This is a genomic window from Roseburia sp. OM03-7AC, from assembly GCF_003462625.1.
GTDB lineage: Bacteria > Bacillota > Clostridia > Lachnospirales > Lachnospiraceae > Roseburia_C > Roseburia_C amylophila.
The window spans coordinates 288,357-519,042 of sequence record NZ_QTZJ01000001.1; the positions used below are offsets into that span (position 1 = coordinate 288,357).

General features: G+C 40.2%; 236 protein-coding genes, 2 tRNA genes, 1 other RNA gene, 8 pseudogenes and 1 other annotated feature (2 of these 248 only partly in view). Of the genes and pseudogenes, 204 read left to right on the plus strand and 43 right to left on the minus strand.

Annotation, left to right across the window (positions count from 1 at the left end):
- The 56 genes and pseudogenes from DXB39_RS01380 to trxA all read left to right on the plus strand — a co-directional run.
- On the plus strand, positions 1 to 1,121 hold the 3' portion of the coding sequence (locus DXB39_RS01380) for a flagellar hook protein FlgE (RefSeq protein ID WP_117841169.1). 586 nt of this gene lie to the left of the window's left edge; 1,121 of the gene's 1,707 nt are visible here — the last part of the coding sequence; its start codon lies beyond the left edge, outside the window; it ends in the stop codon at positions 1,119 to 1,121.
- A 254-nt stretch (positions 1,122 to 1,375) separates the two neighbouring features.
- A complete protein-coding gene (locus DXB39_RS01385; RefSeq protein WP_117841168.1) occupies positions 1,376 to 2,176 on the plus strand; it encodes a motility protein A in 801 nt (266 codons plus the stop codon).
- On the plus strand, positions 2,176 to 3,009 hold the full coding sequence (locus DXB39_RS01390) for an OmpA/MotB family protein (protein WP_117841167.1): 834 nt from the start codon (positions 2,176 to 2,178) through the stop codon (positions 3,007 to 3,009). The genes DXB39_RS01385 and DXB39_RS01390 overlap by 1 nt, the downstream gene beginning before the upstream one ends.
- Positions 3,010 to 3,020: 11 nt before the next feature.
- Positions 3,021 to 3,533 (plus strand): flagellar basal body-associated FliL family protein, encoded by a 513-nt coding sequence (locus tag DXB39_RS01395; RefSeq protein WP_117699053.1) that lies wholly within the window; start codon positions 3,021 to 3,023, stop codon positions 3,531 to 3,533.
- A 42-nt stretch (positions 3,534 to 3,575) separates the two neighbouring features.
- Positions 3,576 to 4,556: a flagellar motor switch protein FliM gene (gene fliM, locus DXB39_RS01400; protein ID WP_117699052.1), complete on the plus strand. Its 981-nt coding sequence runs from the start codon at positions 3,576 to 3,578 to the stop codon at positions 4,554 to 4,556.
- Positions 4,557 to 4,559: 3 nt separating this feature from the next.
- Positions 4,560 to 5,699 (plus strand): flagellar motor switch phosphatase FliY, encoded by a 1,140-nt coding sequence (gene fliY, locus DXB39_RS01405; RefSeq protein ID WP_117841166.1) that lies wholly within the window; start codon positions 4,560 to 4,562, stop codon positions 5,697 to 5,699.
- Positions 5,700 to 5,719: 20 nt separating this feature from the next.
- Positions 5,720 to 6,082 (plus strand): response regulator, encoded by a 363-nt coding sequence (locus tag DXB39_RS01410; RefSeq protein ID WP_117699050.1) that lies wholly within the window; start codon positions 5,720 to 5,722, stop codon positions 6,080 to 6,082.
- A gap of 1 nt (position 6,083) precedes the next feature.
- Positions 6,084 to 6,482 carry a flagellar biosynthetic protein FliO gene (locus DXB39_RS01415; protein ID WP_022243299.1) on the plus strand — a complete coding sequence of 133 codons (399 nt, stop codon included), beginning with the start codon at positions 6,084 to 6,086 and terminating at the stop codon, positions 6,480 to 6,482.
- On the plus strand, positions 6,475 to 7,332 hold the full coding sequence (gene fliP, locus DXB39_RS01420; RefSeq protein WP_117841165.1) for a flagellar type III secretion system pore protein FliP: 858 nt from the start codon (positions 6,475 to 6,477) through the stop codon (positions 7,330 to 7,332). Before DXB39_RS01415 ends, fliP begins: the two co-directional genes overlap by 8 nt.
- A gap of 20 nt (positions 7,333 to 7,352) precedes the next feature.
- Positions 7,353 to 7,622: a flagellar biosynthesis protein FliQ gene (gene fliQ, locus DXB39_RS01425; protein WP_197420812.1), complete on the plus strand. Its 270-nt coding sequence runs from the start codon at positions 7,353 to 7,355 to the stop codon at positions 7,620 to 7,622.
- A gap of 20 nt (positions 7,623 to 7,642) precedes the next feature.
- A complete protein-coding gene (gene fliR / locus DXB39_RS01430) occupies positions 7,643 to 8,425 on the plus strand; it encodes a flagellar biosynthetic protein FliR (protein ID WP_117699047.1) in 783 nt (260 codons plus the stop codon).
- Positions 8,426 to 8,450: 25 nt separating this feature from the next.
- Positions 8,451 to 9,578, plus strand: a complete 1,128-nt coding sequence (flhB, locus tag DXB39_RS01435) for a flagellar biosynthesis protein FlhB (RefSeq protein WP_117841164.1) — start codon at positions 8,451 to 8,453, stop codon at positions 9,576 to 9,578.
- A 30-nt stretch (positions 9,579 to 9,608) separates the two neighbouring features.
- Entirely contained in the window at positions 9,609 to 11,642 is a 2,034-nt protein-coding gene (flhA, locus tag DXB39_RS01440; RefSeq protein WP_022243294.1) for a flagellar biosynthesis protein FlhA, read from the plus strand.
- 1 nt (position 11,643) lies between these two features.
- On the plus strand, positions 11,644 to 12,879 hold the full coding sequence (gene flhF / locus DXB39_RS01445; protein ID WP_117841163.1) for a flagellar biosynthesis protein FlhF: 1,236 nt from the start codon (positions 11,644 to 11,646) through the stop codon (positions 12,877 to 12,879).
- Positions 12,880 to 12,883: 4 nt separating this feature from the next.
- Positions 12,884 to 13,759 (plus strand): MinD/ParA family protein, encoded by an 876-nt coding sequence (locus DXB39_RS01450; protein WP_117699044.1) that lies wholly within the window; start codon positions 12,884 to 12,886, stop codon positions 13,757 to 13,759.
- An 8-nt stretch (positions 13,760 to 13,767) separates the two neighbouring features.
- Positions 13,768 to 14,508: a flagellar brake protein gene (locus DXB39_RS01455; protein WP_117841162.1), complete on the plus strand. Its 741-nt coding sequence runs from the start codon at positions 13,768 to 13,770 to the stop codon at positions 14,506 to 14,508.
- Between the two features lie 15 nt (positions 14,509 to 14,523).
- On the plus strand, positions 14,524 to 15,591 hold the full coding sequence (locus DXB39_RS01460) for a protein-glutamate methylesterase/protein-glutamine glutaminase (protein ID WP_117699041.1): 1,068 nt from the start codon (positions 14,524 to 14,526) through the stop codon (positions 15,589 to 15,591).
- Positions 15,592 to 15,593: 2 nt separating this feature from the next.
- Entirely contained in the window at positions 15,594 to 17,681 is a 2,088-nt protein-coding gene (locus DXB39_RS01465; RefSeq protein WP_117841161.1) for a chemotaxis protein CheA, read from the plus strand.
- A 15-nt stretch (positions 17,682 to 17,696) separates the two neighbouring features.
- Positions 17,697 to 18,161: a chemotaxis protein CheW gene (locus DXB39_RS01470; RefSeq protein WP_022243288.1), complete on the plus strand. Its 465-nt coding sequence runs from the start codon at positions 17,697 to 17,699 to the stop codon at positions 18,159 to 18,161.
- Positions 18,162 to 18,231: 70 nt separating this feature from the next.
- Positions 18,232 to 18,852: a chemotaxis protein CheC gene (locus DXB39_RS01475; protein ID WP_022243287.1), complete on the plus strand. Its 621-nt coding sequence runs from the start codon at positions 18,232 to 18,234 to the stop codon at positions 18,850 to 18,852.
- A 14-nt stretch (positions 18,853 to 18,866) separates the two neighbouring features.
- Positions 18,867 to 19,352, plus strand: coding sequence for a chemotaxis protein CheD (locus DXB39_RS01480; RefSeq protein ID WP_022243286.1), 486 nt, complete (start codon positions 18,867 to 18,869; stop codon positions 19,350 to 19,352).
- Positions 19,353 to 19,367: 15 nt separating this feature from the next.
- On the plus strand, positions 19,368 to 19,667 hold the full coding sequence (locus DXB39_RS01485) for a hypothetical protein (RefSeq protein ID WP_117841160.1): 300 nt from the start codon (positions 19,368 to 19,370) through the stop codon (positions 19,665 to 19,667).
- A 24-nt stretch (positions 19,668 to 19,691) separates the two neighbouring features.
- Positions 19,692 to 20,462, plus strand: coding sequence for a sigma-70 family RNA polymerase sigma factor (locus tag DXB39_RS01490; protein ID WP_117841159.1), 771 nt, complete (start codon positions 19,692 to 19,694; stop codon positions 20,460 to 20,462).
- Positions 20,463 to 20,475: 13 nt separating this feature from the next.
- Positions 20,476 to 22,071, plus strand: coding sequence for a FapA family protein (locus tag DXB39_RS01495; RefSeq protein WP_158565930.1), 1,596 nt, complete (start codon positions 20,476 to 20,478; stop codon positions 22,069 to 22,071).
- Positions 22,072 to 22,107: 36 nt separating this feature from the next.
- A complete protein-coding gene (locus tag DXB39_RS01500) occupies positions 22,108 to 22,416 on the plus strand; it encodes a hypothetical protein (protein WP_117698701.1) in 309 nt (102 codons plus the stop codon).
- A 19-nt stretch (positions 22,417 to 22,435) separates the two neighbouring features.
- Entirely contained in the window at positions 22,436 to 23,101 is a 666-nt protein-coding gene (locus DXB39_RS01505) for a DUF6115 domain-containing protein (protein WP_117841157.1), read from the plus strand.
- A complete protein-coding gene (locus tag DXB39_RS01510; protein ID WP_022243280.1) occupies positions 23,091 to 23,645 on the plus strand; it encodes a hypothetical protein in 555 nt (184 codons plus the stop codon). Before DXB39_RS01505 ends, DXB39_RS01510 begins: the two co-directional genes overlap by 11 nt.
- 142 nt (positions 23,646 to 23,787) lie before the next feature.
- Positions 23,788 to 24,525 (plus strand): 30S ribosomal protein S2, encoded by a 738-nt coding sequence (rpsB, locus tag DXB39_RS01515; RefSeq protein WP_022243279.1) that lies wholly within the window; start codon positions 23,788 to 23,790, stop codon positions 24,523 to 24,525.
- 105 nt (positions 24,526 to 24,630) lie between these two features.
- On the plus strand, positions 24,631 to 25,569 hold the full coding sequence (tsf, locus tag DXB39_RS01520; protein ID WP_022243278.1) for a translation elongation factor Ts: 939 nt from the start codon (positions 24,631 to 24,633) through the stop codon (positions 25,567 to 25,569).
- A 186-nt stretch (positions 25,570 to 25,755) separates the two neighbouring features.
- Positions 25,756 to 26,739 carry a polysaccharide deacetylase family protein gene (locus tag DXB39_RS01525; RefSeq protein WP_117841156.1) on the plus strand — a complete coding sequence of 328 codons (984 nt, stop codon included), beginning with the start codon at positions 25,756 to 25,758 and terminating at the stop codon, positions 26,737 to 26,739.
- Positions 26,740 to 26,760: 21 nt separating this feature from the next.
- Positions 26,761 to 27,618, plus strand: coding sequence for a polymer-forming cytoskeletal protein (locus DXB39_RS01530; protein WP_022243276.1), 858 nt, complete (start codon positions 26,761 to 26,763; stop codon positions 27,616 to 27,618).
- Entirely contained in the window at positions 27,618 to 28,313 is a 696-nt protein-coding gene (gene pyrH / locus DXB39_RS01535; protein ID WP_022243275.1) for a UMP kinase, read from the plus strand. Before DXB39_RS01530 ends, pyrH begins: the two co-directional genes overlap by 1 nt.
- 15 nt (positions 28,314 to 28,328) lie before the next feature.
- Positions 28,329 to 28,883 (plus strand): ribosome recycling factor, encoded by a 555-nt coding sequence (frr, locus tag DXB39_RS01540; protein WP_022243274.1) that lies wholly within the window; start codon positions 28,329 to 28,331, stop codon positions 28,881 to 28,883.
- An 82-nt stretch (positions 28,884 to 28,965) separates the two neighbouring features.
- A pseudogene (locus DXB39_RS01545) lies at positions 28,966 to 29,667 on the plus strand (isoprenyl transferase); the annotation flags it as partial.
- Between the two features lies 1 nt (position 29,668).
- The gene (locus tag DXB39_RS01550; RefSeq protein ID WP_117841155.1) at positions 29,669 to 30,475 is read left to right on the plus strand and encodes a phosphatidate cytidylyltransferase; all 807 of its coding nucleotides are present in this window, start codon (positions 29,669 to 29,671) and stop codon (positions 30,473 to 30,475) included.
- An 8-nt stretch (positions 30,476 to 30,483) separates the two neighbouring features.
- A complete protein-coding gene (dxr, locus tag DXB39_RS01555; RefSeq protein ID WP_117698708.1) occupies positions 30,484 to 31,626 on the plus strand; it encodes a 1-deoxy-D-xylulose-5-phosphate reductoisomerase in 1,143 nt (380 codons plus the stop codon).
- A gap of 1 nt (position 31,627) precedes the next feature.
- Positions 31,628 to 32,659, plus strand: coding sequence for an RIP metalloprotease RseP (rseP, locus tag DXB39_RS01560; RefSeq protein ID WP_022243270.1), 1,032 nt, complete (start codon positions 31,628 to 31,630; stop codon positions 32,657 to 32,659).
- A 28-nt stretch (positions 32,660 to 32,687) separates the two neighbouring features.
- The gene (ispG, locus tag DXB39_RS01565; protein WP_117841154.1) at positions 32,688 to 33,746 is read left to right on the plus strand and encodes a flavodoxin-dependent (E)-4-hydroxy-3-methylbut-2-enyl-diphosphate synthase; all 1,059 of its coding nucleotides are present in this window, start codon (positions 32,688 to 32,690) and stop codon (positions 33,744 to 33,746) included.
- A gap of 8 nt (positions 33,747 to 33,754) precedes the next feature.
- Entirely contained in the window at positions 33,755 to 38,275 is a 4,521-nt protein-coding gene (locus DXB39_RS01570) for a PolC-type DNA polymerase III (protein ID WP_117841153.1), read from the plus strand.
- 38 nt (positions 38,276 to 38,313) lie between these two features.
- Positions 38,314 to 39,150, plus strand: coding sequence for a purine-nucleoside phosphorylase (locus tag DXB39_RS01575; protein WP_022243267.1), 837 nt, complete (start codon positions 38,314 to 38,316; stop codon positions 39,148 to 39,150).
- Between the two features lie 91 nt (positions 39,151 to 39,241).
- Positions 39,242 to 40,546: an amidohydrolase gene (locus DXB39_RS01580; RefSeq protein ID WP_117841152.1), complete on the plus strand. Its 1,305-nt coding sequence runs from the start codon at positions 39,242 to 39,244 to the stop codon at positions 40,544 to 40,546.
- 10 nt (positions 40,547 to 40,556) lie between these two features.
- Positions 40,557 to 41,315 (plus strand): MBL fold metallo-hydrolase, encoded by a 759-nt coding sequence (locus tag DXB39_RS01585; protein WP_117841151.1) that lies wholly within the window; start codon positions 40,557 to 40,559, stop codon positions 41,313 to 41,315.
- 128 nt (positions 41,316 to 41,443) lie between these two features.
- Positions 41,444 to 41,608 (plus strand): vanadium nitrogenase, encoded by a 165-nt coding sequence (locus DXB39_RS01590; RefSeq protein ID WP_117698712.1) that lies wholly within the window; start codon positions 41,444 to 41,446, stop codon positions 41,606 to 41,608.
- Between the two features lie 18 nt (positions 41,609 to 41,626).
- A complete protein-coding gene (alaS, locus tag DXB39_RS01595; RefSeq protein WP_330414776.1) occupies positions 41,627 to 44,290 on the plus strand; it encodes an alanine--tRNA ligase in 2,664 nt (887 codons plus the stop codon).
- A 160-nt stretch (positions 44,291 to 44,450) separates the two neighbouring features.
- Positions 44,451 to 44,627 (plus strand): 30S ribosomal protein S21, encoded by a 177-nt coding sequence (rpsU, locus tag DXB39_RS01600; protein WP_021737899.1) that lies wholly within the window; start codon positions 44,451 to 44,453, stop codon positions 44,625 to 44,627.
- 517 nt (positions 44,628 to 45,144) lie between these two features.
- The gene (gene spoIIIAA, locus DXB39_RS01605) at positions 45,145 to 46,092 is read left to right on the plus strand and encodes a stage III sporulation protein AA (RefSeq protein ID WP_117841149.1); all 948 of its coding nucleotides are present in this window, start codon (positions 45,145 to 45,147) and stop codon (positions 46,090 to 46,092) included.
- Positions 46,080 to 46,598 (plus strand): stage III sporulation protein AB, encoded by a 519-nt coding sequence (locus DXB39_RS01610; protein ID WP_158561511.1) that lies wholly within the window; start codon positions 46,080 to 46,082, stop codon positions 46,596 to 46,598. Before spoIIIAA ends, DXB39_RS01610 begins: the two co-directional genes overlap by 13 nt.
- Before the next feature lie 11 nt (positions 46,599 to 46,609).
- Positions 46,610 to 46,804, plus strand: coding sequence for a stage III sporulation protein AC (gene spoIIIAC, locus DXB39_RS01615; protein WP_022243260.1), 195 nt, complete (start codon positions 46,610 to 46,612; stop codon positions 46,802 to 46,804).
- Between the two features lie 9 nt (positions 46,805 to 46,813).
- A complete protein-coding gene (locus tag DXB39_RS01620; protein WP_117841147.1) occupies positions 46,814 to 47,197 on the plus strand; it encodes a SpoIIIAC/SpoIIIAD family protein in 384 nt (127 codons plus the stop codon).
- Complete coding sequence (locus DXB39_RS01625) at positions 47,194 to 48,411, plus strand: stage III sporulation protein AE (RefSeq protein WP_117841146.1); 1,218 nt, start codon at positions 47,194 to 47,196, stop codon at positions 48,409 to 48,411. The genes DXB39_RS01620 and DXB39_RS01625 overlap by 4 nt, the downstream gene beginning before the upstream one ends.
- 43 nt (positions 48,412 to 48,454) lie before the next feature.
- Positions 48,455 to 49,045, plus strand: coding sequence for a stage III sporulation protein AF (locus DXB39_RS01630; RefSeq protein WP_117841145.1), 591 nt, complete (start codon positions 48,455 to 48,457; stop codon positions 49,043 to 49,045).
- Positions 49,042 to 49,635, plus strand: coding sequence for a stage III sporulation protein AG (locus tag DXB39_RS01635; protein WP_147326041.1), 594 nt, complete (start codon positions 49,042 to 49,044; stop codon positions 49,633 to 49,635). Before DXB39_RS01630 ends, DXB39_RS01635 begins: the two co-directional genes overlap by 4 nt.
- The gene (locus DXB39_RS01640; protein ID WP_117841144.1) at positions 49,632 to 50,342 is read left to right on the plus strand and encodes a SpoIIIAH-like family protein; all 711 of its coding nucleotides are present in this window, start codon (positions 49,632 to 49,634) and stop codon (positions 50,340 to 50,342) included. Before DXB39_RS01635 ends, DXB39_RS01640 begins: the two co-directional genes overlap by 4 nt.
- A gap of 104 nt (positions 50,343 to 50,446) precedes the next feature.
- A complete protein-coding gene (locus tag DXB39_RS01645; protein ID WP_022243254.1) occupies positions 50,447 to 51,601 on the plus strand; it encodes a phosphopentomutase in 1,155 nt (384 codons plus the stop codon).
- 11 nt (positions 51,602 to 51,612) lie between these two features.
- On the plus strand, positions 51,613 to 53,202 hold the full coding sequence (locus DXB39_RS01650) for a peptide chain release factor 3 (RefSeq protein WP_117841143.1): 1,590 nt from the start codon (positions 51,613 to 51,615) through the stop codon (positions 53,200 to 53,202).
- Positions 53,203 to 53,286: 84 nt separating this feature from the next.
- Complete coding sequence (gene trxA / locus DXB39_RS01655) at positions 53,287 to 53,598, plus strand: thioredoxin (protein WP_022243252.1); 312 nt, start codon at positions 53,287 to 53,289, stop codon at positions 53,596 to 53,598.
- A 139-nt stretch (positions 53,599 to 53,737) separates the two neighbouring features.
- Here the strand turns inward: trxA and DXB39_RS01660 are convergent, their stop codons facing one another.
- Entirely contained in the window at positions 53,738 to 54,094 is a 357-nt protein-coding gene (locus DXB39_RS01660; RefSeq protein ID WP_022243251.1) for a helix-turn-helix domain-containing protein, read from the minus strand.
- A 184-nt stretch (positions 54,095 to 54,278) separates the two neighbouring features.
- Between DXB39_RS01660 and DXB39_RS01665 the strand changes: the two genes are divergently transcribed.
- The 7 genes from DXB39_RS01665 to xerD all read left to right on the plus strand — a co-directional run bounded on the left by DXB39_RS01665 (position 54,279) and on the right by xerD (position 60,535).
- Positions 54,279 to 54,485, plus strand: a complete 207-nt coding sequence (locus DXB39_RS01665) for a helix-turn-helix transcriptional regulator (protein ID WP_022243250.1) — start codon at positions 54,279 to 54,281, stop codon at positions 54,483 to 54,485.
- 299 nt (positions 54,486 to 54,784) lie between these two features.
- A complete protein-coding gene (gene recA, locus DXB39_RS01670; RefSeq protein ID WP_022243249.1) occupies positions 54,785 to 55,873 on the plus strand; it encodes a recombinase RecA in 1,089 nt (362 codons plus the stop codon).
- Positions 55,873 to 56,490, plus strand: coding sequence for a regulatory protein RecX (locus tag DXB39_RS01675; RefSeq protein WP_117841142.1), 618 nt, complete (start codon positions 55,873 to 55,875; stop codon positions 56,488 to 56,490). Before recA ends, DXB39_RS01675 begins: the two co-directional genes overlap by 1 nt.
- A 126-nt stretch (positions 56,491 to 56,616) precedes the next feature.
- Complete coding sequence (gene rny / locus DXB39_RS01680) at positions 56,617 to 58,137, plus strand: ribonuclease Y (protein ID WP_416390266.1); 1,521 nt, start codon at positions 56,617 to 56,619, stop codon at positions 58,135 to 58,137.
- Positions 58,138 to 58,281: 144 nt separating this feature from the next.
- The gene (locus tag DXB39_RS01685) at positions 58,282 to 58,851 is read left to right on the plus strand and encodes an NUDIX hydrolase (protein ID WP_117841141.1); all 570 of its coding nucleotides are present in this window, start codon (positions 58,282 to 58,284) and stop codon (positions 58,849 to 58,851) included.
- A gap of 22 nt (positions 58,852 to 58,873) precedes the next feature.
- Entirely contained in the window at positions 58,874 to 59,449 is a 576-nt protein-coding gene (locus DXB39_RS01690; protein WP_117698727.1) for a stage II sporulation protein M, read from the plus strand.
- A 201-nt stretch (positions 59,450 to 59,650) separates the two neighbouring features.
- A complete protein-coding gene (gene xerD / locus DXB39_RS01695) occupies positions 59,651 to 60,535 on the plus strand; it encodes a site-specific tyrosine recombinase XerD (RefSeq protein ID WP_117841140.1) in 885 nt (294 codons plus the stop codon).
- A gap of 155 nt (positions 60,536 to 60,690) precedes the next feature.
- Here xerD and DXB39_RS01700 read toward each other — a convergent pair whose 3' ends face one another.
- Positions 60,691 to 61,722 carry a 3-deoxy-7-phosphoheptulonate synthase gene (locus DXB39_RS01700; protein ID WP_117698729.1) on the minus strand — a complete coding sequence of 344 codons (1,032 nt, stop codon included), beginning with the start codon at positions 61,720 to 61,722 and terminating at the stop codon, positions 60,691 to 60,693.
- Positions 61,723 to 61,926: 204 nt separating this feature from the next.
- Between DXB39_RS01700 and DXB39_RS01705 the strand changes: the two genes are divergently transcribed.
- The 23 genes from DXB39_RS01705 to glgA all read left to right on the plus strand — a co-directional run bounded on the left by DXB39_RS01705 (position 61,927) and on the right by glgA (position 87,802).
- Positions 61,927 to 62,445 carry a MarR family winged helix-turn-helix transcriptional regulator gene (locus DXB39_RS01705; RefSeq protein WP_117698590.1) on the plus strand — a complete coding sequence of 173 codons (519 nt, stop codon included), beginning with the start codon at positions 61,927 to 61,929 and terminating at the stop codon, positions 62,443 to 62,445.
- 42 nt (positions 62,446 to 62,487) lie between these two features.
- Complete coding sequence (locus DXB39_RS01710; protein ID WP_117841139.1) at positions 62,488 to 64,806, plus strand: ABC transporter ATP-binding protein; 2,319 nt, start codon at positions 62,488 to 62,490, stop codon at positions 64,804 to 64,806.
- Between the two features lies 1 nt (position 64,807).
- Positions 64,808 to 66,661: an ABC transporter ATP-binding protein gene (locus tag DXB39_RS01715; protein ID WP_117841138.1), complete on the plus strand. Its 1,854-nt coding sequence runs from the start codon at positions 64,808 to 64,810 to the stop codon at positions 66,659 to 66,661.
- A gap of 47 nt (positions 66,662 to 66,708) precedes the next feature.
- A tRNA-Arg gene (locus DXB39_RS01720) sits at positions 66,709 to 66,780 on the plus strand.
- Positions 66,781 to 66,918: 138 nt separating this feature from the next.
- Positions 66,919 to 68,196, plus strand: coding sequence for an SH3 domain-containing protein (locus DXB39_RS01725; RefSeq protein ID WP_117841137.1), 1,278 nt, complete (start codon positions 66,919 to 66,921; stop codon positions 68,194 to 68,196).
- Between the two features lie 148 nt (positions 68,197 to 68,344).
- Entirely contained in the window at positions 68,345 to 69,085 is a 741-nt protein-coding gene (locus DXB39_RS01730) for a pseudouridine synthase (RefSeq protein WP_117841136.1), read from the plus strand.
- A 22-nt stretch (positions 69,086 to 69,107) separates the two neighbouring features.
- Positions 69,108 to 71,081, plus strand: a complete 1,974-nt coding sequence (ligA, locus tag DXB39_RS01735) for an NAD-dependent DNA ligase LigA (protein WP_117841135.1) — start codon at positions 69,108 to 69,110, stop codon at positions 71,079 to 71,081.
- Between the two features lie 78 nt (positions 71,082 to 71,159).
- Entirely contained in the window at positions 71,160 to 72,092 is a 933-nt protein-coding gene (metA, locus tag DXB39_RS01740; protein WP_022243236.1) for a homoserine O-acetyltransferase MetA, read from the plus strand.
- A gap of 46 nt (positions 72,093 to 72,138) precedes the next feature.
- Positions 72,139 to 72,618: a hypothetical protein gene (locus DXB39_RS01745; RefSeq protein WP_117698585.1), complete on the plus strand. Its 480-nt coding sequence runs from the start codon at positions 72,139 to 72,141 to the stop codon at positions 72,616 to 72,618.
- A gap of 2 nt (positions 72,619 to 72,620) precedes the next feature.
- Positions 72,621 to 74,585: an EAL domain-containing protein gene (locus DXB39_RS01750; protein ID WP_117841134.1), complete on the plus strand. Its 1,965-nt coding sequence runs from the start codon at positions 72,621 to 72,623 to the stop codon at positions 74,583 to 74,585.
- Between the two features lie 22 nt (positions 74,586 to 74,607).
- Positions 74,608 to 74,985: an Asp23/Gls24 family envelope stress response protein gene (locus DXB39_RS01755; protein WP_022243233.1), complete on the plus strand. Its 378-nt coding sequence runs from the start codon at positions 74,608 to 74,610 to the stop codon at positions 74,983 to 74,985.
- 97 nt (positions 74,986 to 75,082) lie between these two features.
- A complete protein-coding gene (gene nusB, locus DXB39_RS01760) occupies positions 75,083 to 75,478 on the plus strand; it encodes a transcription antitermination factor NusB (RefSeq protein ID WP_197420811.1) in 396 nt (131 codons plus the stop codon).
- Complete coding sequence (gene xseA, locus DXB39_RS01765) at positions 75,475 to 76,692, plus strand: exodeoxyribonuclease VII large subunit (protein ID WP_117841132.1); 1,218 nt, start codon at positions 75,475 to 75,477, stop codon at positions 76,690 to 76,692. The genes nusB and xseA overlap by 4 nt, the downstream gene beginning before the upstream one ends.
- On the plus strand, positions 76,689 to 76,940 hold the full coding sequence (gene xseB / locus DXB39_RS01770; RefSeq protein ID WP_117841131.1) for an exodeoxyribonuclease VII small subunit: 252 nt from the start codon (positions 76,689 to 76,691) through the stop codon (positions 76,938 to 76,940). Before xseA ends, xseB begins: the two co-directional genes overlap by 4 nt.
- Positions 76,940 to 77,827, plus strand: coding sequence for a polyprenyl synthetase family protein (locus DXB39_RS01775; protein ID WP_022243229.1), 888 nt, complete (start codon positions 76,940 to 76,942; stop codon positions 77,825 to 77,827). The genes xseB and DXB39_RS01775 overlap by 1 nt, the downstream gene beginning before the upstream one ends.
- A 30-nt stretch (positions 77,828 to 77,857) precedes the next feature.
- Positions 77,858 to 79,723, plus strand: a complete 1,866-nt coding sequence (gene dxs / locus DXB39_RS01780) for a 1-deoxy-D-xylulose-5-phosphate synthase (protein WP_117841130.1) — start codon at positions 77,858 to 77,860, stop codon at positions 79,721 to 79,723.
- Between the two features lie 5 nt (positions 79,724 to 79,728).
- Positions 79,729 to 80,529 (plus strand): TlyA family RNA methyltransferase, encoded by an 801-nt coding sequence (locus DXB39_RS01785; RefSeq protein WP_117841129.1) that lies wholly within the window; start codon positions 79,729 to 79,731, stop codon positions 80,527 to 80,529.
- 4 nt (positions 80,530 to 80,533) lie between these two features.
- Entirely contained in the window at positions 80,534 to 81,388 is an 855-nt protein-coding gene (locus DXB39_RS01790) for an NAD(+)/NADH kinase (protein ID WP_117841128.1), read from the plus strand.
- A gap of 14 nt (positions 81,389 to 81,402) precedes the next feature.
- Positions 81,403 to 81,855, plus strand: coding sequence for an arginine repressor (argR, locus tag DXB39_RS01795; RefSeq protein ID WP_117841127.1), 453 nt, complete (start codon positions 81,403 to 81,405; stop codon positions 81,853 to 81,855).
- Between the two features lie 33 nt (positions 81,856 to 81,888).
- Positions 81,889 to 83,565, plus strand: coding sequence for a DNA repair protein RecN (gene recN / locus DXB39_RS01800; protein WP_117841126.1), 1,677 nt, complete (start codon positions 81,889 to 81,891; stop codon positions 83,563 to 83,565).
- A 135-nt stretch (positions 83,566 to 83,700) separates the two neighbouring features.
- Positions 83,701 to 84,990, plus strand: a complete 1,290-nt coding sequence (gene spoIVB / locus DXB39_RS01805) for a SpoIVB peptidase (RefSeq protein WP_158565932.1) — start codon at positions 83,701 to 83,703, stop codon at positions 84,988 to 84,990.
- 221 nt (positions 84,991 to 85,211) lie between these two features.
- Complete coding sequence (gene spo0A / locus DXB39_RS01810; protein WP_117841124.1) at positions 85,212 to 86,009, plus strand: sporulation transcription factor Spo0A; 798 nt, start codon at positions 85,212 to 85,214, stop codon at positions 86,007 to 86,009.
- Positions 86,010 to 86,362: 353 nt separating this feature from the next.
- Positions 86,363 to 87,802, plus strand: coding sequence for a glycogen synthase GlgA (glgA, locus tag DXB39_RS01815; RefSeq protein ID WP_117841123.1), 1,440 nt, complete (start codon positions 86,363 to 86,365; stop codon positions 87,800 to 87,802).
- Here glgA and DXB39_RS01820 read toward each other — a convergent pair.
- The 7 genes from DXB39_RS01820 to DXB39_RS01850 form a co-directional block, all read right to left on the minus strand.
- Entirely contained in the window at positions 87,792 to 88,709 is a 918-nt protein-coding gene (locus DXB39_RS01820; RefSeq protein WP_117841122.1) for a DUF5688 family protein, read from the minus strand. The genes glgA and DXB39_RS01820 overlap by 11 nt on opposite strands.
- A gap of 161 nt (positions 88,710 to 88,870) precedes the next feature.
- On the minus strand, positions 88,871 to 89,920 hold the full coding sequence (locus tag DXB39_RS01825) for an ABC transporter substrate-binding protein (protein WP_022243219.1): 1,050 nt from the start codon (positions 89,918 to 89,920) through the stop codon (positions 88,871 to 88,873).
- Positions 89,921 to 89,923: 3 nt separating this feature from the next.
- Positions 89,924 to 90,703: an ABC transporter permease gene (locus DXB39_RS01830; RefSeq protein WP_117698573.1), complete on the minus strand. Its 780-nt coding sequence runs from the start codon at positions 90,701 to 90,703 to the stop codon at positions 89,924 to 89,926.
- Positions 90,697 to 91,518, minus strand: a complete 822-nt coding sequence (locus DXB39_RS01835) for an ABC transporter permease (RefSeq protein WP_117841121.1) — start codon at positions 91,516 to 91,518, stop codon at positions 90,697 to 90,699. Before DXB39_RS01835 ends, DXB39_RS01830 begins: the two co-directional genes overlap by 7 nt.
- Positions 91,511 to 92,584, minus strand: a complete 1,074-nt coding sequence (gene potA / locus DXB39_RS01840; RefSeq protein ID WP_117698571.1) for a spermidine/putrescine ABC transporter ATP-binding protein — start codon at positions 92,582 to 92,584, stop codon at positions 91,511 to 91,513. Before potA ends, DXB39_RS01835 begins: the two co-directional genes overlap by 8 nt.
- A 9-nt stretch (positions 92,585 to 92,593) precedes the next feature.
- Positions 92,594 to 93,133, minus strand: a complete 540-nt coding sequence (locus DXB39_RS01845) for a helix-turn-helix domain-containing protein (protein WP_022243215.1) — start codon at positions 93,131 to 93,133, stop codon at positions 92,594 to 92,596.
- Positions 93,134 to 93,295: 162 nt separating this feature from the next.
- Positions 93,296 to 93,368, minus strand: a tRNA-Thr gene (locus DXB39_RS01850).
- Positions 93,369 to 93,596: 228 nt separating this feature from the next.
- Between DXB39_RS01850 and DXB39_RS01855 the strand changes: the two genes are divergently transcribed.
- From DXB39_RS01855 to DXB39_RS01865, 3 genes are read left to right on the plus strand one after another with little or no spacing between them, the layout of a single operon-like run.
- A complete protein-coding gene (locus DXB39_RS01855) occupies positions 93,597 to 94,037 on the plus strand; it encodes a hypothetical protein (protein ID WP_022243214.1) in 441 nt (146 codons plus the stop codon).
- A gap of 26 nt (positions 94,038 to 94,063) precedes the next feature.
- Positions 94,064 to 95,038 carry a DHH family phosphoesterase gene (locus tag DXB39_RS01860; RefSeq protein WP_117841120.1) on the plus strand — a complete coding sequence of 325 codons (975 nt, stop codon included), beginning with the start codon at positions 94,064 to 94,066 and terminating at the stop codon, positions 95,036 to 95,038.
- Positions 95,039 to 95,044: 6 nt separating this feature from the next.
- Entirely contained in the window at positions 95,045 to 95,452 is a 408-nt protein-coding gene (locus tag DXB39_RS01865; protein ID WP_022243212.1) for a hypothetical protein, read from the plus strand.
- Between the two features lie 78 nt (positions 95,453 to 95,530).
- Here DXB39_RS01865 and DXB39_RS01870 read toward each other — a convergent pair whose 3' ends face one another.
- Both DXB39_RS01870 and DXB39_RS01875 read right to left on the minus strand, forming a co-directional pair.
- Positions 95,531 to 96,328 (minus strand): ABC transporter permease, encoded by a 798-nt coding sequence (locus tag DXB39_RS01870; RefSeq protein ID WP_117841119.1) that lies wholly within the window; start codon positions 96,326 to 96,328, stop codon positions 95,531 to 95,533.
- Positions 96,321 to 97,088: an ABC transporter ATP-binding protein gene (locus DXB39_RS01875; protein ID WP_117841118.1), complete on the minus strand. Its 768-nt coding sequence runs from the start codon at positions 97,086 to 97,088 to the stop codon at positions 96,321 to 96,323. Before DXB39_RS01875 ends, DXB39_RS01870 begins: the two co-directional genes overlap by 8 nt.
- 117 nt (positions 97,089 to 97,205) lie before the next feature.
- On the opposite strand from DXB39_RS01875, the gene DXB39_RS01880 reads away from it, so the two are divergent.
- The 14 genes from DXB39_RS01880 to DXB39_RS01945 all read left to right on the plus strand — a co-directional run bounded on the left by DXB39_RS01880 (position 97,206) and on the right by DXB39_RS01945 (position 112,442).
- Positions 97,206 to 97,889, plus strand: coding sequence for an epoxyqueuosine reductase QueH (locus DXB39_RS01880; protein WP_117841117.1), 684 nt, complete (start codon positions 97,206 to 97,208; stop codon positions 97,887 to 97,889).
- Positions 97,890 to 97,998: 109 nt separating this feature from the next.
- A complete protein-coding gene (gene argH / locus DXB39_RS01885) occupies positions 97,999 to 99,411 on the plus strand; it encodes an argininosuccinate lyase (protein ID WP_117698565.1) in 1,413 nt (470 codons plus the stop codon).
- 172 nt (positions 99,412 to 99,583) lie between these two features.
- Positions 99,584 to 100,669, plus strand: a complete 1,086-nt coding sequence (gene asd / locus DXB39_RS01890; protein WP_117698564.1) for an aspartate-semialdehyde dehydrogenase — start codon at positions 99,584 to 99,586, stop codon at positions 100,667 to 100,669.
- A 150-nt stretch (positions 100,670 to 100,819) separates the two neighbouring features.
- Positions 100,820 to 102,181 carry an ATP-binding protein gene (locus tag DXB39_RS01895; RefSeq protein ID WP_117841116.1) on the plus strand — a complete coding sequence of 454 codons (1,362 nt, stop codon included), beginning with the start codon at positions 100,820 to 100,822 and terminating at the stop codon, positions 102,179 to 102,181.
- Between the two features lie 106 nt (positions 102,182 to 102,287).
- Positions 102,288 to 105,482 (plus strand): type IA DNA topoisomerase, encoded by a 3,195-nt coding sequence (locus tag DXB39_RS01900; protein WP_117841115.1) that lies wholly within the window; start codon positions 102,288 to 102,290, stop codon positions 105,480 to 105,482.
- Positions 105,460 to 106,131, plus strand: coding sequence for a UDP-N-acetylglucosamine pyrophosphorylase (locus tag DXB39_RS01905; RefSeq protein ID WP_117841114.1), 672 nt, complete (start codon positions 105,460 to 105,462; stop codon positions 106,129 to 106,131). Before DXB39_RS01900 ends, DXB39_RS01905 begins: the two co-directional genes overlap by 23 nt.
- Before the next feature lie 230 nt (positions 106,132 to 106,361).
- Positions 106,362 to 107,075 (plus strand): ABC transporter ATP-binding protein, encoded by a 714-nt coding sequence (locus DXB39_RS01910; RefSeq protein ID WP_117698561.1) that lies wholly within the window; start codon positions 106,362 to 106,364, stop codon positions 107,073 to 107,075.
- Positions 107,068 to 108,645 carry a putative ABC exporter domain-containing protein gene (locus DXB39_RS01915; RefSeq protein ID WP_117841113.1) on the plus strand — a complete coding sequence of 526 codons (1,578 nt, stop codon included), beginning with the start codon at positions 107,068 to 107,070 and terminating at the stop codon, positions 108,643 to 108,645. Before DXB39_RS01910 ends, DXB39_RS01915 begins: the two co-directional genes overlap by 8 nt.
- 138 nt (positions 108,646 to 108,783) lie before the next feature.
- The gene (locus DXB39_RS01920) at positions 108,784 to 109,476 is read left to right on the plus strand and encodes an iron-sulfur cluster assembly scaffold protein (protein ID WP_022243201.1); all 693 of its coding nucleotides are present in this window, start codon (positions 108,784 to 108,786) and stop codon (positions 109,474 to 109,476) included.
- A gap of 19 nt (positions 109,477 to 109,495) precedes the next feature.
- Positions 109,496 to 110,506, plus strand: a complete 1,011-nt coding sequence (locus tag DXB39_RS01925) for a GGGtGRT protein (protein ID WP_117841112.1) — start codon at positions 109,496 to 109,498, stop codon at positions 110,504 to 110,506.
- Positions 110,507 to 110,696: 190 nt separating this feature from the next.
- Positions 110,697 to 110,996, plus strand: coding sequence for an Arm DNA-binding domain-containing protein (locus DXB39_RS01930; RefSeq protein WP_158565934.1), 300 nt, complete (start codon positions 110,697 to 110,699; stop codon positions 110,994 to 110,996).
- Complete coding sequence (locus tag DXB39_RS01935) at positions 110,971 to 111,423, plus strand: hypothetical protein (RefSeq protein ID WP_117841110.1); 453 nt, start codon at positions 110,971 to 110,973, stop codon at positions 111,421 to 111,423. The genes DXB39_RS01930 and DXB39_RS01935 overlap by 26 nt, the downstream gene beginning before the upstream one ends.
- A gap of 149 nt (positions 111,424 to 111,572) precedes the next feature.
- Positions 111,573 to 111,791, plus strand: a complete 219-nt coding sequence (locus DXB39_RS01940; RefSeq protein WP_117841109.1) for a hypothetical protein — start codon at positions 111,573 to 111,575, stop codon at positions 111,789 to 111,791.
- Positions 111,792 to 111,809: 18 nt separating this feature from the next.
- Positions 111,810 to 112,442 carry a hypothetical protein gene (locus DXB39_RS01945; protein WP_117841108.1) on the plus strand — a complete coding sequence of 211 codons (633 nt, stop codon included), beginning with the start codon at positions 111,810 to 111,812 and terminating at the stop codon, positions 112,440 to 112,442.
- A gap of 109 nt (positions 112,443 to 112,551) precedes the next feature.
- Here DXB39_RS01945 and DXB39_RS01950 read toward each other — a convergent pair whose 3' ends face one another.
- On the minus strand, positions 112,552 to 113,310 hold the full coding sequence (locus tag DXB39_RS01950) for a helix-turn-helix domain-containing protein (protein ID WP_117841107.1): 759 nt from the start codon (positions 113,308 to 113,310) through the stop codon (positions 112,552 to 112,554).
- Positions 113,311 to 113,425: 115 nt separating this feature from the next.
- Between DXB39_RS01950 and DXB39_RS01955 the strand changes: the two genes are divergently transcribed.
- The 19 genes and pseudogenes from DXB39_RS01955 to DXB39_RS02050 all read left to right on the plus strand — a co-directional run bounded on the left by DXB39_RS01955 (position 113,426) and on the right by DXB39_RS02050 (position 131,278).
- Entirely contained in the window at positions 113,426 to 115,843 is a 2,418-nt protein-coding gene (locus DXB39_RS01955) for a glycoside hydrolase family 3 C-terminal domain-containing protein (RefSeq protein ID WP_117841106.1), read from the plus strand.
- Between the two features lie 19 nt (positions 115,844 to 115,862).
- On the plus strand, positions 115,863 to 117,308 hold the full coding sequence (locus tag DXB39_RS01960; RefSeq protein ID WP_117841105.1) for an MFS transporter: 1,446 nt from the start codon (positions 115,863 to 115,865) through the stop codon (positions 117,306 to 117,308).
- A 54-nt stretch (positions 117,309 to 117,362) separates the two neighbouring features.
- Positions 117,363 to 117,746 (plus strand): hypothetical protein, encoded by a 384-nt coding sequence (locus DXB39_RS01965; RefSeq protein WP_117841104.1) that lies wholly within the window; start codon positions 117,363 to 117,365, stop codon positions 117,744 to 117,746.
- A pseudogene (locus DXB39_RS01970) lies at positions 117,718 to 117,960 on the plus strand (macro domain-containing protein); the annotation flags it as partial. The gene DXB39_RS01965 and the pseudogene DXB39_RS01970, both read left to right, overlap by 29 nt.
- A 54-nt stretch (positions 117,961 to 118,014) precedes the next feature.
- A complete protein-coding gene (locus DXB39_RS01975) occupies positions 118,015 to 118,389 on the plus strand; it encodes a TnpV protein (RefSeq protein WP_001129922.1) in 375 nt (124 codons plus the stop codon).
- Between the two features lie 366 nt (positions 118,390 to 118,755).
- On the plus strand, positions 118,756 to 120,675 hold the full coding sequence (gene tet(O) / locus DXB39_RS01980) for a tetracycline resistance ribosomal protection protein Tet(O) (RefSeq protein WP_109215033.1): 1,920 nt from the start codon (positions 118,756 to 118,758) through the stop codon (positions 120,673 to 120,675).
- A 50-nt stretch (positions 120,676 to 120,725) separates the two neighbouring features.
- The gene (tet(40), locus tag DXB39_RS01985; protein ID WP_109215034.1) at positions 120,726 to 121,946 is read left to right on the plus strand and encodes a tetracycline efflux MFS transporter Tet(40); all 1,221 of its coding nucleotides are present in this window, start codon (positions 120,726 to 120,728) and stop codon (positions 121,944 to 121,946) included.
- 599 nt (positions 121,947 to 122,545) lie between these two features.
- Positions 122,546 to 123,055, plus strand: coding sequence for a sigma-70 family RNA polymerase sigma factor (locus DXB39_RS01995; RefSeq protein WP_105116765.1), 510 nt, complete (start codon positions 122,546 to 122,548; stop codon positions 123,053 to 123,055).
- A 94-nt stretch (positions 123,056 to 123,149) separates the two neighbouring features.
- A complete protein-coding gene (locus DXB39_RS02000; protein ID WP_000323895.1) occupies positions 123,150 to 123,575 on the plus strand; it encodes a sigma-70 family RNA polymerase sigma factor in 426 nt (141 codons plus the stop codon).
- A gap of 83 nt (positions 123,576 to 123,658) precedes the next feature.
- Positions 123,659 to 124,133: pseudogene (locus DXB39_RS02005) on the plus strand (RNA polymerase sigma factor).
- 154 nt (positions 124,134 to 124,287) lie between these two features.
- Positions 124,288 to 125,320 (plus strand): annotated as a pseudogene (locus tag DXB39_RS02010) (AAA family ATPase).
- Between the two features lie 517 nt (positions 125,321 to 125,837).
- The gene (mobV, locus tag DXB39_RS02015; protein ID WP_001820668.1) at positions 125,838 to 126,803 is read left to right on the plus strand and encodes a MobV family relaxase; all 966 of its coding nucleotides are present in this window, start codon (positions 125,838 to 125,840) and stop codon (positions 126,801 to 126,803) included.
- An 8-nt stretch (positions 126,804 to 126,811) separates the two neighbouring features.
- On the plus strand, positions 126,812 to 127,666 hold the full coding sequence (locus DXB39_RS02020) for a ParB/RepB/Spo0J family partition protein (RefSeq protein ID WP_000743700.1): 855 nt from the start codon (positions 126,812 to 126,814) through the stop codon (positions 127,664 to 127,666).
- A gap of 45 nt (positions 127,667 to 127,711) precedes the next feature.
- Complete coding sequence (locus DXB39_RS02025) at positions 127,712 to 127,942, plus strand: YdbC family protein (RefSeq protein WP_001206986.1); 231 nt, start codon at positions 127,712 to 127,714, stop codon at positions 127,940 to 127,942.
- A 71-nt stretch (positions 127,943 to 128,013) separates the two neighbouring features.
- Entirely contained in the window at positions 128,014 to 128,205 is a 192-nt protein-coding gene (locus DXB39_RS02030; RefSeq protein WP_001820669.1) for a hypothetical protein, read from the plus strand.
- 54 nt (positions 128,206 to 128,259) lie between these two features.
- Complete coding sequence (locus DXB39_RS02035) at positions 128,260 to 130,116, plus strand: recombinase family protein (protein WP_001820670.1); 1,857 nt, start codon at positions 128,260 to 128,262, stop codon at positions 130,114 to 130,116.
- Positions 130,116 to 130,400: pseudogene (locus tag DXB39_RS02040) on the plus strand (macro domain-containing protein); the annotation flags it as partial. The gene DXB39_RS02035 and the pseudogene DXB39_RS02040, both read left to right, overlap by 1 nt.
- A 385-nt stretch (positions 130,401 to 130,785) precedes the next feature.
- A complete protein-coding gene (locus DXB39_RS02045) occupies positions 130,786 to 131,037 on the plus strand; it encodes a helix-turn-helix domain-containing protein (RefSeq protein WP_117841103.1) in 252 nt (83 codons plus the stop codon).
- Between the two features lies 1 nt (position 131,038).
- Positions 131,039 to 131,278, plus strand: coding sequence for a helix-turn-helix domain-containing protein (locus DXB39_RS02050; RefSeq protein WP_117841102.1), 240 nt, complete (start codon positions 131,039 to 131,041; stop codon positions 131,276 to 131,278).
- Positions 131,279 to 131,563: 285 nt separating this feature from the next.
- Here DXB39_RS02050 and DXB39_RS02055 read toward each other — a convergent pair whose 3' ends face one another.
- Positions 131,564 to 131,803: a helix-turn-helix domain-containing protein gene (locus DXB39_RS02055; RefSeq protein WP_022242261.1), complete on the minus strand. Its 240-nt coding sequence runs from the start codon at positions 131,801 to 131,803 to the stop codon at positions 131,564 to 131,566.
- A gap of 118 nt (positions 131,804 to 131,921) precedes the next feature.
- On the opposite strand from DXB39_RS02055, the gene DXB39_RS02060 reads away from it, so the two are divergent.
- The 9 genes from DXB39_RS02060 to ilvC all read left to right on the plus strand — a co-directional run bounded on the left by DXB39_RS02060 (position 131,922) and on the right by ilvC (position 140,007).
- Positions 131,922 to 133,115 (plus strand): SPFH domain-containing protein, encoded by a 1,194-nt coding sequence (locus tag DXB39_RS02060; RefSeq protein WP_117841101.1) that lies wholly within the window; start codon positions 131,922 to 131,924, stop codon positions 133,113 to 133,115.
- On the plus strand, positions 133,115 to 133,693 hold the full coding sequence (locus DXB39_RS02065) for a hypothetical protein (protein ID WP_117841100.1): 579 nt from the start codon (positions 133,115 to 133,117) through the stop codon (positions 133,691 to 133,693). Before DXB39_RS02060 ends, DXB39_RS02065 begins: the two co-directional genes overlap by 1 nt.
- Positions 133,694 to 133,696: 3 nt before the next feature.
- Positions 133,697 to 134,809 carry a hypothetical protein gene (locus tag DXB39_RS02070; RefSeq protein WP_117841099.1) on the plus strand — a complete coding sequence of 371 codons (1,113 nt, stop codon included), beginning with the start codon at positions 133,697 to 133,699 and terminating at the stop codon, positions 134,807 to 134,809.
- A 16-nt stretch (positions 134,810 to 134,825) separates the two neighbouring features.
- Positions 134,826 to 136,025: a zinc ribbon domain-containing protein gene (locus DXB39_RS02075; RefSeq protein WP_199535110.1), complete on the plus strand. Its 1,200-nt coding sequence runs from the start codon at positions 134,826 to 134,828 to the stop codon at positions 136,023 to 136,025.
- 347 nt (positions 136,026 to 136,372) lie between these two features.
- Positions 136,373 to 137,284: a hypothetical protein gene (locus DXB39_RS02080; protein ID WP_117841098.1), complete on the plus strand. Its 912-nt coding sequence runs from the start codon at positions 136,373 to 136,375 to the stop codon at positions 137,282 to 137,284.
- 323 nt (positions 137,285 to 137,607) lie between these two features.
- Positions 137,608 to 137,832, plus strand: coding sequence for a hypothetical protein (locus tag DXB39_RS14995; RefSeq protein ID WP_242988778.1), 225 nt, complete (start codon positions 137,608 to 137,610; stop codon positions 137,830 to 137,832).
- Positions 137,833 to 137,903: 71 nt separating this feature from the next.
- Positions 137,904 to 138,272: an Hpt domain-containing protein gene (locus DXB39_RS02090; protein ID WP_117698981.1), complete on the plus strand. Its 369-nt coding sequence runs from the start codon at positions 137,904 to 137,906 to the stop codon at positions 138,270 to 138,272.
- Between the two features lie 187 nt (positions 138,273 to 138,459).
- The gene (ilvN, locus tag DXB39_RS02095) at positions 138,460 to 138,960 is read left to right on the plus strand and encodes an acetolactate synthase small subunit (RefSeq protein ID WP_022242269.1); all 501 of its coding nucleotides are present in this window, start codon (positions 138,460 to 138,462) and stop codon (positions 138,958 to 138,960) included.
- Between the two features lie 24 nt (positions 138,961 to 138,984).
- Positions 138,985 to 140,007 (plus strand): ketol-acid reductoisomerase, encoded by a 1,023-nt coding sequence (gene ilvC / locus DXB39_RS02100; RefSeq protein ID WP_117698982.1) that lies wholly within the window; start codon positions 138,985 to 138,987, stop codon positions 140,005 to 140,007.
- 126 nt (positions 140,008 to 140,133) lie between these two features.
- On the opposite strand, the gene DXB39_RS02105 is transcribed toward ilvC, so the two are convergent.
- On the minus strand, positions 140,134 to 141,036 hold the full coding sequence (locus DXB39_RS02105) for a LysR family transcriptional regulator (protein WP_117841097.1): 903 nt from the start codon (positions 141,034 to 141,036) through the stop codon (positions 140,134 to 140,136).
- A 131-nt stretch (positions 141,037 to 141,167) separates the two neighbouring features.
- Here DXB39_RS02105 and leuC point away from each other — a divergent pair, with 131 nt between their 5' ends.
- Together leuC and leuD are read left to right on the plus strand one after the other, a co-directional pair.
- The gene (gene leuC, locus DXB39_RS02110) at positions 141,168 to 142,427 is read left to right on the plus strand and encodes a 3-isopropylmalate dehydratase large subunit (RefSeq protein ID WP_022243892.1); all 1,260 of its coding nucleotides are present in this window, start codon (positions 141,168 to 141,170) and stop codon (positions 142,425 to 142,427) included.
- Positions 142,428 to 142,439: 12 nt separating this feature from the next.
- Positions 142,440 to 142,928: a 3-isopropylmalate dehydratase small subunit gene (leuD, locus tag DXB39_RS02115; RefSeq protein WP_022243891.1), complete on the plus strand. Its 489-nt coding sequence runs from the start codon at positions 142,440 to 142,442 to the stop codon at positions 142,926 to 142,928.
- Here the strand turns inward: leuD and DXB39_RS02120 are convergent.
- Complete coding sequence (locus DXB39_RS02120) at positions 142,915 to 143,724, minus strand: hypothetical protein (protein WP_117841096.1); 810 nt, start codon at positions 143,722 to 143,724, stop codon at positions 142,915 to 142,917. The genes leuD and DXB39_RS02120 overlap by 14 nt on opposite strands.
- Positions 143,725 to 144,005: 281 nt before the next feature.
- On the opposite strand from DXB39_RS02120, the gene DXB39_RS02125 reads away from it, so the two are divergent.
- Together DXB39_RS02125 and thrC are read left to right on the plus strand one after the other, a co-directional pair.
- Positions 144,006 to 145,439 carry a WD40/YVTN/BNR-like repeat-containing protein gene (locus DXB39_RS02125; RefSeq protein WP_117841095.1) on the plus strand — a complete coding sequence of 478 codons (1,434 nt, stop codon included), beginning with the start codon at positions 144,006 to 144,008 and terminating at the stop codon, positions 145,437 to 145,439.
- Positions 145,440 to 145,511: 72 nt separating this feature from the next.
- Positions 145,512 to 147,002, plus strand: coding sequence for a threonine synthase (gene thrC / locus DXB39_RS02130; protein ID WP_117698989.1), 1,491 nt, complete (start codon positions 145,512 to 145,514; stop codon positions 147,000 to 147,002).
- Between the two features lie 122 nt (positions 147,003 to 147,124).
- Here thrC and DXB39_RS02135 read toward each other — a convergent pair whose 3' ends face one another.
- Together DXB39_RS02135 and DXB39_RS02140 are read right to left on the minus strand one after the other, a co-directional pair.
- Entirely contained in the window at positions 147,125 to 148,006 is an 882-nt protein-coding gene (locus DXB39_RS02135) for a chemotaxis protein CheX (protein ID WP_117698986.1), read from the minus strand.
- A 2-nt stretch (positions 148,007 to 148,008) separates the two neighbouring features.
- Positions 148,009 to 148,386 (minus strand): response regulator, encoded by a 378-nt coding sequence (locus DXB39_RS02140; protein WP_117841094.1) that lies wholly within the window; start codon positions 148,384 to 148,386, stop codon positions 148,009 to 148,011.
- Between the two features lie 216 nt (positions 148,387 to 148,602).
- Between DXB39_RS02140 and DXB39_RS02145 the strand changes: the two genes are divergently transcribed.
- On the plus strand, positions 148,603 to 148,947 hold the full coding sequence (locus DXB39_RS02145) for a hypothetical protein (protein WP_022243885.1): 345 nt from the start codon (positions 148,603 to 148,605) through the stop codon (positions 148,945 to 148,947).
- Positions 148,948 to 149,073: 126 nt separating this feature from the next.
- On the opposite strand, the gene DXB39_RS02150 is transcribed toward DXB39_RS02145, so the two are convergent.
- A complete protein-coding gene (locus tag DXB39_RS02150; protein WP_117698988.1) occupies positions 149,074 to 150,435 on the minus strand; it encodes a citrate/2-methylcitrate synthase in 1,362 nt (453 codons plus the stop codon).
- Between the two features lie 220 nt (positions 150,436 to 150,655).
- Here DXB39_RS02150 and deoC point away from each other — a divergent pair, with 220 nt between their 5' ends.
- The 9 genes from deoC (at position 150,656) to DXB39_RS02195 (ending at position 160,668) form a co-directional block, all read left to right on the plus strand.
- On the plus strand, positions 150,656 to 151,300 hold the full coding sequence (gene deoC, locus DXB39_RS02155; RefSeq protein ID WP_117699001.1) for a deoxyribose-phosphate aldolase: 645 nt from the start codon (positions 150,656 to 150,658) through the stop codon (positions 151,298 to 151,300).
- A gap of 80 nt (positions 151,301 to 151,380) precedes the next feature.
- On the plus strand, positions 151,381 to 151,788 hold the full coding sequence (locus tag DXB39_RS02160) for a cytidine deaminase (RefSeq protein ID WP_022243882.1): 408 nt from the start codon (positions 151,381 to 151,383) through the stop codon (positions 151,786 to 151,788).
- 83 nt (positions 151,789 to 151,871) lie between these two features.
- Positions 151,872 to 152,051: non-coding RNA, 6S RNA (gene ssrS / locus DXB39_RS02165), on the plus strand.
- A 182-nt stretch (positions 152,052 to 152,233) separates the two neighbouring features.
- Positions 152,234 to 154,462, plus strand: a complete 2,229-nt coding sequence (locus DXB39_RS02170; protein WP_158561502.1) for a SpoIID/LytB domain-containing protein — start codon at positions 152,234 to 152,236, stop codon at positions 154,460 to 154,462.
- Between the two features lie 2 nt (positions 154,463 to 154,464).
- Positions 154,465 to 155,319, plus strand: coding sequence for a YihY/virulence factor BrkB family protein (locus DXB39_RS02175; protein ID WP_022243880.1), 855 nt, complete (start codon positions 154,465 to 154,467; stop codon positions 155,317 to 155,319).
- A gap of 47 nt (positions 155,320 to 155,366) precedes the next feature.
- Positions 155,367 to 155,583, plus strand: a binding site (T-box leader).
- A 99-nt stretch (positions 155,584 to 155,682) separates the two neighbouring features.
- Positions 155,683 to 156,702, plus strand: coding sequence for a phenylalanine--tRNA ligase subunit alpha (gene pheS / locus DXB39_RS02180; RefSeq protein ID WP_117698997.1), 1,020 nt, complete (start codon positions 155,683 to 155,685; stop codon positions 156,700 to 156,702).
- A gap of 83 nt (positions 156,703 to 156,785) precedes the next feature.
- The gene (gene pheT / locus DXB39_RS02185; protein WP_117841092.1) at positions 156,786 to 159,209 is read left to right on the plus strand and encodes a phenylalanine--tRNA ligase subunit beta; all 2,424 of its coding nucleotides are present in this window, start codon (positions 156,786 to 156,788) and stop codon (positions 159,207 to 159,209) included.
- A 17-nt stretch (positions 159,210 to 159,226) separates the two neighbouring features.
- Positions 159,227 to 160,252 (plus strand): tRNA preQ1(34) S-adenosylmethionine ribosyltransferase-isomerase QueA, encoded by a 1,026-nt coding sequence (queA, locus tag DXB39_RS02190; protein ID WP_117841091.1) that lies wholly within the window; start codon positions 159,227 to 159,229, stop codon positions 160,250 to 160,252.
- A 74-nt stretch (positions 160,253 to 160,326) separates the two neighbouring features.
- A complete protein-coding gene (locus tag DXB39_RS02195; protein WP_022243876.1) occupies positions 160,327 to 160,668 on the plus strand; it encodes a PilZ domain-containing protein in 342 nt (113 codons plus the stop codon).
- A 147-nt stretch (positions 160,669 to 160,815) separates the two neighbouring features.
- Here DXB39_RS02195 and aroA read toward each other — a convergent pair whose 3' ends face one another.
- Genes aroA through aroF form a run of 3 tightly spaced genes read right to left on the minus strand, consistent with a single transcriptional unit; the run spans position 160,816 to position 164,262 of the window.
- Positions 160,816 to 162,093, minus strand: a complete 1,278-nt coding sequence (gene aroA, locus DXB39_RS02200) for a 3-phosphoshikimate 1-carboxyvinyltransferase (RefSeq protein WP_117841090.1) — start codon at positions 162,091 to 162,093, stop codon at positions 160,816 to 160,818.
- A gap of 53 nt (positions 162,094 to 162,146) precedes the next feature.
- Positions 162,147 to 163,244 carry a prephenate dehydrogenase gene (locus DXB39_RS02205; protein WP_117841089.1) on the minus strand — a complete coding sequence of 366 codons (1,098 nt, stop codon included), beginning with the start codon at positions 163,242 to 163,244 and terminating at the stop codon, positions 162,147 to 162,149.
- A gap of 1 nt (position 163,245) precedes the next feature.
- Complete coding sequence (aroF, locus tag DXB39_RS02210) at positions 163,246 to 164,262, minus strand: 3-deoxy-7-phosphoheptulonate synthase (RefSeq protein ID WP_022243873.1); 1,017 nt, start codon at positions 164,260 to 164,262, stop codon at positions 163,246 to 163,248.
- A gap of 318 nt (positions 164,263 to 164,580) precedes the next feature.
- On the opposite strand from aroF, the gene DXB39_RS02215 reads away from it, so the two are divergent.
- From DXB39_RS02215 to DXB39_RS02230, 4 genes are all read left to right on the plus strand, one after another.
- The gene (locus DXB39_RS02215) at positions 164,581 to 166,674 is read left to right on the plus strand and encodes an elongation factor G (RefSeq protein ID WP_117841088.1); all 2,094 of its coding nucleotides are present in this window, start codon (positions 164,581 to 164,583) and stop codon (positions 166,672 to 166,674) included.
- A 73-nt stretch (positions 166,675 to 166,747) separates the two neighbouring features.
- Positions 166,748 to 168,049, plus strand: a complete 1,302-nt coding sequence (locus tag DXB39_RS02220; protein ID WP_117698991.1) for an InlB B-repeat-containing protein — start codon at positions 166,748 to 166,750, stop codon at positions 168,047 to 168,049.
- A gap of 111 nt (positions 168,050 to 168,160) precedes the next feature.
- On the plus strand, positions 168,161 to 170,581 hold the full coding sequence (gene leuS, locus DXB39_RS02225) for a leucine--tRNA ligase (RefSeq protein WP_117698990.1): 2,421 nt from the start codon (positions 168,161 to 168,163) through the stop codon (positions 170,579 to 170,581).
- Between the two features lie 316 nt (positions 170,582 to 170,897).
- A complete protein-coding gene (locus DXB39_RS02230; RefSeq protein WP_117841087.1) occupies positions 170,898 to 172,280 on the plus strand; it encodes an HNH endonuclease in 1,383 nt (460 codons plus the stop codon).
- A 163-nt stretch (positions 172,281 to 172,443) separates the two neighbouring features.
- Here the strand turns inward: DXB39_RS02230 and DXB39_RS02235 are convergent, their stop codons facing one another.
- Positions 172,444 to 172,638: a hypothetical protein gene (locus DXB39_RS02235; RefSeq protein WP_242986196.1), complete on the minus strand. Its 195-nt coding sequence runs from the start codon at positions 172,636 to 172,638 to the stop codon at positions 172,444 to 172,446.
- Positions 172,639 to 172,705: 67 nt separating this feature from the next.
- On the opposite strand from DXB39_RS02235, the pseudogene DXB39_RS02240 reads away from it, so the two are divergent.
- From DXB39_RS02240 to DXB39_RS15240, 16 genes and pseudogenes are all read left to right on the plus strand, one after another.
- Positions 172,706 to 173,098: pseudogene (locus DXB39_RS02240) on the plus strand (YodL domain-containing protein); the annotation flags it as partial.
- Between the two features lie 299 nt (positions 173,099 to 173,397).
- Positions 173,398 to 173,604 (plus strand): hypothetical protein, encoded by a 207-nt coding sequence (locus DXB39_RS02245; protein ID WP_012744284.1) that lies wholly within the window; start codon positions 173,398 to 173,400, stop codon positions 173,602 to 173,604.
- A complete protein-coding gene (locus DXB39_RS02250) occupies positions 173,582 to 174,772 on the plus strand; it encodes a CHAP domain-containing protein (RefSeq protein WP_008703824.1) in 1,191 nt (396 codons plus the stop codon). The genes DXB39_RS02245 and DXB39_RS02250 overlap by 23 nt, the downstream gene beginning before the upstream one ends.
- Before the next feature lie 158 nt (positions 174,773 to 174,930).
- A complete protein-coding gene (locus tag DXB39_RS02255; RefSeq protein WP_008703822.1) occupies positions 174,931 to 175,143 on the plus strand; it encodes a helix-turn-helix domain-containing protein in 213 nt (70 codons plus the stop codon).
- 5 nt (positions 175,144 to 175,148) lie between these two features.
- The gene (gene vanR, locus DXB39_RS02260; protein WP_004853366.1) at positions 175,149 to 175,850 is read left to right on the plus strand and encodes a VanR-ABDEGLN family response regulator transcription factor; all 702 of its coding nucleotides are present in this window, start codon (positions 175,149 to 175,151) and stop codon (positions 175,848 to 175,850) included.
- Complete coding sequence (locus DXB39_RS02265) at positions 175,837 to 176,922, plus strand: sensor histidine kinase (protein WP_008703821.1); 1,086 nt, start codon at positions 175,837 to 175,839, stop codon at positions 176,920 to 176,922. Before vanR ends, DXB39_RS02265 begins: the two co-directional genes overlap by 14 nt.
- A gap of 137 nt (positions 176,923 to 177,059) precedes the next feature.
- On the plus strand, positions 177,060 to 177,914 hold the full coding sequence (locus tag DXB39_RS02270; protein WP_226841040.1) for a hypothetical protein: 855 nt from the start codon (positions 177,060 to 177,062) through the stop codon (positions 177,912 to 177,914).
- A gap of 4 nt (positions 177,915 to 177,918) precedes the next feature.
- Positions 177,919 to 178,632, plus strand: a complete 714-nt coding sequence (locus DXB39_RS02275; protein WP_004853372.1) for an ABC transporter ATP-binding protein — start codon at positions 177,919 to 177,921, stop codon at positions 178,630 to 178,632.
- Positions 178,622 to 179,806 (plus strand): ABC transporter permease, encoded by a 1,185-nt coding sequence (locus DXB39_RS02280; RefSeq protein ID WP_117456454.1) that lies wholly within the window; start codon positions 178,622 to 178,624, stop codon positions 179,804 to 179,806. Before DXB39_RS02275 ends, DXB39_RS02280 begins: the two co-directional genes overlap by 11 nt.
- Before the next feature lie 27 nt (positions 179,807 to 179,833).
- A complete protein-coding gene (locus DXB39_RS02285; protein WP_015514509.1) occupies positions 179,834 to 180,337 on the plus strand; it encodes a hypothetical protein in 504 nt (167 codons plus the stop codon).
- A gap of 43 nt (positions 180,338 to 180,380) precedes the next feature.
- Positions 180,381 to 181,337 carry a D-alanyl-D-alanine carboxypeptidase family protein gene (locus DXB39_RS02290; protein ID WP_012744280.1) on the plus strand — a complete coding sequence of 319 codons (957 nt, stop codon included), beginning with the start codon at positions 180,381 to 180,383 and terminating at the stop codon, positions 181,335 to 181,337.
- Positions 181,338 to 181,342: 5 nt separating this feature from the next.
- A complete protein-coding gene (locus DXB39_RS02295; RefSeq protein WP_117841086.1) occupies positions 181,343 to 181,801 on the plus strand; it encodes a winged helix-turn-helix domain-containing protein in 459 nt (152 codons plus the stop codon).
- A gap of 441 nt (positions 181,802 to 182,242) precedes the next feature.
- Positions 182,243 to 182,845 carry a hypothetical protein gene (locus DXB39_RS02300; RefSeq protein WP_015514507.1) on the plus strand — a complete coding sequence of 201 codons (603 nt, stop codon included), beginning with the start codon at positions 182,243 to 182,245 and terminating at the stop codon, positions 182,843 to 182,845.
- A 42-nt stretch (positions 182,846 to 182,887) separates the two neighbouring features.
- Complete coding sequence (locus tag DXB39_RS02305; protein ID WP_012744277.1) at positions 182,888 to 183,472, plus strand: SOS response-associated peptidase; 585 nt, start codon at positions 182,888 to 182,890, stop codon at positions 183,470 to 183,472.
- A gap of 23 nt (positions 183,473 to 183,495) precedes the next feature.
- Positions 183,496 to 183,954, plus strand: a complete 459-nt coding sequence (locus tag DXB39_RS02310; protein WP_117841085.1) for a YaiI/YqxD family protein — start codon at positions 183,496 to 183,498, stop codon at positions 183,952 to 183,954.
- Positions 183,955 to 184,086: 132 nt separating this feature from the next.
- Positions 184,087 to 184,230: pseudogene (locus DXB39_RS15240) on the plus strand (tyrosine-type recombinase/integrase); the annotation flags it as partial.
- 151 nt (positions 184,231 to 184,381) lie between these two features.
- On the opposite strand, the gene DXB39_RS02320 reads toward DXB39_RS15240, so the two are convergent.
- Both DXB39_RS02320 and DXB39_RS02325 read right to left on the minus strand, forming a co-directional pair.
- Complete coding sequence (locus tag DXB39_RS02320) at positions 184,382 to 184,672, minus strand: hypothetical protein (RefSeq protein ID WP_117698642.1); 291 nt, start codon at positions 184,670 to 184,672, stop codon at positions 184,382 to 184,384.
- 64 nt (positions 184,673 to 184,736) lie between these two features.
- Positions 184,737 to 185,066 (minus strand): hypothetical protein, encoded by a 330-nt coding sequence (locus tag DXB39_RS02325; RefSeq protein WP_117841084.1) that lies wholly within the window; start codon positions 185,064 to 185,066, stop codon positions 184,737 to 184,739.
- A 112-nt stretch (positions 185,067 to 185,178) separates the two neighbouring features.
- On the opposite strand from DXB39_RS02325, the gene DXB39_RS14875 reads away from it, so the two are divergent.
- Positions 185,179 to 185,319, plus strand: coding sequence for a hypothetical protein (locus DXB39_RS14875; protein WP_197420807.1), 141 nt, complete (start codon positions 185,179 to 185,181; stop codon positions 185,317 to 185,319).
- 151 nt (positions 185,320 to 185,470) lie between these two features.
- Here the strand turns inward: DXB39_RS14875 and DXB39_RS02330 are convergent, their stop codons facing one another.
- Entirely contained in the window at positions 185,471 to 185,698 is a 228-nt protein-coding gene (locus DXB39_RS02330; protein WP_022243866.1) for a hypothetical protein, read from the minus strand.
- A gap of 65 nt (positions 185,699 to 185,763) precedes the next feature.
- Positions 185,764 to 187,515 (minus strand): Rqc2 family fibronectin-binding protein, encoded by a 1,752-nt coding sequence (locus DXB39_RS02335; protein ID WP_117841083.1) that lies wholly within the window; start codon positions 187,513 to 187,515, stop codon positions 185,764 to 185,766.
- A 151-nt stretch (positions 187,516 to 187,666) separates the two neighbouring features.
- Here DXB39_RS02335 and DXB39_RS02340 point away from each other — a divergent pair, with 151 nt between their 5' ends.
- The 10 genes from DXB39_RS02340 to DXB39_RS02385 all read left to right on the plus strand — a co-directional run bounded on the left by DXB39_RS02340 (position 187,667) and on the right by DXB39_RS02385 (position 193,893).
- A complete protein-coding gene (locus DXB39_RS02340; protein ID WP_117698640.1) occupies positions 187,667 to 188,545 on the plus strand; it encodes a YicC/YloC family endoribonuclease in 879 nt (292 codons plus the stop codon).
- A gap of 42 nt (positions 188,546 to 188,587) precedes the next feature.
- Positions 188,588 to 188,851, plus strand: a complete 264-nt coding sequence (locus DXB39_RS02345; RefSeq protein WP_117698639.1) for a DUF370 domain-containing protein — start codon at positions 188,588 to 188,590, stop codon at positions 188,849 to 188,851.
- Between the two features lie 3 nt (positions 188,852 to 188,854).
- Positions 188,855 to 189,490: a guanylate kinase gene (gene gmk, locus DXB39_RS02350; protein ID WP_117841082.1), complete on the plus strand. Its 636-nt coding sequence runs from the start codon at positions 188,855 to 188,857 to the stop codon at positions 189,488 to 189,490.
- Positions 189,491 to 189,493: 3 nt separating this feature from the next.
- Positions 189,494 to 189,748, plus strand: a complete 255-nt coding sequence (rpoZ, locus tag DXB39_RS02355; RefSeq protein WP_022243861.1) for a DNA-directed RNA polymerase subunit omega — start codon at positions 189,494 to 189,496, stop codon at positions 189,746 to 189,748.
- Positions 189,749 to 189,837: 89 nt separating this feature from the next.
- Entirely contained in the window at positions 189,838 to 191,160 is a 1,323-nt protein-coding gene (gene rimO, locus DXB39_RS02360) for a 30S ribosomal protein S12 methylthiotransferase RimO (RefSeq protein ID WP_117841081.1), read from the plus strand.
- Positions 191,157 to 191,699: a CDP-diacylglycerol--glycerol-3-phosphate 3-phosphatidyltransferase gene (pgsA, locus tag DXB39_RS02365; protein WP_022243859.1), complete on the plus strand. Its 543-nt coding sequence runs from the start codon at positions 191,157 to 191,159 to the stop codon at positions 191,697 to 191,699. The genes rimO and pgsA overlap by 4 nt, the downstream gene beginning before the upstream one ends.
- Before the next feature lie 11 nt (positions 191,700 to 191,710).
- On the plus strand, positions 191,711 to 192,205 hold the full coding sequence (locus tag DXB39_RS02370; protein WP_117698637.1) for a CinA family protein: 495 nt from the start codon (positions 191,711 to 191,713) through the stop codon (positions 192,203 to 192,205).
- Positions 192,205 to 192,759: a 16S rRNA (guanine(966)-N(2))-methyltransferase RsmD gene (gene rsmD / locus DXB39_RS02375; protein WP_117841080.1), complete on the plus strand. Its 555-nt coding sequence runs from the start codon at positions 192,205 to 192,207 to the stop codon at positions 192,757 to 192,759. The genes DXB39_RS02370 and rsmD overlap by 1 nt, the downstream gene beginning before the upstream one ends.
- 6 nt (positions 192,760 to 192,765) lie before the next feature.
- Positions 192,766 to 193,251, plus strand: a complete 486-nt coding sequence (gene coaD / locus DXB39_RS02380; protein ID WP_022243856.1) for a pantetheine-phosphate adenylyltransferase — start codon at positions 192,766 to 192,768, stop codon at positions 193,249 to 193,251.
- Between the two features lie 12 nt (positions 193,252 to 193,263).
- The gene (locus DXB39_RS02385; protein WP_117698635.1) at positions 193,264 to 193,893 is read left to right on the plus strand and encodes an ATPase; all 630 of its coding nucleotides are present in this window, start codon (positions 193,264 to 193,266) and stop codon (positions 193,891 to 193,893) included.
- A 7-nt stretch (positions 193,894 to 193,900) separates the two neighbouring features.
- On the opposite strand, the gene DXB39_RS02390 is transcribed toward DXB39_RS02385, so the two are convergent.
- Positions 193,901 to 194,662, minus strand: a complete 762-nt coding sequence (locus DXB39_RS02390; RefSeq protein ID WP_330418310.1) for a hypothetical protein — start codon at positions 194,660 to 194,662, stop codon at positions 193,901 to 193,903.
- Between the two features lie 194 nt (positions 194,663 to 194,856).
- Between DXB39_RS02390 and DXB39_RS02395 the strand changes: the two genes are divergently transcribed.
- The 23 genes and pseudogenes from DXB39_RS02395 (at position 194,857) to rsfS (ending at position 214,639) form a co-directional block, all read left to right on the plus strand.
- On the plus strand, positions 194,857 to 195,711 hold the full coding sequence (locus tag DXB39_RS02395) for a M23 family metallopeptidase (protein WP_242988780.1): 855 nt from the start codon (positions 194,857 to 194,859) through the stop codon (positions 195,709 to 195,711).
- Between the two features lie 98 nt (positions 195,712 to 195,809).
- Positions 195,810 to 196,526, plus strand: coding sequence for a pseudouridine synthase (locus tag DXB39_RS02400; protein ID WP_117841078.1), 717 nt, complete (start codon positions 195,810 to 195,812; stop codon positions 196,524 to 196,526).
- A 4-nt stretch (positions 196,527 to 196,530) separates the two neighbouring features.
- Positions 196,531 to 198,501, plus strand: a complete 1,971-nt coding sequence (locus tag DXB39_RS02405) for a YgiQ family radical SAM protein (RefSeq protein WP_117841077.1) — start codon at positions 196,531 to 196,533, stop codon at positions 198,499 to 198,501.
- 12 nt (positions 198,502 to 198,513) lie between these two features.
- Positions 198,514 to 199,470: an RluA family pseudouridine synthase gene (locus tag DXB39_RS02410; protein ID WP_117841076.1), complete on the plus strand. Its 957-nt coding sequence runs from the start codon at positions 198,514 to 198,516 to the stop codon at positions 199,468 to 199,470.
- Positions 199,471 to 199,520: 50 nt separating this feature from the next.
- Entirely contained in the window at positions 199,521 to 200,168 is a 648-nt protein-coding gene (locus DXB39_RS02415; protein ID WP_117841075.1) for a histidine phosphatase family protein, read from the plus strand.
- Entirely contained in the window at positions 200,168 to 200,701 is a 534-nt protein-coding gene (locus tag DXB39_RS02420; RefSeq protein ID WP_117841074.1) for a Holliday junction resolvase RecU, read from the plus strand. Before DXB39_RS02415 ends, DXB39_RS02420 begins: the two co-directional genes overlap by 1 nt.
- Positions 200,702 to 200,794: 93 nt before the next feature.
- Positions 200,795 to 201,988: an ATP phosphoribosyltransferase regulatory subunit gene (hisZ, locus tag DXB39_RS02425; protein WP_117841073.1), complete on the plus strand. Its 1,194-nt coding sequence runs from the start codon at positions 200,795 to 200,797 to the stop codon at positions 201,986 to 201,988.
- 2 nt (positions 201,989 to 201,990) lie between these two features.
- On the plus strand, positions 201,991 to 202,644 hold the full coding sequence (hisG, locus tag DXB39_RS02430; protein ID WP_117841072.1) for an ATP phosphoribosyltransferase: 654 nt from the start codon (positions 201,991 to 201,993) through the stop codon (positions 202,642 to 202,644).
- A 2-nt stretch (positions 202,645 to 202,646) separates the two neighbouring features.
- Entirely contained in the window at positions 202,647 to 203,945 is a 1,299-nt protein-coding gene (gene hisD, locus DXB39_RS02435; RefSeq protein WP_117841071.1) for a histidinol dehydrogenase, read from the plus strand.
- 15 nt (positions 203,946 to 203,960) lie between these two features.
- Positions 203,961 to 204,554, plus strand: coding sequence for an imidazoleglycerol-phosphate dehydratase HisB (gene hisB / locus DXB39_RS02440; protein WP_117841070.1), 594 nt, complete (start codon positions 203,961 to 203,963; stop codon positions 204,552 to 204,554).
- Between the two features lie 8 nt (positions 204,555 to 204,562).
- On the plus strand, positions 204,563 to 205,843 hold the full coding sequence (gene hisIE, locus DXB39_RS02445; RefSeq protein ID WP_117841069.1) for a bifunctional phosphoribosyl-AMP cyclohydrolase/phosphoribosyl-ATP diphosphatase HisIE: 1,281 nt from the start codon (positions 204,563 to 204,565) through the stop codon (positions 205,841 to 205,843).
- 59 nt (positions 205,844 to 205,902) lie between these two features.
- On the plus strand, positions 205,903 to 206,235 hold the full coding sequence (locus DXB39_RS02450; protein WP_117841068.1) for a hypothetical protein: 333 nt from the start codon (positions 205,903 to 205,905) through the stop codon (positions 206,233 to 206,235).
- 55 nt (positions 206,236 to 206,290) lie between these two features.
- Positions 206,291 to 208,156 (plus strand): TIGR03960 family B12-binding radical SAM protein, encoded by a 1,866-nt coding sequence (locus DXB39_RS02455; protein ID WP_117841067.1) that lies wholly within the window; start codon positions 206,291 to 206,293, stop codon positions 208,154 to 208,156.
- On the plus strand, positions 208,140 to 208,862 hold the full coding sequence (locus DXB39_RS02460) for a TIGR03936 family radical SAM-associated protein (protein WP_117698623.1): 723 nt from the start codon (positions 208,140 to 208,142) through the stop codon (positions 208,860 to 208,862). The genes DXB39_RS02455 and DXB39_RS02460 overlap by 17 nt, the downstream gene beginning before the upstream one ends.
- Positions 208,855 to 210,120, plus strand: a complete 1,266-nt coding sequence (locus DXB39_RS02465) for a ribonuclease E/G (RefSeq protein WP_158565936.1) — start codon at positions 208,855 to 208,857, stop codon at positions 210,118 to 210,120. Before DXB39_RS02460 ends, DXB39_RS02465 begins: the two co-directional genes overlap by 8 nt.
- Positions 210,121 to 210,360: 240 nt before the next feature.
- Positions 210,361 to 210,666, plus strand: coding sequence for a 50S ribosomal protein L21 (gene rplU / locus DXB39_RS02470; RefSeq protein ID WP_022243838.1), 306 nt, complete (start codon positions 210,361 to 210,363; stop codon positions 210,664 to 210,666).
- A gap of 16 nt (positions 210,667 to 210,682) precedes the next feature.
- Positions 210,683 to 211,012, plus strand: coding sequence for a ribosomal-processing cysteine protease Prp (locus DXB39_RS02475; protein ID WP_022243837.1), 330 nt, complete (start codon positions 210,683 to 210,685; stop codon positions 211,010 to 211,012).
- Positions 211,013 to 211,015: 3 nt separating this feature from the next.
- Entirely contained in the window at positions 211,016 to 211,306 is a 291-nt protein-coding gene (rpmA, locus tag DXB39_RS02480) for a 50S ribosomal protein L27 (RefSeq protein ID WP_022243836.1), read from the plus strand.
- A 149-nt stretch (positions 211,307 to 211,455) separates the two neighbouring features.
- The gene (gene obgE, locus DXB39_RS02485) at positions 211,456 to 212,745 is read left to right on the plus strand and encodes a GTPase ObgE (protein WP_117841065.1); all 1,290 of its coding nucleotides are present in this window, start codon (positions 211,456 to 211,458) and stop codon (positions 212,743 to 212,745) included.
- Between the two features lie 6 nt (positions 212,746 to 212,751).
- Positions 212,752 to 213,045 (plus strand): ribosome assembly RNA-binding protein YhbY, encoded by a 294-nt coding sequence (gene yhbY, locus DXB39_RS02490; RefSeq protein ID WP_117841064.1) that lies wholly within the window; start codon positions 212,752 to 212,754, stop codon positions 213,043 to 213,045.
- A 45-nt stretch (positions 213,046 to 213,090) separates the two neighbouring features.
- Positions 213,091 to 213,678: pseudogene (gene nadD, locus DXB39_RS15245) on the plus strand (nicotinate-nucleotide adenylyltransferase); the annotation flags it as partial.
- A 30-nt stretch (positions 213,679 to 213,708) separates the two neighbouring features.
- On the plus strand, positions 213,709 to 214,293 hold the full coding sequence (gene yqeK / locus DXB39_RS15250) for a bis(5'-nucleosyl)-tetraphosphatase (symmetrical) YqeK (RefSeq protein ID WP_242997800.1): 585 nt from the start codon (positions 213,709 to 213,711) through the stop codon (positions 214,291 to 214,293).
- Positions 214,286 to 214,639 (plus strand): ribosome silencing factor, encoded by a 354-nt coding sequence (gene rsfS, locus DXB39_RS02500; RefSeq protein WP_022243832.1) that lies wholly within the window; start codon positions 214,286 to 214,288, stop codon positions 214,637 to 214,639. Before yqeK ends, rsfS begins: the two co-directional genes overlap by 8 nt.
- A 154-nt stretch (positions 214,640 to 214,793) precedes the next feature.
- Here the strand turns inward: rsfS and lexA are convergent, their stop codons facing one another.
- Complete coding sequence (gene lexA / locus DXB39_RS02505) at positions 214,794 to 215,411, minus strand: transcriptional repressor LexA (protein WP_022243831.1); 618 nt, start codon at positions 215,409 to 215,411, stop codon at positions 214,794 to 214,796.
- Between the two features lie 165 nt (positions 215,412 to 215,576).
- Between lexA and DXB39_RS02510 the strand changes: the two genes are divergently transcribed.
- From DXB39_RS02510 to DXB39_RS02520, 3 genes are all read left to right on the plus strand, one after another.
- Positions 215,577 to 216,053: a LysM peptidoglycan-binding domain-containing protein gene (locus DXB39_RS02510; protein WP_117841062.1), complete on the plus strand. Its 477-nt coding sequence runs from the start codon at positions 215,577 to 215,579 to the stop codon at positions 216,051 to 216,053.
- 227 nt (positions 216,054 to 216,280) lie between these two features.
- Positions 216,281 to 216,898, plus strand: coding sequence for an SGNH/GDSL hydrolase family protein (locus DXB39_RS02515; RefSeq protein WP_117841061.1), 618 nt, complete (start codon positions 216,281 to 216,283; stop codon positions 216,896 to 216,898).
- 129 nt (positions 216,899 to 217,027) lie between these two features.
- Entirely contained in the window at positions 217,028 to 217,741 is a 714-nt protein-coding gene (locus DXB39_RS02520) for a lysophospholipid acyltransferase family protein (RefSeq protein WP_022243828.1), read from the plus strand.
- 115 nt (positions 217,742 to 217,856) lie between these two features.
- On the opposite strand, the gene DXB39_RS02525 is transcribed toward DXB39_RS02520, so the two are convergent.
- Entirely contained in the window at positions 217,857 to 218,906 is a 1,050-nt protein-coding gene (locus tag DXB39_RS02525; protein WP_117841060.1) for a tyrosine-type recombinase/integrase, read from the minus strand.
- Positions 218,899 to 219,627 (minus strand): tRNA lysidine(34) synthetase, encoded by a 729-nt coding sequence (locus DXB39_RS02530; RefSeq protein ID WP_117841059.1) that lies wholly within the window; start codon positions 219,625 to 219,627, stop codon positions 218,899 to 218,901. The genes DXB39_RS02525 and DXB39_RS02530 overlap by 8 nt, the downstream gene beginning before the upstream one ends.
- Before the next feature lie 116 nt (positions 219,628 to 219,743).
- Between DXB39_RS02530 and dtd the strand changes: the two genes are divergently transcribed.
- Entirely contained in the window at positions 219,744 to 220,193 is a 450-nt protein-coding gene (dtd, locus tag DXB39_RS02535) for a D-aminoacyl-tRNA deacylase (protein WP_117841058.1), read from the plus strand.
- 288 nt (positions 220,194 to 220,481) lie between these two features.
- On the opposite strand, the gene DXB39_RS02540 is transcribed toward dtd, so the two are convergent.
- The 7 genes from DXB39_RS02540 to DXB39_RS02570 form a co-directional block, all read right to left on the minus strand.
- Positions 220,482 to 221,111: a cytidylate kinase-like family protein gene (locus tag DXB39_RS02540; RefSeq protein WP_022243824.1), complete on the minus strand. Its 630-nt coding sequence runs from the start codon at positions 221,109 to 221,111 to the stop codon at positions 220,482 to 220,484.
- Positions 221,112 to 221,292: 181 nt separating this feature from the next.
- The gene (locus DXB39_RS02545) at positions 221,293 to 222,213 is read right to left on the minus strand and encodes an RluA family pseudouridine synthase (protein WP_117841057.1); all 921 of its coding nucleotides are present in this window, start codon (positions 222,211 to 222,213) and stop codon (positions 221,293 to 221,295) included.
- A 16-nt stretch (positions 222,214 to 222,229) separates the two neighbouring features.
- Complete coding sequence (gene lspA / locus DXB39_RS02550) at positions 222,230 to 222,751, minus strand: signal peptidase II (protein ID WP_117841249.1); 522 nt, start codon at positions 222,749 to 222,751, stop codon at positions 222,230 to 222,232.
- A gap of 62 nt (positions 222,752 to 222,813) precedes the next feature.
- Positions 222,814 to 223,566 carry a YlmH family RNA-binding protein gene (locus DXB39_RS02555; RefSeq protein ID WP_117841056.1) on the minus strand — a complete coding sequence of 251 codons (753 nt, stop codon included), beginning with the start codon at positions 223,564 to 223,566 and terminating at the stop codon, positions 222,814 to 222,816.
- Between the two features lie 36 nt (positions 223,567 to 223,602).
- The gene (locus DXB39_RS02560; RefSeq protein WP_117699220.1) at positions 223,603 to 224,124 is read right to left on the minus strand and encodes a cell division protein SepF; all 522 of its coding nucleotides are present in this window, start codon (positions 224,122 to 224,124) and stop codon (positions 223,603 to 223,605) included.
- A 19-nt stretch (positions 224,125 to 224,143) separates the two neighbouring features.
- Positions 224,144 to 224,836 (minus strand): YggS family pyridoxal phosphate-dependent enzyme, encoded by a 693-nt coding sequence (locus DXB39_RS02565; protein WP_117841055.1) that lies wholly within the window; start codon positions 224,834 to 224,836, stop codon positions 224,144 to 224,146.
- 59 nt (positions 224,837 to 224,895) lie between these two features.
- Entirely contained in the window at positions 224,896 to 226,272 is a 1,377-nt protein-coding gene (locus DXB39_RS02570; RefSeq protein WP_117841054.1) for an HlyD family efflux transporter periplasmic adaptor subunit, read from the minus strand.
- 91 nt (positions 226,273 to 226,363) lie between these two features.
- Between DXB39_RS02570 and DXB39_RS02575 the strand changes: the two genes are divergently transcribed.
- Positions 226,364 to 226,576, plus strand: a complete 213-nt coding sequence (locus tag DXB39_RS02575; RefSeq protein WP_022243817.1) for a DUF378 domain-containing protein — start codon at positions 226,364 to 226,366, stop codon at positions 226,574 to 226,576.
- A 65-nt stretch (positions 226,577 to 226,641) separates the two neighbouring features.
- Here DXB39_RS02575 and DXB39_RS02580 read toward each other — a convergent pair whose 3' ends face one another.
- The 6 genes from DXB39_RS02580 to minD form a co-directional block, all read right to left on the minus strand.
- On the minus strand, positions 226,642 to 227,061 hold the full coding sequence (locus DXB39_RS02580) for a twitching motility protein PilT (protein WP_117698372.1): 420 nt from the start codon (positions 227,059 to 227,061) through the stop codon (positions 226,642 to 226,644).
- Between the two features lie 82 nt (positions 227,062 to 227,143).
- A complete protein-coding gene (locus tag DXB39_RS02585) occupies positions 227,144 to 228,136 on the minus strand; it encodes a D-alanyl-D-alanine carboxypeptidase family protein (protein WP_117841053.1) in 993 nt (330 codons plus the stop codon).
- On the minus strand, positions 228,120 to 228,515 hold the full coding sequence (locus DXB39_RS02590) for a methylglyoxal synthase (protein ID WP_022243814.1): 396 nt from the start codon (positions 228,513 to 228,515) through the stop codon (positions 228,120 to 228,122). The genes DXB39_RS02585 and DXB39_RS02590 overlap by 17 nt, the downstream gene beginning before the upstream one ends.
- Positions 228,516 to 228,519: 4 nt before the next feature.
- The gene (locus DXB39_RS02595; protein WP_117698373.1) at positions 228,520 to 229,632 is read right to left on the minus strand and encodes an FtsW/RodA/SpoVE family cell cycle protein; all 1,113 of its coding nucleotides are present in this window, start codon (positions 229,630 to 229,632) and stop codon (positions 228,520 to 228,522) included.
- A gap of 27 nt (positions 229,633 to 229,659) precedes the next feature.
- Positions 229,660 to 229,935 carry a cell division topological specificity factor MinE gene (gene minE / locus DXB39_RS02600; RefSeq protein ID WP_117698374.1) on the minus strand — a complete coding sequence of 92 codons (276 nt, stop codon included), beginning with the start codon at positions 229,933 to 229,935 and terminating at the stop codon, positions 229,660 to 229,662.
- A 13-nt stretch (positions 229,936 to 229,948) separates the two neighbouring features.
- Positions 229,949 to 230,686, minus strand: the 3' portion of a protein-coding gene (minD, locus tag DXB39_RS02605; RefSeq protein ID WP_022243811.1) for a septum site-determining protein MinD. 54 nt of this gene lie beyond the right edge of the window; the window shows 738 of its 792 coding nt (coding positions 55-792); the start codon falls outside the window, past its right edge; its stop codon occupies positions 229,949 to 229,951.

Genomic DNA, 230,686 nt, shown 5'->3' on the forward strand with positions numbered 1-230,686 from the left:
AAAGTGGATATGCCATGAATTTGAATTTCTTCGATGCATTGGGATATTCCTATACCGCAAAATTTGCAGTCAAAGGTGTAGATACCGATGCCGGAACTTATACCGTTGAGTTGAGTGCTATTTATGATTCTTCCAATAAGAATATCTTAGAGGAGTTTTTGGCAAATGGTGGAAATCTTTCTGATGTATTCGGAGCAAATGCCAGCGGTGGAATTACTAATGCACAGACTGCTTACAATGCAATCAGTACAGAGTGGACAGATACCGGAGCATCTAATTCCTTTGGCGGAAATACATATCATCAGTTCCGTAACAGCAGTGGTGAAATGTACTATATCAATACAACACAGAATGCCGCTACCGGACAGTATGACAGCAAAGTATATCGTGCAATTACTTCAGCCGGTGGTGTAGTAAAAGGATACGAAGCAGTAACGGACGTATCACTTTCTGATATTTATACCGGGTTACAGCCTGGTGCAACCATCAACAGCATTACTGATGGTAATCCACCTACTATTGAAGCAACAGCAGTAAATTACGAACTGAAGTTTGATACTGGTACTGGAAAAGGTAAATTTGTTTCCGTGGGTGACAGCACTAACGGCTCAGTCACATTGAACATGAAACAGTTAGGCGACCAGTTTGAAAATATTTCCATTGATTTTACACAGTGTAAGAATTCTAATAATGGTGGAACATCTACTGTTGGAATGGATGCGGGAGCAATTGATGGAACAACCGGAACAGGTAAGAAGCTTGGAGCATTAACCGGTGTATTTGTAGATACCAATGGTAAAATTTACGGTTCTTACGATAATGGTAATACTGTTCTTTTGGGCCAGATTGCATCTGCCCGCTTTGCAAATGCAGCCGGACTTGAAAAAGTAGGAGATAACTGCTACCGTACTACTTTAAACTCCGGTGAATTTGATGGAATTGGTGTCGAAATTACTTCAAACGGAAGTACCATGAATCCCGGAGAACTGGAAATGTCCAACGTAGACCTGGCTTCTGAATTTACCGAGATGATTACCACGCAGAGAGGTTTCCAGGCAAACTCAAGAGTAATTACTACATCCGATACGCTTCTTGAGGAGTTGATTAATCTGAAACGATAATAAAAATAGTCAGATATAGCGAAAAATAATATAAAAACAGTACATATAGGGGAACTATATTTGATAGTTCCCCTATATATGGTATAATAGAAAATGGAATTGTTTCTAAAATAATTGTAAAAAAAGTAGACATTTTGATGAAAGTTTAGTAAGATGATATAGAAATGAAAATGAAAATACAAAAAGGTGGGTAACAAGGACCATTTTCAAAAGAATGGTGTTCCCATAATTTTATAGAAATGTAGGTGGATAAATTGGATATAGCATCACTTATTGGTACCTTGATGGGACTTGCAATGGTTTTATTTGGAATTATTCAAAGTGCAGGTGTATCGGCAATATGGAATACATATATGGACTTCCCATCCGCTGTTATTACGATTGGAGGATCTATTGCTGGTGTTCTGGCATGTAACAGTATGGCAGATTTCATTAATGGCTTTAAGTCAGCGGGAAATGCTTTTAAGTTACATAAGAATGACCCGAGTGAGATTATTGGAAATATCATTAATCTTTCAAATATTGCCAGAAAAGAGGGGCTTCTTGCATTGGAAGAAGCAGCGAATGATATTGATGATGACTTTCTGAAAAAAGGAGTTATGCTGGTAGTAGATGGAACTGACCCGGAACTGGTGCGTGGAATTCTGGAAACAGATTTGGGCTGCATTGAGGACCGGCATAAGAAAGTAATCGGCTTCTGGGAAAAGTGGGGAGAATTAGCTCCGGCTTGGGGTATGATTGGTACCCTGATTGGTCTGATTAATATGTTGAAGGATTTACAGGATGCATCTTCCATCGGACCTAATATGGCAGTTGCCCTGATTACAACATTGTATGGTTCGCTGATATCTAACTGGATCTGTAATCCGATTGCATCAAAGATGTCAGATAATAATGCCAGAGAAATTATAATGAAAGAGGTTACCGTTGAGGGACTTTTGTCTATTCAGGCAGGAGAAAACCCTCGTGTAATAGAAGAAAAACTGAAATCATTCCTGTCACCACAGGCAAGAGAGGCTTATAATGCACAAGATGAAGCCGGAGGTGAAGAATAATGGCGAGAAAGAAGCGGGAACCGGAAGCAAAGCCGGCGGCTGGCTGGATAACCACCTTTAGTGATTTGATGAATCTGTTGCTGTGCTTTTTCGTGTTGCTTTTTTCCATGTCTACCGTTGATGCAGAGAAGTTTCAGATGGTGATAGCCTCGCTGCAGAGCAGCTTAAGTATTATGCCGGCAGGCAGTATGAGTATTGGCGAGGGAGAAATGGTGGGCAACGGAATCAGCCAGTTGCCGAATATTGATGTTTTTTTTGAAACGTCCTCAGGAGAGGATGGGGATTCCCAGGGTGGCAAAACAGAAGAGACTGAGACTGAGACAGATGTAGCAGAGCAGTATAAAGAACAGGCATTGGCGGAATCAGAACAAATGGCAGAACAAATCGAGCAGCAGATAGAGGCGGGTGGATTACAGAATCAGGTGGAAGTAGATTTTAATGCCGAGTATGTAAAACTTACATTAAATGGAGCAATATTATTTGATTCGGCAAAGGCAAATATCCGGGAAGATGCCCAGCCGCTGATTGCTAAAATAGGAACTATCCTGGAAAACTATGACAGCAATGTGATTGAAATTGAAGGACATACCGACAATGTGCCAATCCATTCGTCAAAATATGAAAACAATAATGTACTGTCCATGTACCGGGCACTTTCTGTGGCGGATTTTATCCGGGATAATACCACATTGGATCCGGCACTGATTAAATCCTCAGGAAGAGGGGAATATGTTCCTGTAGCAGATAATACTACAGAGGAAGGCAGAGCAAGAAACCGTCGTGTTGAAATTAAGGTATATAATTCATATAATTCCGGCGGCACTACAGAATAGGAGGAAATGAGATGAAGAAGAACCTTATGTCAGTGCTTATTTTGGCACTGGTTCTGGTGAACCTGATTTTGACAGGAATACTTACAATAACAATCCTGCCGCAAACAAAGAAATCCAATGAGCTGGTAAACAAGGTATGCAGTGCAATTGATCTGGAGCTGGAGAGTGGGGATGGAACTGAGTCTGCCAGCATTCCAATGGACCAGATTGTGACCTATAAAATTGAAGATGCCATGACAATCAATTTAAAAACAGGTGCAGATGGCGAAACTCATTATGTAAAGCTTACAGCATCCATTTCCATGGACAGCAAGAACGATGGATATAAAACCTATGGCGAAGATATGGCTGATCGTGAAACAATTTTAAAAGATACCATTAATAGCGTAATTAATACCTATACAATGGATGAATTTAATGCGGATCGGCAGGCGGTTAAAGACGCTATACTGGCAGAACTACAGAAGCAGTTTGGTTCAGATTTTATCATTGCAGTCAACTTCTCGGAAGTAACTGTAGTATAGGATTAAAAATAGTAAGCATGAAATATAAGGTGGTGAGAGTCCGTGAGCGAAGTTTTATCTCAGAATGAGATAGATAACCTGCTTCAGGCATTGAGCAGCGGCGAGCTGGATGTAGAAGAAATGAAGGACAATGGCGAGAAGCAGATTAAGAATTATGATTTCGCCAGACCTTCCAAGTTTTCAAAAGAACACTTAAGAACACTGGAGATTGTGTTTGAACATTATGGCAGACTGATATCCACAAATCTTCCGGTTTATCTAAGAAAAAATATTCAGGTTGAGGTGATGAACTCTGAAGCAGTTACCTATTCTGAGTTTTCAAATGCACTTTCTAATCCGGTGGTTCTTGGTATTGTTAATTTTTCTCCATTGAAAGGTTCGGTTATTCTGGAGATTGCTTCAAATCTTGCATATGCCATGGTGGATCGTATGCTTGGTGGAAGCGGAGAACCATTAGCGAAAGTCCGTGACTTTTCAGAAATAGAGTTGCTGATTATAGAAAGAATTATGGGAGTCTGCGTCGACCTGCTCCGGGAACCGTGGGAAAATGTTGTGGATTTACATCCAAGACTGGAACGTATTGAAACAAATTCGCAGTTTGCCCAGATTATTTCTCCGAGTGAAATGATTGCAATTGTTACAATTAATGTAAAAATAGGAGATGTTGAAGGTCTGATGAATATCTGCCTTCCGTATCTTACTTTGGAACCTGTTATGGACAAGTTGAATACAAAATACTGGTATTCTACCATGCAGGAAAAAGATGAACAGCGTTATACGGAAGCAATTGAAACTTTGATTTCAAAAGCACCGATACCTGTAAAAGCAATTTTAGGTAACAGCACCATATCGGTAAACGACTTCATGAATTTACAGGTGGGTGATATAGTTAGATTGGACACGAAAGTGGACCAGGAGCTGGATGTTTACGTTGGAAACATTCGTAAGTTTACTGCATTGCCGGGAGCTTCGGGTGATGACTATGCAGTAAGAGTAATGTCAGTAATTAGAGAGGAGCAGTAAGTGATGGATGGAGTACTATCGCAAGAAGAAATCAATGCCCTGCTAAATAATCCGGGTGCATCATCAGATACGGCAGATGGACAGCTGAGTGATTCAGAAAAAGACACAATCGGTGAAATTGCTAATATCAGTATGGGTACCGCAGCAACGACATTGTTTTCGCTGGTGAACCGTAAAGTGGAAATATCCACACCGGTTGTTACCATGGCAAACTGGGACGACGTGGTAAAGGCGTATGAGCGTCCGTGTGTATTTATACGAATCGGATTCACTGTTGGATTGGATGGAAGCAATATCCTGATATTAAAGGAGCATGATGTTAAGGTCATTACAGATCTTATGATGGGAGGAGACGGAACCAATACAGACGTGGAACTGGGAGAGCTTCATTTAAGCGCAATCAGTGAAGCAATGAATCAGATGATGGGTTCTGCAGCTACATCATTATCATCCATGCTGAATAAAAAGATTGATATCAGCCCGCCTGTTGCAGATCTGATTGATCTGACAGGAAATATTGATGAGGGAGCAATTGATGATTTCCTGACACAGCCATTTGTGAAAATCTCTTTTAAAATGGAAATTGGTGATCTTGTGGACAGTGAAATCATGCAGCTGTATCCGGTATCTTTTGCGAGAGAGATGTGTAAAAGTATTACGGAGACCATGACAGGTGGAAATGAACCAATACAGGAAGCAACACCACAGCCGGCACCGGCTCCTGCATCACAACCACAGGCAAGCCAGCCAGCACCACAGCCTCAGCCAATGATAAATCAGCAGCCAATGATGGGACAGCCAATGATGGGACAACCTGTAGATATGTCGGCAATGTATGCAAACCAGCAGGTAAATGTACAGCCGGCTCAGTTCCAAAATTTTACTGGAGATATGAATGGGGTATTTCCAAAGGAAAATATTGATCTTATTATGGATGTACCATTGGAAGTAACCGTGGAACTGGGAAGAACCAGTAAATCCATTCATGATATATTGGATTTTGCTCCGGGAACAATCATTGAATTGAATAAGATTGCTGGAGAACCAATTGATGTACTGGTAAATGGAAAGTACGTTGCAAAAGGTGAAGTAGTTGTAATTGAAGAAAGCTTTGGTGTAAGAATTACAGAGATTATTAAATAATTAGCAAGGAGATAACTAATATGGCAAAGAGTATTTTAATTTGTGATGATGCAGCTTTTATGAGAATGATGATTAAGGATATCCTTACCAAAAATGGATATACAGTTGCCGGAGAAGCAGAAAATGGAGTAAAGGCAATCGAAAAATATAATGAAGTACATCCAGACCTGGTACTGATGGATATTACCATGCCGGAGATGGACGGAATTCAGGCATTAAAAAAGATTAAAGAAGCAGATGCAAGTGCATGTGTAATTATGTGTTCTGCAATGGGCCAGCAGGCAATGGTTATTGAAGCAATCCAGTCTGGTGCAAAGGATTTTATTGTAAAACCATTTCAGGCAGAACGTGTTCTTGAAGCAGTAAAAAAAGTAGTGGGTTAATATGATATTACTGAGTAGCAGAACATCGGGTGTACAAAGCTTTTTCCAATTGATAGGTGTATTGCTGATATTTGTTTTTGTGCTTGCAATTACATATTATGTAACAAAATGGATTGCCGGATATCAGAAGCAACATAATTTTCAGAAGAATATGCGGGTAGTGGAGACTATGAAACTCACTACAAATAAGTATATTCAGATTATAGAGGTGGGAGAGACCTATCTCGTAATCGGAATCGGAAAAGATGAAGTGACGATGTTAGCACAGCTTACAAGGGAACAGTTAAATGATGTTTCGCTGGAAGATACGGTGAAATATCAGAATACAGGAGAAAGTTTCTCTAACATTATGAAACAGTTCAAAGAACATTTACCGAAGAGCAGGCATAAGGATGAGTAATTTTAAGAAGAAATACTGTCTGGTATCTTTTATATTTGCGGTTATTGCAGTTGTTGTTACACTGGTGGCATTTGTACCACAGAAAGCGTATGCGGCATCTGTAAATATACCTGGGGTAACTGACAGCAGTAATAGTAATCAGTCAACTGAAAATGGCAATGGTCCAGATGGAACAGCATCCTCTGGTAATAATGGACTTTCTGTTAATATTAATAATGGAGAGGGAAATTTATCCGGGACAGTTCGGATTTTTCTGGTACTGACTGTAATTGCGTTAGCACCATCTATTCTTATTATGCTGACTTCCTTTACCAGAATTATTATTGTGCTTCATTTTGTAAGAGCAGCAATTGGAACGCAGACTGTTCCGCCAAATCAGGTGTTGATTGGACTGGCGTTGTTCCTTACCCTGTTTATTATGAACCCGGTTTTCTCACAGATTAATGAAAATGCATTGAAACCGCTGGATGCCGGTGAAATCACGCAGGAACAGGCCTTTGAGGCAGGAATGGAGCCAATCCGTGAATTTATGTTTAAACAGACACAGGCAAAGGATATCAATACATTTTGTGACATTGCCGGCGTGACTTATGAGACACAGGATGATATATCCAATACTGTGCTGATTCCGAGCTTTATTTTAAGTGAGCTGAGACAGGCATTTATTATTGGATTTGTTATATATATTCCGTTTATTGTAATTGACATGGTAGTAGCATCTGTCCTTATGTCGATGGGTATGATGATGCTTCCGCCAACTACGATTTCTCTTCCGTTTAAGATTCTGCTGTTTGTGCTTGCTGATGGATGGAATCTTGTTATCAGGGAACTGGTAGAGACATTTTACTGATGAAAGAGGTGTAGAAATTGATCACACAGGGAGAAGTTTTAGATATTGCAAGGGACGCTATTTATAATATTATTTTAACTTCGGCTCCATTGCTTTTAATATCACTTATCGTAGGCTTGATTATTAGTATTTTTCAGACGGTTACATCTATTCAGGAACAGACGCTTACCTTTGTACCGAAGATTCTGGCTGTATTTGCAGGAATGCTTCTCTTTGGAGCGTGGATGCTGAATAATATGACTGATTTTATGACGAGATTGTGGTCTGATTTTAGTTTATATATCAGTTGATATACAGGTAGAGATAAAACATGGTTAATTATAGTTTCTCACTGCTTACATTTGAATATTTTTTGCTGGTTCTGGTGAGGATTACTTCTTTTGTTTTTTCGGCTCCATTTTTTAGCATGTCGAATACTCCGGGAAGAGTCAAAATTGGTTTCTCAGTATTTGTATCCATCCTGTTGATTGGAGTATTACCTGAAAGCACGATAGAATATGGAGGAGTAATTGAATATGCCACAATTGTCGTGAAAGAGGGAATTACAGGATTGCTGATTGGTTTTGGAGCAAATATTTGTAATTCCATTGTTTTATTTGCGGGTAATATTATGGATTTAAATATGGGCTTGTCCATGGCGACCGAGTATGATCCGGTAAGTAAAACAAATTCTCCGATAACAGGTAATTTTTATAATTATCTGGTCATGTTATTGCTCATGTCCAGTGGAATGTATCAGTATATCTTACAGGCAATTGTTGATTCTTTCACTCTGATTCCGGTAAATGGTCAGAATTTTATGTGGGATTCCCTGCTTCAGACCATGGTTTCTTATATGACGGATTCCATGGTGCTTGGTTTCCGGGTGGCACTTCCTGTTTTTGCAGTGTTAATGATATTGAACTGTATTCTTGGAATCATGGCAAAGATTGCACCACAGATGAATATGTTTTCTGTTGGTATCCAGCTTAAGATATTGCTTGGATTTCTGGTTTTGTTTTTGACGATACAGCTGCTTCCGTATGTATCCGATTTTGTGTTTACTGAGATGAAACGGATGGTTACCGGAATTGCATCAGGAATGCATGGATAAGCTGGTACATGAATAGGAGATTTATATGGAGGAAAGAGATTTACTTCTGAAATATAATCTGCAGTGGTTCGCAAAAGAGGGACCTGGCGGCGAAAAGACAGAGCCGGCAACTGCAAAAAAATTAAAAGATGCAAGAGAAGAAGGAAAAGTTGCAAAAAGCAAGGAATTTTCCGGAGCAGTAGATTTAATTGTTTTATTCCTGGGATTGAAGATTTTTGGAAGCTATGTTTCAGAAAACTTAATGAATGAGTTTTCAGGTTTCTATCGGAAAATCCCGGATATTTTATTAGAAAATAAGACGGGCATGACAGTAAAATCCAGCCATATGCTAATGTCGCAGGCTGTGATTGAAATGATAAAGGCCATGATACCGTTTCTTTTAATCGGAATGGTGGTAACGTTTTTAGTCAGCGTGCTTCAGGTGGGCTGGAAAATAAGCGGGAAGCCATTAAAACCGGAATTATCAAAGTTTAATCCTATCAATGGTTTTAAACGGATGTTTTCCAAAGATTCTCTGTTTGAACTTGTAAAGTCTATTGTCAAAGTGGCGCTGGTCATGTATGTGGCGTATTCCGAGATTAAGGACAGGCAGGGAGAATTATTTGTTATCTATGATATGGAACTGTTGCAGGCAGTTGCATTGATTGCCGGACTTATTGTGGATGTGGGTTTAAAAATAAGTCTGGTTTACCTGATTGTCGGAATCGCTGATTTGATTTATCAGAAACATAAATTCAAAGAAGAAATGAAGATGACCAAACAGGAAGTAAAGGACGAGTATAAGAATACTGAGGGAGACCCACAGATTAAGGGAAGACAGCGTCAGAGAATGCGTGAGGCATCGCAGCGCCGAATGATGCAGGATGTGCCGAAGGCAGACGTAGTCATTACGAACCCAACCCATTATGCAGTTGCGATAAGGTATGATGCGGAAGTATCCAAAGCACCGGTTGTGGTTGCAAAGGGTGAAGATTTTCTGGCTGCAAAGATTAAGGAAGTGGCAAGAGAAAATCAGGTGGAAATTGTAGAGAATAAACCGTTGGCGCGTATGCTTTATGCAAATGTAAATGTCGGAGCAGAAATTCCACCAGAATTGTATCAGGCAGTTGCAGAAGTGCTTGCGATGGTTTACAATCTAAAAGGCAGAAATTAATACGAATTTAAATGAAAGGAGGAAACCGGAATGAAAAAAGCGGATTTTGGTGTAGCAATCTATCTTCTTGCTGCAGTCATATTCTTTATTATTCCGATTCCTTCTATTTTATTGGATGTCATGCTGGCGATTAATATTTCACTGGCAATGATTATTCTTTTTAATGCATTATTTGCAAAAGAAGTGCTGGATATGTCATTTTTCCCGACACTGTTATTGTTTACCACCATATTCCGAATCTCATTAAATGTTTCTTCCACCCGATTGATTTTATCTACCGGTGAACCAGGAAATGTAGTAGAGACCTTTGGAGGCTTTGTAGGTGGTGGTAATCTTGTAATCGGAGCAATTGTATTTATTGTCCTGATTCTGATACAGTTTATCGTTATCAATAAAGGTTCTGAGCGTGTATCTGAGGTAACTGCACGTTTTACATTGGATGCAATGCCTGGAAAACAGATGGCAATTGACGCAGATTTAAATACTGGTGCCATCACAGAGAAGGAAGCAAGAGAACGGAGAACTAAGATTCAGCAGGAATCTAACTTCTTTGGTTCTATGGATGGTGCAACCAAGTATGTAAAAGGAGATGCAACGGCCGGCCTTATTATTACATTCATCAACCTGATTGGTGGAACAATTATGGGGGTCATGAATGGCGGGCTGTCTGCCATGGAGGCACTTCAGAAATATGGTATATTAACTATTGGTGATGGACTGGTCAGCCAGGTTCCGTCTCTTTTGATTTCGCTGGCAACAGGTATTCTGGTAACAAAAGCATCCAGTGAAGCGGATTTTGGATCCATGCTGGTAAAACAGCTTTTTGGAATTCCCAAGGTATTGTATATTGTAGGTGCAACGATAACCTTTCTTGGAATTGCAACTCCGCTGAATCCGGTACTTTTCTGTGCGCTTGGCATTGCATTTTTAGCTGCCGGACGGAAGATACAAAAGGATGTAAAGGTGGAAGAAATCGAAGAGGAAACCAATGCAGATGAAACGGCGGCAGAAGAAATCCGGCGGCCGGAGAATGTGGTTTCACTGCTTCAGGTTGATCCTATTGAACTGGAGTTTGGTTATGGTATTATTCCACTGGCAGATGTAAATCAGGGTGGAGACCTTTTGGACCGTGTAGTAATGATTCGTAGACAGATTGCACTGGAACTTGGAACAGTGGTTCCGATTATTCGTCTGCGTGATAATATTCAGTTAAATCCTAACCAGTATATTATTAAGATAAAGGGAATTCAGGTAACAGAAGGAGAAATCCTTTTTGACCACTATATGGCAATGAATCCGGGATATGTGGAAGAGGAAATCACCGGTATTCCGACCTTTGAGCCATCCTTCCATCTGCCGGCAATCTGGATTACAGAGGGACAGAGAGAGCGTGCGGAGAGTCTTGGCTATACCGTAGTAGATCCGCCATCTATTATTGCCACCCATCTGACAGAGGTAATCCGTTCCCATATTGCAGAACTTCTTACCAGACAGGATGTATCTAATCTTATTAGTAATATCAAGGAAAACAATCCTGCACTTGTGGATGAACTTACACCGAAGCTTCTTAGTATTGGTGAAATTCAGAAAGTTTTACAGAATCTTTTACAGGAGGGCATCTCTATCCGTGACCTGCTTACGATTTTTGAAAATTTAGCAGACCATGCGGTAACAACCAGGGATACCGATGTATTGACAGAATATGTGCGTCAGGGATTAAAACGTGCAATTTCAAGTAAATACTTTCCGGCAAATGAGACAACCAGCGTGGTAACATTAGATCCGAAGGTGGAACAGGAAATCATGGGTTCTGTAAAACAGACTGAGCAGGGAGCTTATCTGACTTTAGACCCGGAGAAGACCAAGAATATTATGGAATCCTTGAAGCAGGAAGTGGCGAAGTTAGAGAATATTGGAAAGAATCCGATTGTCATTACTTCGCCAATTGTGCGGATGTATTTTAAGAAACTCACTGAGGACTATTTCAAAGACCTCATTGTGGTGTCTTATAATGAAGTGGAATCAAATGTGGAATTACAATCAGTAGGGATGGTGACAGCATAAAATGACGATTAATAAATTTCAGGGCAGAACAAGAGAAGAGGCAGTTGATAAGGCGAAAAAGGAAATGGGAGAAGCAGTTGTGATTATGAATGTAAAGGAAATCAAACCGAAGGGTTTATTCCGGGCATTAAAGAGCACAACTTATGAAGTGACGGCAGCATTAGAGGAAAAGGAACAGACAGTTAATCCTCTTCCTGCGTTACATGCTCCATTAAAGATGCATGACAGCATAAATTTTGCAGCAAATGAAAAAATTGAAATTCCGGCACCGGAACCAGCAGCCATTCATCCGGAAAGCAGTCATGATTTGGAAGAAAAGATAGAAAGTCTTTCTAATTTATTAGAAAAGAAGTTAAAACCGGAAAAAGAGGAAGAACCAAAAGAAGAGGAAAAGCCGGAAAAGGAAACTGATGCTCCAAAGGATATGAAGCATCAGCAGTCTGAGACTTTCCGTTGTATCCGCATGATTTATGAAACATTACTGGATAATGAAGTGAATGAAAGATATGTCAACCAGATATTAGATGATGTGGAGAAGAATTTAAGAGGCAGTGCAAGCATGGATATTATCTTATCCAATGTTTACCAGAAAATGGTATTAAAATTCGGGCAGCCTCAAAAGATTGAACTGGTACCGGGACAGCCTAAAATCGTATTTTTTATTGGACCAACCGGTGTTGGCAAGACAACAACCATTGCAAAAGTGGCTTCCAGATTTAAAGTGGATTATGGCAAAAAAGTAGCACTTTTAACAGCAGATACTTATCGGATTGCTGCGGCAGAACAGTTACGTACTTATGCGAATATCTTAGATACACCGCTGACAGTTATTTATTCATCGGAAGAAATGAATGCAGCCATAGAGCGTGTAAAGGATTATGATCTCGTTCTGGTAGATACCGCAGGATTCTCTTATAAGAATGAAGATCAGAGAAAAGATATGAGAAACCTCATAGAAAGTCTGGATGACAAATATGAGAAGGATGTTTATCTGGTATTAAGCGCAACTACAAAATACCGCGATTTGATGGAAATTGTAGATAAATACCATGAGATATCGGATTATAAGATTATTTTTACTAAATTAGATGAAACCAGTAGTTATGGTAGTCTGTTAAATATTCGCATGTATTCTGGTGCGGATGTTTCCTATGTGACAACAGGGCAGAATGTGCCAGATGATATTGAAATTTTCCAGTCACAGAAAATTGTAAAACAGTTATTGGGAGGCAGATAATAATATGGATCAGGCAGAAAAGCTGCGCAATGTAATTAAATTAAAGAACCAGAAGCTTCCCCAGAAAGCAAGAGTAATTACGGTTACCAGTGGAAAAGGTGGCGTGGGAAAATCCAGCGTTACAGTTAATCTGGCAATCCAGCTTCAGAAAATGAATAAGAAAGTTATTATTTTTGATGCTGATTTGGGACTGGCAAATGTAGAAGTTATGCTTGGAGCAATACCAAAACATAATTTGAGTGATGTTATATACCGGGGAATGGATATGCGGCAGATTATAACAGAGGGACCGGCAGGAGTAAGCTTTATCTCAGGCGGCTCCGGCATTGTGGGAATGAATAATCTGTCCAAGGATCAGATTACTTTTTTAGTACGTAATCTGGCACAGTTAGATGAAATGGCTGATATTGTACTGGTGGATACCGGAGCAGGAATTGCAGACAGCGTATTGGAATTTGTTATGGCTTGTCCGGAGGTCCTTCTGGTATCAACACCGGAACCAAGCTCACTGACCGATTCCTATTCTCTGTTAAAGGCACTGCACCGGAATCCGAATTTTGCCAAAAGCGGAACGCAGATTCATGTGGTTGCCAACCGTGTAAATTCTGTGGAAGATGGACAGGCAGTATATGATAAATTAAATACCGTTGTGTCACAGTTTTTAAATGGTAATCTTGAATATCTCGGCATGATACCGCAGGATTCCATGTTTGAAAAAGCAATACGCCAGCAGCAGACAGTATCTTTATATGCACCGGAGACCAAGTCGGCAAAAGCATTTGAGATACTTGCAAATAATCTTATAGAAGGTGCGCATGATATTCCGTTGATGAAGCGGGGCTTTGCCCAGTTGTTTGCTGAATTTTTTAATAACAGATAGGTGATAGAATGATTTCAAATGTTTTACGGGAAGGAATGAAAATTGATATTCATATAGTGAACCAGACGGAAAGGCCAGAATCTGCAGAAAAGGCTGCACCAGTTTACAAGAGTCAGATTTTTGAACTGTTTGAAAATGGTGAAATGGAGATAATGATGCCGATTCAGAGTGGAAAACTGATATTACTTCCACTGGGACTTCGCTATGAATTTGTATTCTATACACCGAATGGATTGTATAAAAGCATTGGTCAGATCTGGGAACGTTATAAGACGGAGAACCGCTACCTGCTCCGGATTGTATTAAATACACCACTGAGCAAATATCAGAGACGGGAATATTACCGTATGGAATGTGTCCTTGATATGGGGTATTTCCATCTGACAGACGAAGAAGCGGAAATGGAACAGACGGAAGACATCATCGCAAGTCTCAGGGATGATGATTTTTATAAAAAGCAGAAAAAGGGCACTATTGTTGATATCAGTGGAGGTGGTGTACGCTTTGTAACGAATGAGCAGTTAGAAGAGGGAAAAGCTGTTCTGATTATTGTGATGCTACAGACGCAGACCGGTGAAAAACAATATTATCTTCCAGGATATATCCTGCGAAGTACGAAGCTGTTAAATCGTGATAATATGTATGAAAACCGACTGAAATTTATTATTCGTGATGATAAAATAAGGGAAGAAATTATCAGGTATATTTTTGCAGAAGAAAGAAAAGCAAGACAGAGAGGAAAAGGATAGGGTTAAATTAATAGAATGAAAAAGAATATTCTGGTTGTTGATGACTCAGCACTCATGAGAAGAGTTATCTGTGATATAATTAATTCAGATAGTGGTTTTCAGGCAACGGATACATGCAGAGATGGCTTGGAAGCATATGAAAAATTGTGTCAGAAAGCATATGACGCAGTTGTTTTAGATGTAAATATGCCAAGAATGAACGGACTGGAACTACTTGAAAGATTACAAAAAGAAAATATAAAAGCAACAGTAGTAATGGTCAGTACATTAACGACAGATGGAGCTGAAGTTACACTCAAGGCAATGGAACGTGGTGCAATTGACTTTATCGAGAAACCAAATAATCTAATAGAGACAAAGGGACAGCGTTTCCGGGAAAAACTGATAAAAGTTCTTGCAACAATAACTGCAGCAGGAAGCACACAGACGTATCAGAAAAAAGTAATTACGAATGTGGTAAAACCGGCAGCTGTCCGGAAGATTAGAACGAAGGATGCAGCCCGGAGCAAGATTGTTGCAATTGCATGTTCCACAGGCGGTCCAAAATCCTTACAGAGTGTGATTCCATTGCTGAAATCCAATATGGATGCACCGGTTCTTGTGGTTCAGCATATGCCGGCTGGTTTTACAAAATCCATGGCAGCCCGGCTGAATGAACTCAGCCCGCTGGATGTGAAAGAGGCAAACGAAGGTGATGTCTTGGAAAAAGGACATGTTTATGTGGCACCGGGAGGAAAACATTTACTGGTACAGCGGTTAGCAGATGGAACGCACTGTATTGTTTTAAGTGATGCACCGGCAATTGGTGGATTAAGACCATGTGCCAATCTGATGTATGAGTCTTTGATGGACAGCGGCTATGATGAAATTACCTGTGTAGTTCTTACCGGAATGGGTGCTGATGGAACAAAGGGAATTTCAGAACTCCAGAAAGAAAAAAATGTATACGTAATTGCTCAGGATGAAGAAACATCTGTGGTATATGGAATGCCAAAGGCAATTGCAGAGACAGGACTTGTTGATGAAATAGTACCATTAGAAAGTGTTGCGGACACAATTCTAAAGAATGTGGGGGTAAATTAAAGATGGATGTAAGCCAGTATCTAGAAATTTTTATTGATGAGACAAGTGAGCATATCCAGAGCCTGAATGATTGCATTATGACTTTGGAAAAGGAGCCGGAAAACAAAGATACCATTAATGAAATTTTCCGTGCAGCACACTCTTTAAAGGGAATGGCAGGAACCATGGGCTTTAAGAGAATGCAGCATCTGACTCATGATATGGAAAATGTATTCCAGGAAGTTCGTAGTGACAAAGTAAAAGTCACCAGTGAAATGATTGATATTCTTTTCCAGTGTCTGGATGCAATTGAAAGTTACCTCGATACGATCAAGAGTACATCAGATGAAGGTACAGAAGACAACGAAGCACTGATTACAGCTTTGAACAAATTCTTAGAGAATGCAGAGAACGGCGGAGCAGCCGCACCTGCAAAGGAAGAGAAAAAAGAAGAAAAGAAAGCAGAAGAACCGGCAAACGGTGATGGTAAAAAGAAATACTTAGGCGTAGAATTTTCTTCCAAAGATAAAGATGCGTTAAAAGCAGCTGAAGAAAGTGGAAACAAAATTTACGGAATTACAGTAGAAGTACAGAAAGACTGCCTTTTGAAAGCGGCAAGAGCATTCCTTGTATTTAAAGCAGTAGAAGAGTTTGGACAGATTGTTGTTTACAGTCCAAGCTCCCAGGATATTGAGGATGAACGTTTTGAACTGGACTTCAGTTTGTTCTTATCATCCAATGCTGCATTAGATGATATTTTAAAAGCAGTTAAAAATGTATCTGAAATTGCGGATGCTGTTGGTGAAGAAGTGAAGACGGCAACTCTATTCCATGAGGAAAATATACAGGAAAATCTTCCGGCAAATACATCAGCAGCAAAGCCGGCAGAGCAGGCAGTACATAAAGAGAATAAACCGGCACAGACTAAGTCAAAACCGGCAGGCAAACCGGTTACAAACCGTACCGTGCGTGTGGATATCGAAAAACTGGATGCACTGATGAACCAGGTGAGTGAGCTGATTATTGCAAAAAACAGTCTGGTATCCATTGGCTCCCAGGAAGGAGGCAATTTCCAGAATCAGTCATTCCATGAGCAGATTGAGTATCTGGAAAGAATTACAACCAGTCTTCATGAATCGGTTATGAAAGTGCGGATGGTTCCAATTGAGAGCGTTGTAAACAAATTCCCACGTATGATTCGTGACCTTTCCAGAAGATTGAATAAGAAGATGGAATTGTGCATGACCGGTGAAGATACAGAGCTTGATCGTACTGTAGTTGACCAGATTGGCGACCCGTTGCAGCATCTGCTTCGTAACTCTGCTGACCATGGCCTTGAGAGTGCAGAAGTTCGTAAGGAACGCGGTAAGCCAGAAACAGGAACCATTAATCTGAATGCATTCCAGGAAGGAAATAATGTAATCATTGAAGTAAGTGATGATGGTAACGGAATTGATACAGAGAAGGTTAAAGCAAAAGCAGTAGAGCGTGGTCTGGTAACACCGGAACAGGCAGAAAAGCTGAGCCAGAAAGAAATTATCGATTTCTTATTTATGCCGAGTTTCTCTATGGCAAAACAGATTACCGATATTTCCGGACGTGGTGTAGGTCTTGACGTTGTTAAATCCAATATTGAAGCATTAGGCGGAGATGTTGAGGTAAAGAGCAAACTTGGCGTTGGAACCAAATTCGTAGTAAGACTGCCACTTACACTGGCAATCATTCAGGCGTTGATGGTAGAAATCCGCGATGAAAAATATGCAATTGCGTTAGGCGCAATTCAGACTATCGAGGATATTCCGGTTGAAGATATTAAATATGTAGAATCCAAGGAAGTAATTAATTTACGTGGTTCTGTTATTCCAATCATCCGGCTGGATCAGATACTTGATATTCCACCGAAGGATGAAGAAGTAGAAAGCCTTACTGTTGTTATCGTAAGAAAAGGCGACCGTTATGCAGGACTTGTTGTAGACAATCTTCTTGGACAGCAGGAAATCGTAATTAAATCACTTGGTAAGTATATTAATAATAATAAGACAATCAGCGGTGCAACAATTCTGGGTGATGGCGAAGTCGCATTAATCCTGGATGCAAATACATTGATTTAACAGGGGGTGTGCAGAGTGGCAGAGCAACTTGAAACAGTAGAAAATATCAGAAAACAGTATATTGTTGTAAAAATCGGAAATGAGCAGTACGGAATCGATATCAGTTATGTAGACAATATTGTCCGTATGCAGAAGATTACAAGAGTACCTAGAGTACAGAATTTCTTTAAAGGAATTATCAATCTTCGTGGAGAAATCGTACCGGTTATGAGTCTCAGAATACGTATGGAACTGGAAGAAGATGTATTTACCAATGCCAGCCGTATTATAATTTTAAAAATTGAACAGCAGAGTGCACTGGGAATAATCGTGGATGAAGTAAAAGAAGTTGTTACATTAGGAACCAATGAAATTGATAAAGTGAGTGGCGATATGAAGAATGCCAAGGTATCCTTTATCGATGGAATCGGTAAAAACGGAGATGAATTAATTTCCCTTCTGGATATTCATTCTATTATAGAAGAAAAAGAAAATGCGTAATTGTTATAGATATAGTGAGGCAAATGCCTCACTATATTCTATATCTTGAAATGACAGCAGGAGGATAAAATTGGCGGATTATACTTTGAACCAGGTAAATGACATGTATGTGGATGTCTTAAAAGAAATTGGAAATATTGGTGCCGGAAATGCAACAACTGCAATGGCAAATATGTTGAATATCCGGATTAATATGGATGTACCAAGAGTTGAATTACTGACCTTTCAGGAACTGGGTTCTGCAATTTGCCCGGAAGATGAGTCAATCGTAGGAATCTATCTGGAAGTGACAGATGATATTACCGGCAGCATGATGTTTCTTATGAAACTTGATTCTGCACATTATCTGGTAAATAAACTAATGGGACGTCCGGCAGATTATGCGGAAGATTTTGATGAGATGGATATGTCTGCATTAAAAGAAATAGGAAATATCATTGCCGGTTCTTATCTGAACGCGCTTTCTGCCATGACGCAGCTTACTATTGCACCATCGGTTCCTTATATTGCAATTGATATGGCGGGAGCTATTTTAAGTGTTCCGGCAATACAGTTTGGTAAAATTGGAGACAATGCACTTATGATTACGACAGAATTCGGAGATGAAGTGATGATAGAAGGATATTTTATTCTGTTACCTGACCTTGAGTCTTATGAGAAGATTCTGAAATCTCTGGGAATTACCTTATAAGGAGAAGGGTATCAATGGGTGAAGTAATAAAAGTTGGTATGGCAGACTTAAATATTTGCAAGGCTCCGGATACAATTACCACATTAGGACTGGGTTCCTGTATAGGAATAGCATTGCTAGACCCGGTTACAAAGATTGGCGGACTTGCACATATTATGCTGCCAGACAGTACAAAGATGAAAAATAATTCGAATATAGCAAAATTCGCAGATACAGGAATTGTAGAGCTGGTTCGCCGGATGACAGAAGCAGGGGCGGCAAAGAGCAGGCTTGTAGCAAAGATTGCAGGCGGAGCCAGAATGTTCGAGGTAAGTGGTAACTCTGAAGTGGGAAATATTGGAGCAAGAAATGCAGAAGCTTCCAGACAGAAACTGAAGGAGCTTGGTATTCCGCTTCTGGCAGAGGATACCGGGCTGAATTATGGACGTACCGTAGAATTACATTGCGATACCGGAGAATTCTATATTAAATCTGTTGGAAAAGAATTGAAAATTATTTAGATTGAGGATGTAAAGATGAAGACAAAACCGATTCCTGCAATTGTAATGTTGACCGCAGGATTTATTACCTGTATTGTGGCAATTTTTCAGAAAATGGAATTGCTTGCCTTTACAAAGACATTATTGCTGGTACTGATTATATTCTATCTGCTTGGGGGCATTGCAGCGTATATTTTGGAAAAGAATTTTAAAGCTGCAAAGGATGAAGAAAGCAGTACAGAAGAAAAAGCAGATGGTGATGCAGAAGAGTCTGCTGATGAGAAAAAAGAAGATACATTAGAAAAAGAGGAAGAGAAAAGAGCGAAAGAAGAGTAATTATAAGAAACCGGAGGCTATGGCATGAAAACAGTCGACAGGGAAAAACTGTGGGAAAGCTATCAGAAAAATCCAGTATCTGAAATACGGGAACAGATTATCATAGAATATGCTCCGTTAGTTAAATTAGTAGCGGGCAGATTGAGTATGTATCTTGGATATAATGTAGAATATGAAGATTTGGTCAGCTATGGAATCTTTGGACTGATTGATGCAATTGATAAATTTGACCGAAGCAAGGATGTTAAATTTGAGACATATGCAAGCCTTCGAATCCGTGGGGCAATATTAGACCAGATTCGTAAAATGGACTGGATACCGAGGGCTGTTCGCCAAAAACAGAAAAAGATTGACGAAGCAATAAAAAATATAGAAATGAAGACAGGAAAGACGGCATTGGATGAAGAGATTGCAAGCGAACTCGGGGTATCAGAGGATGAATACCTGAACTGGCAGTCCCAGTTAAAAGTTACCAATGTTGTTTCTTTAAATGAGTTTGTGGAGCAGGGAACAGAGCCTGCGATGGATGCGACAAAAAATTCCCATTTTGCACAACCGGAAGATGTGGTGGCAGAAAGCGAACTGAAAGAAGTTTTGGCACAAAGCCTTGAGACCTTGACGGAAAAGGAACGCAGGGTAATTGAACTTTATTATTATGAAGAACTTACCTTGAAGGAAATCAGCAGTATTCTTGAAGTATCTGAATCAAGAATATCCCAGCTTCATACCAGGGCTCTGGCAAAGATGAAAAAGAAAATGGGAAGTTATATGGATATATTGGTTGATGAAAGTTAAAAGGAGGGAAGCTATGGGACAGGCAAATGCTTATTTTCAATTTGTGATAAAGGAACATGCGACTTATATTAAGCTTTTCCCGGCAGCTCTGGAAGGAAATGTTATTGAAATTGGTGAACTGACAGAGTATCTGGAAAGGCATGGCTGCCCGGATTATAATTTAAAGGAACTGGTTGCAGCAATTAACAGCAATGAGATGACAGAGATTATGGTCGGAGATATTTATCCGATTCAGATAAATGAAGAGATGTCCGTAACAGTATCAGCAGATGCCATGGAGGCGGTGTGCAGATTTTATCCGGCTGCAGGCGGCACGAATATGAATGCACAGGAAATCTTAAGGGATTTAACTGCAAAAGGTGTCAAAGCAGGGGTTGATCAGGATGAAATTTTGAAATTTTTCCAGGATAGGGCATACTGTACCGATTTTGTGCTGGCAAAAGGAAAGAAACCGGTAGATGGTCAGGATGCCAGAATTGAATATTATTTTAATACAGATGTTAATTTAAAGCCGAAGAAAAATGAAGATGGTTCGGTAGATTACCGTGAACTGAATGTAATCAGCCATATCAAAGAAGGAGACCTTCTGGCAAAATTATTTCCGGAAGATCATGGAATCAAAGGATATGATGTACAGGGAAAAGAAATTAAACCAAAACAGGTACGCTCCCTTCAGTTAGAATATGGAAATAATATCCGGGTATCGGAAGACAAAACAGAACTGTACTCTGAAGTAACCGGACATGCAAGTCTGGTAAATGGTAAAGTATTTGTATCAGATGTCTATGAAGTGCCGGCTGATGTGGATAATTCCACCGGTAATATTGATTATCCGGGAAACGTTACCGTAAGAGGTAATGTAAAAGGTGGTTTTTCAATTATTGCAAAAGGTGATGTAGTAGTAGAAGGCGTGGTAGAAGATGCGCTGATACAGGCGGGTGGTCAGATCATTGTAAAACGCGGAATTCATGGAATGACCAAAGGAATACTTCAGGCACAGGGAAATGTTATCTGCAAGTTTATTGAAAATGCAACCATCATTTCCGGAGGTTATGTTGAAACAGATTCTATTTTACATAGTAAGGTATCTGCAGCAACGGAGGTTCGCGTAAGTGGTAAGAACGGATTCATAACAGGTGGTGTTATCCGGGCAGGCAGTCTGGTAGAAGCCCAGACCATTGGTTCCAGCCTTGGAGCAGGAACACGTATTGAAGTTGGTGTGGATCCGGAAAAGAAAGAACGTTATGTGAAAGTGCAGGAAGAACTGCTTCAGCTGAATAAGACCATTGAGCAGATTCGGACGATTCTTACTACCTATGGAGAGAAGCTTAAGAATAAAGAAAAACTGGATCAGGGAAAAATCCAGTATATTGAACAGCTTATGCGTGCTTTTAAGGAGAAGGAAGCTCAGCGTACACCATTAGAGCATGAATACGAAAGGCTGCAGAGTATATTAAATGGCAGTAGCAATGCAAGGGTGAAAGTATCAAAGATACTGTATGCGGGAGTAATTGTAAATATTACCGATGTAAGCCTTGTTGTAAAGGATGACAGAAGCTTCTGTCAGCTTTATAAGGATGAGGGTGAAGTAAAAATCTCAAATATGTAATGACATATGGTTGAGACAGGCTGGAGGTGTGTGGATATGTCAATTCGTCCGGTAGATATGAATGGAGTTATTCAGAGAACACAGGATGTTGGAACACTGAAACAACAGCAGGATATGAAACCTATGGTGGATCAGCAAAATATACAGATGGAAGTGCAAAGAGAAGAATACCGCCAATCAGAGCAGGTGACCAGGAAAGATGATTCCCAGATGGAAGAACATCGTTTTGATGCAAAGGAAGAGGGAAAGGGTCAGTACCAGCGGCAGGAACAACGGAAAAAGAAACAGAAAGAAGACCGTGTGGTTATCAAAGGTGCAATTGGCGGCTTTGATGTTAAAATATAAAAAGGAGTGTATCTGACAGATGACAGGCGTGGAAATCATCCTGATTCTGGCTGGTCTGGTTATGATGATAGGAAGCTTTATGGTAACAGAAAAGCTATCCGGTGCAGAATTAGACCGTATTGCGGAACTGAGTCAGAATGAGATAAAAAAAATACTGGAAAACAAGTTGAAAGATGCAGAAGCTGCGATAGAAGACCAGATTGACCATGCAATTGAAGATTCCACAGATAAGGTGGAGCGGGCACTGGATAAAGAGACCAATGAAAAAATGCTGGCAATCGGTGAATATTCGGATACCGTTATGGAGAAGATGAATCAGACCCATAATGAGATTATGTTTTTATACAGCATGCTAAATGACAAGCACACAGAACTGACAAAGCTTGCAGGACAAATTGGCGAGATGTCAGCCGAAATCGGTGAGAGCTTAGAAGAGGCGAAAGAGTCTGTAGTTAAAGAAACAGAAGAAGTAAAAGCCACAGAGGAACCGGTGGAGACAGAAGCAGAAGCGGCAACCGGAGAGATGGAAGAACAGCCGGAGCAGACGAATCATAACGAAAAAATCCTTGCCCTATACAGTCAGGGAAAATCGTATGTAGAGATAGCAAAGGAACTGGGTCTTGGACAGGGTGAAGTGAGATTGGTTGTAGGATTGTATAAAGGAGTAGATACAAGTGAAGTTTAAGTATTATCTGAGAGGCTTGGGAATTGGTATTCTGATAAGCACGATTATCTTATCCATATCATTTGCAATGAAGAAAAATGACCTTTCAGATGATGAAATCATTGCAAGGGCAAAAGAACTTGGAATGGTAATGGAAGATACCGGAAAGGACACCATACCAAAAGCTACAGAAACAGAAGATGAGATTCCAAAGAGCACGGAAGACGGTTTTAATACAGAACAGACAGATATGCAGCCGGGAACAACTGATTCAGGGGAGATATCGCAGGATGTGGGAACAGATGGAGCGGATGCCGTACCACCGTCACAGGATGGAACCAATATGGTACAGAAGGAATTTACCGTAGAAGTAGGAGATTCTTCTAATGCGGTTTCGCAGCGTCTGCAGGAAGAAGGTCTTGTGGACAATGCAGAAGCATTTAATAAATATATGGTAGATAATAATTATGCCAATTTTGTCCTGCCCGGAACCGTAACGATTCCGGAAGGGGCTGGCTATGAAGAAATTGCCGGAATACTTACGGATAAAACGATTCATCATTAAAAAAAGGTTGCATAGCATGGCTGAGTATGATATAATCCATGCGTTGCGATAAATTTACACATATACCGATTGTCAGATTGGTGCCGCAAGGTTGTCTGATAATAAGAAGTATATGGAAGAATAACCAAATGGAGGAAAAACAATGAGCGTTATTTCAATGAAACAGTTATTAGAAGCAGGTGTTCATTTTGGACATCAGACCAGAAGATGGAATCCTAAAATGGCTCCATACATCTACACAGAGAGAAATGGTATCTACATCATCGACCTGCAGAAATCTGTAGGCAAAGTTGATGAGGCTTACAAAGCTATGGCAGATATCGCTGCTGATGGTGGTACTATTCTTTTCGTAGGAACAAAGAAACAGGCTCAGGATGCTATCAAAACAGAAGCAGAGCGTTGTAACATGTTCTATGTAAACGAGAGATGGTTAGGTGGTATGCTTACTAACTTCAAGACAATCCAGAGCCGTATTGCAAGATTAAAAGCAATCGAAACTATGGAAGAGGATGGAACATTTGATGTTCTTCCTAAGAAAGAAGTTATCAAATTAAAGAAAGAATTAGATAAATTACAGAAGAACTTAGGCGGAATTAAAGAAATGAAGAAGATTCCAGATGCTATCTTTATCGTAGATCCTAAGAAAGAAAGAATCTGCGTTCAGGAAGCTCATTCCTTAGGAATTCCACTTATTGGTATTGCAGATACAAACTGTGATCCGGAAGAGTTAGATTATGTAATTCCTGGTAACGATGATGCAATCAGAGCCGTTAAATTAATCGTTTCTAAAATGGCAGATGCTGTTATCGAAGCAAATCAGGGAACTGTTGATGTTGACACTGAAGCTGCAGAGGATGCAGAAGAAGCTGTAGAGGCATAAGAACAGTATTTTAAACGATAAGAAACACACAACGTGTGTATAAAACAGGACAGACAGTAATTGCCTGTCCTTACCTTTAGAAAAAATAAATGGAGGAAAATGAAGATGGCTATTACAGCAGCAATGGTAAAAGAACTGCGTGAATTAACCGGCGCAGGAATGATGGATTGTAAAAAAGCATTAGGTGAAACAGACGGCAACATGGATGAGGCTGTTGAATATTTAAGAAAAAACGGACAGGCAAAAGCTGAGAAGAAAGCTGGAAGAATTGCAGCAGAAGGTCTTTGTACTGTTGTAGTAAAAGATGATAAGACAGCAGCAGTTGTTGAAGTTAACTCTGAAACAGACTTCGTTGCTAAAAATGATACATTCCGTGAGTTTGTAGAGGCTGTTGCAACACAGGCAGTAAACTCTGACGCAGCAGACATGGATGCATTCATGGAAGAAAAATGGAATGCAGATGAAAGCAAGACAGTAAAAGATGCATTAGTAGAGAAAGTTGCAGTTATCGGAGAGAACTTAAAGATTCGTAGATTCGAAAAGGTTGTAGCTGAGAATGGTTGTGTAGTATCTTATATCCATGGCGGCGGAAGAATCGGTGTTATCGTTGATGCTGACACAACTGTTGTAAATGATGCAGTAAAAGAAGCATTAACCAACATTGCAATGCAGATAGCAGCTTTAAATCCAAAATATGTTTCCAGAGATGAAGTAAGTGCAGATTACATCGCACATGAGAAAGAAATTCTCTTAGCTCAGATTATGAATGATCCGAAAGAGTCCCAGAAACCGGAAAAGGTTATCCATGGAATGATCGAAGGACGTATCAGCAAAGAGTTAAAAGAAATCTGCTTAGTAGATCAGGTATATGTAAAAGCAGAAGATGGAAAACAGACAGTTGGAAAATACTTAGAGCAGGTTTCCAAAGAAGTTGGTGCTCCTGTATCTGTTAAGAAGTTTGTACGTTTCGAAACAGGTGAAGGTTTGGAGAAGAAAAATGAAGACTTTGCTGCAGAAGTTGCTGCTCAGATAGCAGGAAACTAAGCAAAAGCTTAGCACAAATTGTAAAAGTATATAAAATTCCCCTGTAGAGTGATTTCTGCAGGGGAATTTTCTGACAAAAGAAAGAAAAATCTCAAGAAGTAATTCAATTAAAATTATTTTTTATAGTGATATTTTGTTAAAGTGTGTTACAATAGAAAAGAGATTTTATGACCGGGAGGTCACTACATGGAAGAGAAGACCACGAAGGGGTTAAAGGAACAGCGGGAAAGGCGAAAACGCATTAATCGCATGAAGACGGGGATTATAACATCTATCTTCGCCTGGATGCTGATATCGATTATTTTGTGCGTGGTATTGTTGTGCCGGGTAATTTCTTTACAGAACCAGATAGACAGGCTGGTATCAAGCGGTATTGTTTCCGGAAAGGTACAGCAGGACGAGAACCAGTCGAAAGGAGAAATGTCTACTGGAACGGAATTACAGACAGACACAGAATATCAGGATCAGAATGCAGACAGTTCGATTGTCCAGCCATTGGTGGCAGAGGATGAAAGCAACAAGGCACAGCCGGGAGATCAGCTTAAAGTATATCTTACCTTTGATGATGGACCAAGTTCCAATACGGCAGCTATTCTTGATACATTGGCGCAGTATAATGTGAAAGCAACATTTTTTGTTGTAGGAAAAGAAGATGAAGAGTCTCAGGAGATGTATAAAAGAATTGTAAATGAGGGGCACACACTGGGAATGCATTCTTATTCCCATAAATACAGTGTGATTTACGATTCGCTTGAAAATTTTGAGGATGATTTTACCAAAATACAAAATTATCTTTATGATATAACGGGAGAGGATTGCCATTATTATCGTTTCCCGGGTGGAAGCAGCAATCAGGTCAGTAATACAGATATGAAAGAGTTTATAAAATATCTGAATGATCAGGATGTTACTTATTTTGACTGGAATGTAACCAGTGGTGATGCTACATCACAGGCATATACAGCGGACGAGCTGGTAGATAATGTGTTAGAGGATGTGGTAAAATATAAAACATCGGTTGTGTTACTTCATGATGCAAATACGAAGGAGACAACGGTGGAAGCCTTAGGTCCGATGATTGAGGCACTACAGGCACAGGGAGTAGAGTTACTTCCGATTACTGAGGATACAACTGTAATACAGCATATTAGTGCAGACAGTGTTCAATAGAAAAAATGGAGGTTTTTAAGAATGAGCTTTTTTAAAGATTTTAAAGAGGATTTATCACAGGCAGTGAACGAACTGGTACCGGGTGAAGACACAACAGAGGCAGCAGAGCAGGATAACGATGTAGTAGTCAATACATTGGAAGATGAACTGGATGTGGAGTCTGAATTATCCAAATTGGACGGACTTTTAGAAAAGGTTACCAAGGATGCCAATGCTCCGGTAGAGAAGGAAGCACCGGCACAGGAAACAGAAACAAAAGTAGAGACACCAGCTGCAGAAGAAAAAGAAGATTTACATATTCAGGAGGAAAGTAAAATGAGTGAGACAACAGCAAATGAAACCATGACAATGCCAGAAGAGACAGTAACACCGGTACAGCCGGCAACTCCGGCACATTTTGCTCCGGTTCAGACATCAGATGAAGTTTCAGATGAAGTATCTGTAATCACAGAAGGAACATCCATTACAGGTAATATGGCATCTACTGGTTCTTTAGATATCCGTGGAAATATTAATGGTGATGTTCAGTGTAATGGCAAGCTGGTTGTTACCGGAACTATCAATGGAAACAGCAATTCTGCTGAATTCTTCGCTGATGCTGCAAAAGTAGAAGGTGAAGTAGTAAGCACCGGAACTGTTAAAATCGGACTTGGTTCTGTCATTATTGGAAATATTACCGCAAGCTCTGCAGTTATCGCAGGAGCAATCAAGGGCGATATCGATGTTCAGGGACCTGTAGTTGTAGATACTTCTGCAGTTGTTATGGGTAACATCAAATCCCGTTCTGTTCAGATTAACAATGGTGCAGTTATCGAAGGTTTCTGTTCCCAGTGCTATGCTGATATTGATGTGGAAAGTCTTTTTGGAGAGAATAAATAATGAAGAGAGTATTTTTAAAATTAAGTGGAGAAGCACTTGCGGGAGAAAAGAAAACAGGTTTTGATGAGCCGACCGTAACAGAAGTTGCCCGCCAGGTAAAACAGATTGTAGATGGCGGATGCCAGGTTGGAATCGTAATTGGTGGCGGTAATTTCTGGAGAGGACGTTCCAGCGAGACTATCGACCGTACCAAAGCAGACCAGATTGGTATGCTTGCAACGATTATGAACTGTATTTATGTATCTGAAATCTTCCGTTCTGTTGGAATGATGACACAGATTCTGACTCCGTTTGAGTGTGGAAGCATGACCAAACTTTTCTCAAAAGACCGTGCCAATAAATATTTTGAAAAAGGAATGGTAGTATTTTTTGCAGGTGGAACAGGACATCCTTATTTTTCAACAGATACCGGAATTGTACTCCGTGCCATTGAAATGGATGCAGAGGGCATTTTTCTGGCAAAAGCCATTGACGGTGTCTATGACAGTGACCCGAAGGTAAATCCGGCAGCAAAGAAATATGATGAGGTATCCATTCAGGAAGTGATTGATAAGAAGCTTGCAGTAGTAGATTTAACCGCATCTATTATGTGTATGGAAAATAAAATGCCAATGTATGTATTCGGATTAAATGAGCCGGACAGCATTGTAAATGCAATGAGCGGAAAATTTAACGGCACGAAAGTGACTGTATAATAAAGGAGATTATTTATGGATAGCAGATTAAACCCATATGAAGAGAAAATGCAGAAATCATACGAGAATCTTGTGGAAGAATATGCAACTATCCGGGCAGGAAGAGCGAATCCGCATATCTTAGACAGAATTACTGTAGATTATTATGGAACACCGACCCCGTTACAGCAGGTTGCAAATATCAATGTTCCGGAGCCAAGAATGATTCAGATCCAACCTTGGGAAGCATCCCTTGTAAAAGAGATTGAAAAAGCAATTTTAACATCTGATTTAGGCTTAAATCCAACCAACGATGGTAAAGTAATCCGTCTTGTATTCCCGGAGCTTACCGAGGAAAGACGTAAAGAACTGGCAAAGGATATTAAGAAAAAAGGTGAGAATGCCAAGGTGGCAATCCGTAATATCAGAAGGGATGCCAATGATGCATTCAAGAAACAGAACAAAGCAAATGAAGTATCTGAGGATGAATTAAAGGAATTAGAAAACGATACTCAGAAAATTACGGATAAATATATTGCAAAAATTGATGGTGCAGTAGAGGAAAAGACAAAGGAAATCCTTACGGTATAATCTTATCCATGTACGACACATATGGGGACATAGCGCGATTGCCGTGTCCCCTTTTATGTTGTAAACATCTGTAAAAAGGAGAACAAAGATGAAGATTCCAAAACATGTTGCAATTATTCTGGATGGAAACGGACGCTGGGCAAAGAAAAGAGGAATGCCAAGAAACTATGGACATACTATGGGGGCAAAGAATGTTGAAGTTATCTGTAAAGCAGCGCATGATCTGGGCATAGAATACGTAACCATGTATGCATTTTCCACAGAGAACTGGAACCGTCCACAGAATGAAGTAGATGCTTTGATGAAGCTTTTGAGCAGTTATCTTAAGAACTGTATAAAGACAGCGGACAAGAATAATATGAGAGTCCGTGTAATCGGGGATACCAGCCGGCTGGATGATAAATTCCAGCAGCAGATTGCTGTATTGGAAAGAGAATCTGCCCATAATACGGGACTGAATTTACAGATTGCCATTAATTATGGAGCAAGAGATGAAATGATCCGTGGAATGAAGAAAATGTGGCAGGATGGTATTTCGGCAGAGGAGATTACCGAAGAGAAATATGAATCCTATCTTGATACGAAAGATATCCCGGATCCTGATCTTATGATCCGCACCAGTGGAGAACAGCGGCTTTCCAACTTCTTGCTGTGGCAGTTTGCTTATAGTGAGTTATATTTTACAGAGGTTCCATGGCCGGACTTTACACCGGAAGAACTGCGTAAAGCAGTAGAGGATTACAGCGGAAGAGACCGGAGATATGGAAAGATAGAGGAGGAGTAATATGTTTAAGACAAGATTATTAAGTGGAATCGTGCTGGTAATTCTGGCGCTGGTATTCATTATTACCGGAAATGATTTGCTGCTGGCAGTAACCGGAATTATTTCTTTGATTGGATTGTATGAACTGTATCGTGTGTTTAAAATTGAAAAAAGCTGTGCCGGTGTCGTCGGCGGACTGGCAACGATTGTATATTATTGCAATCTGAAATTTCAGTTTATTCCGGATATGATGTTATTTGTCATCGCACTTTTGGTAGTGCTGATGTTTGTATATGTATTTTCTTATCCGAAATATCATACCGAGCAGATGTTAGCAGCATTTTTTGGTGTATTTTATGTATCGGTGATGCTTTCTTATGTATATCAGACCAGAATGCTACCGGGTGGAGCTTATATTGTATGGTTAATTTTCTTATGCTCCTGGGGCTGCGATACCTGTGCATACTGCGTGGGTGTGCTGATTGGAAAACACAAGATGGCACCGGTGCTTTCTCCGAAGAAATCCTGGGAAGGAGCTGTTGGCGGAGTAGTGGGAGCAGCATTATTAACCCTGATTTATTGCTTTGTTTTCCAGGGCTCTATGGGAAGCACCAACCGTGATATCATTATGCTTTGCATGATTTGTGCGATTGGGGCAATCATATCTATGATTGGAGACCTGACTGCATCTGCAATCAAACGTAATTATGACATTAAGGATTATGGCAAACTGATTCCTGGCCATGGTGGAATCTTAGATCGTTTTGACAGTGTAATATTTACAGCGCCAATTATTTATTATCTTGCATTATATCTGATTGGCAAGTAGGAGGAAACATGAAGAAGATTGCAATTTTAGGTTCCACTGGTTCCATTGGAACCCAGACACTTTCTGTTGTAAGAGAACATGGAGATATTGAAGTAACTGCACTTGCGGCAGGACATAATATTGCAAAATTAGAAGAACAGATCCGGGAGTTCCATCCGGCCTTGGTTGCTGTATGGGCAGAAGAGGACGCGATTGAGCTTCGGACAAGGGTTGCAGATTTGAAGGTAAAGGTGGCTTCCGGGATGGAAGGGCTTTTAGAAGTAGCAACGGAAGAGAAAGCAGAGATTCTTGTAACTGCCATTGTGGGTATGCTTGGTATCCGTCCGACCATAGCCGCTATGAAAGCAGGAAAGGACATTGCACTAGCTAATAAGGAGACTTTAGTTACCGCAGGACATATTATTATGCCGCTGGCAAAGGAATGTAATGTGAAAATCCTTCCGGTGGACAGTGAACACAGTGCAATCTTTCAGTCTCTGCAGGGAGCCGGAGACAATAAAATTGCAAAAATACTTTTGACAGCTTCCGGCGGACCATTCCGTGGAAAGAAGCGGGCGGAATTAGAACAGGTAAAAGTGGAAGATGCATTGAAGCATCCGAACTGGAGCATGGGACGTAAAATCACCATTGATTCCGCCACCATGATAAATAAGGGACTTGAAGTCATTGAAGCAAAATGGCTGTTTGATGTAAATGCAGACCAGATTCAGGTTGTAGTACAACCACAGAGTATCATACATTCTATGGTAGAGTATGAAGACGGTGCAGTCATTGCACAGCTTGGAACGGCAGATATGCGGCTTCCAATCCAGTATGCCCTGTATTATCCGAAACGGTTACACTTAAGTGGAGACCGGCTTGATTTCTGGAAAATGAAGGCAATTACATTGGAAGAGCCGGATATGGAGACTTTTTACGGATTGAAGCTGGCTTATGAAGCCTGTAGAAAGGGCGGTAACATTCCGACTGCTTTTAATGCAGCAAATGAGAGAGCGGTAGCAATGTTCTTAGACGGAAAGATCCGTTTCTTGGAGATTCCGGAAATTGCACAGGCGTGTATGGAGCAGTGTACCTATATTGCCAGTCCGTCCGTAGAAGAAATCCTTGCAACAGAGCAGGCTGCGTATGAGTATATAGAGAGCAGGTGGTAGATTGAAAATAATCATTGCAATCTTAATGTTCAGTTTTATTATTATTTTTCATGAACTGGGACATTTTTTGCTGGCAAAGAAAAATAAAATCAAAGTAAATGAATTTTGTCTGGGACTTGGACCAACGCTATTTGGAATTACAAAGGGAGAGACAAAATATTCCATAAAACTGCTGCCTTTTGGTGGAGCATGTATGATGGAAGGCGAAGACGGAGAGTCGGAAAGTGAAGGCTCCTTTAACAGCAAGTCCGTATGGGCGAGAATAGCAGTTGTAGCGGCAGGACCGGTTTTTAACTTTATTCTGGCATTCCTTCTGGCACTGATTGTTATCGGGACAGCCGGATTTGACCGGCCGGAGGTAAAAGGTGTTATGGAAGGATATCCGGCAGAGGAAGCAGGACTTCAGGCTGGAGATATCATTAAAGAAATCAATGGAAAGAACATTCATATTTATCGTGAAGTAAGTGTTTACACGCTGTTTCATTCCAATGAGAATCTGGAAGTGACCTATGAAAGAGATGGAGAGGAATATACCTGTACCATCAGCCCAAAATATAATGAAGAAGCAGGAAGAAATCTCTTTGGAATCTATGGAAATACCATGCGTGAGCGGGGTAATATTTTTGAGACTATAAAATATAGCGTATATGAAGTGAAATACTGGATAGAAGTTACCATGGACAGCTTGAAGATGTTAGTGACCGGAAGAGTCAGTGTCAATGAACTTTCGGGACCGGTAGGTATTGTAAAGAATATTGGTGATACTTATGACGAGAGCAAGTCAGCTGGAACGCTATCGGTGGTATTGACATTAATTAATTATTCCATAATGCTGACTGCCAATCTTGGAATTATGAACCTGCTTCCATTACCGGCATTAGACGGAGGAAGACTGGTATTTCTGATTATAGAAGCCGTCAGAAAGAAACGGGTGGATCCGGACAAAGAGGGCATGGTTCATTTTGTCGGACTGATGCTGCTTCTGGCATTGATGGTGCTTGTCATGTTTAATGATATTCGAAAATTATTTTAAATAATCCTGCACAGGAGGAAAAGCAATCATGGAACGAAAAGATACGAAAGTGGTAAAAATAGGAGACCGTATCATCGGTGGAAAAAATCCAATCCTGATACAGTCAATGACCAATACAAAGACAGAGGATGTAAAAGCAACCGTAGAGCAGATTAACCGTCTGGCAGCGGCAGGCTGTGATATCATCCGCTGTGCGGTGCCGACAATGGAAGCCGCAGAAGCATTGACTGAGATTAAGAAGCAGATAGCAATACCACTGGTTGCAGATATTCATTTTGATTACCGGCTGGCTATTGCTGCCATGGAGCATGGTGCAGATAAAATCAGAATCAATCCAGGCAACATCGGAAGCAAAGAGCGTGTACAGGCTGTGGTAGACGTAGCAAAGGAAAGAAATATTCCAATCCGTGTGGGAGTCAACAGCGGTTCACTGGAAAAGGATTTAGTAGAAAAATATCATGGTGTTACTGCAGAAGGCATTGTAGAAAGTGCTTTGGATAAAGTGCATCTTATTGAAGATATGGGATATGACAATCTCGTTATCAGTATCAAATCTTCAGATGTTATGATGTGTGTAAAAGCCCATGAACTGATTGCTGAGCAAACCGATCATCCACTGCATGTGGGAATTACAGAGGCAGGAACGATTATCAGCGGAAATATTAAATCCTCCATTGGACTGGGACTGATTTTAAATCAGGGGATTGGAGATACCATTCGTGTTTCATTAACCGGAGATCCGTTAGAAGAAATCAAATCAGCAAAACTGATTTTAAGAACTTTAGGGCTTCGTAAAGGTGGTATAGAAGTCGTATCCTGTCCGACCTGTGGAAGAACAAGAATCAACTTAATCGAACTGGCAAATCAGGTAGAGAATATGGTAGCGGACATTCCTTTAGACATCAAGGTTGCTGTTATGGGCTGTGTAGTCAACGGACCGGGAGAAGCAAAGGAAGCCGATATCGGAATTGCCGGCGGTGTGGGAGAAGGACTAATTATAAAGCATGGTCAGATAGACCGTAAAGTACCGGAGAATCAGCTCTTAAGTGAATTAAGAAAGGAACTTTTGAACTGGAATAAGGAGTAGGAAAAATTATGGCAAAACTGTTTTTTGAAGTTTTTCCGACATTAAAGATTACCGGAGAGATGAGTGCACTTTTGAAAGAAACAGAGATTACAAAAGTGGCATCGAATTCCGCACAGAATGCACTGCGGATTTATTTAGAGAGTACAAGGCTAATTCCCAAACCGGAAATCTATCATATTGAACAAGAAATCAGACAACAGCTATTTCCGCACAAGGAGATAGCTGTTAAAATCATAGAAAAATTTAATTTATCCAGCCAGTATACACCGGAAAAACTGATGGCGGTATACCGGGAGAGTATTTTAGAAGAGATTCGCAATTACAGCGTACTGCTCTATAATCTGATGCGCTGCAGCAAAATGGAATTTGACCGGGAAGACCATATGATTCTTACCTTAGAGGATACCATTGTTGCCACAGAGCGGAGCAATGAACTGATTGATATCTTAGAAAAAATCATCTGCGAACGTTGTGGATTAAAATTAATGATTGAGCCACAGTATGAGAAGCCGGCAGAAAATGATTATTTAAAGAGCGCAGACAGCCAGATTGAAACAGAGGTTGCCCATATCGTGGCACGAACCGCTGCTGCAAGAACGCAGAATGCGGATGGCATGGAACAGCCTGCTGCCAATGAAGCAAACGCACAGCCGGATGCTAGAGCGTCAGAAAAGGAAAAAACACCTGCTGCCCCGGAGAAAAAACAGACTACCGGCACAGAAGGTGCAGGAGCAGCACCTGCTGCTGGAAAGAATAACTTTTCCGGCGGAAAGGATTTCAAGGGAAAATCTTCCTTCCAGAGAAGAGATTTTGTTAAAAAATCAGACAATCCGGATGTTATTTATGGCCGTGATTTTGAAGAAGATGCAATTCCGATTGAGACCATCGTAGGTGAAATGGGAGAAGTTGTCATCCGTGGACAGATAATGACATTAGATACAAGAGAAATCCGTGGTGAAAAGACAATTATCATTATGTCAGTAACGGATTTTACGGATTCCATTGTGCTTAAAATCTTTACAAAAAATGAGAATCTACCGGAACTGATGGGAGATTTGAAAAAGGGAGCATTTCTTAAAATTAAGGGTGTAACGACCATTGATAAATTTGACAGTGAGCTGACCATCGGCTCCATTGTCGGAATTAAGAAAATCCCTGATTTTACTACAATAAGAATGGACAACAGCCCGTTAAAGAGAGTAGAGCTTCATTGCCATACCAAGATGAGTGACATGGATGGTGTTACTGATGTAGGAGATCTGGTAAAAAGGGCATATAAGTGGGGACATAAGGCACTGGCGATTACCGATCATGGAAATGTCCAGGCATTCCCGATTGCAAACCATGCACTGCCGGATGACCCGGACTTTAAGATTATCTATGGTGTGGAAGCTTATCTTGTGGATGACTTAAAGGACATTGTAGAAAATTCAAAGAATCAGTCCCTGCAGGATACCTATGTGGTATTCGATATAGAGACCACCGGATTTTCACCGCTGGTAAATAAAATTATTGAAATTGGTGCGGTAAAAGTAGAAAAGGGGAATATAACCGAGCGTTTTTCCACTTTTGTTAATCCGGAAGTGCCGATTCCGTTCCACATTGAAAATCTGACCGGAATCAAAGATGATATGGTAATTACGGCACCGGTGATTGCAGAAGTTATGCCGGAGTTCTTAGCCTTTTGTGATGGTGCTGTTATGGTAGCACACAATGCTGATTTTGATATGAGTTTTATCAAATATAACTGTGACCGTTTAAGCATTCCTTATGATTTTACCATTGCAGATACCGTTGCCATGGCACGAATGCTGCTGCCGAATCTGAACCGTTTTAAGCTGGATACCGTAGCAAGGGCATTAAATATTTCGCTGGAGAATCATCACCGTGCGGTAGACGATGCAGCATGTACCGCTGAAATATTCGAAAAGTTTGTAAAAATGCTTGCTGACCGTGGCATCAATACACTGGATGAATTAAATGCCGAGGGACATGTCAGCAAAGAGACCGTTATGAAGATGCCGACCCATCATGCTATTATTCTTGCAACGAATGATCTGGGTCGTGTGAATCTCTATAAGCTGATATCCTTATCCCACCTTGATTATTTCCATCAGAGGGCGAGAATTCCAAAGAGCGAATACTTAAAACACAAGGAAGGCTTACTGATTGGTTCTGCCTGTGAGGCGGGAGAACTTTATCAGGCAATTTTACAGGGACGGCCGCAGGAAGAGATTATCCGTCTGGTGAAGTTTTATGATTACCTTGAAATCCAGCCTCTTGGAAATAATGCATTTATGATAAAAGATGAAAAAGCACCGATTTCCACCATGGATGAATTAAAGGACATTAACCGCCGGATTGTAAAATTAGGAGAAGAATTCCATAAGCCGGTTGTGGCAACCTGTGATGTGCATTTTATGGACCCGGAGGATGAAGTATACCGTCGTATTATTCTGGCGGGTAAAGGCTTTAAGGATGCCGATGAGCAGGCTCCGCTATATCTTCGTACCACAGAAGAAATGTTGGAGGAATTCAGCTATTTAGGCAGTGAGAAAGCGAAAGAAGTCGTTATCGATAATACCAATATGATTGCAGATATGTGCGAGCGCATTTCTCCGGTTCGTCCGGATAAATGTCCGCCGGTGATTGAAAATTCCGACCAGATGCTGCGTGATATCTGCTATAACAAGGCACATGAGATGTATGGAGAGGATTTGCCGGAAATCGTATCGGAGCGGTTGGAGCGGGAGTTAAAATCCATCATCGGAAACGGTTATGCGGTAATGTATATCATTGCCCAGAAGCTGGTTTGGAAATCAAATGAGGATGGTTATCTGGTAGGTTCCCGTGGATCCGTAGGTTCTTCTTTTGCGGCAACCATGTCCGGAATCACGGAGGTAAATCCGCTGGCACCGCATTATTACTGTGCCCACTGTCATTACAGTGATTTTGATTCGCCGGAAGTAAAGAAATATGGTGGACAGTCCGGTTGTGACATGCCGGATAAGCGGTGTCCGAACTGTGGCAAGCCGTTAGTGAAAGCCGGTTTTGATATTCCGTTTGAAACATTCCTTGGATTTAAGGGAAATAAAGAGCCGGATATTGATCTTAACTTCTCCGGTGATTACCAGAGTAAATCCCATAAATATACAGAAGTAATTTTCGGTGCGGGACAGACCTTCCGTGCCGGAACCATTGGTACGCTGGCAGATAAAACCGCATTCGGTTATGTAAAGAATTATTATGAAGAGCATGGTGTGCATAAGAGAAATTGTGAGATAGACCGGATTGTGCAGGGCTGCGTGGGAATCCACCGGACCACCGGACAGCATCCGGGAGGTATCGTAGTATTGCCGGTGGGGGAAGAGATTTATTCCTTTACACCGATTCAGCATCCTGCTAACGATATGACAACCGATATTATTACGACTCATTTTGAGTACCATTCCATTGATCACAACTTATTAAAGCTTGATATTCTCGGACACGACGATCCGACCATGATCCGTATGCTTGAGGACTTAACCGGAATTGATGCACAGAAGATTCCGCTGGATGATAAGTCCGTCATGTCCTTATTTAAGAATACCAGTGCACTGAGTATTACACCGGATATGTTGACAAACTGTACACTTGGAGCACTTGGAATTCCAGAGTTTGGAACAGACTTTGCGATGCAGATGTTAATTGACGCAGACCCGCAGTCCTTTTCCCATCTGATTCGAATTGCAGGTCTGTCACACGGTACGGATGTATGGTTAGGAAATGCCCAGACATTGATTGAAGAGGGAAAAGCAACCATTTCTACGGCAATCTGTACCCGTGATGATATCATGATTTATCTTATCAGTATGGGACTTGACAGTGAGGAATCCTTTACCATTATGGAGTCTGTCCGTAAGGGAAAGGGCTTAAAACCAGAGTGGGAGGAAGAAATGACTGCCCACGGCGTACCGGACTGGTATATCTGGTCCTGTAAGAAGATTAAGTATATGTTCCCGAAAGCCCATGCGGCGGCATACGTTATGATGGCATGGCGTATTGCTTACTGTAAGGTATTTTATCCGCTGGCATATTATGCAGCATACTTTTCCATCCGTGCAACCGGATTCAGTTATGAGCTTATGTGTCAGGGAAAGGATAAGCTGAATTACTTCATGCGTGATTATGAGAAACGAAAGGATTCACTATCGAAGAAGGAGCAGGATACCTATAAGGATATGCGTATTGTGCAGGAAATGTATGCAAGAGGCTATGAGTTCTGGACCATTGATTTATATAAAGCCCAGGCATCCCGTTTCCAGATTATTGATGGCAAACTGATGCCTGCCTTAAGTACGATAGATGGTCTTGGCGAGAAGGCGGCAGAGGCAGTGGTAGAGGCTGCAAAGGATGGTCCGTTCCTTTCCAAGGATGATTTCAGGCAACGGACCAAAGTTAGTAAGACCGTAATTGATCTGATGGGAGACCTTGGATTATTTGGGGACTTGCCGGAATCGAACCAGCTTTCTTTATTTGATTTTTAATACATAGGAAGGTATAATTGTTAAAAGGAGTGAGGAGCATGAACGAAGTATATGAAAAGCTTTTAAAATGTTATGCATGTTTTGAAGATAAGATTGATTTTAAACCACAGGCAGCATTGATTTTAGGCTCCGGATTAGGAGATTATGCTGACACGAATATGAAGGTGGAAGCAGTGCTTGATTATCACGATATCGAAGGTTTTCCGGTATCAACGGTACCGGGGCATAAGGGGCGCTTCGTATTCGGTTATGTAGGGGATGTGCCGGTAGTATGTATGCAGGGACGTGTGCATTATTACGAAGGTTATTCCATGCAGGATGTTGTGCTGCCAACAAGATTAATGAAAATGATGGGCGCAAAGGTACTCTTTCTTACCAATGCTGCAGGGGGAATACAGCAGGGAATGAAAGCCGGAGATCTGATGATGATTACCGGGCAGATTGGCTGCTTTGTACCATCTCCTTTAATCGGGGCAAATATCGATGAACTGGGGGAAAGGTTCCCGGATATGAGCCATATCTATGATGAGGATTTACAGAAAATAATCCGAAAAGCTGCCATTGAAGCAGATATTCCGCTTCGGGAAGGCACTTACCTGCAGTTATCAGGACCGAATTTTGAGACACCACAGGAGATTTCCATGTGCCGTGTACTGGGGGCAGATGCGGTAGGCATGAGTACAGCCTGTGAAGCCATTGCAGCAAATCATATGGGGATGAAAATCTGCGGTATTTCCTGTATTTCAAATCTTGCGGCAGGAATTTCACCATTTTCCCTGACACACCGTGAAGTTCAGGAGACAGCAGATCGTGTTGCACCATTGTTTAAAAAGCTGGTGACTGATTCTATTACCGGTATGAAAACATTTCTGTAAGAAAATGGTATAGTGGGAAGCAGCTATAGAAATTAAATATAAGAGGCAGATATCTATCAGGAGAAGGTAGAAGATAAGGAGGGGATTGCGTATGAATATACGTTTTTACAATGCCAGAATCTTAGCGCCGTCAGAGGGACATTCTTTTCAGGTGATAACCGGGGAATTGTGGGTAAAGAAGAATGAGATTATCTATATCGGGGATGGCCTTGATACGGAACGTGTTTTTGAAAAAGAGCCGGCAGGAATGATTCTTTGGGACAGGGAAATTGACGCAGAGAAAAACCTGCTGCTGCCGGGATTTAAAAATGCCCATACCCATACGGCTATGACATTTTTACGTTCCTATGCGGATGACCTGCCATTACAGGACTGGCTGACAAAGCAGGTATTTCCGAAAGAGGCACTGCTTACGGCAGATGATATATACTGGCTCAGCATACTAGGCATCATGGAATATCTGACCAGTGGCATCACTTCAAATTTTGATATGTATTTCTTTCCGGAGACAATTGCAAAGGCTTCCATAGACTGTGGATTCCGGACCATGCAGGTCAGCAGCTTCAATGATTTTACAAGCTCCATTGAAGAGATGGAAGAAATTTATCATAAAGTCAATGAAATGAGTGACTTAACCGGTTATGTGCCGGGATTTCATGCGGAATATACCACCTCAAAAGAGCACTTAAAACAGGTGGCAGCATTATCCGAAAAGCTGCATGCACCGGTATATTTCCATAATTCCGAGACTGCACTTGAAGTAGAACAGTGTAAGGAGCGTTATGGAATGACACCGACCCGGCTGATGGAAGAGCTTGGAATGTTTCAATATGGCGGCGGTGGTTATCACTGTGTATATTTTGAAGATGAGGATTTTGAAATTTTTCGAAAGAGAAATCTTACGGCAGTAACGAATCCTGCATCGAATCTGAAGCTGGCAAGCGGAATCGCACCGATTGACCGCTTTATAAAAGAGGAAATTAATCTTGCTATCGGAACAGATGGCCCGGCAAGTAACAACTGCCTTGATATGTTCCGGGAAATGTTTTTAACTACCGGTCTGGCAAAGGTCAGAGAAAAGGATGCAGCCTGTGTTGGTGCGGAAGAAGTACTTTATATGGCAACGACAGGAGGAGCTGCTGCCATGGGATTAAATGAATGCGATAGTCTGGCAGAGGGAAAGAAAGCAGATTTAATCATGCTTGATTTAAAACAGCCGAATATGCAGCCGGAAAATAATCTCGTCAGGAATATTGTATACAGCGGAAGCAAACAGAATGTAAAGCTTACTATGGTAAATGGACAAATTCTTTATGAAGATAACACATTTCAGATTGGATTTGAACCGGAAGAAATATACCGGAAAGCAAATGAAATTATTGGCAGAATGAAATGAGAGGAACGATATGAAAGTAATATTTGTACATCATAGCTGTTTTGTGGTGGAAATGGAAGATGTGGTTTTGATATTTGATTATTTTGAAGGAAACCGTGTAACCGGTTATACTTTTACCGGAGTGCTTCCGGTATTTGACAAAGACAAATCCATTTATTTCTTTGCAAGCCATAAGCATCAGGACCACTTTGATATGAATATTTTAAAACTGGCAGAGGATTATGAAGACATTCATTTTATTTTGTCAAAAGATACAAAAATGAGTCCGAATTTTATGAAAAAACACGGTATTCCGGAGCGGGCAAAGAAATGTATCGAATATGTCATTCCGGATAAGAAATATGAAATCGGAAAAGTGAAGGTAAAAACCCTTCGTTCCACGGATGCCGGTGTGGCGTTTCTGGTAAAGACCTGTGGCAAGACCATTTATCATGCAGGAGACCTTCATAACTGGAAGATGGAGCATGTGGGAGAGCTGATTAATGGCAAGATGGAGCGGGACTACAGACACCAGATACGCAAGTTAGAAGGTGAGCATATCAATGTGGCATTTGTGGTTTTAGACCCGAGACTTGGTGAGTATACTGACCTTGGTTTGGCTTATTTCATGAAAAATGTGGAAGCTGATTATGTATTCCCGATGCATATGTGGCAGGATTATTCTGCCATTGAAAAATACAAGCAAAAATGTGATAATCATTTGTATACGGACCGAATCATGGATATCGAAAAAGAAAATCAGGTATTTGATATGGACAATCTCAAATGAAATTCTTGAATTATGCCATTAATTGGTCTATACTTAATACGTTTCCTGCTTAGGGGAAGGAAACTATTTCGTTACACGGGAAATCGGTAAAAAGTGGTTCCCGTAGTTAAAAACAGGAGGAAGAATGTATGGATAATTTTCTCGCATTTGGAGGCAGTTTTTTACAGTATGTAGTTATTTTTGTGATTCTGGTTGCAATTGCAGTTCTCGGTGTATTCACAGGTATTGCACTGCGGAAACGGAAAGATGCAAAGGAACTGGCATTACATGAAGATAAAAAGGAAGAAAAATAGTTTTTTGGAGGAATTATTGTGAAGAAATACGGAGTAAATGACTTAAGAAGAATGTATCTTGAATTCTTTGAGAGCAAAGGACATCTGGCAATGAAGAGCTTTTCTTTAGTACCACATAATGATAACAGTCTTCTGCTTATCAATGCTGGTATGGCTCCATTAAAGCCATATTTTACAGGACAGGAGATTCCGCCGAGAAGAAGAGTGACAACCTGTCAGAAATGTATTCGTACCGGAGATATTGAAAATGTAGGTAAGACAGCAAGACATCTTACTTTCTTTGAGATGCTTGGAAACTTCTCTTTTGGTGATTATTTCAAACATGAAGCAATTGCATGGTCATGGGAATTCTTAACAAAAGTGTTAGAGCTTGACCCGGAGCGTCTGTATCCATCTATTTATGGAGAAGACGAAGAAGCATTTGAAATCTGGACTAAAGAAGTCGGTGTTCCGGCAGAGAAAATTACCAGATTCTATCGTGACCCGGAAACCGGAGAATGTGATAACTTCTGGGAGCATGGTGCAGGACCTTGCGGACCATGTTCTGAAATCTATTATGACCGTGGAGAAAAATATGGCTGTGGAAGTCCTGACTGTAAAGTAGGATGTGAGTGTGACCGTTTCATGGAAGTATGGAACAACGTATTTACACAGTTTGAAGGAGATGGCAAAGGTGGTTATACCGAGCTTTCCCAGAAAAATATTGATACCGGAATGGGATTAGAGCGTCTGGCAGTTGTTATGCAGGATGTAGACTCCGTATTTGATATTGATACTATGAAAGCAATCCGTGATAAGATTTGTGAATTATCAGGAAAGACTTATCAGCAGGATGCATTAGATGACGTTTCTATCCGTCTGATTACAGACCATATCCGCTCTGTAACCTTTATGGTATCCGACGGAATTATGCCAAGTAACGAAGGAAGAGGTTATGTTTTAAGAAGACTGATTCGTCGTGCTGCAAGACATGGCAGATTACTTGGAATTGATGGACTGTTTCTGGCAAAACTCAGTGATACTGTTATTCGTGAGAGCAAGGATGGTTATCCGGAATTAGAGGAGAAGAAAGATTTCATCTTCAAGGTATTATCCCAGGAAGAAGAAAAATTCAATAAAACAATTGATCAGGGACTTGCTATCTTAGCAGAGATGCAGGACAAGCTGGAAAAAGAAGGAAAGAAAGAATTATCCGGAGCGGATGCTTTCAAGCTTTATGATACTTACGGATTCCCTCTTGACCTGACCCAGGAAATCTTAGAAGAAAAAGGATTTACCATTGATGAAGCCGGATTTAAGGCTGCAATGGAAGAGCAGAGAGAGAAAGCAAGAAAAGCAAGAAAAGTAACCAACTACATGGGTGCAGATGTTACCGTATATGAATCCATCGACCCAAGTATTACAACTGAATTTGTCGGATATGAGAACAATACTTATACTTCCAAGATTACAGTAATGACTACCGAGACTGAAATCACAGAAGCTTTATCCGATGGTGAGATTGGAACTATTTTCGTAGAGAAGACTCCATTCTATGCAACCATGGGTGGACAGGTAGCAGATACCGGTGTTATCAGCAGCAAGGACGGAAGCTTTGTCTTTGAAGTAGAAGATACCGTAAAGATGCTTGGCGGCAAAGTCGGACATATTGGTAAAGTTACCAAGGGAATGATTAAGACCGGTGATGAAGTAGAACTTTCCATTGATGCAGACAGAAGACTTGCCATCGGAAAGAACCACAGTGCAACACATCTTCTTCAGGAAGCCTTAAGAGAAGTACTTGGTACCCATGTACAGCAGTCCGGTTCTTATGTAGACGAGCACAGATTAAGATTTGACTTTACACATTTCTCAGCAATGACAGCAGATGAGATTACCGAAGTGGAAGACATTGTAAACCAGAAAATTGCAGAAGCACTTCCTGTTATAACAGAAGTAATGTCTTTAGAGGATGCAAAGAAGACCGGTGCAATGGCATTATTTGGTGAGAAATACGGTGATAACGTCCGTGTTGTAAAAATGGGAGATTTTTCTACCGAGCTTTGCGGTGGTACCCATGTAAGCAATACAAGTGCAGTCCAGGCATTTAAGATTATTTCCGAGGCTGGAATCCAGGCTGGAGTCAGAAGAATTGAAGCCCTGACATCCAAAGGTGTATTTGAATATTATGACCAGTTAGAAGAAACCTTAAAAGAGGCTGCAAAATTATTAAAAGCGACACCTGCAAATCTTGTTGAGCGTGTAAATCATGTATTAGGCGAAGTAAAAGCATTACAGTCTGAAAATGAATCCTTAAAGAGCAAAGCGGCAAAGGATGCATTAGGTGATGTTATGAATCAGGTGGAGGAAGTAGCTGGTGTGAAACTTTTAGCAACCAGCGTTTCCGGTGTAGATATGAATGGTTTAAGAGACTTAGGAGACCAGCTCAAAGAGAAGCTTGGCGAAGGCGTTATCGTATTAGCTTCTGATTGTGATGGCAAAGTAAATCTTGTTGCAATGGCAACTGAGGAAGCAATGGGCAAGGGTGCACATGCCGGTAACCTCATCAAGGGAATTGCTGCGAAGGTTGGCGGAGGCGGCGGTGGCCGTCCAAATATGGCTCAGGCCGGTGGTAAGAATCCGGCTGGCATCAAAGATGCTTTGACAGAAGCAAAGACTGTTCTTGCACAGCAGTTAGCATAAAATATACTGAATTAAAAATATTTTCCGGAAAATTGGAAAAACAGCAAAAAAACGGTTGACGTACGGGAAAATTATGCTATAATCTTTGGTAGTGCAATAAAATTACCCAAACAGTTGAATATGCACAATACGCAACTGGAGGGAGGTTAGGTGTGAGACAATGTCAAATGTAATCGTAAAAGAAAACGAGACGTTAGATAGCGCTTTACGCAGATTCAAAAGAAACTGTGCGAAAGCTGGTATCCAGCAGGAAATCCGTAAAAGAGAGCATTACGAGAAACCAAGTGTTAAACGTAAGAAAAAATCGGAAGCTGCAAGAAAACGTAAGTACAACTAATAAGATAGAAAGCTGTCACATTTGTGGCAGCTTTCACTTTTTTACTTTACAGGAAATTGCTTTCCTGTAAAGTAAAAAACGCTCCGCGAGGATGCACACTGCGGCGTATAAGGTAGATGTCGCAAGCGACCGCCGCAGGCGCGAGAATGTGCCAAGGCACATTCTCTGTTCTATTGCCAAGCTTATGGGTTGCCAAGCATTCGTAAGAAACTGCCGGTGGCAGGTTTTGTAGGAGGGAAACAAATTTTAGAGCATATTTTATAAGACAAGTCATATATTAGTCGTGAGGAGAAATCCTTGCGACTTTTTTACTTTACAGGAAATTGCTTTCCTGTAAAGTAAAAAATGCTCCACGAGGATGCGCACTGCGGCGTATAAGGTAGATGTCGCAAGCGACCGCTGCAGGTGCGAGAATGTGCCAAGGCACATTCTTTTTTACGCATGTTTCTCGTAGTTACGCAAGTAGACTAGAAAGAATATATTGATAGACCGAAAGAAAGGAGTGACCCCGGAAACAATGTTAGAACAGGTACTTCAGATTTTCCCGGCAGAGCTTCGGAAAATGCTGCTTGCAAATAAAGATAAATTAAAGGAGACAGAAGAAATACGCATCCGTATAAACCAGCCGATGATTCTCTGGGATGGGAGAAAGGAATATTTTTTAGATAAGCTAAGTGGCAGATTAAGTGTGGAGGCGGAAGGAAGTTATTACATAAAGGAAAGTGATATTTCTGCGATGCTGACTTTTTTAAGCAGGTATTCCATTTATGCCTATGAAGAAGAGTTAAAGAGTGGATTCCTGACCTTAGAAGGTGGACACCGGGTAGGAGTAACCGGACAGATCCGGATGGAGGGAGAAAAGGTGGAACAGCTTGCTTATGTCGGATCATTGAACATAAGAATTGCACATCAGAAGATTGGATGTGCAAAGGAAATTCTGCCCTTTATCAGAACAGAACAGAGTGTGAGAAATACGCTTTTCGTATCTTCCGTTGGGATTGGAAAGACAACCCTGCTCCGGGACAGTATTCGTCTGATTTCCGGAGATGAGACAAGCAGAATACACTTTAAAGTAGGGGTGGTAGATGAACGTTCTGAGATAGCAGCCTGCTGCCATGGAATACCGCAGAATAATCTTGGCATACGTACAGATGTGATAGACCGGTGTAAAAAGGCTGTGGGAATGCGGATGCTTCTTCGTTCCATGTCGCCGGATGTAATCGCAGTGGATGAACTTGGCTCTATGGAAGATTTTCAGGCAGTGGATGAAGTATTGCATTGTGGATGTAGTATTCTTGGGACAATTCATGCGGCAGATATGTTGGAATTACAACAAAAGGAACAGCTTAGAAAATGGGTGGAACAGCAGATTTTTGAGCGGTATGTCATCTTAAAAAAGGATGATGGTGGAAGAAGACATTTTATGATTTATGATGGGGCATGGGAAAAAATATGGTCCGATTGATAGGAGTTGTGCTGATACTTTTGGGGACAGTTGGGATTGGTTATGACAGGATGCAGCAGATAAAGCGGCATTATAAAGGGCTTTTAGACTGGCGGGAATGTATGCTGAAAATACAGGGAGATATGCAGAGCTTAAAGAAGCCGCTGCCGGATATTATTGCAGAATTGGGGCATCATGCACCGGAAGGCTTTCAGTCCTTTTTTATGCAGGTTCATAAGGAACTGATGCAGTATGAGAACAGCAGTCCGAAAAGCTGTTGGAAGGAGGCATGGAAGTCATGGGAGAACCGGGAAATCTTTACGAAAGAGGAAGGACAACTGTTTTTGGAGTGCGGAAGACTTTTGGAACAGGGAAGCGGAGGGCTGTTTGAAAAAGAAGCAGAGATACTGATAGAAAGAATCAATATTTTGATTCAAAGAGAACAGACAGAGATGAGAGAGAGGATAAAAGTCAGCATGTACCTGTGTGCTACCGCAGGAATATTTCTGGTGCTGATACTGGTTTAATGGAGGAGAAGATGAGCGTAAACCTGATATTTAAAATTGCGGCAGTCGGTATTTTGGTGACGGTAATCAGCCAGGTGCTAAAGCACAGTGGGCGGGAAGAACATGCATTTTTAACCAGTCTGGCAGGACTTTTGATTGTGCTGTTCTGGATTGTTCCATACATATATGATTTGTTTGAAACGATGAAGTCACTATTTTCGTTGTAGAGGAGAAATATGGATATTATTCAGGTTGGATTACTGGGGATCACTGCGGTTTTCCTTGCTCTTTTTATCAAAAATTACAAAAGCGAATACAGCATTTTAATCAGCATTGTGGCATGTATTTGCATCTTTATCTTTCTGATAGGAAAATTGGAGCTTGTATTGACTTACATCAATAGTGTGGTGGAGCTGATTCCTGTAGATGGAAGGTATCTTGCCATGATTTTAAAAATGATTGGAATTACTTATGTAGCAGAATTTGCAACAGATATCTGCAGAGAATCCGGGTATCAGGCAATTGCCGGACAAATTGAAATCTTTGCCAAGCTGTCGATTCTTTTAATCAGTATGCCGGTGCTGATGGGATTTATTGAAACGTTAGGGGCTTTTTTATGAAGAAACAACCATTAAAAAATGCGTTTAAGATGCCTGTAAGAACAGCAGGATGTTTCATTATATTTTTCATGTTCTGGCTCATGCCAGGAGGACTTGTACAGGCATCCTCCGTATCGGCAGCATCAGATAACAGCGGGACAGGGACGGATAAGGATTACACCGATAATTTTATGGAACAGCTGGATTTATCAGAGATTGAGCAGTATTTAAAGGAACAGGATGCTACAGAAGAGATTAGTTTCTATGAACTGATTAAAGAGCTGGCAACCGGAAACTTTTCCTGTGACGGACAAAAGCTGACGCAGGCAGTGGGAAGGATTCTGTGGGGAGAATTGCAGGATAATAAGGCAATACTGGTAACCGTTCTTTTACTGGCAATCAGCTGTGCATTTCTTAAAAATTTCTCTGATATTTTTCATAATACTTATATATCGGAGGTCTGCTTTTTCCTGATTTATATGGAGATGACAGTCCTGCTGCTGCAGTCCTATCAGATGATGAGTGATATTGTGGTAACGGCAATGAATCAGATTGTAGATTTTATGAATATGCTGATTCCAGTATTTGGCATGTCTCTGGCATTTTCCATGGCAAATTTTACAGCGGCAGGATTTTACCAGATTGCTTTTATCGTGGTTTATATTGTTCAGTGGGGAATGCTTGCCTGTCTGGTGCCAATGACGAAACTCTTTATTATGATGGAATTTATGAATTATATGATAGAAGGGGAACGTTTTAGCAGAATGTGTGAACTGATGGAAGAAATAATCCGCTGGTGCTTAAAATGTGCGATTGCAGCAACCATTGGTCTGAATGTGGTACAGACCATGGTGGTTCCGGCCATTGACCGATTGAAAATGAGTACCGTTACAAAGACACTTGGAATGATACCGGGAATGGGAAACATTACAGGAGCAGTCAGTGAACTGATGCTTGGAGCAGGTATGGTCATTAAGAACAGTGTCGGAACAGCCGGGGTATTGATTTTACTTTTGCTGGTGATGTTTCCACTATGCAAAATGTTTTTGCTGAGTCTTATGTATAAAGTGACAGCGGCAGTAACCGAACCGGTATCGGATAAGAGGATCGCAGGAAGCATGAACGGCATTTGTCTGGGCTGCCAGCTGCTTACAAGGATTTTACTTACTTCGCTGGTTCTTTTTCTTGTGACGATTGCCATGATTACTGCGGTATCCGGATTCCTTATGGGATGAAGGAAAGAAGAGAAATAAGAAGGGGAAGAGGGAGCAATATAAAATGGATGCAATTTTAAACTGGATGAAGGGAATTCTGATCCTTTTTCTGATTGGACATGTGCTGTTGTATCTGGTACAGAATAAAACTTATGAAAAATATGTGCATTTCTTTCTTAGGATTCTGATTCTGCTGGCGGTAATGGCGCCCATTGCTTCTAAGGTAATTGATGAGGATACGCTGATACAGAATATGGAACAGGCACAGTTCTTTCAGGAACTTGAGAATGTACAAAATATAAATGCCATAAGCAGTGCAGAGACTGCAGATTATCGTTTGCAATATGAAGAAGCCTGTGGCAGACAGGTAGAGGATACCCTAAGGCAGAAAGGCTATGCGGTGGCATACAGCAGGGTAACATTAACTGAGGCTTATGAAATAGAACGTATTACAATCGGGATTGAAAAGTCTGGGGATAACATTGAAAAAAATAGTTCCGTCCATGTTTCGGATATTGAGATACCGGCAATTGAGATAAAAGAAACAGAAGAGAAAAAGGAGCATACAAGTCAGGAGTATGCAGAATTAGAAAAATTTGTATGTGAAAATTATCTGGTTGATAAGACGCAGATTCAGATAGAAGAGGTGAGATGATGAAAATGCAGGATTTTATGCAAAAGATAAAAGAAAAGAAACTAAAACGGTCAGATTGGCTGATTTTAGTCCTGGCAGGCATATTGATTCTGATTATCGCATTGCCTACAGATACAAAAGAAAAAAAACAGGCAGAGGAAGCAAAAGAAAATATATCAAAGGAAAATAATACCATGGAGGCATCTAAGGATGAAATAGAGCGGAAATTAGAAGATATTTTAGAAAAAATCGACGGAGCCGGAGATGTAAAGGTGATGATTACTTATCAGGACAGTGGGACACAGGTGGTGGAAAAGGATAAAAATACTTCTGAAAATTCTTTAGAGGAAAGCGACAGCACTGGTGGAGTAAGAAGCACAAAGGAACAGCAGCTACAGGAAAGTACGGTATATGAGGAAGCAGATGCCGGAAATACCCCCTTTGTTTCTAAGGAACTTCTTCCCAAAGTGGAGGGAATTTTAATTGTGGCATCCGGTGGTGATAACCAGAAGGTGAAACAGAATATTTCCGAGGCGGTTTTGGCATTATTTCAGGTAGAAGCACATAGAATAAAAATAGTAAAAATGAGCGGACTGGAGGACAGTAAATGAAGAAAGTATTTAAGAAAAATCAACTCATTATAACCGCATTGGCATTGATGATAGCAGTGGCTGGTTACTTAAGTTTTACCGACAAGAATGGCAAAGATGAAAAGGTGGCAATGGAGGCTTCTGCGGATACGGCAGATTTATCTTATGAGATATCGGCAGAGGATGACTTAGCGGAAGCAGATATTTTTACCGATACGGAAGATAACAGTAGTGAAGCTGTATCAGCGGCAGACAGTGTGGTTGAAGAGAGCCTAGAGAACCCGGGCGAAGCCGTCATGGCAAGCAGCAGCATGGATTATGCGTCAGAAATGAAACTGGGCCGGGAACAGGTACGTTCTAAAAACAAAGAGACTTTGCTGGAAATTATCAATAATACAAATATAGATGAAGCTGCAAAGCAGGATGCCTTAAATCAGATGGTGGCAATGACGGATATTGCAGAACGGGAAAATGCAGCTGAGATGTTGTTAGAGGCAAAAGGATTTACGGATGTAGTTGTCAGCATTACTGATAATACAGCGGATGTGGTACTTGATATGGGAGAAGTAACAGATGCCAAACGTGCCCAAATAGAGGATATTGTAAAGAGAAAAGCCGGCATTGAGGCAGAAAATATCATTATCACACCAATTCAGAAAAATACTGCACAGGAGAATCCGGTAACAGAAACCACCGAAAATTCAGACACAACAGAACAGACAAATTAAGGGAAGCAGCCCCGCCCTTAGATACTTGAAAACGGGGCTGAAATTAGTATAATAATAGCATAAGAAAAAGAAACGACAGAACCATGAGAAGAGAGGGAATACCTATGAAGAGAGTATTTTTAATTGTATTAGACAGCGTTGGAATCGGAGAAATGCCGGATGCGGCAGAGTATCATGATGAAGGAAGCAATACCTTACTTGCAGCTTCACGAAGTCCATATTTTTCCATGCCAAATATGCGCTCACTGGGCTATTTTAATATTGACGGAGTCCACATTGGAGGAAAAGAAGCAAATCCGAAAGGTGCATTTGCCAGACTGACAGAGGTGTCCAAAGGAAAAGATACCACCATCGGACACTGGGAGATTGCAGGCGTGATATCCAGTCATCCACTGCCAACATTTCCAAATGGATTTCCACAGGAAATCATAGAAGAATTTGAGCAGAAAACCGGACGCGGGGTACTTTGCAACCGTCCATATTCCGGCACGGATGTTATCCGGGATTATGGAAAAGAGCATATGGAAACTGGAAAACTGATTGTATACACATCAGCAGATTCTGTTTTTCAGGTGGCAGCCCATGAAGAGGTAGTGCCGATTGAAGAACTGTACCGGGATTGCCAGATTGCAAGAAATATGCTGACTGGGAAAAACGGAGTGGGAAGAGTCATCGCAAGACCGTTTATCGGAGAACCGGGGAATTTTACCCGTACTGCAGGAAGACATGACTTTTCCTTAGAACCGCCGGCAGTTACCATGTTAGATCAGCTGACGGAAAGTGGGAAAACAGTGCTGTCTGTTGGAAAAATCATAGATATTTTTGCAGAACGCGGAATTACAGATTTTGTACGAACAAACGGAAATGATGATGGAATTGACAAAACATCAGCCTATATGGACAAAGATTTTACTGGATTATGTTTTACAAATTTGGTAGACTATGATATGTTGTATGGACATAGGAATGATGTAGATGGTTATGCAAAAGCACTGACACACTTTGATGAGCGGCTGCCGGAGCTTTTGGCAAAGTTACGGGAGGATGATATTTTAATGATTACAGCCGACCACGGATGTGATCCGAGTACACCTTCTACTGACCATTCCAGAGAGTATACACCACTTCTTATGTATGGAGCGCATATTACTCCGGGTAAGAACTATGGCACAAGAGGCAGCTTTGCAGACATTGCCGCAACCATATTATCTTACTTCGACATAAAGCAAAAATGTGCGGGTGAGCCGCTGGAATTATAGGAGGTCCCATTTTGGCTGATTTTAGAAAAGAGATAGAGAAACGAAGAACATTTGCGATTATTTCCCATCCGGATGCCGGTAAGACAACCCTGACAGAGAAATTTCTTCTGTATGGAGGAGCTATTAACCTGGCAGGTTCTGTAAAAGGAAAAGCAACTGCAAGACATGCAGTTTCCGACTGGATGGAAATAGAGAAGGAGAGAGGTATTTCCGTTACTTCTTCTGTATTGCAGTTTAATTATGGTGGATATTGCATCAATATTCTGGATACACCGGGACATCAGGACTTCTCGGAAGATACCTATCGTACCCTGATGGCTGCTGATTCTGCAGTTATGGTAATCGATGGTTCAAAAGGTGTAGAGGCACAGACCAGAAAACTGTTTAAAGTCTGTGTAATGCGTCACATTCCGATTTTTACATTTATCAATAAAATGGATCGTGATGCTAATGATACCTTTGATTTATTAGATGAAATCGAAAAAGAACTTGGCATTGCTACCTGTCCGGTTAACTGGCCGATTGGCTCCGGAAAGAATTTTAAGGGAGTTTATGACCGGAATACGAAAAAAGTCATGCTGTTCTCTGATACCTTGAAGGGAACCAAGGAAGGTGAAGAAAAAGATTTTGATATTAATGATCCGGCATTGACAACAGAAATCGGGCAGGAATACCGGGATAAATTGGATGAAGAAATTGAATTGTTAGATGGTGCAAGTGCAGAATTCGATATGGAACTTGTGTCCAGGGGAGAACTGTCACCGGTATTCTTTGGTTCTGCTTTAACGAACTTTGGTGTAGAAACTTTCTTAAAGCATTTCCTTTCCATGACTACATCACCGCTTCCGAGAAATTCGGACAAGGGGCTGATTGATCCGTTTGGTTCCGATTTCTCTGCTTTTGTCTTTAAAATCCAGGCAAATATGAATAAGAATCATCGTGACCGTATTGCATTTATGCGAATCTGTTCCGGAAAGTTTGAAGCCGGCATGGAAGTAAAACATATCCAGGGTGGAAAAACAATCCGTCTTTCCCAGCCGCAGCAGTTGATGGCACAGGAGAGAAAGATTATAGATGAAGCATATGCCGGAGATATTATCGGAGTCTTTGACCCGGGTATCTTTTCAATCGGTGATACTTTAACCACTGCGAAAGACAACTTCGAATTCGAAGGAATACCGACTTTTGCACCGGAGCATTTTGCAAGGGTACGTCAGGTAGATACCATGAAGAGAAAACAGTTCGTCAAAGGTGTCATGCAGATCGCACAGGAGGGCGCAATCCAGATTTTCCAGGAATATCAGGGTGGTATGGAAGAGATTATCGTAGGCGTAGTAGGTGTACTGCAGTTTGATGTATTAAAATACCGTCTGGAAAATGAATACAATGTGGAAATCCGCTTGGAGAAGCTTCCATATGAGCATATCCGCTGGATTGAAAATAAAGATATTGATATGGACAAGCTTACCGGAACTTCCGATATGAAGAAAATCCGTGACCTTAAGGGCAATCCATTGCTGTTATTTGTCAATGCATGGAGTGTCGGCATGACTCTTGACCGGAATGATGGTCTGGTATTATCGGAATTCGGTAAAAATTAAGCGGGTATAAACAAAATTAAGAAGAGACATACTTAAAAAAGAAAAAATAGAAGCTTTTCTATAAAAGTAAAGGAGGATAACGAAATGGTAGTAAAGATTACAAATGACAATTTTGAAGAAGAAGTATTAAAGTCAGATAAACCGGTACTTTTGGATTTCTGGGCAGACTGGTGCGGTCCGTGTAAAATGATGTCTCCGGTTGTAGAAGAACTGGCGGATGAATTAGAGGGACAGGTAAAGGTTGGAAAAGTGAATGTGGATGAAGAAGCAGCACTGGCTTTAAAATATCAGATTATGAGCATTCCGACCCTGGTTGTAATGAAAAAAGGTGTTTTTGAGGGAAAGAGCATCGGTGTGCAGGATAAAGACGAAGTATTAAGGCTTTTAGCTTTATGATTGTAGCTGATAAGAAAATCCGGATGGTATATCTTAATATACTGTCCGGATTTTATCATACAATTTTTATAGATGCGTAATAAATGCCTGATTCATATTGCTATAAAAATATATCATTGCATATAAAAAAATATAGAAGTTATTTTTCAGCAAGTTTCTGTTCTAACTGACCGATGATGCGTCCTTTGTCCATCGGGGAAAGTTTATGGAAAAGCTGGAGCAGTAAATGTTCATCCGGGTCGGATGGGAAAGCATGATATTCTGATTCTTCTGCAATCTGAAGGTTGGAAGCCGGCTGGTATTCACCGGTCAGAAGATAGTATACATCAACATCTAAAAATTCACTTATTTTTACAATTTTATCAGAAGAAGGATTTGTACCCTTGGATTTCCAGCTGCTGATAGCAGCGGGAGAGATTCCGGTGTATTCCGATAATTCTTTTTGTGAAAGCTTCTTTTCCCGTAATAATGCAAAGATACGTTGGCTGATTGTCATAGTGTACTCCTTTATCAGGTATTAAATAATATTATATAGAAAATAAAAAATAAGAATAAAATACGCAAATATGAATTGACAAATTCATATTTATGAATTATAATGTAATTTGTGAAATTATTTTCATATTATACATCATTTTTTAAATAAACACAAATGATAAAGCAGAAAAGGGGAGACTTTTATGGCAAAGACAAAACGGCAGATTACTCCAATGGGGAAAGAAATAAAGCGCAGGCTGGTAGAACTTGAGATGAGTCAGGAAGAACTTGCAACATCGGTTGGGTGCAGTCCGCAGTATATCAATCATATCATTTATGGAGAACGGTCTGGTGAGAAGTACTTAGAACAGATTTTCCTGATTCTTGGTATGGATGAATATCATGATTAAAAAGATGGAACGATTGCCAGAGGTTTCCATTGTTTATAGAAAATTAATTTGTAATCGGAATCTTATTATGTTAAGATAAGGATACCTTTCCATGAGAGACTTCAGAAAGAAGTCTTTTTTCTTTACATGAGAATATTTACAGTCTATAAAATATTTGGCTATTCTGCCGGGTATACCCACTTTACAGAATGTATAGGGACAGAAAAAAATATTTTCTAAAAATGCAGTTGACATTTGGAAGAAAGTATACTACTATAATATTAGAAAACGAACATAAGTTCGCATGAAGGAGAATTGACATGGCGAGAGATGTAAAAGATACGAGAAGAGACAGCAGTAAAGAAGATAAATTAAAGGCACTGGATGCTGCTATATCCCAGATTGAGAAGCAGTACGGAAAAGGTTCTGTTATGAAACTGGGGGATGAGAGCAACCGGATGAATGTGGAGACTGTTCCGACAGGAGCATTAAGTCTTGATATTGCTTTGGGATTAGGCGGACTTCCTAAGGGAAGAATTATTGAGATATATGGACCGGAGTCCAGTGGTAAGACGACCGTTGCCCTGCATGCAGTCGCTGAGGTACAGAAGCGTGGAGGAATTGCCGGATTTATTGATGCTGAGCATGCATTAGACCCGGCATATGCGAAGAATATCGGAGTAGATATTGATAATCTTTATATTTCACAGCCGGATAACGGAGAACAGGCACTTGAGATTACAGAGACTATGGTCAGATCCGGTGCAGTAGATATTGTAATCGTAGACTCTGTTGCAGCACTGGTGCCAAAGGCAGAGATTGATGGTGATATGGGAGATTCCCATGTGGGCTTACAGGCAAGATTGATGTCACAGGCACTTCGTAAGCTGACTGCAGCAATCAACCGTTCCAACTGTATTGTAATCTTTATTAACCAGTTGCGTGAAAAGGTTGGAGTTATGTTTGGTAATCCGGAGACAACAACCGGTGGCCGTGCATTGAAATTCTATTCTTCCGTACGTCTTGATGTACGTCGAATTGAATCCTTAAAACAGGGTGGAGAAATTGTCGGTAACCGTACTCGTATTAAAGTAGTGAAGAATAAAGTGGCACCGCCATTTAAGGAGGCTGAATTTGATATTATGTTCGGAGAAGGAATTTCAAAAGAAGGAGATATCCTTGATCTGGCTTCTGAACTTGGTATTGTAAATAAGTCCGGTGCATGGTATGCATATAATGGAGATAAGATTGGCCAGGGTCGTGAAAATGCCAAGACTTATCTGAAAGAGAATCCACAGGTCTGCCAGGAAATCGAAGAAAAAGTAAGAGCTCATTATGCAGTGGATAAGAGTGAAGAAGAAACAGAGACTCCAGCTGCAAACGGACCGGAAGTTCTTGATGCAGAGTAATGGACAGAATTGTTTCGGGGATAACAGTATATAAGAAAAACAAATATAAGGTGTGTATGGATGATGGTACACACCTTGTATTATATAAAGGTGAGGTGCGCCGCTACAGATTACAGGAAGGGCAGACCGTAGACGAGGCACTGTATCAGGAACTCTTTTATGAAGTAGTAGGTAAGCGGGTGAAAAAACGGGCACTTGCACTTTTAGAGAAGATGGACCGGACAGAACAGGGGCTTTACCGGAAACTGGCTGAGAGTGAATATCCGGAAGAACTGATTCTTGATGCCATAGAGTATGTGAAGAAATATCATTATATTGATGACATGCGCTATGCAAGAAATTATATCAGTTACCGACAGGGCAGTAAGAGCCGCCGCCGGCTACAGCAGGAACTGATGCAGAAGGGAGTTCCCAAAGAAATTACAGAGCAGGCCTTAGAAGAAATCTATGAAAATAATGATACAGAAAAAATTGCTGAAATATTAAAAAAGAGACATTATAATCCGGAGCAGCCGGATGCAAAGGAAATGCAGAAACAGTATGGATATCTGATGCGGAGAGGATATAAAAGTGAAGACATTTTACGTGTAATGAAATGTCCGGACTACTTGACATAATATTAGAAAAAGTATAAAATTTATTTATTGTTATTTATGACAGATGAATGAATATTTATGTTATATGAACAATGAAAATTGAATAAAGGAGGTGCTCCTGTGCAGGCAGTAATTATAGCTGTTGTAATTACATTTATTGTCACATGTGCTATCACCTGGTTTGTTGCAAATGCATACCAGAAAAAGCAGACTGCTTCAAAGATTGGCAGTGCAGAAGATAAAGCCCGTGAGATAATAGATGAAGCTGTGAAGACCGCTGAGACGAAGAAGAGAGAATCTTTGCTTGAGATTAAAGAAGAGTCGATTCGTACGAAGAACGAATTGGACAAGGAAATCAAGGAAAGAAGAAACGAAATTCAGAGAAACGAGCGCAGAGTGGAACAGAAGGAATCCAATCTGGATAAGAAACTGGAAGCCATTGAGAAGCGCGAAGCAGGTTTTGCAGCAAAAGAAGAAGAGCTGAACAAACAGAAAGCTGAAATTACAAAGCTTCATGAAGAGCGTGTACGGGAACTAGAAAGAATCTCAGGACTTACCTCCGACCAGGCAAAAGAATATCTATTAAAAACTGTTGAAGAAGATGTAAAGCTTGATACTGCAAAATTAATCAAAGAGATGGAGCATCAGGCAAAAGAAGAAGCTGGAAAGAAGGCAAAAGAATATGTGGTTACTGCAATTCAGAAATGTGCTGCAGACCATGTGTCAGAGACAACCATCTCTGTAGTACAGCTTCCGAATGATGAGATGAAGGGAAGAATTATCGGACGTGAAGGAAGAAATATCCGTACGTTAGAGACGCTGACTGGTGTAGATTTAATTATCGATGATACACCGGAAGCAGTTATCCTTTCCGGATTTGATCCAATACGAAGGGAAGTTGCTCGTATTGCATTAGAGAAATTGATTGTAGACGGACGAATTCATCCGGCTAGAATTGAAGAAATGGTAGAGAAAGCGCAAAAAGAAGTTGAGACCATGATTCGTGAAGAGGGTGAAGCTGCTACTTTAGAAGTAGGTGTACATGGCATTCATCCGGAACTTGTGAAATTATTAGGCCGAATGAAATTCAGAACCAGTTATGGTCAGAATGCATTAAAGCATTCTATAGAAGTAGCACAGCTTTGTGGCTTACTTGCGGCTGAAGTTGGTGTAGACGTAAGATTGGCAAAACGTGCAGGACTCCTGCATGATATTGGTAAATCAGTAGACCACGAAGTAGAAGGTTCACATATTCAGATTGGTGTGGATTTATGTAGAAAATATAAAGAATCTCCGCTTATTATCAATGCGGTAGAGGCACACCATGGCGACGTAGAGCCAGAGTCATTGATTGCTTGTCTGGTACAGGCAGCCGATACAATTAGCGCAGCAAGACCAGGTGCAAGACGCGAGACAATGGAAACATATTCCAACAGATTAAAGCAGTTAGAAGATATTACAAATGAATTTAAAGGTGTAGATAAATCTTTTGCAATTCAGGCGGGTAGAGAGATTCGTGTAATGGTAGTTCCTGAACAGATAAGTGATGCTGAAATGGTATTACTTGCCCGTGATATTTCAAAGCAGATTGAATCTGAATTAGAATATCCAGGTCAGATTAAGGTAAACGTAATTCGTGAATCACGTGTAGTTGATTACGCAAAATAAGCAGGAAATAAGTGTCCGAAGAGTGAAAGCTTTTTGGACACTTATTTTTTTACTTTACAGGAAATTGCATTCCTGCAAAGTAAAAAAGCTCTACGAGAAAAAACAAGTAATGAGGAATAATCTGTAAGAAAAAAGGAGAATACAATGGAACAGGATCATCAGGAAGAAAAAAGAATCAGAAGAGTTAACAGGGAGTTAAAATATCAGGGCGCAATCGTGGATGTTTATTCAGACACCATCGAGACACCGGATGGAAATATTGCATACTGGGATTATGTGGAACACAGAAAAGGAGCTGCGGCAGTTGTGCCGGTTACACCGGAGGGCAAAATCTTAATGGTACGCCAGTATCGGAATGCATTAGACCGTTATACTATTGAATTGCCGGCAGGATGCAGAGATTCCCTGACAGAGGATACGAAAATAAGTGCCATGCGGGAATTAGAGGAAGAGACAGGCTTTCAGTGCGGTCATATCGAAAAGATGCTTTCTTTAAAGACGACCGTAGCTTTCTGTAATGAGTTTATTGATGTATATCTGGCAACGGATTTAAAACCGGGAAAACAGCATCTTGATCCAGAAGAATTTATTGAAGTAAGGGCATATGACCCGGAAGAATTATTGGAAAAAATTTATGCCGGAATAATCCAGGACAGTAAAACCGTAGCTGGTATCTTGGCATATTGTTACCGTTACCGGAATAATATGAAATAAGAAAATTAAGACAAGTGAATACATGGAAAGAGTATCGGGGATAAGAAGAGAAAAGCATCTTCATCTGTTAGAGGTGTTATTTTTAGGCTGTTTTGTGATTGGCATTATAGCTGCTAATTTGTATGGAAGAAGCCGTCTGCAGCAATATGGCATATTAAATGATTATTTCATACAGCAGTTAAAATATATTACGATAGAAAAACATGATTATTTTATTTATGTACTATCAGCAAGAGTGCCGGTTGTCCTTACATTAATCTTCTTTGGAATGACACCGTGGTACCGGGTTGTGAATAGTATATTTCTGATATGGAGCGGCTTTTCTTTTGGTTTCCTGTGCGTGATGGCAATCAGCAATATTGGCGCAGGTGCCATCTGGCTTATGATGATTGCGTTATGCCCACAATTTATTTTCTATGTGTCCGGATACCTGCTGTTATTAAAGTTAGAAGAAAAGTACCAGTGCGGAAAGGAACATGGAAAGCTTGGGGAATGGATCCTTTTGTGGGGGATTATATTATTATTGTTCTTTATCGGATTCTTAACAGAGGCATATCTGAATCCAGGTATGGTGCACTTCGTGTTGAAAAAAATATAAAAAATTTTACAAAATTTTTACAACATATTGTGGGTAGAAAAATAGAAATAAGATACATGTGGTAGATTTATGTAAATCAGCAAAAAACAGACGAAAATATGAATTGCTTTTCCAAATTAGAATCATTATAATAGGGACTGTACTTGCCTTTTGGAAAAGAATAGAAGGGCATGAGAGAAAAAGAGTTAGGTGGTTACAGTTATGACACAGGAAATAGATGCTTTTATGAAGTATCTTCAGGAAGTAAAGAAAATATCGAAAAATACAGCGGTTTCTTATGAGACGGATTTGCGCAAAATGAAGGAATTTCTGTATTCTGAAGGTGTGCTTTCTGTGGAGGATGTCAGACAGGAACACTTAAAAATATATATGGAAAAGCAGGAGCAGGAAGGAAAGAAACCGGCAACGATTTCCAGAGGACTTGCATCCATGAAAGCCTTTTTTCAGTATCTTATGGTACAGAATTATGTAAACCAAAATGTGACGGATGGATTAAAGGCACCCAAGATAGAGAAGAAAGCTCCGGTTATTCTTTCTATGGAAGAAACCAGCCGGCTTTTAGACCAGCCAAACGGAAATACACCGAAGGAATTAAGGGACCATGCGATGTTAGAATTGCTTTATGCGACGGGAATCCGTGTCTCTGAATTGATTTCTTTGAAGTTAAGCGATATGAATTTGAAACTGGAATATATTACCTGCAAAGATGCTCATAAAGAAAGAATTATTCCTTTTGGAGAAGTAGCAAAAGAGGCTCTGCAGCATTATCTGGAAGAGGGAAGATCATATTTTGTCAGTGAAGAGGGCAGTGAATATCTTTTCACCAACTGTTCCGGCAAAGAAATGAGCCGTCAGGGTTTCTGGAAATTAATCAAAGCCTATGGAAAGAAAGCCGGAATTGAGACAGAAATAACACCGCATATGCTGCGTCATTCTTTTGCAGCTCATTTGGTAAGCAATGGGGCAGATTTGAAAGCGGTTCAGGAAATGTTAGGACATGCAGATATTTCTACCACGCAAATCTATGCACAGATGAAACAGAGCAGAATCCGTGAAGTATATGCCAAGGCACATCCGAGAGGATAAAGAAGAAACTACGGGAAACACGCTTTGCGAGTTTCTTACTACTTGCATAAATAGAAAAAGGGGGCAGTCATTTCTTAAAAAATGGCTGCCCCTTTTTTTACTTTACAGGAAATTGCTTTCCTGTAAAGTAAAAAACGCTCCTGTAGATGAAATTATTATTTATTCATTTCTGCAATGTCATAGATAAGACGAGCGGAATCTTCCCAGCCTAAGCATGGGTCAGTAATGGATTTACCATAGATGTGTTCGCCGATTTTCTGATTGCCCGGTTCAATGTAGCTTTCAATCATAACACCCTTAATCATCTTGTGAATTTCAGGGGAGAGCTGGCGGTTATGCATCACTTCTTTGACGATACGAATCTGCTCGAAGTATTTTTTATTGGAGTTAGAGTGGTTTGCATCTACGATAGCAGCTGGATTCTTAAGGTCACGTTCATTATACATTTCAATCAGACGCATAATATCTTCGTAGTGGTAGTTCTGTGTGCTGTTACCATGTTTGCTTACAGCACCACGGAGAACAACGTGAGTTAAGTCGTTACCAGGAGTCTCTACTTCATATCCGCGATATACGAAATGATGTGGATGCTGGGCAGCATATACGGAATTGAGCATAACGGAGAAGTCACCACTGGTCGGGTTCTTCATTCCGGATGCAACATCAAACCCACTGACTACAAGACGATGCTGCTGGTCTTCTACAGAACGTGCACCGATAGCAACGTAGGAGAGCAGGTCGTCAATGTAACTCCAGTTTTCCGGATAAAGCATTTCGTCGGCAGGGGTCAGACCACTTTCTTCAATGGTACGGATGTGCAGCTTACGCATTGCAATCAGTCCGGCAACCATATCAGGAGCTTTCTCAGGGTCAGGCTGGGTAGCAATACCTTTATAGCCTTCGCCGGTTGTTCTTGGTTTGTTTGTGTAGACACGAGGGATAATAATCAGACGGTCTTTGACATCTTCTGCAATTTTGGTCAGGCGGCTGACGTAGTCGCAGACAGGTTCTTCGCTGTCAGCGGAACAAGGTCCGATGATAACTAAGAAACGGTCATCTTCGCCGGTTAAGACTTTGCGAATTGCAGCATCCCGTTCTTTTTTTATCTGTGCCAGTTTCTCCGGAAGAGGATACTCTTTTTTGATTTCTTCCGGACTTGGTAATTGGTTTAAAAAATTAAAACTCATATTTTTAGTCTCCTTTAGTAAAAAAAACTTGCTTTTTTTATATTATAAGATTCGTTTTTAACTGTCAATGATATGATTTAATAATAATTTTATACTTTTTTAATTGACCTATTTTAATCATGGTGCTATTATTGTTTTCACATGTTAATAGTTAACAATGTTAAATAAATAGAAAATATAAAATGTAAAGAAAGGGAGGTGAAAATGATGCAGGGTTGTGGAAATGAAATATTTTCCATATTTAATCGTTTTCATCGTTTGAAAATCTCATCCATTCTGCCGGGGGTCTCATCCGTGGAAATGGGAACCTTAAAGACCATCGAGCATTGCCGCAAAGAAAAAGAGATGGCTACCAAAGAGACAGATGCCAAAGAGCCGGATAGCAAATCGATAGATGCAAAGGTTACGGTATCGGAAGTGGTACGTTATATGCGTGTGGCAGCACCGGCGGTGTCCCGGACACTTCGTTCCCTGGAAGAGAAAAATTATGTCGAACGTATGGTGTGTGAGGGTGACCGGCGGAATGTTTATGTGAGAGTAACTGAGGAAGGAAAAGAGGTTTTAAATGAATGCAACCGGATTTTGAGTGAATTATTAAAGTCGGTTACGGAGAAAATGGGAGAAGAAGATATGAACCGGCTGATTGGCTATCTGAATAAATTAGAGCAGACAGCAGAGCTTGAGATTGAAAAGAGAAGACAGTTGAAACAGCAATTAAAATAGAAATATTTTATAAATAATATAGAAAAGGAAGGAACAGGAAAGATGCGGAAACTATTTAAAAATATGCTCCCGTACTGGCATATCATCGTGGTAATATTTCTCCTCCTTGGAGTGCAGGCTTATTGCGATTTGTCGTTGCCACAATATACATCCGATATCATCGATGTAGGAATCCAGAATAAGGGAATCAAACATATTTTGCCGGAAAAGATGCCGGAGGAAGAATATCAGCTGGCAGAACTTTTTATGACAGATGGTGAAAAGGATACTTTTGAAGCGGTCTATGAAAAAAAGGATGATACTTATGTATGTACTGCGGATAAAGAGACATTAGAAACATTGGATGATGAACTACTGACACCAATCGTACTGACTTACCGTATGGCAAATATGAGTGAAACGGATTTTAAGAATACGATTGCGGAAGCATTGGAACAGAATCCGCAGAACCAGATTACCAAAGAAAGCTTAGATGAGATGTCCATTGAAGAAATCGGACAGATGATGCAGATGGAACTGACCACATATGAAGCGGAAAATGATGATGGTGAAATGGTAACTTATGTGGATATGCGTCCGATGATGCAGCAGCTGATTGCAAGCGGTGCAATGACGCAGGATGGTATAGCACAGTCCAGAGAATATATGGAAAATATGATAGATTCTGTGGGAAGCAGTACCTTACATGCCATGGGAACAGCATATGCAGCATCCTGTGACGAAAAGGCAGGACTTGATGTGGAGCATATCCAGAAGAATTATCTCTGGTCAGAGGGTGGAAAGATGGCAGCTATGTCATTACTCATGCTGGCAGTTGCAGTGGTAGTCGGATATCTTGCATCCAGAGTCGGCGCAGGAGTCGGAAGAGACTTAAGAGAGAAAATCTTTGGTAAGGTAGTAGGCTTTTCCAATACTGAGATGGATAAATTCTCTACCGCTTCCTTAATTACAAGAAGCACCAATGATATTCAGCAGATTCAGTTTGTAACAGCAATTATGCTTCGAATGCTTTTATATGCACCAATCATCGGAATTGGTGGAATTTATAAAGTATTAAAGACCGGAGCACATATGGAATGGATTATCGTAATGGCAGTACTGGTAATTTCTGGACTGGTTATGGTGTTGATGTCCATTACACTTCCGAAGTTCAAAATAATGCAGAAGTTAGTGGATGCCCTGAACTTAGTATCCAGAGAGATTCTTACGGGACTTTCCGTAATCCGCGCTTTTGGAAGAGAAAAAAAGGAAGAAGAGCGGTTTGATGAAGCAAACCGGAATCTTACCAGAACACAGTTATTTACCAACCGTGTCATGACTTTTATGATGCCGGGCATGATGTTTATTATGTATGGAGTAACCATACTGATTGTCTGGGTATCGGCACATCGTATTGATGCCGGACAGCTTCAGGTAGGAGCAATGACCGCATTTATTACTTATACCATGCAGATTGTTATGGCATTCCTGATGCTTACCATGATGTCTATTATGCTGCCGCGTGCCGGTGTTGCAGCAGACCGGATTGATGAAGTTATTACTACAAATTCTTCTATTATAGAAAAGGCAGAAAAAGAAACAATTGAAAAACATACCGGAAAAGTGGAATTCCATCATGTAAACTTCCGTTATCCGGGTGCGGATGAAGATGTATTGGAAGATATTGATTTTACAGCAGAACCGGGAAAGACAACAGCGATTATCGGAAGTACCGGCTGTGGAAAGTCAACGCTGGTTAATCTGATTCCGAGATTCTATGATGTAACAGCCGGTAAGATTACCTTAGATGGTGTGGATATCCGGAATTTAAGCTTAGCTGAATTAAGAGATGAAATCGGATTTGTACCACAGAAGGGAATTCTGTTTTCAGGAACCATTGCATCCAATCTGAAATTCGGCAGACCGGAAGCTACGGAAGCAGAAATGAAAGAGGCTGCAGAGATTGCACAGGCAACAGAATTTATTAATGAAAAGCCGGAAAAATATGACAGCGGGATTGCACAGGGTGGAACGAATGTTTCCGGTGGACAGAAACAGAGATTATCCATCGCCAGAGCAATCGCAAAGAATCCGAATGTTTATATCTTTGATGACAGTTTCTCTGCACTTGATATGAAGACCGATGCGGCACTGCGTAAAGCATTGGAGTCAAAAACAAAAGAAAGCAGTGTAATTATCGTGGCACAGCGAATCAGTACCATTTTACATGCCGACCAGATTCTTGTATTGGATGAAGGTAAGATTGTCGGAAAAGGTACTCATGAAGAATTATTACGGGATTGTGAAGTATATCAGCAGATTGCACAGTCACAGTTATCCGCAAAGGAATTGGGATTAGAAGAGGGAAAGGAGGAAAAATAACATGAGTAATGAGCAAAGTTATCGTGCACCACGTCGTAGAGGTCCGAGAGGACCAATGGGCGGTGGAATGATGCCGGGTGAAAAAGCAAAAGATTTTAAGGGCTCTTTCCGGAAACTTCTTTCTTATATTGGAAAATATAAAATTGGAATTGTTGCAGTTATGATACTTGCAATCTGTTCTACCGTATTTTCTGTATTAGGACCAAAGGTAATGGGTAAAGCTACTACGGCATTGGCAGACGGTCTGATGAATAAAGTAGCAGGAACCGGCGGAATTGATTTTACACTGATTGGAAAGATATTATTATTTACTCTTGGCTTATATATTATCAGTGCGGTATTCAGCTTTTTTCAGGGGTTTATTATGACTGGAATCACACAGAAAATCTGCTATCGTATGCGTAAAGAGATTTCTGAAAAAATCAACCGTATGCCGATGAAATATTTTGAAAGCAGAACTTATGGGGAAGTTCTTTCCCGTATTACCAATGATGTGGATACTTTGGGACAGAGCTTAAATCAGAGTGTGACACAGATTATTACCAGCGTGGCAACCATTATCGGAGTGCTTGTGATGATGATTTCTATTTCACCACTGATGACACTGATTGCATTAGTAATTCTTCCGATTTCAGCGTTGATGGTTTCAGCAATTGCAAAATTTTCACAGAAATATTTCCGTACCCAGCAGGAGTACTTGGGACATATTAATGGACAGGTGGAAGAGACTTATTCCGGACATTTAGTTATCCAGGCATTTAATAAAGAAAAGGAAACCATAAAACGGTTTAATAATACAAACCATGTATTATATGAGTCTGCCTGGAAATCCCAGTTTTTATCCGGAATGATGCAGCCGGTTATGGTATTTGTCGGTAACCTTGGCTATGCAGGCGTGGCAATTTCCGGTGGAATGCTTGCAATTAACGGGACAATCGGAATTGGTGATATTCAGGCATTTATCCAGTATGTAAAGAGCTTCACTCAGCCAATCCAGCAGATTGCACAGGTCATTAACCAGGTACAGTCCATGACCGCAGCTTCGGAACGTGTTTTTGAATTCTTAGGTGAAGAGGAAGAAGACCAGACCACAGAAAATGCAGTGGAATTAAAGGATGTTCGTGGAGAAGTAGAATTCTCCCATGTGCATTTCGGATACAATCCGGATCAGATTATCATTAATGATTTTTCCGCAAAGGTAGAACCGGGACAGAAGATTGCCATTGTAGGACCAACCGGAGCAGGTAAGACTACCATGGTGAAGCTGCTGATGCGTTTTTATGATGTCAACAGTGGAAGCATCAGATTAGATGGTAACGATATCAGAAACTATAACCGCCGGGAGCTAAGAGATGCCTTCGGCATGGTACTTCAGGATACCTGGTTATTTAAAGGTACTATTATGGAAAATATCCGTTACGGAAGACTGGATGCCACGGACGAAGAAGTTATTGCAGCAGCAAAAGCAGCCCATGCCCATCATTTCATCCAGACATTGCCGGGGGGTTATAATATGGAATTAAATGAGGACGCCAGCAATGTATCCCAGGGACAAAAACAGTTGCTTACCATAGCCCGTGCCATTTTAGCAGACAACCGGGTATTGATTTTAGATGAAGCAACTTCTTCTGTTGATACCAGAACAGAGCACAGAATCCAGAAGGCTATGGATAACCTGATGAAAGGAAGAACAAGTTTTATTATTGCCCATCGTCTGTCTACCATTCGTGATGCTGATCTGATTCTTGTTATGAAAGATGGTGATATTATTGAACAGGGAAATCATGAAGAACTGTTACAGAAGAATGGTTTCTATGCACAGCTTTATAATTCCCAGTTTGAAGAAGCTTCTTAAATAAAACCTTTGATTTTTTTATATAGATGTGTTAGTATAAATAAGCTGCAACCGTAGTCTAATGGATAGAACGTCAGACTCCGACTCTGATAATGCGGGTTCGATTCCCGCCGGGTGCATTTTATAATTTATATTAACACATTTTTTTGCGGGATTTATGTCCCGCAAAACTTATAAGAAACGTTTTTCATTATTTACACGGGCAGCTCACAAAGCATACTTTTTTGGGGGTTATGGGTAAGGTTAGGAGGACAGATATGAAAGCGTCAGAAATCAAAGAAAAAATGAGTAAGATATCAAAGAATGATATAAGTAGTTTCTTTCAGAAGAACTGGAAATATTTTACTGCAGTAATATTATTTGTTGTATTGGCAGTAGTAATGATAAAATTCAGCAGTGGAAATAAAGATAAAGATAATGGACTTTCTACGGAACAGGGTACCGAATCAGAGAGCTTTCAGGTAGATGCCGTTCCGGAAATCAATACCCTGATGCAGAATTATTACAATGCATATGCGGCAGGTGATCTGGCAACATTACAGACCTATGCAACACCTGTTTCCGAGAATGAACAGAGCCTGATTACCATGATGTCACAGTATGCAGAGAGTTATCAGAATATCAAATGTTATACTAAGTCAGGATTAGAAGCAGATTCTTATCTTGTCTGTGTAACGCTGGATTTGAAATTCGCAGGAGTAGATACTACAGCACCTGGTATGGAGTTCTTCTATGTAAAGAAGAATGAGCAGGGAGCACTTTATATTGATAACTTATACAGCAGCTTTAACCGTCATTATAAAGAACAGCCGACCGATAATAATGTGGAAAACTTAATCAGTAGTTTTGAAACACAGGAAGATGTCATTGCATTACAGGCAGAAGTACAGGCAAATTATGAAAAAGCAATTGCTTCAGATGAAAATCTTTCTAATATGGTAACGGTTACAATTGCTGATGCATATAATGCATGGGCAACAGCAATCGCACAGGCACAGGCACAGCAGCAGCCGGCAACAGAGGAGACACCGGCGGAACCAGAGACACCGGCGGAACCAGAGACACCGGCGGAACCAGAGGCACCGGTGGAACCAGAGACACCAGCTGAGCCGGAAGTGACAACGGAGACGGTATATACACTGGATAAAGTAAATGTCAGACAGGAACCGAATGAGTCCGGAGCATTGCTTGGAACAGTTGAAAAGGGAACTGCACTGACAAGAACCGGTACGACAGAAGATGGATGGAGCAGCATTGATTACAATGGCACACCGGCATATGTAAAGAGTGACTATGTTTCAACAGAAGCACCGGCACAGGAGCCGGCGGCAGACACCAGCGGAATCGCAGCTGGCACTAAGATTACATTAACCAATACGGTTAATATCCGTTCCTCTATGAGTGAGACCGCATCCAAGGTTGGAGTTGCTTATGCAGGAGATTCTGTTACTGTTCAGATGAGCTATGCAGAAGGGTGGACAAAAGTTACCTGGAAAGATAAAGAAGGATATGTTAAGACAGAGTTCTTAAAATAATAAATAGATGGAGGTCTTAGGACCTCCGTTATTTTTACTTTACAGGAAATTGCTTTCCTGTAAAGTAAAAAACGCTCCGCGAGGATGTACCAAGACACATTCTTTGTTCCGCGGGCAGCGAGAAAATTTACACAGGGTGAAAATATTGATGGAAGAAAACGGAATCAGAATCAATAAATTTTTAAGTGAAGCAGGATATTGTTCCAGGAGAGAAGCGGACCGTCTGATTGAGCAGGGACGTATTACGGTAGATGGAAAAGTTCTTTCTGTCGGCTGTAAGGTGATGCCGGGACAGCGGGTGTGTGTAGATGGAAAAACAATAAAAAAAGAAGAGGAAATGATTCTTCTTGCATTTAATAAGCCGGTGGGCATTGTCTGCACTGCTGCAAAAGACGAAAAAGACAATATTGTTGATTATATTCATTATCCGAAACGTATTTATCCGGTAGGAAGACTGGATAAAGATTCCCAGGGACTTATATTATTGACAAATAATGGGGATATTGTAAATAAGATGATGCGTGCCGGGAATATGCATGAAAAGGAATATGAAGTTACCGTAAATCATGACATAACGGAGACATTTTTAAAGAAAATGTCCGGGGGAGTTCCACTGGAAGAACTTGGTGTGGTTACAAGACCATGTGCAGTAGAAAAACTGGATGTGCGTAAATTCCGAATCATATTAACCCAGGGGTATAACCGGCAGATCCGCCGGATGTGTGAGTATTGCGGATATAAAGTAGTAAAATTAAAGAGAGTTCGCATTATGAATATAGAACTGGGCAGTCTCAAAAAAGGAAAGTACCGCAGAGTAACGGCGGAAGAGTGGACTGAGCTGAACCGGCGCATTTTAAATTCCAGCAATACAACAGTAATGCCAAAATAGATTGAGGGTAAGGAGCATATCCATGGATGAGAAGAAGAGAATCGAGGAACTGGTAAAAACGTTAAATGAGGCGTCCGAAGCATATTACAATGGACAGGATGAAATTATGTCAAACTATGAATGGGATGGCATGTTTGACGAACTGACCCGGTTAGAAGAAAAAACAGGATATATTCTGCCGGAAAGTCCGACACAGAATGCCGGATTTGAGGAAAGCAATGGTGAACGGGAAGCGCATGAATATCCGGCACTTTCCCTTGCCAAGACGAAACGGATTTCTGATTTACAGGTGTGGGCGGGAGAAAGACCGGTCTGGTTATCCTGGAAACTGGATGGATTAACATTGGTAGTAACTTATGATAACGGAAAACTTGTTAAGATTTTAACAAGAGGAAATGGAACCGTCGGCAGCAATATCACATTTATGAAGGATGCCATTGAAGGGATTCCAAAGACTGTAAAATATAAGGGACATCTGGTAGTCCGTGGCGAAGCGGCTATTACCTATACAGATTTTGAATTAATCAATGATACCATTGAAGATGATGATGAAAAATATGCCAACCCGAGAAATCTTGCATCCGGCACTTTAGGTCTGGATAAGAGCAATCTTGATAAAGTAAAGGAACGCCATATTCATTTTTATGCATTTACACTGGTGCATCTGGATGAAACAATGTCATCCTGGGGAGAACGGATGGATTATCTTGAGAAGCTTGGATTTACGACAGTAGCACATGAATTGACCGATGCGAAAGGGTTGGAGGAAGTTGTAGAACGCTGGACAAAGAAGGTAGAAGATGGTGAAATGGATATTCCGGTAGATGGACTGGTTATCTGTTATGAAGATAATGATTATGCCCAGACCGGTAATGTTACCGGACATCATGCGTCTAGAGCCGGTTATGCGTTTAAATGGCAGGATGTCTCTGCGGAGACCACATTAAAATATGTAGAGTGGTCCTGTGCGGCATCTACCATTTCTCCGGTAGCAGTATTTGAGCCGGTTGCACTGGAGGGAACCACCGTAAGCCGCGCCTCCCTTTGTAATATCAGTGAAATGGAACGTCTTGGAATCGGAGAAGATGGGAAGACAACACTTGATATTATTAAAGCAAATAAGATTATTCCAAAATGTATCGGCGTAAAGAAAAAGGAAGGAACTTTTACGATTCCGGAATTCTGTCCGGTATGCCATGCCAGAACGGAAATCAGAATCAGTGAACACAGCGGAACAAAGACTTTACATTGTACGAATCCGGACTGTACCGCAAAGCATGTAAAAAAATTCAGCCGCTTTGTCAGCAAGCCTGGCATGGACATTGACGGATTGTCCATACAGACCATGCTAAAGTTTATGAACTTAGGATATATCCATTATTTTGAAGATATTTATACTCTTAAAAATCATGCGGATGAAATCCGCTCTTTAGACGGATTTGGCGAGAAATCCTGTAACAATATGCTGCAGGCAATTGAAAAGAGCAAAAACGTTGATCCGGTACATTTTATTTATGCACTGTGCATTCCGCAGATTGGCACCGATGCAGGAAAGAAAATGATTGCTGCCCTTGGCACAGGAGGTTTCTTTCAGAAACTGCATGCAGGTGAAGGATTTGAGGATATTGACGGAATCGGACCGGAGCGTTCGACTTCCATGCTGGACTGGTACAGACAGAATCAAAACCGTCATACGGTAGCTGCATTAGAAGAAATATTAAACATTGCGGAAGTAGAGCCGAAGGTGACAGAGGGAGGAACCTGTGAAGGACTTACCTTTGTTATTACCGGTGATGTCCATCAGTTTAAAAACCGTACCGAATTTAAAGAGTATGTGGAGAGCCAGAACGGCTCTGTTACCGGCAGTGTTTCTAAGAAGACAGATTATCTTGTGAATAATGATATTGAATCCACATCATCAAAGAATCAGAAAGCAAAGAGTCTTGGCATTCCGATTATTTCTGAAGATATGTTTGTGGAACGTTTCGGAAAGTGAATTGCATATTGAAGTATTCGTAAAATTAAGGTATTATGAAATGAGATATGTGTATATGATGAAAAGAGGTTAGATAATATGCCGATTAAGATAATGAGCGATTTACCGTCCAGAGAGATTCTGGAAAGGGAAAATGTGTTTGTTATGGATGAGGGAAGAGCAGAACATCAGGATATCCGCCCAATCCGGATTGGAATACTGAATCTGATGCCATTAAAAGAAGAAACGGAACTGCAGTTGTTGCGTTCACTTGCAAATACACCATTACAGGTTGATGTTACCTTTTTAACGGTATCATCCCATGAATCAAAGAATACATCCATGAGTCATCTGAATCATTTTTATCAGACAATGGATGAAATCTGGGATGAGAATCTGGACGGACTGATTATAACCGGAGCACCGGTAGAAACCATGGAATACGAAGAGGTGGATTACTGGAAGGAAGTCTGTGATATTATGGAGTGGTCTAAGACCCATGTAACATCAACCCTGCATTTATGCTGGGGCGCACAGGCTGCTCTCTATTATCACTATGGTATCCCAAAATATATGCTGGATGAGAAAATGTTTGGAATTTTCGAACATCAGGTAAAGAACCGCAAAGTACCACTGGTAAGGGGATTTGATGACCGCTTTATGGCACCGCATTCGAGACATTCCGGAATCCGTAAAGAGGATATTGAGAAGGTAAAGGATATTACCATTCTTGCAGAATCAGAAAAAGCAGGTGTATTTCTGGCAATTGCCAATGAGGGACGCAAAATTTTTGTGATGGGACATCCGGAATATGACCGTTATACATTGGATGAGGAATATAAGCGTGATCTGCAGAAAGGGATGGATATTGCCATGCCGGAGAATTATTATCCGGACAATGATATCAATGCAAAACCATTACTGCAGTGGCGTTCACACGGTAATATGTTATATGCAAACTGGCTGAATTATTATGTGTATCAGCAGACACCATATGATTATATCAATACCAGAAAAATTGTGGGAAAATAAGCAGATTTCTTTTTGGAAAAAGGCTTAAGAAAATACAGGGGGCACAATGAAAACGGAGAAAAAAGGTGTAGAGGGACAACTTGATATTTTCGAAGCAATGAATCGTGCAGCAGATGCCATAGACCGGATGGTGGAAGAAGACCAGAAGAAAAAGAAGGCATCCGGAAATAAAACGGAATCCGGAGAGAAGTCTGCAAAAGCTGTAACCGGGCAGAAGAAAAACAAAGAGGATAAAATCATCCGTGGCTGTGATATGCATGCATCCATGCAGAAGACATTTCTAAACCCGGAAGACGGCGATTTTGCCATGATTGCTTATATTGACTACAACAAGGTTTATATCAGGGAATGGAATTCCCCGGCAGCGTTATATACTTTCGAAGAGTCAAAGAAGGCTGTGGATTTTTATATTGACAAACTGACGAAGATAAAGGCGGCAGGGATGGCAGAAGAAACAACAGAGCAGGAACCGTTCAGTGATGTAAAATATCTTTCAGATAATATTTATGCAGAGTGTGAGGGATAAGAATGGAGCATTTAGTATATTACGATATTGCGGCTGCATTTGTTCTTCTGACTGCATTAGTTGCGTATCATTTAAGAAAATACAGTGACAATTTTCAAAGCAGGGTATACCGCGTAATGTTGTATGCTCTGCTTGTCGTGTCTACCAGCGACTTTTTACTGTTCTGGAAGGAAATCACTTTCGGAAAAACAGGAACTACAGTCCTGCTCTATATCTGTATTTTAGGGCAGGTTGTGGCAGCGGCAGCTTATCTTTTGTATATTCTGTGCCTGACAGGAAGAGTGGAACGCTTTATCCGGAAGGAAAAGGGATGGTTGTTTGTACCGGCCTGGATTGTAATCGCATTGCTGGTAGTACAGTTATTTATACCATATCTTTTTAAAGTGGGAACGGATGGCAGCTATCAGAGACAGAATGGAATTATGTTATTCTACCTATGTATGATTTATTTTTATCTGATGGGGGAAGTGTTTCTGGTTCGTTTCCGAAAACGGCTCAGCTTTGAATTATTATTCTCTACGACTGTATTTGCAGTTGTAAGTGTGTTTACACTGGTGCTTCATATTGCATTTCCGGGTTTCCGGTTTCAGTTTTTTGGAATGGCAATGTGCGTACTTTTATATCTGATTTCTTCGGAAAGACCACAGGAATATACGGTGCCGGAGCTTGAAATTATGAACCGGAGGGCATTTTTAAAAGAGTCAGAGGAACGCCTGTTAGGAAGTGAGCGTTTTCCGATGCTTGTCATTAAAGTGCATAATTTAAAGGTGATGCGGCAGACATTGGGAAATGATTCTGTCAATGAATTCCTGAAGGAAATGGCGGCATTTTTTCGTAAGCTTATCGACAATTCCCGTATTTACCAGTTTTCACAGAGCGTATATGTGCTGGCGTTAGACCGGAAGAAGAAGGATATTGATTCTTCCTTACTGATCCGGCAGATTCTGAACCGGTTTGAACAGCCATGGCATTCCGGCAGTGTAGAGACAAAATTCCGGATTCATATCAGCAGTATTGTGTGTCCGCGTGATACGAATAATCTGAATGGATTAATTGACTATATCCAGTATATGCGTTCAATATCATCTGAAAATGGAAATGTAGTATTAAAGACTGCTGAGATGGATATTGACCGGCCAAAGAGGGAACTTCGTATCCGGAAACTTTTGAATGATGCAGTAGACCATAAAGGTTTCGAAGTCTTTTACCAGCCGATTTATTCGGTGACAGAAAACAGAATCGTATCTGCGGAAGCACTGGTCCGGCTGAAAGATCAGAGTATGGGCTACATTTCTCCGGAAGAATTTATTCCAATTGCAGAAAAGAGCGGAATGATTATGCAGATTGGAGAATTTGTATTTGAGACAGTCTGTCGTTTTATCCGGGAAAAGCAGCTTACAGACTATGGCTTACAGTATATAGAAATAAATCTGTCTGTGGTGCAGTGTATGCAGGAAAATCTTGCCGAGAGGTTGACGGAAATAATGAAGAAGTATTATGTAGCACCAGCCCAGATCAATCTTGAGATTACTGAGACAGCGGCAGCCCATAGTGATATGTTGGAAAACAATATCAAGATACTGCATAAGCAGGGCATTGAGTTTTCTTTGGATGATTATGGCTCAGGATATTCCAATACGGATTATCTGTTCCGGTTCCCGTTCCGTATCGTAAAAATTGATAAAACCATTCTGTGGGAAGCGTTTAAAAATGAAAAGGCAATGATTGCATTGCGTAATACTATCCGCATGATTAAAGAACTTGGGCTTGAGATTGTGGTAGAAGGAGTAGAAAATCAGGAATATGTAGATTATCTGACAGAACAGCACTGTGATTATCTACAGGGATATTTTTATTCCAAGCCGATTCCGGACAGAGATTTCTTAGAACTTTTACGCAGGGAAAATGTACAATATTATGCGGAAAGGTTTTCAAAAAATGAATTATCTGATATAATAACCACATAATATTTTTGTAGGAGGCAAAACGATGGCAGATAATAGAAAAGTTGTTAAAATAAAAGAAGATAACCTTGGGGAAGTACATGTGGCAGATGAGGTCGTTGCTATTATTGCAGGACTTGCAGCAACAGAAGTAGAAGGAGTTGCATCCATGGCTGGCAATATTACCAATGAACTGGTGAGCAAACTTGGAATGAAGAATTTATCTAAGGGTGTTAAGGTAGAAGTGGCAGAGAAAACGGTCAGCGTAGAAGTAGCTTTAAATATTTCTTATGGTTATTCTATTCCGGAAGTATCTGAGAAGGTACAGGAGAAAGTAAAATCTGCAATTGAGACTATGACAGGATTATCCGTAGCAATTGTTAACGTCAGAATTGCAACGGTTGACATGAAAAATACGAAATAAAACTTTTGTGATAACCGCAGATGTAGTATAATAAAGAATGCTGTTAAAGCATTCTTTTTTATAGTTACATGGAAGACCAATAATGAAAGGATACAGCATGAGCAGGAGAGAAATCAGAGAACAGATATTTAAAATGTTATTCCGTGTGGAATTTCATAGTGAGAAGGAATACGAAGAGCAGATGAATCTGTTTATCGAAGAGAATGAACCGATTGAGAAGCCGGATGAGAGTTATATTGAAGACAAATTTAATAAGATTATTGCTGTTTTAGAGGAAATCGATAAGATTATCAATGAATCATCCAAAGGCTGGAAAACAACCCGTATGGGCAAAGTTGATCTGACCCTGATTCGTCTTGCTGTATATGAGATGAAATATGAAGAGGATATTCCAACCGGAGTAGCCATCAATGAAGCAGTAGAACTGGCAAAAAAATATGGAACAGATGATTCACCGGCATTTATCAACGGAGTATTGGCAAAAATCGCATGATAAAGAAAGTATATGGGGTAACCCAGATTAACCGATACATCAGAAATATGTTTGCCCAGGATTTTGTCCTGCATCAGGTATGTGTGAAGGGTGAGGTATCGAATTGTAAATATCATTCCTCCGGTCATATTTATTTTACTTTAAAGGAAAATAACAGTGCCATCAGTGCAATTATGTTTGCCGGTAACCGGGGTGGTTTATCCTTTCGTATGAAGGATGGCGACAAAGTCGAGGTAACAGGTTCTATTGAAGTATTTGAACGTGATGGCAGATATCAGATATATGCAAAAGAAATTACACTTGCCGGTGCAGGGGATTTATATTCCAGATTTCTTCAATTGAAACAGGAACTTGAGGAAATGGGCATGTTTGCGGAAGAGTATAAAAAACCGATTCCGCAGTATGCCGGACGTATTGGAATTGTTACAGCACCTACCGGGGCTGCAATACAGGATATCCGTAATATTGCTGCACGAAGAAATCCTTATGTGCAGCTTATTCTATATCCGGCACTGGTACAGGGTGAGGGTGCCAAAGAAAGCATTGTAAATGGGATTCATGCATTGGATGCCATGCATTTGGACATTATCATTGTGGGGCGTGGTGGTGGCTCCATAGAGGATTTATGGGCATTCAACGAAGAAATTGTTGCAAGGGCAATTTTTGAATGTGAAACACCGGTTATTTCTGCAGTGGGACATGAAGTGGATTACACCATTGCGGATTATGTGGCAGACTTGCGGGCACCGACTCCGTCTGCAGCGGCAGAACTTGCGGTATATGACAGGAATCAGATGTTACAGCGGATACAGACTGACCGGGTACATCTGATGCGCAGCATGAAGAGTAAAATTGCTGTGATACAGGGACGCATGGAGACACTGAAGGCAAGATTAATGCAACAGAGTCCTGTATATCGTCTGAACAGTCAGAAACAGTATCTGGGGGAATTACAGCTTCGCTTAGAGCATGGCATGACACAGCAGTTAGATAAGAATAAGGCAAGACTTCGGATGTTAGCCCAGCATTTCGATGATATTTCGCCATTGAAACGATTGGGACAGGGATATGCATATGTTTCTGACAGCCGGCAGAATGGTTTAAAAAGTGTTTCACAGGTTTCAAAAGGAGAACAATTGCAGATCAGTGTAAAAGACGGAACCGTTAAGGCAAGAGTAGAAGAAATCATATGCCAGGAGGAAATCGGAAGATGACAGATTATACAATCAATGAAAATGAGACAGATAATATAACGGAAAAAAAAGAAAATGAGAATTTAGAGGATTTATTTGCAGAAGTGGAACAGCTGATTGCACATATGGAGGAAGACATTTCTCTGGATGAATCCTTTCTCTGCTATGAGCAGGGCATGAAGAAGCTGAAACACTGCAGTGAGCGGATAGATTCGATTGAAAAGAAAATGTTAGTGTTGAATGAACAGGGAATGCTGGAGGAATTTTAATGGATATGACAGCAGAGCTTACAAAGCGGACAGAACAGATTGAAAACATCATAAAAAAATATCTTCCGGAGGAAGAAGGCTATCAGAAGCAGGTAATTGAAGCCATGAATTATAGTTTTCTTGCAGGAGGAAAGCGGTTAAGACCAATGCTGATGTTGGAAACTTACCGCATGTTTGGTGGAAAATCAGAGGTAATTGAGCCATTCATGGCAGCCATTGAGATGATTCATACTTATTCTTTAATTCATGATGATCTGCCGGCAATGGATAATGATGAATACCGCCGCGGACGAAAGACAACGCATATTGTCTATGGAGAAGCTATGGCAATTCTTGCCGGGGATGGTCTTTTGAATTTTGCCTATGAGACAGCATTGACAGCATTACAGACGGAACAGACGCCTAATGTGGCAAAGGCATTGCTTGTATTATCGCAGAAAGCCGGAATTTATGGTATGGTAGGGGGACAGACCGTAGATGTGGAAACGGATCAAACACAGTCTGTCACCAGAGACCAGTTAGATTTTATTTATAAATTAAAGACCAGTGCTTTGATTGAAGCGTCTATGTTAATCGGTGCAATTCTTGCAGGTGCCACGAAAAGCGAGCAGAAGATTATCGAAGAGGCGGCATCAGAGATTGGTCTGGCATTCCAGATACAGGATGATATTTTAGATGTTACCGGTAATCAGGAAGTGCTTGGGAAACCGGTTGGCAGTGATGCCAAAAACGAAAAGGCAACTTATGTTACATATGAGGGATTGAAAAAAGCACAGGAAGATGTGAAACGATATTCAAAACATGCAGTGAATTTATTAGAATCACTGGTGGTAAAAAATGAATTTCTGATTCATCTGGTAGAATATCTGATTCATAGGGAAAAATAAGAACTTCAGAAACCAAAGGAGTAAAGATACATGGTGCTGGAAAAGATTGAGCATGAAAATGATATAAAAAGGATAAATAAAAACGAACTTCCGATTCTGGCAGAGGAAATCCGCTCTTTTTTGATTGACAAAATATCAAAAACCGGTGGGCACCTTGCCTCCAATCTTGGCGTGGTAGAGCTTACCATGGCACTGCATCTTGCTTTTGATTTACCAGAGGATAAAATTATCTGGGATGTAGGACATCAGTCTTATACCCATAAATTACTGACAGGAAGAAAAGCCGGTTTTGATGAACTGAGAAAATACGGCGGCATGAGCGGATTCCCCAAACGTCATGAAAGTGATTGCGACTGCTTTGATACGGGACACAGTTCGACTTCCATATCCGCAGGATTAGGCTATGCTATGGCAAGGGAGATTACCGGAGAAAAGTACAAAGTCATCTCTGTTATCGGAGATGGTGCATTGACTGGCGGAATGGCTTATGAGGCATTGAATAATGCATCCAAATTAAAGTCAAATCTGATTATTGTTTTAAATGACAATAAGATGTCTATATCGGAAAATGTCGGCGGTGTATCCAGATATTTAAGCGGACTTCGTACCGCAGAATCTTATCAGGGATTAAAGAATGGTATTACGAATTCCCTGAACAGCATTCCGAAATATGGAGAACGTATTGTTGAGAAAATCCGTAAGACCAAAAATGGAATCAAGCAGCTTGTGATTCCGGGCATGCTCTTTGAAAATATGGGAATCCTTTATTTAGGACCGGTAGATGGTCATAATATTCCTGCCATGGTGAAATTATTCAAAGAAGCCTCTAAGGTGGAAGGACCGGTTCTGGTACATGTGATTACGGAAAAAGGAAAAGGATACCTTCCGGCAGAACGCCATCCGGCACGTTTTCATGGAACGGAAGCCTTTGATGTTGAGACAGGACTGCCTCTTGTGAAACGGGTAAAAGCCAATTATACCGATATTTTTTCTACGGTTATGCGTAAATTGGGCGACCGGGATGAAAAAGTGGTTGCCATTACAGCGGCAATGGCAGATGGAACCGGACTAAAAAGATTCCGGAATATGTTCCCGGAACGTTTCTTTGATGTGGGAATTGCAGAAGAACATGCAGTGACTTTTGCCGCAGGATTGGCAGCTGCCGGTTTGAAGCCGATTGTAGCGGTTTATTCTTCTTTCCTGCAAAGAGCATATGACCAGATTCTGCATGATGTCTGTATACAGGAATTGCATGTAGTATTTGCCATTGACCGTGCAGGACTTGTGGGCAGTGATGGAGAGACTCATCAGGGAATCTTTGATTTATCTTATCTTTCCTGTCTGCCGAATATGACAATTTTAGCACCTAAGAATAAGTGGGAATTATCAGATATGATAAAATATGCCGTGGATTTTTCCGGACCGATTGCAGTACGATATCCGAGAGGCGAAGCCTTTGATGAATTAAAGGAATATCGGGCACCGTTAGAATATGGTAAGGCAGAAGTTCTTTATGAAGAAAGTGAAATTTTACTTTTGGCAGTAGGAAGCATGGTAAAGACAGCACTTACCGTAAGGGAACAATTAAAAGAAAAAGGTTATTCCTGCTCTCTTGTCAATGCAAGATTTGTGAAGCCTTTTGATGAAGAGCTGCTTCTTAAACTGCAGAAGAATCATAAGCTTCTGGTTACTCTGGAAGAAAATGTGCAATCCGGAGGCTTTGGAGAGCATGTATTGGAATTTATGAATACAAATGGAGATGGTTCCATGGAGGTTTTAAATATTGCAATACCGGATGTATATGTAGAGCATGGAAATGTAGAACTTCTCCGCAAAGAAACAGGAATTGATGCAGATGGAATTATCGGTAAGATTATAGACAGAAAGGCACAGTAAGAACGATGAAAGAAAGATTGGATGTTCTCTTGGTACAAAAAGGGCTGGCAGAATCCAGGGAAAAAGCAAAGACTATGATTATGGAAGGAAATGTCTTTGTGGATGGACAGAGAGAGGATAAAGCAGGAACAAATTTTGATACAGAGGCAGAGATTGAAGTCCGGGGAAATACATTAAAATATGTCAGCCGTGGTGGACTGAAGTTAGAGAAAGCAATGAAGGAATTTGATATTTCTTTAGAGGGAATGGTCTGCATGGATATCGGCGCATCCACCGGTGGGTTTACTGACTGTATGTTGCAAAATGGTGCAGTGAAAGTATATTCTGTAGATGTAGGATATGGACAGTTTGCCTGGAAATTAAGAAATGACCCAAGGGTTGTCTGCATGGAGAAAACCAATATCCGTTATGTGACGCCGGAAGATATTGCAGATGTCCTTGATTTTGCATCCGTTGATGTATCTTTTATTTCTCTTACCAAGGTGCTGGTACCGGCAAGGGAGCTGCTGCGGGACGGTGGAAGAATGGTCTGCCTGATTAAGCCGCAGTTTGAAGCCGGAAGGGAAAAAGTAGGAAAAAAAGGTGTTGTCCGTGACCCAAAGGTACATGAGGAAGTCATCCATAAGGTAATTGATTTTGCGTTGGAAAATGGATTTTCTGTTCATAATCTTTCCTATTCACCGATTAAGGGCCCGGAGGGAAATATTGAATATCTGGTATATATTGAGAAAAACAGCGAGAGCAAGAAGGAGGAGACCATTGATGTGGAGGCCATCGTAGAGGCGGCACATACATCATTGTCCTAGATATATGAAGCATTTTTTCATAATTGTAAACGCACAAAAAGACAATGAACTTATTTTTACCAATCAGATTATAGATTACATCAGACGTAAGGGTGGAACCTGTGATTATTTTGCCAGCTTTGAGGAAGAAAAAGCGGAAGCAGTGGAAAAAGAAATTCCAACAGAAACCGAGGCGGTGCTTGTTATTGGTGGAGATGGAACATTAATTCGTGCGGCACGCAATCTGGTAAAGAAAAATATTCCGCTGCTGGGAATTAATTTAGGAAAGCTTGGATATCTGTGTGAGGTAGAAGAGAATACGATATTCCCGGCAATTGATGAATTGATGGCTGACCGTTATACCATAGAGCAGAGAATGCTTTTAGATGGATATACCGTACAAAGTGGCGGAGAGAAGATTCAGAGGGTTGCGTTAAATGATGTGGTCATCCATCGTACGGGAGCACTTCAGATTGTGAATCTGAATGTTTATGTAAATGGAGAGTATCTCTATAATTTTAAGGCGGATGGAATTATTGTGGCAACACCAACCGGTTCCACCGGTTATAGTATGTCGGCAGGTGGCCCTATTGTGGATCCGAAAGCCAACCTTTTGCTGTTGACACCAATCAATGCACATACGTTGAATTCCAAGAGCATTGTAATCGGACCGGAAGATGAAATTACCATTGAAGTAGGCATGCGGAGAAGCCAGCGGGATGAGCAGGTGGAAGTGAGCTTCGATGGAGATTCCGGAGTGGAACTTAAGGTTGGTGACAAGATTGTAGTGCATAAGGCAGAAGAATCCGTAGGGATTATTCGTTTGAGTAAGATTAGTTTCCTTGAAATTTTGCGGAAAAAGATGCAGAATTATACATAACAGGAGGGACTGTAATGAAGATAGGACGACATGCAAAGATTCTGGAATTAATTCAGAAGAATGAGATAGGCACACAGGAAGAATTATCAGCAAAGTTGGAGCAGGAAGGATATCATGTGACACAGGCAACGGTTTCACGGGATATCAGAGAGTTAAAACTGACTAAGGTAGCATTGAGCAATGGCCGTCAGAAATATGTAGCTTTATCTGAAAATAGGGAGGACATGACAGAAAAGTATGTCCGTGTATTCCGGGATGGTTTTGTATCTATGGATATGGCACAGAATATTCTTGTGATTAAGACGGTATCCGGAATGGCAATGGCAGTTGCGGCAGCATTGGATGCCATGGATTGTCATGAAATAGTAGGAAGCATTGCTGGAGATGATACAATTATGTGCGCTGTCCGTACCGTAGAGGATACCACGGCGTTAATGGGACGTCTTCGCCGGATTATGGAAGATTAGAGTGGAAGACGAGAGAGAGTAGAAGGAGAAAATATGTTAAGAAACCTGCATGTTAAGAACCTGGCACTCATTGATGAGGCGGAAGTCGATTTTGAAAAAGGTTTAAATATCCTGACCGGAGAGACGGGAGCCGGAAAATCAATTATCATTGGTTCCATTAATCTGGCTCTGGGAGAAAAAGTATCCAAAGAGATGTTAAGGGATAATGAGGAGAATGCCTTTGTGGAGCTGATTTTTGATGTAGAATCAGATGCTTTAAAGAAAGCACTTTCCGGGCTTGATGTTTATCCGGAGGATGATATGCTGATTTTAAGCAGAAAGATTTCTGGAGGAAGAAGCATCGCCAAAATCAATGGGGAAAGTGTTCCGGCATCAAAGATGAAAGCAGTTTCTGCGTTGCTGATTGATATTCATGGACAGCATGAACACCAGTCGCTGCTTAAGAAACAGAAGCATTTAGAAATCCTTGATGATTATGCAAGAAATGAACTGTCGGACATCAAAAGTGAGTTGAAAGAAACTTATAAAAAGTACCGTGAAGTTACGAAAGAGCTAGAAGAAGCTTCTCTGGATGAAGAGAGCCGGATGCGGGAATTATCTCTTTTAGAATATGAAATCCATGAAATTGAAGAAGCTGCATTAACAGCTGGCGAAGATGAAGTTTTAGAAACAAAATACCGGAAGCTTCTGAACGGAAAGAAAATTATGGAAGCAATTCATGCAGCCCATGGATTACTCAGCATGGAAGACGGCAGTGCATCGGAGCTGACCGGAAGAGCTCATAGAGAATTGTCATCTGTGGCAGATTATGATGATGCAATTCGTGGGATGGCAGATGAACTTTTGGAAATTGATAATCTTTTGAATGATTTGAACCGGGAAATTGCAGACTATATGGATGAGGCTGAATTTGATGATGAGACTTTTGCCGGGACAGAACAGCGTCTGGATGAAATCAATCATCTGAAGGCAAAATACGGTCATACGATAGATGAAATTTTAGCATCCTTAGAGGAAAAGCAGGAAAAGGCAGAAAAATTGCAAAATTTTGATATGTATCATAAGAAGCTGCTGCAACAGGAAAATGCATTAAAAGAAACATTGCAGAAGCAGTCAGAAAAAGCATCTGCAATCCGCAAAAAATATGCGAAGGAACTGGCAGAAAAAATCAGGGAGCAGTTAGTAGATTTGAACTTCTTAGATGTTCGTTTTGAAATGAAATTTGAACAGAAAGAGACTTTTGGAGCAGATGGCTTTGATGAAGTGGAATTTGTCATTGCAACCAACCCGGGAGAGCCATTAAAACCACTTGGCAGCGTAGCATCCGGTGGAGAATTATCAAGAATTATGCTGGCATTAAAAACAGTGCTTGCTAAAAATGATGAAATAGAAACCTTGATTTTTGACGAAATTGATACAGGAATCAGCGGAAGGACGGCGCAGATGGTATCTGAAAAAATGCATATGATTGCAGAACATCATCAGGTAATCTGCATCACACATCTGCCGCAGATTGCTGCAATGGCAGATGCCCATTTCAGTATTGAAAAATCCGTAGAAAATGAGACAACCATTTCTACCATACGAAGACTCACCGAGGATGAGCAGGTAACGGAATTAGCAAGAATGCTTGGTGGAGTGAGGATTACAGACACCGTATTGGAAAGTGCAAGAGAAATGCTTAACCTGGCACAAAATGCTAAAAAATAAACGATTGAATCAAACAATAATACACATAATAAAAACAGGATATTCAATGAATATCCTGTTTTTATTTTACGCGGGAAAGCTGTAAAGAGAGTTTCCTGTAGTTATTATGCCTGTAGTGAGGAAAATATAATGCGGATGAGATTAATAAGAAAAAGCATAAAAAATATATGGCAGATTATAGTGATTGTCTGGCTGGTATTTGCTTACCAGCTTATGTTAAATATGGTTCCGGATGAAGTAAAACTTATCGATGGTGATTTAAGTAAACTGGACATTTCCATGCCGGTGACCTTCGAATGCCGGGATTCCGGAAAGAGATTTATCGATACATCTGTAATGGAAAATCAGCAGCTGCAAAGCAGCATGGACAAGGCCGGTGCCGAAAGAAATGAAATAGATATGGCTTCAGATACGGTTGTTTTACGAGCGAAGCTCTTTGGAATTATACCAATAAAAGAGGTGCAGGCAGATATTGTAGCGGAACAGGAGGTCTATGCCAGCGGGGAAAATATTGGTATTTATGTGCAGACGGATGGCATCTTTGTCATCGGAACGGGAAATTTTGAAGGGATGGATGGAGTACTGTATGCACCGGCACAGAATGTTTTAAAGAGTGGAGATTATATCTGTGCAGTAGATGGAAAAAAGCTTGAAAATAAGGAGGCGTTAATGGATGCTGTCGATAAATGTGAAGGAAAATCTTTAGTGCTTCGGATACGTCGAAATGGAGAAACATTAGAATTATATATACAGCCGAAATTATCAAAAGAAGAAACGTATAAATTAGGAGTCTGGGTAAGGGATGATCTGGCAGGAATCGGAACACTTACCTATATCAGCCAGGATGGAAGCTATGGGGCACTGGGACATGCGGTAACAGACATGGATACCGGAAGTATGCTGGAAGTGGGGACGGGAAAACTTTATAACAGCAGACTGGTGGGAATCGTAAAAGGAGAATCCGGTAAACCGGGTGAATTATCAGGAGTCATTAATTATGAAGAAAAATATTGTATGGGAGATATTGAGGAGAACTGCGAACGAGGAATCTATGGAATATTACATGAAAAAAATAATTTGCTGGAAAATGCCGTAGCTTATCCGGTTGGTTATAAGCAGGATATTGAACCTGGAGAAGCAGAAATTATCAGTGATATCGACGGAACGATAGCGCATTATAAGATAAGAATTACGGAAGTTAATTATCGGAAGAATAAGGAAAACAAAAGCATTTTATTTGAAGTAGAGGATGCGGCACTGTTAGAGAGCACCGGAGGTATTGTACAGGGAATGAGCGGCAGCCCGGTGATTCAGAACGGAAGGCTGATAGGTGCAGTTACCCATGTGTTCGTCGATGATGCAAAGAAGGGGTATGGTATTTTTATTGAGGATATGTTAGAAGTGGGGAAAACGTCGAATCCATAAGAAAAAACAGTTTATAATTTAACGACATGTTTCGACATAATTTATATCAGGATATAATTATGATACAAAATGTATAAGGGGAAGAAGGCAGCCGTTGTCTTCCGGGCAATATTGATGTCGAAATAAGATGAACGCTTTAGCTTGAAACGACAGAAAAGTTGTGTTTAAATACAAGTAGTTTCATCTTTGTACAAAAGAGTGGAAACGGCAGGAGGTTTGACATGGAAAAATTAAATGTAGCAATTGCAGATGATAACGAGAGAATGGTACAGCTTTTAGATGAAATCGTAGCCAGCGATAAGGATTTGCAGGTGGTTGGTACGGCAAAGAACGGGGTCGAAGCATATGAGATTATCAAACATAAACAGCCGGATGTTGTTTTATTGGATATAGTTATGCCAAAACTTGACGGACTTGCACTGTTAGAAAAAGTAAAAAAAGATAAATCCATAAGAAAATGTCCTAGTTTTATTATTATCAGTGCGGTAGGACAGGACCGGATTACAGAAGATGCATTTAATCTGGGGGCGGATTATTACATTATGAAGCCCTTCGATAATGATATGATTATCAATCGGATAAAAAGTACAAGAGTGCTCCGGGGAATGAATGCTGCGGAATCAAAAAAAGTCGGAGCATATGAGAAAAAGCCTTCGGCAAAACCGGAGGATCTGGAAAGTAAAGTGACAAATATTATACATGAAATAGGAGTTCCGGCACATATCAAAGGATATCAGTATTTGCGTGAAGCAATTATTATGTCGGTAAATGATATTGAAATGCTTAACTCCATTACAAAAATACTTTATCCGACAATCGCAAAAAAATATCAGACAACAGCCAGCCGCGTAGAACGTGCTATCCGCCACGCAATAGAGGTGGCATGGAGCCGTGGCAAAATGGACACGATTGATGAGCTGTTTGGGTATACGATAAACAATGGAAAAGGTAAACCGACAAATTCAGAATTTATAGCACTGATTGCAGACAGAATCCGCCTGGAATATAAAACGTATTAAAAGGGTGGTTTCTACAAAAACGGCAGAAAAATATGGTGTCTGAATCAGACATTTTAGGTATTTTCTGCTCCCCCATAACGTGGTATAATGAGCGTAAGCAATGAGCAGTGCAGCCGACAGAAATACGCGATACTGTGCTTGCACAAAGTATCGCGTATTTCTGTCGGCTGATAGGGCGAATGCCCGTACATCGAGAAAGCTGTAGGCTTTCGAAGATGCACTGCGAAAGAAAGCGCAGCGGATTTGCGAGTGTGAGCGTAAATAGGGCGAATGCCCGTACATCGAGAAAACCAAGGGTTTTCGAGATGCACTGCGTATTTGTAAAAAGGGTATCAGATTTGGGGGTAACAGAAATGAAGCGGGTATTATTTGTTACATCAGAGGCAGTTCCATTTATCAAAACAGGCGGCCTTGCAGACGTAGCAGGTTCACTGCCAAAATATTTTTCAAAAAATGAATATGAAGTCAGCGTCATGCTGCCGAAGTATATGTGTATCCGTGAGGATATGCGTAAGAAAATGCATCATATATTGCATTTTTATGTAGATTTGGGCTGGCGAAAACAATATGTAGGAATACTGGAGGCAAAGGAAGATGGAATCCAGTATTATTTTATTGATAATGAATTCTATTTTGCGGGAGACAGACCATATAATAATATTTACGAAGATGTAGAAAAATTTGCATTTTTCTCAAAGGCAGTATTAGAAGCATTGCCGCATATGAATTACCAGCCGGATATTATTCATTGCCATGACTGGCAGACGGGACTGGTTCCGGTATATCTGGAGAATATCTATAAGAAAAATGTATTTTACCAGAATATGAAAACGGTATTTACGATACACAATCTACAGTTTCAGGGGCGCTGGAATCTAAAGGCAGTAAAAGATATTACCGGATTGCCGGATGCTCTTTTTACACCGGACAAATTAGAGTCGTATGGAGAGGGAAATTATCTGAAGGGTGGTATTGTATATGCAGATGCTGTAACAACGGTAAGTCCTACATATGCTTATGAAATAACAACTCCGGATGGTGGCGAAGGCTTGGATGGTCTCATTCGCAGTAACAGCTATAAATTAAGCGGTATTATTAATGGAATCGATTATAATGAATATAATCCGAAAGCGGATCCAAAGATTGCTTATTTATATGATGCCAATGATTTAGAAGAGGGCAAGCGGAAAAATAAGCAGGCACTTTTAAAGGATATGAATCTTCCGTATTCAGATGATGTGATGTTAGTTGGAATTGTTTCAAGAATGACAGAGCAGAAGGGATTTGCACTGGTAGATTATATGATGGATGAACTGCTTTCTTCCGGTAAATTTGAGATTGTTGCCTTAGGAACCGGAGAGGAACGTTATGAGAATATGTTCCGTTATTATGAGAGCAGGTATCCGGACAGACTGAAGGCAAATATTATGTATTCCGAAGAAGCAGCACATAGAATTTATGCAGCATCAGATGCTTTTTTGATGCCATCTTTATTTGAACCCTGTGGTCTGAGCCAGTTGATGTGCCTTCGTTATGGAACAGTACCTGTGGTTCGCGAGACCGGTGGCTTAAAGGATACCGTAGAGCCATATAATGAGTATCAGCATACCGGAACCGGTTTTACTTTTTCCAATTATAATGCTCATGAAATGCGTGACAGTCTTCTTTATGCATATCAGGTATTCCATGAGAACCGGACCGGGTGGCTGGATATCGCAAGACGTGGCATGGAGCAGAATTTCTCCTGGTCCAGTTCTGCAAAGGAATATGAAAAATTATATGCTAGATTGTAGTCCTTTCTTCTGGCATAGAAGTAAGAAGCTTTTCAGAGCGGGAATAGAAATAAGCGTGATCGGATAAGATTTCTTCTTCCTCAACCTGAGTGGAATTTACTTCATGAATCATAGCATTTAAATCCTGTATACAGGTTCCGGGCAGAACAGGAAGAATCAGAAATTCATGAATGCTGCTTGGAATTAGATAAAAATCACATGTGAGCTTATCTGCAATGGAATCTAAAAGATTTGGATAGAGAATGCAGGAAGCACCATAGAGTCTGGCTTTATTGGTTAATACATAAAGCGGTGTTTCGGATTCTTCTTCCATGCTATCGGCAGGAAAGGGCATTGGCATAAGCTTATTGAGTAATGGCATTAATGGTTCAAAATCAGCAGGAAGCTGTGCCGGCGTATTCTCTAAGGCATAAGAATATAACGCATCTGCGGAGACGTTCCAGTAGGAAAGATGAGTGGAACGAATCAGAATAGTGGCGTTTCCCTGACTTGAGCTAGATAAAAGACAATAAAAAACAACTGCAAAATCAAGATAACGAAAATGAGGAATTTCTTTGAGGAGTTCCTCATTTTTCTGATAGTGAATCAGTTTAAAAAGGATGCGGTGCCGTACATTTTCAAAATTAGTAAAGAATGCTACATCGACAGAGCTGCTGGGACGGTAAGCCCGGTAAATTTCCCGGATATGTAAAATAATGTTATGTATGCTTTTCCCTGCCTGATATTCTTTGTAATAATCATTGAGATAAATAGTGGGAGAAATGTTGCAGCCCTTTTGCAGAATAGTGAGTCCATCCAAAGTAACGCCATTATTTTTTTGGATTTTATGCAGCTGAATCGTAACATCTGTATCAAACAGAGAATGAATTTGTAACTGGATTTCAGTAAGAAATTGTTGATATGTCATAAAGACCTCCTGGTTAGAAATGGTAAAAATGAATAAATAGAAAAGAAAGTCCATGGATTATTCCAATGGACTTTCAATATATCATCTTGTGTCTTGAATAACAAGAAACGTAATATGAAATTTTTCTAAAAAATTTCTAATCTTTTAGAGACCAGAATATTTTAGTAAGATTTTAATTTCTTCCAGAGATAGTCATAAGTTTCCGTAGCCGGGACATCAAGACTGTTAAAAATTTCACAGTTTTCTAAAGTTTCCTGATCGGAAAAAATAGTAGTACTTTCCTGAACCTCTTCATCCAGTTCGTCATAAACAGCGGTGTTTGGTGTAGCATACCAGACATAGTCAAAGTTTTCCATACCGATATCTTCACGACAGAGGTAATTTAAAAACTGTTCTGCAGCATCCTTATGCTGGCAGGTTTTGGGAATGAACCAGGAGTCCATCCACATATTAGACCCTTCTTTCGGAACCACATAATCAAGATCATCATTATAATCCTGTGCATAGGCAGCCTCTCCGGAATAAATAAGAGCCATGGCAGCATTTCCGGCAATCATTTCATCGGCAGAAGAATCTACCAGATAGGAGTAGACTAAATCTTTCTGGTCACAAAGCATGGAAAGTGCTTCGTTTAATTCATCTTCATCCGTAGTATTGATGGAATAGTCCAAAAGCCGGAGTGCAGGAACGAAGGTATCGCGGACGGAATTTTCCATGATAATCTGTCCCTTATATTTCGGATTCCAGAGAACATTCCAGCTGTCCATATCAGCTTCATCTACCATGGTTTTATTGTAGAGAATACCCAGTGTGCCGAAGAAATAAGGTAGTGTGTATTTCGTTTCCGGGTCAAAGGCCTTGGAAAATTCCACATAGGTCGGGTCGATGTTTTCGTAAAGTGGAATATTATCATAATCCATTTCTAAGACTTCACCTTCATTGATAAGCTTCTGGATCATATAGTCGGAGGTACAGATTAAATCGTATTTGATGGAACCCGCTTTGTATTTGGTATACATTTCCTCCGGACTTTCATATTCTTCGTATTTGATGGTAATACCGGTTTCTTTTTCAAATTGCTGGATAACATCCGGCTCTATATATTTTCCATAATTTAAAATAACAAGTGCATTTTCATCCTCTTTCTGTCCACAGCCGGAAAGAGTAAGGAGACCAGCAATAAGCATAAATGAAAATAAGAATTTCTTCATTTCCTAAGACCTTCCTTTCGCATCCTTGACACTGCGGTAATTCATAATCAGAAGAAGTACCAGTGCAAGGAAGAATAAAATAGTAGATAGCGCATACATCTCAGGAATAATACCTTTACGCAGCTGGGTATAAATCATGGTGGACAATGTATTGACACCGGCACCCTTGGTAAAATAGGTGATGGAGAAATCGTCTAGGGACATTGTCACGGCCATCAGAAAACCGGAGAATACACCAGGCTTGATATCCGGCCATACAATTTTGAAAAATGCATAAAGTGGTGTTGCACCTAAGTCTCTGGCGGCCTCATAGGTATGGGATGAGGTGTTGGAAAGCTTAGGCAGTACATTTAAAATGACATATGGAATGTCAAAGGTAATATGTGCAATCAATACGGTTGATGTTCCAAGCTCTGTAAAGCGGACAAAAAGCAGCATCAGGGAGATGCCGGTAACAATATCTGCATTCAGAAGTGGAATGTTAGTTGCACCAAGCATAATCTGACGGTTCCTTTTCCGCATGGCACTGATTCCGATTGCTGCCATGGTTCCGATTATTGTAGCAATCACGGAAGATGCAACGGTAATCAGAATCGTGGTATAAAAGGCATTCATAATAGTCGGGTCAGAAACAAGATTGCGGTACCATTCTGTCGTAAATCCGCCCCATTTTACACGGGAGAGGGAGTTGTTGAAGGAAAGTACAATCAGAACTCCAATTGGAAGATACAGAAACAGGAAAATAATTGCAAGATAAATTCTTGATAAACTTTTCTTTACCATACTGCATGCCCTCCTGATTCACCGGCACGATTCATAAATGCCATACTGATTAAAACAAAAATCATAAGTACAATGGAAAGTCCGGAACCTAAATTCCAGTAGGAACCCTGCATGAAGGACTGCTCAATAACATTTCCAATGAGAAGTACTTTACCTCCACCTAAAAGGTCTGAAATAACAAAGGAGGTAAGTGCCGGCACGAATACCATAATAATTCCGCTGACAATTCCAGGCAAAGTAAGCGGCAGAATGATACGGAAGAAGGTGATAAAACTGTTGGCACCTAAATCCCTTGCCGCATCTATGGTTTCTTTGCGGATACGTACTATGGAATTGTAAATCGGCATAATCATAAATGGAAGAAAATCATAAATCATGCCAAATACAACGGCTCCCTGGGTATTTAACATATGAAGCTTCGGGATGCCGAAAATGGAAAGAAATCCATTGATAATTCCATTATTGGAAAGTAACATCTGCCATGCTAAAATACGCAGCATAAAATTCATCCACATTGGCAGGACGAAGATAAATACCACAAAGCTCTGATGCTTGATATGAAGACTATTTAATATCATGGCAAGCGGGTAGGAGAGCAGGAGACAGACAATTGTACATAAGATACCAAGCTTTAAGGAAAGCAGGAGTGCTTTTATATGTACCGGGTCTGCAATTGCAGCAATATTTGCCCAGGTAAAACCACCGTCACTGTTGGTGAATGCGTAATATAATATCATCAGAATCGGAAGTACAGTAAATCCAATAATCCAGACCAGATAAGGTCCGGCTAAAAGTCTTTTTCTGGCATTATGCATCGAGTTCCACCGCCTTTTCGTCACTGGATTCCGGTTTATGCATAATCTGGATATTGAAAGGAATTACCTTCATTCCTACATGGCTTCCGGTTTCAAAATATTTGGTGGTATGAACAAGCCATTCATAGCCGCCAGCCATAATTTCGATTTCATAGTGGACACCCTTGAAGATAACAGAAGTAATATCACCATCCATAAAACCGGTGCCGGCTTCTACAATCTCAATATCTTCCGGGCGGATGACTACGTCTACCGGTTTATTATTACCAAAACCGGTGTCGACACATTCGTGCTTGATGCCTAAGAAGCTGACTAATTTATCCTCAATCATGATACCGTCAATGATATTGCTGTCTCCGATAAAGTCGGCAACGAATGCATTTTCCGGCTCATTATAAATATCTTCCGGAGTACCAATTTGCTGGATATAGCCCTGATTCATGACAGCAATGGTGTCTGACATGGTAAGGGCTTCTTCCTGGTCGTGGGTAACATAGATAAAAGTAATGCCAAGTTCATTTTTCAGACGAATCAGTTCGTACTGCATGTCCTGACGCATTTTTAAATCCAGTGCACCCAAAGGCTCGTCTAAAAGGAGCACCTTTGGTTCATTTACAATGGCACGGGCAATGGCAATACGTTGCTGCTGGCCACCGCTTAAGGAATCAATGCTGCGGTTTTCATAACCGTCTAAGTTTACAAGCTTTAAGGCATATTTGATTTTATCCTGAATATAAGCCTTGCTTTTCTTGCTGATTTTTAACCCAAAAGCAATATTTTCTGCAATGCTCATATGGGTAAAAAGTGCGTATTTCTGGAATACGGTATTTAATTTACGCTCATTTGGCGGAAGAGAAGTAATATCTTTTCCATCAAAAATAATACGTCCGGTGTCCGGTGTCTCAAAACCACCGATAAGACGCAGGGTAGTAGTCTTTCCACAGCCGGAAGGTCCCAGCAGTGTTAAGAATTCGTTTTCCTTTACATAAAGATTTAAGTCATCCAAAATCATATTTCCGTCATAAGTTTTGGTAATATTTTCTAATTGTATTAATTTCTTGCCCATCATAACCTCCTAAAAACTTGGTGGGTTTGTAACCCAGATAAGAACGGCATCTTTCCTGCCGGTATTTTCGATATGGTGCTTTTTATTGGACTTAAGATAAAAAGACTCCCCCTGTCTTGCAGTATAAGTACGGGTACCATATATGATTTTAATGGAGCCCTTAAGTACATAGCCGAATTCTTCTCCCTCATGTGGAAGATAGATGTCTGATGTGCCGCCGGGCTTCAGCGTCAGACGTACCGGTTCCATCATATCTTTCTGGGCACCGGGAACCATCCATTCGATTAAGCTCCTGTGTTCCGCATCTTCTTTTTCAAAATAATCTTCATTTTTAAAGACAAGCTGTGCAGGTTCATCATCTGCAAAAAATTCTGCCGGCGTAGTGCCGAGACACTGGATAATATCTAAAAGTGTACCCACGGAAGGAGATGTAAGATTACGCTCTAACTGGGAGATAAATCCTTTGGATAATTCCAGACGGTCAGCCAGTTCCTGCTGGGTGAGACCGTAGAGAATCCGCAGCTCCTTGATTTTATTTCCAATATCCATTTTGTACTTCCTTTCCATGAAAAGTGATTTTACATAGTTTTTACAAAATGAAGCTAATAATGTATTTGAAGTTTAATAATAATAAACTCACTAAGGAGTATTATGAGAAATTGAAAGAGAAATGTCAATACTATTTTTAGATTATTTTTAGACAACAAAAAAAGCTCCCGAGGGGACTCGAACCCCTGACCTACGCATTACGAATGCGCCGCTCTACCAACTGAGCCACGGAAGCAGAATAATCTGGTTATATGCGAAATAGAATATTTTCCTCAGACAACCCTTTATTTATTAAAATCATACTATAATATTATATATAGAAAAAAATAAATTTGCAATGTTTTTTTGAAAAAAGTTGTTCTTTCAAAGGTTACTTGGTATAATGGGCGTAGATGTGTAAGAACCGGAGAAAGATGAACCGGCTTATGAAAAGGGAAATCATTACAAGGAGGAAGTTTTTTTCATGGAAGTGAAGGAATTTGTTTCAGGGGGAAAGAAAACTGAGGACAGTAAGAAGAATATGAAGAAGAAAATCAACAGCGCAAAGAAAAATTATGCAAAGAAGAACAGTCAGTTTACGATTGCAGAATTAAAGGAAAACAGCGCGCTGATTATGTTATGTGTATTTGTGGTTTTTGCCGTATTGGAAATTGTACTGGGTATACTGGTATGGAAGATGCCGGTAGTGAGCGTATGTATTGTAGTGTTGATTGAAGCGGGACTTGCTGCATGTCTGCATAACCTTCCTGTCTGGCTGCATGGAATTGTTGCAGCAGCAGAGATTGTCGTTGGAATAATTTCCGGTAAAGTAATATTTATGCTGATTGGAATTTTATGCTATGGGGCAGCTTTGTTTGCATTGAAATTCCAGAAGGAAAATAATCCGCTTTCTATATTAAAATAAGAAGAAATCATACCAGGAGATAAAACATGGATCCCTTACAATTAGTAGAGTTATTAAGAGGACACAGAACTTATATTCAGACACATAATTTTCCAGATCCGGATGCGATTGCCAGTGCCTTTGGCTTACAGCATTTTTTAAATTACCATGGGATTAAAGCAGATATCTGTTATGATGGTAAGATTGAACGCCTGAGTACAAGAAAGATGTTTGACACATTTCATATTGATATTTTGTCTAAAGAAGATTTGGATGATATGAAGAAAGAGGACTATATTGTTACCGTAGACTCACAGAAATATAATGCGAATCTGACCGATTTTATCGGAGATGAGGTGGCATGTATTGACCATCATCCGACAGTAATTGCTTGTGAATATGCTTATAAAGATGTGCGCCGTGTAGGAGCCTGTGCCACTATGATTGCAGAGTATTTTTATCTTACCAATACACCAATGAGCCGGCATGTGGCGGCAGCACTTGCATATGGTATCAAGATGGATACGGATGACTTTGTCCGGGGTACAACAAAGCTTGATGTGGATATGTTTGCATACATCTATCCGATGGCAGATGTGGAAGAGTTAAAATCCATGTATGTAAATGTAATGGAGTTTTCTGATTTAAAGGCATATGGTGCAGCAATCGATAACATCCACATTTATGATGATGTGGGATTTGCATCCATTCCGTTTGATTGTCCGGATGCACTGATTGCAATTATTTCAGACTTTATTTTATCTCTTGATGTAGTTAATATTTCCGTGATTTATGCAATCCGTTCTGACGGCATTAAGTTTTCTGTCCGGAGTGCATTAAATCGTGTAGATGCCGGAAGAGTTGTAGCAAAGGCATTAGAAGATTATGGAAATGGTGGCGGACATCCGGCAATGGCTGGCGGCTTCATTCCAAAGAAGAATGTGGAAAAGTTGGAACTGGACCGGGATTATAAATTAGAAATGCTGTTCTTAGAGCAGATCAAGGCAGAAGAAGGAAGGTAAGATACCATGGCAGAAAATCAGGTGAAGATAACCTATCATATTTATCTTGAGGCAGAGGATGTATCCCAGTCGAGAATTTTATCCAGTACCTCTTATGTAAAGAACTTATTTAAAAATTGCGGCAATCATTATTTTCAGGGTGTAGATTTTGATGATGAAAGTGATTTGGATGATTTTACCCTGCGTCTCTTTGTGGAGCAGGAAATCTTAGAAGAAGAGTGCAGCGTAGAGGCAGATGCAAAAGACTTTCCGGCAGATATGGCAGAATTCCTGGATAATATAGCCCAGGCACATTCTTTCCTTGATATGGAAGGTGATTTTACCGTGGAATATCAGGGCGAGAAAGTAAGTTTTAAGTTTGCTTCTGAAGCAGGTGCAGATTACTGTGACTTTGAAGAAATCGAAGAAGCATAAAAATTCATAAGTAATTTCCTGTAAAGTAAGAAAGAGAAAGGCAGTATGAAGAGCAGGTGCAATTCATACCGCCTTTCTTTATTTCCTCTTTAAGCAGAGCTTCTCAAAACTTCCAATCAGCTGATAGAGCAGCATGGCAATGAGACAGAGAATCAGAATCGATAAGATGACCCAGTCTAATTTAAAAACCTGGCTGCCATAAATAATAAGATAGCCTAAGCCTTTTTTTGCTGCAATAAATTCACCGATGATAACACCAACCAGACAAAGACCGATGTTGACTTTCATAATAGAAAGCAGGGTGGGAACACAGCCCGGCAGCATAATTTTAAACATGACATCATTACGGGTGCCGCCTAATGTCTTTATCAGAAGAATCTTTTCTTTATCCATATCACAAAAAGCAGTGTAAAGACTCAGAATAGAGCCAAAGATAGCTACGGACATACCGGTGATGATAATGGTCTTGTAATTGCCGCCCAGCCATACAATCAGCAGTGGAGCCAGCGCGGATTTTGGCAGGGAATTTAAAACCACAAGATAAGGCTCTAAGGTTTCGGATAAGGTTTTGGAAAACCAGAGGATTGTAGCAATCAGTAATGTTAAAATAATAACAAAGAAAAAGCTGCTTAAGGTTTCAAACAGGGTGATTCCAATGTGATAAAGGAGCTTCTGACCGGTAATCATCTGGTAGAAGCAGATGATAAGTCTGGTGGGACTGCTGAAAATAAAAGGGTCGATTTTTCCATATCTGGCACAAAGCTCCCATTGCAATAGAAAGACAATAAGAATCAGGATGCGACAGATTTTTATTTTAAGCTGATGCCTGCGGCATTGCCGTAAGTACATAAGCTGTGCAGAGGATGGGTTATTCATTTTGATTAAATTCCTTCCATATTAAGTTAAAATAGGATTTAAAATGGCTGTCATTCCGTTTCTCTAAAGGCGTAAGATCTGACTCAAAGGAAACGGGTATAATGGAGCGGATTGTGCCCGGCCGGTGGCTTAAGACAATGACACGGTCTCCCATGGAAATTGCTTCGGATAAATCATGGGTTACAAGAATGGCGGTTTTATGTTCCTGCCGCAGAATGGTACCGATGTCATTGCTGACATTAAGGCGGGTCTGATAATCTAATGCCGAGAAGGGTTCATCTAAGAGAAGCAGCTCCGGGCGAAGTACCAGGGTCCGAATCAGGGCAGCCCGCTGCCGCATGCCGCCGGAAAGCTCAGAAGGACGTTTTGCAGCAAAATCGGCAAGTCCATAAGTTTCTAACAGCCGGCTGGCATAAGCAAGATTTTCTGGTGTCATTTTGTGCTGGATTTCCAGCCCTAATTGGATATTGGATGCGATGGTACGCCACTCTAAGAGATGGTCTTTCTGGAGCATGTATCCCATATTTAAGATATCCTTTGACTGCAGGGGGTGTCCCATGAAGGAAATGCTGCCGCCGGATGGGACAAGGAGACCGCAGATAAGGGATAAAAGTGTTGATTTGCCACATCCACTGGGACCTACAATAGCAACAAATTCTCCATTGGATAAAGTAAAACTGATATTGGACAGAGCCTTGGTTTCGCCGTCTTTCGTATGATAAATATAATCTATATTGGACAATTCAAGGATGGAGCACATGGTATTCACCTGATAGAAGTTTATAGGATAATATATGTGAAAAAATGAGATTGGTCACCCGGATTGACAGAAGAAAAGGATAGATTATAATAGGAACAGAATCGACAGAAATTTTGAATGGGAAAGGTAAATGCGATGAAAGAAAATTACCAGAAAATATTAGATGAAACGATTGCCGGATTAGAAGAAAGAGGAGAAGTTCCGAAACTTTTACTTCATAGCTGCTGTGCACCCTGCAGTTCTTATGTATTAGAGTATCTTTCCAACTATTTTTATATTACGGTGTTGTACTATAATCCCAATATTTATCCTGAGGATGAATACTATCACAGAGCAGCGGAGCAGAAACGCTTTATTAAAGAATTTCCAACGAAATATGCGGTCTCCTTTGTGGAAGGAAACTTTGAACCGGAGCGTTTTTATGAAACAGTAAAAGGTTATGAAAATATCCGGGAGGGTGGCGAACGGTGTTTCCACTGCTATGAATTAAGACTGCGGGAAGCGGCAGAGTATGCGAAAAAATTAAATTGTGATTATTTTACGACAACGCTGTCTATCAGTCCCATGAAGAATGCTGCAAAGTTAAATGAGATTGGCGGAAGGCTGGCAGAAGAATATGATATTCGTTATTTATATTCGGATTTTAAGAAACGGGATGGCTATAAGCGTTCTACCGTAATTTCGGCAGAGTATGGCATGTACCGGCAGGATTATTGTGGCTGTGTATTTTCGAAGCGGGAGCGGGAAGAACAGAAAAGAGAACGTGCGGCACAGGAAAGTGAGCAAGCAGTACAGGAGTGATTTCTTCTGGTTGTCATTTTATGAAAAATAAGGTATACTTTCAGAAGTTAGTTATGGATTTTTGTTTAGAATAAGTACGGACATCCGTATGGAAAGAGAGGATAAAAGAGTGGCACAGTTATGGGGCGGACGCTTTACCAAAGAGACAGACAAGCTCGTTTACAATTTTAATGCGTCTATATCATTTGATCAGAAATTCTATAAACAGGATATGGAAGGCAGCATTGCACATGTGAAAATGCTTGGAAAACAGGGCATTTTAACAGAGAAAGAAATGCAGGATATTGTAGACTGTTTAAAAGAAATTTTAAAAGAAGTAGAAGAAGGAAAGCTTATTATTACCGATGAATACGAAGATATTCACAGCTTTGTAGAGGCAAAGCTCATTGACCGTCTGGGAGATACCGGTAAGAAATTACATACCGGACGAAGCAGAAATGACCAGGTTGCACTGGACATGCGTCTTTATACCAGACAGGAAGTATTGCATACTGACAAGCTGGTAAAAGAACTTCTTGAGACCATTCTTAAGATTATGGAAGAAAATACCGAGACGATTATGCCGGGATTTACCCATCTTCAGAAAGCACAGCCGATTACACTGGCACATCATATGGGAGCTTATTTTGAGATGTTCCGCCGTGACAGACTCCGCCTGCAGGATATTTTTAAGAGAATGAATTACTGTCCGTTAGGTTCCGGTGCCCTGGCAGGAACTACTTATCCATTAGACCGTGAATATACTGCAGAATTACTTGGTTTCTATGGACCAACCTTAAACAGTATGGATGGCGTATCAGACCGTGACTACTTAATCGAATTTTTATCCGCATTATCAACGATTATGATGCATTTAAGCCGTTTCTCCGAAGAAGTTATCATCTGGAATTCCAATGAATATCAGTTTGTAGAGATTGACGATGCATACAGCACCGGAAGCAGCATTATGCCACAGAAGAAAAATCCGGATATTGCAGAATTGGTACGTGGAAAGACCGGAAGAGTGTATGGTGCACTGATGTCATTGCTTACTACAATGAAGGGAATTCCCCTTGCGTATAATAAAGATATGCAGGAAGACAAGGAGCTTTCCTTTGATGCCATGGATACTGCAAAAGGCTGTCTGGCACTCTTTAACGGTATGCTCGCAACTATGAAATTCAATAAAGAAAAAATGCATGACAGTGCCAACAAGGGATTTACCAATGCGACAGATGCAGCAGATTATCTGGTAAATCATGGCGTTCCTTTCCGTGATGCCCACGGTATTGTAGGAAGAATCGTGCTTTATTGTCTGGATAAGAAGATTGCCATTGATGATATGTCATTGGATGAGTTAAAGGCAATCTGTCCGGTATTTGAAGAAGATATCTATGAAGCAATTTCCATGGAAACCTGTGTTAATAAACGTCTGACTGTTGGTGCGCCTGGTAAAGACGCAATGGAAAAAGTCATTGCATTGCATAAGGAATATCTGTCAAAGGACTGGCAGGATGAGTTGAATCTGCCGGAAGAGGCGTAGAAAATAAGTAGCTTATTTTAAAAAATTGGTACATATGTATAAGAAAAATGCAATTCACTTAGTAATTTTTGATAAATTGTGAATTGCATTTTTTGTATAAATAGGATAGTATATTTATCAGAAAGACAACTGTTCGCGATAGACGAACATAAAAACGTGAGGAGAAAAAGAAATGAGCAGCAAATTAAAAGTCGGTATTTTAGGTGGAACAGGAATGGTAGGTCAGAGATTTATCTCTCTTCTGGAGAATCATCCATGGTTTGAGGTAACTACAATTGCAGCAAGCCCAAGAAGTGCAGGAAAGACCTATGCAGAAGCAGTTGGAGATCGTTGGAAAATGGATACTCCAATGCCGGAAGCCGTTAAAAATATTGTAGTAAAGAATGTTAATGAAGTAGAAAATGTTGCAGCAGAAGTTGATTTCGTATTCAGTGCTGTAGATATGACTAAAGATGAAATCAAAGCAATTGAAGAAGCATATGCTAAGACAGAGACTCCTGTTGTTTCGAACAACAGTGCACACAGATGGACACCGGATGTTCCTATGGTAGTACCTGAAATCAATCCGGAACATATGAAAGTAATCGAATTCCAGCGCAAGAGACTGGGAACCAAGAGAGGATTTGTTGCAGTAAAACCAAACTGCTCCATCCAGAGTTATGCTCCTGTTCTTACAGCATGGAAAGAGTTTGAACCATATGAAGTAGTAGCAACTACCTATCAGGCAATTTCCGGTGCCGGAAAAACCTTTAAGGACTGGCCGGAAATGGTTGGAAATATTATCCCATACATCGGTGGAGAGGAAGAAAAATCCGAAAAAGAGCCGCTTCGTATCTGGGGTGAAATCAAAGATGGTGTTATCGTACCTGCTACATCACCGGTTATTACCTGCCAGTGTATCCGTGTTCCGGTATTAAACGGACATACAGCAGCTGTATTTGTTAAGTTCAAAAAGAACCCTACAAAAGAGCAGTTAATCGAAAAATTAGTAAACTTCAAGGGAGTACCACAGGAATTAAATCTTCCAAGTGCACCAAAGCAGTTTATCCAGTACTTAGAAGAAGACAACAGACCGCAGGTTTCTATGGATGTTAACTATGAAAACGGTATGGGAATCAGTGTTGGACGTCTTCGTGAGGACACCGTATATGATTGGAAATTCGTAGGATTATCCCACAATACCGTACGTGGTGCGGCTGGTGGAGCTGTTCTTTGCGCAGAACTTTTAAAAGCACAGGGTTACATTACCGCAAAATAAGCAGCAAAATATGTAACAAAATGAAGACAGAAAAGAATGTGCCTTGGCACATTCTTTTTTATCGTTTTGGCGTTGATAGAAAAATTAAAATGTGATATTATTTTTGTTAGAGTGACTTCTTAAAATTAGAAATTCTGGAGGATATTACTAATGATGATTCAGACATCCGAATTAAAGAAATTAGAAGAGGTATATGGACAGTCCGGCAATCAGATTGTTCTTTTATATGGAAGAGATAACTGCCAGAAAGAGCAGTTGATAAAAGAATTCTGTAAGGAGAAAAAGTTTTTTTACTATCGCGCCAGACAGGCATCCGAAAGGGAACAGGTTTTGCAGATGGGGCAGGAAGTGGAAACAAAATACGGAATTCGTCTGACACGCTATAGTTATGATGAATTCTTTAACCGCATCAAGAGTGGAGACCCGACCAAGCTTGTGGTTGTTATTGATGAATTCCAGTATATTGCCAGAAAAGATGTCGGCTTTATGAACAGCATTCTGAAACTGAAAGCAAAGAAATTATATCCGGGTCCTGTTATGATTATTCTGACCAGCTCTTCACTGGTATGGGTAGAGGAAGACTGCAGAGAAAAATATGGTGAATACTTAAAGAAGGTAGACGCAGCCATCCGCATGGAGGATGCGACATTTCTTGATGTGGTTCGACATTTCCCGGAATATGGAACCAGTCAGGCAGTGCAGGTCTATGGAATTATTGGAGGTGTGCCGGGTTATCTTACACGCTGGAACTCCAAAAAGAGTATTAAGGAAAATGTCTGTCGGCATATTTTGTCTCCGGATGGTTTCCTGTTCCATGAGGCGGAAAATTATATCAGCATTGAATTAAGAGAACTTTCTGTATATAATACAATACTTGCAGCATTGGCTTCGGGAAATAATAAGCTGAATGACCTCTTTTTAAAGACAGGCTTCTCCAGAGCAAAAATCAGTGTCTACATGAAGAATCTGATGGCATTTGATGTGGTAGAAAAGGTGGTTTCCTTTGATACCGGTGGCTGGGAGAATACGAAAAAGGGTGTTTACCGCATTGCCAATACTTATGTGAATTTCTGGTTCCGTTTTGTCTATCCACATTTATCGGACTTATATATGATGGCACCGGAAGAATTTTATGATACTTATATTGAAAAAGATTTAGATGACTATATGAACCGTTATTTTGTCAAGGTCTGCCGGGAATATCTGACTTTATTAAATCGTATTGGTAAACTTCCGATTGACATTCACCGGATTGGAACCTGGGTTGGAAAGAAAGGCAATATCGATATTGTCGCCCAGAACAGTGTCCGTGAGAGTATTGTCGGAATCTGTAACTGGTCAGAGCCTTATATGACCCGCTTGTCAGGTGAAGCATTGCTTGATAATCTGAAACAGGCAAAAATTTCCGCAAAATATCTTTATATGTTTTCCGCACAGGAATTTGCAGAGGATTTAAAACAGATGGCAGAAGAAGATAAAAGATTTGTCCTGATCGATATGAAGGAATTATAAAGTGCCGGAAAGCTAAAAATGACAGTAAAGTCAAAATGATAGTAAAGTCAAATGATTGAAAAAGACAAAATAATAGAAAAGGCACAGAAATTGGAGGAAATAACGGTTGGGTAAGTCGTTAATTATCACGGAGAAACCAAGTGTTGCCCGGGAATTTGCACGAATTCTTGGTGTATCCGGCAGAAATGACGGATATATCGAAGACAGTCACTATGCCATTACCTGGTGTGTTGGTCATCTGGTGGAAATGGTATATCCGGAAGAATATGATATAAAATATAAGAAGTGGAAGTTAGAAGACCTTCCATTTCTTCCGAAAGATTATAAATATAATGTCATACCATCTGTAAGCAAACAGTATGACATTGTACATAAGCTCTTACACCGGGAAGATATTGATACCGTTTACTGGGCAGGCGATGCCGGAAAAGAAGGACAGACCATTGAAGAGAATATCCGGCGGTTTGGCGGAGTCCGTGAAGGTATGAAAGAGCTGCGGGTATGGATAGATTCGCAGACGGAGGAAGAAATTAAAAGAGGAATTGCGGAAGCAAGACCAATGTCGGATTATGATAATCTTGCTAATTCCGGGATTATGCGTACCATTGAAGACTATGCCATGGGAATTAATTTTTCCCGTGTCATGTCTGTAAAATATGGAAATCTTTTAAATGATGCTGCAGGAACCAAGTCCTATACTGCAATTGCAGTTGGCCGTGTCATGACCTGTGTACTTGGCATGGTTGTAATCCGGGAGCGGGAAATCCGTAATTTCGTAGAGACACCATTTTACCGGGTGGTGGGAAATTTCTTTGATGCAGAGATAGAAGGTGAATGGAAAGCGGTAGAAGGTTCTTCTTATTATGCATCTCCGTTGCTTTATAAAGAGAATGGATTCAAAGAAAAAGTACATGCAGAAAAATTAATTAAAGATTTAACTAATAAAACAGCAATTGTAAAAACAGTAGATAAAGCAATTTCAAAGAAACGTGCACCGCTTTTATTTAACTTGGCGGAGCTTCAGGCAGAGTGCTCGAAAAGGTTTAAAATCAGCCCGGACGAGACGCTGCAGGTGGCACAGGATTTATATGAAAGAAAGCTGACTACTTATCCGAGAACGGATGCCAGAGTGTTATCTTCTGCCGTTGCAAAAGAAATCAGTAAGAATATCAGAGGACTCCGTTTCTTTGAGCCTGTTGCTCCTTTTGTGCAAAATATTGTGGAGCATGGTTTATATAAAAATATCGGAAAGAGCAGTTATACCGATGACAGTAAGATTACAGACCATTATGCTATTGTTCCAACCGGACAGGTCAATGAATATAAGTCGCTGACGGAATTGCAGAAGCGGGTCTATGAACTGATCGTGCGGCGTTTCTTAAGTATTTTCTATCCGCCGGCACAGTATCAGACGGTAAAGCTGACCATCGGAATTGAAAAGGAATCTTTCTTTGCCGGAGCAAAAGTATTAAAGGTTCCCGGATATCTTGAAATTGCCGGAAGACCGGATACCAAAGAAAAACGGGAAAAGGAAGATGGTGACGGAGAAGAAAACAATCCGAAGAACAGCGCAGCATTACTAAAACTTGCAGATAGTCTCAAAGAAGGAGATACCGCAGAAGTAAAAGAATTTCTGGTAAAAGAGGGAAAGACTTCTCCACCAAAGCGTTATACTTCAGGTTCCATGGTGCTTGCCATGGAAAATGCGGGACAGTTAATCGAGGAAGAGGAATTAAGAGAACAGATTAAAGGCTCCGGAATTGGAACCTCTGCTACAAGGGCAGAAATCATCAAGAAGCTGGTGCGTATCGGCTACCTTGCTTTGAATAAGAAAACACAGGTGCTGACGCCGGAAGCCTTAGGCGAGATGGTTTATGAAGTGGTGAATATGACTGTTCCGGCACTTTTGAATCCGAAGATGACCGCTTCCTGGGAAAAGGGCTTGGATGGCATTACCCAGGGAACGGTTCCGATGGAAGATTATCGGGAGAAGTTAGAGGAATTTATCCGGAAAGAAACCGTTTCCATGATAAATGAAAATCTCACCAGCCAGATTGCCGGTCAGATTCGTCCATTGGCTGGCAGCAATGCCAAAGATATGAAGGCAAGGGTTAAAATCGGAGCAACCTGTCCGGTCTGTGGCGGCGAGATTGAGACTACCCCTTTTGGTTATGGCTGCTCGAATTATAATAAAGATGGCAGTGGCTGCCGTTTTGCTATTGGTTCCATCGCCGGAAGAGAGCTTAACGATGAAGAAGTAAAGCAGTTATTAAGCGAAGGCAGAACCGGAGTCTTAAAGGGATTTACTTCGAAGAATAAGAAGAAGTTTTCTGCCTGCCTTGTGATGACAAAGGATGAAGAAGGAAAACCGAATATAACCTTTGATTTTTCACAGAATGAACCGGAGACCATAGAGGGCGTAAGTTGTCCGTTGTGTGGCGGAGCAATAGAAATAAAGCCATTTGGTTATGGCTGTGCCAATTATAAAGCGGAAGATGAGTCTGGCTGCCGGTTTGCCATTGGCAAAATAGCCGGGAAAGATTTAAATACCGCCCAGGTGAAGGAGCTTCTGACCAATGGAAGAACCGGAACGATTCGCGGATTTACTTCAAAGAATAAGAAGAAATTTGATGCCTGCCTGATGCTTGGAGAAGATGAGAATGGAAAGAAAGTCCTGAAATTTGATTTTGAGCATGTGGAAGCAAAGAAGGTAAAAGATGTAAAATGTCCACTGTGTCAGGGTGATATTGTGCAGACGCCATTTGGCTATGGCTGTGCCAATTATGACAGAAACAAAGAGGACAGCTGCCGTTTCTCAATCGGTAAAATAGCCGGAGTAAAATTAAAGGAAACTCAGGTAAAAGCACTTTTACTGACAGGAAAGACAGAAATTATAACAGGATTTAAATCTAAGAATGGCAAGAAATTTGATGCACCATTGAAGCTTACCGAGGATGGACGCATTGAATTTGACTTTCCGGAGCGTCCGAAACCGGAAGAGACAAAAGTAAAATGTCCAAAGTGTGGGGCATTGTTAAAGAAAAGCCAGTGGTACTATGAATGTGACTGCGGATTCCGGGTGAACCGTTACGTAGCAAAGGTGGAACTGGCTGAAGAAGTGTTAGAAGAGCTTTTTACAAAAGGATATACCACTAAAAAAATAACCGGATTTACTTCGAAAGCAGGAAATGTATTTGATACCTGTCTGAAGTTTGAAGAGGATGAAATTCGTTTTGATTTTGACCGGAAACCGGAAGAAGAAAGAGAGGAAGAGAAAGATGGAACAGTGCAAAATCAGTAATATGTATACATTAGAGGAGACAATCGCAAAGGATTATCTTGCACAATTTACTTATCCGTGGGAGGCACTTGCCGGAATCGGAGATTATATCAAAGAACTGGGAAAAACATTGAATCCGGATGTTTATGAACAGAAGGGTGAGGATATCTGGGTGGCAAAATCCGCTGCCGTGGCACCGACAGCATGTTTAAATGGTCCTTTAATTATTGATGAAAATGCTGAAATACGACACTGTGCATTCATTCGTGGAAATGCAATTGTCGGAAAAGGAACGGTGGTAGGCAATTCTACCGAGTTAAAGAATGTCATTCTTTTTAATTCCGTGCAGGTACCACACTATAATTATGTGGGAGATTCTATTTTAGGATACAAGTCACACATGGGAGCAGGTTCCATCACATCCAATGTAAAATCCGATAAGACACTGGTGGTAGTAAAATCTGCTGATGAGAAGATGGAAACCGGACGTAAGAAATTTGGTGCCATGTTAGGAGATTTTGTAGAGGTCGGCTGTAATTCCGTATTGAATCCGGGAACGGTCATCGGACCACATACCAATATTTATCCGCTTTCCCCGGTACGTGGAGTAGTTCCGGCGCATTCTATTTATAAGAATAAGAATGAAATTGTAAGTAAAGCAGAAGGTTAAACGGATGGAAATTTACCCGCAGAAGTTACCTGCGGTAGCTGCTTGCAGAAAAATGACAATAGAAAATTAAGAAATGAATGGTTGACAAAAACAGCTGTATGCATTACTGTATTAATTAAGTAATACATACGGCTGCTTTTTAGTTGGACGAGAACTTTGAAAAGAGTGTTTCTCGCAGTATATACGGGAAGCTTACAAAGAGTGTTTCTCGTGAATTTTGGAGGGTGAAAATGTTAGAAGTACAAGAGCTTACTAAAAAATATGGAAAGAATGTAGCAGTGGACCATGTCAGCTTTATGGTGCAGGATGGTCAGGTCGGTATCCTGCTTGGACCAAATGGTGCCGGAAAATCAACCATTATAAAGAGTATTGCAGGACTCCTTCGTTATGAAGGCGGTGTTGGTATTAATGGAATGAAGGCAAGAAGCCTGGAAGCGAAGAAAATATTTGGCTATGTACCGGAGATTCCGGCAATGTTTGAAGCGCTGACGGTGCGGGAGCATATCGAATATGTGAAGCGGGCATATAACAGTGACATTACAGAGGAAGAAATAGATGCACTGCTGACACGTTTTGAACTTCTGGATAAACAGGAGAAGCTGGGAAATGAATTGTCCAAAGGAATGATGCAGAAGGTCAGTATCTGTTGTGCACTTGCTATTCATCCAAAGGTTGTGATGTTAGATGAGCCAATGGTTGGACTTGACCCGGCAGCCATAAAAGAACTGAAAGAAGTTGTGCTTGAGTTAAAAGAGAAAGGCTGTACCATTCTTATCAGTACCCATATGCTTGAAATGGTAAAAGATTTGTGGGATGTGATGTTTGTAATGGAACAAGGGAAAATTATAGCAACATTTAACAAAAATGAAATTGCGGATAAAGACATAGAAGAACTGTTCTTTGAAGTGACAGAACCAAAGACTGGTGGTGAAGAACATGAGTAGTCTTTCCTTTGTTTTTTTCCAGACCATTAAGAATAAAGTGAAGCGGAGCCTGAAACGGCCACAGACTTTTCTTGCACTGGTATTTGTTGTTTTATATGCAGCATTGGTATTGTATGGACTTGGTTCCATGTCTGTCGATTTCGGATTAAACAGCCCGGAAGGAATTGCAACTGTTTTATCCGTACTGATGGTTATGATTGTTCCGGCAAATCTGATTTCCTATATCAAGAGAAAAGGACTGTTGTTCCGCCCGTCAGAAGTACATTTTGTATTTGCTGCACCGGAAGAACCGAAGAAAGTTATTCTTCATGCCGGAATGAAGCAGTTCTTAACCAATTTTATTGTTGAACTATTTGTACTGGTACTTGGAATTGGTGTATTTGGTGTTACACCATATAAGATGATTTTATATTTCCTTTATGCTGGTGTACTGGAAAATATTTTAGAGGGAGCGTTAATGATTATCTGCTATGGAAATGAAACACTTCCCAAACAGTTCTTTACCGTACTTACTTATATTATGTATGGAGTAATGGCAGCTTTTGCACTGGTGGCAATCTACTTTGTTTCGGTGAAAGGTATGCAGTTATCTGTGTTTGTGGACTTAATCCAGCTTCCGGTGGTACAGCTGATTCCGATTATAGGCTGGGAAATTGCATTGATTCAGCTTATTATCATAGGCCCTGCAGGAATCAATGTGGTGGCAACCGGGCTTCTTTTAACCAGTACTGTTTTTCTGGTACTTTATGCGAAAAAGATGAAGTGTACCGGAGAATTCTATGAAGATGCTGCAAAATTTGCAGAAGATTATGATGACCGGATGAAACGCTCGAAAAAGGGCGAGGTTGTAGTGGGAAATGGCAAGAAAAAGTATTTACGGAATGTAAAGATGGCTTATAAGGGAACTTACGCTAAAGCAATTTTCTACCGGCAGGTATTAGAATACCGTAAAAACCGTTTCTTTATCTTTGGCTGGAATTCAGTGCTGTTTCTGGTTATAGGTGTGGCAATTGCGGTTGTTTCTTATTATAATAAAATTTCCAGCCAGCCTTTTAAAATGTTTGTAATTCCGGGCGTCATTGCCTATGTTATCTTTATTTTCAGCGGTTATAAGACGAAGTGGTCGAAGGAACTGGCAAATCCATACACCTATCTGATTCCGGACAGTAATTTTAAGAAAATGTGGTATGCCACCAAAATGGAGCATATCCGTGCGCTGATTGACGGACTTCTGATTACGCTGCCGGGCAGTATCGTAATGGGACTTCCGGTGTCTTACATGATTTTGACCGTCATTTTATATATGTGCCTGAATGCTAATAAGCTTTATATGAATATGCTGGCAGATGTCGTGATAGGGAAAATGTTTGGAGAACTGGGCAGAACGATTCTTCGGATGCTGTTCCAGGGACTGGTATTATGTGTCGGAATCATTGTGGCAGTAGCAACGGGAGCGTTCATTTCCGTGACTGCAGGATTTATTATGATGATAGTCGTTATATTCCTGCTGACACTGGTTGGAGCAATCGGAGCATCCTTTGCATTTGAGCGGATGGAGGCATTAGATTAACAAATTGAGAAAATTAAGGGGCATTTCCTGTAAAAAAGACTGGACTAATGTAAAAAAATGTGAGAAAATGAGGGCGGTGTGTTAAATGTATAACAAAGTTTAACATGATATATATTTCATATCGAAAGGAGTCTTATAATGATTTACACGAAGGAAGTCGAAAACATGTGTCCTGTTGCCAAGGGCGCAAAACATGAGCCAGCTCCAATTCCAGAAGAAGGAAAATGGGTTCATTCCAAAAAAATTGAAGATATTTCAGGATTTACACACGGTGTAGGCTGGTGTGCACCACAGCAGGGTGCCTGCAAGCTTTCATTAAATGTAAAAAATGGTGTGATTGAAGAAGCACTGGTTGAGACAATCGGATGCTCAGGTATGACACATTCAGCAGCAATGGCAGCAGAGGTCCTTCAGGGAAAAACAATTCTTGAAGCATTAAATACTGACCTTGTTTGTGACGCAATCAATACAGCAATGAGAGAATTATTCTTACAGATCGTTTACGGACGTACTCAGAGTGCATTCTCTGATGACGGACTTGCAGTAGGTGCTGGTCTGGAAGATTTAGGAAAAGGACTTCGTTCCCAGGTTGGTACTATGTACGCAACAAAGGAGAAAGGTGTTCGTTACTTAGAGATGGCTGAAGGTTATGTAACAGGCATCGCTCTTGACGAGAACAACGAAGTTATCGGATATCAGTTCGTTTCTCTTGGAAAAATGACAGACTTTATCAAAAAAGGTGATGACCCTAACACTGCATGGGAAAAAGCAAAAGGCCAGTATGGTCGTGTAGCTGATGCTGTTAAGATCATTGACCCAAGAGAAGAGTAAGAAAGGAGAGACGAAGATAATGGCATTATTTGAAGGATATGAAAGAAGAATTGACCAGATTAACGCTGTATTAAACAGCTATGGTATCAGCTCTATTGAAGAAGCTGAAAAAATTACAAAAGATGCTGGACTTGATGTATATGATCAGGTAAAGAAAATCCAGCCTATCTGTTTCGAGAACGCTTGCTGGGCTTACACTATAGGTGCAGCAATCGCAATCAAAAAAGGATGCAAAAGAGCTGCTGATGCTGCTGCAGCAATCGGTGAAGGTCTTCAGGCATTCTGTATTCCAGGTTCTGTTGCTGACCACAGAAAAGTAGGTCTTGGACATGGTAACCTTGGAAAAATGTTATTAGAGGAAGAGACAGAGTGTTTCTGTTTCTTAGCTGGACACGAGTCCTTTGCAGCTGCTGAAGGTGCAATCGGAATCGCTGAGAAAGCAAACAAAGTACGTCAGAAACCACTTCGTGTTATCTTAAACGGACTTGGAAAAGATGCTGCACAGATTATTTCACGTATCAACGGATTTACATTTGTTGAGACACAGTATGATTACAAAGCAGCAAAACTTAATGTTGTATATGAAAAAGCATATTCTAACGGACTTCGTGCAACTGTAAAATGTTACGGTGCTGATGATGTTCAGGAAGGTGTTGCAATCATGCATCATGAGAACGTAGGTGTTTCCATTACCGGTAACTCTACCAACCCAACACGTTTCCAGCATCCGGTTGCAGGTACATACAAGAAAGAATGTATCGAGCAGGGCAAGAAATACTTCTCTGTAGCATCCGGCGGTGGTACAGGACGTACACTTCACCCAGATAACATGGCTGCAGGTCCTGCATCTTATGGTATGACAGATACTATGGGACGTATGCATTCTGATGCACAGTTTGCAGGTTCTTCTTCCGTACCGGCTCACGTTGAGATGATGGGCTTAATCGGAATGGGTAATAACCCAATGGTTGGTGCTACAGTAGCAGTTGCCGTTTCCGTTGAGGAAGCAGCAAAAGCTGGTAAATTCTAAATAGAAAGCTTGATTTTATAGGCTTTTTGGAGACTTCCGTTTAAATTAAGACGGAAGTCTCTTTTTATATTCTCATATTAAAGGAGGTATCTAAATACTTTGTTAAATTTTTTAGCCTCGCAGGTCATAGATTTCAAAGAGTCGATTTATTAGTATTACTTATATATTCATTATGTGGAAGGAGAATTATATGAGTGAGATTATGGTAAGAGAACGTTTTTTGAGGTCTGGCAAAAAAGTATATGAGTATTCATTTGAGATGGCAAGTGTTGATGGAAAAAGAAAGCGTAAATCAAAATCTGGATTTGCTAGTAAAAGGGACGCAAGAATAGCTGGAAGAAAAGCATTATCTGAATATGAAAATGTGGGACAGGTAATGGTAGATAGGGATATTTCATATGCTGATTTTGGGGATTTATGGATGGAAAATGATTGTAAACTGACATGTAAGGAAAGTACATTATATGGCTATGAGAAAAAAACCTTCTAGTTTAGAAATAGAAGGACGATCGATGGATATGCAAATGCATGAAATTTATAGTGAACAAATTGCCCAACAATTAATCCAAAAAGCATATATTCCGTTACAAGGGGAAGTGACTTTTGAGGACGTAAAGAATGGATATGAACGATATTTTAAAAACCCAAATAAAGGAACAGTTGTAGAATATGAGGATTATGTATACATCAGTAGCTGGACAAGAAAAAAAGAACTTTTTGATAATGCATTGCATACGGTTTACAATGAATTAAAATCATGGCCAGAAGAAAGATATTTTGTACGAGATGGTGGTTTTAAAAATTGGATGTTGAATTGGAAAAAAGCTAGTAATCATGAAGTATTAGAAGCAAACTATAGAATGAAATTCGAAAAATATAAAATTGAAAAACTGCCGGAAAGACCCTTCTGTTTTTAATATTAAATACAGGGAAAAAGAATTATGAATTTAGAAAAAATGGAAAAGCAATTATATAGTGATAAGTTTTTAGATGAAAAAATAATTACATTTATGCATCACTTAGCAATAAAATAGGTGGTCTTATTGGGAGCGTTAAGGGATTAGTATTGCTGAGTGTATATGAAGATATTTTATATATTCACCGAGCCAATATTGATAATTCTTATGGCAAACAATTAGCAAAAATTTATATTCCAAATATGAAAAATATCCAAGTAAAAGCCGGATTATTTGGTGGAAAGTTTTCTTTCAAGTATGAAGGACAAGAATATAAATTTAAACTATCATCAAAGGCCGGAAAATTTGTGGATTTTTTTGTAAAGTAAAAGTATGAGGATAACAGGATGAAAAACTTACAAAAGTATCTAATGATTTTGGGAACGATAATGTTAAGTATTGGGATTAGTGCGTGCTCTAAACAACCAGACTTCGATGCCAAATCTTACGCCCAAAGTTCTCTTGATGCATACTATCATGGAGAATATAAGGACTATGCGAATCTGTTAGAACTCTCGGAAAAAGATGCAAAGAAAGAAATCGAAGAGGATTTTAATGAGAGCATCCAAAAGCAATTTGATGATTCCGATAACATTACGGATAAAGGAATTGCTGATTATACGGAAAAACTGACAGAAGTAAAGAAACTGGCAAAATACAAAGTACAGGATGTGAAAGAAGAGGATGGAGTTTATACAGTAAGTGTACAAGTTGAACCATCCAATGTATTTCAGACATTGCAACAAAGCTCTACAGAGGTAAGCAATGAAAAAATAAAGCAGGGATTGGATGGAAATGATCCGGAAGTCTTTGCAGCCGTATTAACAGAAAGTGTCCAGAAGAGTCTTGAAAAGAACAGTTATGGAAAAACTGTTACTGTAAAAGTATCCGTGGAAAAAGATAATTCAGGAAAATATGGTCTTTCGGATACAGAGATGAATAAGCTGGAAGCAGCGATGTTCCCAACAGAACAAGAATGAATGGAAAGCTATCAGAGGAAAAACTGGTAGCTTTCTTTTATCTTCAAGACGAGAAAAGTTCTGGCGATAGTGACGTTTAATCATCGATATTCTTATTTTATTTTCTATTTTACCAACTAATCTGGCGATGCATTTTACGATATTGTCCGGGAGTTATACCAGTGTATCTCTTAAAAATAGAAATAAAATAACTTTGAGATGAAAAATTCAAGTAAGTACTGATTTCACCCAGACTATAGTCGGAATGTGCCAGTAAATTCTGTGCCTTTTCAATAAGAACTTTATGGATAAAAACAGTAAGCGTCTGTCCGGTTTCTTTATGGAACAGGGCAGACAGATATTTAGGTGTTAAATTAACTAAAGATGCCAGTTGATTTAAGGTTAAAGTTTTATTTTTACCATGATAGATATAATCAATGACGCGAGAAATAGATGGTGAATAGTAGTTTTTTGGCGTCTTTTTTGCTTCAGCAACACGAAGCGTAAATTCAATAGCCATCTGTTCATTTAATTTCATTAAAGCGTCAACATCGGTACATTGTTCCATTTTTCGTATATATACATCACTTAAGGAAAAAGCAGTTTCCTCATTAAGTCCTCCTTCGATGGCATATCTGGTAACTAAAGTTGTATTAGCAATACTTGCATAAAAAAGTAATTTTAATTTGGAATTGGAAGAGGTCATCTTTCCGTAAACAGTTGTTGGGAGAGAATAATAGGTATTCTCCAATGCGTGAATATCTCCGTTTGAAACACATTCGAGAATTGCTTTTTCCTGTGCATAAGATGTATGTATCCGTTCATTTTCTGCATTTTCCAACATTTCATGTGTGAGTGAAAAATTGATGTCTGACTTCATTTTATACATAGGTAATTCCTCCTGTCAAAAACACGATAAATTGACATAAAACACGATAAATCAATATAATTATATGCCGGAAATAGATAAAATGCAATTAAGAGATTAAAAGAGAGGAAAAGAGATGAACATTGATAAAATATGCGAACAGTTAACAATAGATGAAAAAATCCGGCTTTTAGGCGGTGTTGGTGACTGGCATACTTATGACTGTAATGGGAAAATCCCCTCTATTATGATGACAGACGGACCACATGGGATTCGAAAACTGGAACAGGAAAAGGTTGGGGATATTGAAACCAGTAAGCCAGCAACCTGTTTTCCAACTGCAAGTGCAATAGCCTGCAGTTGGAATCCTGCTATTGTTAAAAAGATGGGTGAAGCGATTGCGAAAGAAGCAAAAAAAGAGCAGATATCCATTGTGCTAGGCTGCGGAATCAATATCAAGCGTTCTCCTTTATGCGGAAGAAATTTTGAATATTTCAGTGAAGATCCGTATTTGACAGGAAAGCTGGCAACGGGATATATCGAAGGTGTACAGAGCCTTGGAATAGGTACGAGTTTAAAGCATTATGCTGTTAATTCACAGGAAACAAGACGAATGACATCCAATAGCCAGATTGATGAAAGAACTCTTAGGGAAATATATCTGTCGGCTTTTGAAGAAGTTGTGAAAAAAGCAAAACCGACTTCTGTAATGGCTTCATACAACAGGATTAATGGCGAATTTGGAGCAAGAAATAAATACTTACTGACAGATGTTCTGAGAAAAGAATGGAAATATCAAGGTGGTGTGGTGTCGGATTGGGGAGCAGCAAATGATATTGTAAGCTGTATGAAAAATGGTCTGACACTGGAAATGCCAGATCCGAAAGGCTTCCACACAGATGTGTTAAAAGAAGCGTATAAGGATGGCCGGATTACGGATCAGGAACTGGATAACTGGACTAAGAATGTTCTGCAGAATTTTGTATCACTTCATAAAAATATAGAAGAAAATTATGAGGTAGATATGGAAGAACAGAATCAGGTGGCACGTAAACTGGAAAATGAAAGTGCAGTACTTTTGAAAAATAATAGTGTTTTGCCAATTGGAAAAGAGAAGAAGGTAATCATTATTGGAGAGCTTGCCAGGCAGATGCGGTTTCAGGGAGGTGGGAGCAGTCATATCCAGCCGACGAAGATGACAAATGCGATTGAAGCAATACGTGAAAAAGGATATCAGGTAACTTATATACAGGGATATCAGAATGAAACGGAGGAATTAGGAGAAAAGCAACTACAGGATACGATAGAAAAACTGAAACAGGAATATAGAAAAAAGGATTGTGTGATTCTATATTTTATCGGTCTTACAGAATCTTATGAAGGAGAAGGATACGACAGGAAAAATCTTAAAATCCCTCAAAATCAGGAAGAGCTGTTGGCTGAAATTGCAGAAACTGTCGGAAAAAATCATATTGCAGCAATTAGTTTCGGTGGTGCGCCTATGGATTTTAGTTTTGAAAAGAATGTAGGAGCAATTCTTCACATGTACCTCGGAGGACAGGCTGTAGGGGAATCTGTTGCTGACTTAATCAGTGGAGAGGTGAATCCATCCGGTAAATTGGCAGAGACAATTCCATTTTCAGAAAAAGATACTCCGGCATGGAGATATTTTGCACCTCCGAATGATGATGTAGAATACAGGGAAAGCATTTTTGTAGGTTATCGTTACTATGAGACATTCCATGTTCCGGTAAAATATCCGTTTGGTTATGGACTTTCCTATACTTCTTTTTCCTATTCGGAATTGAATGTACCGGAAGTATATAGTGGTGGAAAGATACAAATTCGTTTTAAAATTAAAAATATCGGAAAAGTGAGTGGAGCAGAAATAGCACAGTTATATATCTGCCCGATTGAATCAGATGTTATCAGAAGCCATATAGAACTAAAGGGATTTCAAAAAATATATCTGCATCCGGGTGAAGAAAAAGAAGTTATACTAGAGCTGGATGAAAGAAGTTTTTCCGTCTATGATGTAGAGAAAAAAGCCTTTTCCATGTTAAGCGGCAAATATCAGATCTGTATCGGAGCATCGGTACATGATTTGCAATTAAAGGCGAATATGGAAGTAGTAGGAAATAGTTATTTTAGAAATGAAAGAGAACTGTTTCCGGATTATTTTAGAGAGCAGCCACATGGAATGGAAATCAGTGCAGAACAATTTTATCAGCTATTAGGCGGTGAACCGAAACATGACAAAGAAAAAAAGCGTGGAGAGTATACGGTTTACGATTCCTATCAGGATGTGGTAAATGTCTCAATGTTTGGAAAAATTGTTCGTGGAGTCGTACATATTGGACTTAAGATTATACTTCGGGGAAAATCAGAGCGGGACCCGGCCTTTAAAATGGTAAAAATGGGAGTCGAAGAAGGAAATCTGGAAGGACTGATTGCAACCAGTGGTGGAATTGCAACTCCGAAGTTAATCGATATGTTAGTTTACAATGCAAATAAAAAATATCTGCAGGCTTTAAAAAGACTGCTGAAGAAATAGAGAGAGGGGGAAGTCGTATATGGAAAACAATAAATTGGATAAACGCACAAAATGGAACTATTGTATAGGAGCAACCGGAAGAGATATGGCGTATGCACTTGTCTCTATGTTTCTTCTTACATATATTCAATATACGATGAAACTGACAGTTGCCCAATATGCAGTAATATCAGCAATTATGGTAGTGTGTCTGCTGTGGGATGCCATTAATGATCCAATGATGGGAATTATTATTGAAAATTCGCATTTGAAAGCCGGAAAATTTAAACCGTGGATTTTTATAGGAGTAATTTTAAACAGCCTGATAATTATCTGCTTGTTTACAGTAAGGCCGGAAGGATGGGGATTTGTTGCATTTTTTGGAGTGGGATATCTTTTATGGGGAATGACTTACACAATGAATGATATTGCCTATTGGGGAATGCTGCCGAGTCTTACATCAGATCCGGGAGAACGGAACTGGCTGGTAACCGTACAGGGAATTTTTATCTGTATCGGACAGTTTTCTGTTGCAGGTCTGCTCCCTGATATGGTAGCTGGAAATGCGATTATGGCATATCGGACGGCTGCGATTGTGATTGCTTTTTGTTTTATTGGTTTCCAGCTACTTACAGTGTTTGGAGTAAAAGAGAGAAAACGACCGGAAAAGAAGAGAACACTGTCATTAAAAGATATGTTTCATATATTCCTGAGAAATGATCAGTTGATAGTGATTGGAATTGCATGTTTATTATTCCAAATCGGAAATGGTCTTCTGATTATGATTGGAATGAATTTCTTTTATTTTGAATTTGGATATTCTGTAGGTGGCAGTCTTGTATTTTGGTTTACAATTATGTATGGATTAGGAACGCTGATATCAGAGGCATCTTTTGCGTGGCTTTCCTCAAAATTCACACGAAATCAGATTATAACTGCAGCTACCAGCATTACAGTCATTGGGTATATACTTTTTATGAGTGTAGGCTACATTGTACCAAAAAGTGTTGTTTTACTGAATATCATCGGTTTTCTAATCTTCTTTTCGCAGGGGGCATTCAATATGACGATGATTGTCATGTTAAATAATACCATAGAGTATGATGAAGTCCGGTTTCATGAACGACATGACAGTATTATCTCAGCAGTAAGATCTTTTGCAACAAAGCTGGCAAGTGCAGTTGATCAGGCGGTTGTTGCGTTAATACTGATTATAAGCAATATTTATGCAATCAGTCAGAAAATATCCGGATTAGAAATAAAAGCTGGTACAGGAGAACTTACTTCGGAAAATGTAATTGTACAGGCAGATAAATTTATTCAGACAGCAGATGCCGGACAAAGATTTATATTGCGTCTTGGAATTGTAGCTGTTCCGGTAATTTCTATAGGAGCTGCTTATATACTGATTAAACGGAAATATATTATTGACGAACGTAAGTATGAAGAACTGGTAGCGGAAATAAAAAGCACAAATAAAAAATGATTCAATTAGTTGTGATGACCTTATAATTGATGAGTTTAGAAAAAAGTGATATGAATGACAATTGATGATTTTATATATGAAAATAGTATTGTACGTGATAATGTCTCTGAATATACAGCAGATCATATAGATAGGGTGATAGAATCTGTTTGTAATAATTATGGATTAACTATAAAAATGATTTCTACAAATTATGTTTTTCCACGTATTATAAAAGCGAGTGAAGAAAAGGCTTTGATTTGGGATCAAACATATTGGGAATTGTTCAGTCTGTATTTAGCGTATTTCACAGATTTAAATGCTATTCAAAAGAAGATAATTGTGTATGATGAGAGTTCTGTACAGCAGAAAATATTGATTCCATTTGCATATTATTTAGCATTAATTGTTGAAGATAAAGGAGAAGAAAATGTACTTGATCAAGACGATAAAAGGTGATATTACGAAAATAACAGATGTGCAGGCAATCGTGAATGCAGCAAACAGCTTTCTTCTTGGAGGAAGCGGAGTAGATGGTGCTATTCACAGAGTCGCAGGACCGGAACTTCTGGTGGAGTGCAGGACACTTCATGGATGTGATACGGGAGAGGCTAAAATCACTAAGGCATATAATCTGCCATGTGATGATGTTATACATACTGTCGGACCGATGTAGGACGGATTTTGCGGACATTCAAAATAAAAAAGAATGTGGAGGTAACAGACAATGGCAAAATCATTATTTGAGGAACTGGGCGGCAAATACGAAAGGCAAGGGGATTATTTGATACCGTGCTTAACTGTACCCGCCGAAGAAGAACAGGCAATAGGCATCTGGGGGCAACGGCATTTAGATTATCTAAAACAGTACCGTAAAGTTACATACACCAATCTTCTTACAAGCGGCAGGCTAAACGCCTACCTTGCCGACATCAACAGACAGGCACAGGAACGCTTTGAAAGGCTCATAGAGGGTATGAAACAGGCACAGGGCATAACGGAACAGCTAAAGGCAGAAAACGCCTTAGAATGGACAGGATGCCTCAATAACATAAGGGCTTGTGCGAGGGAGATTGTGGAAAAGGAAATTATTTTTGCATAAACAGATGATTAGTGGCAGGGGGAAATCCTGCCGCTTTTTCTGCTTTAGTTTGTCAGCTTGACAAATAAAGGGTTAAGGAATATAATTAGATTCAGTATTATACAAGGAGTTAATAAATATGCGGCAAGGTATTCTTAAATAAACTGTCAATTTGATAGTGGGAACAAAAAGTAGCAGTCCCGTTTCACTTTTAATATGGGGCTTAGTTTTTTGTACCCAGTTTAAGAATACTTTTATCATGTAATTTTATATGCCCGAAAACATATAAGTGTTTTGGGGCTATTGGAGTTATTTACCCAGTGATAGGAGTATTTATCACTGGGTATTTTTATGCCCTTTTTTGGGTGTTGATAGGAGGAAAATCACATGAAAATAATTAACTTAGGCATTCTGGCTCACGTTGACGCAGGAAAGACAACATTAACGGAAAGTTTATTGTATACCAGTGGTGCAATTGCAGAACTAGGGAGCGTAGATGAAGGCACAACAAGGACAGATACAATGAATTTGGAGCGTCAAAGGGGAATCACTATCCAGACAGCAGTGACATCTTTTCAGTGGGAGGATGTAAAAGTCAACATTATAGATACGCCAGGCCATATGGATTTTTTGGCGGAAGTATACCGTTCTTTATCCGTATTAGACGGAGCAGTATTATTAGTTTCTGCAAAGGATGGCATACAGGCACAGACCCGTATACTGTTTCATGCACTACAGATAATGAAGATTCCGACAATTTTTTTCATCAATAAAATTGACCAAGAGGGGATTGATTTGCCAATGGTATATCGGGAAATGAAAGCAAAGCTTTCTTCGGAAATTATAGTGAAGCAAAAGGTTGGGCAGCATCCCCATATAAATGTAACGGACAATGACGATATGGAACAGTGGGATGCGGTAATTATGGGAAACGATGAACTATTAGAGAAATATATGTCAGGGAAACCGTTTAAAATGTCAGAACTGGAACAGGAAGAAAACAGGAGATTCCAAAACGGAACGTTATTTCCCGTTTATCACGGAAGCGCTAAAAACAATCTGGGGATTCGGCAGCTTATAGAAGTAATTGCCAGTAAATTTTATTCATCAACGCCTGAAGGTCAATCTGAACTATGCGGGCAGGTTTTTAAGATTGAATATTCAGAGAAAAGGCGGCGTTTTGTTTATGTGCGTATATATAGCGGAACATTGCATTTGAGGGATGTTATTAGAATATCTGAAAAAGAGAAAATAAAAATCACAGAGATGTGTGTTCCGACAAACGGTGAAATCGTCCCGGCTGACCATGCCTGTCCGGGAGAAATTGTTATTTTAGCTGATGATACTTTGAAACTGAACGATATCCTGGGAAATGAAAAACTCCTGCCTCACAAAACACGGATTGATAATCCCATGCCATTACTTCGGACAACGGTAGAGCCGCAAAAGCCGGAGCAAAGGGAAGCCCTGTTAAATGCCCTCGCAGAGATTGCTGATACAGACCCTCTTTTGCATTTTGACATTGATACTGTTACCCATGAGATTATGTTATCTTTTTTGGGGAATGTGCAGATGGAAGTCATTTGTGCCATCCTTGAGGAAAAATATCATGTGGAGGCAGAAATAAAAGAGCCTACTGTTATATATATGGAAAGACCGCTTAGAAAAGCAGAATATACCATCCACATAGAAGTCCCGCCAAATCCTTTCTGGGCTTCTGTCGGGTTGTCCATAGAGCCGCTCCCTATTGGAAGCGGAGTGCAGTATGAAAGCAGAGTTTCACTTGGATATTTAAATCAATCGTTCCAAAATGCGGTTATGGAGGGGGTTCTTTATGGCTGCGAGCAGGGGCTGTATGGATGGAAAGTGACAGACTGTAAAATCTGTTTTGAATATGGATTGTATTATAGTCCTGTAAGTACCCCCGCAGACTTTCGGCTGCTTTCCCCTATCGTATTGGAGCAGGCTTTAAAAAAAGCAGGGACAGAACTATTAGAGCCATATCTCCACTTTGAAATTTATGCACCGCAGGAATATCTCTCACGGGCGTATCATGATGCTCCAAGGTATTGTGCAGATATTGTAAGTACTCAGATAAAGAATGACGAGGTCATTCTGAAAGGAGAAATCCCTGCTAGATGTATTCAAGAATACAGGAACGATTTAACTTATTTCACAAATGGGCAGGGAGTCTGCTTGACAGAGTTAAAAGGATACCAGCCAGCTATTGGTAAATTTATTTGCCAACCCCGCCGCCCGAATAGCCGTATAGATAAGGTTCGGCATATGTTCCACAAGTTAGCTTAACAGCTTGCAAAAGTCATATAAAATGAGATTTGAAAGGAGAATGTAACTTCATGTTTGCTAAAAATTCAAAGGCATATTCTGTCTACCTGCTGTTCCGATTTGTCTGTTCCCTGGCGGTTTCTATGTCCACAGTGCTTTCCATCGTGTACCACCTGGAGGTGGTGCAGCTGGATGCTTTCCAGCTTGTCCTGGTAGGGACGGTTCAGGAGACCTCCTGCTTTCTGTTCGAGATGCCCACCGGTGTGGTGGCGGATTTGTATAGCCGTCGGCGCTCGGTGCTGATTGGAATGTTCCTCTACGGCCTGGGCTTTCTGATGGAGGGTGCGCTACCGTGGTTCGCGCCGGTTCTGCTGGCCCAGGTTGTCTGGGGTTGCGGTGATACCTTCATCACCGGCGCTCTGGAGGCGTGGATTGCCTCGGAGGAAGAGGACAAACCCATAGACAAGGTGTTCCTGCGGGGCAGTCAAATGGGGCAAATCGGCGGCGTTCTGGGCGTGGTGCTGGGCACACTGCTGGGAAACATAAACCTGCAAATGCCTCTCATCTTGGGGGGCAGTTTGTGCTTGTTGTTGGGGCTGGTGATGGTTCGCATCATGCCAGAAACCAACTTCTCCCCTGCTATTGAGGAACGGCAGGGCTTGCTTAAAGACTTTGTCTGCCTGTTCAAGCTCAACCTGGGCTTTGTGAAAGGCGCACCTGTGTTGCTGGCGCTCTTAGCAATCACACTATGCGGGGGACTTGCCAGTGAAGGCTTTGACCGGCTCTCCACCGCTCATTTTCTGGATGACACGGTAATACCCGTTATCGGGCCGCTGAACAGCGTCACTTGGTTCGGTGTTATCAGTCTTATCGGCAACGGCTTAGGTATTCTGGCTTCTCAGTTGCTCATCGCCCGCATGGAGAAAAAAGGGACTGTCAGCCGAACCAGTGTGGTCATGTCCACCAGCGCCGGGTATATCCTGTTCCTGGTTCTCTTCGCGGTGGGGCGGAGCTTTTGGTTCATGTTGTTGGTGTTCCTGCTGGCGGGGCTTATGCGCACCATCAAGGAGCCTGTGCTGGCCGCCTGGATGAACGACCAAGTGGATGAGAAAATGCGCGCCACAGTCTTTTCCACCAGCGGACAGCTGGACTCTTTCGGGCAGATCATCGGCGGGCCTATTGTGGGGCTGGTAGCCCAGCAGGTGTCCATACCCTGGGGGCTGGTCTGTACCGCTTTCCTGCTGTTGCCCGCGCTGTTCTTAGTGCCGGTGGCGGGAAAGAAGCGGGATTGATATGGCATAGTTAAGTTTACTGACGAGCGGGAGATTACTTCCGCTCGTCTTCATTTAGTAGCGCAAAATTTGAGGACTCTTTATTTCCTTATTCGGTATAGCGGAGGCGGCTGTCAATTCGACATAATTTTCTTGTGATACTTTACCGTACATGAGCATTTGTTTCGTATTTGAAAGAACAAACTCACCAAATAAAAAAAACGATATTCGGGTGGGTTATTTTGTTATACCCTAAATTACCCTCTGAATTTGTTTTTAAATTTGGAGGGATTTTTTTATGTCCTTTTTTCGGGCAGTTATCTATCTGCTCATACGAAGCAAAATTTATCAATACATAGCATATCAGAGAACGGCAGGAAACCAGTTAAAAAAATTTCTGCCAGTGCAACGGTACTTCTCACCTTGAAAGTAGAAGTACAATCTCCATACAATAGAATTACTATTTCCTATAACCGTAAAGGTCACAGAGCCTTTGCGGTTTTTCTTTTGTCGATTTTTGTTGGAAAGTGCCGTAGGGCTGTTTCTGATATGCGGTGTCGTTCTCCGCCTCTCCATCTGGATTTTTTACATTTCAAAAATTCAGATGGGAGGTATTTATGGTGAAATATGCACCAAGAAAGGTATATATCAGAGAAAGTGGCGGCTATGTGGAATTATCCTACACGGAGTTCTGCCGTTGCAGGGAATCCGACCAGACCTATATGGACAAGCTGTTTATCCCCATTCAAGGCTGTCTGCTTGAAGTCGTGAGGGAGCAATACACAGACTTCTACCGTGACAAGGAACGGTGGCGTTATCTGCAAAAATTAGATACAAAGAATAGACTGCTATCTCTCGACGGATTTACGGACAGCGAGGGGAATCCTCTGGACTTTATCACTGATGAAGCGGTGGACATTGCAGAAACCGTTGTCAATGCGGTCATGGTGGACAGGCTGAAAGCCGCCCTGCCTTTGCTGTCGGATAGTGAACAGGAGCTGATACAGGCAATCTTTTTTGACGGACTTTCCGAGCGTGAAGTCGGGGCGAGGTTGGGCATAACCCAGAGCGTTGTAAACAAACGCAAAGCCAGAATCCTAATAAAACTAAGAAAGATAATAGAAAATTAAAATTTAAGGCGTTCAGCCCCCTTGTTTTTTCCTTTGGGAAGATGAGGGGGCTTTTCTCTGCCCTCTCAATCAATTCTGATTGGAGGAAGTAAGAATGGCATACAACCACGGACGGGAGGACAGGAAATGGCGTATCTGGAAAGAAGCGGAGGAAAAGCTGCTGCGTGAGTGCGGCGTTGATGAAGCGACCATTGAGCAGATACGCATGGCGGACAGGGCAGACTTCAATTCCAACAGGCGGTTTTACCGATGGACGAATGACGTTGCGGAATATCTTGAGGACATGGCAGGCAGGGAGCGGCAGGCGGAAGTGGGTACGGTTGCGGAGTTACTGGAAGAGATTGAGAGCGAAAATCTCTATCAAGTATTAGTCACGGTGGACGGGCGTACCTTGAAAATCGTCCTGCTGAAAATGCAGGGGTATTCCACAAAGGAGATTGCCCCGCTTGTGCATTTGACGACTGGTGCCATCTATGCGAGGTTAGACCATCTGCGGAAGAAGCTGCGGAAAATTTTATAGCTTCTAAAACAGCCTGCCATCCTGCGGGCTACTGGGTGAGGGATGGAAATCCCCTCACTCATTTTTTGCAGGAGGACAACAGGATGGCATACAGGGTTAAGGCATACACGCTTCGGGAGGAATCCACGGAAAGCGGCACAAGGTATTTTATCAGCTTTAAGGACGGGCAGGGCAAATCCCACGAGTTGGAAGTGTCGGAACAGTTCTTTATGGAGTTTCGGCAGATGGAGCGCAGGAACAGGAATCTTTTCTAATGGGACGAGCGGCACAGGAAGTTTAACGAGGTATGGGACGAAACCCTTTACAGACGGGCGTTGCGTGTGCCTAAGAGCCTTGATGAACGCATGGTTGAGGAAGAACGGAATGAAACGCTCTATAAGGCGGTTGGGAGCCTTCCAGAGATACAAAGGCGGCGTTTCCTGCTCTACTACGAGTATGAGTTCAATTTTTACCAAATCGCCGCTATGGAGCATTGCACCGCTTCGGCAATACAGAAATCTGTTGCGATTGCAAAGGAGAAAGTAAAGGCGGAAATTGAAGAAATATCTCCAACCGTGACCGACACCGCCCGAAAAAGAAATCTGTTTTTTATTTGTGTGGGATTGGCGGCATTACATACTCTCACTTTTTTCCGTGGGAGTAAATCTATTTTTAAGGAGGTCAACGCCTATGTGCAACGAAAACAAAGACACCGCCCGAAAGGAGGAAAGCCATGCAGAAGTTACAGACAGTCAACGCCGAAACGCTCCTTTATGAACCGCTTGAGAAACCATCCTTTGTGGTGGACAGCCTTATCCCGACAGGCTTATCGCTGTTCTGCGGCTCACAGAAGATAGGCAAAAGCTGGCTCATGCTGAAGCTATGCTTATGCGTGTCGCAGGGAATCCCTTTATGGGATATGCCGACAATGGAGGGCGATGTGCTTTACCTCTGCCTTGAGGACACGTTCTGCCGCATACAGGACAGGTTATTTCGTTTGACGGACGAAGCAAGCGGGCGGCTCCACTTTGCCGTGGCAAGCTGCAAGCTGTCAGACGGTCTTATCGTGCAGCTTGAAGATTATCTGAAAGATTACCCAGACAGCAGGCTCATTGTCATTGATACCTTGCAGAAAGTCCGTACAGCTTCAAAAGACAATGCCTATGCAAGCGACTATGGGGACATCTCCCTCATCAAAGACTTTGCCGACAGGCACTCTCTGGCGGTCATTGTCGTACACCACATCCGAAAGCAGAATGACAGCGACGTGTTCAACAAGGTGTCTGGGACGACAGGATTAACGGGGAGTGCGGACGCTACCTTTGTTCTGGAAAAGGAGAAACGTGCGTCTGACACCGCCAAGCTGTATGTGACGGGCAGGGACACGCCTTATCAGGAATACACGCTGCGTTTCCGTGATTGCCGTTGGGAGCTTGTGGAGCGGAAAACGCAGGAGCAGCTTGCGAAAGAAACGATACCAGATGTCCTTTTTCGGTTGGTGGATTTTATGAGGGATAAGGAAGAATGGATAGGCACGGCAACGGAACTGTTAGCCGCTATGGGGGAAACGGAAACCATACCCACGGTGATTACGAAATGGCTGAATGAATACCGCACCACATTTTTAAGCGAGAACCGTATCTGCTACCAGTACAGCCGCAGGAAAGACGGCAGGCGGATTGCCCTTGCAAGGAGGGCGGGTGACAGCGGTGATGGTGGTGACAGCGATATTAGGATACCCCCCTGTTACTGTCATTGACGCTTAAAGCCATGTAAAGCTGGCGGCTCTGCCCTGCGGGTGACAGCAGTGACGGTGGTGACAGTGATTTTAGGATACCCTGCCGCTGTCATCCCTACGGGAGAACACCCCGTAAACGCAAAATGCAGGCGTGAGATTTACTCGCCCTTTTCGGTCGTGTAAAACCACCCCTGCGGTCAGAAAAATCATTCCGATTTTTCCGACTGCGTTTACAGGGTGTAACACACTACACTTTGCCCTGCAAAGTCGTGTGCCAGACGTTCCCTCTGGACTCCCTTAAGGCAGGGCTGTGCCCTGCTATCCTACGCCTTACGGCTTCGGATAAAAGAATGGCGGCATGACGGTGACGGCTCTTGCGAGGGGGGTATCCCAAAAACACCGTCATCATCGACATGACCGTCATGCAGGGGGTGAGGGTGACAGTTGCGGCAGTCGGCAGGGGGTATCCCAAAACTGCTGTCACCACCGTCACCGCTGTCACCCCAAAGGACGGTCACCCGCCGAAAGAAAGGAGGAATCCGCCTATGCCTTATGCAATCCTGCGTTTCCAGAAACGAAAAGCGGGCGGCGTTGCGGCTTGTGAACGCCACAACGAGCGGAAGAAAGAAGCCTACAAAAGCAACCCAGATATAGATATGGAACGCTCTAAAAACAATTACCATCTCATAGCACCACCAAAGTACACCTACAAGAAAGAGATTAACCGCATGGTAGCCGAAGCGGGGTGCAGGACAAGGAAAGACAGCGTGATGATGGTGGAAACGCTCATCACAGCTTCACCAGAATTTATGAACCAGTTACCGCCCGAAGAACAAAAAGCGTATTTCCAGACGGCTCTTGACTTCATTTCGGAGCGTGTTGGAAAGCAGAATATCCTCTCCGCTGTCGTCCATATGGACGAGAGAACGCCCCATATGCACCTCTGCTTTGTGCCGATTACGCCAGACAATAAGCTGTCAGCGAAAGCTATCTTAGGCAACCAGAAATCATTATCCGAGTGGCAGACCGCCTACCATGAGCGGATGTCCTCACGGTGGAATCAGCTTGAACGGGGGCAGTCCTCAATGGAAACCAAGCGGAAACACGTCCCCACATGGCTCTATAAATTAGGCGGCAGGCTTGATAAACAGTATGAAGAAATCGTGTCTGCCCTATCCGACATCAACGCCTTTAACGCAGGGAAGAAAAGGGATAAAGCGTTAGATTTACTCTCTGCATGGCTGCCAGACGTGGAGAAATTCTCTAAGGAAATCGGGAAACAGCAGGCGTATATCGACAGTTTGAAAGAGAGAATTGGGCAGGAATCAGACTATGCGGGGCGTATGCGTGATGAAAAGTACGAGCAGGAACTAAAGGTGCAGAAAGCGAATCAGAAGATATTTGAATTGCAGAGAACCAACGAGCAGATGGGGCGGCTGCTGTCAAAAATACCGCCCGAAGTGTTGGAAGAATTGCAGAAAAATCATAGAAGCAGAGCGAAAGAAAGGTAGATATGTGAATGAAGAAACAGGATTTTAAGGTGTTAAAGACCAAAGACTTGTACCCGTTCCCCGACAATCCGTTTCATGTGGCAGAAGATGAAACACTGTCAGAGTTAGCGGAAAGCATCAAGGAATTTGGCATTGTCACGCCGATAATCACACGCCCGAAAGAGGACGGGGACGGTTATGAAGTGATTGCAGGACAGCGGCGTGTCCGTGCTTCTGAACTTGCAGGGATAAATACCGTGCCTGCGTTTGTCCTGCCCTTAGACCGTGACCGAGCCATCATCACCCTTGTAGACAGCAATTTGCAGCGTGAGAATATCCTGCCATCGGAGCGGGCGTTTGCTTACAAGATGAAATCCGAAGCCATGAAGCGGCAGGGTTTCCGCACAGACTTAACCTCGTCACAAGTTGTGACGAAGTTGCGGACGGACGACAAGGTGGCACAGGGCTTCGGCGTGGGCAGGATGACCGTGCAGCGTTTTATCCGCCTGACGGAACTGATACCGCCGATTTTGCAGATGGTGGACGAGGGGAAAATCGCCCTCACGCCTGCGGTGGAACTGTCCTTCTTGAAGAAAGACGAGCAGGAAAACCTCTTTGCCACGATGGAGAGCGAAGAAGCAACGCCCTCACTCTCACAGGCACAGCGGATGAAACAGTTAAGCCAGAGCGGGCGGCTTGACATGGATACGATATTTGCGATTATGACGGAGGAAAAGGGCAACCAGAAAGAAACCTTGAAAATCAACACAAGCAAGCTGAAAAAATACTTTCCGAAGAACACAACGCCGAAGCAGATGGAGGAAACCATCATCAAACTTTTGGAGCGTGAGTTGCAGAGGAAACGCAACCGTGACAGCCGCTAATCTTCTTTTTTCGGGAAGTAAATACAGAGAGTTGAGGTATGGAGAATGAGAGAAATCCAGTATGAAATCGTAAAGGAAATCGCAGTATTGTCTACGGGCGACAGTGGCTACACAAAGGAAATCAATCTCATTTCATGGAATGGGAAAGAGCCGAAGTATGACATCCGCAGCTTTTCCCCGAACCGTGAAAAGTGCGGCAAGGGAATCACGCTGAACGCTGATGAAGCGGCGGCACTCCTTAAAGCATTACAGAAAGAATTAAACAGCGAGGATTAATGGTATCTGATTGGCAGGGCGGGGACATTTCCAAACTCTTCCCTGCCCTGTCTGGAAAGGAAGATTTAAGTATGGGCGAGGATAAGAAAGCAGATAAAAAGAGAAAGCGTATCGTGCCAAAAGCACCAGTGCAGATGATAATCAGCCGTGAATATGTCGGCACACAGACCGTTACAGAAGCGTTTGTCCCGATTATCTCCGAGGATATTCGGAAGAAGATTGCCGAGGGCGACACCTTCGACAATGAGGGGCTGTCCGCTTAGAATGTACGCAATGGGACATGAAAACAGATAGGACAGATACGGAGGTTTTACAGTATGGCAGGAATCAAAGAAGAAAAGAAAATCTATTTAGTCGGCATTTATTGCCGCTTATCTAAAGACGATGGTACGGATAACGAGAGTGCGAGCATTGCGACACAGAAATCCATCCTCACGGATTATGTGAAAAAGCAGGGATGGCACATAGCAAAAACGTATGTGGACGATGGTTATTCTGGTACAAATTTCCAAAGACCAAGTTTCCAGAATATGATAAAAGACATTGAAAGCGGTCTGATAAACTGCGTGATTACGAAAGATTTATCCCGTCTGGGGAGAAACTATCTTGATTGTGGGTTATATCTGGAAGTTTTCTTCCCAGAGCATAACGTGAGGTATATAGCGGTCAATGACGGCGTAGATACCTTGAATAAATCTGCTATGGACATCACGCCTTTCCGCAACATTTTAAACGAAATGTATGCCGCTGACATATCTGTTAAGATAAAATCGGCATATCGGGCGAGGTTTCAACAGGGGAAATTCATGGGAACTACCGCCCCTTATGGCTATATCAAAGACCCTGCCGACCACAACCATCTGCTGATAGATGATAAAGTGGCACATGTTGTAAAAGAGATATTCGACCTTGCATTAAAAGGGAATGGAGTTGCCAAAATTTGCAGACATCTTAATAAACAGCATATCCTACGCCCTGCCGCTTATGCGGCGGAGCGTGGCGAAACAGGCTTTGAACGTCATTTTGAGGGGAACGAGGACAAACGCTATATTTGGAGTGGGAACAGCGTGAGGAGCATTTTAAGAAGCCCGATATATGCGGGAAATCTTGTAGGCTACAAACGGATTGCCGCCAATATGAAAAGCAAGAAACGCCCCTCTAAGCTGCCCGAAGAATGGGAAGTGATACCCAATACCCATGAGGGAATAGTCACGCAGGAGGAATTTGATATTGTCCAACAGCTTATTACAAGTCGTAGGCTTCCACAGAACAAGGGAGGATTTGTAAATATTTTTGCAGGCGTTATCAAGTGTGTGGACTGCGGATGTGCTCTGCGGGCAATGAACGTACACAGGAGGAAACGCCCAGAGATTATCGACTGTGTACAGTATTCATGTAATAATTATGCAAGAAACGGAAGAAGCGAGTGTAGTGCCCACAATATAGAAGCAAGGGATTTATTCAATGCCGTTCTTGCCGACATCAACTGTTTTGCGGATATGGCAGTGAATGATGAAAAGGCGGTCAGGGCCATAGAAAAGCGGCTCACGGAAACAGACCAGAGCAGGGCGAAAGCATTAGAGAAAGAACGTAAGAAGCTGAACAAACGCCTTGCGGAACTGGACAGGCTGTTTTCCTCTCTCTACGAGGATAAGGTCATGGAGCGTATTACCGAGCGGAATTTTGAGATGATGTCGGGGAAATACCAGAAAGAGCAGCTTGAAATTGAAGCAAGGCTGAAAGAGGTGACGGAAACTCTTAATGAAAGCTACGAGAAATCACGGGGAATCCGTGACTTCCTCGCCCTTATCCGAAATTATCAAGGCTTAAAAGAACTGGATGCAACAGTTATAAACGCACTCATAGACAAGATACTTGTTTCGGAGCGTGAGAAGATGGCAGACGGAACAGTGAAGCAGGAAATCAAGATTTACTATAAATTCATCGGCTTTGTCGATGAATTACATATCATACCTACAAAACGGTGGGCAGCAATGCCCGCTAAAAATTGTACGGTGTGCGGCGTTGAATATGTCCCGGGCTCTGGTGCATCAAGGTATTGTCCTGCTTGTGCCAAGAAGATACGGAGGGAGAAATCAAACGAGAGCAAACGCAGGAGCAGAGAACAGAAAAGGATAGCATGTATGAACTGTCCGCAAAAAATGACCGACTGATATGGAATGGTGGAAGAAATAGAGAAGAGGAACTTCTTGCTAACTGCTATTTTAATTCTATGAAGTTGGCAATGGATAATGGAATAAGGTCTATTGCATTTCCTTCCATATCAACGGGAGCATATGGTTTTCCGGTTGAGTTGGCAGCAAAGATTGCAGTACATACAGTAAACAGGTTCTTGCAAGATAATCCGGACAGCTTCGATTTGGTGGAATGGGTGCTGTTTGATACTCAGACTGAATCGGTGTATGAAGCCGAGGTTGATAAATTATACGACAAATAATTGGATTAATTATAGCAGACTTTATATATGACAGATATTTGAGCACATACACCATTAAAAATAGAATATAAGGATGCGTAAGGAACGATAAAATGAATTCATGCGGGAAAGGCAGGGATTCTTTTTTTTGCTTCGAACGGAAGTCCTATCTGTAAAAAATATTTAAGTATATTAGAAGCAGATGCAAATGTCGTGTTAACACGACAAAATTGTCGCGTAAACACGGTCGGTAATTCATCCATGACAATATACAATAAACATGTGCTTGAGAGAGCACGTCACGAGAGTGAAGGCGCCGGAGCTCTCCAATACGAAATCGTAAAGGAGATAATTTATTATGAGTAAGAGAAAAATATCACATGCAGAGGAGCATGGATGTTAATTGATGGAGATGGCAGAAGTGAGCAGAACTAAATTTGATCCATATGTGATTGGAAATAATATAAGAGATTTACGTGAAAAAGGAAAAATGACACAGATGAAGGCGGCTGAGGAAATGGATATGAGTTTATGTCATTATGCACGAATTGAGGAAGGCTCAAAGGGAATGAGTATTCAGATGCTTTTTAGATTTATTAATTTTTACAAAACTGATGCAAATACGATTTTAGGAACACATTTAGGAGGGATGGTGTAAAATGGATAAAAAGGATTTAAAAGACGAAAAGCTTTTGTACAATGTGCGTGAGACGGCAGCGGTATTAGGGGTGAATGTGCATCTGGTATATGAGCTGATTAACAGAAAACTATTACCTGCACTTCGGTTAGGTAGTCTAAAGGTTCGTAAATCAACATTGATAGATTTTGTTGAGAGATATGAAGGAATGGATTTGTCTGATTTGGACAACATAAAAGAATTGCAACAGAATATGGATTAGTGACATTAAGGTCAGTCTTGGAATCATCATGGTGTGGAAAGACTGACCTTGTTTTATTAGTATATTTCATAAGCGTTAGTATTGTAAAAAAAGATGGTGATGATATAATAAAAACGTGTTAGACACTTGATGTTATGTGTAGTGTGATAATGTCAGAATCAGGCAAAGTCAACGGCAGGACAATATTGTAGAAAATAACATATTTCAAAAAATAATATTGGTAGCTCCCCTTTTATATGACAAAACAACAACAGGCAACTAAACCATTCACCGTTTAGTTGCCTATTATTGTTTAAAGAATTCATTAAAATCACAATTAAAAATCTTGGTCAATCCAATCAGCATATCTACCGTTGGGTTATTATAACCATTTTCCACCTTGCTGAATATGCCGGTAGTTACATTGATGCCATCACATTGGAGCTTCGCAATGACTTCGGTGGCTTTCAAACCCTGTTCTTTCCGCAGTCTCCGGATGTTAGAACCTACCAGTGGATGCAGGTGTTGATTAATTCTTTCTGACATAGGTATCACCTCGTTGAGAAAATAATATCCAAAATGGAAGAAAAAAGTGTCCAAAATGGAAGTTTTGTAGTATAATCGAGAAAGGAGTTTATATAAATTTACGGAAGGAGAAAGTTTGATGGCTATTCAGGAAGTGATCAAATATGAAGGGGATAATTCAACTCTTATTTATAAGCATCCCGCAGAAGACTTTAATACGCTGTCACAATTGATTGTGCATGAGTCACAGGAGGCAGTATTTTTCAGTGACGGACAGGCACTGGATTCTTTTAAAGCAGGTCGTTATACCTTAGAAACGAAAAACATTCCACTTATTTCCAAAATAAGAAATCTGGTTTCGGGCGGAGTAAGTCCGTTCCATGTGGAGGTTTATTTTATTAACCTTGCGACCATGATGGATATCGCATGGGGAACACCAAGTCAGGTGACAGTTCGTGACCCGAATTACGGCTATAGTTACAGTGCCGGTGCCAGTGGTTCTTTCGGACTGAAAATAGAGGATGGAAGAAAGCTTCTGATTAATCTGGTTGGTACCGAAAAAGCAATGACCACCAAAGATATTCAGAAATTTTTTAAAGACCTTTTAGTTACAAGAGTAAAAAATTGCATTGCAGTAGAACTCAGCAAATATAGCTACAATGTTTTCAACCAGCATTTGAATGAAATTTCCGAGAACGTTGCCGGTCAGGTGGAAAGCGACCTTGAAAGCTATGGCATCCGGATTTTAAATTTCTTTGTGTCTGCAGTTACCATTAAGCCGGACGATTTGGAAGAGCTTAAAAAATTAGATAACAGCATGGCACAGAAGCGGTTTGAAGCAATGGGAAATCGTGATGCTACCGTAATTGAAGCAGAAGGACTTGCCAAAGCGAGAGAACTGCAGGGATATACCTGGCAACAGGAGCAGCAGTTTGATGTAAGCAGAACATTTGCACAGAATGAAGGCTTTGCAGCGAATCCGGCGAATATGATGGCACAGATTCCACTGGCGTTTTCCATGGGTGACATGATGAAAAACAATATGGATGCAGCAGTTCAGGCACAGCCGGTAACAGCAGCGCAGACAGGGACAGCAGCAATGCAGCCGGATATTGCAGCAACACAGTCGCAGCCAGCAGTACAGCCGCAGGCGCAAGGTGGAAATATTACCTGTGTCAAGTGTGGAACGAGTCTGTCGAAGGATGCTAAATTCTGTTTCCAGTGTGGTGAAAAAGTGGTGATTCCACAGAAGATTTTCTGCGCAAACTGTGGAAATGAAATGCCGCCGGAAGCTAATTTCTGTACGAAATGCGGAACGAGGAGGGAGAAATAATGTTCAAGTACATATTTTGCCTGATTGCAATATTGATGCAGCCAATTTTTGCATTTCTGGTATTTCATAAACAGGAAAAACAAAAGGCAGCATTAAAGATGCCGCTTGTATATCTGAGCGGAGTCTATCTTGTAATTCAGATTTTTGTTTTCTTTAAGGTCTGCCTGAAAATTCCGAAGGATTATCAGGTGTATTCCTATTTGTTACAGAGTGCGATTTTAGCAGTTTTCATTATCATTGAGATTGCTATGGCAGCAAGTAATAAATATATTACAAAGGTTCAGACACAGGAACAGAGTTCCATCGAAGTGTTTAAAGGACTTATTCAGCAGATTGAAATTTGCAGAGTGCAGATTACAGATGAGGTCAACCGCAAAGAAATTGACAAAGTGCTGGAAAAGATGCGATACAGTGATCCGGTCAGTTCACCGGCAGTGGCAACAGAAAATGAGGCAATCAGACAGTTGATATTGCAGCTTTCTTCAACAACAGATGAAGCCGCTTTTGCGGAAATCTGCGGAGCAATCATGAAGCAGCTTGAAATCAGAAAAATAAAAAATACAAAGGAGCAGGGCTAGAAAATGGAAGAAATAAAATGTCCCAGTTGTGGCAGTGGTGCAGTAAGAAAAATTACAGAGGAAAAGTATGAATGCATGGCATGTGATAATCTTTTCCTGGTACATAATTTATCAAAAGAGTTTCAGAAAACAGATGAACATATTGAAAATATTCATCAGGATTTGAAGAAAACAATTGAAAATATCAATCTGACTGCTGCTGTTGCTGGAGGAAGTGGAAGAGATGGTCTGGATAACCGTTATAAAAATGCCATGACATTACTAAATCAGGGAAACATTTCGGCGGCAAAAGCAGAATTTACAGGAATCCGTAATGATTTTATGTGGAGCTGTAAGGGCTATTATGGACTGATTTTATGTGAAAAAAAGAAGAAACATATAAATTGGGGGGAGATAGGAGATTATATTCAGCAAATATATCGCTGTGAGGATGTTACTCCAGAGATTCTTCAGGAGATGGAAGGCATTTTAAATGACGGCAAACAGATTGCTTTAGCAAATCTTGGAAAGTCATTGAATGAGCGGAATGCACAGCAGAATGAGATTAGTTCTAAAATACAACAGGTAACTGAAATGTCTAAAATGCAGGAAACTACGCTGACACGGAAAAGGGAAGAGTTTGCAGAGCGTTGGAGCCAGACTTCCCCTGTCCGCAAGGCAATTTCTATTGCAATCGGTATAATCTGTGCGTTAGTACTGGTATGGTGTGCGGTTTCCCTGTTCCGCTGGATTATTGATGTGAGACATTTATTCGCCAATGCAATGAATTATGGATTTTTTGCAGGAATTTTACGCATTTTATGGAGCTGTGTCCGGACAATTCTCCGTGTTGCAGTGTCTGTTGGTGTAATTATTCTTGGTGTTATGATTTACTTTTTTATTCTTGGGTTTATTACGGCAAATCCACAGAAAGATGATGCACAGCTTAATATTGATAAAATGGATGAACAGATTCAGAAATTACAGGAAAGACATGAGATTTTACAGCGTCGCTTTGATGAGGAACAAATGAATATACAGAATATCAATCGTATCGGAAGCAGATTAGAACAACTGCAGCAGATAAAACCGGAAGAAATTATTCCTTTATTAATTGAAGCCGGAAAATATTACTAGAAAAGGAGAAATGAAAATGGGATTCATGAAATCATTGTTTGGAAACATGGGAGTACAGCAGGAGATACCGGAAAAGAAAATTATAATCAGAGATGTTGGACCAAATCCAGCACAGGTAATATCTATCATTCAGAATTATTATCCGGAAGATGCGGATCAGGTAAGCATGCTGGTAAATGAAAATATGATGGAAGGTAATGCAACTGTCTGCAGATTATCCCCAACAGAAAGCCTTTATGAGCTGCAACAGGCGTTAGACGCCGCAGGAGCATCAACTTTTATCCAGAAGAACTGGACAGATGAAGAAAATGCAAGAGCTATTGCAGATATTGTTATTTTTTCTCTGGGCGGACAGCCTGATCAGGTCATGGAGTGTTACCATGAAATCTTAGGACTTGACAGAAGAGACCTGGAATTGAAACTTTTAAAAGATATTTCGGATGAAAATGGATTTTTAATATCAACAACCAGAGAAAGAGCAGAGACATTAAAAGCAGCGTTGGACGAACTCGGTGCTGATGCAGAAATTGATGTGACATGGGACGAGGATGCGCAGGCATCACTGATTGTTTTTTCAACCGGAAATATGAAAGAATATTTATTTTCGGATGATATAAGAAGAGCTTATTTACATGTCGTCAGCAAAGAGATTTCGGGTGCAAATTTTAAGGATATATCAGATGAAGAACCTGCTATTATAGACGGAGTTTGTTCCTCACTCGTATATTTGCGCGATGAGATAGACCGTGCCGGTGGTGAGACAGTAATTGTTTTTGATACAGATCAATCTGTTGCTGCCGCATTATATATCATGGATGTAGGTTCAGATAAATCCAAAATACTTAAGATATTACAGAAATATTTAGGAATAAGTATAGCTGAAGCAAACGAGCAGGTAAATGAACTTGTAATTGGAAAGAGCCAGGTGGTAAAAGGCTATTTAGGTCTTTTAAAGGATATGAAAAAAGAACTGGATGCATTGCGCGTTAAAACAGAATTGTTGCTGGATTTTGAGGAGGAAGAGGATGAAGAGTTTGAGAACTTTTCAGCACTGCATTGCAATAATTGTGGTGCCGAACTTGCATCCGGCACAAAATTCTGCCCGAAATGCGGCACCAAAGTTGAGGAAGTTCAGAAGATGTTCTGCCCACAGTGTGGAAATGAAATTATGCCGGGTGCAAAATTCTGCACAAAGTGCGGAGCAAGATGCATGTAACAGATACAAAAATAGAAGTTGAAAGAAATTGAGATGGAAAACATCTGCTTATCCGATTAAGGGAGGGCAGATGCTTTCTTTTTTTACTGACATTTTCATTTCATCATGTTATAATGCAATTAAAGCTTGATATTTCTATATACATTTCAATGGCACATAGCCTGTCAGAAGTATACCGGTATTCTATCATTTCGCCGGGTTCACCACATAACCTGATATGATAACAGGAATTTTCAAAGCTTTTATTTCACATTAAATGAAGCGGAGAGAATTCTTTCAGACAAAGGTTGTTGCGGTTAAGTGACATTGCAAAAGTATACTCTCCAAGACAAAAGAAAGGAGAAGAAATGTCAGGAAAAACAGAAAAATTACAATGGCATCCGGCGTTTTGTGCAGCAACAGAACTGGAACTGCGACAAGATCTGGATGTACTGGAATTAATTCCGGAGTATAATTTAAGTAAGAAACCACTTCAGATTGATCTTGTGATTATTAAAAAGATGGATTGGAAGCGGACGTTACAAAATGAAATTGGTCATATTATGAGGGGACACAATATTTTAGAGTATAAGGGACCGGGAGATGAATTGACGATAGATTCCTTCTTTAAGGTAATTGGATACGCCAGCTTATATAAGGCGCAGGGGATAGCAGTCAATAAAATTCCAGCATCTGAGGTGACCGTATCCTTTTTTCGGAATGCTTATCCGAAGGCACTTTTTCAGGAACTGAAAAAAGAAGGATATATCCTGAAAAAAATGTATCCTGGAATTTATTATGTAAGAGGAAAAGTTCCGTTCCCAGTACAAGTTGTAGTAACAAGTCAGTTGGAAAGAAAAGCTCATTGCAGCCTGCGGGTATTGACTACACAGGTAGAGATGCAGGATGCAGAACTATTTTTGGAACAGATACATTATTTGGAAAGTAAGAATGAACGGAGCAATATTGATTCGGTACTTCAAGTAAGTGTAAATGCAAATAAGCAGGTATATAGTCTGTTAAGGAGGCAAAATGAGATGTGTGAAGCATTGCGTGAATTAATGAAAGATGAAATTGAAAAAGAACTGGAAAATAAATTGGAGCAGGGCGAAAAACTGCAACTAATTCGTCAGGTAATCAAGAAACTGCAAAAAGGCAACTCCGTAGAAGAAACAGCTGATATGCTGGAAGAAGAGCCGGAAAATATCAGGAAGATATATGAAATTGCAGCAACTATGGCACCGGACTATGACGTAGAAAAAATATATAAAAAACTGTAGAAATTCAAATGGAAATAAACCCAAGTAAGACCCAAGTAAGTCCCTAAGAAAAATTGTAGGGAAACACTTGACAAACATATTTTTATAAGATATAGTATAAAAGTACTAGCTATTAAGCTAATATAATTTTTCATAACTCATGCCTCTCGGGCTCTTCGGAGTTCGGGAGGTACTCCCCGAAAATATAGTCAGGATTTTATCCTGGCCTTTTTGTTTTACAGGAAATTGCTTTCCTGCAAAATGTGTTTTCTATAGTTCCAAAATGCTTGTAAGAAGCTAGTTATGGTATGCCTGGCAGGTTATGCAACAAGGAGGATGTTTTTATGAAGTTACTCTATGCAGAAGACGAAGAAAGCATGGCAGAAGCTGTTACAGATATTCTTGTATTTCGTAAGTACCAGGTTGATACGGTATATGATGGAGAAGAGACATTGGAATATGCAAGAAAAGAAATAACCTGGACGCTTATTATGCTCTCGGAAGGACAACAAAGTGTAAAGCAACAGAATGAACTGCCGGTGCAGCCGGATGGAAACACCAGACAATAAGGAAGAATTGCTTGAAAAAGAAAAAATGGTGGTGTACTATAATGCTATGAGAAAATCAACAGAAAGGGAATATGAGTATGGATTTAGAGCAATGCTACAAGGAACTGGAGGGAGATTATGCAGAGGTCATGCGCAGACTCCGGAAGGAAGAGCTGGTACACCGTTTTTTGATAAAATTCTTAGAAAGCGATGAAGTACAGCGGATTGATGAAGCTTTACAGGAAAGGGATTATGAGAAAGCCTTTGATCTGGTACATACCTTAAAGGGAGAGACCATGACGCTCGGGTTGGGACGGCTGAGCAAATCAAGTATAATTCTGTGCGAACAGCTCCGCTATAAAATATACGGAGAAGAGATGCTGCAGCAATTTAGGAAAGTCAGAATGGATTATCAGAAGACAATTGATATTATCCGGAAATACAGGGATTCACAGCCGTAATTTATGCAGGCAGCCTGCCAGATTGCAAAATGTGTTTCTTGTAGTTTTATGTTATTGTTATCAATGATATAACCATAGGTTATTGCATAAAAAAATATTATTACTTTAAGCCATTTTAGTATTGACAAACAGAACTGATATGCTAGAATAACTGTAATGTGAATGAAAGAAAAAGGATGGTTTTCGCATGAGAAAACAGGCATTATCTATTTTAGTAGAGAATACTTCTGGTGTATTAAGTCATATTTCAGGACTTTTCAGCCGGAGAGGATACAATATCGATAGTTTTTCTTCTGGTGTAACTGCAGATCCAAGATATACCAGAATTACGATAGTAGCAAGTGGTGACGAACAGATTTTAGAGCAGATTGAGAAGCAGTTGGCAAAGTTAGAAGATGTGCGCAATATTAAGAAATTAGAGCCGGGTACATCCGTTACAAGAGAACTGATTCTGGTTAAGATTAAAGCAAAGGATACAGAACGTCAGGCAATCTTAAGCGTTACCAATATTTTCCATGGCAAGGTGGTTGATGTCACCAACGATTCCATGGTAATTGAACTGACAGGGCATCAGGATAAATTAGATGCATTTATGGATCTGTTACAGGGCTATGAGATATTAGAGCTCGCTAGAACCGGTATCACAGGTTTGACCAGAGGGTCTGCCGATGTTACATATTTAGATTAATCATTAAAACAGGAGGCTGAAAAAATGGCAGCAAAAATTTATTATCAGGAAGATTGTAACCTTTCCTTACTGGATGGTAAGAAAATCGCCATCATTGGTTACGGTAGCCAGGGACATGCACATGCATTAAATTTAAAGGAATCAGGCTGTGATGTCATTATTGGACTTTACAATGGTAGCAAATCCTGGGCAAAAGCAGAAAAACAGGGATTCAAAGTATATACAGCAGCAGAAGCTGCAAAACAGGCTGATATTATTATGATTCTTATCAATGACGAGTTACAGGCAGATATGTATAAGAACGATATCGAGCCAAACCTTGAGCCAGGAAACATGTTAATGTTCGCTCACGGATTTAACATTCATTTCGGATGTATCAAACCTCCAAAGGATGTTGACGTAACAATGATCGCTCCTAAGGCACCAGGACATACTGTACGTTCTGAGTATCAGGCTGGAAAAGGAACTCCTTGTCTGGTAGCAGTAGAGCAGGATGCAACCGGTAAAGCACTTGACCTGGCATTAGCATATGGTCTTGGAATTGGTGGAGCAAGAGCAGGACTTCTTGAGACAACCTTCCGTACAGAGACAGAGACAGACCTCTTCGGTGAGCAGGCAGTTCTTTGTGGCGGTGTTTGTGCACTTATGCAGGCTGGTTTCGAAACACTTTGCGAAGCTGGTTATGACCCAAGAAATGCATACTTCGAGTGTATCCATGAGATGAAACTGATTGTTGACTTAATCTACCAGTCAGGATTCGCTGGAATGAGATATTCTATCTCTAACACTGCTGAGTATGGTGATTATATCACAGGACCTAAGATTGTTACTGCTGAGACAAAGAAAGCAATGAAACAGATTTTAACAGATATTCAGGATGGTACTTTTGCAAAAGAATTCTTACTTGATATGTCACCGGCAGGACGCCAGGTACACTTCAAAGCTATGAGAAAGCTTGCTTCTGAGCATCCATCAGAGAAAGTCGGCGAAGAAATTCGTAAGCTGTATAGCTGGAACAACGAAGAAGATAAGCTGGTTAACAACTAATCTGATACTTCAAAAAGAGGATAAAAAAGCTGTCGCGATTGCGGCAGCTTTTTTTGACGCGAGAAACTCTTAAAGTATGTTTCTCATATCTGTCAGGCATTTGTAAGAAGCTGGCAGTGAGGCATCTTATTCGCCCGGATGAAAATTCTGGTAGAAATCAATAAATAATTCCAAGGATTTCGAAGGCTTTAAGGTGTTTTTATAAGCGAAGCCAATTTCACGCTTGTGAATTGGAAAACCAAGTGGAATCTCTAATAACTCTTTATTTGCAAGTTCGTTCTGGACAAATTGACGGATGACGCAGGCAACACCCAGGTTGGTTTTTGCAAAGTCAATTAAGAGGTCCATCGTAGAGACTTCGATTAAATCTCTGGTCTCGATTTTATTTTCCTGTAAATAATCATCAATATACTGACGGGTCATGTTGTGCTTATCAAGAAGCATCAGTGTAGAATTCTGTAAGATTGCATCGGAAGAAATGCCCCTTGCATTCAATACGTTTAAGTAAGCTTCCGTTGCAACAAAAATATCTTCAATTTCAGCCACATTGCTGAAATTTAAAGTTTTCTGGTTTTCCGGCCTTGCAATCAGACCGATATCAATTTTGTTTTCTTCTAACATCTGTAAGGATTCGTTGGTAGACTGGCATACGATAGAAATATTAATATGCGGATAGCGTTTTGTGAAATCCTTTAAATAAGGCAAAAGCATGTATTTGCAGAGTGTGGAACTGACACCGATTTTTAAGTGGCCGACACCAAGTTCTAAGGAGTTCTTTAATTTATCTTCCCCTAAAGTCAGGGTTTCGAAAGCGGAACTGACATGAGTAAAAAGAAGTTCACCTTCTTCGGTCAGCAATACGCCGCGGGAACTTCGGCGGAAGAGTTCGCAGCCCAGGCTTTCCTCTAGTTTCTGTATGGATTTACTGATGGCAGGCTGGCTGATATAAAGCTCTTTGGCTGCCTTTGATATATTCTGTGTTTTTGCTACGGTATAGAAAATACGGTAACTGGATAAACTCTGCAACATTTATAGATTCCTCCGTGTTTATAACTAAAAATCATAATAAATATGTTTAATATGTATTTCCATTATACCACTAGCTGTGCTATAATAGCAACAGTATAGAAAAAATGATTTAATTTCAGGAGGAATTTCAAATGGGAATGACAATGACACAGAAGATTCTTGCGGCACATGCGGGACTTGATTCTGTTCAGGCTGGCCAGTTGATTGAAGCAGATTTAGACTTGGTATTGGGAAATGATATTACTTCACCGGTGGCTATCCATGAGATAGAGAAAATGAAAGTAGACGGAGTGTTCCATAAGGATAAAATTGCACTGGTTATGGACCACTTTGTACCAAATAAAGACATCAAATCTGCACAGCATTGTAAATGCGTCAGAGAGTTTGCATGCAAAAACGAAATCACCAACTACTTTGATGTAGGAGAAATGGGTATCGAACATGCACTTCTTCCGGAAAAAGGACTGACTGTTGCAGGAGATGTTATTATCGGAGCAGATTCACATACCTGTACATATGGAGCATTGGGAGCATTTTCCACCGGTGTTGGAAGTACTGATATGGCGGCAGGAATGGCAACCGGAAAAGCATGGTTTAAAGTACCATCCGCAATTAAATTCAATATCACAGGAAAACCAGCACCATGGATTAGCGGTAAAGATGTTATTTTACATATCATCGGAATGATTGGTGTGGATGGAGCATTATATAAGTCTATGGAATTCGTAGGTGATGGTATCCGGTATCTTTCCATGGATGACCGTTTTACCATTGCAAATATGGCAATTGAAGCCGGCGGAAAGAACGGAATCTTCCCGGTAGACGAGAAAGCAGAAGCATATATGAAAGAGCATTCCAAGCGCCCTTATAAAGTATATGAAGCAGATGAGGATGCTGTATATGATGAGGAGTATACCATTGACCTTAGTACACTTCGCCCAACCGTAGCATTTCCACATCTTCCGGAAAATACAAAGACCATTGATGAAGTAGGCGACATTACTATTGATCAGGTAGTAATCGGTTCCTGTACGAATGGAAGATTAGATGACCTTAAGATTGCAGCTTCTATCCTGAAAGGAAAGAAAGTAAAGAAAGGTTTACGTGTAATCGTAATTCCTGCAACCCAGCAGATTTATCTGGATGCCATGGAAGCCGGATATATCAGAACCTTTATTGAAGCAGGTGCTATTGTCAGCACACCGACCTGCGGACCTTGCCTTGGTGGCTATATGGGAATCCTTGCTGAGAATGAAAGATGCGTATCTACAACCAACCGTAACTTTGTGGGACGTATGGGACATGTGGATTCGGAAATTTATCTGGCAAGCCCGGCAGTTGCAGCAGCAAGTGCAATTACAGGAAAGATTTCCAGCCCGGAAGAAGTATAGGAGGATTAGAACATGAAAGCAGCAGAAGGAAAAGTATTTAAATTCGGTGACAACGTAGACACAGATGTTATTATACCGGCAAGATATCTGAATTCTTCCGACCCTAAGGAACTTGCCTTACATTGTATGGAAGATATTGATAAGGAATTCGTAAATAAAGTATCTGCAGGAGATATTATTGTAGCGGAGAAGAACTTTGGATGCGGTTCATCCAGAGAACATGCACCAATTGCAATTAAAGCCGCTGGTGTAAGCTGCGTCATAGCAGAGACTTTTGCACGTATTTTCTATCGTAATGCAATCAATATCGGACTTCCGATTATTGAATGTAAGGAAGCAGCTTTGGAAATCAAAGCAGGAGATGAGGTAGAGGTAAATTTTGATACTGGTGTCATTACCGACAAGACCACTGGAAAGAGTTTCCAGGGTCAGGCATTCCCACCATTTATGCAGAAGATTATCGATTGCGAGGGACTGGTAAATTACATCAATCAGAAATAGCAGAAAGTGTAGAAAGATAATTGATATATTTTGGAGAGATTTTAAGATTAGTATAAATTTCTGCATATTCTCTAGCGGATAGCTCTGTAATATAGTTTTCTTCAAAATTCTTATGAATACCGGCTGCCTTTGCCAGATCAACAGCTTTGTTGTAGGCAATGGCAGCTTTTTCTTCGGAAGAATAAGTACCAATGGAATAATTGCCATTGATATGGATAAAAGCCTGATAACGGAGGAGTCCGTTGTGTTCTGTTTGGGCAACTCCACGGTAGCGGTTAATGACAATAATATTGGCGTAGCTGTAATCGAAGGGGTTACCATTGGCGAAAGTGTAATCTACATCCAGTACCGCATGATTACGGACTCCATAGCGGGAGAGAATCCCGGTCTGCATGCCGTATTCATTTACAAAAAGCCGGCCACCACGCTGCATAATCTTGTGGCTGGAATAAAAGAATAAATCATCAATATCAAATTTATATTCCGTCTGTGGTGCGAGAAAATAGAGAAAATAATTCTGCTTCAGATAAATCGGATTCTTGATATAGACGCCGTTGTCACGGAAATTTAAAAGTGTAATGGCTTTGGCAAAATCTAAAAGTTTAATATATGCGGTATAATTTTCCAGTGTGATTTCAGACTCAGAAAGTAGAGAAGTCCCCTCTTTATAGGCAAGATGGGCTTCTTCTTCCGTTGGAAAGCTTCCAAGACTAATATGTTTTCTTTTATAGGTAAGGCTGGAACGGTAGTAGATGGTTCCGTCTTTTGTTTTGGCTGAAAAAGCACCGGAAAGCATGGTAAATCCTCACATTCTAAAATTCTTAGTTACAAATCATCTGTAAGAAGCTGCCGGTGGCGAGTTCTTACGGTAAGCGTCACTTTGAGTATAACATTTTTAGGAAAGCATGAAAACAGGAAAATATCTTAAGAAAATATCAAACTTTTGAAATGAAAAATATGCTATGATGCCAATATATATTGGAAATTGCAAGGATATAAAAATTCGTGGAAATATCAGGAATATTTGGCGGCGTTATTGGAATAGTGATATGATTGCAGGTGGAAAGGAGCAATTCGTTGAAGCAGGAAAATACAAGAAAGAAATATCAATTAAAAAACTGGCTAAAAGCAGGGATGATTCTGTTACTGGTATGCCTTGGAGGGTTATATTTTTTCAAGACATCCGAACGGTTTCAAAAAAGTGATGAAGTAAAGATAACATTAAAGCATGATAATTTCTTTGATGACAGTGTAGCAGGGATATTGGAGGATCTGGATAATGAAATCGGGCTTCCTAAGAAAATTTATCTGGTGAACCATTTTAATGTGACTTTCTATGCTACCGGAGAGATTGCTGCAATAGATACGTTTTTCTATGGTGAGGATGAGAATGGAGAAACCAGAACCTATCTTGTGGACTATAACCGGAAGAAAAGCAGCAAAATGACAGTTTACATCAATAATTATGCCAAGACAGATTATGAAGAAGATATGTGCCTGACACCGCTTTTTGAACTATTGGGAAATATAAAGGTGAAAGAACGTGTAGATAGTTGGGCAGAAGAAACAAAGAGCCATACCTTTGGAATAAGTTATTCTGGGAAAAGAGCCTTTTCCAGTGCAGATAGCCTACAGGTGATAAATGCAGAAAATGCAGATATAGATGAAAATGAAGATATAGATGAAAATGAAGATATAGATGGAAATGCAGATACAAATGAAAATTCAATTTTAAGCCAGTTGGAATATGGCGGAGAAGTTACAGGTTTTGCAGTTACATTTTCTACTGGTGGCGAAGAAAATACAGGTGAAATTATAACTTATATCATAAATCCAAAATATACCAGTGCTGCAGTGTTAGCCCAGCAAAACCGGCAGGAGCAGATTGATGAAGCAAAAAACGGTGCTGGAAATGACACAACGGATAACAACGGGAATGCAGACACCAATGCCGTAGCCGGCAATGATGGCAATGATGAGGAAGAGAGCGGAAATGGCACTCCGTGGACGGAAAACAGGGAAGATGGAAGCGTATACTTTTTCCTGGACAGCAATACCGGTTATCGTCTGTTGGTGGCGGATGCAGCTGCCGGCAGCCGTTTTTATGAGCTTGAAATGACAAAGGACGGCGGGCAGAGCTGGAATCAGCAAAATGCAGACCCGTTTGATGGAAATATTGGTGTGGCAGAAGGAATAGAATTCTATAATGAAAATCTGGGCGTTATCGGATTGGCTGGAGCGTCAGGTGATTATTCCACACTTTATCTGACACAGGATGGCGGGAAAACATTTTCCATGATTGAACTTTCCATGGATGAAGTGACAGAACTTCCGGACACGGCAGCAGAGTATGGATTTTCCATATCAGACTATGATTATTGCAAGATGCCACAGCAGAAAGATGGAAAACTTATAATAAAAGTAATATCTGCTATGGGTGAAAACGATGGAATTCTTTTTGAATCCATAGATAGTGGGAATACATGGAATTATTCTGGGATAAGTTATTGACAGTAAACTGCAGGTTCTTATATAATGAAAGACAGAACAAATTTTATGCAGAGAGCAAAAGAGGGACAAAAAATGGATTTGATTTACACAAGTACAAGAAACTCAGATGAAAAGGCAACAGCTTCACAGGCAATTTTAAAGGGTCTTGCAGGAGACGGTGGTTTATTTGTGCCGGATTCATTACCAAAGCTTGACGTTGATATGGATACCCTGTCAAAAATGAGCTATCAGGAGACTGCTTATGAGGTAATGAAGCTTTTCTTAACAGACTTTACAGAAGAAGAATTAAAGCATTGTATCAATAGTGCATATGATTCTAAATTTGATACAGAAGAGATTGCTCCGTTAGTAGATGCAGACGGTGCATATTATCTGGAGCTTTTTCATGGAGCTACGATAGCATTTAAGGATATGGCATTATCCATTCTGCCTTACCTTATGACAACTGCTGCAAAGAAAAATCATGTAAAGAATGAAATTGTTATTTTAACAGCAACTTCTGGTGATACCGGAAAAGCTGCTTTAGCAGGATTTGCAGACGTTCCTGGTACTAAGATTATTGTATTCTATCCAAAGAATGGTGTCAGCCCGATTCAGGAGAAGCAGATGGTTACCCAGAAAGGGGCAAATACACATGTAGTTGGTATTCATGGTAACTTTGACCAGGCACAGACCGGCGTCAAGAAAATGTTTTCTGATAAAGAACTGGCAGAATTGATGGACAAAGCCGGATATCAGTTTTCCTCTGCTAACTCCATTAATATCGGCCGTCTTGTTCCTCAGATTGTTTATTATGTATATGCATATGCAAAATTATATGAAAATGGTGCAATTGCAAAAGATGAAAAGATTAATGTTGTAGTTCCAACCGGTAACTTCGGAAATATCTTAGCAGCTTTCTATGCAAAGAACTTAGGTCTTCCGATTGCAAAATTAATCTGTGCTTCCAATGAGAACAAAGTATTATTTGACTTCTTCTCAACTGGAACCTATGACAGAAACCGTGAATTTGTATTAACTTCTTCTCCATCCATGGATATCCTGATTTCCAGCAACTTAGAGCGTCTGATTTATCGTATTGCCGGAAATGATGCAGAGAAGAATGCAGAATTCATGCGTGCATTAACAGAAGAGGGCAGATATATGATTACCGATGAGATGCGTGCCCAGCTTGCTGACTTCTATGGCAATTACACCACAGAGGAAGAAACAGCAGAAGTAATCCGTGACCTCTATGAGAAGACCGGCTATGTGATTGATACACATACTGCTGTAGCAACCGGTGTATACCACAAATATGTAAAAGAGACCGGTGATAATACCAAGACTGTTATTGCATCAACAGCAAGTCCGTTCAAGTTTACCAGAAGCGTAATGGATGCCATTGATAAAGAAAAATATGATTCCATGACTGATTTTGAACTGGTAGATGAGTTAAGCAAGATTGCAAATGTAACAGTTCCACAGGCAATTGAAGACATCCGCAGTGCAGAAGTACTTCATAAGACAGAATGCGATGTAGAAGATATGCCTAAGACGGTAAAAGCATTTTTAAATATCTAAATGCTTATGTAAAACATAGAGAATCTGCTACCGGCAGTTTCTTATGGGTATAAGGTAACAAAACCCTGTCAGAGAAATCTGACAGGGTTTTGTTTATGTAAATAAAATGTAAAGGCTTAAGATTAGATTTCCATCAGGAAGTGAATGGTTCCAAATGGGAAAATAATTGGAAATACATAAATCTTAGTGGCATTTGTAAGTGTTTCTTCCTCATGAACTTCCGGAGGACATAAGTTTAATTCCAGGGAAAATTCATTAGACATATTTACATTAAATAATCCGTTGTGAAGATTTAAGAAATCTTCGATAGAAGCTTTTACATACTCATCGAATTCATGGAATTCTTCTTTGGCATAACGGGATGCAAAAGCAATTGCAACAGATTTACTCATGTCTACACCAGAATTGAAAGAAAGTAAACCTTCATCTTTCTGGGTAACACAATAGTTGGTCATATACTCGGATTTCATCAGTGGATTTAATGGTGTAAAATCCTTTCCGATGAAACGAACGATATCATTAAAGAGAAGATTAAGGTATGCAACAATCTTTCCTGACATATCAGAATTATCAAAATGGAAGAATTTATGAATCAGCTTTTCAACCATATCATTCTGTTCGTTAGCAACATTTAAATCATCAATTTCATTACTTGCCTGATATTCTGCAAGTAATTCCTCAAACTGACTGTTGGTAAGCAGTCCGTCTTCAATCAAAATCTGACCTAAAAGCAGGTAGTCTGGTTTCTGCGAGGAGAGTAATTTGTCAACCTGTTCCTTTGTAAGATATCCGCCTTCGATTGCAATTTCACCAAATTTCTTGTCTTCATGGGTCTGACGGCATACAATAGCGTCAACCTGGGAAGCATTTAATAATCCGGCATGAATTGCCAGAGTACCTAATTTCAGATAGGAAGAGGACTGCCTCTCTAATGCATCTACCAGTTTATCCGCAGGAACAGCACTTTTGCTTAAAAGAAAATTACCAAAAAACTGTGTATACATAATTATCTCCCTTCAAAATAATTCTTCAGTACCCGCTCAATCTGTTCAACATTCAACGGTTTCTGGATAAAGTCCTTTGCACCGGCTTCAATTGCATTCTTTAACTGAGCCTGTGTACCAACAGAAGATACGATAATAATAACCGCTTTCGGGTCAGATTCTCTAATTTCTTTTACAGCGGCAATACCATCTTTTACAGGCATAACAATATCAAGAAAAACGATATCAGGTTTATCGGATTTGAATTTGTCAATTACTTCCTGACCGTTTGCTGCCTCAACAAAAGTTGTACCACCATACTGCGCAATAATGTCTTTCAACTGTTTTCTCGCCAGAATGGAGTCATCTCCAATCAGGATTTTTGCTTCGTCTAATTTCATATATAATCCCTCCAAATACAACTAGAATAATTAGAACATATTAATATACTACAATAGTTGACCAAAAGTTTCAATGGCTTTTTCGATAAAATTCGTGGTTTTGCATAAAAAACAAATAAAAATAGAAAGTTATATGATAAATATGTTCACATAGCAATGTAAAGTGTGGTAAGATAAATCAGAATCAGGAAAAAAGAGTAAAAGAGGTTACATATTATGAAAGTAAACTGGAATTTAGTAGTAGATGTTGTGGTAGCACTGGTAGGTGTCTATGTTCTTATGAATGGCATATGGATGAAAAGTACCGGAAAGACAAGCAGCCTTTTGGCAACGCCGGAGGAATTAAAAAAATGTAAACATCCGGAGAAGATAAGAGAAGAAGTAACACCGAAAATGCTTCTTTGCGGAGCACTGGCATTAGTATATGGCATTGTGACGGCATTGGGTGAGACCATCTTTAAACTGCCGATTATTATTAAATCAGGAATCCTTCTGCTGCTGGTGTTATCCTGTCTTTTTTTGGTCAGTACATTAAAGAATGCCAGAGAGAAGTATTTATAAAAAATATTTACTTATAATAATTTATAAAAAACTGTAGTTTATATCTGGAAAAGATACCGGATAAGAACTACAGTTTTTTGTGTTTAAGCATTCCGTAAGAAGCTGCAGGTGGCAGAAGCTTGCGGTTTAACGTTTGTCAATCGGAACATATTCTTTGCGTTCACCGATGTTACGATATGCAGGACGCATAATTTTTCCATTCTGTGAAAGCTCTTCTAAGCGGTGGGCACTCCAGCCGGCAATTCTTGCAATTGCAAAAATCGGTGTATAAAGCTCTAATGGAAGGTCAAGCATATGATAAACAAATCCGCTGAAGAAGTCTACGTTCGGACTTACGCCTTTATAGATTTTACGCTCTTTGGCGATGATTTCCGGTGCAAGACGTTCTACTAAAGAGTAGAGTGCAAACTCTTTCTCATAGCCCTTTTCCTGGGAAAGTTTTTCCACAAAACCGCGGAAGATGACTGCTCTTGGGTCGGAAAGAGAATATACTGCATGACCCATTCCATAGATAAGACCGGCATGGTCAAAAGCTTCTTTATGAAGAAGTGCGGTAAGATATTTACCTACTTCGTCTTCATCTGTCCAGTCTTTTACAGTGCGTTTCATATCTTCAAACATCTGAACCACTTTGATATTGGCACCACCATGTTTCGGACCCTTCAGGGAACCAAGGGATGCAGCAATAACAGAATAAGTATCGGTTCCGGAAGAAGATACCAGATGGGTAGTAAAGGTAGAGTTATTTCCACCACCATGCTCCATATGTAAGATTAATGCAATATCTAAAAGTTTTGCCTCTAATGGGGTATATTTACTGTCTGGCCGCAGAATATGAAGAATTGTTTCTGCAGTAGATAATTCCGGCTGTGGGGTATGAATATAAAGACTGGCACCATCATGATAATGGCGGTAAGCCTGATAACCATATACAGAAAGCAGTGGAAATAAGCTGATAAGCTGTAAACACTGTCTCAATACATTTGGAAGTGAAATATCATTGGCACGGTCATCATAGGAATAAAGTGTAAGCACACTTCTTGCCAGTGTATTCATCATATCTTTGCTTGGAGCTTTCATAATAATATCACGCACAAAGCTGGTTGGAAGTGTACGGTATTCGGAAAGCAGTCCACAGAAGTTTTTCAACTGTTCTTTGGTTGGAAGCTCACCAAACATCAGAAGATAAGCACATTCCTCAAATCCAAAATGGCTGTCCGGTGCAATCCCTTTTACTAAATCTTTTACATTATAGCCACGGTAATAAAGTTCGCCCTCAGCTGGAATGTATTCTCCATTTACCAGCTTGGTAGAGCATACATCAGAAATGTGTGTAAGTCCTACCAGAACACCCTTTCCATTTAAATCACGAAGACCACGGTTAACATTATATTTCGTATATAATTCAGAAGGAATGATGGATGATGCGGAGCATTTATTCGCAAGTTCCATTATTTCCGGTGTGATTTCATAAAAACGTCCTGTCATATTGTTCCTCCTCTTTTAATTATTTTAATATGTTATCATATTTCGGTTGTAGAAAACAAGAAAAAAGTGTAAATTTTAAAGAAAGTTTAAAATTGTTTTCTAAAAAATTTAGAATTATAGGAAGATAGTACTAATGTAAAAATGTTCTCTGATAAAATGTTTTTTGCTGGATAAATTACAGAATATATATTACAATTAAAAAAAATACCGGAGGTACAAAATGGAAAAAGAAGAATTATATCGTTATGTGGATCATACTGCGTTAAAAGCCTTTACCACATGGAAGGACATAGAAAAATTATGTGAAGAAGCAATAAAATACCATACCGCATCGGTCTGTATCCCAAGCTGTTACATCAGCCGGGTAAAAGAAACTTACGGCGATAAAATCAAAATCTGTACCGTAGTAGGATTTCCGTTAGGATATGCGAACACTGAAGGAAAGCTGGCAGAGACAAAGAAAGCATTGGAAGACGGCGCAGACGAAATTGATATGGTAATTAATATCTGCGATGTAAAGAATGGGGCATATCATAAAGTAGAAGAGGAAATCCGTCTTTTAAAAGAGGCAACAGGAGGTAGGATCTTAAAGGTTATTATCGAAACCTGTTATCTTACAAAAGAAGAAAAGATTGCCATGTGCCATGCGGTAACCAATGCCGGAGCAGATTTTATCAAGACATCTACCGGATTTGGAACGGCAGGTGCTACCATGGAAGATGTATTATTAATGAAAGAACACATTGGAGCAGAGGTTAAGATTAAGGCGGCCGGAGGAATCCGTACCAAAGAAGATATGGAAAATTATATTAAGGCAGGCTGTTCACGGCTTGGCACAAGTTCTGCCGTTGATATTCTGGGATAGCAGATATTAAGAGCAATGAAGAATGATAAGATAATGAAAAAAATTTGTAAAACAGAAATAATTTAGAAAAGGTGAGTGTCATGGAGACGGACAAAAGACAATTATTAGAAGCGGCAAAAGAAGCCAAAAAATATTCCTATGCACCGTATTCCAATTTTCATGTAGGTGCAGCCCTTTATTGTAAGGATGGCAGTATCTATACCGGATGTAATATCGAAAATGCAGCCTTTACGCCGACAAACTGTGCGGAGCGGACAGCAGTTTTTAAAGCAGTATCGGAAGGAAAAAAAGATTTTCTGGCGATTGCTGTGGTAGGCGATAGGGAAGAACCGCTTACACCTTGTGGTGTCTGCCGGCAGGTGTTGACGGAATTTGTAGATGGAAGCACGTTTGAGGTAATTATGGAAGATGGAGCTGGCGGTATCAAAGTTATGAAATTAGAAGAGCTTTTTCCGGCATCCTTTTCACCGAAAGATCTGCAATCATAAATTGTTCCACAATTTGACAGGAATTTTACATTGAAAAACAACACATATTAGAGTATAATAACAATTACAAAAAGCAGATAGTTTTATGCCTGGGATGTTCGACACGCCTGTTATTTTGAACCTACATTTACTTTAAACGGGATTCCAATATTTCCAATAGGATGTCAGGCCTCCGTTTGCAGTGGAAGGCAGAGTATTGGTTGAGGTTACCCACCTAGCTTTGCTAGGAGTCAAAATACAGGAAACGGCATTTTGGGTATATTTGCTAAAGATAAGGTATGAATAGACGAAAGAATCTTTGTGTACAAAAGAATCATAAGGTACGGAAGATAAACATATAGTATACCAAAGAAGCATGTTTACAAAAGAACCGAAAATACAAAAGAGAAAAAAGAAGCTGCTGAAAAGCAGCTTCTTTTCTGCAACAGGCAATAAAGGAGTTATTATGCGAAAAGTGAAAAGTAAAAAAAGTAATTATCTGTTGCTGTTTTGTGGAGCACTTCTGGTTCTTATACTGGTGGTTCTGATAACGGATACAAAAGGGGAGAAAAATGGATATTCCGAACAATGTGTTTATCGGAATGAGATTCCCTCCCTGCTGCAGTTTACTTATTATTCCAAGGACGAATGGGCTGAGAAACTGCCGCAACAGGGAACACTTACCTATGATGATGTAAGTGGCATTCTGGAATTGCTTCATTTAAAAGAATATATTCCTTTGGATGATTCGAAAAAAAACATTGACCGGGCAGCCTGGTTTGCTATATATGATGAAATTTTAAGTTATCTTGATACCGATACGTCTGTCTTAAAAAAGGACATTCTTGTATTGAAAAAAGAAAAAAAGCAGCTTACCACACAGGATGGCATTTATGCCATTACATCCAATCTAAAGTGGTATCAGAAGCTTCACAGTTATGGTGTTTATCTGTTAGAGGATAAAGTAATCGGGGTCGCCGCAAAGGATAAAGAAGATGTGGCATTGAAAAATGCCTATCTCATTTCAAATATAGAAGGAAATCTTACATTTCTTTATCAGGGAACAGAATACCAGCTGCCGGTTGATACCGATGAAGAATTATCAAATGTCGTAGCAGATATTTTTTTCAGTGAAAAAGAGATACATAAAATCAGCCGGAAGGAAGATACCATTACCGGAAAGCTGATATCAAAAACAGATACCGCAATGGAGATTAAGGGATATGGACAAGTTGCGATAGATGAAGCCATGAAAATATATGCAACTTATGATGGAATCCGGGAAGTCTCCATGGATGCGCTGATGCTGGAAAATATGGAAATTACATTTGTAGTGGCAGAAAAACAGATCTGCGCCATTCTTTTGACAGAGCCTGCTAAAATAGAAAACATCCGTGTTTTGTTATTAGACAATGATAATATGTTCCGTTCTGATGTATCATTGGTATCGGATGTGCCGGTGCATCTTTATTATGGAGAAACGGAAACTGTATTAGAAGCAGGAAGCGTGATTACAGCATCCTGTTATGCCAATATACTGACAACATCGTCTGTTTCATTAGTCGCAGAGGATGGCACATCGCCATTCTATTTTACTGACAATCAGGGCAATCGCATATCTCCGGCTTATGCAGGCAGCATGGAGCTTCGTATGTATCCGGAAGGATATACCGTGGTAAATGTAGTGGATTTAGAATCCTATGTAAAGGGCGTTATCCCAAGTGAGGTTCCATCTTCTTATGGAATGGAAGCCTTAAAAGCACAGGCTGTCTGTGCCAGAAGCTATGCTTATATCCAGATGATGCACAATAAATATGAAGCTTATGGAGCACATGTAGATGACAGTGTGAATTTTCAGGTGTATAATAAGCAGAATCAGACGCCGGAAACGGTAGCTGCGGTAGATGAGACGAAAGGTCAGGTACTTTCTTATAAAGGTGATATTATAGAGACTTATTATTATTCCACATCCTATGGACATACCGGAGATTACGAAGCCTGGAATCTTGATAAAGATGCTTATGGTTATTTGCAGGGCGTCTGGGTGCGCAGTGAAGAAAATCCCATTGATTTATCGGATGAAAAAAGCTTCTTGGATTATATCAGTAACGTAGACAGTGCCTGCTATGAATCGGATTTGAAATATTTCCGTTGGAATACTGTGCTTGATTTCCAGGGAAAAGATGAGACATTGCTTCATACGATAGCCGATAGAAAAGAGCACCAGCCGGAGGCAATTAGTTATTATAAAGATGCATCTAAGACGGAAACAACAGACAGTTGCAGTAACTTTGGCTCATTGCAGGCAATAAATGTGGTAAAACGCAATCAGAGTGGTGTTATTTTAGAACTGGAACTTGAATTCCAGAATGGTGCAGTCAGCGTACAGTCCGAATATAATATGCGTGCAATTTTGGGCTGTGGTATTACGAATATTAACCTTTTGGATGGAAGCAGTGTGGAAATGAGTATTCTGCCCAGTGCTTATATCAGTATACAGGCAAAAGGGGATGGAACTTATGCAGTCCTTGGCGGTGGTTACGGTCATGGAATCGGCATGAGCCAGAATGGGGCACAAAAGCTTTGCGGGCAGGGCTTTGATTATAAAAGGATATTAAATTATTTTTATCAGGATACAGAACTGACTGAGTTATATCAGCCACAAAATACGACGAAGGAAGAAGGGGGTGCATAAGTTTGCTCTGGAAACTGATTGGAAATGTAAAATCATTTTTAGATAAATGTAAACGGGATAATATCAATGCATTTGCAGCACAGGCGGCATTTTTTATCCTCTTATCCAGCATCCCGTTTCTTATGGTATTCAGTTCCCTTTTGCAGTACACGCCGGTAACGGAAGGGATGATTTTACAGATTGTAAATGAAACAATGCCTGAATATATTGCACCGTTCCTGGTAAATATTATCAATGAAGTCTATACCAAATCCTTTGGAATCGTATCAATTGCAGCCATCGCAGCAGTGTGGTCGGCAGCCAAGGGTGTGCAGTATATGGCAAATGGGTTGAATGTGGTAAATGATATTGTGGAGACCAGAAACTGGTTTGTTCTCCGTTTCTGGGCGATTATTTATACCATTGTATTTGTCATTGCTATTGTAATCTCGCTGGTATTACTGGTATTTGGCAAATCATTAGAACATCTTCTGGTGAAGCATATCCCGATAATGACACATATTGTAAGCCTCATATTTGAACGTGGAAGCCTTATTATGATACTGGTGTTAGTCATTCTTTTTGTAGTGATTTTTACATTGATACCAAACCGTAAGGCAACCTTTCGTTCCCAGCTTCCGGGTGCAGTACTTTGTGCCATTGCCTGGTGTGTGTTTTCTGCCGGATTATCTATCTATGTGAATTATTTTAATGGATTTTCCATGTATGGAAGCCTGACTACATTGGTATTAATTATGTTGTGGATGTATTTTTGTATGTATATCCTGATGTTATGTGCGGAATTCAATGTGGTATTCGACGAATATATTGCAGGATTCATACAGCAGAAGAAGGAGCGGAAACGGGATAAAAAATAACTTGAAGTTTTAGAAACCCTGTGGTATTATAACATTTAGTGAAAAAGTAAAAGGCAATGAAAGTGTTCAGTAGGTTATTGTACTTTTTAAAGAGAGAGGAAATCATCGGCTGAAAGTTTCCTTAAGGTAAGGCAGTAATTGAATTTCGCACGGAAGCTGCACAGGTGAATGTTAGTAGTCTGTGACGTGATACGCGTTAAGTATTTATAAGTGTCTAATGATTTAGAAATCAGGGTGGTACCGCGGAGTAATTTCGTCCCTATGGGAAGAAAATGCTTCGCGTTTTTTACGTGAAAAATTCGCAAAGCGTATTTCTCGTAGTTTATTTATGAATGAAATAAAATGATAGAAGGAGATATTATTATGAAAGAAAAGCTGCAGAAAATCAGGGAAGAGGCAATTCATCAGATTGAATCATCCGGCGAACTTGGCAAACTGAATGATGTCAGAGTTGCATTTCTCGGAAAGAAAGGTGAACTCACCGCAGTATTAAAAGGAATGAAGGATGTTGCACCGGAGGACAGACCTCTGGTAGGACAGCTGGTAAACGAGACCAGGGAAGCTATTGAAAAGAAATTAGATGAGACAAAACAGAAATTAGAAGCTGCCCAGATGGAACTGAAATTAAAACATGAAGTAATTGATGTTACACTTCCGGCTAAAAAGAACCGTGTCGGCCATCGTCATCCGAATACCATTGCATTGGAAGAAGTAGAGCGTATCTTTACCGGTATGGGCTATGAAGTAGTGGAAGGACCGGAAGTAGAATATGATTATTATAACTTTGAAGCGTTAAATATTCCTGCAAATCATCCTGCAAAAGACGAGCAGGATACGTTCTATATTAATGATAAAATCGTGCTTCGTACCCAGACTTCACCGGTACAGGTCCGTGTCATGGAAAAAGGAAAGCTTCCAATCCGTATGATTGCACCGGGAAGAGTATTCCGTGCAGATGAAGTAGATGCAACCCATTCACCATCTTTCCACCAGATTGAGGGAATGGTAATCGATAAGAATATTACATTTGCAGATTTAAAGGGAACGCTGCAGGAGTTTGCAGCCCGTCTGTTCGGACCGGAAACCAAAGTAAAATTCCGTCCGCATCACTTCCCATTTACAGAGCCAAGTGCAGAGATGGATGTCACCTGCTTTAAATGTGGCGGTAAAGGATGCCGTTTCTGTAAGGGAGAAGGATGGATTGAAATCTTAGGCTGTGGAATGGTTCATCCGAAGGTGCTTCGTATGAGCGGTATTGATCCGGAAGAATATTCAGGATTTGCATTCGGAGTTGGTCTTGAGCGTATTGCTTTATTGAAATATGAAATTGATGATATGCGTCTCTTGTATGAGAATGATGACCGTTTCTTAAGACAGTTTTAATGAACAGGGAAGTTGAAGGGACATGCTTCCTGTAGTCGGAAAGAAAAAGAACACAGTAGAGAGTTGATAGAAGGAGAAACAATATGAATACATCATTAAAATGGATAGAAGCTTTGGTTCCGGGACTTAATGTAGATGCACAGGAATATACCGATGCAATGATTCTGTCCGGTTCAAAAGTAGAATTTTACAAGAAAATGGATGCCGATTTAGAGAAAATCGTCGTTGGACAGATTAAGAAAATCGAGCCGCATCCGGATGCTGATAAGTTAATCATCTGTCAGGTAGATGTGGGAACAGGTGAGGACGTACAGATTGTAACCGGTGCTCCGAATGTAAAAGAAGGAGATAAAGTTCCGGTTGTATTAGATGGCGGACGTGTTGCCGGTGGACATGATGGAAAGATGACAGAAGGCGGCATCAAAATTAAAAAAGGTAAATTAAGAGGAATTGAGTCCAATGGAATGATGTGCTCCATTGAAGAACTTGGTTCTACCCGTGATATGTATCCGGAAGCTCCGGAATATGGTATCTACATCTTCGCAGAGGATGAGGTAAAACCGGGTGATGATGCAATTAAAGCATTAGGCCTTGACGATACTATTGTGGAATATGAGATTACAAATAACCGTGTAGACTGTTTTTCAATCCTTGGAATTGCCAGAGAAGCAGCAGCAACCTTTAAGAAAGAATTTGTACCGCCGGTTGTAACTGAGACCGGAAATGATGAGGATGTCAATGACTATATTAAAGTAAATGTAGTAGACAAAGAATTATGTCCTCGTTATACCGCCCGTGTGGTAAAGAATATTAAGATTGCTCCATCACCAAAGTGGATGCAGCGCAGACTTGCAGCCCAGGGAATCCGTCCAATCAATAACATTGTGGACATTACCAACTATGTTATGGAAGAATACGGACAGCCGATGCATGCATATGACTGGGATACCATCGAGGGAAAAGAGATTGTTGTAAGACGTGCCGGAAAAGGCGAATTATTTACAACTTTGGATGGTCAGGAGCGTACTTTGGATGAAAACGTTCTGATGATTTGTGATGGCAGGAAAGCAATCGGTATTGCAGGTATTATGGGTGGCGAGAATTCCATGATTACAGACAATGTAAAAACCATGCTTTTTGAAGCTGCATGCTTCGATGGAACCAATATCCGCCTTTCCGGTAAGAAAATCGGGCTTCGTACCGATGCGTCTTCCAAATTTGAAAAAGGTCTGGATCCGAACCTTGCTATGGAAGCTATGAATAGAGCCTGCCAGTTAATCGAAGAATTAGGTGCCGGTGAAGTAGTTGGCGGAGCCATTGATATTTACGAGAATAAGAAAGAAGGCAGACGGATTCCTTTTGAACCGGAGAAATACAATAAATTATTAGGAACCAATATTAAGCCGGAAGAAATGCTTTCCTATTTTAAACGTCTGGAATTAGGTTATGATAAAGAAACCAATGAAGTATTAGTTCCATCCTGGAGACAGGACTTAGAGTGTGATGCAGACCTTGCAGAAGAGGTAGCAAGATTCTTTGGTTATGCAAACATTCCAACAACCCTGCCAAGCGGAGAAGCTACTACCGGAATGTTATCTTATAAATTAAGAATCGAAGCAATTGCAAGAGAAATTGCAGAGTTCTGCGGTTTTTCACAGGGCATGAATTACTCCTTCGAAAGCCCGAAGGTATTTGATAAATTATTACTTCCGGAAGATTCACCATTACGCCAGACCGTAACAATTTCCAATCCTTTGGGAGAAGATTTCAGTATTATGCGTACCACATCCTTAAATGGAATGCTGACATCTTTATCAACCAACTACAACAGAAGAAATAAAGATGTACGTCTCTATGAATTAGGCAACATTTATCTGCCAAAGAGTGTACCGGTAACGGAACTTCCAGACGAGAGAATGCAGTTTACCCTTGGTATGTATGGTGAAGGTGATTTCTTTACCATGAAGGGTGTGGTAGAAGAATTCTTCTATAAAGTTGGAATGACGATGAAAGCTGAATATGATCCGAAGTCCGGAAGACCTTATCTGCATCCGGGCCGTCAGGCAAACATTGTATATGATGGTAAAGTAGTTGGTTACTTAGGAGAGGTTCATCCGATTGTAGCTGCTAATTACAATATCAAAGACAGAGTATACGTTGCAGTGATTGATATGCCATCTATTATGGATGAAACAACCTTTGACCGTAAATATGAAGGTATTGCCAAATTCCCGGCAGCAACCCGTGATATCAGTATGGTTGTTCCAAAAGAGATTCTTGCAGGAGATATCGAAAAAGTATTCGACAGCAAGGGCGGCACTTACTTAGAAAGCTACACACTGTTCGATATTTATGAAGGAGCCCAGATTAAACCGGGTTATAAATCTATTGCTTATTCACTGACCTTCCGTGCAAAGGATAAGAACTTAGAGGAAGCAGATTTAAGCGGAGCAATGAACCGCATTGTAAAAGCATTAGAAGCAATGAAGATTGAACTGAGAGCTTAGAAATAGAGGAAAGAAACATGGATGTAAAAGCTTTTGATTACGATTTACCGGAGGAACTGATTGCGCAGGATCCTCTGGAGGATCGTTCCAGTTCCAGACTCATGGTCTTAGATAAGAAAACAGGAGATATTGAACATAAAATATTCCGTGATGTAGTAGATTATCTGCAGCCGGGAGACTGTCTTGTGTTAAATAATACCAAGGTAATTCCGGCAAGACTGTTTGGAGTCAAAGAGGGAACGGAAGCCAAAATAGAGATTCTTCTTTTAAAGAGAAAAGAAAATGATATCTGGGAAACACTGGTAAAACCGGGAAAGAAATGTAAGCCTGGTGTTAAGATTTCTTTTGGAGAGGGACTTTTGACCGGAGAAGTCTTAGAGGTCGTAGAAGATGGTAACCGGCTGATTCAGTTTCACTATGATGGAATCTTTGAAGAGATTTTAGATCAGCTTGGTCAGATGCCATTGCCGCCTTATATTACCCATCAGTTAAAGGATAAGAACCGTTATCAGACAGTATATGCCAAATATGATGGTTCTGCCGCTGCCCCAACAGCGGGCCTTCATTTTACACCGGAATTATTACAGCAGATTCGTGATATGGGCATAGATATAGCAGAAGTTACCCTTCATGTGGGACTTGGCACTTTCCGTCCGGTAAAAGTAGATACCATCGAAGAGCACCATATGCATTCGGAATTCTACCGGATCGAACAGTCGGAAGCCGATAAAATCAATCGTGCCAAAGCAAATGGCCACCGGGTAATTGCCGTGGGAACCACCAGTACAAGAACTTTAGAGTCTGCAGCAGAAGAAGATGGCACCTTACGGGAAAAGAGCGGCTGGACGGATATCTTTATCTATCCGGGCTATAAGTTTAAAGTTATAGATGCTCTGATTACGAATTTCCACCTGCCACAGTCTACCCTTGTGATGTTGGTGTCTGCTCTTGCAGGCAGGGAACATATTCTGGCTGCCTATAAGAAAGCAGTAGAAGAAAAATACCGTTTCTTTAGTTTTGGGGATGCTATGCTGATAAAATAATTTCTTATTGTCAGAATTCGAAATATAGGATAAAATAATTTTATTAGCTTTAATCTTGATAGAAGGAGAGGACTATGGACGAGAGAAGAAAACATAAACGATTGGATTTAGATGTATCTGTTCAGCTGGAACGTCTGGATCAGGATGATATTACTACTTTAAAATTTATTCATGTGGTAGTTACTGATATTTCACGTTCCGGAATCGGATTTGTTTCTGACCAGAATTTGAAAGTTGGAACCTACTATGATACCAAGATTCAGATTTGGACGAAAGAGGTCATTGATGCGGTACTTGAGATTGTCAGATGTGACCCGAAGGGGGACGGAACCTATAAATATGGCTGTGTATTTGTTGGAATGTCAGATACCGATGCATTAAAAATTGATATTTATCAGATTTTCAATGATGTCTAAAAGATAAATTGAGTTATAGAATAAAATGTGTTGATGAAAACCGCTTTTAACCCTTGAAAATAAAGGGCTGAAAGCGGTTTGATGTTTTCAAAACTGCCTGTAGCAGATTTTGTGCTTTTTAAGTGGATTTATAATCTGACATATGATTTACATAGATAATTTCTCTAAATCTTTGTAGAAATCAGGGTAAGAAACCTCTGCAATTTCGGAATGCTTCAATTCGATGCCACCGTCAATATTTAACGCAGCAATGGCAAAGCTCATGGCAATCCGGTGGTCAAGTCCTGCATCTATGGCTGCGGTGTGTAAGGCCTTTCCGCCGTGAATAATCATGCCATCATCCGTTGGGGTAACATCACAGCCTAATAACTTTAAGTTTTCTGTTACCGTAAGAATACGGTCGGTTTCCTTTACCTTAAGTTCTGCAGCATCCCGGATAATAGTGATTCCTTCTGCAAAGGCTGCCATAACAGCAATCACAGGGATTTCATCGATTAAAGTCGGGATGAGTTCCCCTTCCACCACGGTACCATGAAGTGAACTGCCTTTTACCAGAAGGTCGCAGACCGGCTCACCGGATGCGGTTCTTGGATTCAGCCGTTCGATGGAGCCGCCCATTGCTTTGGCAACTTTTAAGATGCCATCTCTTGTGGGATTGACTCCAACATTGCGGATTAAGACTTCGGAACCAGGAGTAAGTAACGCTGCCGCAATAAAATAGGCTGCCGAAGAAATATCTCCAGGAACTTCCACTTTCTGTCCGTTTAAAACAGGATCCGGTGCAATGGATGCAGTTGTTCCTTCAGAGGTGACTTTAGCGCCGAACGAGCGAAGCATTAGTTCTGTGTGGTTGCGGGAGAGTACCGGTTCCGTTATGCTGGTAATTCCGTCCGCATATAAGCCGGCTAAAAGGATACAGGATTTTACCTGGGCAGATGCAACCTTTGAAGTATAATCAATGGCATGTAATTCATGTCCGGTTATTTTTAAAGGAACACAGTTGTTATCCTTTAAACTTTCGATATCTGCCTGCATGAGACGAAGCGGTTCCATGATACGCTTCATGGGACGGGTGCGAAGGGAATCATCCCCATCTAACTGGCTGACAAATGGATTACCGGCTAAGATACCAGAAATAAGCCGGGTAGTAGTTCCGCTGTTCCCCGCGTCTAAGATATGCTGTGGCTCCTTTAGACCGTGTAATCCTTTTCCATGGACAAGTACACGACTTTTTTCCTGTTCAATTTCAATGCCCATTTCCTGAAAGCAGGAAATCGTAGAAAGACAGTCGGCACCCTCTAAGAAATTGGTGATTTCGGTTATGCCGTTGGAAAGCGAACCAAACATAATTGCACGATGGGAAATGGATTTGTCTCCCGGAATATTTATTTCTCCATGTAAGGCATGGGCTTTTTTGATCTGCATAATAAATCCTTTCTGGATGCATTCTGAAATATTGTCAATATTTTATCTAAATATTATCGTTCATAAACTGTATAATGATATTTGCGAAGCAGTGCAATGGCACAGTTAAGTGCTTCTTCTTCATATAATTCAATACGAAGTACACCATTTTCAAATTCACGGTTATGGATAATTCCAATATTTTTAATACTGATATTGTTGCTGGCAAGAATCGTAGCAATGGTTGCAATTCCACCGGCTTCATCAATCAGATCACAATAACATTCAAAGACTTTACGCAATGGACCGGAAGAAGTAATGGTGATAGAATCCCGGTAATCCTTGGCATGAGAGAAGAATTCATAGATTTCCCTTTCTTTTCTTTCAGCAATCAGACTACGCATGGTATTTAATTCTTCCGTATAGCGGTCAATGAGTGTTAAAATCTGCTCCCGGTTAGAGGCACAGATATGCTGCCACATTACAGGAGAAGAGGATGCAATTCTTGTAATATCTTTAAATCCGCCTGCTGCAATCGTCTTCATCGTCTCATTTTCATCATCGGTTTCACGAATCAGATTCACAAGACTTGCTGCAATAATATGCGGCAGATGACTGATAGAAGCGGTTGCATAGTCATGGGTTTTCGCATCCATAATCATAGGAACTGAGCCTAAGGATGCAATATAATCCCGGAACGCATGAAGCACTGCGGTATCAGTTTTTGCAGTCGGGGTTAAAATATAATAAGCATTTTCCAATAAATAGGCGGTTGCAGCCTGATAGCCGGTCTTTTCAGAACCTGCCATAGGATGTCCGCCAATAAAAAAGGATTCTAACTCAAGGGCTGTAATACTTTCATGAATATCCCCTTTGACACTTCCTACATCAGAAAGAATACAGCCCTTTTTCAAAAAGGGCTTTAATTCTTTTATGTATTCAATATTTTTCTGTACCGGACAGCAGAGAAAGATAATATCACAGTCAGAGAAATCTTTCATTGCAAGCAGTGTATCATTGGAAATAGTGTGGTCCTCAAAAGCTGCAGTTATGGTAGAAAGATGACCGGACGTGGCAATCAGTTCTGTTTCCGGGTAAATGCGTTTTATGGTCTTAGCCATCGAACCGCCGATAAGACCAAGACCAATAAAACCGATTTTCTTAAAGTCCATGTTACATTAAGCTCCTTCCGCTTAAGGAAATATATGGTTTGATGTGTTCCATAACAGAATCAAACTGTTCGAAGTTCAGAGACTGCGGACCATCGGAAAGTGCATGTGCAGGGTCATTATGTACTTCGATCATCAGACCATCGGCACCGCAGGCAATACCGGCTTTAGCAAGCGGCTCAACGAAAGAGCGGACACCGGTTGCATGGCTTGGGTCAACGATGACCGGAAGATGGGTACGTTCCTTTAAGACACATACTGCACTTAAGTCTAAGGTATTTCTGGTGGAAGTCTCGAAAGTACGGATACCACGTTCACATAAAGCAACGTTTGGACTTCCGGAAGAGATAATATATTCTGCTGCATTCAACCATTCATCAATCGTAGCAGACAGACCTCTTTTTAATAAGACAGGAAGACCGGCACGGCCAACTTCTTTTAATAATTCGAAGTTCTGCATATTTCTGGCACCGACCTGAAGCATGCTGACATATTTTACAGCAGATTCTACGGCATGTGCACTGGTTACTTCACAAATGGTTGCAAGACCTGTTTCATCCGAAGCGGTCTTCATATATTTTAAACCTTCTTCCTCAAGACCCTGGAAAGAGTATGGGGAAGTACGAGGTTTGTAAGCACCGCCACGAAGAATAGTTGCCCCTGCCTTCTTGACTGCACGGGCAATGCAAAGAAGCTGTTCTTCTGTTTCAACGGCACAGGGACCTGCCATAATTGTCATGGTATCAGGACCGATTACGGTATCCTTAACCTTGAAGCTGGTTGGCTGTGGGTGGAACTTCTTATTGGCAAGTTTGTAGCTTTCGGTAATCGGAACTACCTTTTCTACTTCAGGGCTGGCTTCAATGCGCTGAATATCTAATTTGGTTTTATCACCGACCACTCCGATAATGGTAACTTCTTCCCCATGGGAAAGATGTGTTTTTAAGCCTTCTTTTTCCACTGCATCTACAATTTTATCTACATCCTGTGGAAGAGCAGATGGTTTCATAACAATAATCATAATTTATAATCCTCACTTAAAAAATGTCACCTGACCGGACTATTATAATATGAGAAGAAACGGAATGCAACCGTATCTCTCCGGTGGTGCATGTATACTATAACGGAATCAGAATACAATGTCAATACTTTAAAGCGTTAAAGTTTAACGTACGAAAATATAAAATTTCACAATAAAATTATCAAAAATAGTGCAAAATGTTTACTGCACATTTACAATTCATTCATAAATGTTGTGTATAATACATAATATAGTTGAAGAAAATAACTTGATTTAGTAAAATATATACATAAATCTATAGTACAGGAGGAATGACATATGGAAGTATTTACAACGGACAGAATCAGAAACGTCGTGCTTTTAGGACATGGTGGAGCGGGAAAGACCAGTCTGGTGGAAGCAATGGCATATTTATCCGGCATGACAACCCGTATGGGAAAGATTTCTGATGGAAATACTATCAGTGATTTTGATAAAGAAGAAATCAAAAGACAGTTTTCCATCCATACTTCGGTTGTTCCGGTTATCTGGGATAATACCAAGATTAATTTCTTAGATACTCCGGGATATTTCGACTTTGTCGGTGAAGTGGAAGAAGCAGTCAGTGCCGCAGATGCAGCAATTATCGTGGTATCCGGCAAGAACGGAATTGAAGTCGGTACGAAGAAAGCCTGGGACATCTGCGAGAAATACAATCTTCCGAGAATGATATTTGTTACGGAGATGGATATTGATAATGCAAGCTTCCGGCAGGTAGTAGAAGATTTACAGCAGTTATATGGCAAGCGGATTGCACCGTTTCATCTGCCGATTCGTGAAAACGAGAAATTTGTAGGCTATATCAATGTGGTTCGTAAGAGCGCCCAGAGATGGAATGATAAGGGTGAAGTAGTAGAATGTGAGATTCCGGAATACAGCCAGAACAATCTTGGAATCTGTACCGATGCGCTGATGGAAGCGGTAGCAGAAACCAGTGAAGAATTCATGGAGCGGTATTTTAATGGTGATGAATTCTCGGAAAACGAAATACGTCAGGCACTTCGCGTGAATGTGGCAGATGCCAGCATGGTTCCGGTTTCCATGGGTTCCAGTATTCTTGCACAGGGTATGTATACCTTGTTAGATGACATTATAAAATACTTCCCAAGCCCGGATAAGCGTTCCTGTACCGGAATCAATGCCAAGAGCAATGAAGTATATTCTGCAGATTATGATTTCTCAAAGCCAAAATCAGCATATATCTTTAAAACAATTGTAGACCCGTTTATTGGAAAATATTCTCTGATAAAAGTAAATTCCGGTGTGTTAAAAACCGATGATTTGCTTTTTAATCATCATCGGGATACAGAAGGCAGGATTGGAAAGCTCTATGTAATGTGCGGCAGCAAACCACAGGAAGTACCGGAACTTCATGCCGGAGATATCGGAGCATTAGCAAAGCTTTCCGGAGCTATGACAACCGATTCCCTGTCTACAAAAGCCAATCCGATACTCTTTATCCGGACAAGTATTTCAGAGCCATATACCGGCATGAGGTATAAAGCAAAGAATAAAGGTGATGAAGATAAAATTTCCCAGGCACTGCAGAAAATCATGCAGGAAGACTTAACCATTAAGACGGTAAATGACAGTGCTAATCACCAGACACTGATTTATGGTATCGGGGAACAGCAGTTGGAGGTTCTGGTAGAAACCTTAAAAAATAAATATAAAGTAGAGATTGAACTGAGCCGTCCGAAGGTTGCATTCCGTGAAACCATCCGAGGAACCTCAGATGTGGAATATAAATATAAGAAACAGTCTGGTGGACATGGCCAGTATGGACATGTAAAGATGCGTTTTTCACCATCGGGAAATCTTGAGGAAGCTTATGAGTTCTCGCAGGAAGTGGTTGGCGGAGCGGTTCCGAAGAATTTCTTCCCTGCAGTAGAAAAAGGGCTTCAGGAGGGCGTGCAGAAAGGACCTTTGGCGGCATATCCGGTACTTGGTATCAAGGCAGTGCTTTATGACGGTTCCTATCATGCAGTAGATTCTTCGGAAATGGCATTTAAGGTTGCTGCAAGAGAAGCCTTAAAGAAAGGAATCTTAGAAGCAAAGCCGGTGCTTTTAGAACCGATTGCCAGCCTTAAGATTACATTACCAGACGTTTATACCGGAGATGTAATGGGAGATTTAAATAAGAAGCGGGCAAGAGTTCTTGGCATGACACCGGATAACAAAGGAACCACCGAGATTTTAGCGGATATTCCTTATATTGAATTATATGGTTATGGCACAAGACTTCGTTCCATGACACAGGGAAGCGGAGATTTCTCCTACCAGTTTGCCAGATACGAACAGGCACCGGAGGAAGTCGCAAGGGTACAGATGGAAGAACGGGCATCCAAGCTTGCTTCAGAAGAAGATAAATAGTGTAGTGAGATAAGTGTAATGAGAAAAAATATCTGTTAAGACAAACGGATGACGAAAGAGAGGTGGTGGTGACATGGGAAAGAAAAGAACTTTTTTTGCAATTGTTTTGATTATTGCGCTGTTTTTCGATAATTCGCAGTTCTCAGAAGCAAAAGCACTTCGTTCTCTGCCAATCACTACCTCTCTTTATTACAGCATGGAGCCGGAAGATGCCAATGTATTAAAGGAAGATTATGATATCACCTATTACTTAAATGGTGGAATCCCTTCTTCTGATTTGACTTATAACTATATTATAGAAGAACTTCCTCTAACCCTTGATATACCGGAAAAACCGGGATATAATTTCGCTGGCTGGTATACCGAAAGCAGTTATCAGAATAAGATTACAGAGATAAACATTGATAATTTCGGAGACGTATCGTTATACGCAAAATGGACCAAGAAGATTGATTCTTCTTACAGCGTGGAAATGTATCCATATTCCACGGCATCACAGATGAGCGGAAATGACCGGATGTTAAAGGATTGTGGATTCAGCTTTGCCTATGATGTAAATATTCCGGGAATGCCATCCACCAGGGAACAGGATTATGCACAGAATATGACATCCACGGACAACCAGTGTCCGCAGGGAATCTGTATTACCGAAGATTATTATATGATTACAGCATATAATACGGATGATTCGGAAAGCCTTGGAGCCCTTTATATCTTTGACAAAGAGACCGGAGAATATATGGTTACCCTTGGCATGAAAAAGAACAGCCATCTTGGAGGACTTACCTACGATGGAAGAAATGTCTGGATCTGCCATTCGGACACAAGGTCTTTGGAACGGCTTAGTTACAGTTATATAAAAAAGATTGCAGAGTCCAAACCGAAGATTTTTGTGGATGCCACCGGAATGTTTGAAGAATACCGTGTAGCGAATATGCCATCCTGCATTACCTGGCATGATGGAATTCTCTGGGTAGCAACACACAATGCCTTATTCAAATCCATTATGATTTCTTATAAATATCAGGATGGAGAACTGATGGAACAGCAGCGCTACCAGATACCGGAAAAGGTGCAGGGAATTGCTTTTGATGAACAGGACAGAGTGTATTTAAGCACATCCTATGGAAGAAGCAATTCATCCTATTTAAAGATTTACCAGAATGTAGATGCAATGGATACAAAGCCGCGGGCACCGGAACTTAAGGTGGAAATGCCACCATGTTCCGAAGAAATTAATTATGCAGACGGCAATATCTATGTGCTGTTTGAATCGGCAAGCTCGAAATATTTTGAAGGCACAGACGGAAAAGGGAAGAGCATTTGTCCGATAGACCGGATTCTTACAATTGATACAAATACCATTTTTCCTTGACAAATTGAGGGCATGTGATAGAATTTTATGAGTATAAGTCTCTAAAAAGGCATTCTATCAGCATGTCCTTATTTTATGGACGAAAGCTGTTTTAATTAGGAGGAATTGAAGATGTCACAAACAACAGTACCGTATAATCACAGAGCGGTAGAGCAGAAATGGCGTAAAGTCTGGGAAGATAAGCCAATTAACGTAAATGATGGCAAGAAGCCGAAATACTATTGTCTGGATATGTTTCCATACCCATCCGGAAACGGACTTCATGTAGGTCACTGGAGAGGCTATGTAATATCTGATGTATGGAGCCGCTATAAGCTTATGCATGGATATTATGTCATTCACCCGATGGGATGGGATGCATTTGGTCTTCCGGCAGAGAACTACGCAATTAAGATGGGTGTTCATCCGGAAAAATCTACCGCTGAAAATATCAGGAATATCAAGCGTCAGATTCAGGAAATTGCTGCAATCTATGACTGGGATATGGAAGTAAATACCACCGATCCTGAATTCTACAAATGGACACAGTGGATTTTTGTAAAAATGTTTAAAGCCGGACTTGCTTATGAGAAAGAGATGCCAATTAACTGGTGCCCATCCTGTAAGACTGGTCTTGCCAATGAAGAAGTTGTAAATGGTAAATGTGAGCGTTGTGGTGCTGATGTTACCAAGAAGAACTTAAAGCAGTGGATGCTTAAGATTACCAAATATGCTGACCGTCTTCTTGCAGACCTTGATAAGCTTGACTGGCCGGAAAAGGTTAAGAAAATGCAGACTGACTGGATTGGTAAGAGTAATGGAGCAGAAGTCAACTTTAAGGTGGATGGAAGCGATAAAGAGATTACTGTTTATACCACAAGACCGGATACTCTTCACGGAGCAACCTTCATGGTACTTGCACCGGAGCATGCTTTGGCAAAAGAGCTTGCAACTGATGAGACAAGAGCTGCAGTAGAGGATTATATCTATCAGTCATCCCTGAAATCTTCTGTAGATCGTTTGCAGGATAAAGAAAAGACTGGTGTATTTACCGGTTCTTATGCAATCAATCCGTTGAATGGTGCAAAGGTTCCAATCTGGCTTTCTGATTATGTATTAGCTGATTATGGTACCGGAGCAATTATGTGTGTTCCTGCACATGATGACCGTGACTTTGAATTTGCAAAGAAATTCAATATTCCAATTATCCAGGTTATTGCCAAAGATGGTAAGGAAATTGAAAATATGACCGAAGCTTATACCGAAGCAAAAGGTATTATGATTAATTCTGGTGACTGGAATGGAATGGAGTCGTCCGTTCTTAAGAAAGAAGCTCCGGAAATGATTGAAAAGATGGGCTTTGGTAAGAAGACAACCAACTATAAATTAAGAGACTGGGTATTCTCCCGCCAGCGTTACTGGGGCGAGCCAATTCCAATCGTACATTGTCCGGATTGTGGAGCAGTTCCGGTTCCGGAAGAAGAGCTTCCATTACTGTTACCAGAGGTTGAATCTTATCAGCCGACAGGTACCGGAGAATCACCGTTGGCAGATATTACGGAGTGGGTAAATACCACATGTCCTTGCTGTGGTAAGCCTGCAAAACGTGAGACCAATACCATGCCTCAGTGGGCAGGTTCATCCTGGTATTTCTTACGTTATGTAGATAACAAGAACAAAGATGAATTAGTAAGCCGCGAGAAAGCAGATAAATATCTTCCAGTTGATATGTATATCGGTGGAGTAGAGCATGCAGTACTGCATCTTCTGTATTCCCGTTTCTATACCAAATTCTTATATGATATCGGAGTAATTGACTTTGATGAGCCATTTACCAAACTGTTTAATCAGGGTATGATTACCGGTAAGAATGGTATCAAGATGAGTAAATCTAAAGGAAATGTCGTCTCACCGGATGATCTGGTTCGTGACTACGGCTGTGATTCCTTAAGATTATATGAGCTGTTTGTTGGACCACCGGAATTGGATTCTGAGTGGGATGATCGTGGAATCGATGGTGTATACCGTTTCATCACCAGATTCTGGAATCTTGTAATGAGCCAGAAGGATGCAGATGTTGCTGAGACTAAAGAACTGGTTAAGATTCGTCATAAACTGGTATATGATATTACCCAGAGACTGGAAAGCTTCAGCTTAAATACTGTAATTTCAGGATTCATGGAATACAACAACAAACTGATCGACCTTTCCAAGAAGGGCGGCGTAGATAAGAAGACACTTGAAACTTATGTGCTTCTTCTTGCTCCATTTGCACCACATATTGCAGAAGAACTGTGGAGCGAGCTTGGTCATGATACTTCTGTATTTGCAGAAAGATGGCCGGAGTATGATAAAGATGCAATGGAAGATGATGAAGTTGAAATTGCAGTACAGATTAACGGCAAGACAAAGGGTGTTGTCAGCATTGCAAAAGATGCTTCCAAAGAGGATGCACTTGCTGCAGGAAAAGCTGCAATTGCAGATAAGCTTACCGGCAATGTGATCAAAGAGATTTATGTACCGGGCAAAATTATTAACATTGTAATGAAATAATTGAGAAGAAATTCTCACAACAGAATAAAGTGCTTGGAAATATTGAAAAGTTCGCTTAAAATCAAGGTTTGCAGACATTTTTCTTCAAAGAAAAGGTATCATAGAATACCGCATAATATCGTAACAGATTTTTAAAATGGAGTAAATTTGGAGTAAAAGTTGAAAGAAAATGGAGTAAATATTTCAAATAAACAAGGATATGCATTTTTGCATATCCTTGTTTGCTATAATCCTTTTATAGAAATGTGACTTTGCTTGTCAATTATGGTAAAATCTATTCAGATAGTTATATGTTTATGTAGGGAGATAAATTGTAATGGGAAATACAGAAAAATATCGGGGTACTACTTCGGAATTAGATTCGGAGGCAATACAGAAATTATATTACGAGTATCAGATGACAAATCAAGAAATAGCAGATATGACATGGAGTACAAAAGCAAATGTCAATAAAGTGTTAATTCATGGGATAAAGCATTATACATCTTGGTTTATGGAAATGTTATCAGAAGATGATGAGAAAATTTTTAGAAAAATGTTAATGTACCACAAATTCAGTTATTGGAATGAGAAACAGCAAAGACGGTATCTTATTAAAAATAGTAGGGATGGAAAAATATGTTTAATATATTTTGATGAAAAATGTGTTAAATGTATGTTTGATGAATTTGTTCCAGAGGATTTAAAAACTCTTTCAATAGTTGAAAAAATGAATATATATAATGAAATGGACTATGAGGTGCTGAAATGTAGTGAACGGGATAGCATTTTGAAAAAGGAATGTATTTTACTAAATGGAGATTCTAAACAGCTTTTTAAAAAAGCGGCTCATAAAAGAAATATGAAAGGAAAAGAATATGCTCAATTTCTTGGATTTGAAAGTTGTTTAACAGAAAAGGATTCAATTAGAGATTCTAGAATAATCAAATTTTTTGAGGAACATATGGTTGATGGTGTTGTACAATTAAGTTCATCACCAGAAAATCAATGGATTCGAAATTATGCACATCGTTGTGGAATGCATTTAGATGAATTTCTTGATTTTTATGGATATAAAAAATCAAGGCGTGCTGATGAGTATGTTTCTGAAAATAAGAATATAAAGTATAAGAAAGAGTTAAGTAAATACATTATAGAGCCACCCAATATCGTATATTTTTCTTCACAAGACAAAATTTATCAAACAATATATAATGTAGCAAAGTTGAATGAAATGTCAATAGATGAGTATATTTTGTCATTAGGGTATGTTCGTTCTAAAAAAAGTAATACGATAAAAGAACTAACAGAGGAAATTGATGAAATTATAGATTTGGAAGAGCAGGAAATCAGAAAAAAAGAAATATCAGAAAATAAGATAGAACGAAATCATAAGTTAATAGATAAACTAAAAAGAGCATATGATTATGAATGCCAATTATGTTCAAATGAGCAAAGAATGCCAATAGAAAAACAAGATGGAACAAAATACGTAGAAGTACATCATATAAAAAATCTGTCTGAAGAATATGATGAAGAAGGAACTTTGGATAGGCTTAATAATCTCATAGTTGTTTGTTCAAATCATCATAAGATGTTGCATTATCATAAAGGTGGTTATCGGAAGATTAAGATAGTAAATGAAGTTTTAGCGTTTGTAAATGATTCAGAAGAAGTTATTCCAATTATTACAAACAAACATTTAAAAAGTGATGAATAGTATGGAATGACAGAAGAACGGATTGTGCAAATGTAGTGAGGTCAAGGAACAAGGCGTAGCCGATACGCCGTAGGGCAGTCCTTGACGGAACGGACATGGCTAACAGTACCATGATATAGCAGAGGACTTGAAAGGTTAGAAACCTTGCAAGTCCTCTTGTTTGTTATTGGGCGTTATATTTTAAGTAAAGTGATTCTTTTATTTGCTCTTTTTCAAATGCTTTTATGTGAGCGTCTTGTATTCCGTTGTCGATATAAAAGCAATCGTCAGTTTTTGAGTAGGCAAGTTTGGTAACTTTCGGTTCATAGGTTTTTGTATCAATTCCATAATAGTAAATTGTGGCGGTTGTTAATACCATGTTAATACTTTCAAAATCTCTTGTAAAAATAGTATGCCTGTCGGAATAGAAGAAATCAGACGGACATGAGTATTGGATCAATTACCAGAAAGGCAAAGGAAGTGAAGAGTTCCAAAAGTATATGGAAGATCTGACAGACATGCAGAATCATGTGCTTCCGTATCTGCAGAGTTTTTGCAATCTGGAGGAAAAAGGTGTGAAGGAGAGACGAGAACAGCAGATAGCAGAAAGATATGAAGGAAGAGCAGATGAGAGGGTAACAAGTACCGAAGCGAATGAAGTTGTTAAGGATGTAGGAAAAACAGATAGAAAACCGGCACAGCAGAAGCAGGCGGTAGATGGAAAAGATAAGAAATTATCCATTCATGAACGGCTTGAGATCAATAAGAGGATTATTCAAGAAAAGCAGGGAAAAGATAAAACGGAGAGAGGAGTTGATTTGGGTGTAAGGACAGTGTAGAATAAGCAGAACGAGTCGGAGGTCATGGATGATAACGTGGCTTCCGGCTTTATTGCGTATTGTCGGAAGAATTATAAATGGTATAATGAATGTAAATGCGATAAAAGAATGTCGCCTGTTATGCGACTTCCAAATGAGAAAAGTGTGTTATTCTGAGATCAAACAAGAGGCTAATAGAGTCAGGAGGATGACATTATGAGTAAAAAAGGATATAGCAGACCAGGATTCTTTGGATCCATAAACCATTATGATGCAAACGGAAAAAAGTAGGCGAGAGCAGACCAGGATTCTTTGGTGGTATGAACGACTATGATGCAAATGGAAAGAAAATCGGACATAGTTCGCCTTCCTTTTTTGGTGGTATGAATCATTATGACAATAACGGGCATAAAGTAGGTGAGAGTCGACCAGGATTCTTTGGCGGTTTAAACCATTATGATGACAAGGGGCATAAGCGGGGGCATAGCAATCCAGGATTTTTAGGTGGATTCAATCATTACGGTTAAAACTGCACAGAGAGCAGCACAAGCGGCAAGGGCTGCGGCAAAAGCCGCCGTGGTTACGGTAAAGGCGATTGCCAAAGCGACCGCACTTGCCATTAAAGCGATTATTGCCGGAACGAAAGCCTTGATTGCCGCTATCGCCGCAGGCGGCTGGGTGGCGGTTTTGGTTATTATCGTGATTTGCCTGATTGGTATGATCCTCGGCTCAGTATTTGGCATTTTCTTCTCAGACGAAGATTCCGGCACTGGAATGAGTATGCAGACCGTTGTGCAGGAAATCAATACCGAATACGATACCAAGCTGCAAGAGGAAAAGAACTCGGTATCCTATGATGTTCTTGAAATGAGTGGCAGCAGAGCCGTTTGGAAAGAGGTGCTTGCCGTTTACTCTGTAAAAACGAATACGGATCAAGATAACCCCCAAGAGGTTGCCACAATGGACGATGGCAAAAAGCAACTCTTAAAAGACATCTTTTGGGAGATGAATCAAATATCTTCCCGAACAGAGAGCAAGACCGAAACAGTTATTACCGAAACCGATGACGGACACGGTAATATCGTGGAAACTGAAAGCACGGTCACACAAACCTATCTGTATATTACCGTCAGCCACAAGACTGCCGAGGAAATGGCGGCGCAATATGGTTTTAACGAAGAACAGAAAGGCTACCTCGCTGAACTGCTTGCAGATGAAAACAATTACCTTTGGTCACAGGTGCTTTACGGCATTACAGGCGGCGACGGACAGATCGTGACCGTTGCACTCTCTCTGGTTGGCAATGTGGGCGGTCAGCCGTATTGGTCGTGGTACGGTTTTAACTCCCGTGTAGAATGGTGTGCTTGCTTTGTATCTTGGTGTGCCAACGAGTGCGGCTATATCGACGCTGGAGTTATCCCAAAATATGCAGGCTGTGTCAACGGAGTACAATGGTTTAAGGATCGTGGACAATGGCTGGATGGCAGCGCCGAGCCTGCCCCCGGAATGATTATTTTCTTCGATTGGGCAGACGAAAGTGGTCAGGATGGATTATCCGACCATACGGGTATTGTTCAAAAGGTCGAAAACGGCAAGGTTTATACGGTCGAGGGCAACTCCGGCGACAGTTGCCGAGTCAATGAGTATTCTATCGGTTATTACGAGATTCTTGGCTACGGCGCACCTGCCTATTAAAATACATAAGCCGCCTGCATTTTGCAGGCGGTTGGATTACATATCAGAAAGATATTGTGCCGGTTTGAAAACTAAAAGTCTCAAAATACAGACTTAATAATTGCGATTTCACTCTCAAAGTGCTATAATACAAACTATATTTGGGTGGAGGTGCGGAAATGAAAGTACGGTACAACAAACTTTGGAAACTTCTGATTGACAAGGGAATGAAAAAGAGTCAATTACGAGAAGCGGTCGGGGCAAGCAAAAGTACATTTGCGAAACTCGGAAAAAATGAAAATGTTACCCTTCCCGTGCTGTTGAATATATGCGAATACTTAGAGTGTGATTTTGGCGACATAATGGAAGCCGTACCCGAAAATGAGGTGTAGGATCAATGAACAAGAAGATTTTAATTGTGGATGACGAAAAAGAAATCGTTGATCTGCTTGAAGTGTATTTGAGTAACGATGGTTATTCAGTATATAAATGTTATAATGGGTTAGAGGCGATGAAATGTATCAAACAGTCGCAGATTGATTTAGCGATACTTGATATTATGCTGCCGGATATTGATGGTTTTCGACTTTGCCAAAAAATTCGGGAAAAGTTTTACTTCCCTATTATTATGCTTACCGCCAAAATTGAGGATAGCGACAAGATTATGGGGCTTACGATTGGTGCGGATGATTATATAACGAAACCGTTTAATCCTTTAGAGGTTGTGGCAAGAGTAAAGACGCAATTAAGGCGTTATCAGAGCTATAACAGTCCTAATTTGAGCCAATCCGAAGAAAAAGACGAGTATGACATCAGAGGTCTACTGATAAACAGAGTCAGCCACAAGTGCTACTTGTATGGCAAAGAAATAGCCTTGACTCCGTTGGAGTTTTCTATTCTGTGGTATCTGTGCGAACATCAGGGTAAAGTTGTCGCCTCGGAGGAATTATTTGAAGCCGTGTGGAAAGAAAAGTATCTTCGCAACAGTAACAATACGGTAATGGCGCACATTGGGCGGCTTCGGGAAAAATTGAATGAACCTTCAAAAAATCCGAAGTTCATTAAAACTGTTTGGGGGGTAGGGTATGAAATTGAATAAAAAAGAAAAAAACTATCTGCTCTCTACCTTGTTCAAAGGGTATGTAATTCAATGTGCGATTTGCTCTGTGCTTATTTTTGGCGGTACTTTTCTTTTAGGAATTATGGCAGAGGAAATTCTCCGCAAGTATGTTTTGTATTATTACTTGTATTACAGAACAGTATATCTTTATATAGTGGCTGTAATCGTGTGGGGTGGCTGTATTATATACATGACATACCTACTTTTGAAAAAAGTAGTCGCCTATGTGTACGAGGTACAGGCTGCGACAGGAAAAATGTTCGATCAGAATGTCAGTTACATTGAAATGTCCCCGGAGTTGAGTGAAATCGCCGCTAACATCAATCAGTTAAAACAAGAGGCTGAAAGTAATGCAAGGCTTGCAAAAGAAAATGAGCAGCGAAAAAATGACCTGATTATGTATCTTGCACACGATTTGAAAACACCGCTTTCTTCTGTAATCGGGTATCTTACTTTACTGCGTGATGAGTCGCAAATCTCAAAGGAACTTCGAGAAAAGTACCTTTCAATCACTCTTGGTAAGGCAGAACGGTTAGAGGATCTGATTAACGAGTTTTTCGAGATAACACGATTCAATATATACGATATTACATTACAATACACGAAAATCAATTTAACTCGCCTGCTGGAGCAACTTGTATATGAATTTAAGCCTATGCTCAAATCAAAGAATTTGCAATGTAATCTTTGTGTTGATGATGATATAATGCTTCGATGTGACGCAGACAAAATTCAGCGTGTTTTTGATAACCTTTTGAGAAATGCGGTTATCTACAGTTTTGAAAATACGGATATCACGATCAGCGCACAATGTCAGGAAGATACGGTCAGCATTATTTTTTGTAACCACGGCGATACTCTGCCGGAAGAAAAGTTAAACAGGATTTTCGAGCAGTTTTATCGGCTTGACGCAGCGAGAAGTACAAGCAGTGGAGGAGCTGGATTAGGTTTGGCGATTGCAAAGCAGATTGTTGAACTACACAATGGTACAATCGTTGCAGAGAGCCAAGAGGATCAAAACAAGTTTTCAATTACTTTGCCGTTGGCGTAGGAAAATTGTAAGAATTTGCATAGAAAAAAAGAGGAATATCTTACGAGCAATCAAGAAAATACGGGCTTCTGTTTTGGTACAATAAAAGTATCAAGATAGAGGCTCGTATTTTTTGTGATACAGCATAAGGAGGAATGATGAAGTTGCTAAGAAAACAAATGCTGCTATGTTCTATTTTGTTTCTTGTATTTACGCTATCTGCCTGCTCTGCAATTGGGCAGACAGACGAAAACAATCTTACAGATAGCGCAACATCCGCAGAAAAAACGGTATCAGTTGTACGAGGGACAATTACTCCAACCGTTTCAACGCAAACGACTATTGTTCCGGCAGTACCGTTTATTATTTTCTCACCCGAAAATGGCATATTTAATACAGCGGTAGAATTAGAAGAAAAAATCACTGCCGGGCAAATTATTGGAACTGTGAACGGCAAAGAATTGAAATCTCCGGTGGATGGTACAATTACCTCTATTGCCCCATCCAATGAAAGCGTACCGAGTAATTATCCCGTAGCGATAGTGCATTATACAGGATTTGCCCTCAATGTAGAGGCAGATAATTTTTTGAGTACCTTACCGGAGTATGCAGAGTTGAAAGCAAAATTTCAAGTATATGATGGTGTAGGACCAACCGATATGATTGCCGTGGTGTCGCCTGCCGCAGATGAAAATGCGTTTACGGGAATCGTGCCGCAAGAGGGCATTCTGCAATGCTTGATCAGTCAAACAGTCGATGTGAAATCGGGGCAAAGTGCAACGGTAGTCATAACGGCGACAACGAGAAATGATGTCCTTATATTGCCGCTGTCGGTAATAGCGGGTAGACAAGGGACGGGATTGGTTACTGTAATTACTCCGAATGGAGAAAGAGTGGAAACAAAAGTGACATTGGGTGTGACAGACGGAGCCAATATAGAAATACTGTCCGGCTTAGAGGAGGGCGATGTAGTTTCTGCTACTCCGCCAAACCTTGATCCGAGGGGGATTTGATAAAATGAAAGGAATTTCCGAAAAGACTTTAATCAAAATAAAGGATTTGAAAGCAAGCGTCAAATTGAATAATGGCGATATGCTGACAACAGTAACCAACGCTAATATGGAATTGCAACGAGGGCGCAGTTATGCCATTGTCGGAAAGTCCGGCTCAGGCAAAACAAGCCTTATATCCATTATTGGCTTGTTAAATCGGGAATATGAGGGCGAGTACCTTTATGATGGTATATCTATTTCTGCTTTGAAAGACCGTGATCTGTCTATACTGCGAGCCAATAATATCGGATTTGTATTTCAGAACTACTCTCTGATTAAGCACTTGCGGGTATGGGAAAATATCGAATTACCACTACTCTATGCCAAAAAGTCGTTTACCGCCAAACAGCGTCACGAGATAATTACAGGCTTGCTAAAAAGTGTCGGCTTAGAAAGCAAGGAAAATGATTACCCAATCAATTTGTCCGGCGGTGAACAACAAAGAGTTGCAATCGCAAGGGCGCTTGCAGTATCTCCGGAAGCCATTTTATGTGATGAGCCTACGGGAGCGTTGGATAAAAAGACGGGAACGCAGATTATGGAACTGTTGCACAGCGTCGTAAAAGAAAATGGAATTATGCTGCTGTTGGTTACGCACGATCCTGATATTGCAGATACCTGTGATACGATTTTTGAAATGGATGGAGGGAGGATAACTTGTGCTAAAAATGATACTTAAAGACCTTCGTCTGTCTCCACTTAGAAGTATTCTGACAAGTGTTTCAATGCTTGTAGGCATTATCGCAATGCTTGGATCGGTATTAGTTGGTACGCTTGGACGGGAGTATTTGATTTCCGTAAACGCACAGGTATATGGCTGGTCACCTACTTACTCATTCGTGATAACGGAATCCGATTTTCACGATAGAAATAAAATGGAACAATTATTCCAGAGATTTGAAGCCATTGATGATGTAGCCGCTGTTACTTTTTCTATGGGAGAAGATATTCGATTTGCACCAATGAAAGATTTAACGCCAATACCGCCGAATGATGTTTACCAAAACCTGATGGCTTTTGATTTAGTTTGCACCACGGAGGCATATAGTCAAGTCTATAATCTTCCAATGACATCCGGTAGATGGTTAGAGCCTTCGAGTGAGGGCGGATCGCTTGAAGTGGTCATAAACAAAGAAGCTAAAAACTATTTTAATGATTCGCCCTATGCTGCAGGAAATGTAAAAAGCACACTTTCGTTAACCCCATTCAATATTGTCGGAGTAGTAAACGATGGCAGGGATTTTCCGACTATCTATGCGGATTCTGCGGCGATCCTCAATTTCGCACCAGCAATGTGGCAAGTACAAAATGCAAATGTGTATTGGCATCCCACAACAGGACTGACAATCGAACAGATACATTCTGCCCTTGGCGACATTTTGACTGATACCATTGGCGGTTACTGGGAAAGTGCTGGGCGGAGTGATATTGGAGATACCTATGATTCGGTATTGTCCATACTGCAATTAGGGCTTTTGGTTACTTCGCTTTTGTTGCTGTTTGTTTCCGTATTAGGGCAGATCAATATCGGACTATCTTCATTGGAACAGCGCACACATGAGTTGCTGATCCGCAGAGCGATAGGTGCTTCACGAACAAATATTGTGGCATTGGTTTTAGGCTCACAGTTGATTTTATCAATATTCGTTTGCTTTGCAGCTATTTTGATTTCGCTGATTTTGGTGCATTGTATTGGAGCGTTGCTCCCTGTGGATTCCCCGGTGGGAACACCGAGTTATCCAATCAGCGTTGCTGTTGTTGCAGTTGCTGTGTCTGTGCTTACAGCATTATTGGGCGGATTATTACCAGCATTGAAAGCAGCAAAATTAGAGCCTGCATTGGCTCTTAGATAATAAAACTCAATTCAAGGAGGAAACAAAATGAAACGAACAATCTCAAAATCCGAAAGACCGTACAGACTGTTATTGTGTGTTATGATTTCTTTGCTGGTGATTATGCTGGCAGGCTGCTCCACTTCTTCGGACTCCGACACAAACACAAGAGGTTTCACGGACTTTGCTACCATTGAAGAAGAATACCTAACGACCATTGAGAGTTTGAATTGGCCGGAGGGCTTTACGCCGCCTGATGCTTTGGAAGGCGAAGATACGGGAGCGTCTTTTCAGATAGGATATGGCGATACAAGAGCATCTAACCTTTGGGAATATTCTTGGATGCAGGAATGGCTTGATACTTACAATACGGATTCGGAAAGGGCGGCAAAAGCCTTAGCTGAACTCGAAAAAGCCTTTGATATGCCTTATATGGGAACAGATCGCTGTGATGACGCCACACGCAAATATCTTCGTGATAATATTGATAAAGCTAAGTTGGGAGATCCGTCTGGATTTACAGAGTGTATTCAGGCAAATTATGCCGATTAAAAATGGCACATAGGAGTTTTGGTGTTGGGAGGTGAGCACATATATGCAGAGAAAACGCCGTAAGAAAAAACGATTTGGAGTATTTTTGTTTTTGCTTGTAGTTTGTATCGGCATAGGTATAATGTTTGTGCCGTGGGCAATGCAGCCGGAAAATTTCAGAGAGGTAAAGAATAAAATAAATGGTTTTCTCTACAAAGAAGATTTTCCTGACTCTTATAATGCAAAATCGCTGATTTTGGTGGATTGTTCTGATGATGAAATATTTGTTTCAAAAAACGAGAACGAGCCACAAATTCCTGCAAGTTTAGCCAAGCTGTTTGTTATTGAGTATGCGTCAACTTTAGCAGACCTTGATAGTATCGTTGTTGCAGACTATGGTGCTATTTCACTCACGAAACCTGGCTCGTCTGTTGCTCAAATCAAGGAAAAAGAATACTTTTTACACAATCTATTTGCGGCAATGTTAGTACCGTCAGGGAATGACGCAGCTTATGTGGTTGCTGATTATTGTGGAGGATTACTTTCGCCGCAAGCAGAAAGCTGTCAAGAGCGTGTGAGGATTTTCATGGAGAACTTAAACCTGCATTTGCAACAGCAGGGGTACTTAGACACAGTTTTATATGATCCGAGTGGTTTTGATATGGAGGCACTTACCACCACTTTAGATTTGAAAGAAGTAGTATATCGGTTGTTGGAATACTCGTGGTTTAGAGAAATTGTATCTCAAAACACTTATACGGCAACACTGCCTGATGGCAGTACACAAATATGGCAGAATACAAACGCCTTCCTTGATCCGACATCCGAATATTACAACGAAAATGTATGCGGAATTAAGACTGGCTCTCTGTCTGACGACTATAACTTGATTGTGCTTTATCAGCAGCACGGAAAAGAGTTTTTGATATGCAGTTTAGGCTCTCAGTCCGATTCCTCTCGTTATGACGATGTGAATTTTATTCTGAAAACGATTGATGAATCGTATTATCTCACGCAATAAATCTTATGTTGTCCAAGACAAAAAAACTAACCAAGGGGGGTGATAATATCGGACGAATCGTAATAATGGAGTTCAAAGCACAAGACTCAACAGCCTTTGACGATATGCTGGCTTTTGTAAAACAGCACCCTGATTTTGAAAAATTAGAGATTTCATATGAGCCGACATTATCCCTTTCCGGCTTAGAAATCAATTTGAGCCGGCGCAGAGTTATCAATAACGGTCAGGAAATTGAACTGACCGTCAAAGAGTACGATATACTCTGCTTGCTCGCAGCCAATAAAGGTCGTGTTCTTACATACGAGCAGATTTATGATAAGGTGTGGGGCGAAATATCAGTAGGCAATGAAAAGGATACCGTAGGCTTTCACATTCGGAATCTTCGTAAAAAACTTTGTGATACAAACTCTCACTTTTCCATAGATAGTGTTCGTGAGATCGGCTACCGCTTTAACAGTCAGTAAGCAGTCCCTCGTAGTTCATAATGAATTGCGAGGGATTATTCATTTTCTAAGACGGTATGTCGGAATTTGATAAATCCCTGCAAATGTTGATTTTATACGACTGTTAAGAGCAATATCGTGTCTAAACTTGCGACTGGACTTTGCATTTTCTACGAGTTATCTTCGTAATATCTCGGCATTATACTACTGGAATGTTTATCATAAACAGGGCATGATTTATGGCAGAATGGGCAGTCGTTCTCGTGCCATTTATTAGGTCTTGCTTGGATACGAATATGTTTAACTCCATTCTTATCAGAGTAAAGATTACAATTTTTTATAACTGTGTTCTTGACATTAAGGACACTTTTGCATAATGTATTAACTGAAGCCACTTGTGAATACTCCTTTTGTGTTTTTCTTCGCAGTTAATACATTAAAGGACACAAGTGTTTTTTCAATATGGTGTTGTTAATTTATGGTGTTAGGCTTCCACCATTATGCCAGAAGCCTCATATAAATTTATTGGGAAGAGTTACCGATCAAGTTTTCTCAGAATCCGAAGAATGGGATATTGATACGGTGTCAGAAACTATTGCATCGGAATATGAAAGAGCAACGAATCTTTCGATAAATAAAGAGAAGCAGAATTTGCCAATAGAAGAAAAACGAACGATAGATGTTAAAGAAATACGAGAATGGCTGAACTTTATTATTACGATTATATCAGTTGTTTTGGGAGTTACGAATTCTTCAGCAACAACGATAAATAATTACAATTATACACAACAAGTCAATAATTATTACATCGTTGGAATGGGATATGATGCGAAGGAGCTAAATACGACTAAATATAGAATCGTTAATAGAGAATCTATTGTACGACTGAAGCATGACTGCCATTCGATTGTAATTGAAAAGCTTGAGGAAGGGAAAGTTGTTAGAATTATAGATAAATATAAAAAGTGGCGACAGATAATTTGGGAGAATGAAGATGGTGAAGAATGTATGGGGTGGATTCAAAATTATAGATTAACTGAGTTTAAAGTGCCTAGAAATAAATGATGTATATTTGATGAAATAGAATCTATAAGTGAAGGAAGTATTATGTGTGGTAGATATTATATTGATTCTGATATGGCAGATGAAATCGAAAAAGTAGTGCATGATATAGACCAACGGATCCGGCAGGAACATTTTGCAGGAGATATCTTTCCAACCAATGTAGCACCGATCATTGAAAAATCAGAACATGGATTGAAACTGGATGTTTGCAAGTGGGGATATCCATTGTCACAAGGAAAGAATCTGGTTATAAATGCAAGAGCAGAATCTGTTATGGACAAACCTTCTTTTCGAAATGGAATCCTCTATCACCGCATTTTGATACCGGCAAGTGGGTTCTATGAATGGAATCGGTTAAAAGAGAAAAATACATTTTCCAGATATGATGCACCAGTATTGTATATGGCTGGCTTCTGTGATTGGTTTGAGAATGAACGACGATTTGTGATTATGACTACAGCAGCCAATGAATCTATGATAAAAGTACATGATCGTATGCCGCTGATATTGGAAAAAGGACAGCTGAAAGATTGGTTCGATGACAGGAAAATGGAGCAAATTCTGCATCAGGTACCGGTTCAGCTAAAACGAGAGGCAGAATACGAACAGCAGAGCTTATTCTTATAATGGTTCAGAGGAGAAATAGAAAGATGCAAATATTTGTTGATGCAGATGCCTGCCCAGTGGTTGCGATCATTGAAAAGATTGCAAAAGATAATAGTGTTCCGGTAATGTTGTTGTGTGATACAAACCATGTTCTGTCATCGACTTATAGTAAAGTTGTTGTTGTCGGTGCAGGAGCAGATGCAGTAGATTATAAACTGATTAGTATCTGCCATAAAGGAGATATTGTCGTATCACAGGACTATGGTGTGGCTGCAATGGCATTGGGAAAAGGTGCTTATGCTATTCATCAATCAGGTAAATGGTACACGGATGATAATATTGATCAGATGCTAATGGAACGTCACCTGGGTAAAAAAGCCAGAAGAAGTTCCCGTAAATGTCATGTCAAGGGACCGAAGAAGCGGACGGAGGAAGATGATGAAAGATTCGCTCAGTCTTTTGAAAAAATGCTTTTGATGGCACGGGAGAAAGAAGGCAGATGAGGAATTGTAGATGCAGAGGAACGACAGAAGCTATAAAGACTTAAAACAAAAACAGAAGAGTGCAATAGCAGATAAAACATACAAAATGCACTTGAAGTTTTATCTTGAGAATCAGCGAATACATACGCTACAAGGTGTTATGAAAATGGAGTAGACCAACAGGTAGTGCAGAAACTCTTAGGTCACTCAATATTGGCAATGACAACCGATTTATACACTCACGTTTCAGAAGAGAAGAAAAAAGAAGAAGTAGCTGAACTGAAAATATTGGCTTAAATTTGGAGTAAAAATAGAGTAAATCAGAAGATAAATAGCGAAAAACAGCGTAAAACCAACATTCTCAAGTAGATATAAATATTGTTCAGAAATAAATATTTCAAAAAACGAGGATGTGCATTTTGCATATCCTCGCTTGCGTTATAAGAGACTATTTTTTCTTTTTCTGTAACATCTGCATCATCTGCAGCATTTTATCTGCTTTTACACGTTCTGCTTCGGACATATTCTGCTTTAATAATTCAATTAATAAAGTTGTTTCAGTATTCGAAAATGTCATACCGTTTTGTTTGGCATTATTGGCGGCGTTCATGACCGTGGAAGCCATGGATTTGGCATCCTTTGTATCAGTATTATTAGAAGCAAAATCCATAAGAAACTGCAGCTTTTCCGGTGAAATATCATTTAAGGCAGGATTGCCTTTCAAAAAGTCTAAATTCATAAAATCCTCCGTTCTTAACAAGTTGACAGGGAACCATAAAATAACAAATGATAAAGTGATGAAATCAGGAAAACAGGGTATCATAAGCAGACAGCATCTGATACATATTTAAAAAGTTTTCAATATTTTCTTTCTCGCCGGGTGTACACTGTTCGCTGATATCGGTAAGCATCTGAAACATCCGCTCCTGGGGAGAATGGCTGCTGACTTCCTGAATCGTAAGCGTGTCATTGGAAAAAAGCTGGGCTGTTTTTTGTAGTTCCATATATTTGATGAGAAGCGCAAAGGGACGCTGCTGACCGGCGGAAAGATATGGAATCATGGTTTTCATAATCTGTAACTGGTGGTTTTGTAACTGCGAGTCAAAGAAGGTTGGTTTATACTCAGAATCCATAAAATAATCCTTTTTCTTTTAAATTATGATGGAACAGCGGAAAATATAACTTTGACGCATATAATAAAATGTAGAACCTTTTTATAGAAACAGGAAAGGATTTGATGCCAGCATGGGAAAATTAATCATTGACGGAAATGAAGTATATGAAATAGATGAAGAATGTATGAAGAAAAAAGAAACGGAAAAGAAGAAACTGACCGCACCGGAAAAAGGCGGTCAAAGATATGACAGAACAAAGAATGTGTCTTGACACATTCTTGTGCCTGCGGCGGTCGCTTGCGACATCTACCTTATACGCCGCAGTGCGCATCCTCGCGGAGCATTTTTTTGCTTTACAGGAAAACAATTTCCTGTAAAGTGAAAAAGGGACCTCGTTGAGAGGCCCCCGCTTTGCAGACGAATTAGCATCCACAACCGTTGTTGTTAAATCCGAAGCTGTCACCACAGCCACCACAGAAGAGCAACAGTAAAATAATCCAGATACAGCTGTCGTTGCCGCATCCATTGCCACATCCTCCAAATCCATTGTTGCCGCAGCAGGAGAGTAACAGGATAATCCAGATTAAAGAACAGCAGTTATTTCCTTCGTTACATCCACATCCGCAGCCAGTAGCAGCTAAATCACTCATTTTCAAATCCTCCAAAATTTATCTTACACTTCATAATATGGAAGAAGTAAAAATGTGTGACTAAATTATTCTGAAATTTTTTCGATGCCGGAAATGTCCGGGTGAATTGTCAGGGAATAATTCGTATAGTAAATGACATAACCGGCAACAGCACCGTTTGGTTTCTTTACATTTTTACGCTGTAAATAATCGATTTCAATTTTTTCGTTATCACGGCCGGAAGAATAGTAGCCTGCCAGTCTGCCGGCCTCTTCAAAAGTCCGATCCGGCAGCTCCCTGCCTTCGGTTTTTACAATAACATGGGAGCCGGGCATTCCTTTGGCGTGGAACCACCAGTCATTTCCGTTGGCAACCTTGAAAGTAAGTTCGTCATTCTGGAAATTATTTTTTCCAACATAAATATCAAAGCCATCACTGGAACGATAATGGAATGGTTTACTTTTGGATTTTTGTTTTTTCTTACCGCTCATTTTCCTGCGGATATAGCCATAGGTTTCCAGCTCGTCCCGGATCTGGGCAAGGTCGTCTTCGGATTCTGCAATGGCAAGCGCAGCCTGAATGGTCTGTAAGTGTGCTATTTCTGCCTTGGTTTCTTCGGTCTGGGTATTTAATGCTTCAAAGGTACGCTTTAATTTATTGTACCGGGCAAAATATTTTTTTGCATTGTCCAGTGGAGAAAGTGTTTCATCCAGAGGAATGGTAAGCATTTCACCGGTATAGTAATTTGGCACCTCTACTGATTTGGCTCCTTCGGTAACCTGATAGCCGTAGGTATTTAATAATTCGCCGTATACTTTAAATTTATCACGTTTTTCCGTATCTTTTAACTGTTTTAACTGTAAATCCAGTTTTTTGCTGCTTCGCTCTAAGTGAGTGGATACAATTTTACGCAAATCCACAGATTTTTGACGCATACGGGTGTAGAGGCTGCGGCTGGCATAAAATTGTTCTAATACGGCGGAAATAGAATCTGCCGGTTCAATGTGATAGCCTTCCGTATGTTCATAGCGGGTTGGTAAGATGGCAGCATATTCTGTCGGTTCTTCTCCTTTATAAAGAATACATGGCTTGAAGTTGGCGTTTCCGACATCCTCCATCAGCCAGCTGAAATTATGATAAAGGTGCAGCAGTGCGTCTTCTTCTAAGGTATTAATCGGTGTATCTGCATCTAAAGAAGCACGGTAACAGATTTCTGCTGCAACCTGTCCACTGATTCCGGTAAAAGCAGAAGTAAGTGCTTTGGCAAGTGGCAGTGGAAGAGAAGACGCCTTTTCACAGAACTGTTCATAGGAACAGTCAAGGGGATTCCGCTTGTTCTGGGTCTCCGGGATAAAATATTCTCTTCCCGGCAGAACTTCACGGACGGAACTCATCTGGGATGGAACCCGTTTGATGCTGTCAATAATGCGTTCGTTTTCATCACAGAAAATAATATTGCTGTATTTCCCCATTAATTCTATAATCAGGTTTTTCTTTTTCAGGTCACCCATTTCATCCAAATGCTCGACCGTAATCCGGATGATTCGTTCTAATCCGGGCTGACTGATGGCAATAATCCGGCCGTTGGCAATATGTTTTCGTAATACCATGCAGAAATTCGGTGCAGTCATGGGACTGACTTTATTCTGAGCTGTAAGATAGATATAAGGCAGGGAAGCACTGGCGCTTAAAGAAAGCCGGTACTGGCCGGATGGTGCCTTTATGGTAAGCAGCAGCTCGTCTGCCTCAGGCTGGGCTATTTTGCTGATTCGTCCATTTAAGATTGTCTGATTTAATTCTGCAGTAAGTGCAGCTACGGTAATTCCGTCTAGCGCCATATAATATGACCTCCTTTGGAAAGAATAGATTCTTTTACAGGATTTTATTATAAAGAAATCTTTCTAAAATTTCAATAAATACGGCATTTTGAATTTGACTAATAAAGAAAATTCTACTATAATACATATATCTATGCATTAGGAGGCAGCTATGATTAAAAGTATGACCGGCTTCGGCAGGTGTGAGATAGAGGAAGACAACCGTAAGATAACGGTAGAGATTAAATCAGTAAATCACCGCTATCTGGATGTAAATGTTAAGCTTCCTAAAAAATTAAGTTTCTTTGAAAGTGCCGTGCGTAACTTAATCAAAGAATACATACAGCGTGGAAAAGTAGATATCTTCATTACCTGTGAAGATTTCAACGAAGCCAACTTCTCACTGAAATACAACGAAGAACTTGCTGGCGAATATTTAAAATATTTACAGCAGATGGCAGAGCATTTCCAGCTGGAAAATGATATCCGTGTCAGCACATTGTCACGTTATCCGGATGTTTTTATAATGGAAGAACAGGATAATGACGAAGAAGAACTTTGGGCACTTCTTGAGAAGACATTGCGTAATGCATGTGAGGCATTTGTTGAAACCAGAGAAAAAGAAGGCGAGAATTTAAAAACTGACCTTCTGAATAAATTAGATGAAATGATTGGCTATGTGGACTTTATCGAAGAACGTTCTCCAATCGTTATGAAAGAATACCGTGAGCGATTAGAAACCAAGGTAAAAGAAATTTTAGAAGATAAGCAGATGGATGATGCAAGAATTGCAACGGAGGTTACAATATTTGCTGATAAAATATGTGTGGATGAAGAAACTGTCCGCTTAAAGAGCCATATTGAAGCGATGAAAGCTGCTTTAACAGGCGGTGGAACCGTTGGAAGGAAGCTTGACTTCATTGCTCAGGAGATGAACCGGGAAGCAAATACGATTCTTTCCAAGGCAAGTGATCTTGCAATTTCAGATACCGGTATTAATCTGAAAACGGATATTGAAAAAGTCCGCGAACAGATTCAGAATATTGAATAAATGATTTCCGTAAACCCTGTAGTAAGAATGGAATGGTGAAAAATGGCAGCACTTATGAATATTGGATTTGGAAATGTAGTAAATACAGATAAGATTGTTGCTGTGATTCAGCCGGATTCTGCACCTGCCAAGCGCATGATTCAGAAAGCCAAAGAAGAAGAGTGCGTGGTGGATGCAACCCAGGGAAGACGTACCCGTGCGGTGATTATTACCAACGCCGGATATATCGTTCTTTCTGCGTTACAGCCGGATACACTGACTGGCAGATTTAACGAGATTAGTGGAAATAAACTGAGTGAGGAATAGTAAATGAAAAGAAAAGGTATATTAACCGTAGTATCCGGTTTCTCCGGTGCCGGCAAAGGCACTGTGATGAAAGCTCTGATGGCAGAGTATAAGGATACGTATGCATTATCTGTTTCAGCTACCACGAGAAATCCGAGACTAGGAGAAGTGGATGGTGTTGATTATTTCTTTCGTACCAAAGAAGAATTTGAACAGATGATAGCAGACAATGCGTTAATTGAGCATGCCTGTTATGTAGGAAATTATTATGGTACACCAAAAGCCTATGTAGATGAACAGTTAGAGGCTGGAAAAGATGTAATTCTTGAGATAGAGATTCAGGGAGCACTTGACGTAAAGAAACGTTTCCCGGACACCATCTTAATCTTTGTAACACCACCGGATGCGGATGAATTAAAGAACCGCCTGGTGAATCGTGGAACTGAAGATATGGCAACCATCAATGCAAGATTAAGCAGAGCATCCCAGGAAGCAGAGTTTATGAATCAGTATGATTACATTGTGGTGAACGATACCGTCCCTGCATGTGTGGAGAATATCCACAGCATCATTGAGAACGAGCATGATTGTGCATCACGTAATATAAATTTCATCAATAAAATCAGAGAAGAGCTGAAGTGCTTTTCGAAAGGAGAATAAATTATGATACATCCATCTTATGTTGAGTTAATGAAGGTCGTAAATAACGACGTTGAAATCGGAGAAGAACCGGTCGTAAACAGCAGATATTCTATTGTAATTGCTACTGCAAAGAGAGCAAGACAGATTATCGGTGGAGATGAACCATTGGTTGAAAATGCCAAAGGAAAGAAACCACTTTCTATCGCAGTAGAAGAGCTTTATACCGGAAAGGTAAAAATCATGGGAGAAGATGCTGTTTCAGAAGATAACGAGTAGCATAGCGGGGTTGCCAACATGGTTTGGTAACCCTTTCATCATGTAAGAGAAAAATATATACAGGACTTTTTCCTGTTACGGAGGAATGAATGAATATTTTCTTTGTATCACTGGGTTGTGATAAGAATCTGGTAGATTCAGAATATATGCTTGGTATGATCCGTGATGCCGGATATACCATTATTGATGATGAAACGCAGGCAGATGTGATAGTAATTAATACCTGTTGTTTTATCAATGATGCCAAAGAAGAGAGTATTAACACAATACTTGAAATGGCAGAATATAAGAAAACCGGACATGCAAAGGCATTGATTGTAACCGGGTGCCTTGCCCAGCGTTACCGGAGTGAGATTGAGGAAGAAATACCGGAAGTAGATGCAATTCTTGGAACTAATTCCTATGATAATATTGTTTCTGCTGTGAAAGAAGTTATGGCAGGAAAACATTATACCAATTTAAATTCACTGGAAGGACTTCCGACCTTGCATACCAAACGATGTGTTACCACCGGTGGACATTATGCCCATTTAAAAATTGCAGAAGGCTGTAACAAACGCTGTACTTACTGCATCATTCCATATATCAGAGGTAACTACCGCAGTATTCCGATCGAAGAACTGGTAGCAACAGCCAGAGAACTGGTAGAGGGCGGTGTAAAGGAGCTGATTCTGGTAGCCCAGGAGACCACCCTTTACGGAATTGACCTCTATGGAAAAAAATCCCTGCACCGGCTTTTGGATGAATTAAACAAGATTCCGGGATTGTACTGGATTCGTATTCTTTACTGTTATCCGGAAGAAATTGATGATGAACTGATTGAAGCAATCAAACGAAATGATAAAGTCTGCCATTATCTGGATATTCCGATTCAGCATGCAAATTCAGATGTATTAAAGAGAATGGGAAGAAAGACCAATAAGGATGACCTTGTTCGTATTATTCATCATCTGCGGGAAGAAATTCCGGATATTACGCTCCGGACCACTTTAATTTGTGGCTTCCCGGGAGAGACAGAAGAGCAGCATAAAGAGCTGTTGGAATTCGTACAGGAAATGAAATTTGACCGTCTGGGCGCATTTACCTATTCTCCGGAAGAAGGAACGAAAGCAGCTGAGATGGAAAATCAGATTCCGGAAGAGACGAAAAAACTGTGGCAACAGGAAGTCATGGAGCTTCAGGAAGAAATTATTTTTGAGAAAAATGAAGATATGGTTGACCGTGAACTTTATGCTTTTATCGAAGGAAAAGTTGCAGATGAGAATGCTTATGTAGGAAGAACCTACCGTGATGCGCCATCTATTGACGGATATATTTTTGTAAATACAGAGGAAAACTTAATGACCGGAGACTTTGCCAAAGTAAAAGTAACCGGAGCTTATGAATATGATTTGATAGGAGAATTAGCATGAATTTACCAAACAAATTAACAATTTTCAGAGTAATTTTGATTCCGTTTTTTGTAGTGTTTATGTTGGCACCGATTTGTCCGGGTTATGCAAATTATATTGCTGTAGCAATCTTTATTGTAGCAAGTCTTACAGACCTTTTGGATGGGAAGATTGCAAGAAAGTATAATCTTGTGACAGATTTCGGCAAATTTATGGACCCGCTTGCGGATAAACTGCTGGTATGTGCCGCAATGATCTGCCTGATTGAAACCGGACAGCTTGCAGCCTGGATTGTAATCGTAATTATCAGCCGTGAGTTTATCATCAGTGGTTTCCGTCTGGTAGCAGCTGATAACGGCGTTGTAATTGCAGCCAGCTACTGGGGCAAATTTAAGACCACATTCCAGATGCTTATGGTCATTGTATTGATTCTTAATTTTGATAACTGTTACTTCCAGTTATTAGGAACCGTACTTACTTATATTGCACTGGTATTAACGGTTGTATCTCTAATTGATTATCTCTGGAAAAACAGAGCTGTTTTAAAAGAACAGAAATAAAGAGGATTCCCATGGAAAAAAGACAGGAAAATCTGGAAGATAAAATTGTAAAAAGGCTGACGGAGAATCATTTATCCATTGCTGCCGCAGAATCCTGTACCGGAGGACTTGTAGCCGCAACTTTGATTAATGTGCCGGGTGCTTCGGATGTGCTGGAAGAATCTTATATCACATACTCGGATGCGGTAAAGCATAAAGTACTAGGTGTATCGGAAGAAACCTTACAGAAACACACTGCAGTAAGTAAAGAAGTAGCAGAAGAAATGGTTCGTGGCGTAACAAAAGTTGCCGGTACGAATGTCGGAATCTCAGTAACCGGTATTGCAGGTCCAGGCGGTGGAAGTGAAAAGTTCCCGGTAGGACTGGTATACATTGGTTATAAAATTAATGATTTTGTGAAAGTTATACGTTATGTATTTTCCGGAGACCGTAGTGAAGTGCGTATGCATGCGGTGGAGACGGCATTGCAGGAACTGAATGATTTACTGATAAAAGAGGGATTTTGATGAGAATAATAGCCGGAAAAGGAAGAAGCCTTCCATTGAAAACAATTGAAGGAATAGACACAAGACCGACAACAGACCGTATTAAAGAAACACTTTTTAATATGCTGCAATATGAGATTGCGGACTGCCGGTTCTTAGATTTGTTTGCAGGAAGCGGACAGATTGGATTGGAAGCTGTCAGTCGTGGAGCGAAAGAAGCTGTTTTTGTGGAAAGTGGAAAAAAAGCAGCAGCATGTATACAGGATAATATTAACTTTACCAAATTTAATGACCAGTGCCGTTTACTGCAGATGGATGTCATGGCAGCTATCCGGAGTCTGGAAGGAAAAGGGACATTCCAGATTATTTTCATGGATCCGCCTTACAATCAGGAACTGGAAAAGGATGTGCTGATGCTGCTTTCTAAATCGACCCTGGTAGATGAAGATACGGTAATTATTGTAGAAGCGTCCCTAAAGACTGGTTTTGAGTATCTTGAGGAGCTTGGTTTTACACTTGATAAATGCAAAAAATATAAGACAAATTTACATGCCTTTATATCCAGAAAGGAATAACCTATGATGAAAAAAGCAATCTATCCGGGCAGCTTTGACCCGGTCACAAATGGTCATGTTGACATGATTGAACGTGCTTCGAAAATAGTGGACGAGCTGGTTGTGGGAGTTTTAAATAACAGTGCAAAAAACTCGTTGTTTTCTTTAGATGAACGTGTTAGTATGTTAAAAGAGATAACAAAAGATATGCCGAATGTAACAGTTGCTTCTTTTGATGGTCTTTTAGTTGACTTTATGGAAAAAATTGATGCAACCATTATCGTCAGAGGATTGCGTGCGGTAACGGACTTTGAATATGAACTTCAGATTGCACAGTCGAACCATCGTGTAAATCCAAAGATAGATACGGTATTTCTTACAACGAATGTAAAATATTCCTATCTCAGCTCTACAATTGTAAAGGAATATGCTTCTTATGGTGGCGATATTTCTCATTTTGTCCCACCACAGTTTATAGAGCGGATTTATGATAAATATAATATCAAAAAATAAGGAGTGTGGACGATGAGTAGCAGAATGGAACAAATCATAGAAGAAATCGAAGAATATATTGATAATTGCAAATATCAGCCATTATCCAGTACAAAAATTGTTGTTAATAAGGATGAGTTAGAAGAACTCCTGACGGAATTAAAAATGAAAACGCCGGAAGAAATCAAGCGTTATCAGAAGATTATCAGCAACAAAGAAGCTATTCTGGCAGATGCCCAGGCAAAAGCAGATGCCATCATTGCTCAGGCACAGGTACAGACCAGCGAGCTTGTCAGTGAACACCAGATTATGCAACAGGCTTATGCCCAGGCAAATGAGGTTGTTATGATTGCTACCAAGCAGGCACAGGAGATTCTTGATAAAGCAACCAATGATGCCAATAATATCCGTATGGGTGCAATTCAGTATACGGACAGCAGTCTTAAGAATATTGAAGAAATTTTAAGTCATGCCATTGAAGGTTCACAGGCAAGATATGATAATCTGATTCACACCCTTCAGGGCTGTCTGGATGTTGTGACGGCAAACCGGAATGAACTGCTTCCAGAGGAAGAAGAGGCTTCTTCCGGACAGGCAAAACAGGAAACAACAGCAGAGCCTGCCACACAGGAAGCTCCGGCAAATGAGACTCCGGAAGAGTAATATATATTTATCCTGCCGGATATATCATGTACCCCAGAAGAAAAGCACAGAATGCAAGACTGATTCGGACCAGCAGATAATATTTCATGGAGAGCTTCTGGCATGCAACCATGGAATAGGTCTGGGCGAAGCCGCATAATCCGCCAAAAGCGGTAAGACTTAAAATCAACGCATAAGCAAGCTGCGGCGAGAAAGCTTCTTCAGAAATCTGCCGGATTCCATTTGTAACTTCTAATGGAATACAAAGTGGTAATTGTAAGAGCTTTTGTGGCACATAAAAGATAATTTGTTCTAAAAGAATAGAAAAGAGCATGATATATCCACCGAGTTTACAAAGAATTTCAAAACCGTTCATGATACCGGCATCTATGATTGAAAAGTTTAATTTTAATCGTGGTGCCGTTTCTTTTTGCGTTAGACTTTTTCGTTGAAGGGCATAAAGAATGCGGCAGAGAATCAGTGGCGGCAGATAGAGAATCCCAAATGTTGGCAATAAAAGACTGTCCTGCCGAAGCGTGTCATGAACAATGTAGCTTGCGATAAACATAGGACTGATATTGTTACAGATTGCAAAGAGAATGGTTGCTTCTTCCTTTGATAATTGATTTTCCTCTAACATTTGGGCACAGATACGGCTTCCCATAGGAAAACCAAATAGAAATCCTGACAGAAGTGGAAAACAGGCATTTCTGCTGCAGGGAATCAGGAGATGGATGAATGGATAGAGGATTCCTGAAATATGATAAAAAACTCCGGATGAAATCAGAATATTGGATAGAATGGCAAAAGGAAGCAATGCAGGCAGAATATTCTGATACCAGAGCATAAGGCCATTTGCTGCGGCAGATACCGTAAGCATTGGATGCAAAAATAATAATATTAAGCACAAAAAAAGAATCAGAAGAGAAATAGTTTTTTTCATAGTTCAATATATTGTATAAAATAACTTTTATGCGGATTATTATGAAGAAGAAAATTTGTGTCATTATTCTCTTTTTTTTGCTGGTTGTCATAGACTGCAGCCTGTTACAGCAGATTCAAAAGCGGGCAGCCTTTTATATAGCATTTGAACAACAGGAGTTCTTTCAGAAACTTCGGAATCAGGAAGTCTCTCCGGAAACGGTGTTAAAATTCAGAAAATATGAGTCTGAAGAAGGTGAGGCTCAGGAAGATATGACATTTACCCGGTATCTTCTGGCATATTATGCTTCAGATTTAACAGAAAAAAACGAGCTGAAAGATGTATACAAAAGATTGCTGCATTTTCATAAAGAAGAAATTGAAAAGCAGGAAGCCTATTTAGACAGTATCTGGTCTGACATTGTCTATTTCCCGGTTCCGGATACCATCTGGGACGAAGAGAAAAAAGTAACTTTTGGAGACACCTGGATGCAGAGCCGTACTTATGGTGGAGACAGAGGACATGAAGGCTGTGATATTATGGCAGATATCAATGAGCGGGGAAATTACCCGGTAATCAGTGTCTGCGATGGAACCATAGAGCAGATGGGCTGGCTGGAACTTGGGGGTTACCGTATCGGAATCCGGAGTCCTCATGGAGCATATTTCTACTATGCACATCTGTCGGATTATGCAGAGGGACTTTCCATCGGAGACGAGGTTCATGCCGGAGAGCTGATTGCATTTATGGGAGATACCGGATATTCTAAGACAGAAGGAACCGCAGGTAATTTTGATGTGCATCTTCATTTTGGAATTTATTTAAATGATGAAAATAAACGGGAGTTTAGTGTAAATTCCTATTCCATCCTGCAATATCTCTATCAGGAGAAGAAAATATTACATTATCAATATTAAGATTTAAATTAGAATTTGAATTATAAGAAACACGCTTTGCGAGCTTCTGGAGTTATCGCGGTATCTGCCAAATCAGAGTAGTAAAGGAACGTATCAGAATGAAAGATTTGAGATTAGATAAATTTTTAACAGAAATGGGCAAGGGAAGCAGGAGTCAGGTGAAAACATATATTTCCAAGGGACGTGTTACCGTAAATGGAGAAATCATCAAACGTCCGGAATATAAGATTTCACCGGAAAAGGATATTGTTAACCTCGAAGGCGAAAAGGTTAATTATTCCCAGTGGGAATATTATATGCTAAATAAGCCTGCCGGCTGTGTCAGTGCCACGGAAGATAAGCATTTTCCGACTGTAGTTTCCTTCATAGAAGATGCTGTAAGAAAAGATTTGTTTCCGGTAGGCAGACTGGATAAGGATACGGAAGGGCTGCTCCTTATCACCAATGACGGTGCGTTGGCTCATGAGCTTTTATCTCCGAAGAAACATGTGACAAAAACTTATTATGCCAGAATAGAAGGAAAAGTGACTGCTGAAGATGTTGCGGCTTTTCGGAAGGGTCTTGATATCGGAGAGAAAAACCTCACAAAGCCTGCTGAACTTGTGATTTTAAAAAGTGATTCAGAATCAGAAATTGAAGTTACTATTACCGAAGGAAAATATCATCAGATTAAGCGGATGTTTGAAAAAACAGGAAAAAAGGTCATTTATTTAAAACGGCTTTCCATGGGAAGCTTAAAGCTGGATGAAACTCTGGCAACAGGAGCGTATCGCCCATTGACGGAGTCAGAATTACAGGCATTAAAGGAAGGATAAGAAGATGCAGAACGGTTTTTTACCAATTTCAAGAAAAGATATGGAAGAAGCAGGGATAAAGCAGCTGGATTTCGTCTATATATGCGGAGATGCATATGTAGACCATCCTTCCTTTGGACATGCTATTATCAGTAGAATATTGCAGGCACATGGTTATACCGTGGGTATCATTGCACAGCCGGATTATCGTGACAAGGAAAGCGTAACCATATTGGGCGAGCCACGGCTTGGCTTTTTCGTTTCCGGAGGGAATATGGATTCCATGGTAAACCATTATTCTGTATCGAAAAAGAGACGTGCCCATGATGCATTTTCACCGGGTGGCGTTATGGGAAAACGCCCGGATTATGCAGTGGTAAGTTACTGCAATCTGATCCGTCAGACCTATAAACATAATCCAATCATTATCGGCGGTATTGAAGCAAGTCTTAGAAGACTTGGGCATTATGATTACTGGTCTAATAAGGTAAAACGTTCCATTCTTCTGGACTCCGGTGCTGATTTGATTTCTTATGGAATGGGCGAGCACAGCATTGTTGAAATTGCAGATGCGTTAGCTTCCGGTCTTGCGGTAAAGGATATTACTTATATCGATGGAACTGTTTTTAAGACCCGAAATAAAGAAGATATTTATGATGCCTTGGAATTGCCGTCTTTTAATAAAATCAAAGAGGACAAGACAGCGTATGCCAAGAGCTTTTACCTTCAGTATCAGAATACAGACCCTTTTACGGCAAGAAGAATTTATGAAACCTATGATGAGAAAATGTTTGTCGTACAGAATCCACCGGCAAAGCCATTGACCCAGATGGAAATGGATGATATCTACGCACTGCCATATATGAGAACCTATCATCCAATCTATGAAAAGGATGGTGGTGTACCGGCTATCGAAGAAGTAAAATTTTCCCTGGTCAGTAACCGTGGCTGCTTTGGTGGCTGCAGCTTCTGTGCCTTAACTTTTCATCAGGGCAGAATTATTCAGACCAGAAGTCATGAATCCATTCTTGCAGAAGCAAAGAAGATGACACAGGATAAGGATTTTAAAGGATATATCCATGATGTAGGTGGTCCGACTGCTAATTTCAGGGCACCGGCATGTACGAAGCAGCTCACAAAGGGAGTTTGCAAGAACCGGCAATGTCTGTTCCCGACACCATGTAAAAATCTTGTTGCTGACCATAGTGATTATATCAGTCTTCTTCGTAAATTACGGAATATCAAAGGCGTGAAAAAAGTATTTGTCCGTTCCGGTATCCGTTTTGACTATCTTTTATGTGATACGAAAAATAATTTTCTGGAAGAACTTTGTAAATATCATGTCAGCGGACAGCTAAAGGTGGCGCCGGAGCATATTTCAGACCCGGTATTACAGAAAATGGGAAAACCTCCCGTTTCCGTTTATAATGAATTTGTCCGCAAGTATCATGATATGAATGAACGGTTAGGATTAAAACAGTATCTGGTCCCATATCTGATGTCCTCCCATCCTGGTTCGACCCTGCAGGAGGCAGTAGATTTGGCTGAGTATTTAAGAGATTTAGGTTATATGCCTCAGCAGGTACAGGATTTCTATCCGACCCCATCCACCATATCGACCTGTATGTACTATACGGGTTTAGATCCGCGGACCATGGAGCCGGTATATGTAGCAACCAATCCGCATGAGAAAGCCATGCAGCGTGCACTGATACAGTATCGTAATCCGGAAAATTATGATTTGGTGCATGAAGCGTTAGTTAAGACGAACCGGACGGATTTAATCGGCTTTGATGCCCATTGCCTCATCCGTCCAAGAAAGCTTGCCAAAGAAGAAGCATTTTCGGATAAGAAAAAGACGAAGCGGACACTGAATCAAAATCAGACAAAGTATAAAACTGGAAATTCCAGAAATACAGAAAAATATTCGGGAAAGACTTCCAGTCAGAATACGAAGAAGAAGCATACGATTCGAACCGTTCATAAAAAGAAATAGTAAGGATATGTTATGAAAACATTTATCATTAAAGAAAATGAAGCAGGACAACGATTTGATAAATATTTAAAAAAGCTTTTAAAAGAAGCACCGTCAAGCTTTGTCTATAAAATGCTTCGGAAGAAGAATATTGTATTAAATGGAAAAAAGGCAGATGGTTCTGAAAAACTGGAAGCCATGGATGAAGTAAAGCTGTTTTTAGCAGATGAAACTTATGATAAGTTTGCAGGAGCAGAGGTAAAAGAAAGTTTTCCAACCACAGCACTGGATATCGTTTATGAAGATGAAGATATTTTAATCATCAATAAACCTGCCGGAATGCTGTCACAGAAGGCACAGCCATCCGATATTTCCGCCAACGAATATATTATCGGATATCTTCTTCAAAGCAGAGCCCTTAAGGAAACTGATTTGCGGACCTTTCGACCGTCCGTATGTAACCGTCTTGACCGCAATACTTCAGGACTTCTGACAGCCGGAAAGACGTTAAAGGGATTGCAGGATTTATCCGAGGCTTTGAAAAAAAGAACCGTAAAGAAATATTATCTCTGCCTGGTAGCCGGATGCATTACAGCACCGCAGCATTTAAAGGGGTATCTTATGAAGGATGAAAGGCAGAATCGTGTATTTATTTCAAAGGAAAAAACAGAGGATGCACTCTGTATCGAAACCGAGTATGAGCCACTGGAAGTATATCAGGATGTCACACTGCTGCAGGTGCATCTGATTACCGGACGCAGCCATCAGATCCGTGCCCATTTAGCATCCATTGGTCATCCGATTATCGGAGACAGTAAATATGGTAATGAAAAAATCAATCATTTTTACCGGGAACGCACCGGCGTAAAACATCAGCTTTTACATGCTTACCGGATGATATTTGCAGATGGCAGATGTGTAGAAGCAGCTCCACCGGATGATTTTAATAAGGCTATTTGTTACGCAAATCAGAATGCCACAGAGCAGTAATTGTTTTTAACGAAAGACTACTGATGTTACAGGAAGGATGAATAAGTAAGATGAAAGTATATCTGATGCGGCATGGAGAAACCGATTACAATAAAAAAGGACTGATACAGGGAACACTTGACATTCCATTAAATGAATTCGGACTGGAATTAGCCGAAAAGACCAAAGAGGGATTCCAAAACGAAGGACTGACTTTTGACTACTGTTATTGCAGTCCGTTAATTCGTGCCAGACAGACGGCAGGGATTATTCTGCGTGGAACAGATACGCCGGTTTCTTATGATGAACGTATCCGTGAAATGAATTTCGGAGAAGGAGAAGGGCAGAAGCTTGCTGATCTCAGCTGGAATCCGGCTCTTAAAAATATTGATGATTTGTTTCATGCACCGGAACAGTATCGTGCCACGGAACAGGGCGAAAGCTACGAAGCGTTACTTGCCCGGGTGGAAGACTTTTTAAAGCATGAAATTCTTCCGCTGGAAGAAAAAATGAAGCGTGTGCTCATCTGCTGTCATGGTGGAATCATCCGGGCATTTCTTGCATACATAAAAGGACTTGAAATCAAGGATTTCTGGAACAGCCACCAGCCAAACTGCAGTGTAAATATATTAGAAGTCCGGGATCAGAAAATAAGGATTCTCGAAGAACATAAAATCTATTACACACTGCCGGAAGAAAAGAAAGGAAGTATACTCTGATGGCAACTTGGAATTCCAGAGGATTAAGAGGTTCTACGTTAGAGGAATTTATTAACCGGACCAATGAAAAATATGCAGAGCATAATTTAGCAATGATACAGAAAATTCCAACACCGATTACACCAATTAATATTGATAAAGAAACAAGACATATTACCCTTGCCTATTTTGAACAGAAAAGTACCGTAGATTATATCGGGGCAGTACAGGGCATTCCGGTCTGCTTTGATGCCAAGGAATGTCACACTGATACGTTTCCTCTTGCCAATGTGCATGCTCACCAGATTCAGTTTATGCAGGATTTTGAAAATCAGCAGGGTATTTCTTTTATTCTGATATTTTATACCCAACGGGATGAATTTTACTATATGCCATTCCGACAGCTTTATGAATTCTGGGAGAGAGCCCAGAATGGCGGACGGAAGAGCTTCCGGCTAGAAGAATTAAATCCAGAATTTTTCCTGCCAAAGAAGTCGGGAATCCTGGTTCCCTATCTGGAAGGCTTGAAAAAAGATTTGGAGCTAAGGGATTGACAATTATTTCCAGGTAATATATACTAGGAAAAGCAATTCACCGTGGTAGCATGGTAGCACGCTAAAGTGTTTTGAGAAAAACTGGAGGTTTATATGAAAAATCAATTGTTACATACACCAGAGGGTGTCCGGGATATTTATAATGAAGAGTGTGAAAAAAAATTAGAGCTGCAGGATCGGCTGCATAAGGCTTTAAAACGACACGGATACCACAGTATTCAGACACCAACCTTTGAATTTTTCGATATATTTGGAAAAGAAGTTGGAACCATTCCATCCAGCGAATTATATAAATTTTTTGACCGGGAAGGAAATACCCTTGTATTAAGACCGGATATTACACCATCTATTGCACGGTCTGCCGCAAAATATTTTATGGATGAGGATATGCCAATCCGCCTTTCTTATATGGGAAATACCTTTATCAATAACCATAGTTATCAGGGAAGATTAAAGGAATCCACCCAGCTTGGAGCAGAGTTAATCGGAGATGATACCGTAGATGCCGATGCAGAGATGATTGCCATGGCAATTGACGCATTAAAGAGCAGTGGTTTAAAGGATTTCCAGATTAGTGTGGGACATGTGGAATTTTTCCGTGGCTTAATGGAAGCGGCAGGGCTTTCCGAAGAACAGGAAGAAGTTATCCGGGAACTGATTGCCAATAAGAATTTCTTTGGCGTGGAAGAAGAGATTTCCGACTGCTCCATGAACCAGAATTTAAAAGAATTATTCGGAATGCTTGGAACCATTTATGATAATGCATCTTCCTTTGAAGAAGCAAAGACCTATGCAGCTGATTATCCAAGGGTTTATAAAGCGATACGCAGACTGGAAGACTTAGATGCGGTGCTTAAAGTATATGACGTAGACAAATATGTGACCTATGAATTTGGTATGTTAAGCAGCTATCATTATTATACCGGAGTAATTTTTGCCGGTTATACTTACGGAAGCGGTGAACCGATTGTAAAGGGTGGCCGTTATGACAAGCTTCTTACTTATTTTGGAAAAGATGCAGCTTCCATTGGATTTGCGATTGTAGTAGACCAGTTAATGGCAGCAATTTCAAGACAGAAAATTGAGATTACCGTAAAACATGACAATCAGCTGATTGTATACAAACCGGAATACCGCAGGGAAGCAGTAAAGAAAGCCATTGCACTGAGGGCAAAGGACTGCAATGTGGAACTGATTGCCTGGGCAATGGATAAATCAAAAGCAGATTATGAAGCATATGCATTGCGAAATCAGATTGCAGAACTGACATTTATGGATGGAGAATAGAAATGGAAGATATGAGATATTTAACCTTTGCATTAGGTAAGGGAAGACTGGCAAATAAAACCTTAGAGACTTTTGAAAAAATCGGCATTACCTGTGAAGAAATGAAAGACAAGAATACCAGAAAACTTATTTTTGTCAATGAAGAATTAAAACTTCGTTTCTTCCTTGCCAAGGGACCGGATGTACCAACTTATGTAGAATATGGTGCGGCAGATATCGGTATTGTAGGAAAGGATACAATTTTAGAGGAAGCAAGAAATATTTATGAAGTATTGGATTTGGGCTTTGGAAAATGCAGAATGTGTATCTGTGGTCCAAAAGAATCCAAAGAATTATTACAGCATCACGAACTGATCCGTGTGGCAACCAAATATCCGCGCATTGCGAAAGACTATTTTTATAATAAGAAACATCAGACTGTAGAAATTATCAAATTAAACGGTTCCATCGAACTTGCCCCGATTGTTGGACTTTCTGAGGTAATATGTGATATTGTAGAGACAGGCTCAACCTTACGTGAAAACGGACTTGAAGTATTAGAAGAAGTTTGTCCGCTTTCTGCCCGGATGGTCGTAAATCAGGTTAGTATGAAAATGGAACATGAGCGGATTACGAAATTAATTACAGATTTAAAATCGGTATTAAAGGAGGCATAAACATGCGTATTTTAGAGTTGACAGAAGAGACAAAGGGTAATATATTAGAGAATCTTTTAAAGAGAAGCCCCAACAGCTACGGCAAATTTGAAGCCAGCGTACAGGAAATCATTGAAACGGTACGTGCCAATAGAGATGCTGCATTATTTGACTATACAGCGAGATTTGATGGCGCAACGATTCATAAAGATAATATTTTAGTAACAGAAGAAGAGATTAAGGAGGCTTATGATGCAGTAGATCCGAAGCTCCTTGAAGTCATCCGGAAATCTCTTGTAAATATCCGTACCTATCATGAAAAACAGCGTCAGAACAGCTGGTTTGACAGCCAGGATAAAGGTATTATCTTAGGTCAGAAGGTAACCGCATTAGCCCGTGTCGGTGTTTATGTACCGGGTGGAAAAGCCGTTTATCCTTCTTCCGTACTGATGAATATTGTTCCGGCCAAGGTTGCCGGAGTTGATGAAATTATTATGACAACACCGCCTGGAAAAGATGGTAAGGTAAATCCTTCTACCCTGGTTGCAGCAAGAGAAGCCGGTGCAGACCGCATCTATAAAGTAGGAGGCGCACAGGCAATTGCAGCTCTCGCCTTTGGTACCGAAAGCATTCCAAAAGTAGATAAAATTGTTGGCCCTGGAAATATTTATGTAGCTTTAGCGAAAAAAGCCGTATTCGGTTATGTCAGCATAGACTCCATCGCCGGACCAAGTGAGATTTTAGTATTAGCAGATGAAACAGCCAATCCAAGATATGTTGCAGCCGACCTTTTATCCCAGGCAGAGCATGATGAAATGGCTTCCGCAATTTTGATTACCACAAGCCGTGAACTGGCAGAGCGTGTTTCTGAGGAAGCAGCAAAATTTACCGCACAGCTTTCCAGAAAAGAAATCATCCAGAAATCCTTAGATAACTATGGATATATTTTAATTGCAGATAATATGGAGGAAGCCATTGCTGCAGTAAATGAAATTGCATCCGAACATATGGAAATTGTAACAAAGAATCCATTTGAAGTTATGACCAAGGTAAGAAATGCCGGAGCAATTTTCATCGGTGAATACAGCAGTGAACCGCTTGGTGATTATTTTGCAGGACCAAACCACGTTCTTCCAACCAATGGAACCGCAAAATTCTTCTCTGCATTATCCGTAGATGATTTTATTAAGAAATCCAGCATTATTTCCTATTCCAGGGAAGCATTAGAGGAAGTATATAAAGATATTGCCCAGTTTGCAGAGTGCGAACAGTTGACGGCACATGCAAATTCCGTTAAAGTAAGATTTGAAGACGAAAACTAAACGGAGGTTTGTTTCATGGAACAAAGACGTATTGCAGAATATACAAGAAAAACAAAAGAAACCGATATTTACCTTTCCTTTGATTTGGACGGCAGAGGGGATGCAAAGGTAGATACCGGAATTGGATTTTTCGACCATATGTTAGATGGCTTTGCAAGACATGGATTATTTGATTTAAATGTCAAAGTGACCGGAGATCTGGTGGTGGACTGTCATCATACCATTGAAGATACCGGAATCGTCCTTGGCAATGCCATTAAAAAAGCAGTCGGTGACAAAAAGGGTATCAAACGTTTTGGAAGCTTTATGCTGCCAATGGATGAGACACTGGTGCTTTGTGCGGTAGATTTATCCGGAAGACCGTATCTATCCTTTGATGCAGAATTTACCACAGACCGCGTAGGTTATATGGATACCGAAATGGTAAAAGAATTCTTTTATGCCATTTCCTATAGCGCCGGAATGAATTTACATCTTAAGGTCATTACAGGCGGAAATAACCATCATATGATTGAAGCCATGTTTAAGGCATTTGCAAAGGCATTGGATGAGGCAACCATCATTGACCCGCGTATTACCGACATATTATCAACGAAAGGCAGTTTATAGGTGAGCATATGAAACACAAGAATATAGTAGCAACCATTTATCTGAAAAACGGAGAGGCAGTAAAGAGCCCGAGTGACCTTAGTTCTGCAGGAGATTTAAAAGAACTTACCAAGCTTTATAATGACAGTGGAATTGATAAGATTTTAATCTATGACTTATCAACCGGTGATGAAGAGCATGAGAAAAATATTCATACGGTAAAAGATATTTTCCGTACTGTAGAGATTCCGATTTATGCAGGTGGAAATATCAACCGTCTGGAAGACATTAAGAAATTTATCTATGCCGGATGTAAACAGGTTGTTTTAAACGGTGCCAAATCTGTCAGCATGTCTTTGGCGGAGGAAGGTGCAAAACGATTCGGAAAAGACCGTATGATAGTTTCTGTAAAGAACATTGATTTCTTATTCAAACACAAAGATGAACTGGATGAATATTTCCATGAAATGATTGTTCTTGATCCATCCATGATGGACGGAGTAGAAAATATTACAAATCTGCCATATGTCGTTCAGTATGATAATTATGACAAGGATGCACTGGTGGATGTATTAAACCGTGAAAATGTCAGAGGAATCTGTGGCGCTTTTATTAATGATACCAGGACAGATATCATGAAATTAAAGACAGAATTTGCAGCCAGCGGAATCCGTATGGACAATTTTGCTCCGGCATTAAAATGGAGTGATTTCAAATTGAATTCGGATGGAATGGTACCTGTTGTAGTACAGGATTACCGTACCGATGAAGTACTTATGGTAGCTTATATGAATGAAGAAGCGTTCAATACCACCATTTCCAGCGGAAAGATGACTTATTACAGCCGCAGCCGTAAGGCGTTGTGGATGAAGGGTGAGACCAGTGGTCATATCCAGTATGTGAAATCTTTAACGGCAGACTGTGACTTTGATACCATTCTTGCAAAGGTATCCCAGATTGGCGTGGCATGTCATACCGGAGCACCAAGCTGCTTCTTTAATGAAATTGTCAAGAAAGAATATGCTGAGAAAAATCCACTGCAGGTATTTGAGGATGTCTACTCCATTATTGCGGATCGTAAGATTCATCCAAAGGAAGGCTCTTATACCAACTACCTTTTCGATAAGGGAATTGATAAGATTTTAAAGAAGGTCGGCGAAGAAGCAACCGAGATTGTCATTGCCGCAAAGAATCCGGAACCGGAAGAGATTATTTATGAAATTTCAGATTTCCTTTATCATGCAATGGTATTGATGGTAGAAAAAGGCGTAACATGGGAGGATGTTACCCAGGAACTTGCCCAGAGATAACATACATAGTTCCTGCACTTTCTGCATAGATTACAGCAGAACAACAATCAGGCGATGATATGCAGAAAGGTGCGATTTATTTGGAACAGGATTATATTGCAAACAGACGGGAATATATTCTTCGTGCCAGAAATTCTTTTTCGGAATCACGGAAAGACACGGACGAGGAGTTAATAAACACAGGAAAAGCAGCCATTTGGAAAGTAAAATGGCTGCTTTGTATTTGCCTTTTTGTGGTGTTTGTTTTATGTGATAAAGGAAAGCTTCCTTTTCCGGGAACTGCCGGTGAAAAAGATACCAAATGGATGTACCGGCAATTAGAAGAAAACTATGATTATACAAAACTGCAAAAGTATGTTATGATAATTTCGGATTTTGCCAAAAATAAATAAGTGTTATTTTTTGCACAAATCGGATTATGATATTTAAGAATGATTGAGGTACCAGATGAACACTTTAGCATTAAGTGATGAAATACTTTTAACAATTGATAAACCGGCCCGTTATATCGGAAACGAGCTGAACATGGTAAAGAAGAATCCGAAGGATGTTGACATCCGTTTTGCAATGTGCTTTCCGGATGTCTATGAAATCGGAATGTCTCACCTGGGCATTCAGATTTTATATGATATGTTTAATAAACGGGATGATGTATACTGCGAACGGGTTTATTCTCCGTGGCCGGATTTACACAAGATTATGAAAGAAAAAAATATTCCTTTATTTGCACTGGAAAGTCAGGAGCCGATTAAGGATTTTGATTTCCTTGGTATTACCATCCAGTATGAGATGTGCTATACCAATATTTTACAGATTCTTGATTTATCCCAGATTGCCATGCTGTCTTCTGAGCGAAAAGAAGATGACCCGATTGTAATCGGTGGCGGTCCTTGCAGCTATAATCCGGAGCCGATTGCAGATTTCTTTGATTTGTTCTATATCGGAGAAGGCGAAATTTCTTATACAGAATTATTTACGCTGTATAAGCAGTGCAGGAAAGAAAAGGTCAGCAGAAAGGAATTCTTACGCCGTGCAGCGTCTATTCCTGGAATCTATGTGCCTTCCATGTATGAGGTGGCTTATAAAGAAGATGGATCGATTGCATCCTTTACACCAAAATATGAGGATGTGCCGGCAACGGTAAAGAAACAGATTCAGATGGATATGTCCCATTCTGTTTACCCGGAGAAACCGGTTGTTCCTTTTATTAAAGCAACCCAGGATCGTGTGGTATTAGAGATTCAGCGTGGCTGTATCCGCGGCTGCCGTTTCTGTCAGGCAGGAATGATTTACCGTCCGGTCCGCGAAAAAGATGTAGAAGTCTTAAAACATTATGCTTACGAAATGTTAAAGAATACCGGACATGAAGAGATTTCTTTAAGTTCTTTAAGTTCCAGTGATTATTCGCAACTGGAAGAACTGGTTAATTTCCTGATTGATAACTTTAAGGATAAAGGCGTAAATATTTCTCTGCCATCTCTTCGTATCGATGCATTTTCCTTAGACGTTATGGGAAAAGTGCAGGATATCAGAAAGAGCAGCCTTACCTTTGCTCCGGAAGCCGGTTCCCAGCGTCTTCGTAATGTTATTAATAAAGGACTGACGGAAGAGGTGATTTTAAATGGTGCCGGAATGGCGTTTGAAGGCGGCTGGAATAAAGTAAAGCTTTATTTCATGCTAGGACTTCCAACCGAGACGGAAGATGATATGCGTGCCATAGCAGAACTTGCCAATAAAATTGCAGTCCGTTATTATGAAATTCCAAAGGAAGAGCGGAATGGAAAATGTCAGATTACTATCAGTACCTCTTTCTTTGTACCAAAGCCATTTACTCCATTCCAGTGGGCGAGAATGTATGATAAGGACAGCTATCTTGGCAGAGCCAAGGTGGTAAATGATGCTGTAAAAGAACAGTTAAACCGCAAGAGCATCAAGTATAACTGGCATGAAGCAGATGTTACGGTATTAGAGGGTATTCTTGCAAGAGGAGACCGCCGGATTGCCCCTGCTTTGCTTAAGGTTTATGAAAAAGGTGGTATCTTTGATGCCTGGACGGAATTTTTTGATAATAACCGCTGGGTAGAGGCTTTTGCGGAATGTGGCATCGATACCGATTTCTATACCATGCGGGAACGTCCTCTGGATGAAATTTTCCCATGGGATTTTATTGATGATGGCGTTTCGAAAAAGTTCTTAATCCGCGAATGGGAACGTGCCAGAAAAGAAGAAGTAACTCCAAACTGCCGGATGCAGTGTCAGGGCTGTGGAGCTGCTCAGTTTAAGGGAGGTGTCTGCTTTGAAAATAAGAATTAAATTTCGAAAATATGGTGTAATGAAATTTATCGGACACCTTGATATGATGCGCTATTTCCAGAAAGCAATGCGTCGTGCTGAGATTGATATTGCATATTCCGAGGGATTTTCCCCGCATCAGATTATGTCTTTTGCGGCACCGCTGGGAGTTGGAATCACCAGTGATGGAGAATATCTTGATATTGAAGTACATTCTACCAGAAGTTCAATTGAATCCGTTAAGGCTTTAAATGATACCATGGTGGAAGGTGTTGAAATCGTATCTTACCGGATGCTGCCAGAGCATGCAAAAACAGCGATGTCCATTGTTGCAGCAGCAGACTATAACGTATTTTATAAGGATAAAGGAAATTGTCCATTCACTTTGGATGAATTGAAAGGTAAAGTAAAAGCATTTTATGAAGATGCTCCGGAGATTCTGGTTACGAAAAAGACGAAAAAAAGCGAAAAAGTCATGGACTTAAAGCAGCTGGTATATGATTTTCAGGTTGAGGAAGCAGATGGCTGTCCATTCTTTTATCTTAAAGTATCTACAGGAAGCGTAGATAATGTAAAACCAGAGCTTTTGTTAGAAGCCTTTTACCGGTATCTGGAACTTCCTTATAACGAAATGCAGTTTCAGATTCATCGTGTGGACGTATATGCCCGAAAAGAAGACGGCACTCTGATTGCATTGGATGAAATGGGAGATGACATTCTTGAATAAATTTATCATTACAAGGCAGCATTATGTAGGCGACTCCTATTTTACGGCACTGTTAGATGAAAAGGACAAGTTTAGGGAAATTGCATTTCATCCGTTATCCGAAGAAAATCAGGTTGTACCGGGAATAATTTGTATTGCCAGGGTAAAAAAGATTGCCGCGAACTTAGATGCCGCTTTTGTGGACATTGCAAAGGGAGTAACCTGTTATCTGGAAACAGCACATATAAAAGATGCCTGGTTTTCGAAGCAGTGCAGAAGCGGAAAGCTGACCGAAGGGGATGAACTTGTGGTGCAGATTACCAAAGAGGCGATCAAGACCAAGTATCCCATTGCAGATACCAAGCTTTCCCTTACCGGAAAATATTTTGTCCTGACAAATGAAAACCGTTCCCTTGCCATTTCATCTAAATTAAGTGCGGATGAAAAAGAAAGGTTAAGCAGTCAGGTACAGCTTTTCGAACAGATGCGGCTTTTTGAAAAAGAAGCAGTTACCGATACAAAGCAGAATGCCGGACAGGAAGAAAAAAGAAAGCCGCATAGTCTTATCGTAAGAACCAATGCGGCAGGAGCTTCTTCGGAAGAATTGGAAACAGAATACCGGAAACTTTTATCTGACTATCAGAAGTTAGCTGCAACTTTTCATTTCCGTACCTGTTACAGCATTCTGATGCTGCCAAAGAAATTTTATGAAAATGCCATTAATCACCTTTACCAGGAAGAGCTTGGTGAAATTATTACGGATGATAAGAATATCTATGAAGAGCTTCAACAGCTTTATGCCGGAAATCCTGATATTTTATCTAAGATACGGTTCTATGAAAATGATGCCATTTCATTAGGAACCCTTTATTCCTTTGAAACGCAGATACAGCGTGCAATATCGGAACGGGTCTGGATGAAGTCCGGTGCTTATCTTATCATTCAGCCAACGGAAGCTCTGACAGTTATTGATGTAAACAGTGGAAAGAATACTTCCGGAAAAAATGCAGAAGAATATTATTATAAGATTAATTTAGAAGCTGCTGCAGAGATTTCAAGACAGCTCCGGCTTCGTAATATTTCAGGAATTGTCATTGTGGATTTCATCAATATGGCAAAAGAAGAGCAAAGAAAAGAGCTGATGCACCAGTTCCGGTTATCCTTAAAAGAAGACCCGGTTCCGGTACGGCTTGTGGATATTACAAAGCTTGGCTTAGTGGAGCTGACCCGGAAGAAGGAGCGTAAGACCCTTTTGGAGCAGGTTGCCCAGCTAAGATGATAGCAGCTGCAAAAGCCACATCAAGGTATCTATCAAGATATGCAAAGAAATATCTGAATACAATACCCGGAAAGTACCTGAAAAATAATGGTACCTGAAAAATAATTAAAATTATAGCGTGAAATAGTTGACGAATCGTAATTCGTGTGCTATGATACAACAGTATGCCGCACAGTGAGGTATAAGTCTATCGTAAGGATAGCACCACAACTGGCGAGTAATGATAATAGGAGGTGCCATATGTACGCAATTATAGCAACAGGTGGTAAACAGTACAAAGTATCTGAAGGCGATATCATTACCATTGAAAAGCTTGGTGTTGAGGCTGGTGAGAAAGTAACTTTCGATCAGGTTTTAGCAGTATCTGACAACGGATTAAAAGTTGGTGCAGACGCAGCTAATGCAACTGTAGAAGCTTCTGTAGTAAAAGAAGGCAGAGCTAAGAAAGTTATCGTTTACAAGTATAAGAGAAAAACCGGCTATCACAAGAAGAACGGTCATAGACAGGCGTTCACACAGGTGAAAATCGAAAAAATTAATGCGTAATCGATAGGAAATTGTTATGACAAAGATAACGATTTTTCGAAACCAGAAACAAGAGTATCTTGCTTTTTCCTGTGTCGGACATGCTGAATATGCAGATGCCGGAGAGGATATTGTATGTGCAGGAATTTCGGTTCTTGTGATTAATACAATCAATGCCCTTGGAATGTTCACAAAAGAACAGTTCAAGACCAATCAGGACGAAGAGACCGGATTGATTTCCGTATCTTTTGAGCAGCCGGCAGGACATGATGCAAAGTTACTTTTGGACACAATGGTTTTAGGCTTACAGGGAATACAAAACAATTATGGAAATGATTACATCATTTTAAACTTCAAGGAGGTGTAGAACATGTTGAATATGAACCTTCAGTTTTTTGCTCATAAAAAGGGAGTTGGTTCTACTAAGAACGGTAGAGATTCTGAATCCAAGAGATTAGGTGCAAAAAGAGCAGATGGACAGTTCGTTAAGGCTGGTAACATTTTATACAGACAGCGTGGAACAAAGATTCATCCAGGCGTTAACGTTGGTATCGGCGGAGATGATACTTTATTCGCATTAACAGACGGTGTTCTTAGATTTGAAAGAAAAGGCAGAGATAAGAAACAGGCTTCTGTTTATCCAGTAGCAACAAACGAATAAGATGCATGATAGACCCGACACGAAAGCGCCGGGTCTATTTTCACTTATAGGAAACTATATTTTAACTTGAAGTAATTTAGAAACAATTAAAGTATCATTTGATTACAGTAACTGATATTTAATCACAATCAATAATGAGGTAGAAAATTATGTTTGCCGACAGTGCAAAAATTATTATAAAATCAGGAAAAGGCGGTAACGGTCATGTGAGCTTCCGCCGTGAAAAATATGTTCCGGATGGCGGTCCGGACGGTGGCGATGGTGGAAAAGGTGGCGATATCATCTTTGAAGTAGATGACAGCATGAATACATTAAATGATTTCCGTCATAAACACAAATGGGCTGCAGAAAACGGAGAAGAAGGAAAAAAACGAAACTGCCACGGAAAAAAGGGTGAAGACCTTGTCATCCATGTTCCTGCCGGAACCATTATCCGTGATGCAGCTACCGATAAGGTAATTGCAGATATGTCCGGTGAGAATAAAAGACAGATTATTTTAACCGGTGGAAAGGGTGGACTTGGCAATCAGCATTTTGCGACCTCTTCCATGCAGGCACCGAAATATGCACAGCCGGGGCAGGAAGCATTGGAACTTGAAGTTCGACTGGAACTTAAAGTAATTGCTGACGTTGGTTTAGTCGGCTTCCCAAATGTGGGAAAATCAACTTTATTATCCAGTTCCACCAATGCAACACCAAAGATTGCAAATTATCATTTTACAACTTTAAATCCGATTCTTGGTGTCGTTGATTTAGGCGAAGGTGCCGGATTTGTCATGGCTGATATTCCGGGGCTGATTGAAGGGGCATCCGAAGGAATCGGTCTTGGACATGAATTCTTAAAGCATATAGAGCGAACCAAGGTTATTATTCATGTTGTGGATGCTGCCGGAACAGAAGGCAGAGATCCGATTGCAGATATTCATGCCATCAATCAGGAGCTGGAATCCTTTAACCCTGAATTGTTAAAGAAACCTCAGGTTATTGCAGCCAATAAAATTGATGCTATTTATGAAGGCAATAATGAAATTATTGAGAAATTAAAAGAAACCTTTGAGCCATCCGGCATTAAAGTATTTCCAATTTCTGCGGTCAGCCGTCAGGGTGTCCGTGAGTTAATGTTTTATGTGAAGAGTCTTTTAGATGAAATGGACGATACTCCGGTCATCTATGAACAGGAATTCTTCCCGGATTCCAGAGCATTAGAGGGTGAACCTTATACCATTGAGGTTGATCCGGAAGATGGTGCTTATGTTGTAGAAGGTCCTAAAATTGATAAAATGCTGGGTTACACCAATATTGATTCAGAGAAAGGTTTCCTTTTCTTCCAGAAATTCTTAAAAGAACAGGGTATCTTAAAGGAATTAGAGGCAAAGGGTATTCAGGAAGGTGATACAGTCCGTATGTATGGACTTGAATTCGATTATTATAAGGAGTAAATCATTATGGAATTAACGAGTAAGCAGCGTTCCCATTTAAGAGGAATGGCAAGTACGATAAATCCAATTTTCCAGATTGGAAAGGCATCTCTTACACCGGAAATTATTTCTGCAATAGATGATGCTATTGAAAAACGTGAATTAATCAAGATTTCTGTATTAAAAAACTGTGCAGATGATCCTCGCAAATTAGGCGAAATAATTGCAGAGCGTACGCATGCACAGGTGGTTGCGGTAACTGGTAAAAAAATCGTTCTTTACCGTAAATCAAAGAAACATCCAAAGATTGAATTGTTATAAACGAAAGCTTTTATACCTTGGAAGGGTGGTAGAAGATTGAAGAAAGTGCGTATTGGAATTATTGGCGGAACCTTTGATCCGATTCATATCGGGCATCTGATTATTGCACAGAATGCGGTAACACAATATCATTTAGACCAGATTCTTTTTATTCCAACGGGACATTCGCCTCATAAGGATGATAAAGAGATTGAACAGTCTGCCCACCGGCTGGAAATGATTCGCCTGTCGATTAAAAATAATCCGGATTTTTATTTTTCGGCCATGGAGATTAATGCAGCCCGCACCAGTTATACGTATCTGACGCTGCAGGAGCTTCATCGGACCTATCCGGACTGGGAACTCTATTTCATTATGGGAGCAGATTCCCTTGATTATCTGGATAAATGGATGGAACCAGCAGAAATTTGCCGTCTTGCAACGCTTTTAGTTGCCATCAGAGACGATTTGGATATGAACCGGATAAAGAATAAGGCTGCAGAGTTAAAGCGGCTCTATGCGGCAGATATAAGGCCGATTATCACACCAAATGTTTCCGTTTCTTCTCATAATATCCGGGAGCGGGTAGCAAAAGGGGAACCGATACGTTACCTTGTCACACCGGAAGTGGAAGAATATATTGCCCATCAGTGTTTATATCAGGAGGATGAAGGTCAGACACCAATGAACGAAAGATTAAATAAGATAAAAAAAACATTAAAAAAGGAATTGGATAAAGACCGTTATGAGCATACTTTAGGGGTCATGTATACTTCAGCCTGTCTTGCCATGGCAAATGGTTATGATATGGAAAAGGCTCAGCTTGCAGGTCTGCTTCACGATTGTGCCAAATGTATTCCAAACGAAAAGAAATTAAAAATCTGTGCGAAGAATAACATTCCTGTCACGCAGGTGGAAAAGGATAATCCTTTTTTACTTCATGCTAAAGTCGGTGCATTTCTTGCCAGAGTATTATATGAAGTAGAGGACGAAGAGATTCTTCATGCAATTTCTGTTCATACCACCGGGGCACCGGCAATGAATACACTGGATAAAATCGTATTTATTGCTGATTATATCGAACCAAAACGGGATAAAGCAGCAAACCTAAAAGAAATCAGAAAAACAGCCTTTGAAGATTTAGATGAAGCACTGAAAATGATTTTAAGTGATACCATTCATTATCTCAATGGCAGTAAAAATGATAAAAATATCGATCCAATGACAATTGAAACATATCATTACTATACAGGAGGTTCTCATGAATAAACAGTCGAAAGAAATGGCGAAGCTTGCATATCAGGCTTTATCGGAAAAGAAGGCAGAAGATATCCGTATTATTGATATCAGTGAAATATCTGTTATCGCAGATTATTTTATTATCGCCAGTGGAAGTAATGCCAATCAGTTACAGGCTATGCAGGACAGCGTAGATGAACAGTTATATAAAGCCGGTTATCATGCAAAACAGATTGAAGGAAATCAGCGTTCCAGCTGGATTCTGATGGACTACAGTGATATTATCGTTCATATCTTCTCAAAAGAAGATCGTCTCTTCTACGATTTAGAGCGCATCTGGAGAGATGGAAAAGATATTGACCCGGAAGAACTTTAAGAAATATATAGTTAAGAAGTATATTATGAAAAGGTATATATAAAAAGTTATATAATAAGATGTGCATATCAGGAAGGCACTATCGTACAAACACAGTCTGTATGGTAGCGCCTTCTTTCTAAAATATACTTACTTAATAAGCCTGAAATTATTACTAAGCCAGGAAACGGAATACGCCGAATACCTTTCCAAGAATAGAACATTCTTTCACAATAATTGGATCCATGGAATCATTTTCTGGCTGCAGACGATAATAACCATCCTCCTTATAAAAGGTCTTAACCGTTGCAGAATCATCTACAAGAGCAACCACAATATCACCATTAGATGCAGTAGACTGACGCTTTACAAGAACATTATCCCCATCGAAAATACCTGCATTAATCATACTTTCTCCCTTAACTCGAAGCATAAAGCTTTCTGCATTTGGCATAAACTCTGCCGGAATAGGAAAATAGCTGGTAATATTTTCTACTGCAAGAATCGGCTGTCCTGCAGCAACACTTCCTACCATAGGAACATTAACAACCTCACGTCTGGTTAAATTAAAGCTGTCATCAATGATCTCAATTGCTCTTGGCTTCGTAGGGTCACGTCTGATATATCCATTCTTCTCAAGAGTTTCCAGATGAGAATGAACCGAAGAAGTTGATTTCAGATTAACTGCTTCACAAATTTCACGAACAGCAGGTGGGTATCCTTTATTTAAAATTTCCTGTTTAATATATTCAAGAATTTCCTTTTGTTTTGAACTGATTTTTCCGTATGCCATCTCATTACCTCCTTTTTATATTCTAAGTCTAACATATGTTCACAGAAAAAGCAAACACATATTCCGAAAATTTGTTCGCTTTTCTTCTTGACAAACGAATGTTCCCTATATATAATGCATGTATAAACAAATGTTCGCAACAGACGTTCGAAAGGAGACGAAACAATGAATCGTGATAATAGAGTATATGGATACAACGAATATAAAGAATACTACGGAAGGGGAAATAGAATGGACAACAGGCGCAGATATATGGATGGAACTCAGTATACATCGAATCGTACGATGGCAATTCGTGCAAACGGAAGAAGAAACAAAGCATATATGTGCCAGATTCAAAGATATCTTATTATTTCTTTTCTGGCAGTGCTTTTAACCATCCTTGGTGTTATTTTAGGAAGCAACCTGCTTGCTTCTTCACAGAGCAAAGCTTCCAATGAGGTAAATACCTATAAATATTATACCAGCATTGAAGTACAGAAAGGGGATACTCTCTGGACGATTGCCCAGCAATATGCCGGTGATGACGCCGATTATGCATCCTATATCGAAGAAGTAAAAGATATGAACCAGTTGACCAGTGATACCATCCATGCGGGAGAGTACCTTACTGTTTCTTATTCTTCCAGTGAATTTAAATAGGATTTCAGATATGACAGAACACAGAACGCTTTTAGATAAATTAGATACCTTTCTGGATAAATAAGATATACAAGAAGAGATTTTGTTTTAATGCTATTTTAAATATTATTTTTAATTTTATATTGACTTTTCATAGTAACCATATTAATATAGTAGGAAATTAGAAAAAGTATTATTTTCAACTACATATATCAAATTACATTATTTTAGACAAATGGAGGTTTACTATGAAAGAAATATTATGCTTTGGTGATTCAAATACTTACGGTTTAATTCCTGGCACAAAAGAGAGATATGGACGTGATACCAGATGGACAGGTCTTTTAGAACAACATTTATATGAAAAAGGTTATCGTATTATAGAAGAAGGTTTATGCGGTAGAACCACCGTCTTTGAAGATAGGCTAAAAGAGGGACGGAAGGGGGCTGCCTTACTTCCGACACTGTTAGAAAGCCACGCTCCAATTGACCGGGTTGTTCTTATGTTAGGAACGAATGACTGCAAAAGCTTATATCATGCATCAGCAGAAGCAATTGGACTTGGAATAGAACAATTATTAAAACAGATCCGGAAAATTGATTCAGATACCCGTATTTTGTTAATTTCTCCAATCCAATTGGGAGAAGGAGTTTGGGAGCCGGAGTTTGATCCTGAATTTAATCAGAAATCTGTTGAAGTATCTAAAAAATTGAAATTCGTTTATCAAAGAATTGCCCTAAAATACAACTGCGATTTTCTCGCTGCATCTGATATTGCAGCACCAAGCAGTGCTGATAGAGAACATTTAAATGAAGAGGGACATCAGAAGCTGGCAGAAGCAGTCCTTAAAGTGATTGCAGCATAATATGCTAAGAAATTTAAAATAAAAATTTATCAGAAAAGAAAGAATAGTTGTCGAATTTTCGGAATGTGGTATAATAGTTATGTATTATTTTACGCATAGTACAAGATTAAAATATCAAGGAGTTAGAAAATGTTACGTTTTATATATGTTATTCTAATGAATCTTTTTCGAGCCCCATATATTATACCGAAAATGAGAAAGTGGGCAGATCATCCGGAAAAATATTCGGAAGAAGAACGATATAAACTGGTTCGTCATGTCATTTATTTAATGAAGCGTTCCGGTAAAATCAAGACTGTAGCCTATGGCGAAGAAAATCTTCCAAAAGAAGGTGGATATGTTATGTATCCGAATCATCAGGGTAAATATGATGCTCTTGGTATCATAAGCACTCATAAGGAACCTTGTTCCCTTGTTATGGACGAAGCAAAATCCCATACCATTCTTGTAAGTGAATTTGTTGACTTACTTCAGGGTAAGCGTTTAATAAAAGATAATGTCCGTCAGGCTTTGAAAATTATTACCGAAGTTTCAGAAGATGTAAAGAACGGAAAGAAATACATTCTTTTTCCGGAAGGTGGTTACGAATTCAATAACCGTAATCGTGTCTGTGATTTTAAAGCGGGTAGTTTTAAATCTGCAATAAAAGCACATGTACCAATTGTACCAATTGCGCTGATTGATTCCTACAAAGTCTTTAACAGTTTTTATCTGTGGCCGATTACTACACAGGTTCATTATTTGGAGCCGATTTATTACGAAGAGTATAAAGATATGAAATCCAAAGAAATTGCCGAATTAGTAAAACAGCGGATTCAGGATAAGATATCAAGTATTTTATAAGATTTATTATTTAAAAACAGTTTCCAAGATGGTGGTTATAATATATACCTACTTTTATAATGCCAAAATGGAAACTGTTTTACTTTTTTATAATATATTACTTATTTTTCTATTTTTATTCATCCCGCAAATGAATATATTTTGGAGCAGTTCTTCGACGTTCATCCTCTAAGGCCGCATAATGCTTTTTCGTGGTATTTACATCTTTATGGCCTAAGACATCAGCCACCAGGTAAATATCGCCTGTTTCGCGATATAGTGACGTTCCATAGGTACTTCTTAATTTATGCGGTGTAATATTCTTCATGGTAGTAATTAATTTTGAGTATTTTTTTACCAGATTTTCTACTGCCCGGACACCGATTCGTTTCTTCTGCAGGGAAAGGAAGAGGGCATGGGTGCTTCCTTCCACAGCTTCAATGGTATTTCTTTCTTCCAGATAATTTAAAAGGGCTGTGCGAACCTCATCACCAAAGTATACAACAACTTCAGCTCCACCTTTTCGATGCACTTTGATTCCGTTGTTACGAAAGTCTACATCTGTGATATCAAGTCCCACACATTCAGAAACACGGATTCCTGTTCCTAAAAGCAATGTCATAATTGCAAGGTCACGACATTTGGTCTGTTCATGAAACTTTTGCTGGCGTTCGGTTAATTTTTCACCAGATTCAACTTCATCTAACAGCATAGCAACTTCATCTACATCAAGTCTCGTTATGGTTTTTTCGTGTTTTTTTGGCATCCGGACAAGCTGTGCAGGATTTTTTGTTATCATTTCTTTACAGAAATAGTAATTATAAAAGCTTCGTAAGCTTGCCAGTTTACGTGAAATGCCTCTTTCATCATTGGTATGCGCAACACCATCTTTTTCATAAACCCTTAAATAATCAAGATATTCCTCAATATCCATAGGCGAAATCTGGTCTAACAAATCGATGGTGAATTCATTTACCGGCTTTTTCGCACAAATGGGATTATTCTGATGTATAAAATCAAAAAATATACCTAAATCATATGCATAAGCCAATAGGGTCCGGGACGAAACAGACGCCTTCATTCCGATAAAAAACTCTCGGCAGAAGGGGGGCAGCTCCTTCTGAAGTTCACGTAACTTTAATTCATTTTTTGTATTTACTGATTCATAATATGCCTTTTCATTCATTGGATAATTGCCTCCAGTCTGGAATATTCCCATTTATAATTGCTGTAAATAAACGGTTCTTTACACCAGGATGATCTTTATTAAGCTGTTGTAATAAATCCTTGGCATACTGACGCTTTGTTTTTCCATCAAATGTACATGGATTTTTAACAACAGGAAGATTGTAATGATTTTTAAAACCAATTACATCGACTTCCGGAACATACATCAGTGGCCGGATAACATCGAGATTGCTACGGTCGAGATGTGTAACCGGTGGAAATGCATAAAATCTTCCTTCAAACATAAGAGAAAGCAGCATCGTTTCTATGATATCATCCTTATGATGCGCATAAGCAACCTTGTTGCAGCCAAGCTCAATGACAGCATGATTCAATGCTCCTTTACGAAGCTTTGCACAAAGAGAGCAGGGGCTATTCTTTTTGTTCTGCTCTTTTATAATTGCCCCAATCTGTGTTGGAATAATATGATATGGCACATCCAGCTTCTGACACAATGCTTTGATTTCTGTTAAATCAAAATCCGGATATCCCAAATCAACTGTTATGGCAGTAAGAGAGTAGTGCACCGGATAAAATCTGCGTAAACCAGCCAGGGCATATAACAGCGTAAGACTGTCTTTTCCTCCGGAAATACCAACCGCAATAGAATCATTTTCCTTAATCATCTGAAAATCATCCATCGCCTTTCTGGTATAACTATATAATTTTTGAAGTTTCATGAATAGCCTCCAAGTTTTGTGTTTTACGAATACATTATACATGAAAACTACTGGAAAATCCATGTCTTTACATATATAATAGGATAAGAATATGTAATGAAAGGAATTTTAGAAGAATGAAATTCGTAATACAGCGTGTTACACATGCCAAAGTTGAAGTTGAACAGAAAATTATTGGTTCCATTCAGAATGGCTACCTGGTATTAATCGGAATTGCTGAGGATGATAATGAAGAAATTGCAGATAAATTAGTTAAAAAGCTATTGGGATTAAGGATTTTTGCAGATGAGAATGGCAAGACAAATTTAAGTCTAAAGGATGTAAATGGATCCCTCTTGTTAGTTTCACAATTTACATTATATGCAGATTGCCGTAAGGGAAATCGACCGTCCTTTGTAAATGCAGGTAATCCAGAAAAAGCCAACAAATTATATGAATATATCATTGAAAAATGTCGTGACGAAGTTCCGGACGTACAAACTGGTTCCTTTGGTGCAGATATGAAGATAACTTTGCTGAATGACGGTCCATTTACAATTATATTAGATTCAAAAGACTTGATGTAAAGGCTGCTTTGTGCGTTAGTATGGTATATATAGGGTGTGAGTTATCTATTCGCAAAACACAGCTTTTACGAATAATTTCTGCCATTTTAAGCCGGTCAGTGCCGACGCACGCATAAATGCCGTTGACCTATGCAGGCATTCCCTTATGGCTGTTTCAGAGCTTTTTATAGCCCCTTTGGCAGTCCGGCTTTATAGTAAATGAGTGAAAACTATGAATGAAAAATAAAAAGTGCATGAACTCTAAAGTTTCTTTTGAAATACTTTAAAAGTTCATGCGCTTTTTGGTTCTTATTTCATAAGATATAATGCACGATACTGTAAAATCATTTCTACACATTTATCAATGCCAAGAGCGCTGCTGTCTAAGGTCAGATGATAGCTTCTTGAGTCGCCCCATTTCTTGCTGGTATAGTAATTGTAGTAGCTGGCACGCTGTTTATCCTTTTTCTGGATTGCATCCTTTGCTTTGGATTCATTTACCTGTAATTCCGCAGCTACACGTTTTGTCCGGAATTCCTTGTCAGCATGAATAAATACATTGATGCAGTTTGGATTTTCTGCCAGTGCATAGTCGGCGCAGCGACCAACAATGACACAGGATTCTTTTTCAGCAATTTTCTTAATGGTTTCAAACTGTGCTAAAAATACTTTGTGATTTAACGGCATATCTAAAAACGGTGCGGATGAATAGCCATTTATGGAATATGTATCCATAACTAAAGAATATAAGAAACTGTTCGTTGGCTTTTCGTCCTGATTTTCAAAAATTTCACGGCAGAAACCGCTTTCTTTTGCAGCTTCCTGTAAAAGCTCTTTATCATAAAACTTTATGCCGAGACGATCTGCAACTTTCTTGCCAATTTCTCTTCCGCCACTTCCAAATTCACGTCCGATGGTTATAACAACATTATTTCCCATAGCAATCACCTCTTTATGCAAAATATATAACTTGATAGATGAATTATAACATATTTAGTGCATTATTCCTAGTATTTTCTGAAAATAAATAAAAATTTTTTAAAATTAAAAACAGTCAATCACTAAATATTACTGAAAATAATACCGTAGAAAGCATAAAAAATTGAAGAAGAATCCTGAATTAATTCTTCCTCAATTTATTTAAAAGATCTTCAAAATATTCCGGAATCGGTGCTTTAAACTCAACATATTCTCCGGTTGTCGGATGCACAAATCCAATGATATAAGCATGAAGGGTCTGTCCTTGCAGATGATATGGATTCTTCAGACTGCCATATACGGTATCGCCCAGTAAGGGATGACCAATACTTGCCATGTGAACACGAATCTGATGAGTACGTCCCGTTTCCAGTTTGAATTCCATATAAGTCGCATCTTTTAGACGCTCTATAACACGGTAATGGGTAATTGCAGTTTTCCCATTTCGTTCATTAATTGCCATTTTCTTACGGTCTTTTGGATGACGTCCGATTGCGCCTTCAATGGTGCCGGAATCTTCTTTTACAATGCCTTTTACAATGCCACGATACAGCCGGTTAACGGAATGCACTTTAATCTGTTCTGCAATCAGACGATGGCTCTGGTCATTTTTGCAGATAATCAGTGAACCGGTGGTATCCTTATCAATTCGATGAACGATGCCTGGCCGGATTTCACCATTGATTCCGGAAAGATTTTCCCTGCAATGGTACATGATTGCATTTACAAGCGTTCCGCTGTAATGTCCGGGACATGGATGTACAACCATATCTTTGGGTTTATTAACGATAATTACATCATCATCTTCATACAAGATGTCTAATGGAATAGCTTCTGGTAAAATGGTTGTCTTTACCGCATCTGGTATGGTCACAGAAACCATATCTTCTATATGCATCCGATAATTTGCTTTTGATTGTGGCACATCATTGACCAATACCAGCCCGTCTTTTATCAGCTTCTGAAAGAAACTTCTGGACTGTTCCGGGTAGATAGCAGCTAGAAACTTATCCAGACGTTCCTCTTCATATTCATCTGTAACTTCAAAAGTTTCCTTATGCATAAAAGAAATTTCCCCCCTACTCTTCCGCTTTTTTGCTCTTCATAAATGGGAAAATCTGACCTAATTCCTCTTCCTTATAATAAAACAGCATCAGCAGAATAAAGAGAATACATGCTACCACCACATAAATATCTGCCACATTAAAAATTGGAAAATTAATTAGCTTAAAATAAAAGAAATCAATGACATACTGGTGTACAACACGGTCAATCATATTTCCAATAGCACCGGCAACAATCAGTACAGCAACAATGCGGATTGGTGTAAATCTTTTCGTCAGTGGAATATTATGATAAAGAATTACCACTATTACAAGGAAAATCAATGTCCCAATCACAAAAAAAGTTTTCTTCCCCTGCATAATACCAAAGGCTGCCCCCTGATTTTCAAGATACTGCAATTCAAAAACGTTCTTAATAATTGGAATTGCAGCCTGTCCTTTGAGATGAAGCACGACTAAATATTTTGCTATCTGGTCGAGAAAAAGCAATACTGCTGTACTCAATATAGTAATTATATACATAATTTTCTTATTCATAAATCTATCGCCTTTCGTCTTTTTTATGAAACATACTGCCGGAAGTGGATTTTCATCATTAATCAAACATACTGCCGGAAACGGATTTTCATCTTACTTTTCTTTGTGGTGCCAATTTCCCCATCAAAAATAAATTTTCCGATGCCGCGGATGGAAATCACATCATTTTGTTTACATAAGTTTGTGTTATGTAAACACTCTGCACCATTGATAAAAATTTTACCGGATTGTATCAGCACAACCGACTGGCTTCTTGATTTTCCACTCATGGCAGCTATCACACTATCTAAGCGATTCGATGCCACAATTTTTTCGAATTCTTTTAATTCTGGCTCCACTGCCATAGCTGATGGTTCTTCTAAAACACAATGTACTATAGTATGACATACCTGTTGAAGTTCCTCGGCTATGTAATCGGCAATTTCCCTTTTTACAAAAAGGTAAGCATTATTATCCTTTATCAGAATGTCTCCCAGCTTCTCTCTTGCAATGCCAAGATTCATCAATGCTCCCAATACATCACGGTGGGAAATTGTATCTGCAAATTTCGGATAAGCCGGTGCGATTTCAATACATTTAATTGGATAACTCCATTCATAATAAAGAGCATCAGGAAGAAAAGCTGCTATCTGACGCTCTGCATAAAAACAGCCGCCCGATAATTCATAGGTAATTCCCAATGATCCGGCGCAGCTATTTAAGATATTCTGTTCATTCAGGGTAAGAAAATCGCTGAAACAGACAATCCCCTTGCGTTGTGCCTGCTGGAACAAGTCCAGGAAGCGTTTTTTTATTAATTGTTCATCCTGCATCATAACTATATCACATCATATATTTTGATTGTAATACTATTAACGAAAATCTGTCTGAATGGACGAACCGGAGAAGCTGTCTAAAATCTCCTGGAAGTCACCTGAAATATCAACAGATTCCGGTGTAATAATAAAGATATAATTGGATATCTTCTGCAAATTTCCATTGATTGCATAACAGGAACCAGAGGTAAAGTCAATAATTCTCTGGGCAATCTCAACATCCAGACCCTCTACATTCAATACAACGGTACGGTTCATAAGAAGAGTCTCAGTAATCTCTCTTGCATCCTCAAAAGAGGTTGGCTTAATCACACAGACTGCCATATTACCATTCTGCTTCCGGCTGCTGCGCATTGGCGTAATCTTGCTGACTGCCTTTGGTTTCTCCTTTACAACAGGCTCATCGAAATCGTCATCCTCTTCCTCATGCTTATGGAAAAGCTTTTTCTTTGGCTTTTCTTCTTCCTCATCATCATAATAATCGTCATCATAGAAATCATCATCGTCATCATCTGAGTTCAAACGCATAACATCCATAAATTTATCAAAAAGACCCATTGTTCATTCTCCTAACTACTTATTTATTATAATTTCTTTCGCCAAAAATTCCGGTACCGACACGAACCATTGTAGCACCTTCCTCAATGGCAACCATATAATCTCCTGTCATACCCATGGACAGGACATTCATAGATACATTATCAATGTTTTTTGCGGCTATGTCAACAGATAATTGGCGGATATTCCGAAAATATTGACGGTTATCTTCTGGATTTTCTACAAACGGAGCAATGGTCATAAGTCCTTTTATCCGTACATTTTCAAGCTGTGCAATCTGTTCTACCAGTGCAATGGCATCCTCTGCATGAATACCAAATTTGCTGCTTTCTTCAGCAATATTGACTTCCACAAGAATCGGAACTGTGATATTTTTCTTCTTTGCCTGAATATTAATTTCTTCAGCAAGACGATAAGAATCTACAGAATGAATCAGGCAGACCTTATCAACGATATATTTCACTTTATTTCTCTGTAAATGACCAATCATATGCCATTTGATATCCTGTGGAAGCTCATCATATTTTTCTACCAGCTCCTGCACTTTATTTTCCCCAAAGTCACGGATGTTTTCATCGTAAATTTCCTGCAGCATTGGTACCGGCTTGGTCTTGCTGACAGCAATCAATGTTACATCTTCCGGATTCCTTCCGGACTTTTCACATGCCTTTAAAATATTTTCCTGCACTTCTTTTAAGTTTTCTTTCAGCATTTTATACACCTCTTAATCTCATGATATCATTTTATGATAATGTTACTTTTTTAACAATATTAATTAATCAGATCATCCTCGGAAACAGCATCGCCCTCTAATGCAATGTGATCATAAATGGAGATTCCAAAATCTGTTCCAGCCTTTACAATGGTATATTCTTCATTCTGATACAAAATATCAATCTGCTTGAATACCGCATATCCCTTGTTGACATTGTATACACCCTGAAGTGTGGACTGCGCCTGCACCTCAAAAGTATCGTTGGAATCCGGCTTTTGAATGATACTGCCGGCAGTAATTTCTTCTTCGTCAATATAATAATCCGTTTCGGCTTCCTGGAAAATTGCTGTTGCAACGAAATTAACAGCATTGGTCTTACTGTCCCTTACATATAAGCCTAAGGAGTTAGAATCGCCTCCACGGGTAAAATATTCCTTCGGAACAGTATAGAAAGCCTTTTCCGTAATGGAAGAATTTGGGATCTTAAGTCCACTCCGCTCTGTCAGCAGTAATTCCACATCGGTAAAACGGTCTCCTGCAAAGCGAACCATGTTATTATGCAGAGATAATATCACATAATAATCATTCCCCTGGGCTTTTAATTCATAATTCACCCAGCAGCTCGTATTGTCTTTTTTAAATTTGATTTCAATAACATTGCTGTCTGTTAACCGGTCATAGGTTGCTTTCTTGACCGGAAGAATGATATTCCAGTTTTCACTGGTAATCTGCTTATAAATCGGGTCACCTGCAGCAATCGTACTGTTATTTTTAATGGTTGTCTTCTTATAATCCAGCGGCTGAATATCATCTGCCGTAAAATTATCTGTCGTGATATTTTCATAGCCATCGGTATAATAAGCAATCAGCCCCGGAGTCTGGGCATAACTGATATGGAAAGTATCACTTGCCGTTGCCCCGGATGCTGTCAAATCGGATAATGCACTCATATTTACCGATTCCATGACCTGGGAGCTTACATTTTCTTTAAAATCATATACATGATAAAAAGACAATGAATCATAGGACTGGGTAAACTGTGATACATTGGACTTCAGATTTTTAAAATAATCACTGTCAAGCCCCGTGGTATCTGAAGCAGCTGCAGCAGCCAACTGATCACTGACAGAGCCTGTCTCATCCACAGAACAGATAATATTGTTCCAGCCAGCCTGGGCATTGTCTGCAATGTAATAATTAAAGGTACCACTATAGTCGGAAGTATAAACACTTTCTGACCTTACAATCAATCCGGTATAAGTATTATTCTCGGCAATTGTACCCTGGGTCACTTCATATATTCCAATGTGTTTTTCAGTGAAATAAGAAAATACATAAAAAAGAATATATACAAGAATAATGACAAAAATGACAATCTCTATATTTAAATGAAATGGTTTTCGATACTTTACAATCTTTTTTGTTTCAGCCACAATCGTTCCGCCTTTATAAAGAATAAATAGAAATTGATGTATAATGTCATCCACTTTGCACCATACTACATAGTAAAGGAGGACTTTGGCTATGAGTTCAAAAGGATTAGATTATACATTACTAACACTTGTAATCATTGGAGCCATCAACTGGGGACTCATCGGATTCTTCCGATTTGACCTGGTGGCATTTCTGTTTGGTAATATGAGCTGGCTTTCCCGCATTATCTATGCACTTGTCGGAATCAGCGGTCTTTATCTGCTTTCTGCCTACGGACGAATCCGCTCTATCGAACAGGCTTAGTAAAAAAGGTGTCTTAAGCATTTTAAGGACTTAAGACACCGCTTTTACTGCCAATTCAGGCATTTTTAAAGTGCTACAACTACTTTTGCTTTTGCACATTCTGGAAGTTTTGAAGCATCCATAGAAATACTTAAAATAAATTTAACTTTATACTTCTCACTGATGACATCAAGTTTTTCAATAGCATGGGTAAATTCTTCGTCCTTCATACCGGAAATCGTAAGAAAACTATCCAGATACATCTCATGTAAATCATGATCAGATGAAACGATACCACATATAAAACCTAAAAACTCATCACAATTGGATATTGGAAAATCTGCAACATTGACAAGTCTGACTTTATTGTCCAGCTCATACATATGTTTCTGGCTCTTATCCAGATATACAATGCTGCCACCGACTGTTTTTACAGCTTCGTTTACCTTATCCAGTAATACTTTTGTCTTTCCTTTACCCTTTTCTCCTGCAATTATTTCAATCATCGCATTTCCTCCCAGACATTATTTTCTTCAATGAAGAACTATATAAGTTCATTATATAATATGTTGCTGCTTTATACAATGCCTAGTTACCACATCCGGCAAGTATTTCATTCATCACAAGATACAGATTGGATTTACAGTCTGCCTTTAATACAATGGATATCACCGGTTGTCCACTGGCATTATCCGTAAGTAACACAAGACAGAATCCTGCGTCCCCGGTGGTTCCTGTCTTACCGCCCACCAGTGTAAATCCATCCGGTAATTTGGATTCACCGGTTTTATACTGATTGGTACTGCTCCAGTCCTGGGTCTTAGCACTGCCATCTGCCGCTGTATAATTGGTGGTATAGGAACTGGTAGAAATCAGCTGGTAAAAGGTCTCGTCCTGTAATGCCTTTTGGAAAATCAGATACAAATCATAAACGGTTGTATAATGATTCTCATCCGGCAGTCCATTTGGATTCATAAAATGAGAACCGGTTGCACCAAGTTGCTGTGCTTCCTGATTCATCAAATCCACAAAAGCTTCTACGGAACCGGAAATATGTTCTGCAATTGCAATGGCTGCATCATTTCCGCTTCGCAGCATCAGACCATAAAGTAAATCCTGTAAAGTCATCTGGTCTCCCGCCTGCAATCCGCATTTAGAAGAATCAGATGCCAGATTTACGGCATTGTCACTGATTGTTACCACATCACTGAGATTTCCATATTTGATAGCAAGATAAGCGGTCAGTATCTTTGTTGTACTGGCCGGATACATCCGCTCATATATATTCTGGGCATATGTAATTGTATTAGTTGCCGTGTTAAATACTCCGGCGGCCTCTGCCACACTGTTATGTTCTACGGATTCCTGTCCGATATTTTCAGTTCCCCCAACACATAAATTGGCACCAAAATAAGAGCTGACCGTATCCTCTGCACCGGATAGCACATTTATGCTGCTGCTTTCTCCATATACCGGATAGCCATTCTCTACAACGCTTTTGGCTTTCCCACAACCCGTTACAGATATGAACACACATACAACAAGCAGACCTGCCAGTACACGTTTATTTATACATTTCACGCCACTCAAGGTCTCCTCTGTCTAATGATTTAATCAAAAGCTCTGCAGTAGCAAGATTTGTTGCCAGTGGAATATTGTGTATATCGCATAAACGAACTACACTGTTTACATCCGGCTCATGTGACTTCTGTGATAATGGATCACGCAGGAAAATCACAAGGTCAATCTCGTTATGCTCAATCTGTGCACCAAGCTGCTGTGCACCGCCTAAATGACCTGCGAGATATTTGTGGACATTCAGATTTGCTACTTCCTCAATTAGTCTTCCTGTAGTTCCCGTTGCAAAAAGTTCATTTTTACAAAGAATTCCCCGGTATGCAATACAAAAATTCTGCATAAGCTTTTTCTTCGCGTCGTGTGCAATCAAACCGATATTCATTTGTTTAGTCCCCCTGTCCATATTTTCTAGGCTGAAGCCCTACATTCATTACCAGACCAATTCCCGCAAACAGCGTGACTAACGATGTTAATCCATAGCTTACAAAAGGAAGTGGAAGTCCGGTATTTGGCATCAAGCCTGTGACAACGCATATATTTACAAAACTCTGGAAACCAATCAATGCAGCAATTCCGCTGGCAATCAACCGGCCTGCCATGTCTTTTGCACGTCTTGCAACCAACAGACATTCTATGGTAATCAGAAACAGTAATACGATAATAATAACACTGCCGATAAAGCCCATCTCTTCACCTACTATAGAAAAAATAAAGTCTGTCTGTGGTTCTGATATAAAGTTACCGTTTTTAACAGAAACAATATTCGTATTATTAAGTCCTTTACCCCAGAGTTGTCCGGAGCCCACTGCCATAATCGAGTTCTGCTGCTGATATGCAATGTTAGGATATTTATCGGGTTCCAGCCAGCCTAAAATACGAAGTGCCTGATTTCCTGTCAAAAGTTTCTGTCCCGGCTGTAATACCAGCGTTAAGACCACAACCAGTGACGGAACTGCCACTGCCAGCACACCCATTACTATTTTATAACTTAATCCGGCAATAAACAAGAGGGATGCAAAAATTAATGCTGTAACAATTGTGGTAGAAAGATCCGGCTCCTTAAAAATCAGAAGAAGCGGTACTGCTGCCAATACCAGCGTACAAAACAGCGTCCGGATATTATTCAGTTTATCTTTATTTTTGCTTAGATAATAGGCAAAAAACAAAACTAACAGGATTTTGCCTAATTCGGAAGGCTGAAAGCGGATTCCAAGCTTCAGCCAGCGGCGCGCGCCTTTTGTCTTTTCTCCAATGACAAAGATAGCTGCCAATAAAGCCACATTAACAAAATAGAATATCCAACTGAATTTCAATATAAAATTGTAATCAATCAGCGATATACCAACCATTACAATCAGACCTAAGATTAATCCTGCAATCTGCTTATTCTGTACGGAAGGCTTTGCACTGCCAACTACCATAATTCCAATGATGGTCAGTGCCACCACATAAAATACCAGTCGGAAACGGTAGTCTCTTAAGCGGTATTGTTTTAACATAAATCACTACTTCCAATCTGAAGTCTATTATTTTCCGGAATGCTTCAAATCCTTAATCGGAATATTTGCAAACAATGCCGGAACAGCTCCGTTATTACCATCTGATTCGGTCTGGGTAATCTGAATATCAAGCCCTTCCGCATCAATTTCCATATACTTTGATATTACCTGGATAATATCGTTTTTGATATTTTCCATTACATCCGGTGAGCAGTCAGCACGGTCTGAAATCAGCAATAATTTCAGACGGTCTTTCGCTACATTACCGGAATTCTTTTTCTTAAAAAAATCCATGAATCCCATAATTATTATCCCCCTAGTTTTTCTTAAATAAACTTACGAATTTAGACCATACGCCATTTTTAGACTCTAAGTCAAGAAGCGGTACTTCTTCTCCCATGATACGTTTACAGATATTTAAATATGCCTGTCCTGCAAGGCTGTCAGAGCCTACTAACGGCTCACCCTGGTTGGTTGAGATTACAATCTGTTCGTCATCCGGAACTGCACCGATTAAATCGATAGCAAGAATCTCATGAACATCTTCAATGGACATCATATCGCCACGTTTTACCATATCCATACGCAGTCGATTTACGATTAACTCGATTTTCTTAATCTCATTTGCCTCTAAAAGACCAATGATACGGTCTGCATCACGGATTGCAGATACCTCCGGTGTGGTAACAACCAGTGCACGGTCTGCTCCTGCAATTGCATTTTTAAATCCCTGCTCGATTCCAGCCGGGCAGTCTAATAATATGTAATCAAATTCTTCTCTTAATTCTTCTACTAATTTCTGCATCTGCTCCGGTGTAACAGAGGTTTTATCTCTGGTCTGGGCAGACGGCAATAAGAAAAGGTTCGGATATTTCTTATCTTTGATTAATGCCTGTTTGATTCTGCAGTTGCCTTCTACAACATCTACCAGATTGTATACAATACGGTTCTCAAGACCCATAACTACATCAAGGTTACGTAATCCGATATCGGTATCAATCAATACTACTTTTTTATTTAACTGTGCAAGACCGGTTCCTACATTTGCAGTAGT

What these genes read in the sequence shown, in the direction of transcription:
- DXB39_RS01390 (WP_117841167.1), top strand. Translation starts at nt 2,176, where the DNA reads ATGGCGAGAAAGAAGCGGGAACCGGAAGCAAAGCCGGCGGCTGGCTGG.
- DXB39_RS01395 (WP_117699053.1), top strand. Translation starts at nt 3,021, where the DNA reads ATGAAGAAGAACCTTATGTCAGTGCTTATTTTGGCACTGGTTCTGGTG.
- fliY (WP_117841166.1), top strand. Translation starts at nt 4,560, where the DNA reads ATGGATGGAGTACTATCGCAAGAAGAAATCAATGCCCTGCTAAATAAT.
- DXB39_RS01410 (WP_117699050.1), top strand. Translation starts at nt 5,720, where the DNA reads ATGGCAAAGAGTATTTTAATTTGTGATGATGCAGCTTTTATGAGAATG.
- DXB39_RS01415 (WP_022243299.1), top strand. Translation starts at nt 6,084, where the DNA reads ATGATATTACTGAGTAGCAGAACATCGGGTGTACAAAGCTTTTTCCAA.
- fliP (WP_117841165.1), top strand. Translation starts at nt 6,475, where the DNA reads ATGAGTAATTTTAAGAAGAAATACTGTCTGGTATCTTTTATATTTGCG.
- fliR (WP_117699047.1), top strand. Translation starts at nt 7,643, where the DNA reads ATGGTTAATTATAGTTTCTCACTGCTTACATTTGAATATTTTTTGCTG.
- flhB (WP_117841164.1), top strand. Translation starts at nt 8,451, where the DNA reads ATGGAGGAAAGAGATTTACTTCTGAAATATAATCTGCAGTGGTTCGCA.
- flhA (WP_022243294.1), top strand. Translation starts at nt 9,609, where the DNA reads ATGAAAAAAGCGGATTTTGGTGTAGCAATCTATCTTCTTGCTGCAGTC.
- flhF (WP_117841163.1), top strand. Translation starts at nt 11,644, where the DNA reads ATGACGATTAATAAATTTCAGGGCAGAACAAGAGAAGAGGCAGTTGAT.
- DXB39_RS01450 (WP_117699044.1), top strand. Translation starts at nt 12,884, where the DNA reads ATGGATCAGGCAGAAAAGCTGCGCAATGTAATTAAATTAAAGAACCAG.
- DXB39_RS01455 (WP_117841162.1), top strand. Translation starts at nt 13,768, where the DNA reads ATGATTTCAAATGTTTTACGGGAAGGAATGAAAATTGATATTCATATA.
- DXB39_RS01460 (WP_117699041.1), top strand. Translation starts at nt 14,524, where the DNA reads ATGAAAAAGAATATTCTGGTTGTTGATGACTCAGCACTCATGAGAAGA.
- DXB39_RS01465 (WP_117841161.1), top strand. Translation starts at nt 15,594, where the DNA reads ATGGATGTAAGCCAGTATCTAGAAATTTTTATTGATGAGACAAGTGAG.
- DXB39_RS01480 (WP_022243286.1), top strand. Translation starts at nt 18,867, where the DNA reads ATGGGTGAAGTAATAAAAGTTGGTATGGCAGACTTAAATATTTGCAAG.
- DXB39_RS01485 (WP_117841160.1), top strand. Translation starts at nt 19,368, where the DNA reads ATGAAGACAAAACCGATTCCTGCAATTGTAATGTTGACCGCAGGATTT.
- DXB39_RS01490 (WP_117841159.1), top strand. Translation starts at nt 19,692, where the DNA reads ATGAAAACAGTCGACAGGGAAAAACTGTGGGAAAGCTATCAGAAAAAT.
- DXB39_RS01495 (WP_158565930.1), top strand. Translation starts at nt 20,476, where the DNA reads ATGGGACAGGCAAATGCTTATTTTCAATTTGTGATAAAGGAACATGCG.
- DXB39_RS01500 (WP_117698701.1), top strand. Translation starts at nt 22,108, where the DNA reads ATGTCAATTCGTCCGGTAGATATGAATGGAGTTATTCAGAGAACACAG.
- DXB39_RS01505 (WP_117841157.1), top strand. Translation starts at nt 22,436, where the DNA reads ATGACAGGCGTGGAAATCATCCTGATTCTGGCTGGTCTGGTTATGATG.
- rpsB (WP_022243279.1), top strand. Translation starts at nt 23,788, where the DNA reads ATGAGCGTTATTTCAATGAAACAGTTATTAGAAGCAGGTGTTCATTTT.
- tsf (WP_022243278.1), top strand. Translation starts at nt 24,631, where the DNA reads ATGGCTATTACAGCAGCAATGGTAAAAGAACTGCGTGAATTAACCGGC.
- DXB39_RS01525 (WP_117841156.1), top strand. Translation starts at nt 25,756, where the DNA reads ATGGAAGAGAAGACCACGAAGGGGTTAAAGGAACAGCGGGAAAGGCGA.
- DXB39_RS01530 (WP_022243276.1), top strand. Translation starts at nt 26,761, where the DNA reads ATGAGCTTTTTTAAAGATTTTAAAGAGGATTTATCACAGGCAGTGAAC.
- pyrH (WP_022243275.1), top strand. Translation starts at nt 27,618, where the DNA reads ATGAAGAGAGTATTTTTAAAATTAAGTGGAGAAGCACTTGCGGGAGAA.
- frr (WP_022243274.1), top strand. Translation starts at nt 28,329, where the DNA reads ATGGATAGCAGATTAAACCCATATGAAGAGAAAATGCAGAAATCATAC.
- DXB39_RS01550 (WP_117841155.1), top strand. Translation starts at nt 29,669, where the DNA reads ATGTTTAAGACAAGATTATTAAGTGGAATCGTGCTGGTAATTCTGGCG.
- dxr (WP_117698708.1), top strand. Translation starts at nt 30,484, where the DNA reads ATGAAGAAGATTGCAATTTTAGGTTCCACTGGTTCCATTGGAACCCAG.
- ispG (WP_117841154.1), top strand. Translation starts at nt 32,688, where the DNA reads ATGGAACGAAAAGATACGAAAGTGGTAAAAATAGGAGACCGTATCATC.
- DXB39_RS01570 (WP_117841153.1), top strand. Translation starts at nt 33,755, where the DNA reads ATGGCAAAACTGTTTTTTGAAGTTTTTCCGACATTAAAGATTACCGGA.
- DXB39_RS01575 (WP_022243267.1), top strand. Translation starts at nt 38,314, where the DNA reads ATGAACGAAGTATATGAAAAGCTTTTAAAATGTTATGCATGTTTTGAA.
- DXB39_RS01580 (WP_117841152.1), top strand. Translation starts at nt 39,242, where the DNA reads ATGAATATACGTTTTTACAATGCCAGAATCTTAGCGCCGTCAGAGGGA.
- DXB39_RS01585 (WP_117841151.1), top strand. Translation starts at nt 40,557, where the DNA reads ATGAAAGTAATATTTGTACATCATAGCTGTTTTGTGGTGGAAATGGAA.
- DXB39_RS01590 (WP_117698712.1), top strand. Translation starts at nt 41,444, where the DNA reads ATGGATAATTTTCTCGCATTTGGAGGCAGTTTTTTACAGTATGTAGTT.
- rpsU (WP_021737899.1), top strand. Translation starts at nt 44,451, where the DNA reads ATGTCAAATGTAATCGTAAAAGAAAACGAGACGTTAGATAGCGCTTTA.
- spoIIIAA (WP_117841149.1), top strand. Translation starts at nt 45,145, where the DNA reads ATGTTAGAACAGGTACTTCAGATTTTCCCGGCAGAGCTTCGGAAAATG.
- DXB39_RS01610 (WP_158561511.1), top strand. Translation starts at nt 46,080, where the DNA reads ATGGTCCGATTGATAGGAGTTGTGCTGATACTTTTGGGGACAGTTGGG.
- spoIIIAC (WP_022243260.1), top strand. Translation starts at nt 46,610, where the DNA reads ATGAGCGTAAACCTGATATTTAAAATTGCGGCAGTCGGTATTTTGGTG.
- DXB39_RS01620 (WP_117841147.1), top strand. Translation starts at nt 46,814, where the DNA reads ATGGATATTATTCAGGTTGGATTACTGGGGATCACTGCGGTTTTCCTT.
- DXB39_RS01625 (WP_117841146.1), top strand. Translation starts at nt 47,194, where the DNA reads ATGAAGAAACAACCATTAAAAAATGCGTTTAAGATGCCTGTAAGAACA.
- DXB39_RS01630 (WP_117841145.1), top strand. Translation starts at nt 48,455, where the DNA reads ATGGATGCAATTTTAAACTGGATGAAGGGAATTCTGATCCTTTTTCTG.
- DXB39_RS01635 (WP_147326041.1), top strand. Translation starts at nt 49,042, where the DNA reads ATGATGAAAATGCAGGATTTTATGCAAAAGATAAAAGAAAAGAAACTA.
- DXB39_RS01640 (WP_117841144.1), top strand. Translation starts at nt 49,632, where the DNA reads ATGAAGAAAGTATTTAAGAAAAATCAACTCATTATAACCGCATTGGCA.
- DXB39_RS01645 (WP_022243254.1), top strand. Translation starts at nt 50,447, where the DNA reads ATGAAGAGAGTATTTTTAATTGTATTAGACAGCGTTGGAATCGGAGAA.
- trxA (WP_022243252.1), top strand. Translation starts at nt 53,287, where the DNA reads ATGGTAGTAAAGATTACAAATGACAATTTTGAAGAAGAAGTATTAAAG.
- DXB39_RS01660 (WP_022243251.1), bottom strand. Translation starts at nt 54,094, where the DNA reads ATGACAATCAGCCAACGTATCTTTGCATTATTACGGGAAAAGAAGCTT.
- DXB39_RS01665 (WP_022243250.1), top strand. Translation starts at nt 54,279, where the DNA reads ATGGCAAAGACAAAACGGCAGATTACTCCAATGGGGAAAGAAATAAAG.
- recA (WP_022243249.1), top strand. Translation starts at nt 54,785, where the DNA reads ATGGCGAGAGATGTAAAAGATACGAGAAGAGACAGCAGTAAAGAAGAT.
- DXB39_RS01675 (WP_117841142.1), top strand. Translation starts at nt 55,873, where the DNA reads ATGGACAGAATTGTTTCGGGGATAACAGTATATAAGAAAAACAAATAT.
- DXB39_RS01685 (WP_117841141.1), top strand. Translation starts at nt 58,282, where the DNA reads ATGGAACAGGATCATCAGGAAGAAAAAAGAATCAGAAGAGTTAACAGG.
- DXB39_RS01690 (WP_117698727.1), top strand. Translation starts at nt 58,874, where the DNA reads ATGGAAAGAGTATCGGGGATAAGAAGAGAAAAGCATCTTCATCTGTTA.
- xerD (WP_117841140.1), top strand. Translation starts at nt 59,651, where the DNA reads ATGACACAGGAAATAGATGCTTTTATGAAGTATCTTCAGGAAGTAAAG.
- DXB39_RS01700 (WP_117698729.1), bottom strand. Translation starts at nt 61,722, where the DNA reads ATGAGTTTTAATTTTTTAAACCAATTACCAAGTCCGGAAGAAATCAAA.
- DXB39_RS01705 (WP_117698590.1), top strand. Translation starts at nt 61,927, where the DNA reads ATGATGCAGGGTTGTGGAAATGAAATATTTTCCATATTTAATCGTTTT.
- DXB39_RS01710 (WP_117841139.1), top strand. Translation starts at nt 62,488, where the DNA reads ATGCGGAAACTATTTAAAAATATGCTCCCGTACTGGCATATCATCGTG.
- DXB39_RS01715 (WP_117841138.1), top strand. Translation starts at nt 64,808, where the DNA reads ATGAGTAATGAGCAAAGTTATCGTGCACCACGTCGTAGAGGTCCGAGA.
- DXB39_RS01725 (WP_117841137.1), top strand. Translation starts at nt 66,919, where the DNA reads ATGAAAGCGTCAGAAATCAAAGAAAAAATGAGTAAGATATCAAAGAAT.
- DXB39_RS01730 (WP_117841136.1), top strand. Translation starts at nt 68,345, where the DNA reads ATGGAAGAAAACGGAATCAGAATCAATAAATTTTTAAGTGAAGCAGGA.
- ligA (WP_117841135.1), top strand. Translation starts at nt 69,108, where the DNA reads ATGGATGAGAAGAAGAGAATCGAGGAACTGGTAAAAACGTTAAATGAG.
- metA (WP_022243236.1), top strand. Translation starts at nt 71,160, where the DNA reads ATGCCGATTAAGATAATGAGCGATTTACCGTCCAGAGAGATTCTGGAA.
- DXB39_RS01745 (WP_117698585.1), top strand. Translation starts at nt 72,139, where the DNA reads ATGAAAACGGAGAAAAAAGGTGTAGAGGGACAACTTGATATTTTCGAA.
- DXB39_RS01750 (WP_117841134.1), top strand. Translation starts at nt 72,621, where the DNA reads ATGGAGCATTTAGTATATTACGATATTGCGGCTGCATTTGTTCTTCTG.
- DXB39_RS01755 (WP_022243233.1), top strand. Translation starts at nt 74,608, where the DNA reads ATGGCAGATAATAGAAAAGTTGTTAAAATAAAAGAAGATAACCTTGGG.
- nusB (WP_197420811.1), top strand. Translation starts at nt 75,083, where the DNA reads ATGAGCAGGAGAGAAATCAGAGAACAGATATTTAAAATGTTATTCCGT.
- xseA (WP_117841132.1), top strand. Translation starts at nt 75,475, where the DNA reads ATGATAAAGAAAGTATATGGGGTAACCCAGATTAACCGATACATCAGA.
- xseB (WP_117841131.1), top strand. Translation starts at nt 76,689, where the DNA reads ATGACAGATTATACAATCAATGAAAATGAGACAGATAATATAACGGAA.
- DXB39_RS01775 (WP_022243229.1), top strand. Translation starts at nt 76,940, where the DNA reads ATGGATATGACAGCAGAGCTTACAAAGCGGACAGAACAGATTGAAAAC.
- dxs (WP_117841130.1), top strand. Translation starts at nt 77,858, where the DNA reads ATGGTGCTGGAAAAGATTGAGCATGAAAATGATATAAAAAGGATAAAT.
- DXB39_RS01785 (WP_117841129.1), top strand. Translation starts at nt 79,729, where the DNA reads ATGAAAGAAAGATTGGATGTTCTCTTGGTACAAAAAGGGCTGGCAGAA.
- DXB39_RS01790 (WP_117841128.1), top strand. Translation starts at nt 80,534, where the DNA reads ATGAAGCATTTTTTCATAATTGTAAACGCACAAAAAGACAATGAACTT.
- argR (WP_117841127.1), top strand. Translation starts at nt 81,403, where the DNA reads ATGAAGATAGGACGACATGCAAAGATTCTGGAATTAATTCAGAAGAAT.
- recN (WP_117841126.1), top strand. Translation starts at nt 81,889, where the DNA reads ATGTTAAGAAACCTGCATGTTAAGAACCTGGCACTCATTGATGAGGCG.
- spoIVB (WP_158565932.1), top strand. Translation starts at nt 83,701, where the DNA reads ATGAGATTAATAAGAAAAAGCATAAAAAATATATGGCAGATTATAGTG.
- spo0A (WP_117841124.1), top strand. Translation starts at nt 85,212, where the DNA reads ATGGAAAAATTAAATGTAGCAATTGCAGATGATAACGAGAGAATGGTA.
- glgA (WP_117841123.1), top strand. Translation starts at nt 86,363, where the DNA reads ATGAAGCGGGTATTATTTGTTACATCAGAGGCAGTTCCATTTATCAAA.
- DXB39_RS01820 (WP_117841122.1), bottom strand. Translation starts at nt 88,709, where the DNA reads ATGACATATCAACAATTTCTTACTGAAATCCAGTTACAAATTCATTCT.
- DXB39_RS01825 (WP_022243219.1), bottom strand. Translation starts at nt 89,920, where the DNA reads ATGAAGAAATTCTTATTTTCATTTATGCTTATTGCTGGTCTCCTTACT.
- DXB39_RS01830 (WP_117698573.1), bottom strand. Translation starts at nt 90,703, where the DNA reads ATGGTAAAGAAAAGTTTATCAAGAATTTATCTTGCAATTATTTTCCTG.
- DXB39_RS01835 (WP_117841121.1), bottom strand. Translation starts at nt 91,518, where the DNA reads ATGCATAATGCCAGAAAAAGACTTTTAGCCGGACCTTATCTGGTCTGG.
- potA (WP_117698571.1), bottom strand. Translation starts at nt 92,584, where the DNA reads ATGGGCAAGAAATTAATACAATTAGAAAATATTACCAAAACTTATGAC.
- DXB39_RS01845 (WP_022243215.1), bottom strand. Translation starts at nt 93,133, where the DNA reads ATGGATATTGGAAATAAAATCAAGGAGCTGCGGATTCTCTACGGTCTC.
- DXB39_RS01855 (WP_022243214.1), top strand. Translation starts at nt 93,597, where the DNA reads ATGGAAGTGAAGGAATTTGTTTCAGGGGGAAAGAAAACTGAGGACAGT.
- DXB39_RS01860 (WP_117841120.1), top strand. Translation starts at nt 94,064, where the DNA reads ATGGATCCCTTACAATTAGTAGAGTTATTAAGAGGACACAGAACTTAT.
- DXB39_RS01865 (WP_022243212.1), top strand. Translation starts at nt 95,045, where the DNA reads ATGGCAGAAAATCAGGTGAAGATAACCTATCATATTTATCTTGAGGCA.
- DXB39_RS01870 (WP_117841119.1), bottom strand. Translation starts at nt 96,328, where the DNA reads ATGAATAACCCATCCTCTGCACAGCTTATGTACTTACGGCAATGCCGC.
- DXB39_RS01875 (WP_117841118.1), bottom strand. Translation starts at nt 97,088, where the DNA reads ATGTGCTCCATCCTTGAATTGTCCAATATAGATTATATTTATCATACG.
- DXB39_RS01880 (WP_117841117.1), top strand. Translation starts at nt 97,206, where the DNA reads ATGGGAAAGGTAAATGCGATGAAAGAAAATTACCAGAAAATATTAGAT.
- asd (WP_117698564.1), top strand. Translation starts at nt 99,584, where the DNA reads ATGAGCAGCAAATTAAAAGTCGGTATTTTAGGTGGAACAGGAATGGTA.
- DXB39_RS01895 (WP_117841116.1), top strand. Translation starts at nt 100,820, where the DNA reads ATGATGATTCAGACATCCGAATTAAAGAAATTAGAAGAGGTATATGGA.
- DXB39_RS01905 (WP_117841114.1), top strand. Translation starts at nt 105,460, where the DNA reads ATGGAACAGTGCAAAATCAGTAATATGTATACATTAGAGGAGACAATC.
- DXB39_RS01910 (WP_117698561.1), top strand. Translation starts at nt 106,362, where the DNA reads ATGTTAGAAGTACAAGAGCTTACTAAAAAATATGGAAAGAATGTAGCA.
- DXB39_RS01915 (WP_117841113.1), top strand. Translation starts at nt 107,068, where the DNA reads ATGAGTAGTCTTTCCTTTGTTTTTTTCCAGACCATTAAGAATAAAGTG.
- DXB39_RS01920 (WP_022243201.1), top strand. Translation starts at nt 108,784, where the DNA reads ATGATTTACACGAAGGAAGTCGAAAACATGTGTCCTGTTGCCAAGGGC.
- DXB39_RS01925 (WP_117841112.1), top strand. Translation starts at nt 109,496, where the DNA reads ATGGCATTATTTGAAGGATATGAAAGAAGAATTGACCAGATTAACGCT.
- DXB39_RS01930 (WP_158565934.1), top strand. Translation starts at nt 110,697, where the DNA reads ATGAGTGAGATTATGGTAAGAGAACGTTTTTTGAGGTCTGGCAAAAAA.
- DXB39_RS01935 (WP_117841110.1), top strand. Translation starts at nt 110,971, where the DNA reads ATGGCTATGAGAAAAAAACCTTCTAGTTTAGAAATAGAAGGACGATCG.
- DXB39_RS01945 (WP_117841108.1), top strand. Translation starts at nt 111,810, where the DNA reads ATGAAAAACTTACAAAAGTATCTAATGATTTTGGGAACGATAATGTTA.
- DXB39_RS01950 (WP_117841107.1), bottom strand. Translation starts at nt 113,310, where the DNA reads ATGTATAAAATGAAGTCAGACATCAATTTTTCACTCACACATGAAATG.
- DXB39_RS01955 (WP_117841106.1), top strand. Translation starts at nt 113,426, where the DNA reads ATGAACATTGATAAAATATGCGAACAGTTAACAATAGATGAAAAAATC.
- DXB39_RS01960 (WP_117841105.1), top strand. Translation starts at nt 115,863, where the DNA reads ATGGAAAACAATAAATTGGATAAACGCACAAAATGGAACTATTGTATA.
- DXB39_RS01965 (WP_117841104.1), top strand. Translation starts at nt 117,363, where the DNA reads ATGACAATTGATGATTTTATATATGAAAATAGTATTGTACGTGATAAT.
- DXB39_RS01975 (WP_001129922.1), top strand. Translation starts at nt 118,015, where the DNA reads ATGGCAAAATCATTATTTGAGGAACTGGGCGGCAAATACGAAAGGCAA.
- DXB39_RS02000 (WP_000323895.1), top strand. Translation starts at nt 123,150, where the DNA reads ATGGCATACAACCACGGACGGGAGGACAGGAAATGGCGTATCTGGAAA.
- mobV (WP_001820668.1), top strand. Translation starts at nt 125,838, where the DNA reads ATGCCTTATGCAATCCTGCGTTTCCAGAAACGAAAAGCGGGCGGCGTT.
- DXB39_RS02020 (WP_000743700.1), top strand. Translation starts at nt 126,812, where the DNA reads ATGAAGAAACAGGATTTTAAGGTGTTAAAGACCAAAGACTTGTACCCG.
- DXB39_RS02025 (WP_001206986.1), top strand. Translation starts at nt 127,712, where the DNA reads ATGAGAGAAATCCAGTATGAAATCGTAAAGGAAATCGCAGTATTGTCT.
- DXB39_RS02030 (WP_001820669.1), top strand. Translation starts at nt 128,014, where the DNA reads ATGGGCGAGGATAAGAAAGCAGATAAAAAGAGAAAGCGTATCGTGCCA.
- DXB39_RS02035 (WP_001820670.1), top strand. Translation starts at nt 128,260, where the DNA reads ATGGCAGGAATCAAAGAAGAAAAGAAAATCTATTTAGTCGGCATTTAT.
- DXB39_RS02045 (WP_117841103.1), top strand. Translation starts at nt 130,786, where the DNA reads ATGGAGATGGCAGAAGTGAGCAGAACTAAATTTGATCCATATGTGATT.
- DXB39_RS02050 (WP_117841102.1), top strand. Translation starts at nt 131,039, where the DNA reads ATGGATAAAAAGGATTTAAAAGACGAAAAGCTTTTGTACAATGTGCGT.
- DXB39_RS02055 (WP_022242261.1), bottom strand. Translation starts at nt 131,803, where the DNA reads ATGTCAGAAAGAATTAATCAACACCTGCATCCACTGGTAGGTTCTAAC.
- DXB39_RS02060 (WP_117841101.1), top strand. Translation starts at nt 131,922, where the DNA reads ATGGCTATTCAGGAAGTGATCAAATATGAAGGGGATAATTCAACTCTT.
- DXB39_RS02065 (WP_117841100.1), top strand. Translation starts at nt 133,115, where the DNA reads ATGTTCAAGTACATATTTTGCCTGATTGCAATATTGATGCAGCCAATT.
- DXB39_RS02070 (WP_117841099.1), top strand. Translation starts at nt 133,697, where the DNA reads ATGGAAGAAATAAAATGTCCCAGTTGTGGCAGTGGTGCAGTAAGAAAA.
- DXB39_RS02075 (WP_199535110.1), top strand. Translation starts at nt 134,826, where the DNA reads ATGGGATTCATGAAATCATTGTTTGGAAACATGGGAGTACAGCAGGAG.
- DXB39_RS02080 (WP_117841098.1), top strand. Translation starts at nt 136,373, where the DNA reads ATGTCAGGAAAAACAGAAAAATTACAATGGCATCCGGCGTTTTGTGCA.
- DXB39_RS14995 (WP_242988778.1), top strand. Translation starts at nt 137,608, where the DNA reads ATGAAGTTACTCTATGCAGAAGACGAAGAAAGCATGGCAGAAGCTGTT.
- DXB39_RS02090 (WP_117698981.1), top strand. Translation starts at nt 137,904, where the DNA reads ATGAGTATGGATTTAGAGCAATGCTACAAGGAACTGGAGGGAGATTAT.
- ilvN (WP_022242269.1), top strand. Translation starts at nt 138,460, where the DNA reads ATGAGAAAACAGGCATTATCTATTTTAGTAGAGAATACTTCTGGTGTA.
- ilvC (WP_117698982.1), top strand. Translation starts at nt 138,985, where the DNA reads ATGGCAGCAAAAATTTATTATCAGGAAGATTGTAACCTTTCCTTACTG.
- DXB39_RS02105 (WP_117841097.1), bottom strand. Translation starts at nt 141,036, where the DNA reads ATGTTGCAGAGTTTATCCAGTTACCGTATTTTCTATACCGTAGCAAAA.
- leuC (WP_022243892.1), top strand. Translation starts at nt 141,168, where the DNA reads ATGGGAATGACAATGACACAGAAGATTCTTGCGGCACATGCGGGACTT.
- leuD (WP_022243891.1), top strand. Translation starts at nt 142,440, where the DNA reads ATGAAAGCAGCAGAAGGAAAAGTATTTAAATTCGGTGACAACGTAGAC.
- DXB39_RS02120 (WP_117841096.1), bottom strand. Translation starts at nt 143,724, where the DNA reads ATGCTTTCCGGTGCTTTTTCAGCCAAAACAAAAGACGGAACCATCTAC.
- thrC (WP_117698989.1), top strand. Translation starts at nt 145,512, where the DNA reads ATGGATTTGATTTACACAAGTACAAGAAACTCAGATGAAAAGGCAACA.
- DXB39_RS02135 (WP_117698986.1), bottom strand. Translation starts at nt 148,006, where the DNA reads ATGTATACACAGTTTTTTGGTAATTTTCTTTTAAGCAAAAGTGCTGTT.
- DXB39_RS02140 (WP_117841094.1), bottom strand. Translation starts at nt 148,386, where the DNA reads ATGAAATTAGACGAAGCAAAAATCCTGATTGGAGATGACTCCATTCTG.
- DXB39_RS02145 (WP_022243885.1), top strand. Translation starts at nt 148,603, where the DNA reads ATGAAAGTAAACTGGAATTTAGTAGTAGATGTTGTGGTAGCACTGGTA.
- DXB39_RS02150 (WP_117698988.1), bottom strand. Translation starts at nt 150,435, where the DNA reads ATGACAGGACGTTTTTATGAAATCACACCGGAAATAATGGAACTTGCG.
- deoC (WP_117699001.1), top strand. Translation starts at nt 150,656, where the DNA reads ATGGAAAAAGAAGAATTATATCGTTATGTGGATCATACTGCGTTAAAA.
- DXB39_RS02160 (WP_022243882.1), top strand. Translation starts at nt 151,381, where the DNA reads ATGGAGACGGACAAAAGACAATTATTAGAAGCGGCAAAAGAAGCCAAA.
- DXB39_RS02170 (WP_158561502.1), top strand. Translation starts at nt 152,234, where the DNA reads ATGCGAAAAGTGAAAAGTAAAAAAAGTAATTATCTGTTGCTGTTTTGT.
- pheS (WP_117698997.1), top strand. Translation starts at nt 155,683, where the DNA reads ATGAAAGAAAAGCTGCAGAAAATCAGGGAAGAGGCAATTCATCAGATT.
- pheT (WP_117841092.1), top strand. Translation starts at nt 156,786, where the DNA reads ATGAATACATCATTAAAATGGATAGAAGCTTTGGTTCCGGGACTTAAT.
- queA (WP_117841091.1), top strand. Translation starts at nt 159,227, where the DNA reads ATGGATGTAAAAGCTTTTGATTACGATTTACCGGAGGAACTGATTGCG.
- DXB39_RS02195 (WP_022243876.1), top strand. Translation starts at nt 160,327, where the DNA reads ATGGACGAGAGAAGAAAACATAAACGATTGGATTTAGATGTATCTGTT.
- aroA (WP_117841090.1), bottom strand. Translation starts at nt 162,093, where the DNA reads ATGCAGATCAAAAAAGCCCATGCCTTACATGGAGAAATAAATATTCCG.
- DXB39_RS02205 (WP_117841089.1), bottom strand. Translation starts at nt 163,244, where the DNA reads ATGGACTTTAAGAAAATCGGTTTTATTGGTCTTGGTCTTATCGGCGGT.
- aroF (WP_022243873.1), bottom strand. Translation starts at nt 164,262, where the DNA reads ATGATTATTGTTATGAAACCATCTGCTCTTCCACAGGATGTAGATAAA.
- DXB39_RS02215 (WP_117841088.1), top strand. Translation starts at nt 164,581, where the DNA reads ATGGAAGTATTTACAACGGACAGAATCAGAAACGTCGTGCTTTTAGGA.
- DXB39_RS02220 (WP_117698991.1), top strand. Translation starts at nt 166,748, where the DNA reads ATGGGAAAGAAAAGAACTTTTTTTGCAATTGTTTTGATTATTGCGCTG.
- leuS (WP_117698990.1), top strand. Translation starts at nt 168,161, where the DNA reads ATGTCACAAACAACAGTACCGTATAATCACAGAGCGGTAGAGCAGAAA.
- DXB39_RS02230 (WP_117841087.1), top strand. Translation starts at nt 170,898, where the DNA reads ATGGGAAATACAGAAAAATATCGGGGTACTACTTCGGAATTAGATTCG.
- DXB39_RS02235 (WP_242986196.1), bottom strand. Translation starts at nt 172,638, where the DNA reads ATGGTATTAACAACCGCCACAATTTACTATTATGGAATTGATACAAAA.
- DXB39_RS02245 (WP_012744284.1), top strand. Translation starts at nt 173,398, where the DNA reads ATGAACGACTATGATGCAAATGGAAAGAAAATCGGACATAGTTCGCCT.
- DXB39_RS02255 (WP_008703822.1), top strand. Translation starts at nt 174,931, where the DNA reads ATGAAAGTACGGTACAACAAACTTTGGAAACTTCTGATTGACAAGGGA.
- vanR (WP_004853366.1), top strand. Translation starts at nt 175,149, where the DNA reads ATGAACAAGAAGATTTTAATTGTGGATGACGAAAAAGAAATCGTTGAT.
- DXB39_RS02265 (WP_008703821.1), top strand. Translation starts at nt 175,837, where the DNA reads ATGAAATTGAATAAAAAAGAAAAAAACTATCTGCTCTCTACCTTGTTC.
- DXB39_RS02270 (WP_226841040.1), top strand. Translation starts at nt 177,060, where the DNA reads ATGAAGTTGCTAAGAAAACAAATGCTGCTATGTTCTATTTTGTTTCTT.
- DXB39_RS02275 (WP_004853372.1), top strand. Translation starts at nt 177,919, where the DNA reads ATGAAAGGAATTTCCGAAAAGACTTTAATCAAAATAAAGGATTTGAAA.
- DXB39_RS02280 (WP_117456454.1), top strand. Translation starts at nt 178,622, where the DNA reads ATGATACTTAAAGACCTTCGTCTGTCTCCACTTAGAAGTATTCTGACA.
- DXB39_RS02285 (WP_015514509.1), top strand. Translation starts at nt 179,834, where the DNA reads ATGAAACGAACAATCTCAAAATCCGAAAGACCGTACAGACTGTTATTG.
- DXB39_RS02290 (WP_012744280.1), top strand. Translation starts at nt 180,381, where the DNA reads ATGCAGAGAAAACGCCGTAAGAAAAAACGATTTGGAGTATTTTTGTTT.
- DXB39_RS02295 (WP_117841086.1), top strand. Translation starts at nt 181,343, where the DNA reads ATGTTGTCCAAGACAAAAAAACTAACCAAGGGGGGTGATAATATCGGA.
- DXB39_RS02300 (WP_015514507.1), top strand. Translation starts at nt 182,243, where the DNA reads ATGGTGTTGTTAATTTATGGTGTTAGGCTTCCACCATTATGCCAGAAG.
- DXB39_RS02305 (WP_012744277.1), top strand. Translation starts at nt 182,888, where the DNA reads ATGTGTGGTAGATATTATATTGATTCTGATATGGCAGATGAAATCGAA.
- DXB39_RS02310 (WP_117841085.1), top strand. Translation starts at nt 183,496, where the DNA reads ATGCAAATATTTGTTGATGCAGATGCCTGCCCAGTGGTTGCGATCATT.
- DXB39_RS02320 (WP_117698642.1), bottom strand. Translation starts at nt 184,672, where the DNA reads ATGAATTTAGACTTTTTGAAAGGCAATCCTGCCTTAAATGATATTTCA.
- DXB39_RS02325 (WP_117841084.1), bottom strand. Translation starts at nt 185,066, where the DNA reads ATGGATTCTGAGTATAAACCAACCTTCTTTGACTCGCAGTTACAAAAC.
- DXB39_RS14875 (WP_197420807.1), top strand. Translation starts at nt 185,179, where the DNA reads ATGGGAAAATTAATCATTGACGGAAATGAAGTATATGAAATAGATGAA.
- DXB39_RS02330 (WP_022243866.1), bottom strand. Translation starts at nt 185,698, where the DNA reads ATGAGTGATTTAGCTGCTACTGGCTGCGGATGTGGATGTAACGAAGGA.
- DXB39_RS02335 (WP_117841083.1), bottom strand. Translation starts at nt 187,515, where the DNA reads ATGGCGCTAGACGGAATTACCGTAGCTGCACTTACTGCAGAATTAAAT.
- DXB39_RS02340 (WP_117698640.1), top strand. Translation starts at nt 187,667, where the DNA reads ATGATTAAAAGTATGACCGGCTTCGGCAGGTGTGAGATAGAGGAAGAC.
- DXB39_RS02345 (WP_117698639.1), top strand. Translation starts at nt 188,588, where the DNA reads ATGGCAGCACTTATGAATATTGGATTTGGAAATGTAGTAAATACAGAT.
- gmk (WP_117841082.1), top strand. Translation starts at nt 188,855, where the DNA reads ATGAAAAGAAAAGGTATATTAACCGTAGTATCCGGTTTCTCCGGTGCC.
- rpoZ (WP_022243861.1), top strand. Translation starts at nt 189,494, where the DNA reads ATGATACATCCATCTTATGTTGAGTTAATGAAGGTCGTAAATAACGAC.
- rimO (WP_117841081.1), top strand. Translation starts at nt 189,838, where the DNA reads ATGAATATTTTCTTTGTATCACTGGGTTGTGATAAGAATCTGGTAGAT.
- pgsA (WP_022243859.1), top strand. Translation starts at nt 191,157, where the DNA reads ATGAATTTACCAAACAAATTAACAATTTTCAGAGTAATTTTGATTCCG.
- DXB39_RS02370 (WP_117698637.1), top strand. Translation starts at nt 191,711, where the DNA reads ATGGAAAAAAGACAGGAAAATCTGGAAGATAAAATTGTAAAAAGGCTG.
- rsmD (WP_117841080.1), top strand. Translation starts at nt 192,205, where the DNA reads ATGAGAATAATAGCCGGAAAAGGAAGAAGCCTTCCATTGAAAACAATT.
- coaD (WP_022243856.1), top strand. Translation starts at nt 192,766, where the DNA reads ATGAAAAAAGCAATCTATCCGGGCAGCTTTGACCCGGTCACAAATGGT.
- DXB39_RS02385 (WP_117698635.1), top strand. Translation starts at nt 193,264, where the DNA reads ATGAGTAGCAGAATGGAACAAATCATAGAAGAAATCGAAGAATATATT.
- DXB39_RS02395 (WP_242988780.1), top strand. Translation starts at nt 194,857, where the DNA reads ATGAAGAAGAAAATTTGTGTCATTATTCTCTTTTTTTTGCTGGTTGTC.
- DXB39_RS02400 (WP_117841078.1), top strand. Translation starts at nt 195,810, where the DNA reads ATGAAAGATTTGAGATTAGATAAATTTTTAACAGAAATGGGCAAGGGA.
- DXB39_RS02405 (WP_117841077.1), top strand. Translation starts at nt 196,531, where the DNA reads ATGCAGAACGGTTTTTTACCAATTTCAAGAAAAGATATGGAAGAAGCA.
- DXB39_RS02410 (WP_117841076.1), top strand. Translation starts at nt 198,514, where the DNA reads ATGAAAACATTTATCATTAAAGAAAATGAAGCAGGACAACGATTTGAT.
- DXB39_RS02415 (WP_117841075.1), top strand. Translation starts at nt 199,521, where the DNA reads ATGAAAGTATATCTGATGCGGCATGGAGAAACCGATTACAATAAAAAA.
- DXB39_RS02420 (WP_117841074.1), top strand. Translation starts at nt 200,168, where the DNA reads ATGGCAACTTGGAATTCCAGAGGATTAAGAGGTTCTACGTTAGAGGAA.
- hisZ (WP_117841073.1), top strand. Translation starts at nt 200,795, where the DNA reads ATGAAAAATCAATTGTTACATACACCAGAGGGTGTCCGGGATATTTAT.
- hisG (WP_117841072.1), top strand. Translation starts at nt 201,991, where the DNA reads ATGGAAGATATGAGATATTTAACCTTTGCATTAGGTAAGGGAAGACTG.
- hisD (WP_117841071.1), top strand. Translation starts at nt 202,647, where the DNA reads ATGCGTATTTTAGAGTTGACAGAAGAGACAAAGGGTAATATATTAGAG.
- hisB (WP_117841070.1), top strand. Translation starts at nt 203,961, where the DNA reads ATGGAACAAAGACGTATTGCAGAATATACAAGAAAAACAAAAGAAACC.
- hisIE (WP_117841069.1), top strand. Translation starts at nt 204,563, where the DNA reads ATGAAACACAAGAATATAGTAGCAACCATTTATCTGAAAAACGGAGAG.
- DXB39_RS02450 (WP_117841068.1), top strand. Translation starts at nt 205,903, where the DNA reads ATGCAGAAAGGTGCGATTTATTTGGAACAGGATTATATTGCAAACAGA.
- DXB39_RS02455 (WP_117841067.1), top strand. Translation starts at nt 206,291, where the DNA reads ATGAACACTTTAGCATTAAGTGATGAAATACTTTTAACAATTGATAAA.
- rplU (WP_022243838.1), top strand. Translation starts at nt 210,361, where the DNA reads ATGTACGCAATTATAGCAACAGGTGGTAAACAGTACAAAGTATCTGAA.
- DXB39_RS02475 (WP_022243837.1), top strand. Translation starts at nt 210,683, where the DNA reads ATGACAAAGATAACGATTTTTCGAAACCAGAAACAAGAGTATCTTGCT.
- rpmA (WP_022243836.1), top strand. Translation starts at nt 211,016, where the DNA reads ATGTTGAATATGAACCTTCAGTTTTTTGCTCATAAAAAGGGAGTTGGT.
- obgE (WP_117841065.1), top strand. Translation starts at nt 211,456, where the DNA reads ATGTTTGCCGACAGTGCAAAAATTATTATAAAATCAGGAAAAGGCGGT.
- yhbY (WP_117841064.1), top strand. Translation starts at nt 212,752, where the DNA reads ATGGAATTAACGAGTAAGCAGCGTTCCCATTTAAGAGGAATGGCAAGT.
- yqeK (WP_242997800.1), top strand. Translation starts at nt 213,709, where the DNA reads ATGAACGAAAGATTAAATAAGATAAAAAAAACATTAAAAAAGGAATTG.
- rsfS (WP_022243832.1), top strand. Translation starts at nt 214,286, where the DNA reads ATGAATAAACAGTCGAAAGAAATGGCGAAGCTTGCATATCAGGCTTTA.
- lexA (WP_022243831.1), bottom strand. Translation starts at nt 215,411, where the DNA reads ATGGCATACGGAAAAATCAGTTCAAAACAAAAGGAAATTCTTGAATAT.
- DXB39_RS02510 (WP_117841062.1), top strand. Translation starts at nt 215,577, where the DNA reads ATGAATCGTGATAATAGAGTATATGGATACAACGAATATAAAGAATAC.
- DXB39_RS02515 (WP_117841061.1), top strand. Translation starts at nt 216,281, where the DNA reads ATGAAAGAAATATTATGCTTTGGTGATTCAAATACTTACGGTTTAATT.
- DXB39_RS02520 (WP_022243828.1), top strand. Translation starts at nt 217,028, where the DNA reads ATGTTACGTTTTATATATGTTATTCTAATGAATCTTTTTCGAGCCCCA.
- DXB39_RS02525 (WP_117841060.1), bottom strand. Translation starts at nt 218,906, where the DNA reads ATGAATGAAAAGGCATATTATGAATCAGTAAATACAAAAAATGAATTA.
- DXB39_RS02530 (WP_117841059.1), bottom strand. Translation starts at nt 219,627, where the DNA reads ATGAAACTTCAAAAATTATATAGTTATACCAGAAAGGCGATGGATGAT.
- dtd (WP_117841058.1), top strand. Translation starts at nt 219,744, where the DNA reads ATGAAATTCGTAATACAGCGTGTTACACATGCCAAAGTTGAAGTTGAA.
- DXB39_RS02540 (WP_022243824.1), bottom strand. Translation starts at nt 221,111, where the DNA reads ATGGGAAATAATGTTGTTATAACCATCGGACGTGAATTTGGAAGTGGC.
- DXB39_RS02545 (WP_117841057.1), bottom strand. Translation starts at nt 222,213, where the DNA reads ATGCATAAGGAAACTTTTGAAGTTACAGATGAATATGAAGAGGAACGT.
- lspA (WP_117841249.1), bottom strand. Translation starts at nt 222,751, where the DNA reads ATGAATAAGAAAATTATGTATATAATTACTATATTGAGTACAGCAGTA.
- DXB39_RS02555 (WP_117841056.1), bottom strand. Translation starts at nt 223,566, where the DNA reads ATGATGCAGGATGAACAATTAATAAAAAAACGCTTCCTGGACTTGTTC.
- DXB39_RS02560 (WP_117699220.1), bottom strand. Translation starts at nt 224,124, where the DNA reads ATGGGTCTTTTTGATAAATTTATGGATGTTATGCGTTTGAACTCAGAT.
- DXB39_RS02565 (WP_117841055.1), bottom strand. Translation starts at nt 224,836, where the DNA reads ATGCTGAAAGAAAACTTAAAAGAAGTGCAGGAAAATATTTTAAAGGCA.
- DXB39_RS02575 (WP_022243817.1), top strand. Translation starts at nt 226,364, where the DNA reads ATGAGTTCAAAAGGATTAGATTATACATTACTAACACTTGTAATCATT.
- DXB39_RS02580 (WP_117698372.1), bottom strand. Translation starts at nt 227,061, where the DNA reads ATGATTGAAATAATTGCAGGAGAAAAGGGTAAAGGAAAGACAAAAGTA.
- DXB39_RS02590 (WP_022243814.1), bottom strand. Translation starts at nt 228,515, where the DNA reads ATGAATATCGGTTTGATTGCACACGACGCGAAGAAAAAGCTTATGCAG.
- DXB39_RS02595 (WP_117698373.1), bottom strand. Translation starts at nt 229,632, where the DNA reads ATGTTAAAACAATACCGCTTAAGAGACTACCGTTTCCGACTGGTATTT.
- minE (WP_117698374.1), bottom strand. Translation starts at nt 229,935, where the DNA reads ATGGGATTCATGGATTTTTTTAAGAAAAAGAATTCCGGTAATGTAGCG.